The organism is Streptomyces sp. NPDC046925 (assembly GCF_040644915.1).
GTDB lineage: Bacteria > Actinomycetota > Actinomycetes > Streptomycetales > Streptomycetaceae > Streptomyces.
Genome location: NZ_JBEYWZ010000007.1, coordinates 172,318 through 391,649, shown reverse-complemented (window position 1 = coordinate 391,649; position 219,332 = coordinate 172,318). Strand labels below are relative to the sequence as shown.

The following is a 219,332-nucleotide window of genomic DNA, read 5'->3' as shown; positions in this document are numbered from 1 at the left end:
GTTCGCCTTCACCAGGACGTACTGCAGTTTTTCAGCCTTCAGAGCATCGCGGAACTCTTTCGCAAGCTTGGCATCGCGCCCGCCGCGCTTCGTCAACCCGGCACCGGGTTCCCGCCCCTCCTGCGTCTGTCTGGTGTCTGTCTGCGGCTGTCTGAGCCAGTCGGCGTCAGCGCTGGTTGCCCGCGCCCGCCGTGGTGCCCGCGTCCTGCGTACCGGCGTCGCCCGCGCCGGACGTGTTCTGGCCCTCGGCGGTGGCGTTGCCCGACGGCTTGTTCGAGGGGCTACCGGCGCCACCCTCGGTCGCGCCCTCGGTCGCACCCTGCGTGGTGCCCTCGGAGGGCTCACCGCTCGTCGAGCCGGACGGCTTCGTCGACGGCTTCCCGTCCGGAGCCTCGGGAACCTCGCTCGGGCCCCACTTCTTGAAGTAGCTCTCGGCCGGCACGACGAAGGTCTTCATCTTCACGTCACCGGTCTTGCTGAAGACGAAGTTGACCGCCTGCGCGTTGCCGTCCTTGACGGCCTCGCGGCTGCTGGGCAGGACGGCGGACGCGTTGTCCTTGCCGCCGATGACGACGGAACCGCCCGCGGGGATGGTCAGCGGACCACCCTTCTTGGAGGTCTTGTCGTCCTTGCCCGGCGTGATCTTCGCCTTCTTGCCCGTGCCGTCGACCGAGATCTCGTCCAGGGTCTGGTCGGTGCGGCCGGTGTTGAACACCGTGGCGGCGATCACCGCGGGGCCCGTCGACTTCAGGTCGGGCTGGGTGATCACCATGGCGTTCTGGATCTTGATGTCGCCGACGGACGTCGCTGCGTTGTCCGGCTTGATCTCGTGCGTCTGGGCGTTGTTACCGGCGCCGCACGCGGCGAGCGACGCGAGCGAGAACGCGATGGCGGTGGCGGCGATTGCGCCACGTCGAAGGCTGCGGCTCACGGCGGCGGCAACTCCTTGAACGAGGGCGGTACGGGAGGGGCGGACGGCCGTAAAGCCGTCCTAAGTGTGTGTCAGCGGCCTTAGGTTACCGAGCCGCCCCCGCGCCACCGCACCCGACCCGCCCCTACGGCACGCGAGCCACTCCCGGACCACCTGAGCCCCGCCTGTGTCTTGGCTGAGTCCCGCCACACCCGTCACTGCCGTCACGTGCATGTCATTGGCCTCTCGTTCACCATTCACATAAGCGCCGTCAAGCGTCATCGGGGCCCGCCTTGCGGATTTCCGGTAAGGAATGCATGGCGGTCCGGGGAAGTCCGGGAAATTGATCACCGGGGGCTCTTGATCAATTCCGGATTCACGCCGAAGACGGAGTCGTACGTCTCTCCGGTCGCCGAACGGAGTAGCGGAAGTTCACCGTCTTGAACCCGGCAAACCGGGACGTTCAGCCTCTTGGAGCGCTCTCGGAGGGCGTGTGACGGGCGTGTTTCTGCTCCCCCGGAGAGCCGCTCCCACCTGCGAATACCTCGCTCCGGAAGCCTTCCGCAGCACGTTCCTGTTGTAGTTGTCAAGCCCCGAGATATGCCCTGACCTGCGAAAACGCCATTCAGAAGAGGCGATTCTCGTGTTAGGATGGATAGCCACGGAAGGGGTACCTGTCACATGACGTTCAAGGTTGGCGACACCGTGGTCTATCCCCATCACGGGGCCGCGCTGATCGAGGCCATTGAGACTCGCCAGATCAAAGGCGTGGACAAGACCTACTTGGTGCTGAAGGTCGCTCAGGGCGACTTGACGGTACGTGTGCCTGCGGACAATGCGGAGTTCGTCGGCGTACGTGATGTGGTCGGTCAGGACGGGCTCGACCGGGTCTTCGAGGTACTGCGCGCGCCGTACGCCGAAGAGCCCACGAACTGGTCCCGTCGCTACAAGGCAAATCTCGAGAAGCTCGCTTCGGGCGATGTCATCAAGGTCGCGGAAGTCGTGCGTGACCTGTGGCGTCGTGAGCGTGAGCGCGGACTGTCCGCGGGCGAGAAGCGCATGCTCGCCAAGGCTCGCCAGATCCTGGTGAGCGAGCTCGCCCTCGCGGAGAACACGAACGAGGACAAGGCCGAGGCTCTGCTCGACGAGGTCCTCGCGTCCTGATCGCGTCCTGACATACGCGTACGCATACGTCTTGGCGCCATGAATGCCGCGGTGCCCGCTGACCCTCAATGGTGTCGCCGGGCGCTGCGGCATGTTCGTACCCGGACACGGTTGAACCCCGGACGCAGTTCTCGCCGGATGCAGTTCTTCTCGAAGACCCAGCCTTCTCGAAGACCCAGTTCTTGAATTCTTACGTAGTGCTCTCGCGTCGTGCTCGAGTCCTGCTCGATGGTGCTCAGCATGCGTGCCGGGCGCGTTCAATCGACTCGACCAGATGTCACGGAAGGGTCCGGTCAAGGCTCGCGCCCGGCGGCTCGCTGTGGCCATACCCACCTCGCCCGAGCACACAAACCTGAACGGAAGCGATGTCTGAGGAATCCCGCACCGCAGTCGTGATCCCCGCCGCAGGACGCGGCGTACGGCTCGGCCCGGGCGCCCCCAAGGCGCTCCGCGCGCTGAACGGCACGCCCATGCTCATTCACGCCGTACGGGCCATGGCCGCATCCCGCGCCGTCTCGCTCGTCGTCGTCGTGGCCCCGCCGGAGGGCGCCGCCGAGGTCAAGACGCTCCTGGCCGACCACGCGCTGCCCGAGCGCACCGACTTCCTGGTGGTTCCCGGCGGCGAAACCCGCCAGGAGTCCGTGAAGCTCGGCCTCGACGCCCTGCCGGAGGGCATCGGCGTCGTCCTCGTGCACGACGCGGCCCGCCCGCTCGTGCCCGTCGACACCGTCGACGGAGTCATCGAGGCCGTCCGCGAGGGCGCACCCGCCGTCGTCCCCGCGCTGCCCCTGACCGACACCGTCAAGCAGGTCGAGCCGGGTGACCCCAAGGAGCCGGGCCGTCCCGAGCCCGTGGTGGCCACCCCCGAGCGGGCCCGCCTGCGCGCCGTGCAGACCCCGCAGGGCTTCGACCGCGACACCCTCGTGCGCGCCCACGCGACGGTCACCGACAACGTCACGGACGACGCCAGCATGGTCGAGCAGCTCGGGCTCCAGGTCGTCGTCGTGCCCGGCCACGAAGAGGCCTTCAAGGTGACGCGGCCCCTCGACCTCGTCCTCGCCGAGGCCGTACTCGCCCGCAGGAGGGCCAACGATGGCTTCTGAGCAGCAGCAGCCGCAGCAGCAGCCGCGCGTCACGCTCCCGCAGGTCGGCATCGGCACCGACGTGCACGCCTTCGAGGAAGGGCGGGAGCTGTGGTGCGCCGGGCTCCTCTGGGAGGGCGAGAGCGCGGGCCTGGCCGGCCACTCCGACGGGGACGTCGCCGCGCACGCCGCCTGCGACGCCCTGTTCTCCGCCGCCGGGGTCGGCGACCTCGGCGCGCACTTCGGCACCAGCAGGCCCGAGTGGTCCGGCGCCTCCGGAGTGACGCTGCTCGCCGAGGCGGCCAGGATCGTGCGCGCCGAGGGCTTCGAGATCGGCAACATCGCCGTCCAGGTCATCGGCGTACGGCCCAAGATCGGCAAGCGGCGGGACGAGGCGCAGAAGACGCTGAGCGCCGCCGCGGGCGCCCCGGTCGCCGTCTCCGGCACGACGACGGACGGCCTCGGCCTCACCGGCCGCGCCGAGGGCCTCGCCGCGATCGCCACGGCCCTGGTCGTAAGGACCGGCTGACCGGCTTCCCCGGTACGGGTGAAATGCCGCTGCGGCGGGGTGCGTTGGAGCAGTATCGGTAACGCACCCCGACAGCAGTATCGGTAACCAACCCCGACAGCAGTCCCACGTCACCCGTAGGTGTACGGAGTCGACGTACGAGAGAGAGGCACCCTTCATGTCCGCCGCACTGTCCGACGAGCTCAAGGCCCTGCTCGACACCCCCGTGTTCATCTCCGTCGCCACGATCCAGCCCGACGGCAGCCCCCAGGTCTCACCGGTCTGGGTGAAGCGCGACGGCGACGACCTGCTCTTCTCCACCACGATCGGTCGCCAGAAGGAGAAGAACCTGCGCCGCGACCCGCGCGTGACGGTGCTGGTCCAGCCGTTCGACGCCCCGTACACGTACGCCGAGATCCGCGGCGAGGCGTCGATCACGACCGAGGGCGGCCAGGAGCTCATCGACGAGCTGGCACTGAAGTACACCGGCAAGAAGTACGCGGAGTTCAACCCGGCCTCCGCGAACGACGACACCCGCGTCGTCGTCCGCGTCACCCCGCGCAAGGTCGTCGGCCGCCTCTGAGGCCCTCCCGCACCCGCGCATGTCACAGTTCCGTGCCCTGTTGACCCCGGAGGTCGCAGGGCACTGTCCTGCGACCACTACCCTGGTGTGGTGACGATTCGCCTGTACGACACCAGCGCCCGGCAGATCCGAGACTTCAGCCCCCTCGTCGAAGGCTGTGTCTCGATCTACCTGTGCGGCGCGACGGTGCAGGCGGCCCCGCACATCGGGCACATCCGGTCGGGCCTCAACTTCGACATCATGCGCCGCTGGTTCGACTACCGCGGCTACGACGTCACCTTCATCCGCAACGTCACGGACATCGACGACAAGATCATCCGGAAGTCGGCCGAACAGGGCCGCCCGTGGTGGTCGATCGGGTACGAGAACGAGCGGGCCTTCAACGACGGCTATGACGCCCTCGGCTGCCTGCCGCCCACGTACGAGCCGCGTGCCACCGGCCACATCACCGAGATGATCGAGATGATGCGCGGCCTGATCGAGCGCGGCCACGCGTACGAGGCGGACGGCAACGTCTACTTCGACGTGAAGTCCTTCCCCGGCTATCTGGAGCTGTCCAACCAGGAACTGGACAACCTCCTCCAGCCCGAGGGCGAGGGCGAGACCGGCAAGCGCGACCCGCGTGACTTCGCCATGTGGAAGACGGCGAAGGAGGGCGAGCCCAGCTGGGAGACCCCCTGGGGCCGCGGCCGGCCCGGCTGGCACCTGGAGTGCTCGGCGATGGCCCACAAGTACCTCGGCCGTGAGTTCGACGTCCACGGCGGCGGCATCGACCTGATCTTCCCGCACCACGAGAACGAGATCGCGCAGGCCAAGGCCTTCGGCGACGCGTTCGCGCGGTACTGGGTGCACAACGGCTGGGTCACCATGAGCGGCGAGAAGATGTCGAAGTCGCTCGGCAACTCCGTCCTCGTCTCCGAGATGGTCAAGAAGTGGCGCCCGATCGTCCTGCGCTACTACCTGGGCACCCCGCACTACCGCTCGATGATCGAGTACAGCGAGGAGGCCCTGCGCGAGGCCGAGTCCGCGTTCGCGCGGATCGAGGGCTTCGTGCAGCGCGTGGTGGAGAAGGCCGGGGGCGTCGTGGAGCCCGCCGCCGACGTTCCGCCCGCCTTTGCCGACGCGATGGACGACGACCTGGGCGTCCCGCAGGCGCTCGCCATCGTCCACACGACGGTCCGGCAGGGCAATTCCGCCCTCGCCGCCGACGACAAGGAAGCCGCGGTCGAGCGGCTCGCCGAGGTGCGGGCCATGCTGGGCGTCCTCGGCCTCGACCCCCTCGACCCGCACTGGGCCGGCGAGGGCGACCGCGGCGAGGACCTGCACGGCGTCGTCGACACCCTCGTACGTCTCGTGCTCCAGCAGCGGGAGGCGGCGCGCGGCCGCAAGGACTGGGCCACCGCCGACGCCATCCGCGACCAGCTCAACCAGTCCGGCCTCGTCATCGAGGACGGCCCGAACGGACCGCGGTGGACTCTCGGCCCGCGCTGAGCGTCTGACCTCGCAATGTGCCGCCCGGCGACCCGGGCGGCACACTTCATATACGTACGCAGTTCACGCAGTGCGCCCTCACGCCGTACGAAGGCAGGCGCACGCATCACAGAGACAGGTAGGTCATGGCCGCTAACAACCGCCGCATGTCCGGCAAGAAGGGCGCGCAGGTCGGCAGCGGCGGGAACCGGCGCCGCGGCCTTGAGGGCAAGGGCCCGACGCCGCCCGCCGAGATGCGCAAGGGACACAAGAAGAACCGCATCGCCAACGCCGCGGCCAAGAAGGCGGCCGGCGGCCCCGGCGGCGGCCGCCGCCCCAGCGCCGTGAAGGGCCGCGGCAAGGGCACGTCCGAGATGGTCGTCGGGCGCAACTCCGTCGTCGAGGCGCTGCGCGAGGGCGTGCCCGCGTCGACGCTCTACGTCCAGCAGTTCATCGACAACGACGAGCGCGTGCGCGAGGCGCTCCAGATCGCCGGTGAGCGCGGCGGCATCCACCTCATGGAGGCCCCGCGCCCCGAGCTGGACCGCATGACCAACGGGCTCAACCACCAGGGCCTCGTGCTCCAGGTCCCGCCCTACGAGTACGCCCACCCCGACGAGCTCGCCGCCGCCGCGTACGACCAGGGGCAGGACCCGCTGATCGTCGCCCTCGACGGCGTGACCGACCCGCGGAACCTGGGTGCCGTGGTGCGCTCGGTCTCCGCCTTCGGCGGGCACGGCGTCGTCGTCCCCGAGCGGCGCGCCGCCGGAATGACCGCGGGTGCCTGGAAGACGGCCGCCGGTGCCGCGGCCCGTACGCCGGTGGCGCGGGCCACGAACCTCACCCGCGTCCTCGAGTCGTACAAGAAGGACGGGCTCGCCATCGTCGGTCTCGCGGCGGACGGCGAGCACGAGGTCGGCGACCTCGAGGCGCTGTCCGGTCCCGTGGTCATCGTCGTCGGCAGCGAGGGCAAGGGCCTCTCGCGTCTGGTCGGCGAGACCTGCGACTACCGCGTGCGGATCCCCATGCCGGGCGGCACGGAGTCCCTGAACGCCGGTGTGGCGGCGGGCGTCGTGCTCTACGAGGCGTCCCGGCACCGGAGCTAGCCGTCATCCCGGACGTCGGCCGGCCCGGACAGCACGGGCCGGCGGGCGTGCGGCGAAGATCTTGACGCGGTCCGGACATTTCCACGCGGTCAAGGCAGTGTCCTAAACACACATCACTCGGTTAGATGAGTGTGGACACCAGAACACCCCGCAATCCCACGGGGGGAAGCTCGTCAGGGTTCGACGAAGCTCCCGCGCTGAGCATGGTGAAGGTGCCGAGCGACCCGGCGCAGGTCATCGTGAACCACGCGAGCTTCCGCGTGCAGCTCCCCACCGCGCAGCGGACCCAATCCCCGCGTATCGCACGGCACTTGAGCAATGCCGGCGACACCATGCACATCCCCGCGTCCGGCTCCGCCGTCCGACGCCGCTCGCCCGTCGTCTGGAGCGGCAAGTCCGAGCCGGGCGACCCCGGAGCCACCGGCCTGCTCCAGGCCGTGCGCGGCACCGGCGTGCGCCATTCGGCCGAAGTCGGCGGCACCTCGTACGACGACGGAGGCGCCACCCAGGTCATCCCCCGCATCGACGACGACGATCTCGAAAGCACGCAGGCCACGCCTGCCGTCATCGGTCCCCGGAACCCCGAATCCGGCACCCGGCTCATTCCGCGCATGCCGGCGTCCGAGAGCGACCTCGACGAACGACTTCCCTATGACGAAGACGAGTTCGACGACGGCGACGACGACGCGCGGCAGGTAGTCAAACGCCACGGGGCCGACCCCGTCCGGCACGCCTACTACCCCGGTCGCCGCATGAACCTCGGCGTCGTGCTGCTTCCGCTGCGCGTCTTCCTCGGGTTCATCTCCATCTACGCAGGCATGGGCAAGCTCTGCGACCCCGTGTACTTCGACGGCGGCGACCGCGGCTCCATGGTCAAGTGGCTCAACTCGCTGCACCCCTGGACCCTCGCCGAGCCGCTGCGCGAGTTCGCCCTCTCCCACCCCGTGGGCGCGGGCCTCTGCATCGCCTTCCTCCAGATCATCGTCGGCGTGCTCACGGTGCTCGGGCTCTGGCAGCGGGTCGCGGCCAGCGTCGGCGTGCTCCTGTCCGCCGCGCTCCTGGTCACCGTCAGCTGGAAGACCGTCCCCGCCTACGACGCGCCGGACATCATCTATCTGGCCGCATGGTCGCCGCTGATCATCGCGGGCGCGCCCGTCTACTCCGTCGACGGACGCCTCGCCGGCGAGGCCTGGCGCAGGCTCGGTCCGCGCGTGGACATCTGGGAGCTGCGGCGCCGGGTACTGCGGCGCGGCGGGCTCGTCGGGGCGTTCGTCATCGGCTGCACGCTGCTGATCGGTTCGATGCTCGGCGGCGCCGTGCGCGACGCCGACCGCGTGACCGTGCCGGGACCCGGCGAGGCCCCGCGCAACGAACTGCCCGGATCACCGCTTCCCCAAGAGCCCGGCAAGCAGCGGCAGCAGCGCCAGGGTCAGTCGCAGAGCCCCACGACCGCCGGGTCCGGGGCGCCGACGCAGGGCAGCTCCGCAAGCCCCACGCGGGGCGCCGCCGGAGAGGCGACCACGCCGGGCGCGGCCCCCGAGACGACCAACGCGGGCACCGGCCAGGGACAGCCGAGCCAGACGCAGGGCGCCGCGGGACAGGCCCCGCCACAGCAGTCGTCGCCCCAGCAGCCTCCGGCGTCGGCCACCGCGGGACCCACGTCCAGCGGCGGCGGCAGCGGTGGCGGTGCGCCCGAGAGCGGCGCGAACGGCAGCGGCGGCCAGGGCCGCGGCAACGAACGGCTCGTGGGCGGACTGCTCGGCGGCGGCTGAGCAGGCTTCCCGGCCCGTACGGGAGAGGGGCCCCGCACAGTGTCTGTGCGGGGCCCCTCTCCCGTACGTACGCGTATGTGATGCTCAGCCGGACGTCTGGGCGGCGATCAGCCGGACGTCTGGGCCGCGAGCTCCTTCGCCGCCTCCGTGAGGTCCTTGGCGGTGTCGATCGCCCGCCAGTAGGCGCCCTGCGGCAGCGGGAAGCCCGCCAGGCTCTTCTCGCGGGCCAGGCGCGGGAACGTGGTGCGCTCGTGGTCGCCGCGGTCGGGCAGGAGCGCGGTGAAGGCCGAGGAGAAGACGTACACGCCCGCGTTGATGAGGTACGGGGACGGCGGGGACTCGATGAAGTCCGTGATGTGACCGAACGCGTCCGTCTCGACGGCACCCCACGGGATGCGGGGGCGGGCCAGGGCGAGGGTCGCGGTGGCGTCGCGCTCGGCGTGGAATTCCGCCATGTCGCGCAGCGAGAAGCGGGTCCAGATGTCGCCGTTCGTCGCGTACCAGGGGCGGTCCGCGTGCGGGAGGTGGCGGGCGGCGTACTTCAGGCCGCCGCCACGGCCCAGGGGTTCGTTCTCGACGACCGTGGTGACGTTCAGGGGGAGGTCGGCCGAGTCCAGCCACTCCTGGAGCACCTCGGCGAGATGGCCGCAGGAGACGACCGCGTCCGTCACGCCCTCGGCCGCCAGCCAGGAAAGCTGATGGCCGATGATCGGGGTCCCCGTGCCAGGGATCTCGACCATCGGCTTGGGCCGGTCATCGGTGTACGGACGGAGGCGCGAGCCCTGGCCTCCGGCGAGGACAACGGCCTGTGTGGGCTTGTGGGCGTCGGGGTCACCGGTCATGCCGGAAACCCTACGTGCCGCCCCCGTCAGCCGTTCTGGTGGGCGGCGACGCCCGTCGCGAAGGACGTGTCGCAGACCGGGCGTGAGTAGGACTGGGCACGGCTCGGGCCGTACTTCTGGGCGGCCGCGCGGCCGAGGGCACGGGCGATGGACACGCAGTGCTTGGCGAGCGACGGGTGGCGGTTCACCTCCTGCTGGAGGTGGGTCAGAGCGACGCCGGGGTTCCTCTCCTGGAGTTCCAGGAGGAGGCGGTCGCGCAGGACGTCGTGCGCGGCACGGGACTTGGCCGGTGCGGAGAGATCGTCGGCGGATGCGGTGAGCATCGAATCCGAGGAGTTCCCCGACCAGTTGACGCTGGTGACCGCTAGGGTTCCGGAAAGCACCAGCATCACGGGCAGGACGAGGGCGAGCGTGCGGCCGATGCGTCGGGCGGGGCCTCGGTGGGCTCGGCGCTGCTTCTGGGTGTAGTTGGCGGAGTGCGTCACGCTGGTGAGCGTAGCGGTCGGTGATGATTTGGCGACATTACGTCACTCGGTCGAGCTACGGAGATTGATGTTTTTCCGGAGCGGTGTTGACGGGCCTCACCCGAAATGACCGGTCTGCCGGGGTATTTGTCGACAACGCGGCGCACGCGGAAGGGCCCCGCACTCCGGTGCGGGGCCCTTCTGTGTGCAGTCTGTCGCTGCGTACCGCCTGCTCAGTCGGTGAGGCGCTCGCCCGTCGACGTCGAGAACACGTGGATCTCACCCGGACGCGGTACGACGTGCAGCTGCGTGCCCTTCTCCGGGACGCGGCGGCCGTTCACGCGGACCACGAGGTCCTTGTGCTCGCCGCCGACCTCGGCGGAGCCGTAGACGTAACCGTCGGCGCCGAGCTCCTCGACGACGTTCACGGAGACGGCGAGGCCCGCCGGGGCGTCCTCGGTCTCCTTGGAGAGGGACTTCGCCGTCGCGCCGTCCTGCTCGACGATGTCGAAGTGCTCCGGACGGACACCGACGGTGACCGTGCGGTCGCCCTTGTCGGCGGCGGCGGAGAGGGCCTCGCGGTTGACCGGCACGACGGAGTTGCCGAACTTCACGCCGCCGTCGGTGATCGGGACCTCGACGAGGTTCATGGCGGGGGAGCCGATGAAGCCGGCGACGAAGAGGTTGGCCGGGCGGTCGTACATGTTGCGCGGCGAGTCGACCTGCTGGAGCAGACCGTCCTTCAGCACGGCCACGCGGTCACCCATGGTCATGGCCTCGACCTGGTCGTGGGTGACGTACACGGTGGTGATGCCGAGGCGGCGCTGGAGGGACGCGATCTGCGTACGCGTGGAGACACGCAGCTTGGCGTCGAGGTTCGACAGCGGCTCGTCCATGAGGAAGACCTGGGGCTCACGCACGATGGCGCGACCCATGGCGACACGCTGGCGCTGACCGCCGGAGAGGGCCTTCGGCTTGCGGCTGAGGTACTCCGTGAGGTCGAGGATCTTCGCGGCGTCCTCGACCTTCTGGCGGATCTCGGCCTTGTTGACGCCGGCGATCTTCAGGGCGAAGCCCATGTTGTCGGCGACGGTCATGTGCGGGTAGAGCGCGTAGTTCTGGAACACCATGGCGATGTCCCGGTCCTTGGGCGGCAGGTGCGTGACGTCGCGGTCACCGATGTGGATGGCGCCGGCGTTCACGTCCTCCAGGCCCGCGAGCATGCGCAGGGAGGTGGACTTTCCGCAGCCGGAGGGACCGACGAGGACGAGGAATTCGCCGTCCGCGACGTCGAGCTCGAGCTGGTCGACGGCGGGCTTGTCGCCACCCGGGTAGATGCGGGTCGCCTTGTCGAACGAAACAGTGGCCATGGTGAGGGCCCCCTTCACCGGCAGGAACGTGCCGGACGATCCGTTGTAAAGAGAGGAGTGGTGTAGTCCACCTGGGTGAACTGCTCGTGACCGTACCCCGAGGGCCACACGTCTGTCAGTAGCCGGAGAGCCGCGAGCTTCGAGGAAATTTTCGACTTGGCGGAGCGGCTGATCTTCGGTCTGTGTCCTGAGCTAGCCAGAGCACCGCACTTTTGGCCCACAGCTTCCTGCTTCGCCGCCCACAGCCGACGGACCACGGGCTGCCCCGCCATCGCGCACGGTCTTACACGAGCTCCACAGGCATTGCGGCCGACGGCCCGTCGGTCCGTACCGCGCCAGTCGCGTCTATGCGGCCGGCAGACACTTCTCCATCTCGGATGCCCTGATCACCGCTGGCGCCTTACGGCCCGGTGGCAGCGCGGCAGCCATCAGCCGGTACAGCCGCATTCCTTCGTCGCGGAGGTTGGCCGCCGCGTTCACGTCCCGGTCGTGAACCGCACCGCACTCGGCGCACGTCCATCTCCGGGCCGAGAGATCCAGCTTCGGCCCCTTCACCTGACAGTTCGAACAGCGGCGGGTGGACGGGAAGAAGCGGTCGACCACGACGAGCGTCCGGCCGTACCACGCGCACTTGTAACGCAGCTGCCGCAACAGCTCGCCCCACCCGGCATCGACGATCGCGCGGTTCAGCTTGGCCTTGCGCCGCTTTCCCTTGCCGCGCGCGGGACGCAGAAGGGTCACGATGGACAGGTCCTCCACCACGAGCACTTGGTTCTCGCGCACGAGGCGGGTGGTGAACTGATCCAGCATGTCTCTGCGTACGTCGCCTATGCGTGCGTACAGCCGGGCGATCTGCCGCCTGGCCTTCTCCCTGTTCTTCGAACCTCTCACCTTGCGGTGCAGTTCACGCTGCAACCGGGCCAGCTTCTCGGCGTACCGCTTCAACAGCCGTGGGTGATCCAACTTCGTTCCGTCGTCGAGTGTCACCAGCGACGCGAGCCCGAGATCCAGGCCGACGGCCTTCGGCTCCCGTGAGCCGGGAAGGAATGCGGCGGTCAGGGGTGCGATCTCCTCCTCCACGAGTACGGAGAGGAAGTACCGCCCCGCCCGGTCCCGCGTCATCGACAGCCGGACCGGGAGCGTTCGGGCAGGCAGGGGGCGGGACCACCGCACATCCACAGGCGACGACTGCTTGGCCAGCGTGACCGAACCGGTGCCCGGCCGCGCGGGATCCTCCGACCAGCGAAACCCCGTCCGGACGTACGTGGCCGAATCCAGCGACCAGCGCTTTCTCTTCCGCTTCGGGTACTTCGACACGCCCCTGAAGAACCGCGTGTACGCCTGATCCAGATGCCGCAACGACTGCTGCAGGACCGTCGACGACACCTCCTGGAGCCAGGACGTCTCCTCGGCCCGCCGCCAGCCCGTCAGCGCCCGGCACGTCTCCGCGAAGCCGACGTTCACCCTGTGCCGCTCCCAGGCCCCTGAACGCAGGGCCAGCCCTTCGTTGTAGACCCAGCGGCAGGCACCGAACGTCTTCTCCAGCTGTGCGGCCTGGTCCTCGGAGGGATAGCAGCGATATCGGTAGACGCGCTGCTGGGTGCCGGGTTTCTTTGCCGCGCTCCTCATGTGCCCCTCCTCGCAACCAGCGGTCCGATAGTCGGAACAGCGCGTCAGTCCGTTCAACGAACGGGTGCGCGGGTGGTTACGTAGGCGCGGAGGAGCGAGGCGGAGGCCAACTCTGTGGCTTCGGGAAATACGCGCTGTGTAGAGTGAGACCGCCTCGGGCGCGGTCTTGCGCTGTGCGCGATGCCCCCTTAGCTCAGTTGGCCAGAGCGGTTCACTTGTAATGATCAGGTCGTCGGTTCGATTCCGACAGGGGGCTCAAGAAAGCCCAGGTCAGAGCACATCTGGCCTGGGCTTCTCCATGTCCTGAAGTCCTTGACCCTTGTGTCTGCGTTCAGGTGTCTCGTAGGCGCGCTCTGTGCGGTCGATCGGCCGGTACTGGAAGATCAGTCCGCCAGTGACTTGTTCATCTCCGTCGTGAGCGCATCCAACGCGAGACCTACCTGACTTTCCGCCAGCGTGATGTCCAGCACCCACGGCTCCTCCAGGAGAGCTGCTGCCCGGTGCTTGGTCAGTGCGCGAAGCCACGCTTGCCGTGACTGATTAACCGCCTAGTTGCACCTTCCGCTCTGTTTCCCTGTCCAGCTCGGCCTGCCGTGCAGCGTGAGCCCTGTCCAACTTGGCCTCAGCGGCAGTGTGCTCGAGCGCTGAACTTTGAGTGCGCACAGCTCACCTGGCCACTGGAAGGCTGCTGACAGTCAACTCACTGCTTGTCCTTGGCTTTTGTGGGCGAAGGCCCGGGACGCCGTAGCGGTGTCCCGGGCCTTCGTTGTTTTTGTGGGTGCGGTGTTTTCGGGGGTTAGGAGGTGATGGCTCCCGTTGCCTTGCTTGTTGCCGTGCCGTTGTTGTGGCCCGTGCGGTGGGCTGTCACCTTGATCGTGATCTTTTTGCCTCGCTGGGTCGTCTTCAAGGTCAGCGAGGACTTGGTCGCGGCGGTGATCTTTGTTCCGTTTGCGTACCACTGGTAGGTGTACGAGACGGGGGCCGGTGACCAGGTGCCTGTCGTGGCTTTGAGGGTTTTGCCTACCTTGGCGGTGCCGGTGATCTTCGGCTTCGCCGAGGCCTTGGGTGCGGCGCCCTTGGTGACCGTGACTGCCGAAGATGTCGCCTTGGTGTCCTCGTGGCCCGTCTTGTGGGCGGTGACCGTGACGGACAGCTTCTTGCTCAGCTGCGCTGCCGGGATCTTGTACGTCGCGGCCGTGGCATCGGTGATCGCCTCGCCGTTCGCCTTCCACTGGTAGGTGTACGAGGACGGGGTGCCCGTCCAGTTTCCGGGGTCGGCCGTGACCTTGGAGCCGACAGCGGGTGTTCCCGTCACCTTGGGAGCCGTGGTGTTGCGCGGCGAAGGCTCGGTGACGGTGAAGGTGCCCTGTCCGAACGACCAACCGCCCGCGAGCACGGAGATGTCCCAGGCGCCCGCGGGGACGTCCGTCAGGTCGAGCGTCGCCTTCAGCGTGCGGTTGTCCGCGGTGATCGACTCGGTCTTCGCGGTGAGGGTCTTGCCCGACTGCGTGAGGCGGACCGTCGCCTCGGGGTCGATGGCGGTGCCCGTCACGGTGAGTGTGGGCTTGGTGCCGCCGGGGGCCGTGGTCGGGGTGATGCCGGTGACGGTCACCTTCTCGTCGCCACAGCGGACGAAAGAGCATTTGAGCGTGGCGCGGTAGGACGTGGTGCCGGCCTTCTCCGGGAGGCCGAGTACCAGGACGGAAGGCCTCGTCGGGTTCGACTGCGATTCGTTCACCCCGCAGACGTAGCCGTCCGGGATGCTCAGGGCGCAGCCGTTGGTCCACGCGTTGTTGTAGAGCGCGGGGACCGCCGTGGTCCCGGCTCCGGTCGTGTCGGTGATCTCGGCGTCGAAGTGGTCGCCGTCAACAGTGGGCAGGACCGCGCACACCGCGGTACGGGACTCGTCGAGGGTGCCGGTGATCGGGCCGTACCCGTAGGCGATCGAGGGGACCTTGGTGCATTCGGCGGCCGGGCCTTCGGCCGTGGCGATGCGCAGGGCGTCGAGGCGGTACTGAGGTGCTGCGGCCAGGTTGGTCGGTACCTGGACGAGGACCTGGTGGGTGGTGCTTCCGGTGGCCGCGCAGGCGCGGTTGCGCTGGTTGCACTCGGTCTTGCCGTCGTCACCGAGGACGGTGATGTTGGCGGTGCCCAGAGCGTCCCGTACGTCGACGTGCAGGACGTCCGTGGCGGCCGCGGTGGTGACCTGGTGGCAGCGCAGGGAGCCGGGAGCGCCGTATGTGCCCTTCACGGAGGGGCCGCCGACCTTCGCGGCCGTCGTCTTCGTGCAGCCCGCCGAAGCTGCCGTCGACGTCACGTCGCGCCGCGTCAGGGTGTAGTCGGCTGCCTGGTCGCGGCCGGTGACCAGGACCGTGTGGGCCTTGCCCGGCGTGAGGGTGCAGAGCGTCCAGCCGTTGGTGGTGGCGTAGCGGTCGCAGACGCGCTTGCCGGTGGAGTCCAGCACGGAGAACTTGGCCGGTACGTCACCGGAGGTGGCGGTGAGTTGCAGGGCCTCGGCCGAGGTGTGGGCGTCCGCCGGGATGGTCAGGCAGCGCGAGAAGACGCCGTTGCCGGTGGAGAAGGCGGCCTTGGCGCCGTCGGCGGCGAAGCTGCCCGCGGGCAGGACGGGGCAGTCGTTCGCCGCGTCCGTGCGGTGGACGGCGACCGTGTACGGGCCCGTGCGGGGGCTGCCGTCGGCGTGCACGAGGGCGCGGTACGGCGCGGTGCCCGTGAGTGCGCAGTCACCAGCGGCGAGATTCTCCGCGTCGCACTGCTCGGTGCCCTCGCTGTCGAGGACCTCCACGTCGGCGTCGACCCCGGAGGAGCTGAGCGGGGTGAGCGCCGCGATCCGGGAGTCCTTGGGCGCGGGGAGGTTCAGGCAGTCGTACTGTCCTGCCGTGCTCAACTCGCCCTTGTGGGAGCCCGTCTCGCTCTGCACGCAGCCGCTGCCGGATGCCCGGTCCAGGACGATCAGGCCGCGCGCGGTGTCGTGGAAGGGGGACGAGCCGTCGAGGTAGGCGGTGTAGGCGCCCGCGGCGGGCAGCCGGCAGGCGGATTCGGTGTTGCGGCAGAGGGTCTTTCCGGAGCTGTCGTGCACCCGGACCGAACCGGTCTCGCCGTCCTTGTCGACGGAGTCGAAGCGGTACTTGCCCGCCTTCTCCGCGGTGACCGTGAAGCAAGGCGTCTTGGTCAAGTCCTGTGCGGCCAGCGGGCCGTAGGGGCGGACCGGGGCGGACGGGCAGCCCTGCGGGTCGTTCAGGCGGCGGGCGGTGACCGCGTATCCGGCGGGGAAGCCGTCCTCCGAGCTCTTGACGCGGGACAGGGCGCGGTAGGGGCCCTTGCCGGGCAGGACGCAGCTGTCCTCGTTGTCCTCGGGGAAGTGCGGGCAGATCCGGGCGCCGCCGGCGTCGGTGATCCAGGCGATGGACTCGCCGTAGACCTTGGTGCCGCGGGTGAGCCGGATGCGGTCGCCGGGTTCGGCGTCGAAGGGCTGGCAGTCGATCTCGGCGGGGCTGACCGACGTACGGGTGGGCGTCGGCTGGTCCCAGTTGGTGCCGGTCTCCGGGGCGCAGCCGCGGTTGCTCCCGAGCGGTACGACGGTGACCGCGGTGTCGGCGTCCTCCCAGCCGTCGTTGGTGACCTTCAGCGTGTAGGTGCTCTTCGCGGCGAGGTCGCACCAGCCGTCGTCGCGGTACTCGGAGTCGTAGCAGTCGACTTGGGTGTCGCCGCTGTAGACCTCGGTGTTCGCTTCGTTGCCGGAGTCGTCGAACGAGACCAGGTGGAGGCCGGCCTCGGCGGTGGTGAAGGTGTAGCAGGTCGTCGCGTCGGGGGCGACGGTGGCCTTGCCGAGCGCGGCTCCGGGATCGCCGAACGGTGCGAGGGCGAGCGGTGCGCACTCCGGTTCGGCGGCGTGGGCGGCCGTCGCGGGCAGTGCGGAAGGCACGAGCAGGGCAAGGAGTGCGGCCAGGGCGAGGAAGAGCGCGGCGTGCGCCGCGGGTCTCGCAGAAGGACGTGGTTCAGGCATTGAGCCCCCCCAGGCTTTGTGGATGATCGGGTGATCGTGGCACAAGGGTGTGACAGTGGGTGCTGGAGGGGCTACTGATTTCAGGTGATGCCGGTCGAGGGGCGGGGGTGCGGGCGGTGCCGTCGCCCGGTGCTGGCTGGTGGTGGTGGTCAGTGGCGGCCCGCGATTTTGTCTGACCATTGGGCTAGGCGGGATGATCTTGTGGTGTTGGTGGTTAGTTCTCGGTGGTCGGCTGTGTTGTAGGTGGCGTACATGCCGTGGACGCCTAGCCAGCGGAAGGGTTCTGGTTCCCATTTGCGGACCTTGTGGTTGACCCAGGGGAGGGTCGTGAGGTCTGTGGGGCCTGCTTGGCCTGAGTCCTGTTGGACCAGGTCGCGCAGGGTGCGGGCCGCGAGGTTGGCGGTGGCCACGCCCGAGCCGACGTAGCCGCCCGCCCAGCCCAGGCCCGTCGCGCGGTCCAGGGTGACAGTGGCGCACCAGTCGCGCGGGACGCCCAGGACGCCGGACCAGGCGTGGGCGATCTCGACTCCGGCCAGTTGCGGGAAGAAGCGGGTGAGGATGGAGCGCAGGGCTTCGATCGTGGCGGGTTGGGTGCGGCCGTCGTTGTCCGTCTTGGAGGCGTAGCGGTACGGGACGCCCCGGCCGCCGATGGCGATGCGGTCGTCCGCGGTGCGTTGGGCGTACATGTACGCGTGCGCCATGTCGCCGAGTGTTTCGCGGCCTTCCCAGCCTATTGATTCCCATTGGGCGGCAGAGAGGGGTTCTGTTGCGATCATGGATGAGTTCATGGGGAGCCACGTGCGGCGTTGGCCCTTGAGGGATGCCGTGAAGCCCTCCGTGCAGCGCAGGATGTAGGGGGCGCGCACCGTTCCGTACGGGGTGATCGCGTGCTTCGGCTTGATCTCGGTGACGGGCGTCGACTCGTGGATCGTGACGCCCAGGGCCTCGACCGCCGTCGCCAGGCCCTTCACCAGTTTCACCGGGTGCAGGCGTGCGCCGTGCGGGGTCCAGGTGGAGCCGACGGCGCCCGCGACGCGGATGCGGTCGGCCGTCTCGCGTGCGCCGTGCAGGGTGCGGTCCTTCTCGCCGTACGCGAGTTCCGTGGCGTGGAATTCCTTCAGGCGCGCCAACTGGGCGGGTGTGTAGGCGACTTCCAGTACGCCGCCGTGGTGGATGTCGGCGTCGATCCCTTCCGCCTTCGCCGTCTCGATCACCTCGGTGACCGTGTCGTTCATCGCCTCCTGGAGGCGGGTCGCCGCTTCCTTGCCGTGCAGGCGGGCGTAGCGGTCGCGGCCCGCGATGCCGTTGTAGAGCCAGCCGCCGTTGCGGCCGGAGGCTCCGTACCCGCAGAACTTCTGTTCCAGGACGGTGATGCGGAGGAAGGGGGCGGCCTTCTTCAGGTAGTACGCGGTCCACAGGCCCGTGTAGCCGCCGCCGACTATGCAGACGTCGGCACTCTCGTCGCCCGGCAGGGGTTCACGGGGGGCCGGGGTGCCGTTGTCCGCATACCAGTACGAGATGCCGCCGTTGATCGTGCTGCTCATGCGCCGGACGTTACTGCGCTGGTGGGGGCTTTGGGGAGGGTCGTGGCGTGCGGGTTCGCGGTGGGGGGTCCGATACGTTGATCCGGTGCGTGGCGAAGTGCCATGTGCCTCGATCATGGAGGACTGTTCAGATGGCCGTACGCAAGGCCGGGCGCATCGTCACCGCGGTGGCCGCCACCGCACTTCTCGCCGGGGGCGCAGCCGCCTGCGGGCCCGAGGACCTCACGGGCGGGAGCAGCGGCGACGACAAGGCGTCGGCCTCGACGGGCGGGTCCGGGGCCGCGGCCGACAGCGGGCCCGAGGCGAAGGCGCCGCCCGCCGGTACCGACGCGCTCGCGAAGACGCCCGCCACGGTCAAGGGCGGTGTGATCACGGTCGGCGACCCGAAGGCCGGGCACACGGTCAAGCTGTACGAGGACGCGCGCTGCCCGATCTGCAAGAAGTTCGAGGACACCGGCGCGCAGGCGCTGGTGAAGCCGGTGGCCGAGGGCAAGGTGAAGGTCCAGTACACGCTCGCCTCGTTCCTCGACAAGAACCTCGGCGGCAGCGGTTCGGTGAACGCGGCGAACGCGCTGCGGGCCTCGGTGGAGGCGGGCAAGTTCCCGCAGTACCACGCGGCGGTCTTCGCCAATCAGGCCGAGGTCGAGACCGACGACGCCTACACGCCCGCCTTCCTGCTGAAGATCGCCGACAAGGTGGACGGGCTGCGGGGCGCCGAGTTCGACAAGGCGGTGCAGAAGGGCACGTACAAGAAATGGGTCGGCGAGGCCATGCAGGCCTTCACCGACGACGGCATGCAGGGCACGCCGACCGTCGTGATCGACGGCAAGAAGGCGGACAGCCGGTCGCTGTTCGACCAGGGCACGTTCGCCGAGGAGCTCAAGGCTTCCGGGATCTCCTGACCGTCCATCTGCGTGGTGCCGGGCGTACGGCGCTCCGGGTCAGCGGATAGCAGGCCAGGCCGATCAGGACCGACGTGAAGTGGCCCAGGTCGGTGAAGGTCCTGCCGGTGATCAGCGGGGTGCCGTACACGGCGAGGACGAGCAGGAGGTACGCGTATCTCCAGGGGCTCGGCACCCAGTAGGCGAGGACCGCGACGACCCCCGCGAGCGCGTAACTCACGCCCACGTCCAGGGTCTTGGCCGAGGACGTGGGCGCGGCGCCGTGGTGGATGGCGAGCGCGAGGACGCCTTCGCTGATGAGGGTGGCCGCGACGTGCGCGCCCGCGGCCACCGCGAGCCAGCGTGCGGTGCCGAGCCAGCGCTCGGCGGTGGCGTGGAAGACCGTGTAGAGGACGGCGTACGACAGCCAGGTGCCGCCGTCGGTCCAGAACGCGCTGGAGACCAGGACGCGGACGGGGTTCTGCGACAGCTCATGGATGTTCGTGGAGCGCTGGCGCAGGAAGTCGTTCTCGAACTCCGGTGACATGTGGTGCACGGCGACCGTCGTGACGAAGAGGATCGCGAGCCAGATGTACGTGCCGGGGGCGCTGCGGACGTAGGCGCGGACGGCCCGCCTCGCAGTCCTAACGTTCCTGGCGGTCCTAGTGGTCCTAGTGGTCCCAGCAGTCCTCGCGGGCCCTTTGGCCCGGATAATCCCCATGCGGCGATTCACCCACGCCGGTAGCGTCACGGACGTGATCGACATTCGCATTCCGGACGGGCTGATCGAGTCGCAGTACGAGTACGCGGGGGAGCCGGGTCGCGCGTTCATCGCGGCGCTGCCCGCGCGGGTCGCCGAGTTCGTCGAGCGGTGGGACCTGACGGTCGACGGCCCCTCGATGCACGGCATGGCCGCGCTCGTACTGCCCGTGGTGCGGCGGGACGGCACACCCGCCGCGGTCAAGTTCCAGCTCCTCGACGAGGAGACCGAGGGGGAGCCCGTCGGTCTTCGGGTGTGGGACGGCGACGGGGCCGTGCGGCTCCTCGACCACGACGAGGGCACGGGCACGATGCTGCTCGAACGCCTGGACTCCGGCCGGATGTTGTCGACCATGCGGGACACGCACAAGGGGGTGCTCGTCATCGCCGAGTTGCTCGCGCGGCTCACCGCGGTGCCGGCGCCCGCGGGGATGCGGCGGCTCGGGGACATCGCGGCGGAGATGGTCGACGATCTGCCGCAGGCGCTGAAGTCGATCCCCGATCCGGGGCAGCGGGCACTCGTGGAGCGGTGCGGGGGCGCGGTGCGCGAGGTCATGGGGGAGCCCGGCGACCGGCTTCTGCACTGGGACCTGCACTTCGAGAACGTCCTTGCCGGTGAGCGCGAGCCGTGGCTGGCCATCGACCCGAAGCCGCTGGCCGGTGACCCGGGCTTCGACCTCTGGCCCGCGATCAACAACCGTTTCGACGCGGGCGACGTGCTGTGGCGGTTGGACGCGATGAGCGAGGTCCTCGGGCTCGACCGGGAGCGGGCGAAGGCCTGGACGCTGGGGCGGGTGCTGCAGAACGCCCTGTGGGAGATCGAGGACGGGCGGCCGCTGGACGAGGAGGATCTGGAGGTCGCGCGGTTGTTGTCGGGGCGGTGACGGCCTGCCCTGATGCGCGGCGCCGGTTCGACGTACTCTGCCGCCATGATTCGTACCGCCACGCCCGCCGACGTCCCCCTCATCCACGCCATGGTCCGCGACCTCGCGGAGTACGAGAAGGCTCTCGACGAGGCCAGGGCCTCCGAGGAGCAGCTGCGTGAAGCGCTCTTCGGGGAGCGGCCCGCCGCGTTCGGGCACATCGCGCAGGACGACGACTCGGGTGAGGTCGTCGGGTTCGCGCTGTGGTTCCTGAACTTCTCCACGTGGCGCGGGGTGCACGGGATCTACCTGGAGGATCTGTACGTGCGTCCCGAGGCGCGCGGCGGCGGGCACGGCAAGGCGCTGCTGCGTGAGCTCGCGCGGATCTGCGTGGAGCGGGGGTACGAGCGCCTCGAATGGTCCGTGCTCGACTGGAACGAGCCGTCGATCAACTTCTACAAGTCGCTCGGCGCGCTGCCGCAGGACGAGTGGACCGTGTACCGGCTGACGGACGGGGCGTTGGCGGGGCTTGGGGCCGTCGCCGAGTAGGAGGCCGCTGTTTCGGGGAGCCCGCTGTTTCGGGGAGCCCGCTGGTCAGGGGATCAGGACCACCTTGCCTGTGGTGCGGCGGTTCTCCAGGTCGGCGTGGGCCGTTGCCGCCTTCGACAGGGGGTAGCGCTGGACGGCCGGGGTGAAGTGGCCCTTCGCCGCCTCGGCGAGTGCGGCGAGTTCCAGGGTGCGGATCGGGTTGTCGCCGCCCGCCTTCTGCATCATCGCCGGGCCGAGTACGCCGGTCTGGGTGATGCCGCGGGCCGCGAGCTGCTCGTCGGTGAAGGTCAGGGGTTCGCCGTCGTGGGGGCCCTTGCCCGACCAGCCGAAGACGAGGTGTTGGCCGCCGGGGGCGAGGAGGTCCACGGCGGCGAGGCCGGGTGCTCCGCCCACTCCGTCGAAGACGACGGTGGCGCCGGGAGCGCCGATCTTCGTCAGGTACGCGCGTACGTCGTCCGGCCAGTCCGGGTTCCTGTGGTCGCGGTAGTCGACGGCGAGGTCCGCGCCGTTCGCGCTGACCCGGTCCGCCTTCTCCGGGCCGCCCGCCAGGCCGATCACCGTGGCGCCCGCGTGCTTGGCGTACTGGACCAGGAGCGTGCCGATGCCGCCGGCCGCCGCCGGGATGACGGCCACGGATTCAGGGGTCAGCTCGGCGAACTGGAGGATTCCCATCGTCGTACGGCCCGTGCCGATCAGGGCCACGGCCTGTGCGTCGTCCAGGGCCTCGGGGATCTCGTGCAGGCGGGCGGCTTCCGTGACGACCAGCTCGGCGTAGCCGCCGGGGGCGAAGCCGATGTGGGCGACCACGCGCTTGCCGAGCCAGTGGGCGTCGACTCCCTCGCCGAGTGATTCGACCGTGCCTGCCACCTCGCGGCCGGGGATGGTGGGCAGCTCGGGGAGTTCGGGGAGCGGGCCCTTGATTCCGGCGCGGATCGCGGTGTCCAGGAGGTGCACGCCCGCCGCGGTCACCGCGATGCGGACCTGGCCGGGGGCCGGTGCGGGGTCCGGGGTCTCCTCGTACGTGAGGTGGTCGGCGGGGCCGAAGGTGTGCAGGCGGATGGCGTGCATGGGTACTCCCTGGACTTTTGGGTGCTCGGTGCGGGGTGGTGGGCGCTTGGTGCTCGGTGCTCGGTGCTCGGTGCTGGGGATTGCGTGCTCGGTGTTCGGCGCCCCGTGTTCTTTCGTGGTCTGACCGCCACCCTCGTACCTCAAGCGGACTTGAGGTCAAGCCTCCTTGTGGTCATGGCGAGCGTCACCGCCTCAAGGGCGCTGTTGAAGGAGACCTCGGAGAGCAGACCGGGCGCCGCGACCTGGTCACCGGCGAGGTACACGCCGTTGCCGCGGTCGATCGCCGGGCGGTCGCGCCACGTGGTGCCGGGCAGGTCCACCGCGCCGGTACGGCCGTTGGACACGGAGTCGCGGCGCCAGACCAAGCGGTCGCGCCAGCCGGGGAAGCCGAGGTCGAGCAGGTGGTCGGCGCGGGCCACGCCGTCCGCCTTGGACTCGTCGGGGGAGAGCGGGATCTGCCCCTGGACGAGTTCCTGGCCGGCGGGGGCGAGGGTGCGGTCCTGGGTGGTGAACCGCTCGATCCAGCCGGTCCTGTCCAGGTCGGAGATCGCGAAGGGGTCGCCCCTGCGGGATTCGAGGACGAGGTCGACCAGGGTGGTGCGGGCGCTGTCCCAGTGCAGGGTGTCGTCCTGGAGGAGCCGGCGGGCCGCGGGGAGCGCGGTGGCCACGACGACCGGGCCCTTGGCGGTGAGCGGGGCGAGGGTGTCGATGCGGGACAGCGTTTCCACGCGTACGCCCAGGTTCCAGGCGAGCGCCGCCATGCGGTCGATGACCGAGCCCCAGCCGCCGCTCGGGTAGTGCGCTTCCGGGGGCAGCTTCGTGGCGCGGCGCAGGCGCTCGTGGACGAACCTGGCGGAGAGCGAGCCGGGGTCGTGGTGGAACGTCGCCACGGCGATGTAGTGCGCGGCGGCGCGTGCGCCTTCCTCGCCGACCTCGCCGGTGGCCCAGGTCATGAAGTCCACGTCCACCGGGGCCTGTTCGGGCTTGCGGCGCAGGAGCTTCACCATCGCCACGGGCGGGGTACGGCGGAGCCTGCCCCGGTGGTGGAGGCGCAGGCGGGTGCCTTCGATGGGCGGGAGGGGGGCGAGGGGGCCGATGAGGTCGCGCTGCTTGAGCCAGGTCCAGTGGGGGCCGCCGTTGTAGAGGGCGTGCGGGCCTTCGTTCGTGCGGTACGCGCCTTCGGCGGTGCGGGCTCGGCCGCCGAGGGTGTGGTGGGCCTCGTGGAGGGTTACTCGGGCGCCGGATTCCGCGGCGGTGATGGCGGCGGTCAGGCCGGCGAGGCCGCCGCCGATGATTGTGAGGGGGAGGGGGGTAGGGGGGTGGGCTTTGTGGTTGGTGCGGTTGGTGGGCATGGGGGCGGCTCCTGTCGTGGGCGGGTGGAGCCCTGTCGTGGGGCTCACTCCGTACGACGGATGGGGGCGCCCTGGATGTGACATCGGGGTGTGGCTGCGTTGGCGGTGTTGTCAGTGGGTGGGTGCACGATGGGCGGATGGGACAGAGTGCGGCAGCGGTGAAGAAGGCGCGGCGGCCCGAGGTGCGGTTGCCCGTGCTGCGGGAGTTCGACGGGGGCGAGTTGGCGCCCGACGGGGATTACGACGGGGTCGAGTTCCGGGATCTGGATCTCGGGGGGCAGGACGGCGGGGGAGCGCTGTTCCTGGACTGCGCGGTGACGGGTTGCGGGGTGAGCGAGACGCGGCTGAGCCGGGCGCGGTTCGTGGACTCGGTGCTTACGGAGCCGCGGGGGGTCGGTACGGAGCTTGTGGAGGCTTCGCTGCGGGACGTGGAGGTGGTGGACGCGCGCCTCGGGGGTGTTCAGCTGCACGGGAGTGTGTTGGAGCGCGTCGTCGTGCGGGGCGGGAAGCTGGACTATCTGAACCTGCGTAAGGCGCGGCTGAAGGACGTCGTCTTCGAGGGCTGCGTGCTGGTGGAGCCGGACTTCGGGCAGGCGTCGCTCGAGCGGGTCGAGTTCGTGGGCTGCGTGCTGAAGGGAGCCGACTTCAGCGGGGTCCGCATGAAGGATGTCGACCTGCGGGATGCGGCGGAGGTGGACATTCTGCGGGGGATCGACTGCCTGGCGGGGGCGGTGATCAGTGCGGCGCAGCTGATGGATCTGGCGCCGGCGTTTGCTGCGCAGGTGGGCGTACGGGTGGACTAGCGTCCGGCTTGGGCGGGGGTGCGGTGCGGGGCTGTTCGGCGTTGCGGTTCGGGGGCGCTCCGTCTGTGGGTGCGGGTGCGCGCCGGTATGTCCGTCCTCGCCATCCGCCTGTGGGCGTCTGATTGCTTCGGGTCCGGAGTGTTGCTTGCCGTGCTCCGGGCGGAAATACCGGCACACCCCCTCGCGTCTCGATGCCGGGTGCGGGCCGTCGTGCGTGCGGCGGCGGTGCGTGTGTGGGTGCGGGTGCGCGCCGGTATGTCCGTCCTCGCCATCCGCTTGTGGGCGCCTGTTTTCTTCGGCTGGGGAGTGTTGCGAGCCGTGCTCCGGGCGGAAATACCGGCACACCCCCTCGCGTCTCGTTGCCGACTGCGGGTGCGTGGGGGGTCGGTCCTCGTGCGTTCTTTCGGTCGGTTATGCGGGGCAATCGGGCGGGTGGGTGGGAAGGCTTGTTCGGTGCGGGGGTGGATGCGGGGTGATCGGGGAGTGGGTGGAGGCGACTACGCCCGGGGAAAGCGGGACTGCAGCGTCCAGATCGTGGGGTTGTCCGCCAGGGATTCGTGGAGGTCGATCAGGTCTGCCACGACGTCCTGGAGGAAGTCCCGTGCCTCGCGGCGGAGTTCCGTATGGGAGAAGGTCAGTGGGGGGTCCTCCGCCCGCATCCAGTCCGCCTCGATGTCCACCCACCCGAAGCGGCGCGTGAACAGCATGCGGTCCGTCGACTCCGTGAAGTCGAGCTCCGCGTGCTGGGGGCGGGAGGCGCGGCTGCCCAGCGGGTCCTGGTCCAGCTGCTCGACGATGTCGCACAGCGCCCAGGCGAAGTCCAGTACGGGAACCCATCCCCAGGCTGTGGACAGCTCCCGGTCCGCCTTGGTGTCCGCGAGATACACGTCCCCGCAGAACAGGTCGTGCCGCAGCGCGTGGACGTCCGCGCTGCGGTAGTCGAACTGCGGGGGGTCGGGGAAGCGGCGGGAGAGGGCGTAGCCGATGTCGAGCACCTGGAGATGGTGTCACGGGCGGGGCGCCTTCACGGCAGCAGGCGTTGCTCCTTCGCCACGGCCACCGCGCCCGCCCTCGTGTCCACGCCCAGCTTGTCGTAGATGCGGCCGAGGTGGGTTTTGACCGTGGCCTCGCTGATGAAGAGGGCCCGGGCGATGTCGCGGTTGCCCAGGCCCTGGGAGAGCTGGGCGAGGATGTCGAGCTCGCGGTCGGTGAGGGTGGGCAGCGGCTTGCGCATACGGGCCATCACGCGGGACGCGACCGGCGGGGAGAGCGTGGTGCGGCCCTGCGCTGCGGCGTGGATCGCGGCGAAGAGTTCTTCCGGGCGTTCGGCCTTCAGGAGGTATCCCGTGGCGCCCGCCTCGATGGCCCGGGTGATGTCCGCGTCCGTGTCGTAGGTGGTGAGGACCAGGACGTGGGGTGAGGGGGAGGGGGTGCTGGGCGTCGTGATGTGGCGGGTTGCCTCTACTCCGTCCATTCCCTCGCCCAGTTGCAGGTCCATCAGGACCACGTCCGGGGCCAGCTTCGCGGCGAGCGCGATCGCCTCCTCGCCGGTGCCCGCCTCGCCGACCACCTCGATGTCCGGCGCGCTGCCGAGCAGGGCCAGCAGTCCGGCCCGTACGACGATGTGGTCGTCGCAGACCAGGAGGCGGACCGGGGGCGTGGGGGGCACGGAGGTCGTCATGGGGTCTCCTGCGGGGTCGGCGGGGGCAGCGGGGTCAGCGGGATCGACACGGAGAGCACCGTGCCCTCGCCCGGTGCCGACTCGATCGTCAGCGTGCCGCCGAGCTGCCGTGCCCTCGCGCGGATCGCGGGCAGCCCGTGGCCCCGCCGGTCGGGGGCGGGCGACGTCTCGGCGGGGGTGAAGCCGCGGCCGTTGTCCGCGACGTCGAGCACCACCTGGTCGTCCAGATGCGTGAGCGTCAGTGCCGCCGCGCTCGCTTCGGCGTGTTCCGTCACGTTGGCCAGGGCGCCCTGCGCGATGCGTACGAGCGCGGACTGTGTCCGGTCGGGGAGCGGGGCGGGCGTGCCCTCGGAGTGGAAGCGGACGGTCAGGCCCGCGTCCTGCGCGGTCCGCGCGGCCAGCGTCCGCAGCGCTTCGTCCAGGCCGCCGCCGTCGGCGAGGTCGGCCGGTGCGAGGTCGTGCACGAAGCGGCGGGCCTCGGCGAGGCCGTGCTCGGTGATCGACTCGGCGGTACGGACATGGGTGCGGGCCCTGGCCGGGTCCGTGTCCCAGACGCGGTCGGCGGCCTGGAGCAGCATCTGCTGGCTGGACAGGCCCTGCGCGAGGGTGTCGTGGATCTCCATGGACAGGCGCTGGCGCTCGGCGAGGGTGCCTTCGCGGCGCTCGGTGGCGGCCAGTTCGCGGCGGGTGCGGATGAGGTCGTCGATCAGTTCGCGCTGGCGCGCGGCCTGGCGCTGCAAGTAGGCGAAGACGGCCGTCGCGATCGCCGACACGGCGGGCGGTCCGAGGATCAGGTCGGGGTCGTAGCGGCCCGCGAGCCGCAGCTGCGACGCCACGACGCAGCCGGTCAGTACGGCCACCAGGACGAGGGCCGGGATCGGCGGCAGCGTCCGCAGCCCGGTGAAGAAGAGCGGCACCGCGCACCATCCGAAGCTCGGCGCGAGGATGACGAGGACCAGCCAGACCCCGACGACCAGGGCGAGCCAGGTGAGGCGGCCGGGGGTGGGGCGGATGCCGGGTGCGGGGCCTGACGCGTACGAAGGGGAACGCTCGCCCCGCAGGGCCGACGCGAGGGGCGGGAGGGCGTAGAGGACGGCGAGGATCACGGAGAGCGTGATGATCCACGGGACGCGCGCGCCGCCGGGGTGGCGCAGCAGGAAGCGGGCCAGCGAGGTCGCCAGGAGCAGATAGAACGCCGCGTGCATGACGGCCGCGAGCCAGCGTGCGTCGGGGTCCGCGGCAGCCCTCCGCGTGGAGGCGGACGCCCTGCCCACAGACGCGGACACCCTGCCCACAGAGGCGGAAGCCCTGCACGGGGAGGCGGGAGCCCTGCCCGCGGAGTCGGGAGCCCTGCCCGCGGAGTCGGGAGCCCTGCCCGCGGAGGCGGACCGCTTCGGGGTGGCGTGCGTGCGGGCGGTCGAGACCTGCCGCGAACCAGCGGCGGGTCCGGGCCTCCCGGGGGCGCCCTCGTCCTGTCCCACGGCACTGCTCCTTCCGCCCCGCCCGCTCCTGAACTGCGCAAACAACCTCATTGTGACCCGGCGGGACCACCAGAGGGTCAACCGATCGGTTGACCCTCGTGTCCACCGAGCCGCAGGCAGGCAGCAGCCGGTACGCCGAGGGCCCGGGCCGGATACGCCCGGAGGATTGATGGCAGAGGAAAAAACTTCCCCCGCCTTCACCCCGAGGAGCCCCCGATGCAGAAGATCTCCCGCCGCGCCCGTGTCCTGACCATCGCCGCCACCGCCGCCGTCCTCGGCGCCGGTACCTTCGGTGCCGTCTCCGCGAGCGCCGAGGCCCCGGCCGCCGCCCCCAAGGCCGCCGTCACCGCCGACGCGAGCAACAAGAACCTCACGCAGTCGACGCACCTGAGCGTCGCCGCCGCGACCAAGGCCGCGCAGGCCACCCTCGACGCCGCGAAGAAGGAGAACCAGCGCGTCTCCGTCGCCGTCGTCGACCGCAACGGCAACACCATCGTCGAACTGCGCGGCGACGGCGCCGGCCCGCAGTCCCCCGAGTCGGCCGTGAAGAAGGCGTACACCGCCGTCTCCTGGAACGCCCCCACCTCCGAGCTGACCAAGCGCCTTGAGCAGGCCCCGAACCTGAAGGACATCCCCGGCACGCTGTTCCTCGCGGGCGGCGCCCCGGTGACCGCCAAGGACGCGCCCATCGCGGGCATCGGTGTCGCGGGCGCCCCGAGCGGCGACCTGGACGAGAAGTTCGCGAAGGCGGGCGTCGCGGCGCTCGGCCGATAAGGCACTGAGGCCGCCGACACCGCCGCGCCGCCAAAGCGCCCGGATCTCATCATGCTGAGGCTGTTCCCGGTCCGTACGACGACGAGAGGAACGTTCATGACAACGAGGAGAACGTTCATGACAAGGACCGCCGACGACCAGCGGCTGCTCGACGCCGCACGGGCCGGGAACGCCGCCGGGGTGAGAGCCGCCATCGAGGCGGGCGGCCGGGTCGAGGCCCGCGACTCCGAGCTGCGCACGCCGCTGCTGCTCGCCGCACTCGGCGATCACGTCGAGGCGGCCGGGGTCCTGGTGGCCGCGGGCGCGGACGTCGACGCGCAGGATCACCGCGCCGACAGCCCCTGGCTGGCCACCGGTGTGACGGGCAGCGTCGCCATGCTGCACGTCCTGCTCCCCGCGGGGCCCGATCTGAAGCTGCGCAACCGCTTCGGCGGAATCTCCGTGATCCCCGCGGCGGAGCGCGGGCACGTCGCGTACGTACGGGAAGTCCTGCGCGTCACCGACATCGACGTCGACCATGTCAACGACCTCGGCTGGACAGCCCTGTTGGAGGCCGTGATCCTCGGCGAGGGCGGCCGTGCGCACCAGGAGATCGTGGCGCTGCTGCTCGCCGCGGGCGCGACGCCCGGTCTCGCCGACCGGGACGGCGTCACGCCTCTCGCGCACGCCGAACGCCTCGGCTTCGCGGAGATCGCCGCACTGCTGCGAGGCGCCTCGTGAAGCCCGTACGGGTGGCACGCTCGCCCCGCGTGTCCCGCACGGCGCTCTCGGCCGGCGCCGTTCTCCTGGCCGCCGCGGCTCTCGCGGGCTGCGGCGGGAGCGGCTCCGCCTCCGCGGAAAGCCCCGCCGCCGAAAGCCCCGAGCCGTCCCGCGCCACCGCCACGGCCACCCTCCCCGCCGAGCAGCGCACCCCCGAAGGCACCCTCCTGGTCGCCGACTTCGGCTCCGACACCGTCACCTTCGTCGACCCCGAACGCGGCCCCGTCGAGTCCGTGAAGGTCGGCACGGCCCCCTACGGCCTGACGGTGGGCGATGACGGCCGCGCCTGGGTCGCCACCGCCGAAGCCGTCGCCGTCGTCGACACCCGCACCCGGGAACGCGTCGACACCATCCCGTACGAGACCGACAGCGGGCCCGCGACGACCGGCGAGTACCGCGGCGGCGGCATGGGCATCGCCCTCTCCCCGGACGGCGAGCACGCCTACGTGGGCGTGAACGTACCGGACGGCAAGGGCACGCTTGAGGTCATCGACACCAAGAAGCGCGAGGTCACCGACACCGTGCCGGTGGGCAGGCGCCCCTTCGACGTCGACGTGTCGAAGGACGGCAGTGAGGTGTACGCGACCAACCACGACTCCTTCGACGTGACGGTCGTACGCGCCGACTCGCTGAAGCCGCGTCGCATCGAAGTCGCCCCCTACGGCACCGAAGGCGGCCTCGGCTCCTGGCTCAAGCCGCACTACGCCGCCGTACGGCCCTCGGACGGCAAGCTCCTGCTCCCCTTCGAGGGCGAGAAGCTCGTCGTGCTCGATCCGCGCACCGGGAAGTCCGACATCGAGCCGATGACGGCCAACACCCATCAGCACGGCGCGCGGATCACCGACGACGGGACGCTGTTCGCGGTCGGTACGGGACCCATCGACCCCTCGGAGGACGAGGGTCCCTCGCTGACCATGCGCACGAAGGACGGCAAGGAGAAGGTCTTCCCGCTGGAGGGCCCGCACGAGGACGTGGCCGTCTCCGACGACGGCGGCACCGCCTATGTCACCGGCGGCTTCACCCGCGACGGTTTCTGGAACGGGATCACCGTCGTCGACCTGGAGAGCGGGGACACGCGGCGCCTTCCGGCGGGCGAGCGGCCGTTGGGCGTCGCGGTCCTCTAGGGGGCACGGCGGGCGGGAGCGAGGCGCGCTCCGAACATATGCCGCATAATCACAGCCGTGCACCTACGATCCACGGCGCTGCGCGGCACCTCCGCCGCCGCCCTCACCGCCCTCGTCATCACCGCCTGCAGCGGCTCCGGAGTGCACGGCACGCCCGGAGCCGACGGTGTGCGCGACCCGTACTTCCCGAAGCTGGGCAACGGCGGTTATGACGTCGCGCACTACGACCTGACCCTGGGCTACGACCCCGACGCCCGCCGGCTCACCGCCACCGCCGAGGTCACGGCGCGCGCCACCCAGGACCTCAGCGCCTTCAACCTCGACCTCAAGGGCCTGGACGTGAAGGCCGTGACCGTCGAGGGCAAGGACGCCAAGTTCCACCGCGACGGGCAGGAGCTGACGATCCGGCCCCCGGACGACCTCGACAAGGGAGAAACGTTCCGCACGGTCGTGCGCTACTCCGGCAGCCCGGAGACCATCACCGACGCGGACGACTCCGAGGAGGGCTGGCTGCGCACGGAGGAGGGCGCCCTCGCGCTCGGCGAGCCGACGGGCTCGATGGCGTGGTTCCCGGCCAACAACCACCCCTCCGACAAGGCCTCGTACGACATACGGATCACCGTCCCCAAGGGTCTGAAGGCCATCTCCAACGGGGAGTTGACCCGCGAGTCGACCAAGAACGGCCGCACCACCTTCGCCTGGCACAGCGCGGAGCCGATGGCGAGCTATCTGGCGACGGTCGCGATCGGGCCGTACGAGGTGAAGAGGTCGACGACGAAGTCCGGCATCCCGGTGCTCACGGCGGTGGAGCCCTCCGAGGCCAAGGCGAGCGCGAAGGCCCTCAAGCGCATCCCCGAGATCATCGACTGGCAGGAGCTGAACTTCGGCCCCTACCCCTTCTCGTCGACCGGCGCGATCGTCGCCCGCGAAGGGGACGCGGGCTACGCCCTGGAGACCCAGACCCGCCCCACCTACCCCGGCGCCCCCGACACCGGTCTCGTCGTCCACGAGCTCGCCCACCAGTGGTTCGGCAACTCCGTGACGCCCAAGTCCTGGCGGGACATGTGGCTCAACGAGGGCTTCGCGACGTACGCGGAGTGGCTCTGGGAGGAGGACAACGACGGCGACAGCGTGCAGGAGACCTTCGACGAGATCTACGCGGACGACTATTACGAGGACAAAGAGGACAACGACGCCATCTGGGCCTTCCCGCCCGCGAAGCCGCCGTCCGCCGCGAAGATCTCGGACAGCCCCGTCTACGAGCGGGGCGGCATGGTCGTCCACAAGATCCGCCAGGCGGTCGGCGACGACACGTTCTACGACATCGTGCGGGGCTGGACGAAGACGTATCGCCACCGCAACGCGGACACCGAGGACTTCACGCGGTACGTGGAGAAGCACGCGGGCAGTGAGGCCGCGCGCAAGAAGGTGCACGCGATCTGGGGCCCGTGGCTGTACGGGGACGGGAAGCCGGAGCGTCCGTAAGGCCGCCCGATCCCGGCCCGGTCCCGGGTGTCTTACAGCAGCGGCTTGCGCAGTACGGCGCACGGGCGGTTCGCCGCGAGATCGCGCCGGTGGTCGATGACCTCGTACCCGAGCGACGTCCAGAAGGCGAGCCCGGCGTCGTTCCCCGCGAGGACGGCCAGCCGTACCCCGGTGCGTCCGTCCTCCCGGAAGCGCTCCTCGATCAGCCCCGCCAACTGCCGCCCGAAGCCCCGGCGCTGCTCCCCGGCGTTCACCATGAGCAGCCCGATCCACGGGTCCGGGTCGGCGGGGTCGGGATGCCGGTCCAGCGTGATGCCGATCCCCACGGCCCGCCCCTCGGACCGCGCGACGAGCACGTCGGCGCCCGGCACGGCGAGCTCGTCCGCGAGGGTGGCGGCGACCTGTTCGGGGCGGACGTCGTACGGGTCGGGGAAGTCCCCCGAGAGGGCGTGGAAGACGTGGTTCGACGCGTACAGGGCGGTGAGCTCGGTGAGCAGCTCGCCCGGCAGCGCGCCGTCCTCCGCGGGGGTGAGCGGTTCGAGGATCATGCGGCGCAGATTAGTTGACCCGGCGATCACGGTCGCAGGGATTTGAAGGCGCGGGTCTGGTCCACGATGGCCCGCTCCGTGGGGAGGCGTTCGATCGACGACGCCCCGAAGAAGCCGACGATGCCCGTGGTGCGGTCCAGGACGTGGGCCGCGTCCTCCGGTTCGGCGATGGGGCCGCCGTGGCACAGGACCAGGATGTCGGGGTTCACTCGCTTGGCCGCGTCGTGCATCTCCTGGACCGCCGTGGCCGCCTGGTCGAGGGTCATGGCCGTGCCCGCGCCGATCGCGCCCTTCGTCGTCAGGCCGACGTGGGGGACCAGGACGTCCGCTCCGGCCCGCGCCATGTCGGCGGCCTGGTCGGGGTCGAAGACGTAGGGGGTCGTCAGGAGGTCGCGGGCGCGGGCCTCGCGGACCATGTCCACCTCAAGGCCGTACCCCATGCCGGTCTCTTCGAGGTTGGTGCGGAACGTGCCGTCGTACAGGCCGACCGTCGGGAAGTTCTGCACGCCGGTGAAGCCCATGCGCTTGAGCTCGTCCAGGAAGCGGCCCATGTCCCGGAAGGGGTCCGTGCCGCACACCCCGGCGAGGACCGGGGTGTCCCTGACCACCGGGAGCACCTCCCTGGCCATGTCCACCACGATCGCGTTCGCGTCCCCGTACGGGAGCAGTCCTGCCAGGGAGCCGCGGCCCGCCATGCGGTAGCGGCCGGAGTTGTAGATGATCAGGAGGTCCACGCCGCCCTCCTCCGCGCACTTGGCGGACAGGCCCGTGCCCGCTCCCGCCCCGATGACGGGATTGCCCTTCGCCACCTGGGCGTTGAGGCGGGCCAGTGCTTCCTTGCGGGTGATCTGCGTCGTCATGGGTGCTCCTTGAGCGAGTCCGGGGTGGGTTCGGCGCCAGAGTCCGAGGGCGTCAGGGCTTCGGCGCGCGTGCGCCGATCAGCTCGTGCAGGCGGTCCGCCATCGCCACCGCGAACTCCGCGTCGTTGATGTGCGCGTCCACCTCGTGCAGCCGTACGCCGCTGCCCCGCACCGTCGTCCGCAGGGCGCTCAGCCCGGCCTCGTCCGCCGCCCGGTCCTGGAACGGGCCGCCCTCGGCGTCCACCGCCGAGACCCCGCGCAGCGGCCAGAAGAACTCGGCGGGGCCGCGCGCGGCGGCGAGGCGGTGGCCGAGGGTGGCGCCGAGGGCGGCCATCTCGTCGGCGGTCGTGCGCATCAGCGTGACCGTGGGGTTGTGGACGAGGAGGGTGCGGTCCCTGAAACGGGGCGGGACGGTCGCTTCCGGGCCGAAGTTGACCATGTCGAGGGCGCCGGGCGCGACCACCTGCGGGATGCCCGCGCGGCCTGCGGCGGTGAGGCGTTCGGGGCCCGCCGACAGGACGCCGCCGACCAGTTCGTCGGCGAGTTCGGTGGTCGTCAGGTCCAGTACGCCGTCCAGGAGGCCGTCGGACGCCAGCTTCTCCACGGCACGGCCGCCCGAGCCCGTCGCGTGGAAGACGAGGACTTCGTAGCCCAGTGCGTCGAGGCGGGCGCGGGCCGCGTCGATCGCGGGCGTCGTCACGCCGAACATTGTCGCGGCGACCACCTTGCGGCCCCGGCCCGCCAGTTCGTCGTGGTTGCGCTCATGGCGCCTGGCCATGCCCGCGGCTGCCGCCGCCGCGTTGCCGAGGACCTGCCGGGAGACCGCGTTGATGCCGGAGATGTCCACCACGCTGTACATCAGGGTGATGTCGCTGCTCCCGACGTACGGCGATACGTCGCCGCCCGCCATCGTGCTGACCAGGATCTTCGGCACTCCGATCGGCAGCGCGCGCATCGCCTGCGCGGCGATCGACGAGCCGCCGCTGCCCCCGGCGGCGAGCACCGCGTGCAGCTTGCCCTGCCGGTGCAGGTCGAGCACCACCTCGGTCACGCCGTCCGCCATCGCCGCCACGGCCGCGCCCCGCTCGCCCGCCGCGCGCAGCTTCGCCAGGTCGTGCCCGGCCGCGCGGGCCACGGCCTCGGCGGACACGTCGGCGGCGGGGGCCCCGGCGGGCGGCGGCAGTATGCCGGTGTCGATGAGCAGGGTGTCGCTGCCGTACTCCCTGAGCCGCTCGCGCAGCCAGGCGTACTCCGCGCCCTTGGTGTCGAGCGTCCCGACCAGCACAACGGTCGCCATGGCCCTCACACTCCCTCAAGTGGTGGGTGGTGCTGCCGATCCTGATGCCGTCGCCGCGCGGAAGCAACGACCCGGAATGCCGCTCGGTGCGTCACGACGGCGGGCGACGCACGAGGGCCCCCGGCGGAAACTCCGCCGGGGGCCCTCGTGAACCGGCCTACGAACTGGCCGGTGAACCTCAGACGTTGACGCCGAAGTCCTGCGCGATGCCGACGAGGCCCGAGGCGTACCCCTGGCCGACCGCGCGGAACTTCCACTCCGCGCCGCTGCGGTACAGCTCGCCGAAGACCATGGCGGTCTCGGTGGCGGCGTCCTCGCTCAGGTCATAGCGGGCGATCTCCGCGCCGCCGGCCTGGTTCACGATGCGGATGAACGCGTTGCGGACCTGGCCGAAGTTCTGCGAGCGGTTCTCGGCGTCGTAGATCGAGACCGGGAAGACGATCTTGTCGACGTCGGCCGGGAGACCGGCCAGGTTGACGTTGATCTGCTCGTCGTCGCCCTCGCCCTGGCCCGTGACGTTGTCACCGGTGTGCACGATGGTCTGGTCCGGCGTCGCCTTGTTGTTGAAGAAGACGAAGTGGCCGTCCGAGTAGACCTTGCCCTGCGGGTTCACCGCGATGGCCGAGGCGTCCAGGTCGAAGTCGGTGCCGGTGGTGGTGCGGACGTCCCAGCCGAGGCCCACGGTGACGGCGGTCAGGCCCGGAGCCTCCTTGGTGAGCGAGACGTTGCCACCCTTGGACAGGCTTACTGCCATTGTTGGGAGTCCCTTCCCTCGTTGCGTACGAACGGGCTTCGTACTGTGGACGAAGCTACCGTCACCCCTAAGAACGTCGACCGGGGTCCCAGAGGTTCCAGGTCCTTTTACTTTCTTTACTCATCTCTAGCGCCCCTCGCGCCACAAGGGTCGCGAGTCCGCGGAGCAAGCGGGGCGCGCCCGTATCGCAAGCGGGGCGCGCCGTAAATCAGGGTGACGTGGACCGGACAGACGCGGGACGATAGGACCCATGTCCGGTCCCTATGTCATCCGCGGCTCCGTCTGTCTGCCCGAGGCCGAGCTCATGTGGCGCTTCTCCAGGTCGTCCGGGCCGGGCGGTCAGCACGTCAACACCAGCGACTCGCAGGTGGAGCTGAGGTTCGACCTGGCCAACACGGAAGCGCTGCCCCCGGTGTGGAAGGAGCGCGCCCTGGAGCGGCTCGCGAACCGCCTCGTGGGCGGCGTCGTCAGCGTGCGCGCCTCCGAGCACCGTTCCCAGTGGCGCAACCGCGAAATGGCGGCGACCCGCCTCGCCTCGCTGCTCGCCGAGGCCACCGCGCCGCCGCCGCGCCCGCGCCGCGCCACGAAGATCCCGCGGGGGATCAACGAGAGGCGCCTGCGCGAGAAGAAGCAGCGCAGCCAGACCAAGCGCGGCCGGTCGGGGGAGGGCTGGGGCTGAGCCCTCGGTCACCCGGGGCTGATTGAGCCTCCGGTCACGCGGGGCGGGCGGGCCCCCGGTCACGCGGGGCGATCGGCCCGGCGGCCGTCCGCGGCGGCTCCCGCCGCAAACGGTGCGTCAGCAAAGTCCGCCGGTCGGGAAAGTTGACGGGAAACTCGGCGCAAAAAAGGTCCACTCACCGGTAATTTCACGGGCAGGCGTCAGCCCAGCTGCCGGTACTTCCCCTTGAAGTACGTCAACGGGCCTCCGTCGGCGCTCGGCAGATCAGCCGAAAGTACTCGCCCGATGACGAGGGTGTGATCACCCGCCGTAACCGTCTGTTCGGTCCGGCACTCCAGTGTCGCGAGCGCGCCGCCGATCAGGGGCGCCCCGGACTCGTCGCCCCGTACGTACGAAATGTCCTCGAAAAGCAGCCGGTCGCTGATCCGGCCCTTCATCGCGAACCGGCCGGCGATGTGGCGCTGGCTCTCGGCCAGCACGGAGACGCCCCACAGCGGCTGCTCGGCGAGCAGATCGTCCATCCGGGAGCCCTCACGCAGGCTGACCAGCACCAGCGGCGGATCGAGCGACACGGAGAGGAAGGCCGTCGCGGTCATGCCCACGTCCTCGCCGACCGGCGCGTGCGGATCGTCCGCGTCCAGCGAGGGCTCGCAGGCCGTCACCAGGACCACACCCGCGGCGAGCCGGGACATGGCGGCGCGGAACTGTTCGTTGCTCACCCCCACAGGATGCCCGTCGGGGGGCGCGGAACGCGGGGCGGGTGAGGCGGGGAGAGTCGCGGGAGCGCCCTCCTGGGATGTCTTCAGTACGGGAACCACACACCCGACGCTAGCCGGGCCCGCCCCGGCGCCACATCGGGCCGAGGGCCGAGGCCGGGCCTAGGTCCGAGGGCCGAGAAGACGCCGGCCGCCCTCGCGGGGGCGCTCGGCGGCAAGTGGACTGGACCAACGAAGGCTTTACGCCTGTGACTTGAGTCACAGGACCCATATTTTGTTGACCCTGTGTACCGGGCAAGCTGCTCGCTGTGATTCAGTGACGGTGGCAATCAGACACTGAGAGAACTCAGGTACTGAGAGAACACTAAGGGCGCTGCGAATCCTGGAGTTGCTGTCGAGGTCTCGGGGAGAGCGAGCAATGGAGACCGAGTCGGAGCCGTACGTCCGTCTTGCGACCCTGCGGCAGCTGCATCAGGTGGTGGCGGATCTCAACACGGCCCGGAGCCTGGCGGACACGCTGCAGACCGTCGCCGACGGCGTGGTCAACGGCCTTGGCTATGAACTGGCGTGCGTGAACCTCGTGCGCCCCGACGGCGATCTCGTCGTCGCCGCCTTCGCGGGCAACACCGCCGCCGAGGCCCTCATCACCGGCCGCGTCGGCTCGCGTGAGGCCTGGGAGAAGCGGCTCGCCATGGGCGAGGCCTGGGGCGCCCTGAGATTCATCTCGTACACCGAGGGCTGGGTCCTGGACGAGGACGACGTCCCGCAGTGGTACACCGACGGCCCCGAGCCCCGCTTCGAGGACGAGTGGCACCCCGCCGACCGCCTCTTCGCCCCCATGTACGCGACGGGCGCCTCCGGCGGCGAACTGCTCGGCGTGATCTCCGTGGACCGGCCCCGCAACGGCCGCAGGCCCGGCGCCTGGGGCCGCGAGGCCCTCCAGATGTACGCCTTCCAGGCCGCCATCGCGATCAGCAACGCCCGCCTGCGCGCCAACATGCAGCGCGCCCTGGTCCGCCTGGAGCGCGAGCAGCAGGCGCTGCGGGCCAGCGAGGAATCCTTCCGCCAGGCCTTCGAGTACGCCCCCTCCGGCATGGCCATCGCCGAGATGGGCGGCGACCAGCACGGCCGCATCCTGCGCACGAACGACGCGCTGTGCCGCCTGCTGGGCCGCCCCGCGTCCGCGATGCGCCGCTATTCGTTCTCCGACCTGGTCCACCCCGAGGACATCGGCACGCTCCTGCGGACCTCCGCCGAGGGCGGCCGGGCCGAGCTGCGCCTCGCGCGCCGCGACGGCACGTACGTCTGGGTGTCCCTGCGCAACTCCGTCGTCGCGGACGCCGCCGACGGGCCGCGCTTCCTGCTCACCCACGTCGAGGACGTCGAGGAGCGCAAGCGCCGCGAGCTCCAGCTCGCGCACCGCGCCTCGCACGACGCCCTCACCGGACTGCCGAACTCCGCCGAGCTGCGCTCCCGCCTCAGCGCCCGTCTCTGCCGCAGGCCGCACGCGGGCCAGCCCAGCGCGGTCGACTCGCTCGACGCGGCCTACGACGGCGTGTACGACGCCGCGGGGCAGCACAGCTTCGACTACGGCTCCAACACCGCGCACAGCCTCCAGCAGAGCGGGGACGGCTTCGACCACCACGTGCACACGGTCGCGCCGCCGGAAGGGCCCGGGGACGCCGACGACGGCACCAAGGGCCTCGCGGTGCTCTTCTGCGACCTCGACGGCTTCAAGTCGATCAACGACCGCTTCGGGCACCACACGGGTGACGCGGTTCTCATCGAGGTCGCCAGGCGGCTGACCAGCGGCGTTCGCGACGGAGACACGGTGGCGCGGCTCGGCGGCGACGAGTTCGTCGTCCTCGCCGACGGCCTGGGCCGCGCCGACGCCCAGGACCTCGCGGTGCGGCTGCGCAACGCGATCATCCCGCCGATCAGGGTGGACGGCCGCGCGGTCCGGGTCGGCGCCAGTTTCGGCATCGGCTGGGCCCACTGCGGGATGTCGGCAGACGAGGTGTTGCACTCCGCTGACCAGCGGATGTACGTGGAGAAACGGTCCCGTGCCAAGCAGCACAGGAGGGCCGGATGAGGTCAACGACACCCCGTGGGCTCACTCGGAACGGGTAGGCTCCCCCGGTCAGCAATGTGAGGGAGTGACCTGGGAATGACGCCCGGCAATAACGGCGAACACACGCCGAACCCGCCAGAGGGCGACGACGATCCGTTCGGCTATCTGTACGAAGACGGACAGGCGGCCGGCGCCACCCCGCCCAGCGGCGGGGGCGGATACGGGTACCCGGGTCCCCGGTCCTCGTACAACCAGGTGCGTGCGGTCGGCGACCGCAGGCCGGGTGCCTACGGAACGCAGGCCGCGCCCGCGTACGGCCAGCAGGTGCCGCCGCAGCAGCAGGCCTACGGCCAGCCGAACGCGCACTACGCCGCTCCGGAGACGCAGCCCGGCGGCGCCCCCGCGTCGCCGCAGTACACCCCGGCGTCCCGCGGCTCCGGCGGCCGTGGCGGCGGCCCCAACACCAAGGGCCTCCTCATCGCCGCGATAGCGGTCGTCGCGGTGGTGGCCATCGGGATCGGCGCCGCGATGATCTTCGGCGGCGACGACGACAAGGGCGACGACGCGGCGGCCGGCGGCGGCGCGACGCAGGGCGAGACGGTCAAGCCCAGCGAGAAGCCGACGAAGAAGCCCGAGGACCCGGCGGCCGACCTCCCGAAGACGGACGCGAAGGCCCTGAAGCTGGAGGGCGGCACGACCACGGCCTCCGACATAGAGGGCGCGGAGTCCGAGGGCGGTGTCTATGTCGCGGGGTTCGACAAGGTCGGCGCCCAGGTGACGTGGACCGTCAACGGCATCCCCAAGGCCGGTGCGTACAGCCTCCGCGTGAACTACGGCGTCCCCGGCAAGGACTCGAACGCCACCATCCTCGTGAACGGCAAGAAGCAGACCCGCCCGCTGAACATGAAGAACTTCGCCGGTGCGGACGAGGGCAACTGGGAGAAGGGCTGGACCAATACCTGGGCGGTCGTCCAGCTCACCAAGGGCACCAACTCCGTCACGCTCACCTGCGCGCAGAGCGACCTGTGCGGGACGACCGGGGCGAACATCGACCAGATGTGGCTCGTGGAGGGCAGCAACGGCTGACCCTCCACGCCCCGACAGGGGTTCCTGCGGGGTTACTTCAGCAACCCCAGGAACCCCGCCACCGTCCCGGTCATCGCCTCGCGAGCCGGGGCGAGGTATTTCCGGGGGTCGACGCCCGTCTCGTGGGCGCCCAGGTACTCGCGGACCGCCCCCGTGAACGCCGTGTTCAGGGCCGTGCCGACGTTGATCTTCACCATGCCGGCCGCCACCGCAGCGCGGATCTCCGCGTCGGGCACACCGCTCGAACCGTGCAGCACCAGCGGCACGGGGACGGCCTTCGCCAGGGCGGTGATCAGCTCGTGGTCGAGGGACGCCGTGCGGGAGGTCATCGCGTGGGATGAGCCGACCGCCACCGCGAGCGCGTCGACGCCCGTGCCGGCCACGTACGCCGCGGCCTCCGCCGGGTCGGTCCGCACCCCCGGCGCGTGCGCGTCCAGCGGGGCCTCGCCCTCCTTGCCGCCGACCTTCCCGAGCTCCGCCTCGATCCAGATGCCGCGCTCATGACCCCAGCGCACCGCCTCCGCGGTCGCCTTGACGTTCTCCTCGTACGACATCTTCGACGCGTCGAACATCACCGAGCTGAAGCCCTCGGGGTGCGCGGCGCGCAGCAACTCCACGTCCATGACGTGGTCCAGGTGCAGGGAGAGCGGGGCCGACGACGCCTTCGCCACCGCCGCCGTCGCCGCGGCGATCGCGGACAGCCTTCCGCCGTGGAACTTCACGGCGTTCTCCGAGATCTGGAGGATCGCCGGGGTGCCCGCCTGCTCGGCGCCCGCCGCGATCGCCTCCGCGTGCTCCAGCGTGATCACGTTGAACGCGGCGACCCCGCGCCCCGCCGCGCGTGCGTCGGATACCAGGTCACCGGTGGATACGAGTGGCACGAATGTCCCCAATTCCCGGGCCGGAGCGGCCCGTTGTGCGTCGCTCGCGCGGGGCGGCGCGTCATTGCGCCGCGGCACGTCATTACGCCGCGGTGGCCTCGCCGGTCACCGCGACCCGCGCGAGCAGGTCTTCGTAGGTCGAGGGCACGAACTCGCCCGCCACGGGGGCCTCGACGGTCGCCGCGGAGAGGGCCACGGCCCGGGCGAGGCGGTCCGGCCACGGAAGCTCTTCCACCAGGGCGGAGAGCAGGCCCGCGACCGCCGAGTCACCGGCGCCCGTGGGGTTGCCGTGCACGCGGGCGGGCGGCGTCGCCTGCCAGGTGCCTTCCGGCGTGACGGCGCGCAGGCCCTTGGCGCCGAGCGAGGCCACCACCGCGTGCGCGCCCCTGCGGCGGGCGTCGCGGGTCGCCTGGGCGGGCTCGTGGGAGCCGGTCAGCTCGGCCAGTTCGTCGGCGTTCGGCTTGATGATGTCGGGGCGGGCGCCCAGGCCGCGGCGCAGCGCCTCTCCGCTGGTGTCCAGGAGGACGGGGACCTTGGCGGCCCGCGCGGCCCGTACGAGGACCGCGTACGCGCCGACCGGCACGCCCGGCGGCAGGCTCCCGCAGAGCGCGACCGCGGCGGCACCCCGGCGCAGCAGCTCCTCGTACGACTCCTGGAACGCGGACCACTCCGCGGGGGAGATCGCCGGGCCCGGTTCGTTCAGCTGCGTCGTGTCGCCGGTCGCCGCGTCGACGACGGCGAGCGTGCGGCGCGTCGCGCCCTCGACGGGCACGAGGGCGTCCGTGACGCGGGGTTCGCGCGAGAGGCGGTCGTGCAGGGAGCGGCCCGTGTCGCCGCCGGCGAAGCCGGTCACCGTCACGTCGTGGTCTAGTGCCGCGAGGACGCGGGCGACGTTCAGGCCCTTGCCGCCGGGGCGTTCGATGACCTCGGTGACGCGGTGCGAGGCGTGCGGGGTGAGGGCGGGGACGCGGTAGGTGATGTCCAGGGCGGCGTTCAGCGTGACCGTCAGAATCACTTGCCGCCCACCCCCGGGATCACTGGAGAACGCGCTTCCTGCTGTCCTCTTTCGCGGCTGATCATGCCAAAAAGAAGGCGGTTGGCCCAGGGGTGCGGGCCAACCGCCTTCTCTTCGACGCCTTTTCAGCGAGTAGTGAAATCACCCTAGTTGGACCTAATTGGGCGTAACTACCCACTCGCCCTTGCGCATGACGCCCTTGAGGGCGAACTCCGCGTCGAGGACCACCAGGTCGGCGTCCTTGCCGGGTTCGAGGGAGCCGACCTTGTCGTACATTCCGAGGAGCCTGGCGGGGTTGGCCGAGATGGCCCGCACGACGTCGTCGACCGAGAGCCCGTCGACGGTCACCGAGCGCTTGAAGGCGCGGTCCAGGGTGAGCGTGGAGCCCGCGATCGAGCCGCCCTCGACGAGGCGCGCGACGCTGTCCTTCACCTCGACCTCCAGCGGGCCGAGCATGTACCGGCCGTCGCCGAAGCCCGCCGCGTCCATCGCGTCCGTGATGAGCGCGGTGCGGGCCGCGCCCGCGTGGTGGAAGGCGAGTTCGAACGAGGCGGGGTGCAGATGCGTGCCGTCGTTGATCAGCTCGACCGTGATCCGCTCGTCCTCCAGGAGCGCGGCGATCGGGCCCGGCTCGCGGTGCCCGAGGCCCGGCATCGCGTTGTAGAGGTGCGTGGCGACGGTGGCGCCCGCGTCGATGGCCTCCACCGTCTGCTCGTACGACGCGTCTGTGTGGCCGATGGCCGCGATCACGCCGTGCTCGGCCAGGAGGCGTACGGAGTCGATGCCGCCCGGCAGTTCGGTGGCGAGCGTGAACATCTTCGCCTGGCCGCGGGCCGCGTCCATCAGCTTGCGTACGTCGGCGGGGTCCGGGTCGCGCAGCAGCGCCTCGCTGTGCGCGCCCTTGCGGCACGGCGAGATGAACGGGCCCTCGAAGTGGATGCCCGCGAGGTCGCCCTGCTCGGCCAGTTCGCTCAGGACGCCCGCGCGCTGGGCGAGGAAGTCCATCTCGCCGGTGACGGTCGAGGCGACGACGGTCGTGGTGCCGTGCAGGCGGTGCGTGTGAATGCCCTTGAGCACGTCGTCGACGGTGCCGCAGGTGAAGGAGGCTCCGCCGCCGCCGTGGTTGTGGATGTCGACGAAGCCGGGGACCACCCAGTGGTCGGCGGGGAGATCGACGACTTCGGTCTCGGCCGGCCCGGGAGCGCTCCCCGCGACGCGCGTGCCGTCGACGATCACCCGGCCGCCGGGGACGGTCCCGGTGGGCAGGACCACCTGAGCACCGGCGAGGATTTTGCTAGTGGCCATCAGGCGGTTACCTCCGTGGATGGGGTGGGGTCGGGGTCGGTTCCTCCGAGGAGGTCCCAGGCGAGCAGGCCCGCGCCCAGGCACCCTGCGGTGTCCCCGAGGGCGGCCGGGACGATCAGGGGCTGGGTCTGGAACGTGACGATGCGTGCCGTCATGGCTGCCCGCAGGGGCGTGAACAACGTTTCCCCGGCCTCGGCGAGTCCGCCACCGATGATCAGGGTGTGCGGGTCCAGGAGAGTGAGGGCGGTGATGAGGCCGTCCGCGAGCGCGTCGACGGCGTTCTGCCAGACCTCCTGCGCGCGGGGGTCGCCGGACTCCACGGCCTTCGCGCAGTCCGCGGCGTCCGCGTCCGGGTCGCCGCTTGCCGCGGCCCAGGCCTCGCTCACCGCGGATGCCGAGGCGAGACGCTCCAGGCAGCCGCGCTGGCCGCAGCCGCAGGGCGGGCCGCCGGGGCGCACGATGATGTGGCCGATCTCGCCCGCCGAGCCGTGGGCGCCGGGTTCGATGCCGCCGCCGATGCCGATGGCCCCGGCGATGCCTGTTCCCAGGGGTACGAAGAGGAACCGGTCGGCGCCCTTGCCGGCGCCGATGCGGCCCTCGGCGAGGCCGCCGGTGCGCACGTCGTGGCCCAGGGCCACGGGGATGCCTTCCAGCCTGCGGCTGAGCAGTTCGCGCATGGGGACGTCGCGCCAGCCGAGGTTCGCGGCGTAGACCGCCGTGCCGTGCTCGGTGTCGACGATTCCGGGGACCGCGACACCGGCCGCGGCGGCGGGCTCCCCGAATTCCTTGATCCCGTGGGCGCGGAGGTCGGCGGCGAAGTCGAGGATGGACTCGACCACGGCGTCGGGTCCGCGCTCCCGGCCGGTGGCCCGCCGCGCCTCGTACAGGAGCGCGCCGTCCGCCCCGACCAGGGCGGCCTTCATTCCGGTGCCGCCCACATCGAGGGCGATGACATGTCTCACGGGGGACAGTCTCGCGCGTCACTTGCGAGAGGTCTAGTCCACTTTGGGGTTTGCCCCGCCCAAAAGTTCCTTTCGGGGGTCGGTCATCCGGCGGTGGGGGCCCTGGCAGGAGCACGCCGTTGCGCAAGCGATACTGAGGTGGTGTAGACCTCGTGTGCGTACACGGGAGAAAATCGCAGTTCACGTAGATCATCGAGGGTGGGAACAGCTGTGCAGCGGCGCGCGACAGGACTGACCGCGGCGATAGCCGCACTGGGCATGGCGGCGACGCTCGCCGGCTGCGGCGGTCCCGCCGACTCCGGCGACGTCACCCTCAAGCTGGTGGCCGCCGACTACGGCGACTCCAAGGACAACAGCTCCCAGAAGTACTGGGACGAGCTCGCCGAGAAGTTTGAGGCCAAGAACCCCGGCATCAAGGTCGACGTCGACGTCTATTCGTGGACCGACGTGGACCGCAAGGTCAAGGAAATGGTCAAGGCGGGCGACGCCCCCGACATGGCCCAGATCGGCGCGTACGCCGACTACGCCGCGCAGGACAAGCTGTACCGCACCGAAGACCTGGTCTCCATCGCCACCCAGGCCGACTTCATGGCCCCCCTCGCCGAGGCGGGCGAGGTCAAGCGCGTCCAGTACGGCATGCCGTTCGCCTCCTCCACGCGCCTGCTCTTCTACAACCAGAAGATCTTCAAGGACGCGAACCTCACCCCGCCGCAGAGCTGGACCGACCTGGCCGCCGACGCCAAGGTCCTCAAGGAACGCGGCGTGAAGATCCCCTACGCCCTGCCGCTCGGCTCGGAAGAGGCGCAGGCCGAGACGATGCAGTGGCTGCTCAGCGGTGGCGGCGGCTACACCGACAACGTCGGCACGTACGACATCGACTCCGCGCAGAACGTGAAGACCTTCACCTGGCTGAAGGACGACCTGGTCGGCAAGGGCCTCACGGGCGCCACGCCCCCCGCCGAGCTCGACCGCGCCGAGGCCTTCGCCGCCTTCACCCGCGGCGACGTGGGCATGCTCAACGGCCACCCCACGCTGATGCAGATGGCCGCGAAGAAGGGCGTGAAGTACGGCATGGTGCCGATGCCCGGCGTGAACGGCCACGCGCAGGCCACGATGGGCGTCGCCGACTGGATGATGGCCTTCAAGCAGCGCGGCAACCGCGAGGAGATCGGCAAGTTCCTCGACTTCGCCTACAGCACGAAGAACGTCCTGGACTTCTCCCGCGAGTACGACCTGCTGCCCGTGACGACCTCCGCCGCACAGGAGATGACGGGCAACAAGAACGACAAGGCGCTCGCCGAGTTCCTCGACGAACTGCCCACCTCGCAGCTGTACCCCGTGGGCAAGACGTCCTGGGCGCGGGTCTCCGTCGAGGTCAAGAAGTACATCGGCAAGGCCGTCGGCCCGGACGGCAATCCGCAGTCGATCCTCAGCCAGATCCAGACCAAGGCGGCGACCGAGGAGAACTCGGAATAGCGTGTCGGGCATGAGCCATGGCACGGACGACGCTTTCCCGGACACCGGCCTCTCCGAGCGTGATCGCGCGATCCTCGCCCTGGAGCGGCGGGACTGGGCGGCCGGTCCCGGAGCCAAGGAGCGCGCCGTCCGTGAGCAGCTCGGTCTGGTGCCGGTCCGCTACTACCAGCTCCTGAACGCCCTGCTCGACGATCCCCGCGCCCTCGCGCACGATCCGGTGACCGTCAACCGGCTCCGGCGGGTCAGGGAGTCCCGGCGCGGGGAGCGTTGAGCGTAGGGTCGGGCCCATGGGTGACCCTGAGTACTCTCCCGAGCTGCCCGAGCCCGTGACCTCCGCCGGGCGCGAGGGTCTTGCCGCGCTTCTCGCGCGGCCCGGGCAGGCCGTGATCGCGCTCGACTTCGACGGCACGCTCGCGCCGATCGTGCCCGATCCCGAGCAGGCCCGCGCCCATCCCGGCGCCGTTCCCGCCCTCGCCGCGCTCGCGCCGAAGGTGCGCTCCGTCGCGGTGGTCACCGGGCGGCCCGCGGGTGTCGCGGTGCGGTACGGCGGCCTTGCGGGGGTTCCCGGCCTCGAACACCTCGTCGTGCTCGGGCATTACGGTGCCGAGCGCTGGGACGCGGTTTCCTCTGCGGTTCATGCGGCTGATCCGCACCCCGGGGTGGCTGCCGTGCGGGCCGAGTTGCCCGGGTTTCTGGACGGGATCGGGGCGTGGCGCGGTACGTGGATAGAGGAGAAGGGGCGGGCGGTCGCCGTCCATACCCGCCGGGCGCGGGATCCGCAGGCCGCGTTCGAGGCGCTTCGTGAGCCTCTCGGTGAGTTGGCTTCCCGGCACGGGCTGATCGTCGAACCGGGGCGGCTTGTCCTTGAGTTGCGGCCGCCCGGTATGGACAAGGGGGTTGCCCTCGCGGAGTACGTCCGTGAAGTGGGGGCGGAGACCGTCGTGTACGCCGGGGACGACCTGGGCGACCTCCCCGCTTTCGCGGCGGTGGAGAAGCTGCGTTCTGATCAGGTGCGGGGGCTGTTGGTGTGCAGTGGCAGCTCTGAGGTCGCAGAGCTCGCCGAGAGGGCGGACCTGGTGGTGGACGGCCCCGAGGGGGTCGTGACCCTACTCACCTCGCTTGCAGCCCGGCTTCCCTGACCAGAAAGGCTTAGTCCCCAACCCCGCCCCTTCCCAAAAACTCGCTCGGCGCGAGGGCCTTGTGCGTACCGTCATCACCGGCTTCGCCGAGTTCGTCCTCAAACGCCGGACGGGCTGAATGGGCCGGGGGTCTGGGGGCGGAGCCCCCTGCGCGGCGCAGCCGCCAATGGATACAGCCGGGAAGGGGCGGGGTTGGGGATGAAAAAAGTCAGTTCCCCAGCGCCCTCAGCTGGTCCAGGAACCACTGGGACGGGGGGAGGGAAGTTGCCGCCGCAGCGAGCCGCTTCGTGCGTTCCGCGCGTTCCGCGAGAGGCATAGTCAGCGCCGAATGCAACGCCTCCGCAGTGGCCGTCACGTCGTACGGATTCACCACCACCGCATCCTCGCCCAGCTCCTCGTACGCCCCCGCCTCCCGGGACAGGACCAGCGCGCACCCCTCGTCGGAGACGACAGGAACCTCCTTGGCGACCAGGTTCATCCCGTCCCGGATGGGGTTCACCAGGGCCACGTCGGCGAGACGGTACGCCGCGAGCGAGCGGGCGAAGTCGTCCTTGACGTGCAGGACGACCGGCGTCCAACCCTCCACCCCGTACTCGGAGTTGATCTCGTCCGCGAGCCTCTGCACGGAGGCCGTGTAGTCGCGGTACACCGCGAGATCCTGCCGCGACGGATACGCGAACGCGACATGCACGACCCGCTCCCGCCACTCGGGCCGCGTGGCGAGCAGCTCGCGGTACGCCTGCAACCCCCGCACGATGTTCTTGGAGAGCTCGGTCCTGTCGACGCGGACCACTACCTTCCGGTCGCCCCCGATCTGCTCCCGCAGCGCGACGAGCCGCTCCTCCACGTCATCCCGCCGCGACCGCTCCCGCAGGAAATCCGCGTCGGCCCCGAGCCCGTGCACCCCGATCCGCGTCCCCGACGTACCGCCCAGGATCGCGACGCAGCAGTCGCTGAACGCGTCCGCCCACCGCCCCGTCAGGAACGCGGCCCGGTCGGCGCCCAGGATGCCGCGCAGCAGCTGTTCGGAGACGTCGTCCGGCAGCATCCGGAAGTAGTCGACCGGCGCCCACGGGGTGTGCGAGAAGTGGCCGATGCGCAGGTCGGGGCGGAGTTCGCGCAGCATCCCCGGCACCAGGGCCAGGTGGTAGTCCTGGACGAGGACCGCAGCGCCCCCGGCCGCGCTCTCGGCGAGCGCCTCCGCGAAGGCCCGGTTGTAGGTCTCGTACGACGCCCACTGCGCACGGAACTCCGGGCCGAAGGCCGGTTCGAGCGGCGTCTGGTACAGCATGTGGTGGACGAACCAGAGGACCGAGTTCGCGATTCCGTTGTACGCGTCGGCGTGCACCCGCTCATCGATGTCGAGCATCCGTACGCCGGGCTCGCCGACCCCGCGCCGCACGGCCTCGCGGTCGCCGTCGCCCAGGGCCGCGCACACCCACAGGGCGGCCTCGGAGTCGCCGATCGCGCTGAGCCCGGAGACGAGTCCGCCGCCGCCCCGCTTGGCCGTCAGCTCCCCGTTCTCCTCCAGGGCGTACGAGACGGGGCCGCGGTTGGACGCGACGAGGACCTGCGCTGCGGCGTGCTCGGAGACCATGTGCGCAACCTAGCCCTTCCGGGAAGGGCTCAAACGTACGGCTAGTTCCGTCTGCTCCGTGCCGCCGCCACCGCGAGCGCGCCCAGGACGCACAGGGAGATCGCGAGGCCCGCGTACAGCATCGTGTCCGAGTCGCTGCCGGCCTTGGCCAGCTCTCCCCGCACGGTCTGCTGCTCGTCCGCTCGCAGTGTCGCGCCGTGACGCACCTCCGCGGATGCCGCGGTCCCGGCTGTCGTGGTCGCCGCTGTCGCGAGCGCGGGCACGGCCGCTCCGCCGAGCAGTAGTCCCGCCATGAGGCCGACCGTGGCCACGGTCATGCCACCGATACGTCGCGCGCTTCCCCTTGCATGTCTTTGCCGCATAAGTGGGGAATGTAGACAAAATGCCCGGCGAAGAGCGGTTACGCCACGCGGCGGGCCGTGTACTCCGCGACCCCGGACATCGGCGGACGCTCCTCCGTGTCGACCGAATGGGTCCGCGGTTCGAACCCCTGCTCGCCCCGTTCGAACTGTATGAGCTCGGGGCGTACGAGATGGCCGCGCGCCAGGCGCAGCTGTGCCGTCCGGTAGATCGCCGCGGCCATCCGGCCGAGCGCCTGCCCGTCCTGGTGGCGGTGCTTGCGCACCCCGACGTCGACCTGCGCGAGCGCGTCCAGGCCCACGGTGTGCAGCGCGTCGACGAGCAGCCCGAGCTCCACGCCGTATCCGACGGGGAACGGCAGCCGCTCCAGGAGGGATCTGCGCGCCGCGTACTCCCCGCCCAGCGGCTGCACGAATCCGGCGAGTTGGGGCCAGTGCATGTTGAGCAGCGGGCGCGCCATCAGCTCGGTGACCCGGCCGCCCTGGTCGTCGGTCCCGGCCAGCGGGCGGTCGTACATCGCCTTCACGAAGTCCACGTCGGGCTCGGTCAGGAGCGGGCCCACGATCCCCGTCACGAAGTCCGCCGAGAACTCCCGCAGGTCCGCGTCGACGAACGCGACGATGTCGCCGCCGGTCACCAGGAGCGAGCGCCACAGGACCTCGCCCTTGCCGGGCACGGCCGGGATGCGCGGCAGGATCTCGTCCCGGTGCACGACCCGCGCGCCCGCCGCCCCGGCGACCTCGGCCGTACGGTCGCGGGAGCCGGAATCCACGACCACGAGTTCGTCGACGAGGGGGGTCTTCTCGATCAGCTCGCGGCGGATCTCGGCGACGATCTCGCCGACCGTCTCCTCCTCGTCGAGCGCGGGCAGGACGACACTCACCGAGGCTCCCGACGCCCGTTTGGCGGCGACGAGCGCGCTGAGCGGGCGGTCTGCGACGGACCAGGAACGCCTGGTCAGCCAGCGCTCGGCCTCTTCCAGCACGGGTGGCTCCTCCTGTGTGTGACCTACATGTGATCCATCTCGCGGTTCGGACGACTATCTCAAGGGTCCAGGCCGTCGGTTACAGTCTTGAACAACGCCGATGACCATCGCATGCCGGGGTCATCGCGCGACAAATGCCCCGGGCCCCTGAAGCCCGGCGCCATACCGCTCATCCAGAGGGGCAGAGGGATACGGCCCGTTGAAGCCCCGGCAACCATCCCGCCGACCGCGCACGCGAGGTCTCGGTGGGGAAGGTGCCAATTCCGTCTCGCGGCGAGATGCGTCGCGAGGAAGATGAGGAGAAAGGGCCTCGCCTCCATGGCTGCGCAGACTGTCGCAACGAACGACACCACCACCTCCACCACGACGTCCACGGGTTCTGTGGACCTCGGCCCCGCGTCCGGCCTCTCCTGCCGCGAGTGCGGTGAGCTCTACGCCCTCGGCCCGATCTTCGCCTGCCAGGCCTGTTTCGGCCCGCTCGAAGTCGCGTACGACCTGCCGACCGGTGACCCCGAGGCGCTCCGCAAGCAGATCGAGTCCGGCCCGGACAACATCTGGCGCTACGCCCCTCTCCTGCCCGTCCCGGCGGACGTCGCCGAGAAGCCCAACCTCAACCCTGGTTGGACCAAGCTCGTCAAGGCCGACAACCTCGCCCGCGAGCTCGGCGTCGAGCAGGGCAAGCTGTTCGTCAAGGACGACTCGGGCAACCCGACGCACTCCTTCAAGGACCGCGTCGTGGCGCAGGCCATCGAGGCGGCCCGCGCCTTCGGCTTCACCACGCTCTCCTGCTCCTCCACCGGCAACCTCGCGGGCGCCGTCGGCGCCGCCGCGGCCCGCGCCGGCTTCCGCTCCTGCGTGTTCATCCCGCACGACCTGGAGCAGGGCAAGGTCGTCATGGCCGCGGTGTACGGCGGCGAGCTCGTCGGCATCGAGGGCAACTACGACGACGTGAACCGCTTCTGCTCCGAGCTCATCGGCGACCCGCTGGGCGAGGGCTGGGGCTTCGTGAACGTGAACCTGCGGCCGTACTACGGAGAGGGCTCCAAGACCCTCGCGTACGAGATCTGCGAGCAGCTGGGGTGGGTCCTTCCCGACCAGCTGGTCATCCCGATCGCGTCGGGCTCTCAGCTCACGAAGATCGACAAGGGTCTCAAGGAGCTCATCAAGCTGGGGCTCGTCGAGGACAAGCCCTACAAGATCTTCGGCGCCCAGGCCGAGGGCTGCTCGCCGGTGTCCACCGCCTTCAAGGCCGGGCACGACGTCGTGCGCCCGCAGAAGCCGGACACCATCGCCAAGTCCCTCGCCATCGGCAACCCCGCCGACGGGCCGTACGTCCTGGACATCGCGCGCCGTACGGGCGGTGCGGTGGAGGACGTGAACGACGAGCAGGTCGTCGACGCGATCGAGCTGCTCGCTCGGAGTGAGGGGATCTTCGCGGAGACCGCCGGGGGTGTGACGGTGGGCGTCACCAAGAAGCTGATCGACGCCGGTCTCATCGACCCCACGCTCACCACGGTGGTCCTGAACACCGGTGACGGGCTCAAGACGCTTGACGCTGTCGCCGAGACCTCTCAGGCGACCGCGACGATCAAGCCCAACCTTGACGCGTTTCGCGCCGCGGGTCTTGCCGGTTAACCGCCGTAGGGCCTGAGCCTTGTTTCCGGCTGCGGACCGTCGTGGCTGGTCGCGCAGTTCCCCGCGCCCCTGACGGGGCGCCCCACGCCCCCGAACTACCGAGGTGATCCCCATGAGCGTGAACGTTCGTATCCCCACCATTCTCCGCACCTACACCGGCGGTCAGTCCGAGGTCGCCGCCGAGGGGGCGAACCTCTCCGAGGTCATCGCCGACCTGGAGAAGAACCACGCCGGTATCGCCGCTCGCGTCCTGGACGACCAGGGCAAGCTGCGGCGCTTCGTGAACGTCTACGTGAACGACGACGACGTCCGCTTCGAGCAGGGTCTGGAGACCGCCACGCCGGACGGCGCGGGTATCTCGATCATTCCCGCCGTCGCCGGTGGTTGATTCTTTAAAGAAATACCCTGCGTAATCGGCTTTGCCCCCTCCGCGAGAGAAGTGGAGGGGGCAATTCCATGTGGTTGAGCGCGGTACAGTTGGGAAGCAAGCTTCCCCGTTTGTGCCGAGCGCATATACGAAGTCGCCCCGAGGCCGACCAGAAGTAGCCAATGTGCACTGCCCATTTGCCCCTCTCGCGGCATTTGTCCGGCCCGACTTGCCCTGAACTCCGGTAAATCCTCCGCATATTTCCGATCAGGCGTGCCCAGAATTCTCGTCTGATTGACCTGTTGCAGAGGGCAGTTGGACAGATACATTCAGCCGCGGTCGACGCGTTCCGGCGCACGCCTCCACAACCCATTGGGGGGGTGAGGTCTGACCCGGGTCCGCGAAGTGCGGGTCCGTGCAAGGGCCAGTAATAGGGGAGTTAGGCATGGCTCAGGGCACCGTCAAGTGGTTCAACGCGGAGAAGGGGTACGGCTTCATCGCGGTCGACGGTGGTGCGGATGTATTCGTCCACTACAGCGCGATCCAGATGGACGGCTACCGCACCCTTGAAGAAGGTCAGCGAGTTGAGTTCGAGATCTCGCAGGGCCAGAAGGGTCCGCAGGCGGACATGGTCAAGCTCGCCGTCTGATCTCGGCGCGATCGGCCAGCGACTTAGCGAGTGACGAGGGGCCCGTATCCCGACAGGGGTACGGGCCCCTCGTGCGTCCGGCCGTGCGCCCCGCACCGCGCCCTGGACGCGCCCCCCTCGTACGTCCGGGATCCACCAGAGGCGCTTGCACTCGTAGGGGTCGAGTGCTAATCATTGGGCTTAGCACTCTCCGAGTGAGAGTGACAGAACTTGGATCGGGTCGGTGAGGCCCGCACGCCGGGTGGGGCAAGGAACCACAAGGCTTGCAGGCCGTCCGTCGCGGGCACCGATGCGATCCGGAGCATGCCACCCCTGTCCGGGAGGACCACTTCACATGGCCAAGATCATCGCGTTCGACGAGGAGGCACGGCGCGGCCTCGAGCGCGGCATGAACCAGCTCGCCGACGCCGTCAAGGTGACCCTGGGCCCCAAGGGTCGCAACGTCGTCCTCGAGAAGAAGTGGGGTGCCCCCACGATCACCAACGATGGTGTTTCCATCGCCAAGGAGATCGAGCTCGAGGACCCGTACGAGAAGATCGGCGCCGAGCTGGTCAAGGAGGTCGCGAAGAAGACGGACGACGTCGCCGGTGACGGCACGACGACCGCGACCGTCCTGGCGCAGGCGCTGGTCCGCGAGGGCCTGCGCAACGTAGCCGCCGGTGCCAACCCGATGGCCCTCAAGCGTGGCATCGAGAAGGCCGTCGAGGCCGTCTCGGGCGCCCTGCTCGAGCAGGCCAAGGACGTGGAGACCAAGGAGCAGATCGCTTCGACCGCCTCCATCTCCGCCGCCGACACCCAGATCGGCGAGCTCATCGCCGAGGCCATGGACAAGGTCGGCAAGGAAGGCGTCATCACCGTCGAGGAGTCGCAGACCTTCGGTCTTGAGCTTGAGCTCACCGAGGGCATGCGCTTCGACAAGGGCTACATCTCGGCGTACTTCGCCACCGACATGGAGCGTATGGAGGCGTCGCTCGACGACCCGTACATCCTGATCGTCAACTCGAAGATCTCGAACGTGAAGGACCTCCTTCCGCTCCTCGAGAAGGTCATGCAGTCCGGCAAGCCGCTGCTGATCATCGCCGAGGACGTCGAGGGCGAGGCCCTGTCGACCCTGGTCGTCAACAAGATCCGTGGCACCTTCAAGTCCGTCGCCGTCAAGGCGCCCGGCTTCGGTGACCGCCGCAAGGCCATGCTCGGCGACATCGCCATCCTCACCGGTGGCACCGTCATCTCCGAGGAGGTCGGCCTCAAGCTGGAGAACGCCGGTCTCGACCTGCTCGGCCGCGCCCGCAAGGTCGTCATCACCAAGGACGAGACCACGATCGTCGACGGCTCCGGTGAGAGCGACCAGGTCCAGGGTCGCGTCAACCAGATCCGCGCCGAGATCGAGAACTCGGACAGCGACTACGACCGCGAGAAGCTGCAGGAGCGCCTGGCGAAGCTTGCCGGCGGTGTTGCGGTCATCAAGGCCGGTGCCGCGACCGAGGTCGAGCTCAAGGAGCGCAAGCACCGCATCGAGGACGCCGTTCGCAACGCGAAGGCGGCCGTCGAAGAGGGCATCGTCGCCGGTGGTGGCGTGGCGCTGCTGCAGGCCGCCGCCGTCTTCGAGAAGCTGGAGCTCGAGGGTGACGAGGCGACCGGCGCCAACGCCGTGAAGCTCGCCCTGGAGGCCCCGCTCAAGCAGATCGCCGTCAACGGCGGCCTTGAGGGCGGCGTCGTCGTCGAGAAGGTCCGCAACCTCACCGTCGGCCACGGCCTGAACGCCGCGACCGGTGAGTACGTCGACATGATCGCCGAGGGCATCCTCGACCCCGCGAAGGTCACGCGCTCTGCCCTGCAGAACGCCGCGTCCATCGCCGCGCTGTTCCTCACCACCGAGGCCGTCATCGCCGACAAGCCGGAGAAGGCGGGCGCTGCCCCGGCCGGCGGCGGCATGCCGGGCGGTGACATGGACTTCTGATCCTCCCGGATCAGCGGTTCATCGCTTCACGCGAACCGAGGGCGGCACTCCTTCTCACGAAGGGGTGCCGCCCTCGGGCGTTGCCAGGGCATAGGCGATGCCCTCGTTGATGTCGGCCTCCAGACCCTTGCGGAAGGCGGCGTCGTACGCCAGGTCGCCGATGGCGTCGCGGACCCGGCGCTCGCAGGCCCGGCGGGCGGCCACGAGGTCCAGATTTCCCAGCTGCGCGCCACCGACCGAGCGCCACAGGACATCGGCGATTCCGAGCAGCCGCGCGGTCTGCTCGGGATCGTCCATGGCCGAGGTCAGAATGTCGATGCTCAGGGCGGCACCGAGGATGTCGTGGAGCCGCCATTTGATCGCCAGGCCGTCGCGGGCGTGCCGCACCGCCGACGCCGGGTCGCCGTTGCCGAGAGCGGCTCCGGCCAGCAGGTAGAAGGCGAAACTGCGCATCCACTGCTCGCCGTGCCGCTCGCACTCCTCGCGCAGGGTGCCGGCGGCCGCGGCGGCTCGGTCGAAGTCGCCCAGACGGAGATGGGCGAAGGTCACGGTGGCGAGCAGGAGGAGTTTGACGGCGGGTGAACCGCCGCCGCAGCCGGGGGAACCGGCCGCTCGTGCGACAAGGCCGAGTGCTTGCGCCGACCGGCCGCTCAGCGTCAGCCAGGTCCCTTCGAGGTAGCGGGCGGCGTCGACCGCCGCCGGATCGCCGAGCCGGTCCGCCAGCGGGTTGCAGAGGTTCACCTGCCGACCGGTGGTTTCGAGGTCGCCCTGCGTGAAGGCCACCACGCCCAGGGTCCACAGAGCCCAGAAGCGTTCCGGCTCGGGGCCGGGACCGGGGGACTTGGCGAGGGCACGGTTCACGTAGTGGCGGCCTTCGCGCTGGAAGCCGCAGCAGAACCAGAAGAACCAGAGGCTGCCCGCCATCTCAAGGCTGTCGCGCGGGTCCGGGTCGGCCAGGCAGCACTCAAGGGCGGCGCGCAGGTTGGCGTGCTCGGCCGTGCAGCGTTCGTACCAGGCCACCTGGTCGGGACCGGCCCACTCCCGGCCGCCGGTGCGGGCCAGCCAGCGGTAGTAGTCCCGGTGCCGCTCCAGAAGGCGTTGTTCCTCGCCGAGGTTGCGCAGCCACTCCTCGCCGTACTCGCGGACCGTGTCCAGCATCGAGTAGCGCGGGCCGCGCCGGGTTCGCGTCGACCGCAGGAGCGACTTGTCCACCAGCGCGGAAAGGAGCCCCCCGATCTGCCCGCTGCCGAGCGGGCCGCCGGCGCAGACCAGTTCGGCCGCCTCCTGCTCGAAGCCGTCGGCGAAGACGGAGAGCCGGGCCCAGAGCAGGCGCTCCTGCGCGGTGCACAGTTCGTGGCTCCAGCCGATGGCCGTGCGCAGGGTCTGGTGCCGGGGGTCGCTCTCGCCGGTCCACCGGCCGGGAGAAGGGGAGTCGAGGGCTTCGTAACGGTCGTGCAGGCGCTGTCGGAGTGTGTCGAGGTCCATCTCGGGCAGGCGGGCGGCGGCCAGTTCGATGGCGAGGGGGATGCCTTCCAGATGGGCGCAGATCTCCGCGACCGCCGAGCCGTACTCGCCGGGGACGCCCGCGCGTTCCGTGAACAGCAGCGCCGCGTCGGACGGCCCCGGGCCGAGGGCGGCGACCGGCAGCGGCGGCACGACGATCGCCTGCTCGCCCGCGGCGGCCAGCGGGCGGCGGCTGGTGGCGAGGACGTGTACGCCGGGGGCCGCGGCGAGGAGGGTGCGCACGAAGTCCGCGCAGTCGGCGGCCAGGTGCTCGCAGCAGTCCAGGATCAGCAGCAGCTTCTTGTCGGCAAGCCAGTCGGCCACCACCTCGATCGCGGGCCGGGTGCTCTGGTCGGCCAGTCGCAGGGCTTCGTACAGGGCGAGTGGCATCAGGGCCGGTTCGTGCAGCTGGGCGAGTTCGACCAGCCACACCCCGTCGGGGAAGCGGTCCCGCAGTCCGGCTCCCGCGCGCCGGGCCAGGCGGGTCTTGCCCACGCCGCCCACGCCGGTCAGCGTCACCAGGCGGGCGTCGCTCACGGCTGCCGCCACGGCCCGCAGCTCGGCCTCGCGTCCGACGAAACTGGTCGTCTCGGTCGGCAGATTGCCCGTCTGCGGACCCTGCCCGGATTCACTCATGGTGGCCTCCCCGTCCGGCCGCCCGGGCTCCTTCGTCCCGACGGCCGCCGATACCCGATCGTGAGTCTGCTCTCCGTCACGGTCATGAGCCCGCGGATGTCGCGAGATGCCCATTTCCACGGCCAAGACGCTCGCTTCACCGCATTTCGGCGTCAGGCCCGGTCATCTGCCGCCCACTCCGATCAAGCGCCCCTGGGAGGGTGCGCGCGTAAGTCATAGTGACCGTTTAGTCGTCACGGAGCGTGAATACCGGGGCGGGGGCCGGGCCATGCCCGTCGGCATCTGGGGCCGGGAGGCAGACATGAGGAGATGGCGCAGCCGCAACAGCCTGTTGGCGCTCGCCCTGGGGGGCAGTCTCCTCCTCGCCGCCCTCGCCACGTCCGTCAGCGGCCGGCCGGCTGGGGTCGCCGTGCTGCTGATCGGTCCGGTCCTGACCAGCATCTGGTCGAGCGTGCGGCGTACGGCGGTGGTGACCGGCTGGACGCTGCTGCTCGCGACGTGCGACGGTCTCGTGCGGCGCTTTGTCGTCTCGCCCGCCTTCGGCCTGGAGTTCGCGGTCCTCGTGGCGGGCGGGTGGCTTGCCGTCCGCAACGCCGCCCGGCACGCCGAGCGCGAGGAGGCCCTAACCCGGGTCACGGAGGTGGCGTGCGCCTCGCAGGGCGCGCTGCTCCGGCCGCTCGCGGTCGAGGTCGGCGGCATCGAGGTGTGCACCCGGCATCACAGTCCGGTGCGGGAGGCCTCGGTGTGCGGGGACCTGTACGACGTCGTCCGCACCCCGTACGGGACGCGGCTGCTCGTCGGTGACGTGCGGGGCCACGGCCTGGAGGCGCTGCGGATCACCGCGGCGGCGCTGCGGGCCTTCCGCGACCTCGCCTATGTCACCCCCGGCCTCGCCGACCTGGCCACGGCCGTGGATGCCCGGCTCGCCCCCGACCTGGGGTCCGAGGACTTCGTCACCGCCGTGTTCGCCGAGTTCACGCCGGGCGAGGTCCGCCTGGTCAACTGCGGCCATCCGCCGCCGCTCCGGGTCGGCAAGTGCGTCAGGCTCCTCGAACCCCCGCAGCCCGCGCCGCCGTTGGGACTGCGTACGGCACCGCAGGCGCACCGCGTCTACCTCCAGCCGGGCGAGCGCCTGCTCTTCTACACGGACGGCCTGAGCGAGGCCAGGAACGGCGAGGGCGTCGAGTTCCCCCTGCTCCCGCGTGCGGCCGAGGCGCTTGCCGAGCCGTCGAACTCCGACGCGCTCGACGCCCTGTACGCCCTCGCGATCGCGCACACCGGCCGCCCGCTCACGGACGACATCGTCCTCGTCCTGTGCCGGGCGACCGGTGTCACGGGGGCTCCGCTGCCCGCCTGCCCCAGGGAGGGGATCAGCCCGGCAGCCGGTCCATGATCCAGGTGCAGAGTTCCTCGGTGACCAGGGTGTGGCCCTCGTTCTGACCGGCGCAGCGGTACTCGTCGAGTTCGCTGTCCCCGGACTTCTCGGGGAAGGGTTGGTACAGCTTCTCGTGGGTGTCGATGTCGCGCAGGGCGACCGCGCTGACGGCGGGCACGAAGCAGTGCTCGCGGATCTCGGCCTCCGCGCCGAGGCCGATGATGGCGGGGATCTTGTCCAGCTCGTCGGCGAGGATGCCGAAGCCCTCCAGGGTGCCGCCCGGTGCGCCGTCGATCACCGGCAGGTACGAGGTGCGGATCTGCGGCCTGCGCAGGGTCACCACCCTTAGCTGCGCGACGAGTTGGTCCTCGCCCGCGGGCTGCGTGTAGAGGTGGGTGCCGGTGATGGCCAGGCCCCTGCCGCGGAACGCCTGCTCGCCGGGGGCGATGCCGTTACCCGCGCCCGTACGCACGCCGTTGGCGACGCCGATCTTCTTCGGCCTGCGCGGCCAGCCGCCGACCCGCTCCAGCTCGGCGAGGAACTCGACGCGCTCCTTGTCGGTCTCCGGGGTGTCGCCCCACTCGGAGATGTGCTGCCACAGGAGCTGGCGGGCCGCCGGGCTGTTCATCTGGTTCGAGAAGGCCGCGTTGAGGCGCCGGATGTAGTGCGCGAACGACTGGAGCGCGATCGGGATCCAGGCGCCGCGGTGCGGGCTGTCGAAGGAGAAGTACAGCTCGGTCTCGTGCTCGACGTCGTCGTGCTCCATCCTGGCCAGCGCGTACCGGGTGACCAGACCGCCCATGCTGAAGCCGCCGACGGTCAGCGGGTGGTTGCCGGTGCGCCGCGCGATGGCCTCCTGGATCGCCGACTTGGCGGCCTTGGCGTTGTCCAGGATCGAGGCGCTGCGCTCGTCGAAGCCGAGCAGCACGACGTCGTACCCGCGCCTGCGCAGTTCGCCGATGAACGGGTACGGACCGCGCTCCAGGATCTCCCACGAGAAGTCGAGGTCACTGGGCCCGGTGTTGAAGCCGTCCGCGATGATCACCGGCTTGGCGAGTCCCCGCCCGGCGTCCGCGAGGTACACCCACGCCTTGCCGTCGGGTAACGCCCACTCCTGGTCGGGGGCGGGAGCGGCCTCGGTGACCTCCCGGGGTCCGGGCGCCAGAGTGACGCGGGCGGCGATCCCGAAGGCCTCGGCGATCTGCTCCTCGTCGGGCTGGTCGGTGTCGTTGAACTCGGGCATGAAGGATCCCCTCCGGTGGTGCGGCTTCGATGACGGCGGGTGGGCAGGTGCCATCCTCGGTACGCGCGGTGGCCGTCGAAAGACGGTCACCGTGATTCACCGCAGGAGCGTGGGCCTTTCGGACAGGGGGACGTTGGCCGCTTTCGCCTGTGCGGTACGGGGGCGGGAACCGCCGGGCCTGGGGAAGGGGGCAGGCGCCGGTTACGGGTGTGCCGGGGCGGTGTTCGACTCGGTCAGCTTCCGCTCGCCGGAGCCGCGGAAGGATGTCGCGAAGGCGACGTGATCACGCGGGCGGTGCGGACGGTGGAGGAGTGAGGAGGGCGCGGGCGGCATGGAGGATGCCGACCGCGCGGGGGAAGTCCTTGAGCTGGACGAGCAGCGAGTCCAGCGCGGGGAGCAGGCACAGCGGCGGGACGCCGCGGGCCGCCAGGATGTCCGCGGTCCACGTGATGAACCTGGTGAACAGGCCCTCGTCGTCGACGTAGACGGCCGTGGCGAGGTAGCCGACGATGAAGTCGATGTCCTCGACGGTGCGTTCCATTTGGTACTCGCTGTAGCCGCGCATCTCGGGGAAGCCCTCTTCGACGTCGGCGAGCGTCTGCTTGACCAGCTGCTTCTTGGAGCGGCGGATCATCGTGTACTCCTGGTCGCCCAGGTGCGGCAGGTCCAGATCGGGCAGCCGGGCCGCGTGCTCGCCGGGCTGCGGCAGGCTCATGTCGAGCAGGGTGGCCGCGCCGCGCGCGTCCTTGGCCCACTCGGCCCGCATCGACCGCGCATAGCGGCCCTCCGGACCGAACGCGGCCCCTCCGGCGAGTACGGGAACGCCGACGCTCTGGCATGAGGTGATCGCGTTGTGGGCGCCGGGCAGCAGCGTCGGGATGGACGAGGAGAGCAGTACCGCCTGCGCACGGGTGCGCTGCGCGTGCGCGACCAGATACTCGGTGGGGACCTGCGCCCCGAGATAGTCGACACGCCAGCCGCGCAGCCGCAGCACCGCGCTGAGCAGGAGTGCGGGCAGCGCATGCCACTCGCCGTCGACGCACGAGACCAGGACCCTTCCGGTGAACGGTCCGAAGAGGGCGGGAGCGGTGGCGTCGGCGACGGCCGCCACGCACCGCTCGCTGATCGCCGTGGCCGCGTGTTCCTGCGCCACCGTGATCTCGTTGGCCGCCCAGGCCGAACCCACCCGCTCCTGTGCCGGTGCGATCAGTTCGAGCAGGACGCGCTCGCCCGCGGCGCGGACCTCCTCGGCGGCTGAAATGTCCATGTCGTGCGGCTGCTTGAGCTCTGCCACGCCGAGCGCACGGCGCACGACGGCGATGGCGCGGATCTCGTCGCACTCGTCGAGCGCTTGCCACAGTTGTGCACGCGACTCGGTGAGGGAGTCGCTCTGTCGGTCACCGTTCACGGGGTTTCACCTTTTCCGGAGTTGCACTTTCTCGATCGTCGAACGTTTGCCGCGGGGCGCGCCGATCGCCAGTACGGCCATGTCGTCGTGCCTGCCTTCGCCGACCCACTGGGCCACGACCATCTGCACGCGCTCGGTGATCACCTCGGCGGGCCTCCCGGCGCACCCGGCGAGGACGGCGCGCAGCCTGTCCTCGCCGAACATCACGTCACCCAGCGGCCCGCCGTACGCTTCGGTGATCCCGTCGGAATACAGCAGGCAGACCTCGCCCGGCCGCAGAGTGACCTCCGCGGTCCTGAACTCCAGGTCGGCGAAGGCGCCGATCAGCGTGCCCATGGTCGGGACCTCTTCGACGCGGCCGTCGGCGCGCACGACGAGCGGGGCGGGGTGGCCCGCGCTGGACACGCGCAGCCGCACCCGCGAGCCCTGGCGCACCGCGGTAACCAGGACCAATGTCACGAAGGGTGTCTGCTGCGAGGAGAGCAGAGCCTTGTTGAGGAGGGTGAGCAGGCGGGCGTGGTCGGCGGCGAACGGCACCAGCGCCCTGAGCATGTGCCGGACCCCGCCCGCCGTGACGGCCGCCTCAAGTCCCTTGCCGCACACGTCACCGAGGACCGCGACGGTCTCTTCCTCCGGCGCCTCGCCGGGATACAGGTCGTAGAAGTCGCCGCCGATGCGTTCACCCCCCACCGAGGCCCGGTAGCGCCCGGCGAAGCTGATGCCGTGCACCCGGTCGATGGCGGGCGGCAGCAAGTCCCGCATCATCACCTCGGTGACCTCCGCCTGACGGGCGTAACCGCGCGCTATCGACAGGGCGGCGCCGGCGCGTGCGGCGAAGAGCTGTGCGAAGGACTCCTCGTCGGCGGTGAACGCCGCCTCCTGACGGCGGCGCAGCAGAATGAGGCATCCTGCGGGCACACCGTGCCCCGGCAGCGGCACCACGACCACCGAACCGATGTCGGAAGCGTCGGCCACGAAGCCGCCGGGCATCGCCCAGGACGGCATCTGGTGGGGATCGATCCAGCAGGAAGCCACCGCGGGCAGCCCCAGCAACGCCTCCGCCAGGCCCGGCAATTGCTCGGGATCCAGGGCGATGCGCTCCTGCACCACCGGCCCGCGGGCGGCACAGCGCGTCACGGGGTATCCGTGCCCGTCGCCCGTCCCCACGACGACCGCCGCGTCCGCCAGATGCCGCGCCGCCCGCTGCGCCGTCACCGCCATGCAGCGCTCCAGGTTCAGCGAGGCGAGCAGCTCGGACGACAGCTCCTGGAGCAGGCCCGATCTCGCCCGCTCCCGCACCAACTCCTGCGCGGCGCCCGCCGGAACGCTGTCGCCGACCAGCCACCAGGACACCGCGCCGTCCGCGCCCGGCCCGGCGAGCGCCTTCACGGGGCGCCCGCCGATCCGGCCGCTTGCCCACGCCGGGGGCTCATCACCCCCACCGCCGACCGGCCGCAGATGGGCCTCGGTCAGCCATGCGGGCGCGATGTCGCCCAACGCGACACCGACGTCGATCCGCGGCAGCAGAAGACCGGCCTGTTCGTTGTGTGACAGCACGATGCCGTCCGCGTCCACCGTGACCACCGGGTAGGGGTCACGGCGCTGCGCGGCAGCTCTTACACCACGAGACCTCTTCTGCTCCGGCACGGAGACCATCACCGTGGAACCCACTGGCGCGGGCCCCCACCACCCCCCACCCACTCGAAGCCAGGGGGCTTTACGTTACCGACGGCATATGACTAGTGACTGTAGTTCCGCGTACTTTGCTGTATTTCGGAAATCCCCCTCCCGACTACTGAATAATCCGCCCAGCACGCAGCCCGGCGACGAACGCGGACCAGGCGGTGGCCTGAAACACCAGGTTGGGGCCGTCGGGGTCCTTGGAATCGCGCACGGGAACGATCTCCGACTGCCCGTACGCAAGGGCTACTTCGAGGCAGTTGCCACCCTCGCCGCCGCTGTATGTGGACTTGCGCCAGGCGGTCGTACTCAGGTCGCGTTCAAGGGTGTTGTTCTCCATGTTCGTAATCCTGCGCCACTGCTTCGAGGAGGGCCAGCGATCGCGCGGGCGAAAGGGCCGTGGCCTGGAGGAGGTTGAACGACAGTGTGTGGCGGGCGACGGTGGCGGGGTCGTCCAGCAGCTTGCCCATGTTCGGTCCCTCGACGAAGGACAGCGGGGGTGCGTCCTCGAACTCCATGAGCTTCAGGGGTCCGGTCATGGACGCGTGTAATCCGGCCTCGAACGGCAGAACCTGCATGATGATCCGGTTCTTGTCCGCGAGCTCCGCCACGTGACGCAGGGCCTCCGCCATGGTCGCCCTGCTTCCCGCCTGCCGCCTGAGGACGGCTTCGTCCAGTACCACCCACAACAGCGGGGTTGTTGGGTCGTCCAGGAGGCGCGCGCGTTCGAGCCGGGCCGCAACGAGATCGTGGATCTTCTTGTCCGGCGCCGTCGGGTGGTAGGCCCGGAAAACCCTCTCCGCGTACGCCTGCGTCTGCAACAGTCCCGGAATCGGGAGCGTCGCGTACTCCCTGATCGCGGTAGCGATCGCTTCGGCCTCTGCTGCCTCCGCGAACTGTTCGGGGAACTTGGACTTCGCGACGGCCGCACAGTTGCGCTCGAAGAAGCCGTCCGTGCCCAGGAGTTCGTCTATCTGCCGGGCGTACTCCAAGTGCATCCGCCGCGTACCCGATTCGAGCTGGCCGATGAACGAGCCGCTGACGAACAGGGGCGCGCCCAGCTCCTCCTGGCTCATTCCCGCCCGTTCGCGGGCGTGGCGCAGCTCCGCGCCGAGGAGGGCGCGGGGTGACGATGAGGGGTCGAGGTCTTTCGGTCCTGGCATGGCAACTCCCGGTCGTACGCGAGGGGTTGTTGGGTCGCCGTCACTGTTCAGGCTAGCCGGGAGTGGACACGCTGGGTGAGGAAACAGCAACACTGTGTGTGAAAGGCGGAGGTCATGGCGCTGACGGCGGAGGAGCGGGTGCGAGCGGTGGAGGATGCCGTACGGCAGTTGAAGGCGGCCCTGGAGCGGGCCGGGATCACGCTGCCGTCGCTGCGGATGGACCCGCTGACGGCGTCGGCGGACGGCGCGCTGCCGCTGGTGGAGCTGGGGCGCTGCAACCTCGACACGGCGCTGCGGCTCGCCACGGTGCTTGAGGGAGCGCGGTGAACGGCGACCCGACGGTCCCGGAAGCGGGGACGTACGCGGTGGACTTCCGGGACGGCAGCGTGGGGCAGGTCATGGGGTGCGAGGGCGGGCTCGTACAGCTCAGGCCCCTGCGCGGGGGCCGGGAGTGGGACTGCCCGCCCGAGTCGGTCGGGCAGGCGGCGCCGGACGAGGTGCTGCGGGAGAAGGTGCGGCAGCTGAACCGGGAGCGGCGGCTGCCGTGAGGGTCAGCGCACCGGGAAGCCGTAGGTGTAGCCCTGCTCCTTGAGGCGGGGCAGGAGCGTGCGGAGGGCTTCGACGGTCTGGGTGCGGTCGCCGCCCGCGTCATGGAAGAGGAGGGTCGGCCCGTTGGGCAGTTCCCGCTCGACGGTGGCGATGATGGCGTCCGTGCCCGGCAGCTCGAAGTCCTTGGTGTCGACGTTCCAGCCGAGGGGCCGCATGCCGCGGTCGGCGGCGAGCTTGCGGCTGTACGGGGTGAAGGCGCCGCCGGGCGCGCGGTAGTACATGGGGCGCACGCCGCCGGACGCCTTGGTGATCATGCGCTCGGCGTCGAGGATCTGCTTGGCCTGGTAGGCGTTGGATTCCTTGTCCATGCCGGTGTTGTGCGAGATGGAGTGGTCGCAGAGGCGGTGCCCGTCGGCGACGACCTTCTTCACGACGTCGGGGTGGGCCTGCGCCTGTGTGCCGACCATGCAGAACGTGGCCTTCACGTCGTACTGCTTGAGCAGGTCGAGCATTTGGGGGGTCCACTTGGGGTCGGGGCCGTCGTCGATGGTGATGTTGATGCCGCGCTTCCCCTTCTCGGAGGCGTGCGCGATGGTCTTCGAGACCGGCTTGACGGCGCTGGGCTTCTTCGCCGCCGGGGAGTCGTCCTGGGTGCCGGCCTGTGCGCTCCACACCCCGGCGCCGGTGGCGAGCAGCGTCACCCCGAGTGCGGCCCCGATCAGCTTGCCGTACCAGCCCCGCCCGCCACTGTGCCGTGCCATCGTCCGCCCCTTTGCGTCCAGTCCCTGACCGCTCCCCGATCACGCGCGGCCAACTGGCATGACGAGGATCGGCGGCCGGGGGATGCACCGGGGTTGAGTCCGTTACGGATCAAGGACAATTCCGGGGGCGTTCACGGACAACCACCGGTTCACGGCTTCGGTAGCTCGTTCGTGGGACGCTGGTCAAAGCGGTCACCGACCGCAGGCTCGTCGATCTACGCTCACGCGCCGTAGGCCAAGAGAAGGGACCCGCGATGACCGCAGCACTGGTCGAGCACGACACGGCTCCTGACCGCCGTTCGTGGGACCTCCTGCTTCAGGCATGGCGTGAGCTGGATGTGCCGGAAGGCTGGCACGCCGAGATCGATGAAGGGCAGATTGTCTTGGTACCGCCGCCGCACAGGCACCACAACGGAATCGCAGCCATGCTGCACAGGCTGCTCTACGGGGTGATCTCCGAGAAGCTGGAGGTCTACCAGACCCTCGGCATCCACATCGCCCCCTTGGACAAGCTGTACGTGCCCGACCTGGTGCTGGCCCCCAGAGAGGTCGTCGACGCCGCCGACCCCGACACCAACGACCCTCTGGACGCGTCGGAGACCCTGCTCGTCGTCGAGATCACCTCGCAGAGCAACGCCAAGGACGACCGCACCAAGAAGCTGTGGGCCTACGCGCACGCCCCGGTCCCGGTCTACCTGCTCGTGGACCGCTTCGACGAGCACGGCCCGACAGCCACGTTGTTCACAGGCCCGCAGAACGGGGCGTACAAGCACGCCGAGCGGGTGCCGTTCGGGGAGAGCCTCAAGCTGCCGGAGCCGTTCGCGGCGACCGTCGATACGGCCGGCTTCCCCGGCTAGACCGCCGCCGGTGACTTGGCCGGGTCCGCGGACGTCGCCGCGGCGGGGGAACCCGCGACCACCTGGTCGTGGGGGGTCTTCTCCGTGTTCAGTTCCACCAGCATCTGCTTGCTGAAGCCGAAGAAGTACGTCGCGAAGAAGCCCACCACGTAGCCGACGAGCAGGCCGCCGCCGTAGATCGCGATCGTGAGGCCCAGGCCCTTGTTGCCGTCCAGGAGGGGGAACAGGGCCCAGCCCGAGGGGCCGATCGCCGTGGAGCCGACCTTCTCGCCGATCATCGAGAAGAACCCGATGAACGCGCCGCCCGCGGCGCCGCCCACGCACGCCGTGATGAAGGGGCGGCCCAGGGGGAGCGAGACGCCGTAGATGAGGGGTTCGCCCACGCCCAGGAAGCCCGCGGGGAGCGCGGACTTGATCGTCGTACGGATCGAGGTGTTGTGCTTGAGGCGCTTGTAGACCGCGATCGCGCAGCCCACCTGGCCCGCACCCGCCATCGCCAGGATGGGCAGCAGGACCGTGAAGCCCTGCTGCTCGATCAGCGTGGTGTGGATGGGGATCAGGGCCTGGTGCAGGCCCAGCATGACGAGGGGCAGGAACAGACCGCCCAGGACCAGGCCCGCGAAGGCGCCCGTGTTGTCCAGGAGCCAGTTCGCCGCCGTGCCGATGCCCGTCGAGACCTCGCCCGCCAGGAACATCAGGCCGAAGATCGTGACCAGGCCGGAGAGCAGGACCGTGATGGTGGGGGTGACCAGGACGTCAAGCGCCTCCGGGACCCACCTCCTGCACCACTTCTCGATGTACGTGGCGAGGACCGCCGCGCCGAGCGCGCCCAGGACACCGCCCTGGCCCGGCGACAGCTTCTGGCCGAACGCCTCGATGTTCGCGACACCCGCGTACACGATGATCGCGGCGACCGCGCCGCCCAGAATCGGCGTACCGCCGAACTCCTTCGCCGTGTTGAAGCCCACGAACACCGCGATGAGCGCCATGAATCCGGAGGCGATCGCCGCGAGCGCCGGGGTGATGCCCGGCAGCCACTCCAGGTTGATCAACAGGCCGTTGATGCCCGCGATGATGCCGCAGCCGATCAGGGCCGGGATCAGCGGCACGAAGATGTTCGCGATGCGGCGCAGGAAGAGCTTGAACGGCGTCGCGTTCTTCTCCTTGCGGGCCGCCCTGAGCGCCGCACCCTGCGCCGCCAACTCGTCGGCGGTGCGGGTGGGTTCCGGCGCGGGCGCCGCCCCGGCTTCCGCCACCAGGGCCTCGAACTCCGGGGTGACACGGGCGACCGTGCCCGGGCCGAGCACGATCTGGTACGTGTCGTCCTCGACCACGCCCATCACGGCGGGCAGTGCCTTCAGTGCCTCGTCGTCGACCAGCGAACGGTCGGCGAGGCCCAGGCGCAGGCGCGTCATGCAGTGGGCGATGGAGGTGACGTTCCGGGCGCCGCCGACGAGGGGGAGGATCGCGGCGGCTGTGGCGCGGTTCTTGTCAGTTGCCATGGTGCGGGTGCCTTGCTGTGTGCAGGGTGGCGCTGTTCTTCGCAGCGGCTGGGGAAGGTGAGTCAGGTCGTGCGGGGGGTCGTGCGGGCGGTGTCCAGGGCGGCCCTGAGGTGGCCGTCCGAGGACGAGAGGAGGTCGGCCGCGGTGGGGCCGTCCACCCCGCCGAGGATGGTGAGGATGGCGTTCTTCACCTCCCCGTCGGTGGCGGCGAGCGCGGCCTCGATCTCCTCGTCGGAGGCGCCGGTGGCCAGGGAGACGATGCGGCGCGAGCGGGCGCGCAGCTTCTCGTTCGACGCGCGTACGTCCACCATCAGGTTTCCGTAGGTCTTGCCGAGCCGGATCATCGTGATCGTCGACAGCATGTTCAGGACGAGCTTCTGGGCCGTGCCCGCCTTCAGCCGGGTGGAGCCGGTGAGCAGCTCGGGGCCCACGACGACCTCGATGCCGTGGTCGGCGGCTGCCGCGAGACCGCTGTCCGCGTTGCAGGAGAGGCCGATGGTGAGCGCGCCGTACCGCTCCTTCGCGTGCTCGACCGCGCCGATCGCGTACGGGGTGCGCCCCGAGGCGGAGATGCCGACGACGACGTCGTCCGCGGTGAGGCCGAGCGCGTCCAGGTCCCCGGCCGCGAGGTCCTTGCGGTCCTCCGCGCCCTCGACCGCCGTGACCATGGCGCTCGGGCCGCCCGCGATGAGGCCGACGACCTCCGCCGGGTCGGTGTTGAAGGTGGGCGGGCACTCCGAGGCGTCGAGCACTCCGAGGCGCCCCGCCGTACCCGCGCCCGCGTAGATGAGCCGGCCGCCGCGGGCCATGCGCTCGGCGGTGCCGTCGATGGCGGCGGCGATCGCCGGGAGCTGCTCGGCGACGGCCGCGGGCACGGTGGCGTCCTCGCCGTTCATGATCTTCGCGATCTCCGGCGTGGGCAGCCGGTCGATCTCGGAGAGCTCGGGCCGGAACGCCTCCGTGGTGAGGGTGTCCAGCTGGGCACGGAGTTCGCCGTACGTCTCTCCGCTGCCGGGATTGGGGGAGGGGGAGGGGATGGCGCCGTCGGTCGTGGAGGTCATGAGGTGCGGCTCTTTCGTGTGCGGCGGGGGTGGCGGGTGATCGCGGGGCGCCCTCGGGAGGTGGGCGGTTCCGGCGGTCGGGAGGTGGGCGGTTCCGGCGGTCGGAAGGTCGGCGGGGGCAGCGGCTGCCGTCGCGCGGGCCGGGTCGGCGGGCGGGCGTTGTGAGCGGAGCGCCGGCCGCGGGGCGGGGGCCGGAGTCCCTCTACGTCCGCGTGGCGGAGGTCAGCGGGTGCCGCCGCGTGGGCTGTGGCGGTGCGCGAGTGCTTCGTACGAGGCGGCCAGTGCGGGGGCCGCGCTGTCGTACGTCCGCTGGGCGACGCCCACGAACAGGCAGTCCACGACGAGCAGCTGGCTGGTCCGCGAGGACATCGCGGCGGGCCTGAGCTCGCTCTCGCGGGCGGTGGAGGTGGTCAGGATGTGATCCGCGTACTGCGAGACGGGGCTGCCGGGGCGGCCGGTGATCGCGATGGTCGTCGCCCCGCGCTCGAAGGCCACCCGCAGCGGCTCTATGACGTCACCGGTCGACCCGGAGTGCGTGATCGCGATCGCCACGTCCTTGGAGCGCAGCGTCACGGCGTTCGTGACGGCCAGGTGCGGGTCGGAGTGCGCATGGGCGATGTGACCGATGCGCAGCAGCTTCTGCGCGAGGTCCTGGGCGACCAGGCCCGAGGCCGCGACGCCGTAGATCTCGGTGCGGGGCGCGGCGGCGAGGGCGGCGACGGCCGCCCCGAGCTGCACGGTGTCCAGTCCGGCGGCGGTGTCGGCGAGGGTCTGCTGCTCGTCGTAGGCCAGCTTCGCCACGACGTCCGCTATCGGGTCGTCCACGGCGATGTCGGCGGTGACGGCGGGCGCGCGGCCCGACTGCTGCTGGGCGGCGAGTCCGGCGAGGGCGAGGCGCAGGTCGCGGTAGCCGGGATAGCCGAGGAGGCGGGCGGTGCGGACCACCGTGGCCTCGCTGGTGCCGGTGAGCTCGGCGAGGCCGGTGACCGTGAGGGCCGCGCAGCCTGCCGGGTCGCCCGCGACGGCTTCGGCGACCAGCTGCATGGAGCGGGTCATGGACGGCGCGAGGGTGCGCACCTTGGCCGCGAGGGCGGCCGGGGCGGGGGGCGCGGCACCCGCGAAAATTTCCTTCACGTCATTGGTCACGTCTGAAAGATATTTTCGGACCGGTGGTCGGTCAAGACCCCCTTGGTCCCGATCTCGGTCACATCCGTCGAGTGGATCTTCGGCGGGTTGCGCGTGGGGTGGACAATGGCTGCATGGACGCGATCGACCCCCTGGAGCAGGCGCTGCACGCCGCTCGCGCACTTGTCCTCGCCGACCTCGCGGCGCGTGAGGTCGCCGAGGCGGAGGTCGTCTCGCTGGTCGAGGAGTCGGTGGCGCACCGCCGCTGGTGGGTCGAGCAGTGGCCCGAGGGCGTCGAGTACGTCGCGGGCCTGGTCGCCCAGGACGTCCAGGACGGAATCCTCGAACGCTACGGCCGCTGGCCGATCTGCCCGGTCTGCGGCTCGGGCGACCCGCACGCCCTTGAGGTGGAGCCGGAGTTGGGCCCCGACCCGCACTGGGTGTGCGCCAAGGCGGGCGTGGTGGTCGCCCCGGTGGGCGGCCTGACGGGCGATCCGGCGTGACCGTCTACATCGACCCGCCGACCTGGCCGGGGCACGGCCGCATGTGGTCGCACCTGGTCAGCGACTCCTCGTACGAGGAACTGCACGCGTTCGCGGCGGGCATCGGCGCCCCGCGCCGCGCCTTCGAGCGCGACCACTACGACCTGCCCTCGCACCGCTACGAGGACGCGGTGCGCGCGGGCGCGGTCGAGATCGGCTCCAAGGAGCTGGTGCGCAGGCTTACGGACGCGGGGTTGAGGCGGCCGAAGGGGCGTCCGGCGCCGGCGTAGCGGAGTCCAACAGGGGCTCTGTTTGACCGGAGGCGTTCCTTGGGGCGGGCGTTTCTGTGTGTCCGGAGGTGTTCCTTGGGGCGGGCGTCTCTGTGTGACCGGAGGCGTTCCTTGGGCCGGGTGTCTCTGTGTGTCCGGAGGTCGTCACCACGCGGCTCGGGGTGCGCCGGTGCAGGCGCAGGGAGACGGTCACCGCGGCGATCGCCACCGCCGTCATCGCGGCGCCCGCCCACGCGGTCGCCTCGTAGCCCAGCTTGAGGTCGATGACCGTGCCGCCGAGCCACGGGCCGCCCGTGTTGCCCATGTTGAACGCGGCCGTCGTGGTCGCGCCCGCGAGGGTGGGGGCGGCGCCCGCGACGTTGAACATACGGGCGTTGAGCGCCGGGGCGGTGTAGAAGGCGGAGACGCCGAGGAGGAAGGACAGGGCGATCGCCACGGGTGCCGTACCGGCGAAGAGGGCGAGGGCCACGAGGAACAGCGTCGAGGCCGCGGCGCCGCTCAGCATGACGCCGAAGAGGTGCGCGTCGGCGAAGCGGCCGCCGATCGCCGTGCCGACGAGGGCGCCCGCGCCGAAGAGGCCGAGGACGGTGGGGACCCAGCCCTTGTCGAGGCCCGCGACGTCCGTCAGGAGCGGCGAGAGGTACGAGAACGCGCAGAAGACGCCGCCTGCCGCGAGCGCGGTGATCGTGATGGAGAGCCAGACCTGCCGGTCGCGGTAGATGGCGAGCTCTTGCTTCAGACGCGGCTTCTCCGCGGGGAGCGGGATGCGGGGGATGAGGGTGAGCACGCCGACGAGGGCGATCGCGGAGGCGACTCCCACCGCCCAGAAGGCGGAACGCCAGCCGAAGTTGTCGCCGAGGAAGGCGCCCGCGGGTACGCCGAGGACGTTCGCGATGGACAGGCCGCCGATCATCACCGCCATGGCGCGGGCCCGCTGGTTGACCGGCACCATCGCGATGGCGACGGCCGCGCCCACCGCCCAGAACCCCGCGCAGGCGAACGCGCTGATGACGCGGGACGCGAAGAGGACCTCGTACGTGGGCGCGAGCGCGCCGGCGACCTGACCCAGGCCGAAGACCGTGATGAGCGTGATCAGGGTCGTACGGCGGGGGAGACGCAGGGTCGCCACCGCGAGGAGGGGGGCGCCGATGACCATGCCGATGGCGAAGGCGGAGATGAGGAGGCCCGCGCGGGGGATGCTGACGTTCATGTCGTCCGCGATGGGGGGCAGGAGCCCCGAGAGCATGAACTCGCTCGTGCCGAGGGCGAAGACGGCGAGGCCGAGGATGTATACGGCTACGGGCATTCGGCTGGCGCCGGGCTTGGGGGCGGGGTTGGTGACGGGCTTGGTGCTGGGGTTGGCGCCGGGGTTGGTGGCGGGGTTTTGAGCAGGGGACGGCATGACGTGTTGAACGCGGGGGGTGTGCGGGGCATTCCTTGGCGGGGGCCTGTGCGTCGGTGGGGGCTCCGGGTGCAGGCTCTCCCACCCACCCGCCCGTTTGCCCGGCGTCGAGTGCCGGACCCCCCTGCCTGTGCCGGGCTGGCGGCGGTCTGCGGCTGTGCGCCGGTGGGGGCGCGGGTCCAGGCTCTCCCACCCGCCCGCCCGTTTGCCCGGTGTTGTGTGACGCGGGGTGAACGGGTGGGTGGGTGGGGAAATTCGCCGCGAAGCGGCGGCTAGGTGTGGCGGGCGAGGCCCGTAAGTTCTCAGCGGCCTCTAGGCGTAGTGGGCGTGGGTTCGGGGGTGTTCAGGGGCGGCTGGGTGTGGTGGGTGTGGGCCCAGGGGGGCGGCGGCTGGGGGTGGCGGACGCAGGGCCGTCGGTATCAGCGGCGGCTAGGCCTCGCGGGCGTAGGGGCGTGGGGGTTAGGGCTTGCGGAGGTAGGCGTGGAGGTTTTCGCGGTCCGGGGTGCGGGTGTAGCCCGCTCGGGTGGCTACCGCCTGGGACGGGGTGTTCTCCGGCTCGATCAAGGCCAGGAGCGCCGAGACCCCGGGCCGGGGCAGGGCCCAGGCGGAGAGTGAGGCGAGCGCCTCCGAGGCGTAACCCCGGCCGCGCGCGGCAGGCGCCAGATCGTAGCCGACCTCGGCCACCCCCTCCTCGTCCGGCGGCCCGTGAAACCCCATCCCGCCCAAGGCGACCTCGTCCTCCGCCCGGACCAGGGCGAACATGCCCCACTCGGGACGGTGCACCCCGGAGGCGTACGCCTTCGTCACCATCTCCGCGGCCCTCCGCGTCCCCTCGTAGGGCCCGCCCTCGATCCACGTAAGACCGCCCGTACCGCCCGCGGCGAGATCCGCCGCCGCCGCAGGGGACACCTCCCGCAGCACGATCCGCCCGGCCGGCACCCAGAGGGCGTTGTGCCAGCGCCAGGACTCCACCTTCGGGCGCCCCGCCAGCGAAACCCGGCCCGTGGCCCAGAGCAGCGTCGCCCACTGGTCCTCGGGCGCCCGCGCGGGCGTGACCTGCGGGAAGATCCGGGCCAGCACCGCCTCGCACAGATCCGCGGGCGGCTGAGCGTCCACGCCGAGCGCCTGCGCGATGTCGTACGTGTGCAGCAAAAGTTCCGCGACGCCCATCGCCGCGAAGCCCACCGCGTCCGCGCTGCCGGAGGGGTAGGGGTGGAACCCGCGTACCCCCGGCGGAGTCGTCCGCACCACCGCCGAGAGCAGCCCGGCCGTGGATTCGATGACGCTGATCGCGTCCCCGGGGCCCGAGCCCTCGTCGAAGGCGATCTCGAAGGGGACCCACGTGTCGGTCGCCCGCCCCGTGAGCTGCCCGGCGTACGCGACGAGGCATCCCGCGACGTGCTCGGCCGTCTTGAGGCAGCTTCCGTCGAGCCCGGCCGCCTTGACGCTCCAGTCCCGCCCCACCGCCGTACGCAGCACCTTCGCCGCGTGCGCCGCGGCCTCCTCTACCTGGTCCCCACCCATGGAAAGCATGCGGCGAGCGTACGGGAGCGTCACACGGTCAGCAGATCAATTTCCGTCGCCAGATTCGCCCGCGCGGGACCCTCCCACCGCGCCGTCCCGTACGGCGTACGGAACAGGCGGGGCAGCGCGAGAAGCTGGCGCAGCACCGCCGCCCGGCCCGTGCGGAAGTCCTCGTCCGGCACAAAGGCGTACTCCTCGCGGACGGCGGAGGCATACGCGGCGTACGCGTCGGGGGCGGCGGCCAGGATCGCCAGGTCCGCGTCGCACAGCACCTCGCCGTTGTGGTCGCCCTCGGCGGGGTCGTGGGTGACGGTGAGACGGACCAGGCGGGCCACCTCGTCGACCTGCTCCTCGCTCAACCCGGCCTCGGCCAGGGCGCGTTCCGCCAGGCGTGCGCTGCGCTCCTCGTTCTCGGAGCGGTCCGGCGCGTACACCGCGTCGTGGAACCATGCCGCGAGCCGTACGAGGTCGGCGTCCTCCGCGTGCTCTTCCAGTACGTCGATGTGGTCGAGGACGGCCGTCAGGTGGGCGGTGGTGTGGTACCGCCGCTGTGGCTCGGCCCAGCGTGCGAGCAGGTTGTCGGCGTAGGGGGTGGGGTCGGGGGTTTTCTGGGATTTCTCGGCTTTCTCGCTCGCGCCGAGCAGGGTGGCGTGCCAGCGGGCGCGGAGGTCCTTGTGGCTGTTGTCGTCGGCGTGGTTCTCGTCGGCCATGGTGTGACCCTAAACCGGGGCAAGCCCACCCGTTGCCAGGTGCGGCGGCGGCAGGGTTGGCTGCCGCCATGACGACGACGAGGACTGACGACGAGACGTACGACCCCGAGCGGCCCGGCCGCCTTCTGTGTACCGAACGCGACGCCCTGATACCGCTGTTGAGGGACGCCGACGACGCCGCGTACGACATCCGGACCTGTTGTCCGGGGTGGACCGTGCGGCATGTGCTCGCGCACTGCGGCTCCGCCCTGATGCGGGTGGTCGAGAGCCGCTTCGAGGAGGGCGTGTTCTCGCCGGAGAGCAACGAGCGGGACATCGCCGAGCGCGCCGATTGGTCCAACTCCCGTGTGGTGGACGAGCTGGAGCGGGGGATGACGGAGGCGGGGGCGCTGATCGCCAAGGCGGCGGGGCGGCTCGACGGGGTCGCCCTTGGGGAGTGGGTGCATGCGGGGGATGTTCGTGAGGCGTGGGGGTTGCCGGGGGCTTATGGGGGGTCCGGGTTGGCCGATGCGTTGGTGTTGCTCGCGGGGAGGAGCAGGGTGGTGAACGCTCCGTTGCTGCATGCGGATCTTGATGGGCGGGATGAGCCGTTGCTGCTCGGCGCGGGGGATGGCGCGGGGCCACCGGCCCGCTTTATCGGGGATGCGGCGACTCTTATTCGGGTGTGCGCGGGGCGGCCGCTCGCGGGGACGCGGTATGAGCTTGTCGGGGCGAAGGAAGGGGACTTCGCGATCTTCAGCTGAGGGGTCCCTGCGAGGGGCGTGGGGGTGCTTTGCGCAGTTCCCCGCGCCCCTTAAACGGCCTGTCCTGCGGGTGCGTGGGGGCTGATCGCGCCGTTCCTCGCGCCCCTGGCGGGGCTTTGTCTGCGGGTGTGTGGGGGCTGATCGCGCCGTTCCCCGCGCCCCTATCGGGGCTTTGTCTGCGGGTGTGTGGGGGCTGATCGCGCCGTTCCCCGCGCCCCTATCGGGGCTTTGTCTGCGGGTGCGTCGTGGCTGATCGCGCCGTTCCTCGCGCCCCTATCGGGGCTTTGTCTGCGGGTGCGTCGTGGCTGGTCGCGCCGTTCCTCGCGCCCCTGGCGGGGCTTTGTCTGCGGGTGCGTCGTGGCTGGTCGCGCAGTTCCTCGCGCCCCTTACGGGGCCCTGTCGCGCCGTTCCCCGCGCCCCTTACAGGGCCCTGTCGCGCCGTTCCTCGCGCCCCTTGCGGGGTGCCCTGGTGAGGGGCGGTGGGTGGTGGTTTTTAGGGGCGCGGGGAACTGCGCGATCAGCCCCCACCCACCCGCAGACTCAGACGGCCCGGAAAAGCTAGTGCCGGAGAAGCTAGTGATCGTGGCCGTCCGGATCCGCATCCGGGGTCACGTCACCTCCGCTCCCCGGCTGGACAGCCCCCGCCCCCGCTCCAGACTGGACCGTGAACGCCGCCGTGCGGACCTTTCCCTCGTGCTTGAAGTCGAGGAACAGGCGGTACGAGCCGGGGCTCGGTGCCGTTGCCATGAAGGAGACCTTGGGGCCCGGTTCGGTCTTGCCGTCGCCCGGTTCGCCGGTGGGGTGGACGTGGAGGTAGGCGAGGTCGCCGGAGCGCAGGGCGACCAGGTGGCCGTACGAGCCGAGGTAGGGCTGGAGGTCGGTGACCGGTCGCCCGTTCTTCTCGACGTTCAGGGTCACGCCGCTGGACTTGCCCGGCTTCAGTGAGCCCTTGAGGGTTACCTCGTAGCCGTCGACCGATGTTTTGGTGTTGGGCGCGGGCAGCTGCTTCGGGGTGTAGTCGCCCGCCACCGCGAGATCCGCGCCCAGCGTCAGACCCTCCTTCTCGCCCACGGGCTTGAAGTCGGCGAAGACGCGGTAGCCGCCCGCCTCGGGGAGCTCGACCGGCGTCGACCAGGTGCCGTCCGCCGCGCGGGTGGGGTGCAGGTGGCGGTAGGTCGTCAGGTCGTGTGACGCGACGATGAGGTGCAGCTCCTTGCCGTGCTCCCTCTCGTACGCCGTGACGTTCTTGCCCGCGCCCTTCTTGCCCGCCCCCTCCTTCACCACCGTGAAGCGCAGCTCCTCGCGCTCGGCGGATTCGATGCGGGACGTCTTCAGGTCGAGCGAGTAGCCGCGCTCGGAGATCTGGAGGCCGCCCGGCACGGTGTCCGCGCCGGCCCCCGCCCCCGCACCGGTTTCCTCCTCGCCGGGGTCCGCGTGTGCGTCGTGCTCGCTCGCGGGCTTCTTCTTCGCGGTCACGGGGTCGACGCCCTGCCCCACCCCGTACGCGGTGCCGAAGGTGGCGGCGACGGCCGCGGCGAACGCGGTGATCTTCAGTCCGGTCTTCATGGTCGGCTCCCAGTGGGTGGTCCGTAGCGGGCTTCCAGGCTTTTGAAGGTACCCCCCCTGGGTATAAAGTCAAGCAGCGGATCGCCTTGCGTTCGATACCCCCTAGGGGTAAACATGGATCTCGAACAGCGGTACCCACCCCGGGTACCCCCGACCGAGGAGCCCGCGGACATGCCCACCACACCCGGCACCACCGGCGGCACCACCGAGGTGGCAGAAGTAGAACTCGCCATCGGTGGGATGACCTGCGCCTCGTGCGCCGCCCGGATCGAGAAGAAGCTCAACCGCATGGACGGCGTAGAGGCGACCGTCAACTACGCCACCGAGAAGGCGAAGGTCAGCTACCGCGGCCAGGACGTCGCCGTCCAGGACCTGATCGCCACCGTCGAAGCCACCGGCTACACCGCACAGGAGCCCGCCCCGGTCCGTACGGAGACGGAGACGGAGGCGGAGGGTCCGGACGGCGACGACGAGCTGCGGCCCCTGCGCGAGCGGCTGATCACCGCCGTCGTGCTCTCCGTACCCGTCGTCGCGATGGCGATGATCCCCGCCCTCCAGTTCGAGTACTGGCAGTGGCTGTCCCTGACCCTGGCGGCGCCCGTGGTGACGTACGCGGCCTGGCCCTTCCACAAGGCCGCCTTTACGAACGCGCGGCACGGCGCCGCGACGATGGACACGCTGATCTCGGTCGGCACGTCCGCCGCCTTCGTCTGGTCGCTGTGGGCGCTGTTCTTCGGTACGGCCGGTACGCCCGGCATGACGCACCCCTTCGAGCTGACCATCTCCCGCTCGGACGGCGCCGGGAACATCTACCTGGAGGCCGCGGCGGGCGTCACCGCCTTCATCCTGGCCGGGCGGTACTTCGAGGCCCGCTCCAAGCGCAAGGCGGGCGCGGCCCTGAAGGCGCTGCTCCAGCTGGGGGCCAAGGAGGTCACCGTCCTGCGTGGCGGCGGGCGCGAAGAGACCATCGCCGTCGACGACTTGAAGGTCGGCGACCGCTTCCTCGTACGGCCCGGCGAGAAGATCGCCACCGACGGCAAGGTCGTCGAGGGCGCATCCGCCGTGGACGCCTCCATGCTCACCGGCGAGTCCGTGCCGGTCGAGGTCGCGAAGGGCGGCTCGGTCACCGGCGCCACGCTGAACGTGGGCGGACGCCTGGTCGTCGAGGCCACCCGGGTCGGCGCGGACACCCAGCTCGCCCGCATGGCCAAGCTCGTCGAGGACGCGCAGAACGGCAAGGCCGCGGCCCAGCGCCTCGCCGACCGGATCTCGGCGGTCTTCGTGCCGGTCGTCATCGCCCTGGCCGTCGCCACCCTCGGATTCTGGCTCGGCAACGGCTCCGGTCTTACGGCGGCCTTCACCGCCGCCGTCGCCGTACTGATCATCGCCTGCCCCTGCGCCCTGGGGCTCGCGACGCCGACCGCCCTCATGGTCGGCACCGGACGCGGCGCCCAGCTCGGCATCCTGATCAAGGGCCCGGAGGTCCTGGAGACGACCCGCAAGGTCGACACGATCGTCCTGGACAAGACCGGCACCGTCACCACCGGCCAGATGACGCTGCTCGCCACCCATGCCGCCGACGGCACGAGCGAGGACGAAGTCCTGCGGATCGCGGGGGCGTTGGAGCACTCCTCGGAGCACCCCATCGCACGGGCCGTCGCCGCCGGTGCCGCCGAGCGCGTCGGTGAGCTGCCCGTCCCCGAGGACTTCGCGAACGTCGCGGGCCTGGGCGTCCAGGGCATCGTCGAAGGCCACGCGGTCCTCGTCGGCCGCGAGGCACTGCTCGCCGAATGGGAGATCCGGCTGCCCGCGGGCCTCGATCGCGCCAAGGAGGAAGCCGAGGCCGCCGGGCGTACGGTCATCGCGGTCGCCTGGGACGGCGAGGCGCGCGCGGTCCTGGAGGTCGCGGACGCGGTGAAGGAGACGAGCCCGGAGGCGATCGAGCGCCTGCGCGCCCTGGGCCTGACGCCCATCCTCCTGACCGGCGACAACAAGGCGGTCGCGGCGGCGGTGGCCGCCGAGGTGGGCATCGCCCCGGACGACGTGATCGCCGAGGTCATGCCGCAGGACAAGGTGGATGTCGTCAAGCGGCTCCAGGCGGAGGGCCGGAGCGTGGCGATGGTCGGCGACGGCGTGAACGACGCGGCCGCGCTCGCGCAGGCCGACCTGGGCCTGGCGATGGGCACGGGCACGGACGCCGCGATCGAGGCGGGCGACCTCACGCTCGTACGAGGGGACCTGCGCGCGGCGGCGGACGCCATCCGCCTCTCGCGCCGCACCCTCGGCACGATCAAGTCGAACCTCTTCTGGGCCTTCGCCTACAACGTGGGCGCGCTGCCGCTGGCCGCCGCGGGCCTCCTGAACCCGATGATCGCGGGCGCCGCGATGGCGTTCTCCTCGGTCTTCGTGGTCGGCAACAGTCTGCGCCTGCGAGGGTTCAAGCCGCTTGCCTGAGCGATCACCCCGGTGCGCATGAGGCGCACCGGGGCGATCTGCGCGTAGGCTGGGTAATTGGACTAGACCTATGTGCGGCGATTTCAGAGACTCTGAGAGCACCCGTCCCGCGGCCCCGGACCCGAAGGAAGACATCCATGAGCAAGCGTGCAGTCCTGGAGGTGATCGCCCTCGACGCCGAGGACGCGGTCGCCGCTCAGGCCGGAGGCGCGGACCGCCTAGAGCTGGTCACCGACATGGCCGCGGACGGCCTGACCCCGTCCCGCGAGACCTTCGCCGGGATCCGCGCCGCCGTGGACATCTCCCTGCGCGTGATGCTGCGCCTCGCGGACGGTTTCGCCGCGGGCGACGTCGACGCTCTCGTGCGCCGCGCGCACGAGCTCAGGAGCGAGGGCGCCGACGAGTTCGTCCTCGGCTTCCTCGACGAGACGGGCGGCCCCGACCTCGCCGCTGTCGAAGCCCTCGCCGGCGCGATCGACGGCTGCCGCTGGACGTTCCACCGGGCCATCGACCGGGCCCCCGACCGCGACGCCCTGCGCAAGCAGCTCGGTGACTTCCCCGGCCTCGACACCTACCTCACCGCCGGCTCGGCGACGGGCGTGGACGAGGGCCTGCCCACACTGCTCGCCGAGGCCGCACGCTCCGGCGAACCCGGCTACCAGCAGCAGATCCTGGTGGGCGGCGGCCTGCGCCTCGACCACCTCCCGCAGCTCAGGGCGGCGGGCGTCGACGCGTTCCACATCGGCGGCGCCTCCCGGCCCGACGGCTGGTCGGCGCCGGTCTGCGCCGAGGCCGTCGCCCGGTGGCGGGCGGCGATCGACGCCTGACCCCTCCGAGCCAGGGGGGCCCGATCGCGTTCCCCGGGGGACGCGATACAACTGGGCCAACAGGGGAGGGGACTTCATGCCGACACCAGCGAACACCAAGCGTCCCGCGGACCGCATACTCAGGGCCGGGGCGCTGCCCGTCGCCGCGACGGTGCTCACCGCCACGGTGGCGCTCTACATCGCGCTCGTCGCGTTCGGGAACATCACCGATTTCGACAGCAACCAGCAGTACGTGCGCCATGTCCTGGCGATGGACACCACCTTCAAGGACGACGACCTGATGTGGCGCGCGGTGGAGTCCACCGCGCTCCAGGACGCCGCGTACGTCGGCATCATCGTCTGGGAGACCCTGGCCGCCCTCGTCCTGCTCACGGCGACCGTCCTGTGGGCCCGCGCCCTGCGCCGCCCCGCGGAGGTGCGCCGGGCACGACGGGCGGGCACGGTCGGCCTGCTGATGATCCTCGTCCTGTTCGGGGCGGGATTCATCGGGATCGGCGGCGAATGGTTCGCCATGTGGCAGTCGGAGGACTGGAACGGCCTGGACGCGGCAACCCGCGTCGTGACGCTCGCGGGCCTCGTGCTCGTCGTCACGCACCTGCCGTCCGCCGAGAATCCGGCGGACGGCCCCCGGGAAAGCCGGTCATGACGGTCCGTTAGCGGCCCTGGCCGCCGAGCTGCTCCGGCAGTGCCGCCGCGTGGACGACGGTGAGGCCCGACACCGCGCGGGTCAGGGCCACGTACAGCCTGCGCAGGCCCGTTCGTTCGTCGGGCTCGCCGTCCACCACGGCGGCGGGCTCGTCGAGGACCACGTAGTCGTACTCAAGTCCCTTGGCCAGAGAGGCGGGGACGAGCGTGAGGCGGGTGTCCGGGGTGGTCTCCTCGCCGGGCGAGAGGTACGTCATCCCGGCCGCCTCAAGGGACTTGGCCAGTGCGGGAATCCGGGCGTCGGCGGCGATGAGGCCGATCGAGCCCTCGTGCCGCAGCGACTCCACGCAGGCTTCGAGAGAAGCGGCGTCCAGGTCCTGCGCCCGCCGCACCACCAGCGAACCCGCCGACTCACGCACGGACTTGACCTCGGCGAGGCCCGGCGCGATGGAGGGCAGCAGCAGGGACGCGTACGCGATGACCTCACGCGGCACACGGAAACCCGCCGTGAGCTCCTCCACCACGGCGTCCCCCTTGCCCAGGTGACCGAGGGCCTGCTCCCAGCTCCGGGTGGCCCACGGTGTGGTGCCCTGCGCGAGATCGCCGAGGACGGTGGCGGAACCGGTCGTGCAGCGGCGCCCCACCGCGCGGTACTGCATGGGCGAGAGGTCCTGCGCCTCGTCGAGCACGACATGGCCGAGCGAGTGGGTCCGCGCGACCAGGTCGCTCGCCTCGTCGATCAACACGGCGTCGGCGGCCGACCACTTGGCCGCCTTGACGCCGCGCACCGGCTTGCTCCAGAGGATCAGCTTCTGCTCGTCCTCGTCGAGAATCCCCTCCGCGTGCACGGCGAGGAAATCGGCGTCCGACAGCAGCCGCAGCACGAGCTTCGCCGGATCGACGGGCGGCCACACCGCCTTGACGGCCGCTTTCACCGCGGAGTTACGGGCCACCGCGTCCTGCACACGGTCGTCCGGGGCCTCGCCCGCCCGCTCCATCTGGACGAGCACGGCGTGCGCGATGCGCTGCGGCAGCGCGTCACGGGCCGCCCCGTAACGGATGTCGCGCGCCAGCAACTCGCCGACGATCTCCTCCAGTTCATACGCGGGCACGCGCCAGCGCCGCGAGCCCCGCACCACCACGACCGGCTCGCTCGGCATGGTCACGTGCGAGCGCAGGGCCTTGCGCAGGACGGCGGCCATGCGGGCGTCGCCCTTGACGACGGCGGCGGCCGCCTCGTCCGTACCCCGCACCTCCACATGCGCCACGAGGTCGTCGACCGTCGCCTGCTTGACCTCAAGCTCGCCGAGCGCGGGCAGGACCTGCTCGATGTAGTGCAGGAAGGACTTGTTGGGCCCGATGACCAGGGTGCCGGTCCGGGCCAGGCGCTCGCGGTGGGCGTACAGGAGATAGGCGACACGGTGCAGGCCGACGGCGGTCTTTCCGGTGCCGGGGCCGCCCTGCACGCAGACCGAGCCGCCCAGGTCGCTGCGTACGATCTCGTCCTGCTCGGGCTGGATCGTGGCAACGATGTCGCGCATGGGGCCGACGCGGGGCCGCTCGATCTCCTGCTGGAGCAGCTTGCTCGTCCGCTCGGCCTCGTCGGCGTCGCTCAGGTGCTCGTCCTCGTACGCCGTGAGGTCGCCGCCGGTGTAACCGAAGCGCCGCCGCAGGGCGATGTCCATCGGGGCCTTCTTGGAGGCCCGGTAGAAGGGCTGCGAGACGGGGGCGCGCCAGTCGATGACCATCGGGTCGCCGTCGGCGTCGTGGACGTGCCGCCGCCCGATGTAGAACTGCTCGCCCTCCGCGCCTTCCGCCCGTTCGGCGCCGGGGGCGTGGAGGTAGTCGAGGCGGCCGAAGAAGAGGGGCGTGTGGGAGAGGTCGGCGAGGGACTTGATCCGCTCGTCGATCTGGCTCTGCAGGACGGCGGCGTTGACCCAGTTCGCGGTGACGTCGCGAATGTCGAGCGCCTCGGCGTCCTCGCGCATGGCTCGGAGGGCCGAGCGGGATGCGGCGAGGTGGGATCGCTCTCGGGAGAGGGGGTCTGGGGCTGGGTCTGGACGGCCGTGCACGGGTTGCCTCCGGCGGGGTGCGGGATGTGGGCGGGCGCGTTGCACGCGGGCAGACCGGGCATTTTATGCCCCGCTTCTGGGGGCGGCCACCGAATATCCCCTCCGGGCGGGTGGGGGCGCCCCGCGTCATGGGTCGTGCCGAACAGGCCTTCCCGCCCACCCGCCCGTTTGCCCTGCGTCATGGGTCGGACCGAACAGGCTTTCCCGCTTGCCTGCCCTATATGGTCGCCGACGTGGAGCGACTTAGGGTGAGCATTCAGTCACGGCGTGTATTCCCCCTCGCTCTGCTCCTCGTCTCGCTGGGCGCGTTCGGCGCGCTCTGTCTCGTCCAGCGCATCCCCATGGCCGACACCCTCGTCTACCGGGCCGAAGGTGCCGCCGTGGTCGACGGGCGGGATCTCTACGGGTTCACGGTGACGGCGTGGAACCTTCCGGCCACCTATCCGCCCTTCGCCGCCATCCTCTTCGTACCGACCACCTGGCTGCCCCTGCCCGTCCTCAAGCTCGCCTTCATCGCGGGGAATCTGGTCCTCCTCGCGGTTCTCGTCCACCTCTCCTGCCGGCTCGCCCGGATCCCCACCCGCCTCGCGCCCCTCCTCGCCGCCACCGCCCTCGCCCTCTGGCTGGAGCCCGTCTTCCAGACGGTCGTCTTCGGGCAGATCAACCTCGCCCTCGCCTGCCTCATCCTCTGGGATCTGACCAGGCCGCCCGGTGCCGTCGGCAAGGGCTTCGCGATCGGGGTCGCCGCCGGGATCAAGCTCACTCCGGCGATCTTCATCGCGTATCTGTTCCTCACCGGGCGCGTACGCGAAGGGGTGACCGCCACGGTCTCCCTCGCCGGGACCGTCGCGCTCGGCGTGCTCGCGCTGCCTGCCGCGAGCGTCGACTTCTGGACCCGCCGGATCTTCGAGACGGGCCGCGTGGGCAAAGCCTGGATCGTCGACAACCAGTCGATTCAGGGCCTGGTCGCGAGGGTGACGCACGATCCGCATCCGGGGCTCGTGTGGGTCGCACCCGCAGCACTCGTCGCCGCCGCCGGTCTGTGGCTCGCGAGCCGTACGGCGGCCGCGAGCGAGCCGCGTGGCGTTCTGCTCACGGCGGCCACCGCTCTCCTGGTGTCGCCCATCAGCTGGTCCCACCACTGGATCTGGTGCGTACCGCTCCTGACCCTGCTCGTCGCGGAGGGCCGCCACCGCCTCACCGTGGCGGTGGCGGCCCTCTTCACGGCCCGCACTCTGTGGCTGGTCCCGCACCAGGGCGACCTGGACCTGCGGCTGCCCCTCTGGCAGCAGCCACTGGCCTCGCCCTACCCGCTGCTTGCCCTGGCCCTTGTACTGGCCCTGCTGCTCAGCTGTCGGCGAGCAGTTCGTCCGCGTCCACGATCCGGTACGCGTATCCCTGCTCAGCAAGGAACCGCTGCCGATGCGCCGCGAAGTCCTGATCGATGGTGTCCCGGGCCACGACCGAGTAGAAGCGGGCCTCATGACCGTCTGCCTTCGGACGCAGCACACGACCGAGCCGCTGTGCCTCCTCCTGCCGGGAACCGAACGTCCCGGACACCTGGATGGCGACCGTAGCCTCGGGCAGGTCGATCGAGAAGTTCGCGACCTTCGAGACGACGAGTACGGAGATCTCGCCCTCGCGGAACGCGTCGAACAGCTTCTCGCGCTGCGCGTTCGTCGTCTCGCCCTTGATGACTGGCGCGTCCAGATGCTCGCCCAGCTCGTCGAGCTGGTCGATGTACTGGCCGATGACCAGGGTCTGCTCGCCTGCGTGCTTCTTGACCAGCGCCTCCGTCACCTTGCGCTTCGTGGCGGTGGTGGCGCAGAAGCGGTACTTCTCCTCCGCCTCGGCCGTCGCGTACGCGAGCCGCTCCGAGTCCGTCAGATTGACCCGCACCTCGACGCAGTCCGCGGGCGCGATGTAGCCCTGCGCCTCGATCTCCTTCCACGGAGCGTCGAACCGCTTGGGGCCGATGAGGGAGAAGACGTCGGACTCCCGGCCGTCCTCCCGCACCAGCGTGGCCGTAAGACCCAGGCGGCGGCGGGCCTGGAGGTCGGCGGTGAACTTGAAGACGGGGGCGGGCAGCAGGTGCACCTCGTCGTAGATGACCAGACCCCAGTCGCGGGAGTCGAAGAGCTCCAGGTGCGGGTAGACGCCCTTACGCTTCGTCGTCAGGACCTGGTACGTGGCGATGGTGACCGGGCGGATCTCCTTGCGGGTCCCGCTGTACTCGCCGATCTCGTCCTCGGTCAGCGAGGTCCGCTTGATCAGCTCGTGCTTCCACTGCCTTGCCGAGACCGTGTTCGTCACCAGGATCAGCGTCGTCGCCTTGGCCTCGGCCATGGCACCGGCTCCGACCAGCGTCTTTCCGGCGCCGCAGGGCAGCACGACCACGCCGCTGCCGCCGTGCCAGAACCCCTCGACCGCCTGCTTCTGGTACGGCCGCAGGCTCCAGCCGTCCTCCGCGAGGTCGATGCGGTGCGCCTCGCCGTCGACGTACCCGGCGAGGTCCTCGGCGGGCCAGCCCAGCTTCAGGAGCGTCTGCTTGACCTGGCCGCGCTCGGACGGGTGGACGACGACGGTGTCCGCGTCCACGCGCTCGCCGACGAGCGGCTGCACCTTCTTGGACCGCAGGATCTCTTCGAGGACCGGCCGGTCGTTGGTGGTCAGGACGAGACCGTGCGTGGGGTGCTTGGAGAGCGTGAGCCGGCCGTAGCGCGCCATCGTCTCGGCGATGTCCACGAGCAGGGCGTGCGGCACGGGGTAGCGGGAGTACTCCACAAGCGCGTCCACGACCTGCTCGGCGTCGTGCCCCGCCGCACGGGCGTTCCACAGGCCCAGCGGTGTCACGCGGTAGGTGTGGATGTGCTCGGGGGCACGCTCCAGTTCCGCGAAGGGTGCGATGACACGGCGGCAGGCCTCCGCCTGCTCGTGGTCGACCTCGAGCAGGAGAGTCTTGTCCGACTGGACGATCAGGGGACCATTCACGCGCGCACCCTTTCGGTAAGCCAAACGTCCAGTGTGCCGTATGGCGCGTGTATACGGCCCTGGCTGCGTCCTGGCTCACGTTCTGGAGGGCGCTGGGCTGGTCCGGCGGCGGTCTCAGTCGTCCGCGGGCGGGTCCGGTGGCGGTCGCTCAGTCGTCCGCGAGTTCCGCGACTCCCGTGACGCGGTGCAGGGGGTACGTCCTGACCTCGTCCGCCGTGTGGTCGTACGCCGTCACGAAGCCGCCCTCCACCCGGATCGGGGCGATCACGCGCTGACTCGCCGAGCCTTCCGCGTTCACGTAGCCGATCCACACCGCCTCGTTGGTCAGGACCGCGGCCTGCATCGTGGCGAGGGTCTCCGCCGCCGTCGTGCGGGGCAGCGTGCCGCCCGCCTCCGGGGCCGCCCTGCGCGGGGCGGTCGATGCCAGGTCGCCGGCGCGGATGGCGCGCACCGCGGCGCCGGTCAGCGTGGCGTCCGCGAGGGGCGGGCCGTCGTGGACCGGCTCGGGCGCGGTGCGGGGCGGGGTGCGGTGGGCGTGCGCCCGCGTGATCAGTACGTCGCCTTCGGCGCTCTCCGCGGCGGGCGCGAAGCCCATCTGGCGCAGGCCTTCGAGGAGCGCCCCGGGGTCGGCCTGGGCGGCGAGCACGGTGGGCGCGAGGCGGCGCAGGCGCAGGCCCTGCGAGCGCTTGTCGGCGAGGATCTCGTTCAGGAGCGCCTCGTCGTCGCAGCGCACGTACGCGGACGCGGCGCCGATCCGCAGGTGGCCGTGTTTACGGGCGACGTCGTCGATGAGGTACGCCAGGGGCTGCGGCACCGGCGTACGGGAGTGCGCGGCGAGGAAGGCGTGCAGGTCGGACGCGGACTTGCCCGCGTCGAGCGCGCGCCGCACGGAGCCGGGCGTGAAGCGGTACACCGTCGCCCCGCCCTTGGACTCCACGTCGGCGAGCACCGACAGCGTCTCGGCGAGCGGCCGCTCCAGCGGGCCGGGGGCCACGGCGGTGAGGTCGGCCTGGAGCAGTACGTGGTCGAGGGGGTCGGGCAGGAGCGGGGCGAGGAGTCTGGCCGCGCGGGCGGCTTGGGCGGTGAGTTCGGCGGGGATTGCGGGTGCGGGGCTGGCCCCGGGGCCCGTGCTGTCTTCCTCGCTCTCGGAACCGAGCAGCGCCCGGCCGTGTGCGGAGAGCGCGCCGCGGCCCGTGATGCCGAGCAACTCCGCTTCGTTCAGGGTCCACTGGGCGATGCGGGCCCGCAGCTCCATGGGGGCGGTGGTGCCGGTGGGTGTGCCGGGGAGTGTGCCTGCCGGGGTGCCGGGGGGTGTGCTGCCGCCTGCCGCGCCGCGCGGCGGGCGCTCCCACCGCAGGCGGGCGATCAGCGACTCCGGGGTCGGGCTCGCGCCGTCCGGCAGCGTGGTGAGGAGCGTGAGTACGCGGTGCCGGATCTCCGGCGCCGATGAGCGGTCCAGGTGCGGGCCGAGCGCCGACAGGGTGCGGTCCTTGCCGTCACGGCCGCCGATCAGGCCCGCCGTGCGGGTCGCCGTCAGCCAGGCCCTGGCGAGGGCCGACCAGCGCTCGGCGGCGGGCAGCTCCTGCCAGTCGTCGTACGCGGGTGTCGCCGCGTACCGCTCGTCCGCCTCGCCGTCCGACGCCACCAGGCCCGCCGCGTAGGCCAGTTCCACCCAGAACGCGGCCACCGGTTCCGGTACGTCCAGGGCCACCGCCGTGCGCTTCAGGTCGCGCACGCTGAGGCCGCCCGCGCGGAGTACGGCGGGGCCGCCCTCGTCCCAGTCCTTCATGAGCTCTTCGACGGTGTCGAGCGCCATGTACGCCTGGCTCGCCGCCGCCGCGTCCACAGCCTGTGGACGGTGTTCGCGTAGCGCCTCCACCGCGGGGGGTGCGGGTTCGAGGTGCCGGTGGGCGCGGCCCGCGCGCAGGTGCAGGGCCGCCTCCCTCGGGAGTACGACCGTGCCGGGGGCGGTCGGGAGCAGGAGGCCCCGGTCCAGGAGCCAGCGCAGGTGGCGTGCCGGGTCGGCGGTCACCTGGCCGTAGGGCGGGCCCCAGACGAGCCGCGAGAGCACTTCGACGGACTCGGCGGGGGCTTCGTCGAGGAGCGCGGACATCCGGGTGCGGTCCGTGAAGAGTCCGGTGAGCGAGCGGACCGCGGAGACCGCGTCGTGGGTGGAGGGGAGCCCGGCGGCCGTCACGATGTCCTGCATACGGTTCGGCGACATGCCCGCGGTGGCCTCGGCGACGGTGGGGCCGAGGCCGGTGGGGGAGGGGTACTGGGGGGCGGGGGCGAGGAGTTCGCGGGCGGTGCGGACCAGGCGGAGGCGGTCGTCTGGGCCCCAGACGATGGCTTGCTCGCGGAGGGTGGCGAGGGCGCGGGCCAGCGCCGTGGTGACGGCACCGCTTCCTTCTGCGTCTGGCTTGTCTCGCTGGTCTCGCTGGTCTCGCTCGTCTTGCTCGTCCCCGGCCACGAGCGAGTGCAGCTCTTCGTACGTGGCCGGTTCGGGGGCTACGGCCAGTGCCTCGGCGACCTGCTGGGCGAACCGGTCCAGCCGCTCCAGGGCGCGGACCACGGAGGCGCGGGTGGCTGCGCGGGTGGCCAGCTGGGTGAGGTCGTTCGGAACCGGCGTGAGCAGATCCGGGCGGGCGCGGAGCAGCGCACCGAGGGACGCGTCATCACGGGACCGCAGTGCCTCGGCGAGGGAGCGGGGGGTGTCCGCTGGGCGCTGGGGCTGCTCGTCGGTGCTCATCAGGCTCACGGTAGCGGGTTGGGGTACGCCAACGCGGCTCCCTGCCCGCACCCCTCCAACCACCTGCGACCACACCCTCCCGCGCGCGTCGCCGGGGGCGGGGGTGTCCGGGGCGGTGCGGGGCGTTCCGGCTGCGGGTGCGTCCGGGGGCGGTGCGGGTCGTGTGTGGGTGCGGGGGCGCGCCGGTATGTCCGTCCTCGCCATCCGCCGGTGGGCGCCCTTTTGCTTCGCCTAGGGAGCGCAGCGAACCGTGCTCCGGGCGGAAATACCGACACACCCCCTCGCGTCTCGTTGCCGACTGCGGGCCGTCACCAACTGGCCTGCTCCTACGCCCGGCCGTGACCCGGCGAGTCGGGCGGGTGGGCGGGAAAGCCCCTACGGGGTGCCCGAGGCGGGGCGCGCCGGTATGTCCGTCCTCGCCATCCGCCGGTGGCCGTCCCTTTGCTGCGGCTGGGGAGCGTTGCGAACCGCGCTCCGGGCGGAAATACCGGCACACCCCCTCGCGCGCGTCGCCGACTGGCGGGTGGGTGGGAGAGGTTTGTTCGGGTGTGGCGGGGTGCGGGGGCTGGCCCCGGGGAGTAGGGGACGCGGTACGGTCGTCTGACCGGGTACACAGGGCGGGGCTTCAACCGGGCCGCTCCGGAGGGGACTTCGTGGGGATCGAGAGCGATCAGCTCGTCTTCGACTATCTGAGCCGCGTCGGAGACCTGGCCCAGCAGCAACAGCTGCCGTCAGGCACCCGCATGCGCCTGGTCTCCCGCCTGCGGAACGAGATCGACCGGACCAGAGCGAAGACCGCGGCCGACAACCCCGCCGCCATACGCCGCATCCTCGACCGCCTCGGCACCCCCGAGGATCTCGTCGAAGCCGCCGGCACAGGCAGCGGCACCGGCGGCAGCAGCAGCGGCACTAGTAGTCCTGCTGTGGCCGAGACCGTCAGCGAGCCCCGCGAACGGCCCAAGCGGCTGCGCCGTGTCGTGCCGCGGCCCCGGCCCGCCGCCGAAGAACCGGAGCTCCCGAAAGAGGACCCCGGCCCTTCCCCGCCGCACCTCGCCGGCACGGACGAACTCGGCGACAGCGGCTCCCAGCCCGACTGGTGGCGGACGGACAGCAGCCCCTTCGGCCTCGGCGACAGCGTGCCCGGCTTCACCGGCGGCGTGGAAATCCCGGAACTCCTCAAGCCCCCGCCCAAGAAACGCCCCGTGGAGGACGTAGAGGAAGAGGAAGAAGAGGACGAGGTCGAGGGTGAAGGGGAGGAACAAGTTGAGCCTCCGCGGCGACGTCGCTTCCGCCTAGCCCGCCCCGCAGCCCTCGCCCCCTCCACCCCCCGCTTCACCAACCCCCTGCTCCTGCTCGCCGCAGCGCTCCTCACCGTCGGCGCCATCCTCGGCAACTGGCTTGCTCTCGGCGGCGGCTGGCTTCTCGCGTACGCCTCGCGAAGGCTGAGCCGTGCCGAGGCGAAGTGGGCCGTCATCGGGCTGCCCGGCCTCTCCGTGGCGGCCGGGATCACCTGGCTCTGGGGCAGGAACGAACGCCGCTGGGGCGACCCCATCGTCGACGGACACATGAGCGACGCGATGGCCGAGACCTGGCCGTGGGTCGTACGCGGCGCGGCCATCGCCTCCGCCCTCTACCTCCTGTGGAGGTCCCAGCGGCGGCCGTAACGGCTACTTCGTGAGCGCCGTCTGCATTTCGTCCAGGATCTTGTTCGCCGCCGTGTAACCGATTCCCTGGATCCACAGCTCGTCGTCGACCGTGTGGACGTCGCCCGACTTCACCGCGCCCATGTTCTTCCACAGGCCGCTGCCGATGGTCTGCGTCTGCTTGGACTTCTTCGGATCTCCGTACGTGGCACGGAAGATGACATCCGCGTCGGCCATGTCGATCTTCTCGGGCGACACGTCGTACGAGAAGCCGTCCTTCGCCTTGGCCGCGACGGCGGGGCGGCCGAGGCCCACGTCCTTGAGGAGCGTGGCGATGTACGTCTTCTCGCCGTAGATGCGGATGTCCGCGCCCTCCACGAAGCGGACGACGTTGACCTCCGTCGACTTGGCCTTTTCCGCGCCGCCGACCGCCGCGGTGACCTTCTCGGTGTGGGCGTCGTAGGCGGAGGTGATCTTCTTCGCCTCGGCCTGCTTGCCCAGCGCTGCCGCGTGGACCCGGAAGTTCGCCTTCCACGGGTAGCCCGTGTTCTCCGTCATCACCGTCGGCGCGATCTCGCTGAGCTGTTCGTACTTCGCCGCATGCCGGATCTTGCTGGTGAGGATGACGTCCGGCTTGAGGGCCGCGATGGACTCCATGTTCGGGTTCAGCATCTCGCCGACGTCCTCGATGCCGCTGACCTTGTCCTTCGGCAGGTAGGCGGGGAAGCCCGACGACGCCTCGACGTGCGTGGCGCCGACCGGCTTCACGCCGAGCGTGATCGCGGAGTCCAGCTCGGCCGTGTCCAGGACGACGACCCGCTCGGGGGCGACGGGGACCTTCACCTCGCCCATGGCGGTCTTCACGACGTGCGTCCTGCCCGAACCCGCCGCGTTCGTACCGGAGTCGGAGTCCGACGAGCCGCAGGCGCCGAGCGCGAGCGCGCCGCCGAGGGCGAGGGCCCCGGCGGCGAGGGTGGTGCGGCGGCGGTGGGGGGAGTCGGCCCTTGCGGGCGAGGAGTTCACGGTGGTCATGGCTTGGGGGCCACCTTTCGGTCGGACGGGGGGTGCGGGCGCGCCTCCGCGGCCCACGGAGCCCCCGGGACGACCAGGGGCGACCCCGTCACCGGGTCCGGTACCACCACACACTCCAGACCGAACACCTCGCGGACGAGTTCCTCGGTGACGACATCGGCCGGCGCGCCCTCGGCGACGATCCTGCCCTGCTTCATGGCGACCAGATGGTCGGCGTAACGGGCCGCCTGATTGAGGTCGTGCAGCACGACGACCACCGTCCTGCCGCGCTCGCCGTCGCGCGTCCCGGCGGCCAGCTGCCGCACCAGATCGAGGACTTCGACCTGGTGCGAGATGTCGAGATACGTCGTCGGCTCGTCCAGGAGCAGGATGTCCGTCTCCTGGGCGATGGCCATCGCGATCCACACCCGCTGGCGCTGACCGCCCGAGAGCTCGTCCACGGACCGTTCGGCGAGCGCGCTGACGTCGGTACGTTCCATCGCCTCCGTCACCGCCCGCTCGTCCTCCTCGGACCACTGCTGCCACCAGTGCTGATGCGGCTGGCGTCCGCGCGCGACGAGGTCGGCGACGGTGATCGCCTCCGGCGCGACCGGCGTCTGCGGGAGCAGCCCGATCTGCTGGGCGATCTTCTTCGTGGGGAGTTTGGTGAGCGCGTCGCCGTCGAGCAGGACCGCGCCGCCCTTCGGCTTGAGCAGGCGGCCGAGCGCGCGCAGAGTCGTCGACTTCCCGCAGGCGTTGGGGCCGACGATGACCGTGACCTTGCCGTCGGGCACCGAGAGGTCGAGCCCGTGCACGACCTCGCGGTCCTCGTAGGCGAGGGTCAGCTCGCGGGCGCTGAGGCGGGCGGCGGTCACGAGGTGCCTCCATTGCTGACGGAACGACTGCGGCGGGTGCCGTGGCTTCTGATGATCAGCCAGATCAGGTACGGGGCTCCGACGGCCGCCGTGAGAACGCCGACCGGCAATTCGGTCGGCGAGAAGAGACGCCGGGCGAGCAGATCGGCGACGACCATGATCAGCGCGCCGAGCAGCGCCGAGCAGAGCAGTGGGATCTGCGCGGTCCGGGTCATCCTGCGGGCGATCTGCGGGGCGAGCAGCGCCACGAAGTCGACGGGCCCCGCGGCGCCGGTCGCCACGGAGGCGAGGACGACGCCGAGCAGCACGAGCCCAAGGCGTACGTGCCCAAGACGCACCCCGAGCGCGGTCGCCGTGTCGTCGTCCATGGTCACCGAGCGCTGGGCGCGGGCGGCCCAGAAGACGAACGGGAGCAGGACGAGCAGGGTCAGGGCGAGCGGTCGGGCCTCCGTCCAGCCGCGGCCGTTGAGCGAGCCCGTCATCCAGATCTGCGCCTGCTGGGCGACGAGATAGTCGCCCTTGGTCATGAAGAGCGTGGTCACGGACCGCAGGGCGATCGCGAAGCCGATCCCGATGAGCACGAAGCGGGTGGCGTGCAGGCCGCCGCGCCAGGCGAAGACGTACACGAGAGCGGCCGCGGCGATACCGCCGAGCACGGAGAGGTAGGGCAGGACGGTCGCGGACGTGACTCCGAGGGTCATCGCGCCCACCGTCAGGGCACTCGCGCCCTGGCTGATGCCGATGATGTCGGGGCTGGCCAGGGCGTTGCGGGCGACGGTCTGGATGAGCCCGCCCGCGACTCCGAAGGCGGCGCCCACGAGGAGGCCCACCACCATCCGGGGTTCGCGCAGGGTCCCCACGACCAGCTCGTCCGGCGACGGCTGCCCGAGGAGGACCTTGATGGCTTCTGCGGGGTGCACGTAGGACTCGCCCAGGCAGAGGTACGTGAGGCTGGACGCCGCCAGGAGCAGGGTCAACAGGACGGCGATTGCAGCTGCCCTGCGGTGCATCAGGAACGTGGCTTTTCGTAGCCGTAGGACGGCATACCCGGCCGGACGCTGCTTTGTCGGCCGGCCCGCATCGGCGGTTGTGGACGTCATGCTGCCACCGCCTTCCGGCGCACCAGCGTCACCAGGAACGGCACCCCGATGAGCGCGGTCATCACCCCGGCCGGCACCTCACTCGGCGGGAAGACGACGCGCCCCACCGTGTCGGAGACGAGCAGCATGACCGGCCCGAGGACCGCGGCCATGGGAAGCACCCAGCGATGCCCGCTGCCCACGATCGCGCGGGCGATGTGGGGGACCGCGAGGCCGATGAACGCGATCGGCCCGGCCGCCGCCACGCCCGCGCCGGTGAGCACGGTCGCCCCGAGCCCGCCGACGATCCGTACGGTCGCGACCTTCTGCCCGAGCCCCCTGGCCACGTCCTCGCCGAGGGCCAGCGCGTCGAGGCCGCGTGCCACGGAGAGGACCAGGACGAGGCCCACGAGCAGGAACGGCCAGATCTGCCCGACGATCTCCGCGTCGCGCCCGGAGAGCGAGCCCACCTGCCAGAAGCGGAACTCGTCCAGGGCGGAGGCCCTGGTGGTCAGGATCGCGGTGGTCACGGACACCAGGAGCGCGTTGATCGCGGCGCCGCCCAGGGCGAGCTTCACGGGGGTCGCCCCGCCCCGTCCGCTCGCGGCGATCGCGTACACCGCGACGGACGCGATGCCCGCGCCGGCGAAGGCGTACCAGACGTACCCGGTCAGGGTGTGCACCCCCGCGAACGCGATCGCCGCGACCACGCCCACCGAAGCGCCCTGGCTCACGCCGAGGATGCCGGGGTCGGCGATGGGGTTGCGGGTGATGCCCTGGAGGACCGTGCCGGCCAGGGCGAGCGCGGCGCCCACCATCAGGCCGATGGCCGTGCGCGGCACCCGCATCTCGCGGACGACCTCGGCGGCGTCGCTGTGCCCGCCGTGCAGCAGGGCGTCGACGACGGCGGACGGCGCGATCGCGCGGGCGCCGACGGAGAGGCTGAGGAGGACCGCGAGCAGCAGGGCCACGACGGCCGCCGTCATCGCGACGGCGCGTCTGGCGGGCACACGCATCGGCTGAGCTCGTTTCGGAGAAATCCGCAAGGCGTACCGCGGAAGGGGGGCGCGGAGGTAAGGCTTGGCTAAGCGGCTCAGTCTACGGGCGCGGCCCGGCCCTCGGCCCCGGGCGTCGGGGCTCGGCACAATGGCCTCATGACCTCACGCGCTCTGACGGTCGGCTTCGACCTCGACATGACCCTGATCGACTCCCGGCCCGGCATCAGGGAGGCTTACCGGGCCCTGTCCGCCGAGACCGGAACGTACATAGACGCCGATCTCGCCGTCACCCGGCTCGGCCCGCCCCTGGAGGAGGAGCTGCGCAACTGGTTCCCGGCGGACCAGATCGAGGCGATGGGCGACCGCTACCGTGAGATCTATCCCACATACGCCATCGCCCCCGCGCTCGCCATGCCCGGCGCCCGCGAGGCGGTCGCGGCGGTGCGCGCGCACGGCGGCCGGGCGATCGTGGTGACCGCCAAGCACGAGCCGAACGCGAAGCTCCACCTGGCGCACCTGGGCATCGAGGCGGACGCCGTCATCGGCTGGCTGTGGGCCGAGGCGAAGGCGGAGGCGCTGCGCGAGCACGACGCGTCGGTGTACGTCGGCGACCACACCGGTGATGTACGCGGCGCGCGTACGGCGGGCGCGCTCTCCGTCGCGGTGGCGACCGGGCCGTGCGACGCAGCGGAACTGCGATCGGCGGGCGCGGACACCGTGCTCGCCGACCTGACCGAGTTCCCGGCCTGGCTCGACGCGTACGCCGCCGCCGACCGCGGCTAAGTGGCCGCGGACTTGGCCTGACGGCGCTGGACGGCGATACCGCGCAGCACTCCCGCCACGGCGACGACGAATCCGACGCCCATCAGCATGCACACCGCGTACGCGATGGGCGGGAAGGGGTCGGTGCCGAGGAACAGCGGGGCCACCGTGACCAGAGTGGCCACGGCTCCGACGAAGAAAACGATTGCTCCGGTCCGGACCAGACCGTCGCCCGGTCCGGCGGAATTCGCTTGGGTTTTGTCACGCACCCCACCAGGGTAGTTCCCGGGGCGAAGGAAGAATCCGGGGACGTCTTGTCACCGGCCCCCGGACCAATAGTCTTGGTGCTGGCGGGTCGGGCGACCCGCTGTAGTGCTATCCAGAGCCGTTTTCCGCGGCATAGACGCGTACGACGACAAGTACGAGGACGAGGACTTCAGGTGCCTACCGGCAAGGTCAAGTGGTTCAACAGCGAGAAAGGCTTCGGCTTTCTCTCCCGCGATGACGGCGGCGACGTCTTCGTGCACTCCTCCGTACTGCCCGCAGGTGTCGACACACTCAAGCCCGGCCAGCGCGTCGAGTTCGGCGTCGTAGCAGGCCAGCGCGGTGACCAGGCCCTGTCGGTGGCGATCCTCGACCCGACGCCCTCGGTCGCGGCGGCCCAGCGGCGCAAGCCCGACGAACTGGCGTCCATCGTCCAGGACTTGACGACCCTCCTCGAGAACATCACACCGATGCTGGAGAAGGGCCGCTACCCCGACAAGGCGTCGGGCGCGAAGATCGCGGGCCTGCTGCGCGCGGTCGCGGACCAGCTGGACGTGTAGATACCAGCCGAATTACCGGCCGACTTTATCGGCCGAAGCCGAGCGCGTCGGGCGCGAGGGGCGGTACGAGCCCCTCCGCCGCCGCTCGCGTCAGCAGCCCGCGGATCGCCGCGTAGCCGTTCTCGCCCAGGTCGGCCGTGAACTCGTTCACGTACAGGCCGATGTGCTGGTCGGCGACCGCCGGGTCCATTTCCTGCGCGTGCTCCTGCACGTAGGGACGTGACGCCTCGGGGTCGTCCCAGGCCATCCGCACCGACGTACGGACTGCGTCCGCGAGCCGGCCCAGCCGCTCCTCGCCCAGGGACCGCTTGGCGATGATCGCGCCGAGCGGGATGGGCAGGCCCGTCGTCCGCTCCCAGTGCTCGCCCATGTCGGCCAGGCAGTGGAGCCCGTAATTCTGATAGGTGAAGCGGGCCTCGTGGATGACGAGGCCCGCGTCGACCTTGCCGTCCCGCACCGCGGGCATGATCTGGTCGAAGGGCAGCACGACGATCTCGCCCACGCCGCCACCGGTCAGCGTGTCCGCGGCCCAGAGCCGGAACAGCAGGTACGCCGTCGACTTCTCGCTCGGCACCGCGACCGTCTTGCCGGTGAGGTCGACGCCTTCCTCGCGGGTCAGGACCAGCGGCCCGCAGCCCCGGCCGAGCGCCCCGCCGCAGGGCAGCAGCGCGTACTCGTCGAGGACGTAGGGAAGGACGGCGTACGACACCTTCAGGACGTCGGATTCGCCGCGCTCGGCCATGCCGTTGGTGATGTCGATGTCGGCGAACGTGACGTCGAGACCGGGCGCGCCCGGCACCCGGCCATGGGCCAGGGCATCGAAGACGAACGTGTCGTTCGGGCAGGGCGAGTAGGCGATCTGCAGGGGGCCCTGGTGCGGGGTCGCGTCCTGTGCGGGCGTTTCAGTCATGCCGTTTCCAACTCTCCAGTACGGGCGCGAATTTCCCGAACGCGCTTCCCAGCGCGCCCAGCGCCTCGCCGATCCGCCAGGCCGCGCGGTCCCGCGGTCCCACGGCGTTGGAGACCGCGCGTATCTCCAGGACGGGCAGTGCGTACGCGGCGGCGGCCTCGGCGACCCCGAAACCCTCCATCGCCTCGGCGAGCGCGCGCGGATGGCGGCGCCGCAGTTCGGCGGCGCGTTCGGCCGAGCCGGTCACGGTGGAGACGGTCAGGACGGTGCCGGTCAGGCCGCCGCAGGCCGCGGCCATGTCCCGTACGAGGGAAAGGGGCGGCCGGTGGGTGACGGCACCGAACCCCAGTTCGGTGACGGGCAGGAAGCCGTCGGGTGTCTCGGCGCCCAGATCGGCCACCGTGATCTCGTCGGCGAACACGACGGAGCCGAGCGGTGCGTCGGGCCGGAAGCCGCCGCCGATCCCGGCGGAGATCACCAGGTCGTACGGGGCGCGCGCGAGGGCCGCCGCCGTGTGCGCCGCGGCGGCCGCGGGGCCCACACCGACGGCCACGGCGTCGGCGTGAGCGGGCAGCGAACCGGCCACCGCGTCCCGTTCGGCGGGGACTGCGGTGGCCACCAGGACCCGCGGGCCGCGGGACGGCAACGGCTGGGACATCAGGGGCGCGGAGATGTCAGGCGTCGGCGTTCTTGAGCTTGAAGTTCCAGACGCCCTTGAACTTCTGGCCGTCCTTGTCCTGCTCCACGACGCTGATGTAGAGCTTGTCCGGCGCGGGCTGGCCCTGCTGCGGCGCGAAGAGGTCGATGCCCTCGAAGGCGTAGTACGTCTTCTTGGAGGGGTTGGTGACCTGCTGGCCATTGACCCACAGGGCCCAGCCGGTCTTCGCCACCTCGGGGTCGACGCCGATGCGCAGCGTCTCGCCCTGGCCCACGGAGATCGACTTCGAGGCCTTCTTCAGGGCGCACTTGGCGGCCTTCGCGCGGCCGATGTCGTCGCCGTCGTCGTAGCAGGTGGCATCGGAGTTCACCGAGTCCTTGCCGACCGTCACGGTGGCGAGCGGCGTCGGCTTGTCGCAGGCCGACAGGACGAGGAGTCCGGCGGACACAGCGCCAATGACGGCCACGGAACGGCGGCCGCGCGCCGAGCTGAGAACGTGTGCGGCTCCGCCGCGGAGCAGGGAGGTCATGGGCGAAGGCTATCGGGCACCCCGTGCCGTCCCGCCACGTGGGGGTCGCGGCGTGCCGCAGCCATACGTCCGACGAGCCGCGTCCGGCGATTTGTCCGGCTCACGCCACCCGGGGACGGCCTCACGCCACCCCGGGGCGGCCTCACGCCACCCGGGGACGGCGCTTTCCGCCGTGCCGGGCGGCCGCGAGCAGGCTGCGCACGGTCGACAGCCAGCCGGCGGCGACGATCGCGGCGGCCACCGAGAACCCCAGTGACCCGTTCAGCGGCAGGGCCATGCCGATTCCGCCGCCCACCACCCACGCCACCTGAAGGATGGTCTCCGAGCGGGCGAAGGCGGACGTGCGCACCTCTTCCGGGACGTCCCGCTGGATCAGCGCGTCGAGGGACAGCTTCGACATGGCCTGCGCGAAGCCCGCCACCGCGCCCAGACAGGCGACGCCCACCGCCCCGAAGAACACCGTCGCGGTGATCGCCACGCCGAGCACGATGCCGACGACGGTCACGATGATGATCTCCGGCGCCCGGGACTTCAGGCCGGCGCCGACCGCGGTGCCCAGCGCGTTGCCCGTACCGGCCGCGACTCCCACTATCCCCAGGGACACCGCGGCGCTCTGGCCGCCGAGCGGTTCCTCGCGCAGCAGGAAGGCGAGGAAGAAGATGAGGAAACCGGACAGACAGCGCAGTGCCGCGTTCGCGGCGAGGGCGTGCGTGACGGCGGGCCCGACCGTACGCAGACCCAGGCGCCGCTTCTTGGACGTGTCCGCCGCGGCTTCGGCGCGGGCGTGCAGGTGCAGATGCTCCTCGTCGGCCGAGAGCAGCGCCTTGTGCTCGCCCTTCGCCGAGTCGACCTTGGGCGGCAGCGAGAGGGAGAGGAACATCCCGACGACGAAGATGACGAAGGCGCCGTAGAGCGGCCATCTCGGCCCGAGGGCCTGCAACCCCGCACCCACGGGCGCCGCGATGCCGGTGGCGAGCAGCCCGCCGAGCGTGACTCTCGAATTGGCCTTGACCAGGGAGAAGCCTCTGGGCAGCAGCCGTGGCACCACCGCGCTGCGTACGACTCCGTACGCCTTGGACGCGACCAGGACGCCGAGCGCGGCGGGATAGAGCTCCAGACTGCCGGTGATCACCGCTTCGGAGAGCAGCAGGGCGAGCAGGGCGCGGGCCAGCATCGCGGCGGCCATCGCATAGCGGCGGCCGTGCGGGAGGCGGTCGAGGAGGGGGCCGATCACGGGGGCCAGGAGCGTGAAGGGCGCCATGGTGATGGCGAGATAGAGGGCGACCCGGCCGCGGGCCTCGTCGGTGGGGACGGAGAAGAAGACCGTCGAGGCGAGAGCGATGGTGATCATGACGTCGCCCGCGCCGTTCACGGCGTGCAGTTCGATCAGCTTGCCGAGCCCCGACTCGCCCGCGCCGTGCGCGTGCGTGGCCTTGCGGATGCCGCGGGCCGTACCCGTGAAGGGCAGGTGCAGGGCGCGGCCGACCCGGCGGACGGCCCGGCTCAGCACCGGGCCGCGTCCGCCTCGATAGGACGACGACCTTGCGGCAGTCACTCCGTCATAGTGCCCCCTATTGGGCCTCACAAGTGCGGATCGGCCGCGGGGTAAACGGGTGGGCGGGTCGTAAACCGCCCCGAAGCGGCGGCATCGCGGGTGGTCGGCGCAGGGGCCGGGCACGCCGGTGTAGGCCCAGGGGCCAGGAGAAGGTAGCGTGCGTAGCGCGCCTGCGGCGGTTGTTCTTGGCCGCGCGCCTCTCGGTCATCCCGCAGAATGGATGACGTAGGTGCGCCCGAGGACGTTCGGGCGCGGACGTCGACGCGGCCCTCCGGTCCGCTCCGTCCGCACCCCCGCGTAAGGGTGGCGCACTCGTGAGACGGCGTAATGGAGAAGCGATACCTGTGAGCGCAGCGACAACGCGAAGCCGTACCCCGCGTACCCCGCGTACTCCCGACCGTCTGTGCGCCGAGGCGGTGGGCCTTGCCAGGGAAGCGGCAGAGGAGGCCGCGGCGCCCGGTGTGGTCGGTGAGCACGTGGAGGTCGTGGTCGAGGGCGACCGCGTCGTCACGCACCTGTTCGAGTGCAAGGAATTCGGCTACCGCGGCTGGCGCTGGGCCGTGACGGTGGCCCGTGCCTCGCGCGGCAAGGTCGTCACGCTCGACGAGACGGTGCTGCTTCCCGGTCCCGACGCGCTGCTCGCCCCCGAGTGGGTGCCGTGGAGCGAGCGGCTGCGCCCCGGAGACATGGGCCCGGGCGATCTGCTCCCCACGGACGCGGAGGACCTGCGCCTGGAGCCCGGCTACTCGGGTGAGGAGGAGCCGCCGCCGAACTCCGTGTTCTCCGAGGAGATGGCGGAGCTCGCCGAGGCGGAGGACGCCGAGATCACCGCGGGGCCGCCCGCCGATCTGCCGTCCGCGCCGGCGCGCGGCTCGATCGCGGCGCTCGCCGACGAGCTCGGCATGCGCCGGGCGCGTGTCCTGTCCCGGTACGGCCTGCATGCGGCGGCCGACCGCTGGGAGGAGTCGCACGGGGCGAAGACGGCGATGGCGCAGGCCGCGCCCGCGTCCTGCGTCAGCTGTGGCTTCCTTGCGCCGATCGGTGGGTCGCTCGGGCAGGCGTTCGGGGTATGCGCCAATGAGTTCGGGCCTGCGGACGGGCATGTCGTGTCCCTCGCGTACGGCTGCGGGGGCCATTCGGAGGCGGCCGTGATGCCGGCTCCGCCGCGGCCTGCCGCGCCGGTCCTCGACGAAACCCGCGTGGACGCGCTCCCTCTCCGCCCGTCCCCCGACTCGGGCTCGGTCCCGCTGGAAGCCCCGTCAGAAGAACTCGGCCACTCCTAGCTCCCGCTGGGGGTGCGGATTGCACGCGGGGCCCCTTGACGGGGCTGGGCCTTTCGCTGCCGGGCGCGGGCCGACTGCCCCGCCCTTCCGCGCTCCGCGCGGGTTTTTCCCGCCCGCCCACCCGTTGCGCCGGGTAATCGGGTGGGTGGGTGGGAGATGTCCGCGCGGAGCGCGGGAAAACCGTCCACCGGCCCGCAGGCGGGAGGTTTTCGGCCGCCCCGGGCGGAGCGCGGAGCCGCGCCGCAGAGGGAGGGCCCGCGTGAGGCCCCAGGCCAGTCAGGCGGGGCGGGACGCGATACCGTTCGGCGCGCGAACCGAGCGAGGGAGACGACACCGTGAGCAAGACCGTGCGGCCGGCGGCCGAGGGCACTGACCCGTTCGGCACGGCACGGCTCCGCCGGGGAGTCCTCGACGCCTGGGCGGCGATCCCGGCCCGCTTCCGTGAGGACGCCAACGCCGAGGAAGACCTCGCCCTCGGCGGCTACCGCGACCGCCTGATCGTCGAGCTCGCCCAGAACGCCGCCGACGCGGCAGCGAGGTCCGGCGCCCCCGGGCGACTCTCCCTCACCCTCCGGGACGGAGTCCTCGCCGCCGCCAACAACGGCACCCCCCTGGACGCCACCGGCGTCGAATCCCTCTCCACCCTCCGCGCCTCCGCCAAGCGGGAGGAGCAGAACAACGGAGCCGTCGGACGGTTCGGCGTCGGCTTCGCCGCCGTACTCGCCGTCTCCGACGAGCCCGCCCTCGTGGGCCGCACCGGCGGCGTCCGCTGGTCCCTGAGCGAGGCACGCGAACTCGCCGCCGACACCGCCCGCTTCAGCCCCGGCCTCGGGGACGAGATCCGCAGGCGCGACGGGCACGTGCCCCTCCTGCGCCTCCCCTTCGCCGCCGAAGGAACCGCCCCGGAGGGATACGACACCGTCGTCATCCTGCCCCTGCGCGACGCCGCCGCCGAAGACCTCGTCGTACGGCTGCTCGAAGGGATCGATGACGCCCTTCTGCTCGCCCTCCCCGGCCTCGAAGAAGTCGTCGTCCAGGTCGGCGAGCACCCCGCCCGCACCCTCCGCCGTACCGCCGTACCCGACCACGGCATCGTCGACATCACCGACAGCCGTGACGGCGACACTCGCTGGCGCACCGTCAGCCACCAGGGACCCCTGGAGCCCGACCTCCTCGCCGACCGCCCCGTGGAAGAGCGGCTGCGGCCCCACTGGTCCGTGACCTGGGCCGTCCCCACCGACCGCGAAGGCGCCCCCACACCGCCCCGCAGCGCCCCCGTCCTGCACGCGCCGACCCCGAGCGACGAGCCCCTCGGCGTGCCCGCGCTGCTCATCGCCTCGTTCCCGCTCGACACCACCCGGCGGCACGCGGCGCCGGGGCCCCTCACCGACTTCCTCGTGCAGCGCGCGGCCGACGCGTACGCCGAACTGCTCGCCGGCTGGCGGCCCGTCGGCGAAGGCATCATCGGCCTCGTCCCCGGCCCGCTGGGCAAGAGCGAACTCGACGGCGCCCTGCGCCAGGCCGTCCTCGACCGGCTGCCCCGCACGGCTTTCCTGCCTCCCGCGGTGGAGGCCGTCCCGCAAGAGGACCCCGACGTACCCGAGTGGGAGGTCCCCGTCGCGCTGCGGCCGCGTGACGCGGAGGTCGTGGAGGGCGCGGGCGCCGACACCGTACGCGTACTCGCCGATGTCCTGCCCAGCCTGCTGCCCGCGGGCCTCGAACGCCGTGCCGAGCTGCGCACCCTCGGTGTCGCCCGCGTCCCGCTGACCGAGGCGATCGACCGCCTCGCCGGTCTTGAGCGTGACGCGGACTGGTGGCACCGGCTCTACGACACCCTCGCCGGTGTGGACCCGGACCGGCTCACCGGGCTCCCCGTCCCTCTTGCCGACGGGCGCACCACCATCGGGCCCCGCCAGGTCCTCCTGCCCGTCATCGGCGACGAGAGCGACCCGGCCGCCCTCGTACGCCTGGGCCTGAAGGTCGCGCACCCCGACGCCGTGCATCCCCTCCTGGAGAAGCTCGGCGCCCTGCCCGCCACGCCCCGCGCCGTCCTGACGACCCCGCAGGTCCGTGCCGCCGTCGCCGCGTCCCTCGACGACGACACGTGGGACGAGGACGCCCTGGACGCCGAGGAACTAGCGGACATCGTGCTCTCGCTCGTCCGTGACGCGAACCTCGCGCCCGGCGACGAGCCCTGGCTCGGCGCGCTCGCCCTCCCCGACGACGAGGACGGCGAACTCGCCCCCGCCGGTGAACTCGTCCTCCCCGGCAGCCCCTTCGCGCAGGTCATGCGCGAGGACGAACTGGCCGCGGTGGACGCCGACCTCGCCGAACGCTGGGGCGAGCAGCCCCTCGCCGCGTGCGGTGTGCTCGCCACGTTCGCCCTGGTCCGCGCCACGGACGTCGTACTCGACCCCGATGAGCTCGACCCGCGCGACGGCGACTTCGCCGAGCCCGACGACGCCGGGCTGCTCGACGCGGTCGACGTGTGGTGCGAGGACGTGCTCGACCGGCTCCCGGAGACGCCCGTACCGCCGGTCGCCACGGAGATCATCGCCGTACGGGATCTGGATCTGGTCGACGAGGACCGCTGGCCGCAGGCCCTGGCCATGCTCTCGCGCCCGCCGCTGCGGGACGCGCTCACGCAGCCGCTGCGGATTCTGCTGCCGGACGGCACGACGGAGAGCGTCCGTTCGTACACGGCGTGGTGGTTGCGCGGGAACCCGGTGCTCGGCGGCCGCCGTCCCGCCGGTCTGCGGGCGTCGGGCGGCGACCCGCTGCTCGAAGGGCTCTACGACGCCGCCGACGCCGCCGGTTTCGACGACGAGCAGGTGCTGCGCGCGCTCGGCGTCCGTACGTCGGTCGCCGCGCTCCTGGAGGAGCCGGGCGGTGCGGCCGAACTGCTCGACCGGCTCGCGGACCCGGAGCGGACCGTTTCGGCGGCCCAGCTGCACGCGCTGTACGGCGCCCTGGCGGATCTGGACCCGGAGCAGGTGACGCTGCCGGACGAGGTGCGGGCCGTGGTGGACGGTGAGGTGGTCGTGGTCGACGTGGCGGACGCGGTGGTCGCCGACGCGCCTGACCTGCTGCCGGTCGCCGGTGGCGTGGCGCTCCTTCCGGTGGCGCCCCGCAAGGCGGGTGATCTGGCCGAGCTGTTCCAGGTGCGCAGGCTGAGCGAGACGGCGGCGGGGGAGCCCTCGGGGGAGGGGGTCGAGCATCCGGTGCCGGATTCGGTGCGGGTGCTGCTGGGTTCCGCTACCCCGGAGACGTACGTCGAGTACGAGGAGCTGTTCGTCGGGGACGTCGAGCTGGACTGGCGCAGGACGCCTGACGGCACCGTGCACGCGGCCACGCTGGAGGGCGTGGGCGCGGGGCTCGCCTGGGCGGCGGGGCAGTGGCCTCGGCGGTTCGAGGTGGCGGCGCTCCTCGAAGACCCCTCGCGCACCGAGGAACTTGAGCGGGACCGCTGGTTCGACTGACGGGTGGAACCCCGTAGTCCAGATCTCGGTCACAAAATCTTCACTTCTTGTGCAACCAGGCGCCCTGGTCGTGTGTCTGATCTTGCGAGTCAACAGACTCCTAGATCACTGGGCTCCGCGTGACATCCCCCACCAGACCGCGGAGCTCCCTTCCCAACTGGGGAACACATGCGCATCCGTGCCACCGTGGCCGCACTGTCCGGCACCCTGGCTCTGTCCGCCCTCGTCGTGCCTGCCGCCCAGGCGGCCGACGGGCCGAACGTCCCGAAGTTCGCGCCCTTCGCAGCCAACGCCCCCGCCGACGAGGTCGACGGCGACACGAAGATCACGAAGGTCACCGTCAACGGCGGCAAGAACATCGTGCTCGGCACCACCGAGAAGAAGAAGATCAGCGTCGCCATCACGGCCACCGACCCCGAGGGCATCTACGACGCCGATGCCGCGCTGTGGCACGGCTCGGACGTCGAGACCGACATCGACGGCCTGATCTTCTCCGATGAAGGCGGGGTCACCTGCAAGGTCGTCAACGCGACCACCTCCACCTGCACGGCCAAGTTCACGGTCGACCCGAAGCTCGACCTGTACAGCAACATCCTGGCCGGCAAGTGGAAGGTGTCGGCGTACGCGATCGGCAACGACGGCGACTACATCGACAAGGACGTGGTGGCCTCCACCAACATCCAGCGCAACTCCCGCCTCACCACCAACGCCTCCCCCGAGCCCATAAAGAAGGGCAAGACCCTCACGGTCACCGGCGCCCTGACCCGCGCCAACTGGGACACCTCGAAGTACGCGGGCTACACCAAGCAGTCGGTGAAGCTCCAGTACAAGAAGAAGGGTGCGTCCTCCTACTCCACCCTGAAGACCATCACGTCCGACTCCAAGGGCAACCTGAAGACGACCGTGAAGGCCTCCGCGGACGGCTACTACCGCTACGTCTTCGCCGGTACGTCCACCACCCCGGCCGTCACGTCCACCAGCGACTTCGTGGACGTGCAGTAGTACCGGGCTAGGCCGGGAAGCGGCGGTCCACCCAGCGGAAGACGACCTCGATCACCAGCGAGGCCGCCGCCGCGATCGCGACCGCCGCCCACGGCATCGTCGTGCCGACCAGCTTCAGCTGGAAGAAGTCCTGGAGCCACGGCACGGTGAGCACCAGCAGGAAGCCGAGACCCATCGCGCCGATCAGGCCGAGCCGCCACCACGTGTAGGGGCGGGCGATGATCGCGAGGACCCACATGGCGATCAGGAACAGCGCCAGCGTGGCCGCGCTGGTCTCGGCTTCCCGTGCTCCCGCGCCCGAGTAGTGGCTCCGGGCGAGCAGATACGTGCAGAACGTCGCCGCGCCCGCGACCACCCCGCCCGGGATCGCGTACCGCATGACCCTTCGTACGAAGTGGGGCTTGGCCCGCTCCTTGTTGGGCGCGAGGGCGAGGAAGAAGGCCGGGACGCCGATCGTCAGGGTCGAGAGCAGCGTCAGGTGGCGGGGCAGGAACAAGTACTCCACCTGAGTGCAGACCACGAGCAGCGCGATGATGACCGAGTAGACGGTCTTCACCAGGAACAGCGTCGCGACCCGCGTGATGTTGCCGATGACCCGGCGGCCCTCCGCGACGACCGAGGGCAGCGTCGCGAAGCTGTTGTTCAGGAGCACGATCTGGGCCACCGCCCGCGTCGCCTCCGAGCCCGAGCCCATCGAGACGCCGATGTCGGCGTCCTTCAGGGCCAGTACGTCGTTCACGCCGTCGCCCGTCATCGCGACCGTGTGCCCGCGTGACTGGAGGGCGCCCACCATGTCCCGCTTCTGCTGCGGGGTGACACGGCCGAAGACGGAGTTGGCGTCCAGGGCTTCCGCCATCTCGTCCTGCTCCGTGGGCAGACGGCGGGCGTCCACGGTGTTCTCCGCACCGGGCAGGCCCAGCTTCCCGGCGACCGCGCCCACCGAGACCGCGTTGTCGCCGGAGATGACCTTGGCGCTGACGTCCTGCTCCTCGAAGTACCGCAGGGTGTCGCCGGCGTCCGGGCGAAGCCGCTGCTCCAGGACGACCAGGGCGGTGGCCTCGGCCCCGTCGGCCACGTCAGGGTCGTCGAGTTCACCGGCGGCGCGGGCGAGGAGCAGTACGCGCAGGCCCTGCTGGTTGAGCTCCTCGATCTCGGCGAGGGACGGGTCCTTGTCGGGCAGCAGGACGTCGGGGGCGCCGAGCAGCCACGTCGAGTTGTCGCCGTCGCCCTCGCTGAAGGAGGCGCCGCTGTACTTGCGGGCCGAGGAGAAGGGCAGCGACTCCGTGCAGCGCCACTCCTCGCTGTCGGGGTACGCGTCGATGATCGCCTGGAGCGACGCGTTGGGCCGCGGGTCGGACTCGCCCAGGGCGCCGAGGACTTTCCGTACGTACGCCTCGTCCGAACCGTTCAGCGGACGCAGTTCGGTCACGTCCATGCCGCCCTCGGTGAGGGTGCCGGTCTTGTCGAGGCAGACCGTGTCGACGCGGGCCAGGCCCTCGATCGCGGGCAGCTCCTGCACCAGGCACTGCTGGCGGCCGAGCCGGATGACTCCTATCGCGAAGGCGACCGAGGTGAGCAGCACGAGCCCCTCGGGGATCATGGGCACGATCCCGCCGACGGTGTAGGCGATGGACTCCTTGAAGTTGTCGTCCTTGACGACGAGCTGGCTGATGATGAGGCCGATCGAGGTCGGGACCATCAGCCACGTCACGTACTTGAGGATCGTGGAGATGCCGTTGCGCAGCTCGGAGTGGACGAGCGTGAAGCGGCTCGCCTCCTCGGCGAGCTGGGCCGCGTACGCCTCGCGGCCCACCCGGGTCGCGGTGAACGCGCCGCCGCCCGCGACCACGAACGAGCCCGACATCATCTTGTCGCCGGGCTTCTTGATGACCGGGTCGGCCTCACCGGTCAGGAGCGATTCGTCGACCTCCAGGCTGTCGGTCTCGACCGCCTCGCCGTCCACGACGATCTTGTCGCCGGGTCCCAGCTCGACCAGGTCGCCCAGGACGATCTCGGAGGTGGAGATCTCGGCGGCTCTGCCGTCGCGCCGCACCGTCGGCTTGGACTCGCCGATGACCGCGAGTCCGTCCAGGGTCTTCTTGGCCCGCAGCTCCTGGATGATGCCGATGCCCGTATTGGCGATGATCACGAAGCCGAAGAGGCTGTCCTGGATCGGCGCGACGAAGAGCATGATCACCCAGAGCACGCCGATGATCGCGTTGAAGCGGGTGAAGACGTTCGCCCGGATGATCTCGGTGGTGGACCGGGAACTGCGGACGGGTACGTCGTTGACCTCGCCGCGTTCGACCCGTTCGGCGACCTCGGCGGCCGTCAGGCCCGTCGCGCGTCCGGTGGGCAGCTCCACCGGGTGGACCGGGTCGAGCTCGGCGCCCGCGTCGATATGCGTCATGGAATCGACGGTACGGGCGGGATGGGGGCTTCACCCCTTGAGCGCCCCAAAGATCCGACCACGGTAGGACAGGGACACTCCCGTGGTTGTACGGGCGACCACCCCCAGGGAGGGGTTACTCCCCGGCTGCCGCCGCCTTGCGCTCCGCGTCCCGCTTGATCGCGGCGTCGCGGCCCCGCACGTACCAGATGCCGATCAGGCCGAGGCCCGCGCCCGCCAGGCAGGTCCATACCCACCAGGTCGCGTCGCGGTCGTCGAACCAGCCGTAGAACGGCAGCTGCACCAGGAAGAGGACGAACCAGAGGATCGTGCCGCCGACGATGGTGGCGACGACGGGGCCCTCCAGGGGCTCGGGCGCCTCGTGCTTGGGGGTCCACTTCTCCATGCGCATAGCTTACGAGCAGCCGGGGCGGGCCCTTGATGGGGCTGGCGGGGCCCGGTGCCACAGGGGTCTACGCGCGGAGATAGCGATTTCCCCTTCATGTATTCATACTGAAACGGCTCGTTAATGGCTGGTTGTTTTCGTAAGAAGAAACAAATCGATCGGCGGCCACCGCTTAACGATCTTCCCTTTCTCTGCGTTTCTCTGAGTCCACGAGGTCCCGCATGTCTTCCTCGGCCACCACCCCGGTCGACGCCAAACCGCCGACGCCCCCGCAGGGAGGCATCGACGGTTTCTTCAAGATCACCGAGCGGGGTTCCACCCTCGTCCGTGAGGTCCGGGGAGGCTTCGCCACCTTCTTCGCGATGGCCTACATCATCGTGCTGAACCCGATCATCCTGGGCGGCGCGAAGGACATGTACGGGCATCAGCTCGACAACGCCCAGCTGGTCACCGCGACCGCCCTGGTCGCCGCCTTCACCACGCTCCTGATGGGCGTCATCGGCAACGTCCCGATCGCGCTCGCCGCGGGCCTCGGCGTGAACACCGTGGTCGCCCTCCAGCTCGCGCCGCGCATGTCCTGGCCCGACGCGATGGGCATGGTCGTCCTCGCGGGACTCGTCGTGATGCTGCTCGTCGCCACCGGCCTGCGGGAACGCGTGATGAGCGCGGTGCCGCTCGGCCTGCGCAAGGGCATCGCGATCGGCATCGGCCTCTTCATCATGCTGATCGGCCTCGTCGACTCCGGCTTCGTCTCGCGCATGCCGGACGCCGCACAGACCACGGTCCCGCTCCAGCTGGGCGGCGACGGCCACCTCAACGGCTGGCCCGTACTGATCTTCGTGCTCGGCACGCTGCTCACGCTCTGCCTGATCGTGCGCAAGGTGCCCGGCGCGATCCTCATCAGCATCGTCGTCATGACGATCGTGGCGATGATCGTCAACGCGGTCGCGGAGATCCCCTCCTGGGGCCTGACGACTCCCGAGTGGCCCGGCAACCCGGTCAGCACGCCGGACTTCGGGCTCGTCGGTCAGATCAGCCTGTTCGGCGGCTTCGAGAAGGTCGGCCTGCTCACCGGCATCCTCTTCGTCTTCACCGTGCTGCTGTCCTGCTTCTTCGACGCCATGGGCACGATCATGGGCATCGGCGACGAGGCCAAGCTCACGGACGCCAACGGCAACATGCCGGGCATGAACAAGGTCCTGTTCGTCGACGGCATCGCGGTCGCCGCGGGCGGCGCGGCCTCCGCATCGGCCACCACCTGCTTCGTGGAGTCCACGGCGGGCGTCGGCGAAGGCGCACGTACGGGCTTCGCCAACATCGTCACCGGCGGCCTCTTCGCCGTGGCGCTGTTCCTCACGCCCATCGCGACGATGGTCCCGTCCCAGGCGGCCACGCCCGCGCTGCTCGCGGTCGGCTTCCTGATCCTGTCCGGTTCGATCGGGCAGATCGACTGGGCCGACTTCACCATCGCGATCCCGGCGTTCCTGACGATGCTGATGATGCCGTTCACGTACTCGATCACGAACGGCATCGGCATCGGCTTCATCACCTTCACCGTGCTGCGCCTCGCGTCGGGCCGCGGCCGCGAGGTGCCCGCGGCGATGTACGTCGTGTCGGCCGTCTTCGCCTTTTACTACCTGATGCCGGCGCTCGGCCTGACCTAGGCCGCCGGTGGTGCGAGTGTGTCTGCGGGGCGGCCATCAGGCCGCCCCGTAGAACTTTTCCGTCTCCTCGACGGCGCTCTGGAAGCGCTCGTCGAAGTCACCGCGGACAAGCGTCCCGACGACGTAGTCCTGGACGCTCATGCCCCTTCTGGCGGCGTGCTGCTTGAGCCGGTCGAGCAGCTCACCGTCTATTCGCAGGCTGAGCACTGTCGATCCCATGCAGAACAGGGTCGCTGCCGCCGCGCGCGCCGTGTCTCACTTTCCGCAGCCGCCTCACTCATATGGGTGACGTAAGGGTTCCGGGTGACGCGCCGCGGGAATCGAGGTGGTCTTTAGCTAGAGTAATGAGTTACTCTAACGAACATGCCGGACCTCTCCCATGGTGACGACGCCGCCGCCGTGAACTCACTGCGCTCCGCCGTGATGCGCCTGTCCCGTCGACTCAAGCACCAGCGGGTCGACGAGTCGCTGAGCCCCACCGAAATGTCGGTGCTCGGCACCCTCGCCCGCTGCGGCCACGCCACCCCGGGTGAGCTGGCCCGCAAGGAGCACGTGCAGCCGCCGTCGATGACCCGCATCGTCGCGCTGCTCGAAGCCAAGGGTCTCGTCCGGCTCGAGCCGCACCCCGAGGACCGCCGCCAGAAGGTGGTGACCCAGACGGAGACGGCCGAGGCCATGCTCGAGGAGAGCCGCCGCAAGCGGAACGCCTGGCTGGCCGGCCTCGCCGAGCATCTCGACGACGACGAATGGGCACGCCTGCGCGCCGCCGCTCCCGTCCTGGAGAAGCTCGCGCACCTGTAAGCACCGCACACGGCGGGCCACCCGCCGTGTGCCGTAAGACCGCACCACGCCAAGGAGGCGAACCGCCTTTGAGTACGGGATCCGGAGCAGACTCCGCCCCCGCACCAACCGCCCTCGACAAAACCCCGGTCGGCAAGTCGTCGATGTTCAGCTCGCTGAAGATCCGCAACTACCGGCTCTTCGCCTCCGGCGCCGTTGTCTCCAACACCGGCACGTGGATGGCCCGCATCACCCAGGACTGGCTGGTCCTGAGCCTCACCGGCTCCTCGGCCGCGGTCGGCATCACCACCGCGATGCAGTTCCTGCCGATGCTCCTGTTCGGCCTGTACGGCGGCGTCATCGCGGACCGCTTCGCCAAGCGCAAGCTGCTCTTCTGCACCCAGGGCGCGATGAGCATCAGCGGTCTGTTCCTGGCCGCGCTCACCCTGAGCGGCAACGTCCAGGTCTGGCACGTCTACCTCGCGGCCTTCTTCACCGGCCTCGTCACGGTCGTCGACAACCCGACCCGGCAGTCCTTCGTGTCCGAGATGGTGGGACCCGACCAGGTCCGCAACGCCGTCTCGCTGAACTCCGCGAACTTCCAGTCCGCCCGGCTCATCGGCCCCGCCGTGGCCAGTGGCCTCACCGCCGCGGTCGGCCCCGGCTGGGCGTTCCTCGCCAACGGCCTGTCCTTCCTCGCGCCGCTCACCGGCCTGATGCTGATGCGGACCCGCGAGCTGCACCCGACCCCGCGCAAGCCGCGCGGCAAGGGACAGCTGAGGGAAGGCCTGAACTACGTCTCCAAGCACCCCGAGCTGATCTGGCCGATCGTCCTCGTCGGCTTCGTCGGCACCTTCGGGTTCAACTTCCCGATCTGGTTGAGCGCCTTCGCGGACGACATCTTCCACGGCGGCGTGGGGATGTACGGGCTGTTCAACACCCTGATGGCGATCGGCTCCCTCGCGGGCGCGCTGCTCGCGGCCCGGCGCGGCACCTCGCGCCTGAGGCTGCTCGCCGGGGCCGCGATGGCCTTCGGCGTACTGCAGATCGTGGCCGCGTTCGCACCCGAGCTGTGGATGTTCGTCGCGCTGATCGTGCCGATCGGCATCCTGGGCCTGACGGTGAACGTCACCGCCAACTCGTCGGTCCAGATGGCCACGGACCCGGAGATGCGCGGCCGCGTCATGTCCCTCTTCATGATGGTCTTCACCGGCGGCACGCCGCTTGGCGGCCCGCTCTTCGGCTGGCTCGCCGACGCGTACGGAGTGCGCGTCAGCATGGCCGCCGGCGGACTCATATGCGCCGTCGCCGCGGTCGGTGTCGGCCTGATGCTGGCCCGCGCCGCGAATCTGCGGCTGAAGGTGGATCTGCGGCGGGGACAGCAGCACGTGCAGTTCGTGCCGCGCGAGCAGCTGGCTACGGCGGCGTGAGTTCTCGGTCGGTCACACCTGCCGAGTGAGCACTTGGCCGGTCACACCCGCCGGGCCAGGATCTGGCCCGGCCAGGTGCCGTTCTGCTCGACGAAGGCCTCGGTCCGCGTGAAGCCGTTGCGCTCGTAGAACGCGACGAGCTTGCCGTCGTCGCCCGCGTAGCAGTCGACCCGGAGCAGGGAGATCCCCTGGCTCCGGGTTTCTTCTGCCGCGTGCGCGAGGAGGGCGGCGCCCGCGCCCGTCCCGTGTCGGGATGCCAGCAGGTGGATGTACCGCTCCGGCTCCTCCACCGGCTCGATGTACGACCCCGGTCCGTCGGTCAGGGTGAGCGTGCCGACCGGCAGCCCGCCGATCTCCGCGATCCAGGCGGAGCCGGTGGTCAGGTACTTCTCGACCAGGGCGATGGTTTTCGGGTTGGTCGACCAGGGTTTGTCGCCCCACTGCCCGGTGCGCCCCTGCGAAACGAGCCAGGCGACGGCTTCGTCGAAGAGGGCGAGCACGGTGGGGATGTCGTCGGGGCCGCCGGGGCGGATGTGTATGTGGCTGTCCATGCGATCTTCTCTCCCCGGGTCCGGGCCCGGATATCCGGGCCGTCCGTTGTTCGACGACGAACCCGGCGGAGCCGGTAATGGGTTGGGGAGAGAACCGGCCGGAGGCCACACTCACCCCATGAGACTCTTCGCGGCGGTGCTGCCGCCCTCCGCAGCGGCGGACGAACTGGCCGGGGCGGCGGACAAGTTGAAGGCCCTGCCGGGCGCCGGAGACCTCCGCTGGACGCTCCGCGAGAGCTGGCACTTCACTCTCGCCTTCATGTCCGAGGTCGAGGACGCCACCGTCCCCGAGCTGTCAGAGCGCCTCTCCCGCGCCGCACACCGCACCGCCCCCTTCCCCCTCTCCCTCCACGCCGGAGGCCACTTCGGAGACCGCGCGCTGTGGGCCGGCGCTCGCGGCGACATCGAGACCCTGCGCCTCCTCGCCCGGAGGGCGGACGCCGCAGCCCGCAAGTGCGGCATCCCCATGGAGGAGCACCGCCACTACCGCCCCCACCTGACACTGGCCCGCGGCCGGGGGGAAACTTCCCTGCGCGCCTACGTCGACGCCCTCGCGGACTTCGAGGGCGCTCAGTGGCCCGTGACCGAGCTGACCCTCGTACGAAGCAATCTTCCCGTGAGCGGAGTGCCGGGGGAGCGGCCCCGCTATGAGGTGGTCGGTCGATGGCCACTGGGCGGAGCCGGTTAACCTCGACTACGTGGACCCGAAAACCAGGAACCGGATCATGGCCGGTGTACTCGTGCTGATGTTCGTCGTCGTGGCGGTCGCGGCCGCGGTCGGCCAGTGAGGCGATGACCGCGGCCACGACCGCGTAGTTCGGCCGGTCCCTACCAGGCGAAGGACTCCGGAGACGGACCCGGCCCGGGGAAGATCTCGTCCAGGGCGTCGAGCAGCTCGTCGGAGAGTTCGAGCTCGACCGCGCGCAGCGCGCTGGTGAGCTGCTCCGAGGTGCGCGGACCGACGATCGGCCCCGTCACGCCGGGCCGCGTGAGCAGCCAGGCGAGCGCGACTTCGCCCGGCGCGAGGCCGTGCTTGTCGAGCAGGTCCTCGTACGCCTGCACCCGCGCCCGCACCTCGGGCTTCGCGAGCTCGTCGGCGGCCCGCCCGCGCGTACGCCGCTTGCCCTCGCCTTCCTTCTTCAGTACGCCGCCGAGCAGCCCGCTGTGCAGCGGCGACCACGGGATGACGCCCAGGCCGTAGTCCTGCGAGGCCGGGATGACCTCCATCTCGGCGCTGCGCTCGGCGAGGTTGTAGAGGCACTGCTCGCTGACGAGGCCGTAGCTGCCGCGCCGCTTGGCGGTCTCGTTGGCCTGGGCGATCTTGTATCCGGGGAAGTTCGACGACCCGGCGTACAGGATCTTGCCCTGCGTGATGAGGGTGTCGATCGCCTGCCAAATCTCGTCGAACGGCGTGCGGCGGTCGATGTGGTGGAACTGGTAGATGTCGATGTAGTCGGTCTGCAGGCGCTTGAGCGATGCCTCCACGGAACGGCGGATGTTGACCGCCGAGAGCAGGTCGTGGTTGGGCCACGCCGGCTTTCCGTCGGTCGCCATGTTCCCGTAGACCTTGGTGGCGAGCACGACCTTGTCGCGCCGCTCGCCGCCTTGCGTGAACCAGGTGCCGAGGATCTCCTCGGTGCGGCCCTTGTTCTCGTCCCATCCGTAGACATTGGCGGTATCGAAGTAGTTGATGCCCGCGTCGAGCGCGGCGTCCATGATCGCGTGACTGTCCGGCTCGTTCGTGAGCGGCCCGAAGTTCATGGTCCCGAGCGTGAGCCGGCTGACCTTGAGCCCTGTGCGTCCCAGCTGCGTGTACTTCATGGTTGACCAGCCAACGACTTGGAGTGCGCTCTATGCAAGGGGGCGGGGCGCGGGGGCGATCAGTCGCGGGGCCGGGGAGCGATCGGCCGCGGGGGAAGTCGTCACGAGCCGCCGAGCCAGCCCGCCGCGTCCAGGCGGAACGCGTCCGGCGGTACGACCGTGCGCAGGTCGTTCTCCAGCGTGCGCAGCCGGTCCGTGCCCAGCTGTTTCGACCACTCCGCGTGCAGCTCGTCGAAGATCGCGGCCGAGCGGCGCAGCGCGTCGATGCCGTGCGGGGTGAGGCGGATCAGCTTGCGGCGGGCGTCGGCCGGGTCGTCGGTGCGTTCCGCGTAGCCGAGGGTGATCAGGCGGTCGATGGTCTTGCCCGCGGCCTGCTTGGAGACGCCGAGCCTGCGGCCCACCTCGCTGGCGCTCGCGCCCCGTACGCCGATGGCCTGCATGGCGAAGCCGTGGGCCGGGCGGACGTCCGGGTGACCTTGGTGGGCCAGCTCGGCGTGCAGCCGGTCGATCAGGGTGCGGAAACCGGCGAAGAGGAGCAGGGGCAGCTCGAAGCCGGGGACGTCCTCCTCGGGCGGCTCGGCTTCCTTGCGGGGCGCCTCGCCGGGCGCCTTGCCGGGCTCCTTGCGGGGCGCCTTGCGGGGATCGACAACCTGGTTTACCTTTTTTTCGTCAACCACGTTGTCCATCGTAGGGGGTACCTCTTGTTTGCCGAGCACACCGTCGAGACCGCGCCCGCGGAGTCCCGCGCGGCGATGGAGCGTACGGCCGCCGCCTTCGGCAGGACGCCGAGCGCCGTGGCCCGGCTCGCGGAGTCGCCCGAACTGCTCAACGGATTCCTTGAGTTGAGCGCGTCCTTCGAGCGGACGACGCTGGAGCCGGTGGCGCGGGAAGTCGTCGTCATGACCGTCGCCGTGCGCAACGACTGCCACATCTGCGTGGCCATGCACACCGGCAAGCTGCGGAAGCTGGGCGCGGACGCCGGACTGATCGAGGCGTTGCGCGAGGGTCGGGCCCTGGTGGGAGACGAACGGCTCGAAGCTATACGGCAGTTCACCCTTGAGGTGCTCACCACCGCCGGAGGAGTCGGGGACGAGGAGCTGAAGGGGTTCCTCGCGGCGGGCTACACGGAGCGGAACGCCCTTGAGGTGGTGATGGGCATCGGCACGTACACGATGTCGACGCTCGCGAACCGGCTGACGCGCGCCGCGTGAGGCGGGCCGCGTGACGCGGGCCCGCGGGTGAGACCGGCGTCCGGAGCACCCCCGTTCGGCCCCGGACGCCGGCCGGCTCTCAGTGCCGGTACATGACCCGCCGCAGCGCCACCTCCACCGGCCCCCGGCGGCCCGCCCGTTCCAGCGCGTACGCTCCCGCGACCGTCACCAGCCATACCCCCACCGCGAACAGCGCCATGGTCGCGCTCGTGAGGTGTCCGCCGAGGCCGAGGCCCCAGTCGGCGAGGATCGGGGCGAAGAGCAGGGAGTGGGCGAGGTAGCAGGAGAGGGAGCGCTTGCCCACGGCGGAGACGGCGGCGATGGCGGTGGCGGCTGTGCCGGTGCTCCTCGCGTTCCGGCGTCCCGTCCACCAGTGGACGAACAGCGCCACAGCCGCCACGTACCCGAGCCCGGCCGCGTTCCCCGTGGCGTCCCGCAGCAGGGTCAGTACGCCGCTCTCGCTCTGCGCGTCGTCCGGGACGGTGATCGCCCCGACGTGGGCGAGAGCCGCGGGCAGCGCGCCCAGCCACCCCACCGCGACGCCGATCACGGCGGTCCACCGGAGCAGGGGCAGATGGCGCCCCGGCTCTTCGAGGACGCCCTTGCGCGCGGCCCAGAAGCCGAGCAGGAAGATGAAGTACGCCCCGCCCACCAGCGAAAGCGGCGCCGCCGCGAAGGTGACGAACAGGCCGCTCATGAAGCGGGTGCCCGCCGCCGCGAACCAGTTCCCCTCGTCCGCTGCGTAAGCGTCCGCCCCTGGCTCCGCGCCCGCGTCGCCCAGCGAGCCCAACTCGCCCGAGAGGAGGGCCGATACGACGGGCTCGGCGGCAAGCAGCAGGAACTGGGCGGTGGCGATCCAGATCCACCACTTCAGCGCGCGGTCACCGCGCCGCAGGAAGAGCCAGCCGAGGGCGAGGCTGAGGAGCCCGTAGAAGCCGACGATGTCCCCGGCCATCAGGAGCGTGGAGTGCAGAAGCCCGATGACGACCAGGCACAGACTCCGCCGCCGCAGAACCCGTACGGCCTCGCGTTCCGAGGTCCCCGCTGCCCGCTGCCGCAGGAACAGCTGCATCATCCCGTACCCGAAGAGGAACGCGAAGAGCGGATAGATACGCATGTCGAGGACGGTGATCATGCCGAACTGCACGACGTGATCGGCCCATCCGCCGTCCACCGGCTGCCACCCGGAGGGCCCGTGCCGAGCCGCCGTCAGATGGAACGCGGTGTTGGAAAGCACGATGAACAGCAGCATGATCCCGCGGGCGAGATCGGGCGCGAGGGCCCGCTCACGGGGCAGTACGCCCGCCCGGCGGGGCGCGTTCGGCGAACCCGCAGGTGAACCCGCCGGTGCGACTTCAGGCGTGACCTCAGGCGTGACTTCACGTGTGACCTCAGGCGTGACCTCATCGGCATCAGTGCTCTCGACCGTCATGCCTGAACGCTAAGAACGCGACCCCACGGCGGACATCCGACTTCCGGCTAGCGGCGCAGGCCGAAGGGATACGCCGGGGGCGGTTGGGGAGTTGTTGGTGGGGTGGGTGAGGATGCTGGGATGACCGCAAAGAAGAAAATCGTTCGCTCTGTGGGCGTGCTCGCCGCTGCCGTCGGGCTCGTCGCACTCAGCAATCCGGCTTATGCCGCGGGGGACGTCTACAAGGGCACCGGGTGGGGGATTCTGAAGCGGCAGGGCATCGAGTCGCTCAGCCCCGACCCGTACGTGATCCACATGGTCAAGCCCAAGGCGTCGGAGACCAAGCTCACCGCCACGCAGACCAAGAAGGCCGAGAAGGACCTGCGGGCGCAGCTGAAGAAGACCGCCGCGCAGCTGACCTCGGTCACGGGGACCAAGTTCACGCTGGCCAGCGGCTATCACAAGGAGCAGAACGCCTGTAACACGGCCGAGCGCCACGTCATCACCGTGGGGCTCGACTACCGCCCCTTCATGCCGGGCAACAAGCCGGGCTTCTCGCAGGCGCACCCCTGCTACGCCACCGCCAACCACAGCGCGTGGGGCGGCTGGATATGGGTCGACAGCGAGTACTGGAAGCCGGGGGACTACAAGCTCTCCCCGACCCTCATCTCGAACATGATGACCCACGAGATAGGGCACTCGATCGGACTCGACCACCCCAACGTGGACGGCCCGGACTCCAACCACACCGCCGACAACTTCGAGTGCGTCTCCAACAGCACCAAGGACCTGCCGGTCATGTGCTCCCCCAACGGCGGTTACGCCAGGGCCAAGGGCGGCACCGACGCCCGCGCCGAGAAGTACGCCGGGCAGTACACGAAGTGGGACATCGCCGGGCTCAAGGCCCTGAAGGCCAACTACACCCGCTAGTCCTTCGGCCGGTGGTTCTTGGCCGGTAGTCCTTCAGCCGGCCGGTGACAGTTCGGTCAGGGCCGGGGGCGCCGTCTCGTACGGCGTCCCCACGCCCCACGCCTGGTGCATCGCGTCCGCGAAAGCCGCCGCCAGCTTGTGCTCGCCGCTCTCGTTGGGATGCGTCCCGTCGTACGTGTCGACGTCTATGTCGTACGACGGCGGCGTCGAGGCGACGAGCAGCGGCGAGACGCCCGAGTCCAGGTCCGCCACCGCCTTCGCGAGCAGCACGTTGAAGCGCGCCACCTCCGCCGCGAACGGGGCGTCCGTGCGGGCCCGGATGTTCGGGATCACCGGGAGCAGGACGAGGCGGATGCGCGGATTCGCCGACCTCGCCTCCGCGATGAAACGGCGTGCGTTGTGCGCCGTCTGTTCCGCGTTCGTGTAGAACCCCAGGTCGATCAGGCCGAGCGAGATGAGCAGGACGTCCGGGCTGTCCTGCCGTACCGCGTCCGCCACCTGCGGCGCCATGTGCAGCCAGCCCTCGCCCCAGCCCGCGAAGTGCTCGCGCGGGAAGTCCGGGTCCTCGCATGCGTAGGCGTACGAGACGGGCTCGCCGGAGACCTTGTCGTGCAGCGCCCTGCGCGGGCCGACCACGGCGAACGCCGCGTCGCCTACCGAGGCCCGCAGGTGCTGCCACATGCGGTGGCGCCAGGTGTGTTCCCCCGCGCTGCCGATCGTCATCGAGTCGCCGACGAACATGAACCTGAGCATCCGCTCATCATCGCGGATCAAGGGCCCGGCCTGCGATGTGAGGCTCAACACCTGCCGAACGTCCGCCCTCCGCCGCCGGGGTGGCAGGCTTGGCCCATGCGTTCACTGCGTTCTTCGATGGGTGCCGCAGGTGCCGGGTGTCTGGTCCTGCTGAGTGCCGCCGCCGGTCCGGCCGCCGCCGACGACAGCCACGACGGTTTCACCGTCAAGGACCCCCGCATCATCGAGTCCAGCGGCCTGGCCGCGTCCCGCGCCCACCCCGGCGTCTACTGGACGCACAACGACCAGGACAAGAACGGCGCGCTGCTCTACGCGGTGGACGGCAAGACCGGCAAGACCGTCGCCACCATCACCATGACCGGTGTCGGAAAGCCCCGCGACGTCGAGGCGGTCTCCGTCGGCGGCGACGGCAACATCTACGTCGGCGACATCGGCGACAACCTCGGCGGCACCTGGTCCCACGTATGGATCTACAAGCTGCCCGAGCCGAAGAAGCTGGGCGACCAGACCGTCCGCGCCACGCAGTACACGGTGAAGTACGAGGGCGGGGCGCGCGACGCCGAGGCGCTGATGGTGCACCCCAAGACCGGCCGCATCTACATCGCGGACAAGAAGGAGGAGGGCGGCGGTCTGTACGAAGGGCCCGCGCAGATGTCCGCCTCCGGCACCAATATCTTCAAGCGGCTCGGCGACACCGGCCTCTGGACCACGGACGGCGCCTTCTCGCCCGACGGGAAGCAACTCGCCCTGCGCGGCTACCTCGGCGGCGTCTCGTACACCTGGCAGGGCGAGGGCAAGATGCCCAAGCGCGAGGGGCGGCTGAGCGTGCCGCTCCAGCGGCAGGGCGAGTCCGTGACGTACACCCTGGACGGGACGACCCTCCTGTACGGCAGCGAGGGCGAGCAGAGCCAGGTCGAGCCCGTCGAGGTCGAGGGGGCGGGCGGCGACAACTCCGGTTCCGGCGCGGGGAGTTCCGGTGATGCGGGGGACGACGGGGGCCCCGGGGTCAACGGTGACCTCAAGGTCGGCGCGCTGACCCTCGCCGTCGTCCTCGTCGCCTTCTTCGGGTTGAAGCGGCTGTTCCGGCGGAAGTAGCGGCTGTTCCGCCGGAAGTAGCGGCTGTCATGCCCTCTCGGCGCGGTCTTCCGCTGCCCCGTGCCGGTCGCGTACCAGGACGTCGAGACCGTCCAGCACGCGCTGGAGGCCGAACTCGAAGTGGTCGAAGTCCGAGCCGAACGCGTCGTCGGAGAGTCCTGCCAGGTGGGGGTAGCGGCCGCTGTTCATGATCCGCTCCAGGGTCGGGTACTGCGCCTCCCAGAACGCTCGGTCCGTCAGGCCGCTCTTCTTCACCGCCTCCATCTCCTGCACCTGGGTGCGGGCGACTCCGGTGACGTATCCCTCGACCATGACGATCACGCCGATCAGCTCGGGGTCGGTCAGGCCCATCGACTTGATGCCGGACAGGGTCCGCTCCAGGCCGCCGACCGAGCCGGGGCCGAGCACCGGGCGGGCCTGGTTGACCTGGAGCAGCCAGGGGTGTTCGCGGTAGAGGACGAGGGTCTCGCGGGCGTACGCCTCGACGGCCGCGCGCCAGTCGCCTGCCGGGGGTTCGGCCGCGCCCGCCGGGGTGAACACGCGGTCCAGCATCAGGTCGAGCAGTTCGCTCTTGCCGGGGACGTAGCGGTACAGGGACATCGTGCCGGTGCCGAGCTCCGTGGACAGGCGGCGCATGGAGACCGCCGTGAGCCCTTCGGCGTCCGCGAGGCGCACCGCCTCGGTGACGATCCGCTCCAGCGTGAGTCCGGGCTTGGGGCCGCGCGTGGGGCGTTCGCCCTCGCCCCAGAGCAGTTCCAGGCTCCGGGTGATGTCGGTGCCGGTGCGCTTGGTGCCGCTGTCGTCGCCGCCGTTCGTGCTCGTCATGGCGCTCAGCCTAATCGCCGTACCAGTAATTGAGTACGGTGTACCCGCAAAACTGGGTACGGTGTACTCTCAATTGGGTACGGCGTACCCAGAGGGCGAGTGCTGGAGGGGCAGTGAGCGAGAACGAATACGCGGTGCGGGCCGAGGGGCTCGACAAGCGCTACGGCGAGAAGAAGGCCCTGGACGCGTTCGATCTGCGCGTGGAGCGCGGCACGGTGCACGGACTGCTCGGCCCGAACGGCGCGGGCAAGACCACCGCCGTACGCATCCTCTCGACGCTGGTGCGGCTCGACGGGGGCCGGGCCGAGGTCGCGGGCGCCGACGTGGTCCGGCAGCCCGACGTCGTCCGCAGCCGCATCGGCCTGACCGGCCAGTACGCGGCGGTCGACGAAGTCCTCACCGGGCGGCAGAACCTGGAGATGTTCGGCCGCCTCTTCCACCTGGGCCGCAGGCGTGCCGCCCTGCGCGCGCAGGAACTCCTGGAACAGTTCGACCTGGTGGACGCCGCCGGCAAGGGCGCCGGCCAGTACAGCGGCGGCATGCGGCGCAGGCTCGACCTCGCCGCATCGATGATCCTCGCGCCCGCCGTCCTCTTCCTGGACGAGCCGACCACCGGGCTCGACCCGCGCAGCCGCCTCGAAGTCTGGGACACCGTACGGAAGCTGGTCGCGGACGGCACGACCGTGCTGCTCACCACGCAGTATCTGGAGGAGGCCGACAAGCTGGCGTCCCGGATCACCGTCATCGACCAGGGCCGCGCCATCGCCGACGACACCCCCGACGGCCTGAAGAACACGGTGGGCGGCAGCTATCTGGAGGTCGTGGTCCGTGAGGCCGCCGACATCCCGGCGGCCGTGCGGGCCGTCGCCCGGGTCGCCGAGGGCGTACCCGAGGCCGTCGACCTGGAGCGGCGCGTCCAGGCCGCCGTGACCGACCGGGTCGGCGCGCTGACGGACGTGGCGCGGACCCTCCAGGACCAGGGCGTCTCGGTGGAGGACATCGGCCTTCGCAGGCCGAGCCTCGACGACGTGTTCCTGCGGCTCACGGGACACCGGACGGCATCCGACGAGGCCACGGAGGCCGGGGGGCCCGGGAGGCCCGGGGACACCGCCAAAACCGCGGCCGCCGGAATCGACGAGAAGACGGAGGTCGCGGCATGAGCGCCGTACTCACCACGGATGCCACGCACGCACTGCCCTCGCGGGGCCGCCTCTACTGGGCGCTCGCCGACACCTGGAACGTCACCCGGCGCTACCTCACCCACTTCCAGCGCCAGCCCGTCAACATCGCCTGGCAGCTGGGCTTCCCGATCATCTCCGTACTGCTGTACGGGTTCGTCTTCGGCGAGGCGATGAAGGTGCCCGGCGGGGGCGACGACGGCGACTACAAGCAGTTCCTGATGCCCGGCATGTTCGTGATGACCATGGCCTTCGGCTTCATGAACACCGCGATGGCCGTCGTCACGGACTCCACCAAGGGCGTCATCGACCGCTTCCGCTCGATGCCGATGGCGCCTTCCGCGGTGGCCGCCGGACGCGGACTGGCCGATCTGATCGTGGCCTGCGCCGAGCTGACGATCCTCGCGCTCACCGCGCTGGCCATCGGCTGGCGCTCCAGCGCGGGGCTTCCGGAGACCCTGGCGGCCTTCGGGCTGCTGCTGCTCCTGCGGTTCAGCCTGATCTGGGTCGGCGTGTTCCTGGGCCTGGTGGTACCGACCCCGGAGGCGGCGGGCGGGCTCTACGCGGTCGCCTTCCCGCTCACCATGATCTCCAGCGTCTTCGTCGCGCCGTCCCTGATGCCCGACTGGCTGGCCCCGGTCGCCGCCTGGAACCCGGTGTCCTCCACGGGCACGGCGGCCCGCGAACTGTTCGGCAACCCCGGCGCGGGCGGGTCGAGCTGGGTCGAGCAGAACGCGGTCCTGATGGCGGTGGTGTGGCCGCTGGCGATCTCGCTCCTCTTCCTCCCACTGGCGGTACGGAAGTTCAAGCAGCTGAGCAGGTAGGCCCCGTAAGGCGCCGCGCGGGGGACTGCTTTGTCGACGTGACAGAGGCGCCCGGCAGTGATCTGCCGGGCGCCTCTGTCCGCGTAAGAACTGCTAGAGCTTCTCGATCACGTAGTCGATGCACTTCGTGAGCGCCTCGACATCCGAAGGATCAATCGCCGGGAACATCGCCACGCGCAGCTGATTGCGGCCCAGCTTGCGGTACGGCTCCGTGTCCACGATGCCGTTCGCGCGCAGCACCTTCGCCACCGCGGCCGCGTCGATCTCGTCCGCGAAGTCGATCGTGCCGATGACCTGCGAGCGCTTGGCCGGGTCCGTGACGAACGGCGTCGCGTACTTCGACTCGTCGGCCCACCCGTACAGCGCCTGGGACGACGCGGCCGTGCGGCCGGTCGTGAACTCCAGGCCGCCCTGGCCGTTCATCCAGTCCAGCTGCTCACCGAGCAGGAAGAGCGTGGCGAGCGCCGGGGTGTTGTACGTCTGGTTCTTGCGGGAGTTGTCGATCGCCGTGGGCAGGCTGAAGAACTCCGGGACGTGCCGGCCGCTCGCGTGGATGCGCTCGGCACGCTCGATGGCCGCCGGGGAGAACGCGGCGATCCAGAGACCGCCGTCCGAGGCGAAGGACTTCTGCGGGGCGAAGTAGTAGACGTCCGTCTCGGCGATGTCGACCGGCAGGCCGCCCGCGCCGGAGGTGGCGTCCACCAGGACGAGGGAACCCTCGTCCGCGCCGGCCACCCGCTTGATCGGCGCCGCGACGCCGGTCGAGGTCTCGTTGTGCGTGAACGCGTACACGTCCACGCCCGCCTCGGCCCGCGGGTCCGGGTGCGTGCCCGGCTCGCTCGTGATCACGGTGGGCTCGGCGAGCCACGGGGCGAGCTTCGAGGCCTTGGCGAACTTGGAGGAGAACTCGCCGAAGTTGAGGTGCTGCGACTTGTTCTCGATCAGGCCGTGCGTCGCGACGTCCCAGAAGGCGGTGGAGCCGCCGTTGCCCAGGATCACCTCGTAGCCCTCGGGGAGGGAGAAGAGGTCGCGCACACCCTCGCGCACCTTGCCGACCAGGTTCTTGACCGGGGCCTGGCGGTGGGAGGTGCCGAGCAGAGAGGTACCGGTGGCGGCGAGCGCGTCCAGCGCCTCCGTGCGCACCTTGGAGGGGCCCGCGCCGAAACGTCCGTCGGCGGGCTTGATGTCAGCGGGAATCTGGATCTCAGCCACGGGGTGAGCCTAACGGCTACCGGCGCGGGGGCCCTGGGGGTGTCCGGCGGCTGAGACCGTGCCGCCCCGCAGTGTGGACGGATGGATGGACCGAACGATTCACCGCCGTGTTGACGATCGGCGAGATCGTCGCCGCCCGGCCCGACGGGGCGTTTGGCTGCGGTCGGTGAGGGCCTTCGCGGATGCATCCTGAGGGCATGGATATGGGCATGAGTGATCTCGGAGGCGTACAGAAGCTCGAAGAGGAACTGCGGGCGGCGGTGCGGGGGGAGGTGGACTTCTCCGTCACCGCGCGGGCCCTGAACACCATGGACGCGTCCAACTACCGCCGGGTGCCGCACGGAGTCCTCGCCCCGCGTGACGCGGACGACGTGGCGGCGGCGCTCGCCGTGTGCCGGGAGCGCGGGGTGCCCGTCGTCGCCCGCGGCGCCGGTACGTCCATCGCCGGGCAGGCGACCGGCACGGGGCTCGTCCTCGACTTCACCCGGCACATGAACCGGATCGTGTCCCTGGACCCCGAATCGCGGACCGCGGTCGTGCAGCCCGGGGTGATCTGCGACGACCTGCGGGGCGCCGCGGCACCGCACGGCCTGACCTTCGGCCCCGACCCGTCCACGCACAACCGCTGCACCCTCGGCGGCATGATCGGCAACAACTCCTGCGGCTCCCACTCGGTCGCCTGGGGGACCACCGCCGACAACGTCTCGTCCCTGTCCGTGGTCAGCGGGGCGGGCGCGGGGCTCGCACTCGGCCAGGGGTGGGCGGGGGCGCCGGAGGGCCTGCGCGCGCTGGTGGAGGGCGACCTGGAGCTCCTGCGCACCGGCTTCCCCGAGCTTCCGCGCCGTATCTCCGGTTACGCCCTCGACGCGCTGCTCCCCGAGCGGGGCGTGGACCTGGCCCGCGCCTTCTGCGGCTCCGAAGGCACCCTCGGCGTGGTCACGGAGGCCGTCGTACGGCTCGTCGACGCGCCACGCGCGCGTGCGCTCGCCGTCCTCGGATACGCCGACGAGAGCGCGGCGGCCGAGGCCGCTGCCGGACTGCTTCCGTACGGGCCGCTGACCGTGGAGGGGATGGCCGCCGACCTCGTACGGGGAGCGCGCGGGCTGCCACGGGGCGGTGCCTGGCTGTTCGTGGAGACGGGCGGCGAGAGCGCGGGCGAGGCGCGTGCGCGTGCCGATGCGATCGTGAAGGGGGCCGCCTCCGGGGGCGTCGTGGACTCGGTGGTGGTGACCGACCCGGCCGGCCAGCGCGCCCTGTGGCGGGTACGCGAGGACGCCAGCGGTACGGCGACCCGGATGCCGGACGGCAGCGAGGCGTGGCCGGGCTGGGAGGACTGCGCGGTGCCGCCGACGCGGCTCGGGGCGTATCTGCGGGACTTCAGGGGGCTGCTCGCCGAGCACGGCCTGCGCGGGACTCCGTACGGGCACTTCGGGGACGGCTGCATTCACGTACGCATCGACTTCGATCTGATGCGCGAGGGGGGCGTGCGGCGCTTCCGGCGCTTCTCGGAGGACCTGGCGGAGGTCGTGGTCGCGCACGGGGGCTCCCTGTCGGGCGAGCACGGGGACGGGCAGGCGCGGGCCGAGCTCCTTCCGAAGATGTACGGGGCCGGTCTCGTGGGGCTCTTCGAGCGGGTGAAGGGGGTGTGGGACCCGGCGGATCTGCTGAATCCGGGGATGCTGGTGCGACCCGCGCCGCTGGACGCGAACCTGCGGTTCGCCCCGCTGCCGCGCAAGCCCGTGGACGTCGCCTTCGGCTACCCCCATGACGGCGGGGACTTCTCGGCGGCGGTGCGGCGGTGTGTGGGGGTCGCCAAGTGCCGTACGGCGTCGCCCGGTTCGGGCGGCGGGGTGATGTGCCCCTCCTTCCGGGCGACGGGCGAGGAGCAGCACTCCACGCGGGGGCGGGCGCGGCTCCTGCACGAGATGCTCGCGGGGGAGGTGGTGACGGAGGGGTGGCGCTCGGAGGAGGTACGGGACGCGCTCGACCTGTGCCTGTCCTGCAAGGGCTGCCGGTCGGACTGTCCGGTGGGCGTGGACATGGCCACGTACAAGGCGGAGTTCCTGCACCACCACTACGAGGGGCGCAGGCGGCCCGCGGCGCACTACGCCATGGGCTGGCTGCCGGTGTGGTTGCGGCTCGCGGACCGGACGCGGATGGCGGGGGTGGCCAATGCGCTGATGCGGGTGGGGGTTCTGGCGTCGCTGGCCAAGCGGGTGGGCGGGATCGCTCCGGAGAGGGAGGTTCCGCGGTTGGCGGGGGAGTCCTTCCGGCGGTGGTTCCGGGGGCGGCGGGGGGGTGGGGTGCTGTCGTCGGGTGGCGGGGCTGTGGGTGGTGGTTCGGTGGGTGGTGGTCCTGGGGGCGGTGGTCTGTCGGGTGGTGGTCCGTCGGGTGGTGGTCCTGGGGGCGGTGGTTCGTCGGGTGGTGGTCCGGCCGTTGTGCTGTGGCCCGACACGTTCACGGATCATCTGTCGCCGTCGGTGGGGCGGGCCGCGGTGCGGGTCCTTGAGGACGCGGGGCTGCGTCCCGTCGTGCCGCCGGGGGAGGTGTGCTGCGGTCTCACGTACGTCTCCACGGGCCAGCTCGACCGCGCCCGCGCGGTGATGCGGCGCACCCTTGAGCGGATGGGGCCGCTCCTCGATTCGGGGGCGCTGCTCGTCGTCCTCGAACCGAGCTGCGCGGCGGCGCTGAAGACCGACCTGGTGGAGCTGGTCGGTTATGACGCGCGGGCGGCTGAACTGGCGGGGCGCGTACGGACGTTCGCCGAGGCTCTGGAGGAACTCGCCCCGGAGTGGGCGCCGCCGCGGATCGAGCGGCCCGTGGTGGGCCAGACGCACTGCCATCAGCACGCGGTCCTCGGCGACGGGGCCGAACGCCGGCTGCGGGAGAAGGCGGGCCTGGAGGGGGAGTTGAGCGGGGGCTGCTGTGGCCTCGCGGGGAACTTCGGCTTCGAGGCGGGGCATTACGAGGTCTCCGTGGCGTGCGCGGAGGAGCAGTTGCTGCCTGCGGTGCGGGGGGCGGTGCCGGAGGGGGAGGGCGGTCCTGTGGTCCTCGCGGACGGCTTCTCCTGCCGGACGCAGCTTTCTCAGGTGGGGGAGGGGGTTCGGGGGAGGCATTTGGCTGAGGTGCTGGCTGAGGGGATCGCGGGGCGGGCAGTTCCCCACGACGACGAGGGGTCACGGCCCTGACGGGCCCCCTCTCTACGGGGTCTGTCCCCGCCGGCCCCGCGGGGGTGCTGTCCGCAGCAGCGGTGCCCCGGCGTCGTGCGGTGCCGCCTCGCGCCCACCCGCCCGCTGGTCGGGTACCGCCCCTGCGGGGGTGCTGTCCGCAGCGGCGGTGTCCCGGCGTCGTGCGGTCCCGCCTCTTCCCCACCCACCCGCCCCCGCCTGGTCTGGTGTTAGGGCTTCGGGCCGGTGGGGGTGATCTCTAAAGCGCGGAGCTGTGGTCTACCGGCGTTGGTGTTGTTGCCGGGGCCGTCCGGTTCTCGCGAGATTGGCGGTTCCGGGCCGGGTGTAAAGGGCGCTCCGCTGCGCTACGCGTCGGCTGCGCCGATGGCCCTCCGGGCCACCCTTGACACCCGGCCCTCCACCGCGCGAGGGAAGACGACCGGACGGCCCGGGGGCGGGACTCTCGACCAGGGGCGGCCCCTCGTCCGGCTTTCCGGTCGGGTGCGGACTCGTTCGTTGGGGGTGGCCCAGGGTGTGAGGGGTGGAGGGGGGAGGGGTGTGCGGTTGCTGTGTGTGGGGGTGGGTGGGACCTACTTTGCAAAGTTGTGTTTGGGGAGTTGGGGGGCGCGTGAGGTGTGGAACGCGCCCTTGTTGCGAGTAGGTGCCGGGTCCCGGCGGGGGGCGGAGGGGGTGGGAATTGACCTCTGGTTTTGGCGCTGGATTGCACTCTGTTGAGGGTCTTTTGGGTTCATAGAGTGAGGGAAACGGCGGCGCGAGAAGTCGCCGGTGAGTCGAAGGAGACACCCGCATGAGCAGCAAGAACTCTGACTTCGCCGCCCTCCTCACCCGCGCGTCGGACGCCGAAACTAGCGCTGATCCGAGCAGCGTGATGACCCTGCTTGCCGACACGGACGGGCCCGGCGGCGGGTTCACCACTTACCGTTCCACCTTTGCCGAAGGCGCCATCGGGGCACCGGCTCACTTCCACACCAAGGCCACGGAGCTGTTCTTCGTGATCAGTGGCTCGCTGCGGGTTCTCGTGGGGGAGGAAGCCGTCGTCCTGAACGGGGGTGACTTCCTCGCCGTGCCCCCGCACACCCCGCACGCCTTCGCCGCCGCCCCGGGTTGCACCGCGGACGTTCTGTTCGTCTTCACGCCCGGCATGGGGCGCTTCGACTACCTGCGGCTCCTCGGTAGCGTGATGCGCGGCGAGACCGACCCGAAGAAGATCGCCGAGTCCTCGGAGCGGTACGACAACCACTACGTCGACAGCCCTGTGTGGCGGGATGCCCTCGCCGCCTCCTGAATGGCCCCCTCGCCCGTCGCGGCTTTGAACGTGAGCCACACCGTTTTGCCGGCGGAGTGCTCTGTCACGCCGAAGTCGTCGGCGAGTTCGCGGACCAGGTGAAGGCCTCGCCCGCCGCAGCCGTCGGGGGTGAGGGGTGATGCAGTGGGGCTGCCTCCGCCGCTGTCCCGGACCGTGATGTGGAGTTCGGTGCCGTTCGTCGTCAGGGCGAGTTCGAAGTCGCGCCCCGGTGGGACTCCGTGCAGCAGGGCGTTCGTGGCCAGTTCGGAGACGCAGAGGCGGATGTCGTCGAGCCGATCGACGATGCCCCAGCCGCTCAGGGCGTCGAGGGCGAATATGCGTGCCGCGCCGACAGACCTCGGGGAACGGGGGAATCGCTGCCGCTGTGTCAGGTCCACGGTGAACCGCCGCCTTGTACGCAGGAGTTGTACGATCGGAGAGGACCGTACTGCTATTCACGAATAGCAGCAAGGTTGGGCCAAGGGGCCGACTCAGGGTGAGTTGGCTACGGTACGAGCGCGGTGCAGCGCAGCGAGAAACCCTTCGGCGGACGGGAGTTCACCATGAGCAGCAGTGGCGACTGGGTCAGTACGTCGATGCCGTATCTGACGCCGAGAGAGCGAGGGCGCTCCGACGCCTGGGGCGCTGAAGCGGCCGCACAGGGACGCAGAGGTACCCAGCGCATCGTTCAGGCCGGTGAGGTTCCGGCGCCGAGGGAGGTCGCGGAGCTGCTCGGGGTGGCCGAAGGGGAGGTGGTGGTCGTGCGGCGGCGGGTCATTGAACTCGACGGGGAGCCGAATGAGATGACGGACACGTACTACCCCGTCGAGATCGCTCGCGGGACGCCGCTTGCCGCCACGGGCAAGATCCGGGGTGGTGCGGTGACCTTGCTCGCCGAGCTCGGGCATACCGGCGTCGTCGTGCGTGAGGACGTCGCCGCCCGGATGCCGAGCGAGGAGGAGCAGGCGGTTTTGCGCACCGGCGTGGCCGAGCCCGTCTTGCGGCTGGCTCGCGTGACCCTGGACGGAGAGGGGCGGCCCATCCAGGCCGACCTGATGACCATGCCCGCCGCTCGCCAGCGCCTGCGCTACGAGATCAGGATCGGATGACCGTGCCCCGTACCGACAGCACCGCGGCCGACCGCCGTGCCCTGCATGAGCGGATCGCCGCCGACGTGCGGGACGAGATCATGAGCGGGGAGCTGGCGCCCGGCGCCAGGATTCCCTCGACGGCGCAGCTCAAGTCGAGGTTCGACGCCTCCAGTGCCACCGTGCAGAAGGCGTTGCAGCTGCTCAAGGACGAAGGTCTTGCCGTGGGTCGCGCGGGCTCGGCCGTGACCGTCCGCGAGCACCGGCAGCGGACGCTGCGCCCCGCCGCGTACATGGCTCCCGCCGAACCCGGTGGTTCTTACCGCTGGCTCACCGAAGTGGCAGAGGGTGGCACGAGCCCTCACAGCACGCTGCTGGAGGTCGCGGAGGTGGTTCCGCCGGCTGAGGTGTCGGGGGTGCTGGGGCTTGCCGAGGGTGGTACGGCCGTCTTGCGCCGACAGCTTCTCTCGATCGGCGACGAGCCCGTGGAGCTGGTTGCCTCCTACTACCCGGTGAGTATCGCCGAGGGCACCGCGATCACCGAGCGCCGCAAGATTCGTGGCGGCACCCCGGCGCTGCTGGCCGATCTCGGATTTCCGCCACGGCTCAGTGTCGACCGTGTCTCGGCGCGGGTGCCCACGCAGGAGCAGTACACGGCTCTCCGGCTCCCCGGCAGTCTTCCGGTTCTCCGCACCTTGCGCGTCGTCTACAGCGATGACGAAACGCCCGTCGAGGCGACGGTGATGGTCAAGTCCGGGCACCTCTACGAGCTGCAGTACGAGTTCACGCCGATGTGAGACGGCGGGCCGCATCCGCCTCGCTCTCCCCCGGGGCGGGATGCGTTGCCTCGGTATGTGGGACTGGTTTGCGTACAGCAGTGAAAGGGCTCCACAATCCTTACGTGGTCTACTACCTTGGACGGGGCAGTTCAGGTGAGTGGACTGGGTCACGTTGGTGGAGTGGAAGGGTTGGTTGTGGACGCGTCGAGTAGGGGGCAGGAGGCTGCCGTCGGTGGGCGGTGGGGTGCCCTCGGGCCTGTCGGGCTTGTGCTCGCCGGTGGGGTCTCCGTCCAGTTCGGCGGGGCCATCGCCGTCAGCGTGATGCCCAAGGCCGGGGCGCTCGGCATTGTCACTCTGCGGCTTGCCTTTGCCGCGCTCGTGCTCATGGTCGTGTGCCGGCCTCGGCTGCGGGGGTACAGCAAGGCCGACTGGGGGACGGTGCTTGCCTTTGGTGTGGCCATGGCCGGGATGAACGGGCTCTTCTATCAGTCCGTTGCCCGGATTCCCATGGGGCCCGCCGTAACCCTTGAGGTGCTTGGGCCGCTTGCTCTGTCTGTGCTGGCTTCGCGGCGGGCCTTGAATTTGGTTTGGGCCGGGCTTGCTCTGTGTGGGGTCTTCCTGTTGGGGGGTGGGGGTGGGTTTGCCGGGCTTGATGTTGTTGGGGTTGCGTTTGCTCTTGGTGCCGGGGTCATGTGGGCCACCTACATCGTCTTCAGTGCCCGTACGGGGCGGCGTTTTCCGCAGGCCGACGGGCTTGCCCTCGCGATGGTCGTCGCCGCCGTGCTGTTTCTGCCGCTCGGGCTCGTCGAGTCCGGGGAGAAGCTTGTCCGGCCCGAGGTGCTGGCGCTCGGTGCCGCCGTTGCCGTGATGTCTTCCGTGCTGCCGTACACGCTTGAACTGCTCGCTCTGCGGCGGCTGCCCGCCTCCACCTTCGCGATCATGATGAGTCTGGAACCGGCCATCGCCGCCGTCGCCGGGTTCCTCGTTCTTGAGCAGGCTCTGTCCGTGAATGAGGCTTTGGCCATCTCCTTGGTCATTGCCGCCAGCATGGGGGCCGTGCGGACGCAGGTCGGGCGTGGTCAGGGGCGTAAGGCCGGGGGCGTCGTGTCGGGGTCCGCCCCGGAAGCCGTGCTCGTCGAGGCCGAGAAGAGCGTTCCGGAGCCGTCCGGAAAGTAATGCAAGCACGCTTGCTTGTTTCTCCGGACGCTGCCATGCTCCGGGGCACACCGTCGTGCCCCGAGGGGAGCGCTCCGTGCCCGAAGCTGTGCCCGTACTCGATGATCTGCGCCGTGAGAGCGAGGAACTCGACCAGTTGGTCGAGGGGTTGGGGGGAGAGGAGTGGGCCTTGCCCACTCCCGCCGAAGGGTGGACCGTCGCCCATCAGATCGCCCATCTCGCCTGGACCGACCGGGCCGCGCTGATCGCCGTCACCGATGGGGACGGGTTCGGCCGCCTTGTTGAGGCCGCTCTCGCGGCTCCTGAGTCCTTTGTCGACGACGGGGCCGAAGAAGGGGCCGGGCTGCCGGGCGGTGAACTGCTCTCCCGGTGGCGTGACGGGCGTGACGAGTTGTTCAAAGCCCTCGCCGCCGCCCCGCGCGGGACCCGTTTTCCCTGGTACGGGCCGCCCATGTCGGCCACCTCCATGGCCACCGCCCGGCTGATGGAGACCTGGGCCCACGGCCAGGACGTCGCCGACGCGGTGGGTGTGGTGCGGGTGCCGACGGACCGGTTGCGGCACGTCGCCCATATCGGGGTCCGCGCCAGGGACTTTTCGTACGGGGTGCGGGGGCTGAGCGCGCCCGCCGATCCCTTTCGGGTCGAGCTGCGGCTGCCCAGTGGCGAGTCGTGGGTCAGCGGGCCCGAGGATGCCGGGCAGCGCGTGACCGGGCCCGCTCTCGATTTCTGTCTTCTCGTCACGCAGCGCGCGCACCGCGACGATCTCGCCGTGCGCGCGGAAGGCGCCGACGCCGAGCAGTGGCTCGCCATCGCCCAGGCCTTCGCGGGGCCACCGGGCGCCGGGCGGGCCCCGCGTACCGAACAGGGCGGTGGGCTGTGACCGCGCCGCTGCGGATCGGGAACGCCTCCGGGTTCTACGGCGACCGCTTCGACGCCCTGCGCGACATGCTCACCGGCGGCCCCCTCGACGTCCTCACAGGCGACTATCTCGCCGAGCTGACCATGCTGATCCTGGGGCGCGACCGGCTCAAGGACCCCGCGCGCGGCTACGCGAAGACCTTCCTGCGGCAGCTGGAGGAGTGCCTGGGGCTCGCGCGGGAGCGGGGCGTGAAGATCGTCGCCAATGCCGGGGGCCTGAATCCCGCCGGACTTGCCGACGCCGTGCGTGAGTTGGCCGGGCGGCTGGGGATCGGAGTGCGGGTCGCGCATGTGGAAGGCGATGACCTGGGGAGTCGTTTTCCCGACGCGCTCACCGCCAACGCCTACCTCGGCGGCGCCGGAATCGCCGCCTGCCTGAAGGGCGGGGCCGACGTCGTCGTCACGGGGCGCGTGACCGACGCCGCGCTCGCCACCGGGCCCGCCGCCGCGCACTTCGGGTGGGGGGACGGCGACCACGACCGGCTCGCCGGTGCCGTCGTCGCCGGGCACATCCTCGAATGTGGGACGCAGGCCACCGGCGGCAACTACGCCTTCTTCGGCGAGCGCCCCGCAACCGACCTCCTGCGGCCCGGCTTTCCGCTCGCCGAGATTCATGAGGACGGGTCCGCCGTCATCACCAAGCACGACGGCACCGGCGGGTTCGTCGACGTCGGTACGGTCACCGCGCAGCTCCTGTACGAGACCTCCGGCGCCCGATACGCCGGGCCCGACGTCACCGCCCGGCTCGACACGGTCACCCTCACGCAGGAAGCACCCGACCGGGTACGCGTCTCCGGCGTGCGGGGTGAAGCTCCGCCGCCGGATCTGAAGGTGGGGCTGAATCGGCTCGGCGGCTTCCGCAACGAAGTCGTCTTCGTGCTGACGGGGCTTGACGTCGAAGCCAAGGCCGCGCTGGTGCGTGCCCAGGTCGAGGATTCCTTCGGGCGTACGAAATCCCGGCCGGAAGAGGTGCGGTGGGAGCTTGTGCGTGCCGATCGGGCCGATGCTCCGACCGAAGAGGGTGCCTCCGCCTTTCTGCGGCTCGTCGTGCGCGACCCGCAGCAGGAGCCCGTCGGCCGCGCCCTGAGCGGCGCCGCGATCGAGCTCGCCCTCGGCAGCTATCCCGGCTTCCACGTGACGGCACCTCCGGGCAAGGGCGCCCCCTACGGAGTCTTCGAAGCCGCGTACGTCGAGCGCGGCACCGTCGACCACGTCGCCGTCCTGCCCGGCGGCGAGCGGCGGCCCGTACAAGCCACCGGCGGCAGCCTCGTACTCGAAGACCTGGACCAGCCGCCCCTGCCCGCCCCCCTGCCGGACGGCCCCACCCGCCGCGCGCCCCTCGGCCTCGTCGCCGGGGCCCGCAGCGGTGACAAGGGCGGCGACGCGAACGTCGGCGTATGGGTGCGCACGGACGACGCCTGGCGGTGGCTCGCCCATGAGCTGACCGTCGAGCGGTTCCGCGAACTCGTCCCCGAGGCGCAGGGGTTGGGCGTCGTGCGGCATGTACTGCCCAATCTGCGGGCGCTGAACTTCGTCGTCGAGGGGATCCTCGGCGCGGGCGTCGCCTCGCAGGCCCGCTTCGATCCGCAGGCCAAGGGCCTCGGCGAGTGGCTGCGCGCCCGTCATCTCGACATCCCGGCCGTGCTTCTCGAAGCGGTTGAACCGAACGAAACGACGGAGGTACTCCCGTGACCGTCCTCGCGTCCGCGCTCGACCCCGCGAGCGCCGAGTACGCCGAACACCGCGAGGCCATGCTCGGCAAGCTCGCCGAGCTCGGCACCGAGCAGGCCAAGGCCCTCGAAGGCGGCGGCGAGAAATACGTCGCCCGGCACCGCAAGCGCGGCAAGCTGCTCGTCCGGGAGCGGATCGAACTGCTCCTCGACCCGGACACGCCGTTCCTCGAGCTGTCGCCGCTCGCCGCCTGGGGGAGCGACTACCCCGTCGGCGGCTCGATGGTCACCGGCATCGGTGTCGTCGAGGGCGTCGAGTGCCTGATCACCGCCAACGACCCCACCGTCAGGGGAGGGGCCAGTAATCCCTGGACGCTGAAGAAAGCCTTCCGGGCGCACGAGATCGGGCACGCCAACCGGCTGCCGTCCATCCACCTCGTGGAGTCAGGAGGCGCCGACCTCCCGTCACAGAAGGAGATCTTCATTCCGGGCGGTGCGCTCTTCAAGCACCTCACCCAGTCGTCGGCCGCCGGAATCCCGACCGTCGCCGTCGTCTTCGGCAACTCCACGGCGGGCGGCGCCTACGTCCCCGGCATGAGCGACCACGTGATCATGGTCAAGGAGCGTGCCAAGGTCTTCCTCGGCGGGCCGCCGCTGGTGAAGATGGCCACCGGCGAGGAGAGCGACGACGAATCGCTCGGCGGCGCCGAGATGCACGCCCGCACCTCCGGCCTCGCGGACTACCTCGCCGACGACGAGCGTGACGCCCTCAGGCAGACGCGGCGGGTGGTCAAGCGGCTCAACTGGCGCAAGGCGTACGCCGATCCGGTCGGCGTCGTCGAGCCTCCCAAGTACGACGAGGACGAACTGCTCGGCATCGTGCCCGGCGACCTCAAGGTGCCCTTCGACCCCCGCGAGGTCATCGCCCGCATCGTCGACGGCTCCGACTTCGACGAGTTCAAGCCGCTGTACGGGGCGAGCCTCACCACCGGGTGGGCGTCGCTGCACGGCTATCCCGTCGGCATCCTCGCCAACGCGCAGGGCGTGCTCTTCAGCGAGGAGTCGCAGAAGGCCGCCCAGTTCATCCAGCTGGCCAACCAGCGGGACATTCCGCTGCTCTTCCTGCACAACACCACCGGATACATGGTCGGCAAGGAGTACGAGCAGGGCGGCATCATCAAACACGGCGCGATGATGATCAACGCCGTGTCGAACTCGCGGGTGCCGCACCTCAGCGTCCTGATGGGCGCCTCGTACGGAGCCGGGCACTACGGCATGTGCGGGCGCGCCTACGACCCGCGCTTCCTCTTCGCCTGGCCCAGCGCCAAGTCCGCCGTCATGGGCCCGCAGCAGCTCGCGGGCGTCCTGTCGATCGTGGCGCGGGCCTCCGCCGCCGCCAAGGGGCAGCCTTACGACGACGACGCCGACGCGGGCCTGCGCGCCATGGTGGAGCAGCAGATCGAGGCGGAGTCCCTGCCGATGTTCCTTTCCGGCCGGCTCTACGACGACGGGGTCATCGACCCCCGCGACACCCGCACGGTCCTCGGCCTGTGCCTGTCCGCGATCCACACCGCCCCCTACGAGGGCGCGCGCGGTGGCTTCGGCGTCTTCCGGATGTGAGAAACGGTTGTGAGGAACTCACCATGATCAACGCCATCCTTGTGGCCAACCGCGGCGAGATCGCCTGCCGCATCTTCCGCACCTGCCGCGACCTGGGCATCACCACCGTCGCGGTGTACTCCGACGCCGACGCGGACGCCCTGCACGTCCGCGAGGCCGACTCCGCCGTACGGCTGCCGGGGGCTGCGCCCGCCGACACGTATCTGCGCGGCGACCTCGTCGTGAAGGCCGCGCAGGCCGCCGGCGCGGACGCCGTCCACCCCGGCTACGGCTTCCTCTCCGAGAACGCCGACTTCGCGCGCGCCGTCATCGACGCCGGGCTGACCTGGATCGGGCCGCCGCCCGACGCGATCGAATCCATGGCCTCCAAGACGCGCGCCAAGGAACTCATGGGCATCGCGCCCCTCGGCCTCGACGACGTCACCGAGGACGATCTGCCGGTCCTGGTGAAGGCGGCGGCCGGCGGCGGCGGGCGCGGCATGCGCGTCGTACGGGAACTGAGCGCCCTGAAGGGAGAGTTGGAGGCCGCCAGCGCGGAGGCGGCCAGTGCCTTCGGGGACGGCGAGGTCTTCGTCGAGCCCTATCTGGAGGGCGGGCGGCACGTCGAGGTGCAGGTCATGGCCGACGCGTACGACACCGTGTGGGCGCTCGGCACGCGGGACTGCACGCTCCAGCGCAGGCACCAGAAGGTCATCGAGGAGTCCCCGGCGCCGGGTCTGGCCGCCGGTCTCGTCGATGAGCTGCACGCGCAGGCCCTGCGTGCGGCGCGCGTGACCGGGTATCGCGGGGCGGGCACCGTGGAGTTCCTGGTCGACGGCGACCGGGCGCACTTCCTGGAGATGAACACGCGGCTCCAGGTCGAACACCCGGTGACCGAGGCCGTGTTCGGGGTCGACCTCGTGGCGCTGCAGATCCAGGTCGCGGAGGGCGGACGGCTCGCGCAGGAGGCGCCGGTCGCGCGCGGACACGCCGTCGAGGCCCGGCTCTACGCCGAGGACCCGGCAGCCCGGTGGGCCCCGCAGACCGGCACCCTGCACCGGCTCTCCGTGCCCGGCGTACGGCTCGACACGGGGTACACGGACGGCGACACGATCGGCGTGCACTACGACCCGATGCTGGCCAAGGCCGTCTCGTACGCCCCCACGCGTGCCGGGGCCCTGCGCGCACTCGCGGGCGCCCTGGAGCGCGCGGTGGTCCACGGACCCGTCACCAACCGGGAGTTGCTCGTACGGTCCCTGCGGCACCCGGAGTTCACCGGGGCCCGCATGGACACGGGCTTCTACGACCGGCACCTCGGTGAACTCACCGCCCCCGTGCCCGACCCGCACGCGCCGCTCGCCGCCGCGCTCGCCGACGCCCACGGGCGCTCGCGGTTCGGCGGCTGGCGCAACCTCGCCTCGCAGCCGCAGGTCAAGCTCTTCCGGAGCGAACCGGACGGGGCCGAGCACGAGGTGCGCTACCGGCACACGCGGGAGGGATTCAGCGCGGAGGGGGTGCGGGTGCTCTCCGTGTCCGGCGAGCTCGTCGTGCTCGAAGTGGACGGCGTACGGCGGCAGTTCGAGGTCCGCCGCTACGGCGACGACCGGGTGTACGTCGGCAACACCGCCCTCACCTCGCTGCCGCTGCTCCCCGAACCCACCACCCGGCAGGAGCCGGGATCCCTGCTCGCGCCGATGCCGGGCACCGTCGTGCGCCTGGCCGAGGGGCTCGCGCAGGGAGCGCGGGTGACCGCCGGGCAGCCCCTCATCTGGCTGGAGGCCATGAAGATGGAGCACCGCATCACCGCTCCCGCCTCCGGCACGCTCACCGCCCTGCACGCCGAACCCGGCCGCCAGGTCGAGGTCGGCGCGCTGCTCGCAGTCGTAGACGTAGATGCCGCAGACGCCGTACAGGAGGAGCAATCCGTATGAGCACCGTCCTCGAAACCCAGGAGCACCAGGCCCTGCGCGCGGCCGTCGCCGCACTCGGCAAGCGCTACGGCCGCGACTACATGACCGGCGTCGTGGCGGGCGAAGGCCACCCCGACGAACTGTGGGCCGATGCCGCCAAGCTCGGCTACCTGGGCGTGAACCTGCCCGAGGAGTACGGCGGCGGGGGCGGCGGCATAGCCGAACTCTCCATCGTGCTCGAAGAACTGGGGGCGGCGGGCTGCCCCCTCCTGATGATGGTCGTGTCGCCCGCGATCTGCGGGACCGTCATCGCCCGCTTCGGCACCGACGAGCAGAAGCAGGCCTGGCTGCCCGGTCTCGCCGACGGCAGCCGCACCATGGCGTTCGGCATCACCGAGCCCGACGCGGGCTCCAACTCCCACCGGATCACGACGACCGCGCGCAAGGACGAGGCGAGCGGCGACTGGCTCCTGACCGGCCGCAAGGTGTTCATCTCCGGCGTCGACATCGCCGACGCGACGCTGATCGTGGGCCGTACGGAAGACGCCCGCACCGGCAACCTCAAGCCCTGCCTCTTCATCGTGCCCCGCGAGACGCCGGGCTTCCAGCGGCGGCAGATCGAGATGGAACTCCAGGCCCCTGAGAAGCAGTTCGAACTCACTCTGGACGATGTGCGGTTGCCCGCCGACGCGCTGGTGGGCGACGAGGACGCCGGGCTGCTCCAGCTCTTCGCCGGGCTCAACCCCGAGCGGATCATGACGGCGGCGTTCTCGCTCGGCATGGCTCGGTACGCCCTTAACCGTGCCGTCGGCTACGCCAAAGAACGCAGCGTGTGGAAGAGCCCGATCGGCGCCCACCAGGCGATCGCGCACCCCCTCGCGCAATCCCACATCGACATCGAACTGGCCCGCCTGATGATGCAGAAGGCCGCCCGGCTCTACGACGAGGGCGACGACATGGGCGCGGGCGAGGCCGCCAACATGGCCAAGCTCGCCGCCGCCGATGCCTGCGTGAAGACCGTCGACCAGTCGGTGCACACGCTCGGCGGCAACGGCCTGACCAAGGAATTCGGTCTCGCCTCGCTGATCGTGGCGTCACGGGTGGCGCGGATCGCCCCCGTGAGCAGGGAGATGATCCTCAACTACGTGTCGCACCAGACGCTTGGCCTGCCCAAGTCGTACTGAACCTGCCGTTCCGTCCGAGGGAGTTCACATGGCACTCGTCTGCTCGTCCGAGAAGCGCGGCATCGTCACGATCACCCTGGACACACCCGCCAACCGCAACGCCCTCTCGGCGGGGCTGCTGCGCGGGTTCACGGAAGCGCTCGACGACTTGGGCAAGGACCCCGGCGTGCGCGCGATCGTGCTCACGCACACCGGCTCGACGTTCTGCTCCGGCGCCGACCTGCGGGAGCCGCCGGACCCGGCCGTCTTCGTGGGGCTGCTGCGGCAGATCGTGGAGCTGCCGAAGCCGGTGGTGGCGCGGGTGGACGGGCATGTGCGGGCGGGCGGGCTCGGTCTGCTCGGCGTGTGCGACATGGCCGTGGCGGGGCCGGGGGCGTCGTTCGCGCTGACGGAGGTACGGATCGGGGTGGCGCCCGCGGTGATCTCCATGCCGCTGCTCGCCCGTCTCGACGCGAGCGCGGCGTCGCGGTACTTCCTGACCGGGGAGCGGTTCGGCGGGGCGGAGGCGGCGCGGGTGGGGCTCGTGACGGCGGCGGGGGACGACGTGGACGCGGAGCTCGCGCCCCTCCTCGAAGGGCTGCGAAAAGCGGCCCCGGGAGCCCTGGCCGAGACGAAGAAGCTGCTCACGGCTAGGGTGCTCGACGCATTCGACCACCACACGGACTCCCTCATCGCTCTGTCCGCGCGGCTCTTCGCATCGCAGGAGGCGCGGGAGGGGATGGGGGCGTTCCTCGAACGACGGGAGTGCCCATGGGTGCTGTGACAGAGGCTGATCGCGCCGCCCGTGCCGATCGCTCGCCCAAGCAGGACCGCAGCCGGGCCACGCGGCAACGGCTCCTGGAGGCCGCGGTGGCGTGCCTGGCCGAGAGCGGCTGGGCGGGGTCCACGGTGTCCGTGGTGGCCGAGCGGGCGGGGGTCTCGCGGGGCGCGACCCAGCACCACTTCCCGACGCGGGAGGACCTCTTCACGGCGGCCGTGGAGTACGTGGCAGAGCAGCGCTCCACGGCCCTGAAGGAGCTTCCGGCCCAGGACCGGGCGTCGGTGGTGGCCGCCCTCGTCGATCTCTATACGGGGCCGCTGTTCCGGGCGGCGCTGCATCTGTGGGTGGCGGCGTCGAACGAGCCCCAGCTGGGCGCCAGGGTCACGGAGCTGGAGGCGCGGGTGGGCCGTGAGACCCACCGCATAGCGGTACAGCTCCTGGGGGCCGACGAGTCCGCCCCCGGCGTCCGGGAGACGATCCAGGGCCTCCTGGACATGGCCCGGGGCCTCGGCCTCGCGAACCTCCTGACGGACGACGGGGCGCGGCGGGACCGGGTGGTGGCGCAGTGGACGGTGCTCGTGGAGGGGACGCTGGGCTGAGCATTCCGCAAAACGCCGGACGGGCCGGGAAGCCGGCCCGTCCGGCGTTTGACGACGGTTACCGCGCGATGTCCTCGTACCCGACGACCTCCCGCGGATCCCGCGTACCGGGCCCCACGTACCGCGCCGAAGGACGGACGAGCCGCCCCGTCCGCTTCTGTTCGAGGATGTGCGCGGACCACCCCGCGGTCCGCGCGCACGTGAACATCGACGTGAACATGTGCGCCGGCACCTCGGCGAAGTCGAGGACGATCGCCGCCCAGAACTCGACGTTCGTCGCGAGGACCCGGTCAGGACGGCGGGCGTGCAACTCGTCGAGCGCGGCCTTCTCCAACGCCTCGGCCACCTCGAAGCGAGGCGCGCCCAGCTCACGCGCCGTACGGCGCAGGACACGCGCACGCGGGTCCTCGGCCCGGTACACCCGGTGACCGAAGCCCATCAGCCGCTCGCCCTTGTCGAGGGCCTTCTTCACGTACGCGACCGCGTCCCCCGTCCGCTCGATCTCCTCGATCATGCCGAGGACACGGGACGGCGCCCCGCCGTGCAGGGGACCGGACATCGCGCCCACGGCACCGGAGAGCGCCGCCGCCACGTCGGAGCCCGTGGAGGCGATGACGCGCGCCGTGAACGTGGACGCGTTCATGCCGTGCTCGGCGGCCGACGTCCAGTACGCGTCGACGGCCTGCACGTGCTTGGGGTCGGGCTCGCCGCGCCAGCGCTTCATGAACCGCTCGACGACCGTGTCCGCCTTGTCGATCTCGCGCTGCGGCACCATCGGCAGGCCCTGGCCGCGCGCGGACTGGGCGACGTACGAGAGCGCCATGACGGCGGCCCGTGCGAGGTCGTCGCGGGCCTCCTGCTCGCTGATGTCCAGGAGCGGCTTCAGGCCCCACACGGGGGCGAGCATCGCGAGCGCGGACTGGACGTCGACACGGATGTCACCGGAGTGCACCGGGATCGGGAACGGCTCGGCGGGCGGCAGGCCCGGATTGAACGCACCGTCGACCAGCAGGCCCCAGACGTTGCCGAAGGAGACATGGCCGACCAGATCCTCGATGTCGACGCCGCGATAGCGAAGCGCGCCGCCTTCCTTATCCGGTTCGGCGATCTCCGTCTCGAACGCGATGACTCCTTCAAGTCCGGGTACGAAGTCGGACATCAGGCGGCTCCTCGTGATGTGTGCGACAGATGGTGGTGACAGACAGCTCGTGACCATGTGTCAGAAGTGGGCATTTCCGGTCCGGTTCCGCGGTCTGCCGGCGCGTTCGCGCTACCGGTCTTCGACTCGCGTTCCGGATCAGTCACCCGGGTGATGCCCCGTGCGGCTGGTGGTCACCCAACCGATTCGGTAGCGGGACGATATCCCTTGGTGCCACCCTTGGCGATGGTATGCGGCACTCAGTGCCACACGTCACCTCCCGGTGGCGCACGGCAGACCGTCGACAGGCGCCTCGTATACGGCAGTATGACCGCGTGACCGATCGAGCCGTTCCCGTACCTGCCCTGGCCGACATCGCCGCCATTCGTGCCCACTACGGCATCGACGGACTCGTCGAGGCCGACCTGCCCGCCACGCCCTTCGAGCTGTTCGCGCTCTGGTTCACGCAGGCGCTCGCCGCGGCCGGCGACGGTCTGCTCCACGAGCCGAACGCCATGGTCGTCTCGACGGCGGACACCGAGGGCCGCCCCAGCTCGCGCACGGTCCTGCTGAAGGGCTACGACGAGGGCGGCTTCGTCTTCTTCACCAACTACGAGTCCCGCAAGGCCCGCGAACTGGCCGCCAACCCCAACATCGCGCTGCTCTTCCCCTGGCACCCGATGGCCCGCCAGGTCATCGTCACCGGCACGGCGGAGCGCGTGACCCGTGAGGAGACGGTGGCGTACTTCCGCACCCGGCCGCACGGCTCCCAGCTCGGCGCCTGGGCCAGCGCCCAGTCCTCGGTCATCGCCACGCGCGACGAACTCGACCGCGCGTACGACGACTTGGCGGCGCGCTACCCGGAGGGCGAGCAGGTGCCCGCGCCCGCGCACTGGGGCGGCTTCCGCGTCGAGCCGCGGTCCGTGGAGTTCTGGCAGGGCAGGGCCAACCGCCTGCACGACCGCCTGCGCTACGAGCGCACGGAGCCGACGGAGCCGACGGAAGGGGCCGAGTGGACGGTGGAGCGCCTCAGCCCGTGAGGGTGCCGGTCGGCCTACCCCGTCAGGACCCCGTCCAGAAACGGCTGGATCGCCTCGCGCCACGCCTCCGGCTGGTCGTAGTGCACGAGGTGGCCCGCGTCGGCCACCTCCGCGTACGCCCCCCGGGGCAGCACGCGGACCATCTCCTGGGACTCGGCGCGGCCCAGCTCGCCGTCCAGGCCCCGGACGACCAGGGCGGGGCACTGGACCTGGGTCAGGCCCTCCCAGTGCGCGTCGTACACCCAGGTCTCGCGGGACTTCAGCATCTGGTCGTGGTCGAAGACGGGCCGCCAGCCGTCCGGGCCCTCGGCCATCACCTCGGCGAAGAACTCGCCGCGTGAGGGGTTCTTCCGCTCCACCCAGGGATCGTCCTCGCCGAACCACTTCCGTACGTCGGCGAGGGTGGCGAAGGGGACGGGCCAGGCCTTGAACCAGTCCTCCCACTCGCGCTGCGAGGCGGCGCCGAGCGCGGAGGCCCGCATGTCGCAGATGATCAGGGCGCGGACGAGGTCGGGGCGCTTCGCGGCGAGCTGCCAGGCGGTGAGCGCGCCCATGGAGTGGCCGATGAGGACGGCGGGGGCGAGGCCGAGCTGGACGAGCGCGGCCTCGGCGTCGTCCACGTAGGCCTCGCGGGTGAAGGGGCCTTCGGCGGGCTTGTCGCTCTGCCCGTGGCCGCGCTGGTCGAGTGCGACCGCGCGATGCCGTTCGGAGAGCCAGCGGGCGGTGCCCGCCCAGTGGGAGGCGCGGCCCATCAGGCCGTGCAATAACAGCACGCCTCCCGGCGACCCGTCCCGCTCCGTGGACTTGGGAGGATCGGCGAACTCCCAGGCTGCGAGGCGTACGCCGTCCGCGCCCGTCACGTCGATGCGCCGCACCATGGTTCCTGGCACCCCCCTTGAATCCTCTCGGGCTGAACGCCTGGTTCTGTCACGCACCCCCGCACGCTATCGAACCCTTTTTCGAAAGCGGCCGGTTCGCCGGTAACACCCCTCGTTCGAGTGACCACGCTCAAGGATTGGCCGCCGCTGCCGAGGGGAGATCTTCATCGGGAAACGGACCGCTCGGGGAAAACGGTCCGTGGGGGTCGACCCCGGGAGCTCGGGGCTCCGGGTCGAAACAGGGGAGGACAGGCCCCGGCGCTCAAGGGCGCCGGGGCCCTCTGTATGCGCAGGACGTGCTGCCCGCGCAGGGCGTGCTGGTCGTACCCGACGTGCTGGACGTGCCGGACGTGCTGGTCCGCGCCGTTTGCGTACGTGTTCCCGCTCCTCAGATGGGCACATCCTCCTGCCCCCTCCCACGGCCGCGGCGGCCGGACCCGGCGCCGCGACAAGAGCCCTCAAGTCATATGCCTCTCGCGACAGCCTGGCACGCAAAACGGCCCGCCGCTGCGATTCCGCACACTGAATCTTGGACCCCGGACAATCCCGGGTCTTTCACAACTGCACGACGCGCAACGCCAGTTGACTCCTACTCCCGGTAACGGGAGCGGGCGGTCTCAGCGCTTGGCGACGAAGACGTGCGAGGCGACCTCGGAGTCCAGCTCCGCGGCCTCACCGCTGCTGCCCACGAGCACCCCGCCCGCGGACTCCGTCACGCTCACCACGGAGCCGGGCTGCACGCCCGCGCGCCGCAGCGTATACATCAGCTGCGCGTCCGTCTGGATGGGCTCGCCGATGCGGCGCACGACCACGGTCGCGCCGTCCGCGCCGGGGTCGAGGTCCACCAGGGAGACCATGCCCTCGTCCAGGAACGGGTCGGCCCCGTCCTTCTCGCCCAGCTCCTCCAGGCCCGGGATCGGGTTGCCGTACGGAGACTCGGTGGGGTGGCGCAGGAGCTCCAGGACGCGGCGCTCCACCGCCTCGCTCATCACGTGCTCCCAGCGACACGCCTCGGCGTGGACCTGCTCCCACTCCAGGCCGATCACGTCGACGAGCAGGCACTCCGCCAGGCGGTGCTTGCGCATCACGCGGGTGGCGAGCCTGCGGCCCTCCTCCGTCAGCTCCAGATGGCGATCGCTCGCGACGGACACCAGGCCGTCACGCTCCATGCGCGCGACCGTCTGGCTGACCGTCGGTCCGCTCTGGTCCAGACGCTCGGCGATCCGGGCGCGCATGGGGACGACACCTTCCTCCTCCAGCTCGAGGATGGTGCGCAAATACATCTCAGTGGTGTCAATAAGCCCCGACATGGGTGCCCCTCAGATCTCGCTCGTGCGGCCGGCCCTGGCATCAAGTCTGACGCATACCGCTGACAACCGGGTCCCGCCGGGGGAAAACCCGGTCCTGACGGCCTCGACGGCGTGCTCGGGCCGTATTGACAGGGCACTGGTCCAGACCGCAACGTGATCCGCGGCACACGGGAAAAGCGTGCAGGAAATACGTGCAGGACATACGTACAGAACACATACGTACCCGGAAAGGTTCCTCGGCGCATGGGCTCGAAGAGCGAGAGCAAGCTGGCCGGTCAGTACATCGACGCCGCGATCGGACTGCTCGGGCGGGTCCGTGACGAGGAGGGCGGGAACGTCGACGCGGCGGGCACGCTGCTCGCCGACGCGGTCGAGACGGGCAACAGGCTCTTCGCCTTCGGTGCCGGGCACTCCTCGCTCGCCGCCCAGGACGTCGTCTACCGCGCGGGCGGCCTCGCCCTGATGAACCTCCTCGCCGTCCCCGGCGTCGTCGGCATCGACGTCATGCCCGCCACGCTGGGCTCCGCCCTGGAGCGCGTCGACGGGCTCGCGGGCGCCGTCCTGGACTCCTCGCCGGCCCGCCCCGGCGACGTACTGGTGATCATCTCGCTCTCCGGGCGCAACTCCCTGCCCGTGGAGATGGCGATGAACGCCCGTGCCCTCGGCCTGAAGGTCATCGGCGTGACGTCGGTGGCGTACGCGACGGAGACGAAGTCGCGGCACGTGTCCGGCACCTTCCTCAAGGACCACTGCGACGTGGTGATCGACTCCAAGATCGCGCTCGGTGACGCGGAGCTCAGCCTGGACGCGGTCGACGCGCCGTTCGGGCCCGCCTCCAGCGTGGTCACCAACGCGATCATGCAGGCGATGATGGCGACCGCCGTCGAGCAGCTCGCCTCGCGGGGCGTCGAGCCGCCGCTGCTGCGGTCGGGGAACGTGGACGGCGGGCACGAGTGGAACGGCAAGGTGTTCGAGGAGTACGGGGACCGGATCTTCTACCGGCGCTGAGGCCCCCGCTGAGGCCCCTGCCGGGCGCTGCGGACGAGGCCTCTACGGGGCCGTGGGGAAGCGCACGCGCACGCTGAGCCCCCCGCCCTCCCCGTTCGCCTCCGCGGTCGCCTGTGCCCCGTGTGCGCGGGCGATCGCGGCGACGATGGACAGACCGAGGCCCGCGCCCTCCCCGCGCGCGTGGGTGCGTTCCCGCAGCCGCCGGAACGGCTCGAAGAGGTGCGGGACGGTCTCCGGCGGGACGACTGGCCCGGTGTTGGTGACCTCGATGCCGCCGGGCCCCGTACGGACCTCGACCCGGCCGCCCTTCACGTTGTAGTCCACGGCGTTCGCCACCAGGTTGTGCACGAGACGGTCGAGCAGGACCCCGTCGCCGTCCACGGTCAGCGGCTCCGCGCGCAGGGACAGGGTGACGTCCCGCTCGGCGGCCCGGCCCGCGAGCCCCTCCGCCACCGCGTCGGCGATGACGTCGAGCGCGACGGGCTCACGCCGCTCCAGCCCCCGCTCCGAGGTGGCGAGCAGCAGCAGCCCCTCGATCAGATGCTCGCTGTCGTCGGCGACGGAGATCAGTTTCGTACGGATGCGGGCCACCTGCCCGGGGTCGGGCTCACCCGCGAGGCCGATCTCGGCGGCGGCCCGCTGGACGGCGAGCGGGGTGCGCAGCTCGTGCGCGGCATTGGCGGCGAACCGCTGCTGGGCGCTGACCAGCTGCTCTATCCGCCCGAGCATCTCGTCGAAGGTGTCGGCCAGCTGTTTCAGCTCACCGGGCGGGGCGTCGAGCGCGATCCGCTCGTGCAGGTTCTCGCCGGAGAGCCTGCGCGCGGTGCCGGTGATCACCGCCACGGGGTGCAGGACGCGGCCCGCCATCCACCAGGCGAGCAGGATGGAGAGCGCCGCGTACACGAAAAGCACGATGACGGACACGGTGAGCAGCCGGCTCAGGGCGGCCTGCTCGGCGATGTCGCTGATCTTCGTGACCGCGAGCCCGCGCGTGATGTCGGGGTCCGTGACGCCGTCGGACGGCATCCGCTCGGCGACCGACGCGGTCGCGGCCGGGGTGGGCATGCGCCAGGGCGGATGCATGCGGCGGGCGGGGACCGCGGTGGTGACGGCGGTGCTGATGGAGGAATACAGCCCCTGCCGCACCAGGAAGTACACAAGCCCCGTGAGCAACGCGCCCGCGAGCACGAGCATGCCGCCGTAGAGGGCGGTGAGCCGGGCGCGCTCGCTGCTCAGGCGCCTCACGACGACCACCCCGCGATCCGGTAGCCCGCGCCCGGGACCGTCTCCACCACCGGGGGGTCGCCCAGTTTGGTGCGGAGTTTGGACAGGGTGACGCGGACCGCGTTCGTGCGGTAGCTGGTGTCCTCCTCCCAGACCTGTTCGATCAGGTCGTCGCCGCTGACCACCGCGCCCTCCGCCCGCAGCAGCGCCTCAAGGACCGCGAACTCCTTGCGGGAGAGCGCGAGATGGCGGCCGTCGCGGCTGGCCTGGCGGCGGGCCGTGTCCAGGACCAGGCCCGCCCGTTCGATCACCGGGGGCAGCGCGGGGCGCGTACGGCGGCCGAGGGCGAGGACGCGGGCCAGGAGTTCGTCGTACGCGAAGGGCTTGGTCAGATAGTCGTCGGCGCCCAGGCCAAGGCCCGCGACACGCTCCCGGACCGTGACCGAGGCCGTCAGCATCAGGACACGGGTCAGCAGCCGCTGCGACACCACCCTGCGGCACACCTCGTCGCCGTGCAGGCCCGGCAGATCCCGGTCGAGGATCACGACGTCGTACTCGCCGAACTGGAGCTTGCGCAGCGCCGTCAGGCCGTCCGCCGCGACGTCCACCGCGAGCGCGTCGCGGCGCAGCCCGTCGGCGATCATCTCGGCCAGGAATTCCTCGTCCTCCACCAGCAGTACGCGCATGCGGCCCTGTGTACCTGAAGTGCACCTTTCGTCGGTGTAAGCGTCTCCGTTGAGAGAAACGAAACCCCTCTTCCCGCGAGCCTGAGCGCGTCGGCGCGCTGCCGTGCCGACGCCACCAGCGAAGGGGAAGCCATGAGCACTCGGACTCGTACGCGTACGCGCTCCACCGTCATCGCCACGGGATTCGCCGCACTCGCCCTGTTCGCCGGAGCCTGCTCCTCCGGCGGCGGCGAAAGCAGCAGCCAGGACAAGGCCGACGGCGGCAAGGGCAAGCAGGCCGACGCCGCCTTCAAGGAGCGCGAGTGCCTGCGCAAGCACGGCCTCAAGGTGTCCGAGCCCAAGGCCGGCGAGGACACGCGCGGCATCACCATCGGCGGCGACCTCAGCAAGGAGAAGATGGAGGCCGCCATGAAGGACTGCGCCGGCAAGAACGGCAGGTCCGGCGGCGGCGCGCCCTCGCAGGCCGACAAGGACAAGATGCTCAAGTACGCCCGCTGCATGCGCGAGAACGGCTTCAACATGCCGGACCCGAAGTTCGACGGCGGCGCGATGGAAGCCCAGAAGATCCCCAAGGGCGCCGAGGCGAAGAAGATGGAGAAGGCCGCCAAGGCGTGCAAGGACATCGTCGCGTGAGGCGCCGCACCGCCGTCGTCGCCACCGTCGTGGCCCTGCTCGCGATCACCGGCGGCGGCGTCGCCGTCACCGCACTCGCCGACAACGGCAAGGACGGCTCGGTGAGCCGGGACGACTCCGGGCTCCCGCCCGCCACCGCCCCCGTCGAACGCGGCGACCTCAGCAGCAGCACCCAGGCCGACGGCACCCTCGGCTACGCCAAGGAACGCAAGATCAACGCGGGCACCACCGGCACCCTCACCTGGTCCGCGCCCACCGGCTCGACGATCGCGCGCGACGGACGCCTGTACGAGGTCAACGGCGTCCCCGTACGCCTCATGTACGGCACCGAGCCCATGTACCGCACGCTGAAGACCGGCGACGAGGGCAACGACGTACGACAACTGGAGGAGAACCTCCAGGCACTCGGGTACGGGGCCGGACTCGCCGTCGACGACGAGTACACGGCGGGTACGGCCGCCGCCGTCAAGCAGTGGCAGAAGGCGCACGACGAGAAGCAGACGGGCCGCGTCGGCCCCGACCGGATCGCCTTCTCGCCCGGCGGCGTCCGCGTGAAGTCCGGTGAGTCGGCGGTCGGCGACCAGGTCGCGCCGGGCAAGCCGGTACTGAGCACGACGGGCTCCGAACGGGTCGTACGGTTCCAGCTCGACGTCGCCGAGGGGAAGCTCGCCAAGACGGGCACCAAGGTCACCGTGGACCTGCCCGACGGCACGAGCGCCAAGGGCGAGATCGCCTCCGTCGGCAAGACCGCCAAGCCGGGCGACGACCCGTCCGACAAGACCCCCAAGATCCCGGTGACGGTCTCCTTCGACGACCCCGGCAAGGTCGACGGCTTCGACCAGTCCCCGGTCACGGTGAACCTCACCGGAGAGACCCGGAAGGACGTCCTGTCCGTACCCGTCAACGCCCTCCTCGCGCTGCCCGGCGGCGGCTACGGCGTCCAGGTCCTCGAGCACGGCCGCGCCCGCCAGGTGAAGGTCGAACTCGGCATGTTCGGCCAGGGGCGGGTCGAGGTGACGGGCGGCGGCCTGAAGGACGGCATGAAGGTCGGGGTGCCGAAGATATGAGCGCCGAAGTGGAGCTGGGGATATGAGCGCCGTCGTGGAGTTGGGCGGGGTCACCAAGGAGTACCCCGGTGGCGTCGCCGCACTGCGTGGGGTGGACCTGCGGGTGGAGGAGGGCGAACTCCTCGCCATCGTCGGCCCGTCCGGGTCCGGAAAGTCGACGCTGCTGCACATCATCGGCACCCTCGACCGCCCCTCGGAGGGCTCGGTGGCGATCGCGGGGCACGATGTCGCGACGCTGGCCGACCGCAGCCTCTCCGCGCTGCGCGCACGGCACATCGGCTTCGTCTTCCAGGCGTTCCATCTGGTGCCGGGGATCAGCGCGCGCGACAACGTGGCGGAGGGGCTGCTGTACTCCGGCCTCTCGCGCGGGGAGCGCAGGGCGCGGGCCGCGGAAGCCCTCGACCGGGTCGGCCTCGCGGACCGCATGAAACACCGGCCGCACGAACTCTCCGGCGGCCAGAAGCAGCGCGTCGCCATCGCCCGCGCGGTGGTCGGAGCGCCGGACCTGCTCCTGGCCGACGAGCCGACCGGGGCGCTCGACTCCGCGTCCGGAGAGGCGGTGATGGAGCTCCTCCACGATCTCAACGCGGAGGGCGCGACGATCGCCGTCATCACGCACGACACGGAGATCGCGGAGCGGCTGCCGCGGCAGGTGCGGATCAGGGACGGGCAGGTGGTGGCGGACGTGCGGGCCGCTTCCCGGGAGGGGGTGCGGGCCGGATGATCCGCGCACGGAAAATCAGGAGTACGCGGCTGAAGGCGGCGCGGCTCGGGCCGCGGGACGTCCTCCACGTCGGCTCGGCGGGCCTGCGCAGCCGCCCGGTCCGCGTCGTCCTGTCGGCGCTCGGCATCGCGATCGGGATCGCCACGATGATCGCGGTGGTCGGCATCTCCTCCTCCAGCAAGGCGCAACTCATGCGCGAGCTGGACGAATTGGGCACGAACATGCTGGTGGCCTCGCCCGGGGAGCCCATGTTCTCCGGGGAGAAGGTGGTGCTTCCGCGTGACGCGGCGGGCCGGGTCTCGCGCGTGAAGGGCGTACGGGACGTGGGTGCGACCGGCGACCTCGAACGCAGCGTGCGGCGCAGCGAGAAGATCCCCGAGGACGAGACCGGCGGCATCTCCGTCAAGGCGGCGACCGAGGGGCTGCTGAAGGTGCTGCGGGGCGGGATGGGGAGCGGCACGTGGTTCAACGCGGCCAACAGCCGCTATCCGTCCATCGTCCTCGGCCATGTCGCCGCCGACCGCCTCGGCATCACCGAGCCCGGCCAGCAGGTCTGGGTGGACGACCGCTACTTCACGGTCGTCGGCATCCTCGACCCGCTGCCGCTCTCGCCCGACGTGGAGCGCTCGGCGCTCGTGGGGTGGGCGGCGGCCAAGAGCGAGCTCGGCTTCGACGGCCGCCCGACGTCGGTGTACGAGCGGTCCACCGACGCCTCGGTGCACGAGGTCCGTGATCTGCTCGCCGCGTCGATCGACCCGGAGAACCCGCGCAACGTCCAGGTGACGGACCCCTCTTCGGCACTCCAGGCGAAGGCGGCGACGGAGGGAGCGTTCTCGACACTGCTCCTTGGCCTCGGCGGGATCGCGCTCCTTGTGGGAGGCGTCGGGGTGGCCAACACCATGATCATCTCAGTTCTGGAGCGCCGTTACGAGATCGGCCTGCGCCGCTCGATGGGCGCGACGAAGGGGCAGATCCGCATTCAGTTCGTGACGGAGTCCCTGATGCTGTCGGGCCTCGGAGGCCTTGCGGGGATCGCCCTGGGCGCGGCGGCGACGGGCGCGTACGCGGTATCGGGCGACCTTCCCTGGGTGATACCCCTCTGGGCGGTGACGGGCGGCTTCGGCGCGACGCTGCTCATCGGCACGGTGGCAGGCCTCTACCCAGCGATCCGAGCGGCCCGCCTCTCCCCAACCCTGGCCCTGCACGCGGCGTAGGCCTCCGACGGCAGAGCAGCCCCATCCCGCCCGGCGGTTACCTGGCGGCGCAATCGCACGGCTCCCACCCACCCATCTCCACACGGGGTAATCGGGTGGGTGGGCGGGAAAGATCCGCCGCGCAGCGGCGGCCTAAAAGGCACCCAGCCCCGCGCAGCGCCCGCGCTCAGCCGGCGTCCAGTACGGACGCCAGGTCAAGCGAGGCCGCAACCCTCGCCGCGACGCTCTCCGCGTACGCCGCGTCCGCCCGCTCGAACTGTGTCCGGCTGGCGCTGCGCAGGAACGTCACGACGCCCAACGTCCGCCCCCGGCTCCGCAGCACCGCGCACAACGCGTGGACCGAGTCCTCCGGCCACTGCCTCGCCGCAGCCCACGCACGGGCCCGCTCGGGCGCCGCGGTACCGGCGCTGGCCCGTACGGAACCCACCCGGTCCACGCACTGCGGGGCCGGGTGGCCCTCCAGATACCGGACGGGCAGACCCGCCTTGGCCACCGGCAGACACGGACCGGGCGCACCCGCGGGCGTCGCGGCGACCCGAATGAGACGCACCGGCTCCCCATCACCCGTCACACCACCCGCGCCCCCCACGCCACCCGCGCCCCCCACACCCGCCACCAAATCGACCAGCGCATGGTCGGCGAACCCCGCGAGAGCGAAGTCCAGTTGGACCGTGGCCGCCTCGGTCGGGTCCTCGCACTCGCCCGCGGCCCGCGCGGCCCGGTGCAACTGCTGCGAACGGAAGCGCAGTTGCGCCGCCTCCTGCTCGGTCTGCTTCGCCTCCGTCACGTCCAGGAAAAGCCAGGCGACCCCCAACGGAACCGGCTCCTCCGCCAGCGGCGACGCCAGCCGCAGAAAGCCGCTGCGCCAGCAACGCCGCTCGGGCTCACCGCTCTCCGAAGCCTGCACGGAGACCCACATCTCGGCCGGCGCGGGCGGCGCACCCTCGGCGAGCACATGACTCAGCGCGCTCTCCAACTCCTCCACACCGTGCCCGAGCAACTCCCCGAGCGGCCGCCCGAGCAGAGCCGTACGCCCCATCCCCAGCGCCCTGGCGGCATGCTCATTGGCCACGGCAGGACGGAGATCGGCGTCAACCAACACCACACCCCACGAGGCGTTCTCGAACAGCGCCTCGCTCAACGCTATGGACCGCTCCAGGTCGATCTGCGCGTGCACTTCGCTGAACGCGCAGTACAACCCGGCGGGCTTCCCGTCCCCGCCCCGCACGGCAGCGGACTGGGTCCGCACGAGCACCCGCCCGCCGTCCTTCGTGAGCAGCGCGAACTCGTGCACCTGACGCCCGTGCGCCTCCATGGCCGCCAGAAGCCGCGCTTCGACCTCCTCGGCATCGGCCGTCCGCACCGCCCACCCCGCGAACCCCTGCCGCCCCACGGCCTCCGCCGCCGACCACCCGAGAATCCGCTCGGCCTCGCGATTCCAGTGCGTCACCACTCCGTCGGCATCGAACGCACACAACGCGGCGTCCATCCCGTCCAGCAATGCCGCAAGCAATTCGGCCCCACCGGGCTCGGGCTCCTCGGGCCCCAGCTCGTCGGTGGTTCCGCTACGCCGGGAAGCACTCACCTGGCACCCCCTGCAGGCCGTGTCCTCATGAGCTGCATGTTCTGCGAGTTCCGCATGTACCGCACGTCAGATCATTGAACTCGAACGTGACGCAGCCCACAGGTACTTCCCAGAAGTTCGACGAAATCGTTGCCCCGCGTGAACGTCCCGGGACGGCCCGGTGTTCCTCGCGAGCCCTGCCCCGCAGAAACGAACGCACGTCCAATCTTTCGCACGTACGGCTGGCCTTGAGCGCATCGGCTCGTCCCGAGGAGAGCGGTCGCTAGCGTCGTCCATGCCACACACGAAGGGAGATCACTCGCTCCCCGGCCCACGGCCGGAGCCCGTCCCCTCGCGCGGACAGGCCGAGTGACCAGCCCGAGTCATCGAGACCACCAGGTCACAAGACCACCAGGTCAAAGGAAGGCGCCCTTCGATGACTACGTTTCCCGCAGGCTCACGGACTCCCCGCCACCGCGCGGGGCACCGACGGGGAACATGGGCGAGGGGAGACCGGCGGGCATGGCGTCAGATCCCGTCGGCGTCACGCCGAATCCACCGCCCCGGCGGTGGTGACGGCAGAGACCGGGAGCGGTGACGCTCCCTCCGGGTACAGCGGAGGTGTCGGCGCGGGGAGAGTCTTCGTACTGGCCAGAGACCGGCAGCCGTTGATGCCGTGCCACCCCGCACGGGCCCGCGAACTGCTCGGCAAGGGGCGCGCTGTCGTTCACCGGCAAGTCCCCTTCACCATCAGGCTCAAGGACCGCACACGTGTCGAATCGGAAGTCGACGGCGTGCAACTGCGCATCGACCCCGGATCCAAGACGACCGGCATCGCCCTCACGGACGAGAAAAGGGAATCCGGCCACCGAGGAGAGCCCGTCCTCGTCCGCCGGGGCCTGATGACGGCCGAACTCCGCCACCGGGGCGGTCAGATCAGCCACTGCATGAAGCAGCGCGCCGGGTACCGGCACAGACGACGCTCCGCGAACCTCCGCCACCGTGCACCGAGAAGCGACAACCGCGCCCGCCCGAAGGGATGGCTCGCCCCCTCGGTGCGTCACCGCGTCGACACCACCGTCTCCCTGGTGAACCGCTTCCGTCGGTACGCGCCGGTCACAGAGGTCCACCTGGAGAGCGTCGCGTTCGGCTCCCACTCCATGAGCGTCGGCAGGCAGCTCAGAGGCGCCGAGTACCGGGACGGCGCACTGGCCGGCACCGACGTTCGTGCCCACTTGCTCTCCGTGCGGGGGAAGGTCTGCGGGTACTGCGGAGTGACCGGCGTCCCTCTGAACATCGACCACATCCACTCCGTCAGCCGGGGCGGTTCCAGCAGACTCTCCAACCTCGTACTCGCCTGCGCCCCGTGCAATCAGGCCAAGGGCAGCACACCCGTCACCCGGTTCCTCGCCGACCGGCCGGGGCGGCTTGCGGAGATCCTTGCGCGGACCAGGACGCCGCTGCGCGACGCAGCCGCCATGAACTCGCCCCGCGTACAACTCATCGAGGCCCTGGGTGCTCTCGGCCCGCCGGTGCATGCCTGGCCGGGCGGCCGCACCCACCGGAACCGCATGGCGACGGCGCTCGAGAAGACCCACACCATCGACGCCCTCGCCGTCGGCGACCTGGACCGCGAGAACGGCGGCAAGATCGTCCGGGTGCCCGTTCGCGTTCTGGTCGTGAAAGCCACCGGGCGAGGCTGCTACGCCCGTACCACCCCCGACCGTTTCGGCTTCCCCCGTCTTCGCAGGGCGCGGATCAAGCAGCACTTCGGATACGTCACGGGGGATCTCGTACGCGCGACGGTGCCCGCCGGTAAATGGGCGGGGACCTGGCGCGGGCGCGTCTCGGTGCGGGCCAGGGGCCAGCACAGCATCGCCACGCCGACGGGGCGGATCAATGTCTCCCACCGGAACCTGCGGCTGCTCCAGCGCGGCGACGGATACGCCTACGACACACGCAGGGAGCCCGTCTCACCGGCTGCCGGAAAAAGCGGTTGAGCCGAGCAGTCCCGGTTCCTATGGTGTGAGTCATCACGGAGAGGAGGTGGTTCGGCAGATGTATGGAAACCGGACGCGTGAGGTGACTGCGGGCTAGTGGCCCGTCGTCGCAACTCGGTTTCGGCGCCGGACCAGCACGTGTGATGTGCGTGCAGCCGGCCCAATCCCAAGCAGTCACCCGACCCGCGAGCCGCCGGTACGTCCGGCCGGCTTCCCGCCGTCTCGTACGGCGGGGACCACGGCTCGCGGGTCGTCTGCGTGTGCAGGGGGGCGGGGGCGCGAAGAGGGCTCAGCCCTTGCTGACCGCCGACAGGATTTCCGGCAGCCGCCGCGCCACCCTCGGTGCCGCGAGCCGCAGGCCGAAGTAGGTGATCACCGCTCCGTAGACCCCGCCGAGCGGCAGGAGCAGCCAGGACCAGGAAGCCGCGCCCGAGACGTGCAGCCAGATGGTGAAGGCAAGGACCGGGGCGCAGAGCAGCGCCGCCGCGACCATCCCGCCGAAGATCGAGATCCAGGCCAGGCCCGCCTGCCCGGGAGCCACGTTCTTGTAGCCCTCCTGCGGGATCGAGTAGGGGAAGCGGGCCGATGACCAGGCGCCCGTCGCCAGCATCGCGCCGAGGAGGGCGAAGGAGAGGCCGAGTGCCTCGGGGAGGCCGGTCCAGTCGCCGAGCACCGCCGCCGTGATGACCGTGACGAGGGTCGCGTACGGGAGGGTGATCACCAGGAGGGCCAGTGCGCGGGCGCGGAGCTCGATGTACGCGTCGTACGTCGAGGAGATCGTCATCGCGACCATCCAGAACGCCGAGGTGTCCTGGCCGAACTGGTTGTACATCAGGACGCCGAGCATCCCGGCCGCGAAGCAGGCGAAGTAGATCGATCCCGTGCCCTGCAAGGCGTTGAAGAGGGGCACGATGAGCCCGATGGCCAGGGACGTGACCCAGGCCGCCTTGGTCTTCGGGTCGCGCCATACGTAGCGCAGGCTGCGCTCCATGACCGTGCCGGTGCGCCCGCCGGGGAGCAGGCGCCCCAGGCCGCGCGCCGAGCGGGCCTTGGCGGGTCCGGATGCCGCCAGCGTCGAGCCGTCGGGGGTGGTCATGAGGTGGGTGAGGCTGCGTTGCCAGAGGGCGAGGAGCGCGGCGAGCGCGGCCGCGCTGACGGCCAGTTGTGCGATCCCGGTCGCGTACGAGCCGTCGCTGACCGAGTCGACGGCGCCGATCGCCGACGCGGGCGGGATCCAGCGCACGACGTCCGCCGCCGGTTCGAGCCGCGAGAGCCCCGATGAACCGAGCCGCTGCGCGCCGAAGTTGACGACCTGTGCGCCGACCGCGATGACCAGGCCGCTGAGAACGGCCAGATCACGCCCCTTGCGGCTGGTCAGGAGCCGGATGTTGGCGGCGGCGACGGTACGGGCGAGGGCCACGCAGATGAGGAGGGTGAGGGCGATGGCGAGGACGGCGGTGACGGCTGCCGCCGCGCCGTGCGCGAGGGAGATGACCGCGCCGAGCGCGAGGCAGAGCGTGAAGAGGGGCCCGATGCCCACCAGGGACGCCACGAGCAGCGCGCGTACCAGCGGCCGGGGTCGCAGCGGCAGCATCACCAGGCGGGTGGGGTCGAGGGTCTCGTCGCCGCTGGGGAAGAACAGCGGCATGACCGCCCAGCCGAGCGCGAGGACGGCGGTGAGCAGGACGGAGACGGTGGCGGCGTGTTCGTTGCCGCGCAGGGCGATCAGGCCGAGGAGCTGGAGTGCCGCGAAAAGGAGCGCGGCGGCGACGGAGGCGATGTAGGCGGCGCGGCGGCCCGACGACTGGTGCAGGCCGTTGCGCAGGAGCGAGAGCTTCAGCCGTACGAAGACGGGAGTGATGGAGGGCGCGGACGTGGCCGTCGGCGCGCTCATCGGGTGCCGCCGCCCAGCCAGTCGAGGTGCGAGCCGTTGTCGCGGGCGCCGGCGCCGACGAGTTCCAGGAACGCTTCCTGGAGGGAGGGGGCGGTGCCCCGTACCTCGGCGAGGGTCCCCCGGGCGCGGATGCGTCCCGCGGCCATCACGGCGACCCAGTCGCAGAGCGATTCGACGAGTTCCATGACGTGCGAGGAGAAGACGACGGTCGCCCCGGACGTGGTGTAGCGCTCCAGGACGCCGCGGATGATCTGCGCGGACACCGGGTCGACGCCTTCGAAGGGCTCGTCAAGGAAGAGGACCTCGGGGTTGTGGAGCAGGGCCGCGGCGAGGCCGATCTTCTTGCGCATGCCGGTGGAGTAGTCGACGACGAGTTTGTGCTGGGCGCCCGCGAGGTCGAGTACGTCCAGGAGCTGGGTCGCCCGTTTGTCGACCTCGTCGCCGGGGAGTCCGCGGAGTCTTCCGGTGTACGCGAGGAGTTCGCGTCCCGAGAGGCGTTCGAAGAGGCGCAGGCCTTCGGGCAGGACGCCGATGCGGGCCTTGACCTGGACGGGGTCGGTCCATACGTCGTGGCCGACGACCTTCACCGTGCCCCGGTCCGGCCTGAGGAGGCCGGTCACCATGGAGAGGGTGGTGGTCTTGCCCGCGCCGTTCGGTCCGACGAGGCCGATGAACTTGCCCGCGGGGAGGGTCAGATCGATCCCTGCTACGGCGATCTGCTGTCCGAAGGCCTTCCACAGCCCCTGCACTTCTACCGCTGCGGGTGGTGCTGCCTCGGTCACGGTGTCCGCCTTTCGTCGCCGTTTCCGCACGATACGTCGGGGAGAAGCACGAACGCCGGACGGGAGCTGGAAAACCAGCCCGTCCGGCGTCCGCGCCCCGGAGATTCCCTAGCGCCGCGCCTCACGCCCGCACGCGTACGCCAGCGGCGAGATGATCTCCTCCGCGTCGGGCAGCCACCGGTTCGCCGCGGTGGGGCGGCACGCCCACTGGACGGCGCCGGACGCGCCGAAGCGGGTGGGCGGCGCCGCGACGTAGGCGCCCTCGCCGAGGGAGATCAGGTCGATCGCGGCCGGCGGCCATCCCAGCTTGCGTACGAGGTCGGGCACCTTGGCGGTGGCTCCGGGCAGGACGAAGAACTGCATGCGGCGGTCGGGTGTGCAGGTCACGGGGCCGAGCGTCAGTTCCATGCGCTCCATGCGGGCGAGTGCGAGGAACCCGGCGGTCTCCGGCACGTCGATCGCGTCGAACGTACGGCCTGTCGGCAGCAGGATCGACGACTTGGGCTGCTTGGTCCACAGGCGCCGTGCGCCGGTCGCGCTGCCCGTGGCCTGCGTGGCCCAGTCCTCGCGCGCCGGGTGCGAACCGGGTGCCGTGCACGCGGTGTCACCGCACGAGCAGATTTCGGCCCCTTCGACGGACTCGAGCCACGTCCCCGGGAACACGTCCCAGTGGCGCTCTTCCGCGTATCGCACGGCCGTGTCCAGCAAGGATTCTCCGCGCTGCTTCGGGATGTGCGCGGCTGACGTGACTCCCATGGTCTCTTCCACGGAGTTCTCAACTCCGCCCGACACCTACGGTTACGGCTGTCGCGTGCGCGGGGGCGGAGCATCGATCCTGCATGTGGGGCGCATGGGTGCACGGGCGGGGGCGCGCATGGGGAATGGGTTCCATGTGCGGGTAGCCAAGACTGGGGCGCTCCGAAGAAGCCCAGTTGCTGACTTATCGTCCGTTTGTGGTGCATCTTCCGTTTGTCCCAAGGGCATTGATCATCTGGGGTGGCTGATTCCGGCCCCTCCCGTCCAGTCCGTCCAGATGAACCACGGTGCACATCAGGGGGTACGCCATGGCCGCAAGGCCGCTCGTCGCGCGGCAGCCCAACGAAAGGCTGCAGGCACTCATCCAGGAAGCGGGTTGCTCGAACGCGGGCCTGGCCCGCCGCGTCAACATGTGCGGCGCGGAGCACGGTCTCGATCTGCGCTACGACAAGACGTCGGTCGCCCGGTGGCTGCGCGGTCAGCAGCCGCGCGGCAGGGCGCCCGGAATCATCGCCGAGGCGCTGGGCCGCAAGCTCGGCAGGACCGTCACGATCGACGAGATCGGCATGGCGAACGGCAAGAATCTCGCCTCCGGCGTCGGTCTGCAGTTCTCGCCCACCGTGCTCGGCGCCATCGAGCAGGTCTGCGAGCTGTGGCGCAGTGACGTGGGGCGGCGGGACTTCCTGTCCGGGTCGTCCGTCGCCGCCTCCGCGCTGGTCGAGCCGAGCCGCGACTGGCTGATTTCGTCCCCGGACGCGCAGGTCGGCCGGATGGCCGGGCCGCGGGTCGGGCTCTCCGACGTGGCGGCGGTGCGGGCCATGACGGAGGCGCTGACGAAGCTGGACCACCAGTACGGCAGCGGGCATGTGCGGCCGGTCGTCGTGCACTACCTCAACAGCGTGGTGTCGGGGCTGCTCGCCGGTTCGTACCGCGAGGCGGTGGGGCGCGAACTGTTCTCGGCCGTGGCGCGGTTGACGGAGCTCGCCGGGTACATGGCGGTGGACACCGGCCAGCCGGGTCTGGCCCAGCGCTACTACATCCAGGCGCTGCGGCTCGCGCAGGCGGCGGGCGACCGGGGTTACGGCGGTTATGTGCTCGCCGCGTCCATGAGCCATCTCGCGGCGCAGCTGGGCAATCCGCGGGAGATCGCGCAGTTGGCGCGGGCCGCGCAGGAGGGCACGCGCGGGCGGGTCACACCGCGCGCGGAGGCCATGTTCTACGCCGCGGAGGCGCGGGGGCACGCGCTGCTGGGGGACGGGCGTTCGACGCAGGTCGTCGCGGGGCATGCGGTCGAGGCGATGGACCGGGCGGCCGGGGAAGCGGACTCGGGCGACGATCCGGTGTGGATCCGGCACTTCGACCATGCGTATCTGGCCGATGAACTGGCTCATTGTCACCGTGACTTGGGGCAGGCGGACGCGGCGGCGCGCAGCGCGGAGGAGTCCCTGGCGGGGCATCCCGAGTCGCGGGCGCGGCGGCGGGCGATCGGTCTCGTCCTGCTGGCCACGGCGCAGGTGCAGCGGCGGGACATCGAGCAGGCGTGTCATACGGGCACGAAGGCCGTCGAACTCCTCGGCACGCTGCGGTCGAACCGCGGCGCCGAGTATCTGGAGGACTTCCAGGAGCGGCTCCAGCCCTACCGCGAGGAGCCGGTGGTAAGGGAGTTCGGGGCGCGGATGGACATCCAGGCGGCGTGAAGGGGGCGCGGGACCGGGCGTGATCGCGCGGGAACGGGGCAGGGGCGCGGCAGTGGGCGCGTGAATAATTTGTGATGTGTGTCGCGCACCTGTGAACCCCGCCCGTCGCCGCCCTTTCCGCACGGTGAACGGCCAACTCCCGTACGCGTCCGATGTTCCCCCGTGGCATTAACAGCGTTTCGCGCAGAGCTTTTGTTACTTCTGCGATTGAAGCGGCCTCGGAGGTTTGAGCTGCGTGGCAGACGGCTGTGGGGACCCGGTAGCGTGAGCCGACGGTTCCGTAGGTCCCCCATTCGTAGGAGTCCCGGTGACGCAGCAGAGCGGGCAGGGCGCCGCTTCCTCCGATCCGCATCCCGCGGAACGGCACGCGCACGAAGGCATCGTGCTGCCTGCCGACGGAAGCGAGCCCTTGATGCCCGGCACCACCGGCGACCATGTGGCGCCGTCCGGCGGCAGCCCCTGGGGCCAGCCGTGGGGCCCGGCCCCGGCGGACCCGCCGCCCGGCTCCGGCCAGGCGTGGGACTCCGCGCCCGGCCAGCAGCAGTCATACGGCGCGGGCACCCCGCTGCCCGCCGAGGGCGCGCAGCAGCAGGGCTATGCGCAGGGCGGCTCGTACGGGCACGCGGACGCTTCGTACGGCGGCCAGGGCTACGGAACGCAGGCTCCCACCGGCTCGTACGGCGGCCAGACACAGGGCACCCCCTACGGAACACAGGGCGCGGGCGCACCGTACGCGGGCCAGCAGCAGGACGGTCAGTACGGGGGGCACGCGCAGGGCGGCCAGCACGGCGGCCACGCTCAGCACGGCCAGCACGCGGGCCAGCCCGGCGACGGGTCCTACGCGGGGCCCGGGGCGGGGGGCGCGTACGCGGGTCAGCAGGCGGGCGGCGCGCACGCCGGGCAGCCCTCGGGCGGCGCTCATGCGGGCCAGCAGGCGGGCGGCGCGCACGCCGGGCAGCCCTCGGGCGGCGCTCATGCGGGCCAGCAGGCGGGTGGCGCTCACGCCGGGCAGCCCTCGGGCGGTGCGCACGCGGGCCAGCATGCGGGTGGCACTCACGTCGGGCAGCCTGCGGGCGGCACCCACGCGGGCCAGCAGGCAGGCGGCACCTACGCCGGTCAGCAGGCGGGCGGCGCGCACGCGGGCCAGCCAGGCGGAACTTACGCGGGCCAGCAGGCAGGCGCCATCCACGCGGGCCAAACGGCGGGCGGCACCCACGCGGGCCAGCAGGCAGGCGGCACCCACGCCGGGCAGCAAGCAGGCGGCGCGCACGCGAGACAGGCGGCGGGGGGCGCGCACGCAGGGCAGGCCGCCGACGCCGCCTACCCCGGGCAGCCGGGACACGCGCTTCCCCCGGCCGGTGAGGCAGGTCAGCTTCCCCCGGCCGGTCAGGCCGGTCAGCTTCCGCCCGGCGCGCAGGCGGGCCAGCTGCCCCCCGCGGCGTCCGGCGCGGGCGCCCCGTTGCCGCCCGTCGCAGGCGGACTCGCGCCGCTGCCGCCCGCCGGTGCGGGTGACGCGGACGCGACGCAGTACATACCCGCGACGCCCGGCACCGGAGCCGGGTTCGACGAAGGCGCCACGCAGTACATACCCCCCGTGGCCCCCGGCGCCCTGCCCCCCGAGGCACCCGCGGGAGACGCCACGCAGTTCCTCGGCCGCTCGCCGATGCCCGGTGCGTCCGCACCCGGCGCGCCCATGCCCCCGGCGGCAGGCCCCGACAGCGAGCCCACGCAGTTCATCGCCCCCGTGCCCGCCGAGCCCGGCAAGGCGCCCTTCGGGATACGTCCCGGCGCCCCCGGCGACCGCCAGCCGCCCGCCGAGTTCGACAGCCTCTTCCGTACGGAACAGGCGGAGCCCGAAGGCCCCGCGTCGACCCAGCAGATGCCCCGCTTCGATCCCCAGCAGCCCGCCGCCCACGGCGGTGACGGCGGGGGCCGTGCGGCACGCCGGGCCGCCGCCGCAGCTCCCGCCCCGCGCGGCGAGGGCGGCCGCACCGGATCGAAGGTGCCGCTCTTCGCGGCCATCGGCGTCGCCATCGCGGTGATCGGCGTCGGCGCGGGCGCGCTCCTGAGCGGCGGAGGCGGCGACGAGGAGAAGGCCGCTCCCAAGACCGTCTCCGACTCCGCGCCGTCCGACGAGAAACCCTCGCCGTCCGTCGACCCGGCAGAGGAGCAGGCGATCGCCCTGGACAAGCTCCTCGCCGACAGCAACAACAGCCGCGACTCGGTGATCGCCGCCGTACGCAACGTCGGCAAGTGCGACAACCTCAGCCAGTCGGCCACCGATCTGCGCAACGCGGCCAAGCAGCGCAACGGCCTGGTCACGCGCCTCTCGCAGCTCTCCGTGGACAAGCTCCCGGCCAACGCCCAGCTGACCGCGTCCCTCACCAAGGCCTGGAAGGCGTCGGCAGCGGCCGACAACCACTACGCCGCGTGGGCGGGGCAGGTCGCGGGCAAGAAGGGCTGCAAGAAGGGCCACGCCCGCGGCACGCCGCAGGCGGTCGCCGGCAACAAGTCGAGCGGCGAGGCGACCACGGCCAAGCAGGAAGCGGCCGGGCTGTGGAACGCCATCGCTCAGAAGTACGGCCTCACCAAGCGCGACAAGTCGCAGCTGTAGGAGTCGGCAGGTCGGCAGGGGCGGCGGTCCCGGAGCGGGTCACCGCACCCCCTCCAGGGTCTTCGAGACGTTCACGAAGCCCTTGCGCGCCGGGACCAGACGGCCGTCCCGCACCTGCTGGAACGTGACGTCGGCGTTGACCAGGCGCGGGAAGTCGCGCGCCGCGAGCATGTCCTTGAAGCGCCACCGCAGGGTGGGCGTGAGGCCGCCCGTCTCGACCCGGAGCCCCTGGTCCAGGGCCCGCCGCAGCGTCCGCGCCGAGACCTCGCCGCCGTCGAGCGACTCGACGGCGTGCTTCAGGACGGTGTACGCGATCCACGTCGTCTGCACGCCCGCGTCCGTCGGGTCGACCCGGTTGTCGCCGAAGGCCTGCTCGCGGATGACGTCGCGCATCTCGTCCCAGCGGGCGTCGCTCGCCGCCGGGTACCAGCCGGTGACGTAGGCGCCCTCGTACGGGCCGTTGCCGCCGCCGGTGCGGTCGATCAGGGACTGGTCGACGCTGCCGAGCACGGAGGAGATCTTCGCGGCGGGCAGGGCGCTCTCGGTGCGCCGGTAGGAGTCGTAGAACGTGTCGGTGCGGGCGCCGAGCGCCGCCGTCACGCAGCCGTCGGTGCCGGCGCGCTTGAGTGCCTGCTCGGCCTGGACCGTGAAGTCGGTGCCGTCCTCGGGTGCCCGTATGTCGGTCGCGGACCCCCGGCGTCCCTCGGCGAGGCCCGCGTCGAGGAGCCCCGGGAGATCGTCGCCGGCGATCGTGTCGGGCCGTACGAGGGCGACGCGCTCGCAGTGGGCGGCGAGCTGTAGGCCGTTGCCCGCCATCAGGGCGGGTTCGCCGCCGTTGACGGGGTACGACAGGGGGCTGCTGAACTCCTCGTCGGTGACGCCGTATCCGCCGATGTAGGGGATTCCGGCGACTTGGAGGGGGGAGAGGAAGGACTGGCCGTGCTGGCTGTAGGAGCCGACGACGGCCGCGACCTCCTTGTCGACGGCCTCGCGGGCGCAGTCGGCGGCGCCCACCGGGTCGTTGTGGTCGTTGCAGGTGAGGACCTTGAGCTTGCGGCCGTCGAGCCCGCCGTTCGCGTTGACCCAGCGTGCGTAGGCCTGTGCCATCGCCGGTATGCCGGGTTTGTTGGTCGCCTTGGTCTTCTCGGGGGCCCAGGTCATGACGGTCACGGGGTCTTCCCTGGATCCCCCCGTGGAACCAGGGACGACCCCGCAGGCCGTGGTCAGGGACGCACACACCACCAGCAGGGCGGCCGCGGTGAGCGCCGTGGTCCTGGCGGGGCGGGTGGTGGTGGGGGGATTTGAGGGGCGGAGGAGCAAGGTGCGTCGCGAGACGGGCATGGTCATGCACGATTCCGGCGCAGCGCCAACCATGGTGTGACGTGCTCTCAACGCATGGTGACAAGAAGGTGAATGGCAGGGGCCGATTCGGCCGCGCGGAGGGGGAACGTACGATCGATGACCGTGCAAGGTTCGGAGAACTCTTCCCGTCGCGGCCGTCGCTCAAGCACCATGGGCGGCATGCCAACGAACGACATGCCGTGGTGGCGCTGGCGCAGCAACGTGCGCTCGGCTCTGCACATGCTCTCCGACCCGGAGTTCCAGCGTGAGTGCTGGCTCGCCGGGCGCGAGGAGTACGGGGACGTGACCGACGCCGTGTACCGCCTGGTCGAGGACACGTGGCTCGACAACTGGTCCGCCGACAAGTACGTGGGGACGATCTTCCGTGACGCGGAGGAGGCGGCTCTCGTCGACGCGGCGGTGCTGCGGGTGCTGCGGATCATGCACGAGGTCGGGCCGGACGCGCTGGTGTCCGCCTATCTCGACCACCCGGGGTGGCCGGAGGCGGTCCTCGCGGCGCGGGAGGCGCATGTAGCTCTCGCTGTGAGTGACGGGGAGAGCCCTGATGAGGCGCCCCGGACTCTTGAGGTGCTGCGGATCCTGACTCGGGCGGGTTAGCCGGGTCTTCCCCGAAGGAGCGCTGTCGGTCCGCGGCACGTGCTGGTTGTGGGAACCTTGGGCGCATGAATGAGCCGTCCGTCGCCGCGTCCGCCGACCCCGCTGAGCAGTACGTCCTGACCCTCTCCTGCCCGGACAAGCAGGGCATCGTGCACGCCGTGTCGAGTTACCTCTTCATGACCGGGTGCAACATCGAGGACAGCCAGCAGTTCGGCGATCACGACACCGGTCTCTTCTTCATGCGCGTCCACTTCTCGGCGGAGGCGCCCGTGACGCTGGAGAAGCTGCGGGCCAGCTTCGCGGCGGTCGGCGACTCCTTCCACATGGACTGGCAGCTGGGCCGCGCCGACGAGAAGATGCGCGTCGTCCTGCTGGTGTCGAAGTTCGGGCACTGCCTGAACGACCTGCTGTTCCGCTCGCGGATCGGCGCGCTGCCGGTCGAGATCGCCGCGGTCGTCTCGAACCACACGGACTTCGCCGAGCTCGTCGCGTCGTACGACATCCCCTTCCACCACATCCCGGTGACCAAGGAGAACAAGGCGCAGGCCGAGGCGCGGATCCTGGAGCTCGTGCGCGCCGAGAACGTGGAGCTCGTCGTCCTCGCCCGCTACATGCAGGTCCTCTCGGACGACTTCTGCAAGCAGCTCAGCGGCCGGATCATCAACATCCACCACTCCTTCCTGCCGAGCTTCAAGGGCGCGAAGCCCTACCACCAGGCGCACGCGCGCGGTGTGAAGCTGATCGGCGCGACCGCGCACTATGTGACGGCCGACCTCGACGAGGGCCCGATCATCGAGCAGGAGGTCGAGCGGGTCGGCCACGACGTCACGCCGAACCAGCTGGTCGCGATCGGCCGTGACGTCGAGTGCCAGGCCCTCGCGCGGGCCGTGAAGTGGCATGCGGAGCGCAGGATTCTGCTCAACGGCCACCGCACGGTCGTCTTCGCCTAGTCAGCGGGCCCGCCAGTCCGCCGGTCCGGCGGCTGCCTTTGCGTACGGCTCTACATACGGCTCAGTGACGCCGCCGCGAACAGGACGTCCTTGATCGCGCGGCGGTCGCCGTCCTGTCCCGCCGCCGCTTCCTCCGGGGAGACGTGGCCCGCGGCCAGGCGGCAGAATTCGACGCCGTCCAGCGCGACATGGGCCACCTCGCGGTCCGCGGACGCGTCGGCGCCGGGGGAGTCCAGGGGGATGAACCATTCGCCGCCGCCCAGGCCCTCGATCTCCAGGCGCAGGCTGCGGCCAGGGGTGCCCGCCATCACCAGGTCCTGCGCCGGGGCGGCGCGTCCCGAGCGGCGGCGCGCGGCGAGCGTCGAGGGCAGCAGCCGGGCGGCGAGGTCGATCATGCGGTGCAGATGGCGCGGGGACGGCGGCTCGTACGGATAGTCGACCGCGTCGGCGATGTCGCCCGCGTGGATCCAGCACTCGAAGGCGCGGTCCAGCATCGAGTCCCGCAGCGGCAGCTCGACGCGGCGGCCCTCGTCGTCCGGGGCGCTGTACGGAACGGTGAGGCGGCCCGATCCCGCGCCGTACACACCGCCTGCCGTGAAGGAGACCGTGCGGATCAGTTCGTGGGTCTGGTCGCGCCAGGGGCCGCGCACGCCGCGCGAGGGCGGGAAGTACGAAGCGCGCCAGTACGCCTCGGTGCGGTGGCCGGGGTCGGCGGGCTGCGGCGTGTCCCTGCCCAGCGGGTCGTCGAGGCCGAGGGCCAGTGCGACGAGGCCGTCCACGGCGAGGAGGTGCGCGATCACTCCCGCGACCGTCGTCTTGCGGCTGACCGGGCCGTCGTCGTCGAACCAGCGCAGGCGCACCGGAGCATGCCACTCCGATTCGCCGATGTCGCGAAGGAGGGCGTCGAGGCGGGCGGTCTCGGCGTCGTACGGCATGGCCCACTCGGGCACCGGGATGCGCGGCGGGCGCCGCCCGAGGCAGCTCGCGATGACGCGGTTGCGAAGGCCGGGGTCGAGGTCGAGGCTCTCCTCCTGATGCAGCAGGCCCACCGCGTCACGCAGCCGCAGGGCCTCTTCCGCGCAGGGACCGCAGTGACCCAGGTGCTCCTCGACGGCGATGGCCTCCTCGACCGAGCAGGCGGCGAGCGCCCAGGCGCCCAGGAGGGACTTCAGGACCTGGTGGTCGAGGTCGAGGGCGAGCGGCGGGTCGGGCAGGGGGCGGCCGGTGTCCTCCACGGAAGTGCGCGGCAGCGGTATCCGGGGCGGCCTGCGGGCGTCCTTGTGCTCGCCCCGGCCCTCCGCACCGCCGCCGCTGCCGGGGCCATCCGGTTCCTCGAACGGTTCCTGCCGGTCGGGGCCGCTCACAGCGCGCTCCCGTAGCCGGGAGGCGGGCCCGGCGCGGCATGGGGCTCCGCGGGTCCCGCCGCGTCGTTCGCGGTGGAGAGCAGTTGCAGGCCGAGGCGCAGGCGGCGCCGCGCCTCGTCCTCCGTCACGCCGAGGTCGGCGGCCGTCTGGCGGTAGTCGCGCCGCTGGAAGTAGGCGAGCTCCAGGGCGGCGCGCAGCGGGGCGGGCATGGCCGTGACGATGTAGTCCGCGCGGGCGGCGGCCGATGCGCGGCGCACCTTGCGCTCCAGGTCCTCCGCGGTTCCCTCCCCGCCGCGGGCCAGGGCCGCGGACTCGGTCTGGCGCAGCCGCCGGACGGCCCGCTCGTGGGTGAGCGTGGCGACCCAGGAGCGCAGGGGGCCCTGCTTGGGGTCGTACGCGTCGGGGTTCTCCCAGATGTGGGCGAAGACCTCGCGGGTGAGCCGGTCGGCGGCGTCCTCGTCCCCGAGGACGCGGTGGGCCAGGCCGTGCACGAGCGAGGCGAAGCGGTCGTACAGCTCGCCGAGTGCGGCGGCCTCCCCGTGCGCCAGGCGCTGCTGCATGCGGCGATCCCAGCGACGCGGCGCGTCCTTCGCCATGCGGCCCCCTCGTGCCGTTCCGTGCTCGTGCTGTTCCGTGCGCGTGCCGAACTGTCAATCGCCCGTGGCGACTATCCATCGAATGTAGTCGCCACCACCGACAACGCACTCCCTTTGTGGCAAAGTGCACCGCCGCCCGGCCTCGGATGATAGAGACCGGTGTTCCTGGTGTTTCATGGAGAAGAGGTGGGGCAGCCGCGACGTACACAGGAAGCGTAGGGAAGGCTTCCGCATCGACGAGGCGAGCTACGGACGAGCGGTATCAGCGAGCGAGAGGCGAGCGAGTGACGCTGCAGGTGGCCGTGGACGAGCAGGACGGCTGGGCCGTTCTGCGGGTGTCCGGCGAGATGGACCTGGTGACCTCGCCCGTCGTGCGCCAGCGCGTGCACGACGCGGTGGCCGACGGCCGGCACAGCCTTGTCCTCGACCTCTCCGACGTCCTGTTCTGCGATTCGAGCGGCGTCGGCGTGCTCATCGCGACCCGCCGTCTCTTCCGCTCCTGTCAGGGCCGCCTGCGCCTGATACTCCCCGCGCAGGGCGCCGAGGACGGCTCCCACGTCAACCGCGTCCTCGCGGCACTGGGCGTGCGCCGCCTCTTCGAGGTCTTCCCGGACGTGGACGCGGCCGTGGACGACGAAGCGGCGCCACTGTCCGCGTGACGCCGCCCCGTTCCCGTACCGCCTGACTTCAGTCCCGCCTGATCAGCTCCGGGTCGATGCGCCGCCCCACCAGCGGCAGCGTCCCCGCCACCGCCAGGACGAGCACCCCGGCCATCGCCGCGACAAGCAGCGGAACCCCGGCCCCGTCCCAGAAGATCTCGCCGCCGCCGGTGACCAGATAGGCGGACTCCGCCAGCTTCCCCGCCACCAGCGCGAGCAGCAGCCCCACGGCCAGCGGAAGCACCACCTGCGTGCACTGCACGAGCCTCAGCGTGCGGGCCCGCGCGCCGATCAGGGAGAGCGCCGTGACCTGGGGGCGCCGTTCCACGGCACGGTCGGTGACGGACACCAGGAACGCCGCGACGCCGATGACCAGGCCCATCACCATGCCGAGCGCGAGCAGCGTCTCGATGACGGTGATCTGCTGGAGGCCGTCGATGTTGATGCCCGCCGGGTCGACGTCCGCCGTGGGCGCGATGGCGCCGATACGGTCGAGGACGTCCCGTACGGTGCCGGGGTCCGAGCCGCTCATCAGGACGAGCGTGGCCGCGGCGGGCACGGCGTGCGCCGGTAGCTCGGAGGGCGGCACCAGAAGGCCGGGGCTCGGCAGATTGGTGACGTCGTACCCGTCGAACAACACGGTGGCCTCGGGGACCCGCACCTTCATCGACGTGCGCTTGCCGTCCTGCTCCATCGTGTACGTGGAGGTCTTGACGGGGGACTCGGCCACGTTCGGGTCCTGGAGCCGCAGCACCTTGCCCTCCTCGCAGCCCGCCGCGTGCTCGGTCAGCCTGGCGAGCTGGGCGCAGGTGGCGACCAGGGCCGGGGCCTGCCAGTCGCCGCCCTCCTTGGAGGGGTCGCTGCGCGGGTCCATCACGATCGCGTCCGCCCGCACCGCGGGGATGTCCCGCAGCTTGCCCTGCTGCTCCGCGCTGAGCTGCGAGAGACGCAGGCCGTACTCCTGCACGGGCGAGTCGGAGCGGGTGATCTGCTGCTCCTCCACCAGCACGCCCTGTGCGAGGGACGCCGAGAACACCAGCAGGACGAGGCCGGTGACCACGCGCATCGCGCTGCCCGGCTCGACCTCGTTGCGCCGCATGGCAAGGCTCAGGGCGAGGTTGCCGGAGCGGGCAAGGCGCGTGGCGATGCCGTACGAGAGCAGCGGCATGACCATCACCAGGCCGAGCCCGGTGAGCAGCACACCGCCGGGCACCAGAAGCGAGTTGATGCCTGAGCTCTGCGCGGGGTTGTCGGTGAGGCCGGTCGCGCAGTAGCCGATGACGATGCCGAGCCCGGTGACGAGCAGCAGGCCGCCCCAGACGCGGGGCGCGCGCGGGGCCGCGGTGCGCCGGGTGCTCAGCGGGTTGGTGGCCGCGGCGCGGGCGCTGGCCCGGCCCACGAACCAGGAGAGCGCGGTGCAGCCGATGAGGCAGATGGCGATGGTGGACGCGGAGAGCGCGCCGTCGGCGGGGTACCACTTCAGGCCCGGAAGGCCGGTCCTCGCCATGATCTGGTTCAGGAGCCAGAACTCGGCGAGGCCGAGCAGCGCCCCCAGGAAGGCGGCGACGACGGTCTCCGCGGCGTTCACGCGCTGCGTGCCCTTGGCACTCAGGCCGAGCAGGCGCAGGGCCGCCAGGCGCCGGTTGCGGCTCGCGGCGGAGAGCTTGGCGCAGACCGAGAGGAAGACGCCGAGCGGGAGGAGCACGAGCGCGGCGAGGGTGAAGCGCAGGATGTCGAGGGTGGACTTCTCGACGGCCGTGGTGGGCGGGTGCGCGGAGCCGAAGCTCTTCAACGCGCGTGCGTCGTCGCCGAGCTGGTCCTTGGTGGTGCCGACATACGCGTACAGCTCGTTCGGGTCGGTCAGGCCGGAGGGGCCGATCAGGCCCTTCTCCTTGCCGGGGAGCAGGCCCTTGAGGCCGGGCTCGTCGCGGAGCTGGTCGCGCAGGGCGGGCGACACGAAGACCTCGCCGGGGGCGGGCAGTTCGTCGATGCCCGGCGGCGGCTGTACGGCGGCGCCGTCCTTGCCGCGGGCGACGAAGACGCGGCTGAAGGGCTTCGAGCCGTGCGGGTCGGAGCGCTCCAGGACGAGCGTGTGCTGCCCGGACTTCTGTCCGGCGTAGACCTGCGGGTCGCGGTCGGCGGCCCGCCCGTCGTGGGCGCCCAGGATCGGGGGGATCGTCAGGACGAGCGCGAGAGCGCACACCCCCAGCGAGCCGCCGAGGGTCATGAGCCAGAAACGTACGCGGGTGCCGCGCCCGGAGCCGAACAGGAGCCGCAGGCCGAGCAGGAACTCGCTCATGCGGACGCGCCCTTCGCGGCGAGGACTCCGTCGGCCATCGTGTAGTTGCGGTCGGCCTGAGCGGCGACGTTCGCGTCGTGCGTGACCAGGAGCACGGCGGTGTCCTGGGAGCGGGCGAGGCTCAGGAACTCCTTGAGCACGGTGGCGGCGTTGGCGCTGTCGAGCGAGCCCGTCGGCTCGTCGGCGAAGACCACGGCGGGCTGGTGCACAAGCGCTCGCGCCACGGCGACGCGCTGGCTCTGCCCGCCGGACACCTGGGAAGGACGCCTCTCGCGCAGATCGGCGATCCCCAGGCGGTCGAGCACCTCGGCGGCGGCCTTGAGCGCGGGCCGCTTGCGCGTTCCGGCAAGGCGCAGCGGCAGGGCGGTGTTCTCCTCGATGGTCAGTTCGGGGAGCAGCTCGCCGTACTGGAAGACGAAGCCGAAGCGTTCGCGGCGCAGGGCGCTGATGTCCTCGTCGTCGAGCTCGCCGTACGCCCGGCCCTCGAAGCGCACCTCGCCGCGCGCGGGCGGCAGTACGCCCGCGAGGCAGTACAGGAGGGACGATTTGCCGGAGCCGCTGGCCCCGGTGATCGCCGCGATCTCGCCGCGCGCCAGGGTCAGATGGGCGTCACGGACGGCGGGTGTCGAGCCGTAGGAGAGGTCGACTCCCGTGGCACTGAGGACTTCTGACGCACTGGGCGTACCTGGCGTACCTGTCGGCGTACTGATCGCTTCCCCCAAGAAGGCGAAGGGCCCGGGGCGGGGGCCCGGGCCCGGTGTGCATGCGCGGCAGCCGGTCAGTGCCGCCGCTTCGTGCCTGTGGTGATTACCGCTTGTAGTGCTTGGTCACCGAGCAGTTGTCCGGGTGGAAGGAGCCCCGGTCACGGCAGGCGCGTATCCAGGCGTTCTTGGTGTAGCGAGCGGCGCCGTCGTACACGAGCTGGTCCTTGTGGACCGTCTTCTTCTGCTTGCCGTTGAACCGGTTCCAGTCGTAACCCTCGACCTTCACCTGGACGTAGACATTGTGGCCGTCGCCGGCCGAGGTGTCCTGCAGGTCGCCCTTCCAGTGGAAGGCACCGTGCTTGGCGCCCGGAGCCTCGAACTTGTAGTAGCCGTTCTTGAACTTGACGCCGCCGCTGGAGAGCGTCGGAATCTTGTGCCACGAGGCGGTCGCCTCGACGTCCCCGCTACCCCCGTTTGCGGTAGCGAAAGCGGTCCCCGCGCCCGTCAGAAAGAGCCCTGCTGCCAGGGCACCGACGGCCAGCTTTCGATTCATTTGTGTTCTCCCGTTTTTGTTGGTCGGCCCTGGTGTGATCCAGGGCGGCCAGGAACGTAACACCCGACTACGACAGCAGCAGTTGGGATTTCGGGACACGAAACGCCGGGCACGGATCGCTGTGCGTTCGCTTTGCGCGTACGTAAATGATCTTTTAACTGATCATGGAAATGGGGAGGTTTGAATCACGGAGAGTGGGCGAGGCGAAGCGTAGATGTCGACGATGGGTGAGGGAGGGTCAAGAGAGACCCAAAAGATCATCAAGGGTCGGCTCCTGGTACAACCTCTCTTGTCCCGGTCTTGGCACAAGCATCGGCTTCCCGCCTCCGGGCGGTCGCCGACGACGTAGGCTCGCTGCCAGTAACACCCGGGGAACCCCCGTGCACACGCACCCAACCGCAGAAGTGAGGCGGCCCGAACACCATGGACAGTGCCGAGTACGAGCGTAAGATCGCGGCCCGTTTCACCACCTTCGACCAGGATGGCAACGGCTACATCTCCCGTGAGGACTTCAGCACGGCGGCTGTCGCCCTGCTCAGCGAGTTCGGCGCCACCGCGCGCTCCGAGAAGGGCCAGGCCCTCTACATCGGGGCCGAGGCCTTCTGGCAGGGCATGGCGGGGATCGCCGACCGGGACGGCGATCAGCGGATCACCAAGCCGGAGTTCGTGGGCGGCGCCGTGAAGCGCCTGCGCGACAACCCGGCGCGGTTCGCCGAGATCGCGCGGCCGTTCCTGGACGCCGTGATCGCCGTGGCGGACGGTGACGGCGACGGCGCGGTCAGCCCTCAGGAAGTCGAGCGGGTCCTCAAGGCCCTCGGCGTCGAGGCGGACATCGCCTCCGCGGCGGGCGGCGCGCTCGACACCGACGGGGACGGGCGTGTGACGGAGGAAGAGATCGTCGCCGCGTTCTCGGAGTACTTCACCGTTCCCGAGTGAGTGCCTCTGATCTCACCCGGGTCAGCCCTGCGCGAACCGCTCCCGCAGCTTGTACTTGAGCACCTTGCGCAGCGTCTCGTTGCGGGGAAGGGCCTCCACCAGCTCCAGTTGCTCCGGCAGCTTGTACGTGGACAGCCCTTCCCCGCGCAGATAGGCGGTCACGGACTCCAGGGTCAGGGCCCCGGCGTCCTCGCCTGCCGGGTCCTCTTCCGCAGGGCGCCGCTCGATCACCGCGCAGACCCGCTCGCCCCGCTCGGGGTCCGGGAGGCCGATGACGGCCGCGTCGCCCACGGCCGGATGCCGGTGGAGCAGATCCTCGATCTCCTTCGCGGAGATGTTCTCGCCCTTGCGGATGATGATGTCCTTGGCCCGCCCGGTCAGGACCAGATGGCCCGTCGGCCGTACGTGTCCCAGGTCGCCCGTGATCAGGAAGCCGTCCGCGTCGAAGACCCCCGCGCTCTGTTCGGGGTCCAAGTAGCCCTGGCAGACCGCCTCCCCGCGCAGCCGTACGTCACCGTCGACCCCGGCGGGCACCTCCTTGCCGTCGGCGTCCGTGATCCGGATCTCCATCCCTTCCGGCGGCAGCCCTTCCGTCGTCGCCAGGTTCTCGGCGGTGTCGTCCGGAGCGCCCATGGTGATCATCGGGACCTCGGTCATGCCGTAGCCGTGGGTGAGCTGGCAGCCCATCTCCCGTACGACCGCGTGATAGATCTCCGGCGGCTTCGGCGCCCCGCCACCCGCGAGGAGGCGCAGGGTGGGGATCAGCTTTGCGTCCGGCGCTCCCGGCGCTCCCGGCTTTCCCGGCGTCAGCTTGCGCTGCTCGGCGAGGAACATCGAGTAGAACGCGGTCGACCCGCCCGCCACCGTCACGCCGTGCCGCCGGTAGCCGTCGAGCGCGTCCGGCAGCGCGAAGAGCTCGAACATCACCGCGGGGAAGCCGTACAGGAGCAGCATCACCGTGTAGTCGGGGCCCGCGATGTGCGCGAAGGGGAACGCCATCGAGCCGACGTCGTCCGCCGACAGATGCAGCGCGTGGGCCAGGCAGGAGCCGCCCGCTATCAGTGAACGGTCGGTGTGCAGCACGCCCTTGGGGTCGGACGTCGTGCCCGATGTCCAGTAGATCCAGCGCACCGACGTGCCCTCGGAGGGCGGCGCGGGCAGTACGGACGGATCGGCGTCCGGCAGGTCGTCGTCCGCGTACGCCTGGAAGACGCCCCGCGCGCCGAGTCGGTGTGCCATCTCCGTGTGGTCGAAGCCGCGCCACACGCCCGGCACCGCGAAGAACTCGGCCTTCGACTCCCTTAGGGCGAAGCCGACTTCGCGGTCGCGGTAGAAGGGGATGACCGGCGACTGGACAGCGCCGATGCGGGCGAGCGCGAAGGAGAGCAGGGCGGTCTCGATGCGGGTGGGCAGCTGCCAGGCCACGACGGTGCCGGGGCGCACGCCCATCTCGTAGAGCCCCGCGGCCACGCGTTCGCAGCGGTCGCGCAGTTCGCCGAAGGTCAGCGTCCGGTCGTCGGCCGGGTCGGCGGCGGACTGGATCAGGACGGGGGCGCCGGGCGTGAGAGCGGCGCGGCGTTCGATGAGCTCCCAGAGGGTGCGGGAGGCGCCGAGTGCGTGCGCGGTCTCGTTCCCCGCGCTCTCATGGGTCCTCATGTGATCCCCCTCGCGACCGGAGTCCGGCTTGCGGACCGACGTAACTGACGGATAGTCAGATCGTGCCGAGAGCGTAAGGCCCGCCGCCTTGTCGGTCCAGAGGCGCGGAGCTAGCCTGCGTTCTGACGGTCCATCAGATGGACTGCGGGTGCCGGAGAGACCACCGGAGGAGACACCATGAACGACAAGCGGACCTGACGTGGACCTCACCTACACCGAGGAGGAGGAATCCTTCCGGGCCGGACTGCGCCAGTGGCTGACCCGGACGCTCCCCCTGCTGCCGCCGCGCCCCGACCCGACGGACTGGCCGGGGCGGCGCGCGTACGACATGGGATGGCAGCGCAGGCTGTACGACGCCGGATACGCGGGGCTGCACTGGCCCGTCGACGCGGGCGGCCGCGGGGCCACGCCGACCCAGCACCTCATCTTCCTGGAGGAGACCGAGAAGGCGGGCGCGCCCTACGTGGGCGCGAACTTCGTCGGCCTGCTGCACGCGGGCCCGACCATCGCCTCCGAAGGGACCCCGGAGCAGCGCGCCCGGTGGCTGCCGCCCGTCCTGCGCGGCGACGAGGTGTGGTGCCAGGGATTCAGCGAACCGGACGCGGGCTCGGACCTCGCCTCGCTGCGCACGCGCGCGTGGCGCGACGGCGACGACTACGTGGTGAGCGGCTCCAAGATCTGGACCTCGCACGCCGAGGTCGCCGACTGGTGCGAACTCCTCGTGCGCACGACACCGGTGAGCGAGGACGTGCCCAAACACCGCGGCATCTCCTGGCTCGCGATGCCGATGGACGCCCCCGGCATCACGGTCCGGCCGCTGCGCACCCTCGCGGGCTCGACCGAGTTCGCCGAGATGTTCCTCGACGAGGTACGGGTGCCGGCCGCCAACCGGGTCGGCGCGGAGAACGACGGCTGGCGCGTGACCATGGTGACGCTCTCCTACGAGCGCGGGACGGCCTTCGTGGGAGAGGTCGTCGCCTGCCGCCGCGTCCTGGGCGAGCTCGCGCGCGAGGCCCGCAAGAACGGGCGCTGGGACGACACGGTGCTCCGGCGCAGGCTCGGCAGGCTGAGCGCGGAGTTCGCGGCGCTGTGGCGGCTCACGCAGTGGAACGTGAGCGAGTCGCAGCGGGCCGGGACCGGCGTGCCGGGGGTGGGCGGCTCCGTCTTCAAGCTGCGGTACTCGCATGCCCGCCAGGAGCTGTACGAGGCCGCCGGCGAGGTGCTCGGGGCGGGCGCGCTCGACCTCGGGCACGAGTGGACCCTGGACCGGCTCTCCTCCCTCTCGTACACGATCGCCGCGGGCACCTCGCAGATCCAGCAGAACATCGTGGCCGAGCGGATACTCGGCCTGCCGAAGGGGCGGTGAGGGGCCGGGTGGACTTCCAACTGACGGAGGACCAGGAGGCGTTGCGGGGCGGCGTCCGGGATCTCCTCGACGGGCGGTTCGACCGGGCCGCCCTGCGGGCCGCCGTGGACGCCGGGACTCCCTCGCTGGACCGGGGCCTGTGGCGTGAGCTCGGGGATGCCGGGTTCTTCTCGCTGCGGGTGCCGGAGGAGGAGGGCGGGGTCGGACTCGGGCTTCCGGAGGCCGTGTTGGCCTTCGAGGAGGCGGGGCGGGCGCTGCTTACGGGGCCGCTGGTCGCGACGTTCCTCGCGGCGCGGGACGTGGAGGGGGCGGCGCGGGGGACGGTCGTGGTGACCGCCGTCATGAAGGGCGACTCCGTAGGGCTCGTGCCCTGGCTGGACGAGGCGGACGTCGTCCTCGGGGACGTCACCGGCGCCGTCCCGCTGCGGTCGGTCGACCCGCTGACGCCGCTGCACCGGGTGCCCGGCGGCGAAGGAGCGGCCCTCGCGGACGCCGTCCCGCGGGCGGACGCGGACCTGCTGATCGCCGCCGAGCAGCTGGGAAGCGCCGGGAAGACCTGCGAGATGGCCGTGCGATATGCGAAGGAACGCACCCAATTCGGGCAGGCCATCGGGGCCTTCCAGGCCGTCAAGCACCTCTGTGCACAGATGCTCGTGCGCACCGAGGTCGCCCGCGCCGCCGTCTACGCCGCGGCCGTCACCGGAGACACCCTGGAGATCGCGGGCGCCAAGCTGCTCGCCGACGAGGCCGCGGTGCGGGGCGCGCGGGACTGCCTCCAAGTGCACGGCGGGATGGGGTTCACCTGGGAGGCCGACGTACATCTGCATCTGAAGCGGGCCTGGGTGCGGGCCGGACTGGGGCGGTCGGCGGCCGGAGCGGAGGAGGAGCTCGCGGCGGCTCTGTGAGGCGCCTGGCGCCGGGGGGGCATGCCCTGTACTGCTGTGCGGAGAGTGATCGACTTGTGGGATTCCCGAAGTGGGGGGAGGCTACTGAGCGTCGATATCGGGTTGTGTCCTATGCGTGACTCGTCACGGCATGGAGTCGGGCTTCCGCTCCGGTACCTTGTCTGAGATGCGAGTGGTTCTGAGGTCGAGCCATGCCGGTGCTGCCACTGAGGCGGCGCCGGGCCCGGCGATGCGTACCGTTCGCAGTGCAGGAAGGGGCTATATGCCCGCCTGTTCGACCCCCCGCGGTGCGCGTCGCACAGTATGCCGCACGCGTACTCCTTCGCGCTGGAATATGCCTGAAGCGCTTGTTGGGGTGACTGAACGTCAACCATGCTGTCTCTCAAGGGGATCACGTTCCGTGACCCCTTGGAGTCGCGAGGCGATGTGTCCGCCGGTTCGGATGGTGTGAGCGGTGCAGGTGCTTCATGTTCAGCTGGAAGTCAGGCCCGACCCCGCAGAGGTGGGACGGGCCCGGAGGTGGGCGCGCTCGCGCCTCGCGGGTTCCGGGATAGAGGTCGACGAGCCACTGGCCGAGACGCTGATCCTGCTGATCTCGGAGCTTGTCACCAACGCGGTGGTGCATACGGGCTGTCCGGCCGTACTGCGCATGCGGCTCCCGGACGCCCCCGACGTGGCGGCGGATGCCGCGGGGGCCGCCGGAAGCGCACCGGCGGGATCCGGGACGGTCCGGGTCGAGGTCGCCGACACCAGCGCGCGGCCGCCGAAACCGCGGCACGCGGACGGTGACGCGACCAACGGCCGCGGCCTCGAACTCGTCGACGGCCTCGCCGACCGCTGGGGCTGGCAGACCGAAGGCGCGGGCAAGAGCATCTGGTGCGAGGTGGACCGCTGCGAGTCGGACTCCAGGGTCGGGGCGGTCACGTTCGACGGGACGACGTACGAGGACGTGGCGTACGAGGCCGTCTGAGCCCCGCGTGTCCCGCATGCCGGTGACGGGCGCCCGCATGCGCCGTCCCGTGCCCCGATGCGCGGCCGTGCGCGGTCGGTACAAAAGCGGCATAATTCATTAATCACCGGACGGGTGTTGACGTACCGTGTCCGATTGATCACGCTTATGTGCAGCGATTCGCCGCGAGGGGACGTCGAGGGACGGTGGTCTGTGGCCCGGCCCTTGACGAGATGTGGGTCGCCGTCGGCGCCGGTCCCTTCGTGGCCTCAGAGGGCAGGACTCGAGCGCCGGGAGCCGGATGGCGGCGCGCGGCAACGCGCTCGGGGCGGGCGCGGGACGCCGGGGCGCCGCCATCCCAAGGCTCAAGACCCTGCCGCATCCCGGGGGACTCACAGCAGCGCGACCGGAGCCACGGGTGTTCCCGTGCCGCCGATGAACGGCTCGGGCATCGCGGAGAGCAGGAAGCTGTAGCGCGAAACTTCTGCACAGGCTGTGGACAACTTTTCCAGATTCCAGTTCTGGCCCTGCAACATCCCCATCTCGACCAGGTGCAGCGCGTGCACGGGCAGCCACAGGTTCTCGATCTCGGGCGGGAAGATCTCGAAGGTCAGGGTGTCGTTGGCGACCGCCGCCACATCGCGTGCGTGGAACCACTCCGGGGTGTGGACCGAGAGACCCGGGGACGGATAGCCGTACGCGTGCTTGTCGCCCGCGAGATAGGTCTGGATCTGCCCGGTCCGCACGAGGACGATGTCGCCGGCGCGGACCGTGAGCCCCGCGAACTCCTCGGCCTCGGCGAGGTCTTCGGGGGTGACGGCGTGGTCACCGGGCAGCCGGTCGACGCCCTTGGCGCGGGCGACGTCGAGCAGGACGCCGCGCGAGACGAGGTGCGCCACCTTGTCGATGCCGCTGAACCGGGCGCCGGTGTGGGCGGTGATGGTCTCCGCCGGGCGGCCGTTGTAGATCTTCCCCGAGTGCGAGGCGTGGGTGAGGGCGTCCCAGTGGGTGGCCGTTTGGAGGCCCATCGTGACCGCGTCATCGCTGGTGGCGACCGTGCCGGGACCGAAGAGCTCCTGGTTGATCTGCACCATCGTGTGCAGCGGGTTGATCCGGCCGGGTATCAGGCCCGTCTGGACGCCGTCCTCTTTGAGGGGCAGCGCGAGCGGGATGCGGCGGCCGGTGCGAATGCCGACGGCGGCCTCGCGCACGACCTCGTCGGTGATGAGGTTGAGGGTGCCGATCTCGTCGTCCGCGCCCCAACGGCCCCAGTTGTTGACGCGTTTGGCGATGTCGTGGAACTCGGGCGGAAGGGCCGATCCCGCCGTCGTGGTGGATGCCGAGTCTGACATGGGTCCTCCGCGGGGCTTGTCTTCCGGTATCTGACGGGTCATAGAATCTAACGGTCCGTCAGAAACCGCGGGAAGGGGCCGGACGTGGGGAACTTCTTGGCAGGCAAGGTGGTGGCCGTGACCGGTGCCGGACGCGGCATCGGCAGGGCGGTCGCGCTCGCCGCCGCAGCCGAGGGCGCGAAGGTCGTCGTGAACGACTACGGCGTCTCCATGGAGGGCGCGGAACCGACCAGTGAGATAGCCGACGGCGTGGTCAAGGAGATCCAGGCGGCGGGCGGCGAGGCCGTCGCCGTCGCCGACGACATCTCCACCATGACGGGCGGCCAGCGGATCGTGGACATCGCGCTCGCCGAGTTCGGGCGCATCGACGGCGTGGTGTGCGTCGCCGGGATCCTGCGCGAGCGGATGCTCTTCAACATGTCCGAGCAGGAGTGGGACCCGGTGGTCGCCACCCACCTGAAGGGCACGTTCACCGTCTTCAGGGCCGCGTCGGCGGTCATGCGCAAACAGGGCACGGGCACGCTGATCGGCTTCACCAGCGGCAACCACCAGGGTTCGGTCGCGCAGGCCAACTACAGCGCGGCCAAGGGCGGGATCATCTCCCTGGTGCGCAGCGCGGCGCTCGGCCTGCACAAGTACGGGGTGACCGCCAACGCGGTCGCGCCGGTCGCGCGGACCCGGATGTCCGCCAACGTGCCCATGGAGCTGAAGGAGATCGGGGAGCCGGAGGACGTGGCCGCCCTGGTCGTCTATCTGCTGAGCGAGCGGGCCAGGGCGGAGAAGATCACCGGGCAGGTCTATACGGTCGCGGGCCCGAAGATCGCGGTGTGGGCGCAGCCCCGTGAGCTGCGGGCCGGTTACGTCGAGGGCGGCTGGACCCCGGAGAAGATCGCCGACTTCCTGCCGGGGACGGTGGGGGTCGACCCGATGCCGATGCTGGCGCAGCTGGAGGCGATGGCGAAGGCCGCCGCGGCCAAAGACCGGCCCAACGCGTAGGCCGGGGCCGGGCGGTGGAGTTCGGATTCGGCGCCGGGGACGAGGAGTTCCGTGCGGAGGCGCGGGCGTGGCTCGCCGAACATCTGACGGGGGCGTTCGCGGGTGCGGTGGGGCGGGGCGGGCCTGGCAGCGAGCACGAGGGGGTGACGGAACGCCGTTCCTGGGAGCGGGAGTTGGGGCGGGGTGGGTGGATCGGGATCGGGTGGGATTCGGGGTTGGGGTCGGGGCCGGGGTCCGGGGTGGGCTCGGGGTCCGGGGTGGGGGCGTACGGGAATCGGCGGGCGACGCTGACCCAGCAGGTCGTCTGGGCCGAGGAGTACGCGCGGGCCCGGGCGCCCGGACGTCATGGGCACATCGGCGAGAATCTGCTCGCCCCGACGCTCCTGGCGTACGGCACGCAGGAGCAGCGGGACGAGTTCCTGCCGCCGATCGCGCGCGGCGAGGCGCTGTGGTGCCAGGGGTACAGCGAGCCCGGCGCCGGGTCTGACCTGGCGGGGCTGCGGACGGCGGCGGTGCGGGACGGTGACGCGTACCGCATCACCGGGCAGAAGATCTGGACCTCGCTCGCACACGACGCGGACTGGTGTTTCGTGCTCGCGCGGACGGAGGCGGGGTCCCGTGGCCACCGGGGGATTTCCTTCCTGCTCGTGCCGATGGACCAGCCCGGGCGCATCGAGGTGCGGCCCATACGGCAGATGACGGGGACGAGCGAGTTCAACGAGGTCTTCTTCGACGGGGCGATCGCCCGTGCCTCGCACGTGGTGGGCGGTGCCGGCAACGGGTGGCGGGTCGCCATGGGGCTCCTCGGGTTCGAGCGGGGGGTCTCCACGCTCGTCCAGCAGATCGGGTTCGCGGAGGAGTTGGGGGGCGTGGTCCGGGAGGCCGTCGCGAGCGGGGCCGTGGGTGATCCGGTGCTGCGGGAGCGGCTTGTGCGGCAGTGGGCGGAGCTGCGGGTCATGCGGTGGAACGCGCTGCGTACGTTGGGGAGTTCGGGTGGGCGTGCGGGTGCGGGTGGGGGTGCAGGTTCGGGTTCGGGTGGGGGTGCGGACTCGGGGGCGCCGAGTGTGGCCAAGTTGCTGTGGGGCGGGTGGCATCAGCGGCTCGGGGAGCTGGCCATGGAGGTGCGGGGGGCCGCGGCCGCGGTGGGGCCCGCCGACTGGAGCGAGGACGCCCCGTACGAACTGGACGCGCTCCAGCGGCTTTTCCTCTTCACGCGGGCCGACACCATCTACGGCGGCTCGGACGAGATTCAGCGGAACATCATCGCCGAGCGCGTGCTCGGCCTGCCGAGGGAGGCGCGATGAGGGGTGTCGTTTTCGACAGGAGCAGGGCCGAGGGGAGCAGGGTCGAGGTCGTCGACGACCTGGAGGTGCGGGATCCGGGGCCGGGGGAGGTGCTGGTCGCCGTCGCCGCCGCCGGGTTGTGCCACAGCGACCTGTCCGTGATCGACGGGACCATTCCCTTTCCCTCGCCGGTGGTGCTCGGGCATGAAGGGGCGGGGGTGGTGGAGGCGGTCGGTGCGGGGGTGACGCATGTGGAGGCGGGGGATCATGTGGCCCTTTCGACCATCGCCAGCTGCGGGACGTGCGGGGAGTGCAACCGGGGGCGGCCGACGATGTGCCGGCGGGCGATCGGGATGCCGGACCAGCCGTTCTCGCGGGGCGGTGCGCCGGTCTATCAGTTCGCGGCGAACTCCGCGTTCGCCGAGCGCACGGTGGTCAAGGCCGTGCAGGCGGTGCGGATTCCCCGGGACATTCCGCTGACGTCGGCCGCGTTGATCGGATGCGGGGTGGTGACGGGGGTCGGCGCCGCCCTGAACCGGGCGAAGGTCGACCGCGGGGACAGCGTGGTGGTGATCGGGACCGGGGGCATCGGTCTGAACGTGCTGCAGGGGGCGCGGATCGCCGGGGCGACGCGGATCGTGGCGGTCGACGCGAATCCCGGGAAGGAGGGGGTTGCGCGGCAGTTCGGTGCGACGCACTTCTTCTCGTCCGTGGGGGAGGAGGGTGTGCGGGAGCTGTTGCCGACGGGGGCGGACCATGTCTTCGAGTGCGTGGGGCGGATCGAGCTGATCCGGCAGGCGATCGATCTCCTCGACCGGCACGGCCAGGCGATCCTCCTCGGGGTGCCGCCGGCCACGGCCGAGGCGTCGTTCCTGGTCTCGTCGCTGTTCCTGGACAAGTCGATCCTGGGCTGCCGGTACGGGTCGGCGCGGCCGCAGAGGGACTTCGCGTTGTATGCGGAGCTGTATCGGGAGGGGCGGTTGCTCCTGGACGAGTTGGTGACGGAGGTCTATCCGGTGGAGGACTTCACCAAGGCGGTGGGGGATGCGGAGGCGGGGCGGGTGGCTCGGGGGGTGCTGACGTTCTGAGGGGTCTCGCCGGGGGCGTTTTGCGGGGGCGGGCGGGGTGGTGGACTGTGGGGGCGGTTCCGTGCCGGGTGCCGGGTGCCGGGTGCGGGTGCGGGGTGGGTTCGGGTTCGTCCGATGCCGGGTGCGGGTGCGTGCCGGGCGTGGTCACGGCGTGTGTTGGCGCCGCAGGCAATGGCTGGTGCGGGGGGACATGGGGTGGTCCCGGGGGTTACCGCAGGAAGGTTCGGCGGTAGGTCGTGGGGGTTACGCCCAGGGCCGCTTGCAAGTGCTGCCGCATGGACTGGGGTGTGCCGAAGCCCGCGTCGCGGGAGACCTGGTCGACGGAGAGGTCGCTGGACTCCAGGAGGTGCCGCGCCCGCTCCACCCGCTGCTGCGCGAGCCACTGGCCGGGGCTGATCCCCACCTCCTCGCGGAAACGGCGCGTGAAGGTGCGTACGGACATGGATTCCTGCTCCGCCATGTCGCGGAGCTGGATCGGCTCGTGGAGGTGGGCAAGGGCCCACGCCCGCGCCGAGGTGGTCGTGGCGAACTGGGGCTCCGGGACAGGGCGTTGGATGTACTGGGCCTGGCCCCCGTCGCGATGCGGCGGCACCACCGTACGGCGGGCCACGTCGTTCGCGACCGCAGAGCCGTGGTCGCCGCGTACGACATGGAGGCAGAGGTCGAGCCCCGCCGCGACCCCCGCCGACGTGAGCACGTCCCCGTCGTCGATGAACAGCACCTCCGCGTCCACCGTGACCTGAGGGAAGAGGCGCTGGAAGTGCTCGGCCGACGCCCAGTGCGTCGTCGCCGTACGACCGTCGAGGTAGCCCGCGGCGGCGAGGACGTAGCCGCCCGTGCAGATGGAGATGAGGCGCGTGCCAGGTGTGATGTGCGCGAGGGCCGCCGTCAGTTCGTCCGTCAGGCGGCCTTCCTCGTAGACCGGGCCCAGCTCGTACGAAGCCGGGATCACGACCGTGTCGGCGCTCGCCAGGCACTCCGGGCCGTTCTCCACGAGGATCGCGAAGTCGGCGTCCGAGCGCACCGGGCCCGGCGGGCGGACGGAGGCGGTCACGATCTCGTACAGCGGCTCCCCGTCGGCGGTCCGCGCGCGCCCGAAGATCCGCTGCGGGATGCCCAGCTCGAACGGGATCACACCGTCCATGGCCAGGACCACCACGCGGTGACAGGTGTTCTCTGTCGATGAGGCCATGGCCCGATTCTAGCTAATGCTGTCTTTCGGGCCACTCGTTCGGGCATGCGGGAATCCGGATGCTGTTGTCGTGACCCAGACAGACGTGAATCAGCCGGCGCCCGCGCAGGGCGTGGACGCGGCGAGGCGGCGGCGTCGTATCCACCGCGCGTGGTTCGTCGCCGCCGTGACCTTCGTGACGATCATCGGCGCCGCGGCCTTCCGGTCCCTGCCGGGCCTCCTCATCGATCCGCTGCACGAGGAATTCCACTGGTCGCGCGGCACGATCGGCCTCGCGGTCTCCATCAACCTCGCGCTGTACGGGCTCACCGCACCGTTCGCCGCCGCGCTCATGGACCGCTTCGGCATCCGGAAGGTCGTGGCCGTCGCCCTGGTCGTGATCGCGGTCGGCGCCGGCGCCACCGTATGGATGCAGTCGGCCTGGCAGCTGCTCCTGTGCTGGGGGCTCCTCGTCGGGCTCGGCTCGGGGTCCATGGCGCTGGCCTTCGCCGCCACCGTCACCAACCGGTGGTTCACCACGCGGCGCGGCCTGGTCACCGGCATCCTGACGGCCGCGTCCGCCTCGGGTCAGTTGATCTTCCTGCCGCTGCTCTCCTGGATCGTGGAGACGCACGACTGGCGGCCCGCCGCGGTGACCGTCGCCCTCGCCGCGCTCGCCGTCGTCCCCTTCGTATGGCTGCTGCTGCGCGACCATCCGGCGGACGTGGGCCTGAAGCCGTACGGGGCAGACGAGTTCGTGGAGAAGCCGCCGCCCGCCACGGGGGCCGCGCGGCGTGCGGTGACCGTGCTGTTCAAGGCGGCCCGCACCGGCCCCTTCTGGCTGCTCGCCGGGACATTCGCCATCTGCGGCGCCTCGACGAACGGGCTGATCCAGACGCACTTCGTGCCCGCCGCGCACGACCACGGCATGCCGATCACGGCCGCCGCCTCGCTCCTCGCCGTCATCGGCGTCTTCGACGTCGTGGGCACGGTCGCGTCCGGCTGGTTCACGGACCGCTTCGACGCGCGGCGGCTGCTCGCCGTGTACTACGCGCTCCGGGGTGTCTCGCTGCTCTTCCTGCCGCTCCTTCTCGACTCGGCCGTGCACCCGCCGATGGTCTTCTTCATCGTCTTCTACGGCCTCGACTGGGTGGCGACCGTGCCGCCGACCCTGGCCCTGTGCCGCGAGCAGTACGGCGACGACAGCGCCATCGTCTTCGGCTGGGTGCTCGCCTCGCACCAGGTGGGTGCCGCGCTCGTGGCCGTCATCGGCGGTGTCGTACGGGACGCCTTCGGGTCGTACGACGTGATGTGGATCGCCTCGGGGGCGCTGTGCGCGGCGGCGGCGCTGATGGCGCTGGTGATCCGCAGGGTGCGTGACGAGGCGGCGGTGCCGCCGCCGTCCGCGCTCACGTAGCGAGGGTGTCGAATCCCTCGAACCTGCCGAACCGGCCGCGGTGGAACAGGAGCGGTTCGCCGTCGTCGGTGGCGCCGAGCGCGTCCACGCGGCCGACCACGATCAGGTGGTCGCCCCCGGTGTGCACCGCCTGGATCGTGCAGTCGATCCAGGCCGGTGCGCCGGCCAGGCGGGGCGAGCCGGTGACGGGCGCGGGGTCGTACGCGACGCCGGCGAACTTGTCGGCGCCGCTCACCGCGAAGCCGCGGCACAGGGCGCCCTGGTCGGCGCCGAGGACGTTGACGCAGAAGACGCCCGCGCGGGCGATGCGCGGCCATGTCGTCGACGTACGCGCGACCATGAACGAGACGAGGGGCGGGTCGAGGGAGAGCGAGGAGAAGGACTGACAGGCGAATCCGGCCGGGCCCGGATCGCCTTCGGATGCCGGTGCCGTGACAACGGTCACGCCGGTCGCGAAGTTCCCCAGTACGCGCCGGAATTCACGCGCGTCGAGCGGCGCCCGCTCGTCGTCGCCCACCGCCCGCAACTGCGGGCGCGGGAGGGCTTCGACCGGGCCGGTGGCGGTCGGCGCTCCGACCGACCTGAGATATCGGACGACGGTGGCCGCCATCCCTGCATGTCCCATCACATCAATCATTGAAGCTGACGGGTCGTCAGATTGGAAGGGGTGCGGAGGCGCCGCATCGTGGGCCCAAGAGGGGCGTCAGCGGCCCTCGTACGACGGTGAACGTCTCTCCACGAAGCTCGCCACGCCCTCGTTCGCGTCCGCCGTCGTCATGTTGATCTCCTGGGCCGCGGCCTCCGCCGCGAAGGCCGTCGCCCGGTCCGATTCGAGGGAGGCGTTGACCAGTTGCTTGGTCATGGCGATGGCGCGGGTCGGGCCGCTCGCCAGGCGCTGCGCCCAGGCGCGGGCGGTCTTCTCCAGCTCACCGGCGGGTACGACGCGGTTGACGAGGCCGAGGCGTTCGGCGTCGGCGGCCGGCAGCGAGTCGCCGAAGAACATCAGTTCCTTCGCCCGCTGGGGTCCGACGAGACGCGGCAGCAGATAGGCCCCGCCCCCGTCCGGTACGAGCCCCCGCCGCACGAACACCTCGATGAACTTGGCCTGTTCGGCGGCGATGACGAGATCGCAGGCAAGCGCGAGATGCGCGCCGATCCCGGCCGCGGTCCCGTTCACCGCGGCGATCACCGGCTTCTCGCAGTCCAGCACGGCGGAGATGAGGCGCTGGGCGCCCAGCCTGATCGTGCGGGCCACGTCGCCGGGCACGCGCTCGCCGGTGGCGGGGGCTCCGCGCAGGTCGGCGCCCGCGCAGAAGCCCTTGCCGGTCGCGGTGATCACGACGGCGCGGACAGCGGGGTCCGCGGAGGCCTCTGCGAGCAGTGCGATGACGCGTTCGCGCTGGTCCCAGGTGACGGCGTTCATGGCTTCGGGCCGGTTGAGGGTGATCCACGAGACGGCGTTGTCAGTGGCGTGGAGTACCAATGAGTCGAGGGGATCGGTCGGTCCGGTTCCGGCTTCGGCTTCGGCTTCGGCTTCGGGGGAGGGTGTCATGGGGCGGGGTACTCCATTTCGCTGCGGGGTGATCGGTTGGGTGGGCGGGAGGAAATCGCCGGGAAGCGGCGGCCTGAAGACCCACTCACCGACAGATGGCCAGCGCGTCGAGAGCCACGGCCCCCTGCCCCCGTGGCAACACCATCAGGGGGTTGATGTCCAGCTCCGCCAGCTCGTCACCCAGCTCAAGAGCCATCCGCTGCACCCGCAGCACGACCTCGACGAGCGCGTCGACATCGGCCGGGGGCGCGCCCCGGACCCCGTCGAGCAACGCCCGCCCGCGCAGCTCGGAGAGCATCGCGAGCGCCTGCGACTCCCCGAAGGGCGGCACCCGCACGGCCACGTCCCGCAACACCTCGACCAGGACCCCGCCGAGCCCGACCGTCACCGTCGGCCCGAACAGCTCGTCGTGCGTCACGCCGACCACCATCTCGACGCCCCGCTCCACCATCTGGCAGACGAGTACGCCGTCCAGGGCGATCCCTTCGTAGCGGGCGATGTCGGTCAGTTCCCGATAGGCGTCGCGCACCTGGCTGGCAGAGGTGAGGCCGACCTTCACCAGGCCGAGTTCGGTCTTGTGGGCGAGATGCGCCCCGGACGCCTTCATCACCACGGGGTAGCCGACGAGCCCCGCCGCCCGCACGGCAGCCGCCGCGCTGGTCACCAACTGCTCGCGCGGTACGCGAATTCCGTACGCGCGCAGCAACTGCTTCGCCGCGTGCTCGCTCAGCTGCTGGCCGGGCCGCATCAGGGCCTGCGCCTTGCGGAAGGACGGCGAGGGCGTGCGCGGCGCCTCGGCGAAGGGGGAGCGGTAGCGGGCGGTGAACCGGTGGTGGTCCAGATAGGCGCGCACCGCCGTGATGCAGTTGGCGAAGGTGCGGAAGGTGGCGACCCGCGAGGAGCCGAGCAGCGTCGTGCGGTAGGCCTCCTCGGTGCCGACGGGCGAGCCCCACACCACGCACACCAGTTTGTCCGTCTGCTCCGCCGCGTCCACCAGGTCCTGCGCCAGCTTGTCGCTCATCGGCGGGAAGGGCCCGGTGATGGGGCAGATCAGCACCCCCACCTCCGGATCGTCCAGGATCGCGTCGATGATCTTCCGGCCGCGCCAGTCGCCGACCGGGTGCCCGCCGTTGTCGACGGGGTTGGCGACGTTCAGGTAGTCCGGTATCCACTGGTGGAGCTCCGCCTGCTTGGCCTCGGAGAGGGCGGGAAGCCGCAGCCCCGCCTCGGTCGCCAGGTCCGAGAAGTGCGCGCCCGTGCCGCCCGAGATCGAATACACGACGACGCCCTCGGCCTGCGGAGCCCGCGCCCGCGCGAACAGGGCGGAGGTGTCCTGGAGCTCGTCGAGCCCGTCCACACGGATCACGCCGTACTGCCGCATCGCCGCGTCGACGACCGCGTCGGCGCCGGTGAGCTTGCCGGTATGTGAGGCGGCCATGCGGGCGCCGGTCTCGGTGCGGCCGACCTTGACCGCGACGACGGGCACGCCGCGCTGGGCGGCGCGGTCGGCGGCGAGCAGGAAGGAGCGGCCGTCCTTGAGGCCCTCGACGTAGCAGGCGATGGCGCCGACCTCGGGGCGCTCGGCGAAGTAAGAGATGAAGTCGGCGGTCTCCAGGTCGGCTTCGTTGCCGGTGGGCGCCCAGTGCGAGAGGCGTACGCCGATCTCCTGCATCGTGAAGACGGGGCGGCCCTGGTGGCCGGACTGGGTGATCAGGGCGATCGCCGGTCCTTCGAGGTCGTCGCGGAACTTCTCGAAGGCGTTGAGGTTGGTGTTGGGCCCGAGCAGCCGCAGCCCGGAGCGCTCCACGGCGGCGGCCAGGCGGGCCTGTGCGGCCGCGCCCTCGGCGCCGGTCTCGGCGAAGCCGGAGGCGAAGGCGACGGCGAACTTCACCTTGGACTCGGCGAGTTCCTCGATCACGGGCAGGGGGTCACTGACGAGGAGTACGGCCAGATCGACCTGTTCCGGCAGGTCCGCGACGGAGGAGAAGCAGGGGGTGCCGAAGACTGACCGGCGGGTGGGGTGCACGGGGTGCAGCCGGGCGCCGCCCCGCTCGGCCCAGTCCATGAGCTGGCGGGTGATGCCGGTGTTCGGCCGGCCTTCGGCGTCCGACGCGCCGATGACGGCGACGGACTCGGGGCGGAAGAACCGGTCCAGGTCCGGTATGTCTGCGTACAGGGGACGGCCGCTGACGTCCAGGTCGTCCGCCGTGCCGGCCTGTCCGTGGACGGCGGGTGCCGGGGCTTCGCCGCAGGCCACAACATGCGCGCGGCGGGGGTCGGTGGTGAAGGTGCCGTAAGTCGATCCAAGCATCGGTCCGCCCGCTCCTGTGGGAAAGGAATGCAACTGACGCATAGTCAGATTACTGAACTGACGCTGTGTCAGGAACACCGCTGCACGCAGAGAGTTGGGGCTGCCCTTTAGCGTTACCCGTGGTTCGGGGGGTGCTACTCCCTTCCGGCGGGCGGAGCCGCCGGGAGGGAGCAGTACCGGCCACGGGCGTCTTCCCGGGCGGTGGGGTCGGTTGTCTGCGGCGCCGTCGTGGCTGGTCGCGCAGTTTCCCGCGCCCCTTGCGGGGCCCGGAGGCTTAGCGGCCCCTGCGGGTTGCCACTGCCTTGGCGATCTTCTCGGCGTCGCGGGCCATTTCCCGGAGCATTCCGCTGATGGGGTTGGTGAAGCCGGTGAAGTAGAGGCCGGGGGCCGACTTCGGGGTGCGGGCGCCGCGGACCAGCGGGGTGCCCTTCGCGTCGAGTACGCCGAGGTCGCCGAGGAGCGGCTCCAGGGCGCGGCGGTAGCCCGTGGCGGCGATGACCGCGTCCGGGCAGATCCGGGTGCCGTCGGCCAGGACGACCTTGCCGTCCTCGAAGGACTCGACGGCGGCGACGGGCTCGATCTTGCCCTTGCGCACGGCGTCGATCAGGCCGACGTCCTGCACCGGGATCGCGCCCTCGTTGACGCGGGAGTACAGGCCGGTTTCGGGGCGCGGCAGCCCCTGCGCGGACAGATCGGGGACGCTCACCTTCGCGAGCGGGCCCGCGAGGCGGTCGACGACGGAGACGGGCAGCCTGCGGCAGAGGATGCCGGTGCGCTGCGCGGGCCAGCCCGCCGTGGAGCGGCGGACGATGTGCGGCGCGGTGCGCACCGCGAGGCGTACGCGCGCGGCGCCGCCCTCGACGAGGTCGACGGCGATCTCGGCGCCGGTGTTGCCGATGCCCACGACCAGGACGTCCTTGCCCTCGTAGGGGCGGGGCTCGCGGTAGGTGCCGGCGTGCAGGAGTTCGCCCGTGTACGTGTCGCGGCCCGGCCAGTCCGGCAGGTGGGGCGTGTGGTTGTAGCCGGTGGCGATCACCACCGCGCTGCCGGTCAGTTCGCGTCCGCCGGTGGCGTGCAGCAGCCAGCCGTTGCCGTCGGCGGCGCGCTCGAGGCGGGAGACCTCGACGCCGGTGACGATCTCCAACTGGTGGAATTCGGCGTACTTCTCCAGGTAGCGGGCGACGTTGTCACGTGACACCCACCGTCCGAAGGCGCGCGGTATCGCGAGGCCCGGCAGTGCGGAGAGGCGTCGTGTCGTGTGCAGGTGCAGGCGGTCGTAGTGCTTTCGCCAGGAGGCGCCGACCCGGTCGGACTTCTCGAGCACGACCGCGCGTACGCCTCGCGCACGCAGGGCGGCCGCCACGGAAAGGCCGCCGGGTCCGCCCCCGACGACGTATACGGGGCGGTCTTGGTGTGGCGTTTGTGGGGGAGTGGTGTCGGCCATGAACCTGAGAGTAATCACGTGATCACTTGATGGGGGACGGTCAAGCCCCAAACCGGTTGCGAATTGATCACGGGTGTAGGCGGCGCGCCCCGTGTCCATGGGCTGCGCGGCACGCAGGCGGACCCGCCTCGTGTACGGCCTCTTGCGTACGACCCTTGCGCACGGGTCGGCCATGCGTTGAACTGACGTACCGTCAGAAACCTTTCCTGTAACCGGAAGAGGACGCAGCATGGGGAGCACAGGGAACACCGTGAGCGCCGGGGGTCCGCGGTTCGACCTCCCCGAGCCCGACGCGTTCACCCGCCCCTACTGGGAAGCGGCCGCGCGGGGAGAGCTCCTGATCCGCCGCTGCGGCGGATGCGGCAGGGCGCATCACTACCCGCGCGAATTCTGCCCGTACTGCTGGAGCGAGGAGGGCGCCTGGGAGCGGGCGAGCGGCCACGCCACGCTCTACACCTGGTCCGTGGTGCACAGGAACGACCTGCCGCCGTTCGGCTCCCGCGTCCCGTACGTCGCCGCGGTCGTCGACCTCGCCGAAGGCCCGCGCATGATGACGGAGATCGTGGACTGCGAGGAGGCCGGGCTGCGGATCGGGATGGCCCTTGAGGTGACGTTCCGCGAGGCGGGCGAAGGGGTGACGGTGCCGGTCTTCCGGCGGGCGGGGTGATCGGGTCGGCGGCGTAATGCGCTTCTGCTGACGCCGTGGTGCGGGGGAGTATGAGTCATGGCCTCCTCAGACCCGTACGCCACCTGGCAGTTGACGCCCGACCTGGAGCAGTTCCTCGCCGGGGCCGCCGACTTCCTGCACTCCGACCCCGTCACACACACCGTGCTGCTCACCGCCTGCGAGAACCTGCGCACGCAGGGACTAGCCGTGTACGGGGACGGCGTACCCCACTTCGGCATACGCGCCGCAGGCGACGGCGTCGTGGAGGGTGCCTTCGTGTGGACCCCGCCGCACCGGCTCGCCCTGAGCCCGCTCGCCGACAAGACCGCCGCCGACGACCTCGCCGCGCTGCTCGTCGACGCGGGCGAGAAGCTGACCGGCGTCGGTACCGAGCGGGAGACCTCCGAGGCGTTCGCGCGGGCCTGGCAGCGCCACACAGGGGCGAGCGCCGAAGTCGCCTTCCACGACAGGCTCTACCGCCTGGGCACCCTCACCCCGCCCGACCCCGCCCCGCAGGGTGCGGCCCGCGTCGTCACCGAGGCGGACCGGGAGCTGCTGATCCGCTGGCACCGGGAGTTCGGGGAGGCCATGGGCGAGCCGCGGGCGATGGTCTCCGGCACCTGGGCCGACACCCGCATCGCCTACGGAGGCATCACCCTCTGGGAAACCCCCGACGGCACCCCCGTGGCCATGGCGGGCCGCACCCGCAGGGTCGCGGACCAGGTCCGGGTGGCCCCCGTCTACACCCCCGCGGCACACCGCGGCCGTGGCTACGCGGGAGCCGCGACGGCCGAGGTCAGCCGCGCCGCACTGGCCGAAGGAGTATCGGAGGTGCTCCTCTTCGCCGACTCCGCCAACGCCACGAGCACCGCCCTCTACGAACGCCTCGGGTTCCGGCCGGTACGGGATTTCGCGCAGTACGACTTCACGCACTGATGCCCGCGGGCCGCCGCCTGTGCACCGTCGTCTGCGCGCCGGCCCTCACGGCCACAGCAGCTCCCTGACCCAGCCGCCGTCCTCTTCCCTGCGGTAGCGCAGCCGCACGTGGCGGCGCCGGGCGTCTCCCTGGAAGAACTCGACCTCCATCGGTTCGAGTACGTACAGCGTCCAGCTCGGGGCGGGGGCGTCCGGCTCGGCCTGGGCGTGTTCCCAGGCGGCCTGGCTAGCGGCCACCAGGTCTCCGTACGACGGCAGTACCTCGCTCTGCCTGCCGACCAGGGCCGACGCCAGCGCGCCCGGCGATCGGCGGGCGAGATCGGCGCGGCTCTCGGCGGGGCTCGCGGTCGTGACCCGGCCGCGTACGCGGACCTGGCGGGCCTGCGCGGGCCAGTAGAACCCGAGCGCGGCCTCGGGGCGTGCGGCGAGCTGGCGGCCCTTCGCGCTGCCCGCGTGCGAGCCGAAGTGCCAGCCGGACTCGTCGGCGTCGTGCAGCATCAGCGTCCGTACGTCGGGGCGGCCCGACTCGTCCGCCGTCGCGAGGGTCATGGTGTGCGGCTCGACCTGGCCCGCCTCGGCCACGTCCACGAACCACTGCCAGAAGAGGGGCAGCGGGGCGGCGGGGGCGGTCTCCGGGTCGAACGGGGGCAGCTCGGTGTCCCATACGCGGAGGGAGCGGAGGAGCGCGCGGCCGTGGGTGGTGTCATCGGGCCGGGTGTCGTCGGGGCGCGTGTCGTCGGGCCTGGCGTCGGAGGCGTTCATTCATCGAATCTACGGGAGCGGCCGTGTCACAGGGGTGACCCCGCAGGCCCCGCCCGCCGTGCAAGCCCCGCCCGCCCCGTAAACCCCGCGAGCCCCCTCACCTGCGAGCCCCCTCACCCCCCGTGCCCCCTCACCCCCGCCCCAGCACCACCGTCCCCGAAGAGCAGAACCAGCCGCCCGTCCCCGATGCCACCGCCACCTCCGGGAGTCTTCCCCCCGCCTTGCGCACCTGGCGGCCTTCGCCCGCCTCGCCCCGCAGTTGCCGTACGGCCTCCACGAGCAGGAACAGGCCCCGCATCCCCGGATGCTGGGCCGAGAGGCCGCCGCCGTCCGTGTTCGTGGGGAGTTCGCCGTCCCGCAGCAGGCGGCCCTTCTCCACGAAGGCGCCGCCCTCTCCCTTCGCGCAGAAACCCAGGTCCTCAAGCGTCACCAGGGTCATATAGGTGAAGGCGTCGTAGATCTCCGCCACGTCGACGTTCTCGGGGCGCAGCCCCGCCCGCTCGAACGCGAGGCGGCCGCTGACCGCCGCCGGGGAGACCGTGAAGTCGTCCCACTCCGACATCGTCGTGTGCGAGACGTGCTCGCCGGTGCCGAGCACCCAGACCGGCGTCGAGGCGCAGTCGGCCACGTACTCCTCGGCCGCGAGGAGCACCGCGCATCCGCCGTCGGAACGTATGCAGCAGTGCAGCTTGGTGAAGGGGTCCGCGATCATCGGGCCGCTCAGGACCTCGTCGACCGTGATCGGCGTGCGGTACATCGCGTCGGGATTGGTCGCCGCGTTCGCCCGTGCCTGTACCGCCACGGAGGCGAGTTGTTCGAGCGTCGTGCCGTACTCGTGCATGTGGCGGCGCGCGGCCATCGCGTACTTGGAGATCAGCGAGTGGCCGTACGGGACCTCGAACTGGAGGGGTCCTCGTGCGCCGAAGGAGAGGTTCGAGGTGCGCCGCTTCGCCTTGATGTCCGCCCGCGCCGTCGATCCGTAGACGAGGAGCACGGCGTTCGCGCGGCCCGCGGCGATCGCGTCCGCCGCGTGCGCCGCCATGACCTCCCAGGTGGCACCGCCCACGGAGGTGGAGTCGACCCAGCGCGGCTTCAGGCCCAGATACTCGGCGACCTCGACCGGGGCGAGCGTCCCGAGGCCCGCGGACGCGATGCCGTCGATGACCTCGCGGCCCAGGCCCGAGTCGGCCAGGGCGCGGCGGGCCGCCTGGGCGTGCAGGGCGTAGGGGGTGGCCTCGTCGACGCGGCCGCAGTCGGAGAGGGATATGCCGACGACGGCCACCTTGCGCGGGCGGGCGACGGCCACCTTGCGCGGGCCGGTCGCCGGGCCCGTGCCCGACTGAGCCCCGGAAGGGCTTGGAGGAAGGGGAGTTGGCATAAATCTGACGGTACATCAGATACGGGTTCCGGAGGGAGGTGTTACGTGGCGTCGTGGCCCTGTGCATCTGCCCGGCGCGGTCTTAGCATGACGGCCCGTCAGATCAGGGTCGGCGGACATGGCCGCCACCCCGGGGAGGAGCCCGCCGATGGACGCCGCCTTCACCGCGGAGCAGGAAGAAATCCGCCGCACCCTTCGTGAGCTCGTCACCAAACGCTGCGGCCCGGACGAGGTGAAGTCCGCGGTCCGCACCCCCGCCGGATACGACCCCGCCCTCTGGTCCGCTCTCGCCGAACAGCTCGGCCTGCCGGGCATCGCCCTTGCCGAGTCGTACGGGGGAGTGGGTTGCGGCCCGGCGGAGCTCGCCCTCGGCAGCGAGGAGCTTGGCCGCGCCCTCACCCCCTCGCCCCTCTTCGCCACCGCCGCGCTCGCCGCCCCGCTGGTCGAGCGCCTGGGCACGGACGAGCAGCGGTCACAGCTCCTGCCGCGCATCGCGACCGGTGGCCTGACCGCCGCGCTCGCCGTGCCCGGCACCGGGCTCGCCACCGCGCTCGGCCTCGTCGGCGACAACCTCGGCGACTGGTCGGGCGGCGGCCGTGCGGGCGGCGTGCAGGCCAAGCTCGCGGACGACGGGGTCTGGCGGCTGTACGGCCAGGCCGAGCAGGTGCTCGACGGGCACAGCGCGGGGCTGCTCGTCGTGGCCGCGCACACGGGTGGCTTCGCCCGTTCCCGGACGCTGCTCTATCTGGTGCCCGAGGGAGCGGCGGGGCTCGTGCGCACCCGGCAGACCTCCCTCGACGAGACCCGGCCGCAGGCCCGCGTCGAACTGCGTGACGTGGCCGCCGAGCTGCTCGGAACCGCCGACGACGCCGATGTGCCGGGCGCGCTGGCCGCGGTCGGCGACCGTGCGGCCACCGTGCTCGCCGCCGAGGCCGTGGGCGCCGCGGACCGGGCCCTCGAACGGACCGTCGAGTACGTGAAGCAGCGCGAGCAGTTCGGCCGTGCGATCGGGTCCTTCCAGGCCGTGAAGCACCGGCTCGCGGACGTATACGTACAGGTGCAGGCCGCGCGGTCGGCCGCCTACTACGCGGCGTGGGCCGCCGGGGCGGGCCCGGAAGCTGAGGGAGCGGGGCCGGGGCAGGAAGGAGCGGGGCCGGGGCAGGTGGGCGGGCTCGCCCTCGCGCAGGCGCTCGACGCGCTGCGGACCGCCGCTTCGGAGGCCGTGCAGCTGCACGGCGGCATCGGCTTCACCTGGGAGCACGAGGCGCATCTGTACTTCAAGCGGGCGTCGAGCGACGAGCTGCTCTTCGGCCCCGTGCACCGGCTGCGGGCGCGCGCGGCGGAACAGGCCGAGCTGTTCGGTGCCGCTGAGGCGCCGGCCCCGGGCCCCGCGCGGCCGGCGGCGGCCGTCTGATGGCGCCCGGCATCCGGCTCGTGCAGAAGGTGTCGTCCACCAGGGTCTTCGCGAAGATCGCCCCGCACGTCGTGCCCGCGATGGACCGTACGGTGCACCGCCTCACGCGCGGCAAGGTGCTGCTCAGCGCGCAGATGCTGCCGGGGGTGATCCTGACGGCGCGCGGCGCCAAGAGCGGCCTGCCGAGGCGCACACCGCTGGCGTGCATGCCCGAGGAGTCGGGGAGTTGGATACTCGTCGGCTCCAACTTCGGGCGCCCGGGCCACCCCGCCTGGACGGGCAACCTCATCGCCCACCCGGACGCCGAGGTCAGCTGGCGCGGGCAGGACATCGCGGTCAGGGCACGGCTGCTGGAGGGAGAGGAGCGGGCGGCCGCATGGGATGCGGCGCTGAAGTTCTGGCCGCCCTACGCGGCCTACCAGTCCCGCGTGGAGCGGGAGATCCGCCTGTTCCGCCTGGAGAGGCGACACAGCGGCGGATCACAGAAAACACCGTGATCCGCCGCTGCGGTGACAGGACTTGAGGAAGCGTCAGAAGAGTGTCGCTAGATGCCCTACTTCGTCGGCTTCTTTCCTGTTACGCCCAGATGTACCAACAGTGCGAGGTTGGGCTTCAGTTCGGCCTGCTTGACACCCCACGTCTGGAAGCCGCGCTGGTGCGACGCGACCGCGGCGAGCATCGCCACCAGGGAGCCCGCCATCGCCGCGGGGTTCACGTCCTTGTCGACCTTGCCCTTGGCCTGGAGCTCCTTGACGGTGTCCGTAAGGGAGTTGTTGACCGAGTTCAGGATCTTCATGCGGAGCTTGTAGAAGCGCTTGTCGCCCTCCGCCGCGCCCAGATCGACGACCCGGAGGATCGCGTCGTTCTTGCGCCAGAAGTCGAGGAAGCCCTCGACCAGCTCCTGCGAGGTCTGCCATCCCGCCTTGCCGACCCAGGAGCGGCCGTCGAGCAGCTGAGTCAACTCGGCACCCTCCACCGCCATTTGCTCGGCGATTTCGAGGACGGCGCCTTCCACGTCGGGGAAGTACTGATAGAAGGTCGCGGGTGAAGTCCCCGCCTTCCGGGCGACGTCGATGACTTTGACGTCCCGGTAGGGCGAGGAGCTGAGCATCTCGCTGAGGCAGTCGAGCAGCTTCTGACGCGTCGCCTGACCGCGCCGACCGGCCACGCGGCCGTCGACGGTACGTACCTGTCCTGTCATGCCGTCAGCTTACCGAGGGGTGATCGGAGCGCGATTCGGCCGAGTGCAAATGGGGTTGGGGGCGGAGTTGAGCGCGGTATTCCGCTTCCCTCCGCGCGCCGCTCCGGGCGCCCCTCCGGAGCTTCTCCGGCGCTCCTCCGGCACTCCGCAAAAAATAGCTCACGCGTTCGAATCAGGTTTCGCTCACATATCTCCTCCTTCTCGACGCCTTCTTTGTCCCACAACACCCCGATCCCGCCCCGGGTTCGCAACCGCCGCCCCGGACAGGAAGAATCAGGGTGCGTGCCGCCGGAGCGGCTCGGTGGTGAGACGCTGCACGGGGCCGCTCATACGGCGCCCGGGTACGGGGAGGTGGCAGGGCAAGTGGTGGATCAGCTGACGCAGCACGATCCGAGGCGGATCGGCCCGTTCGAGGTGCTCGGCCGGCTCGGAGCCGGTGGCATGGGCCTTGTCTACCTCGCGCGCTCCGCGTCAGGGCGGCGCGTGGCGATCAAGACGGTCAGGACCGAGCTCGCCGAGGACCAGCTGTTCCGCGTCCGCTTCACGCGCGAGGTCGAGGCGGCACGGGCCGTGTCCGGTTTCTATACGGCCGCTGTGGTGGACGCCGATCCGCGCGCGGCGGTGCCGTGGCTGGCCACCGCGTACGTACCCGCGCCCTCGCTCGAAGAAATAGTGAATGAACACGGGCCGCTGCCCACCCAGGCGGTGCGCTGGCTGGCGGCCGGCGTCGCCGAGGCCCTGGAGTCCATCCACGGCGCGGGCCTCGTCCACCGTGACCTCAAGCCCTCGAACGTCCTCGTGGTGGAGGACGGGCCGCGCGTGATCGACTTCGGCATCGCGTCCGGCGTCTCGAACACCCGGCTGACCATGACGAACGTCGCCGTGGGCACGCCCGCGTACATGTCGCCCGAGCAGGCGAAGGACTCACGCAGCGTGACCGGCGCGAGTGACGTCTTCTCGCTCGGCTCGATGCTCGTCTTCGCCGCCACCGGGCACGCCCCCTTCCACGGTGCCAACCCCGTGGAGACCGTCTTCATGCTGCTCCGCGAGGGCCCTGACCTGGCCGGACTCCCGGACGAGCTGCGACCGCTCATCGAGACCTGCATGCAGATGGAGGCGCCGCTGAGGCCGAGCCCCGCCGACCTCCAGGCCCAGCTCGCCCCGCATCTCTTCGCCTCGGAGAGTGAGGACGGCGACAGCGGGACCGCTTCCGCGTGGCTGCCCGAGCGGGCCGTCGCGCTGATCGAGTCCCGCCGGGGCGGCCGTCCGCCCGCGCGGGCCGCGCTCGCGTCCTCCGGCCGCAGCGGCGGGCGCGGTGGCGGTGCGGGTGGTGGCGCAGGTGGCGGCGCTCCCGCCGTCGCGGCCCCGCCGCCTCCGCAGCACGCGCCGCCGGTGCCGCCCACACAGCCGCCGCCCTTCGGGGGCGTGCCGGACGCCGGTCCGGTGCATCTCGCCGGGGCGAAGGTGCCGATCGGTCCGGGCCCGCGGGTGGCCGACGCGCGCGCCGCCGCCGGGGGTGCGCCTTCCGCCGATGCCGGGCTCGCCGCCTCGTGGTCGCGGTCCAAGGCCGCCGCCAACGGCGTCGACCCCGTGGTGCCCGCGCCCGCCGTGGCGCCGGACGCCGCGTCCTCCTGGCGGCCGTGGCGCTTCCGGATGTCCAACGACGTATGGGGGACGCCCGCCGTCGCGGGGAACCTCGTGTACGTCACGTCCTTCGAGGTCCACGCCCTGGACGTCGGCACGGGCCGGCGCAGCTTCAAGACGCGGGACGTCGCCTGGTCCATGGCGGTCGCCGACGGCCGTATCCACGCCTCGGACGGCCCCACGCTCTACGCCCTCGACGGCGCCGACGGCACCGACATGTGGCGCCTGAACACCGACGCCTGGGTGTACTCCCTCCAGGCCGACCGCGGCACCGTCGTCACCGGCACGCGCGGTGGCGGCGTACAGGCCTGGGAGGCCGCGAACGGCCAGAAGCTCTGGGAGATCACCGGGGCCCAGACCGACTTCGAGACCCCCGAGGCGGGGCCCGTCATCCACGACGGCACGGTCTACGTCTGGAAGGACGCGCGCCTGCGCGCCCTGGAGGCCCGTACGGGCGACGAGCGCTGGTCGTACCCCATCGGCGACGCGGCGTCCTGCGGCGGCGTACCGGTGCGGCTCGCGCCCGCGCAGGACGGGTACGTGTACGTGTCCGCCGGGACCCGGGTCCTCGCGATCGACGTGGCCGGGGGCCACGTCCGGTGGCACTTCGAGGCGCCCGCCGCCTTCCTGTGTCCGCCCGCGTTCGCGCCGGGACCCGCGGTGACGGGCGGCGGTGTGTACCTCGCGGACTACCTCGGGACCGTGTACGCCCTCGATGCCGCGGACGGCCGCGACAGATGGCGCATCGCCACGGAGTCCCGAGCGTCGATCGAGCCCGTGCTCGTCGCCGACGGCCATGTGCACGTGGGCAGCGGCAAGGGGCTCTACACGCTCGACGCGGTGACGGGGACGCCGAAGTGGCGGTTCCAGGCGGGCGGCGAGGTCGTCGGCGCGCCCGTCGTCGCCGACCGGCGGATCCACTTCGGGTCGACGGACCACCTGCTGTACACCCTGAAGGCGGACGACGGCCGCCTGCGCTGGAAGCTGGCCACCGGCGGGGAGATCACCGGGGCGCCCGTGGTGCGGGACGGCGTCGTGTACGCGTGCAGCAAGGATCGGTGCGTGTACGCGCTGGACGCGGAGCGGGGGACCGGGACCGCCCGGTCCTAGGGCCCGCCCGGTCCTAGGGCCTCCTAGGGCCTCCTAGGGCCTGTCGCGCTATGTGCGCCGCCCGCCCGATACCCCGCGTCGCGGCCCCTCGCGTGCCGGTGACGGCCGTCGTGCCTGAGGTGGAAGGGGGGTCGGACGGCGGCCGTCCACTTGTGACGTTACGCCGAGTGCGTGAACCGCGCGAGGCGGCCGGGCGGCTTTCTCAGCGGATACGGAAGCCGGTGCCGCGGCCCGTGAAGAGGCCCGCCTGGCGGTCCGGGGGCAGGTTGCCGAGGGCGATGAGGTGCGGCGCCTGGGCCAGGGCCTGCGTGCGGGCCGCCTCCTTCGCCGCCCAGAGCGCCCGTACCGTCCCCTGGACCGGCTCGGTCGGGCAGGCGGCGATCACCTCGGCCGCGCGCGTGGCCGCCGAAAGGAGATCGGTCGGAGCCGTCACTTCGGAGACCAGGCCCGTCTCGTGGGCCCGCCGCGCCGAGACCCGCTCGGCGGTGCCCATCAGCGACATCCTGGCTACCTCGCCGAGCGGCATCCGCTGCGCCATGAGGATCGCCTCGTACGCACTGACCATGCCGTACGTGGTGTGCGGGTCGAAGAACGTGGCGTGCTCGGCGGCGATGACGAACTCCGACTCGCCCAGAAGGTAGAAGGCACCGCCGCACGCCATGCCGTTCACCGCGGCGATGACCGGCTTCCACAGGTCATTGGCCTTGGGGCCCACGGACAGGAGCGGATCGTCCATCGAGTAGGGGGAGCCCGGCTGCGGTATGTCCGTGTCGCGGTCGATGCCCGTGCAGAACGCCCTCTCCCCGGCGCCGGTGAGGACGACCGCCCGCACGGTGTCGTCATAGCGGAACTCCCGCCAGGTGGTGGCGAGTTCATCCGCCGTCGCGAGGTCGATGGCGTTGTGGCGGGCGGGGCGGTCCAGCGTCACGACCGCCACGCCCGTCTCCTTGTCGAACGCCGTACGCAGGCTCATGGCCGCTCCAGAAGCCAGCGGGGCATCGCGATCCCGTCCACGTCGGTGAACGCGACCTGCACCTTCGCGCCGATGCGGAGGCGTTCCGGGTCGACGGAGTCCAACGGGGCGTCCGGGGCGGCGACGAGATTGCCGACCAGGCGGATGCGGGGGGCCTCGGCCAGCTCGACGATGATCGCGTTGTACGGCGCGTGGGCCGCGTACGCGGGGAGCAGGGGTGGGTGTGGTCGTACGTAGGACCAGATGCGGCCCCGGCCTGACATGCGCCGCCACTCGGAGTCGAAGGACTGGCAGTGGGGGCAGCAGGGCCTGGGCGGGAACCTCAGCTCGCCGCAGGCGGTGCAGGCTTGGATGCGGAGTTCGCCCCGGGCGGCGTACTCCCAGAAAGGGGCGCCGTCCGTATCGATGGTGGGGGAGAGCAGGGGTTCGGTCGTCGCGTCTGCCATGTGGTCGTCCTTGTCCGTCTGCGGATGCGTCGTGGTTGCTCGCGCAGTTCCCCGCGCCCCTTACGGGGCCCGGAGCAGCTCCTCGCGCCGCCTACGGGGCCCGTAGCAGTACCGCCGATGTCGGTACGCCCTCGCCTGCCGTCACCAAGCACGTTGACGCGTCCGGTACTTGGGCCGTGCTCGTGCCCCGTAGTTGCTTGACGCCCTCGTTGATGAGGTTGAAGCCGTGGACGTAGGCCTCGCTCAGGCCGCCGCCCCCGGTGTTGATCGGCAGGCGCCCGCCGCTCTCCAGTGCGCCGCCCTCCGTGAACGCGCCGCCCTCGCCCCGGCCGCAGAAGCCGTACCCCTCCAGGGACAGCGGGATCAGCGGCGTGAACGCGTCGTAGATCTGGGCGACGTCCACGTCCTCGGGGGCGAAGTCCGCCTGTTTCCAGAGGTGTCGGGCCGCCGTCCAGGCCGGGCCCGTCAGCGGGTCGTCGTTCCAGTAGTTGACCATCCCGTGGTGCTGCGCGGGCAGCCCTTGGGCGACGGAGTGGATATATACGGGCTTCTGGCGGCAGTCCCGCGCCCGTTCGGCCGAGACGATCACGCAGGCCAGCGCGCCGTCCGTCTCCAGGCAGTTGTCGAAGAGGCAGAGCGGCTCGCTGATCCAGCGCGAGGACATGTACATCTCGCGGGTCAGGGGGCGTTCGTACATCATCGCGGCCGGGTTCTGGTTGGCCCGGTTCCGGCACGCGAGGGCGACATTGAAGAGGTGGTCGCGGGTCGCGCCGTACTCGTGCATGTAGCGGCGGGCCAGCATCCCGATCTCGTCCGCGGGACGCAGCAGCCCGAAGGGGCGCGTCCACTGGGCGGGGGTGGGGAGTTGGACCGCCGTGTTCTTCCAGGGGCGCGGCCCGCTGCCCCGCTTTCTGGACCGCCAGGCGATGCCCACGCTCGCCTGCCCCGTGGCGACGGCTGCCGCCAGGTGCGCGATGGTCGCGCAGGAACCACCGCCCCCGTAGCCGACCTTGCTGAAGAAGGTCACGTCGCCCGCGCCGATCGCCTTGGCGACCTCGACCTCGTCCGTCTCCTCCATGGTGTACGAGGCGAACGCGTCGACCTCGGACGGGGAGATCCCCGCGTCGTCGAGCGCGGCGACGATCGCCCGGCAGGCCAACGTCTTCTCGTCCTCGGGCAGTTGTTTGGCGAACGCGGTCTGCCCGATCCCGACTATCGCTGTAGCGTCTTTGAGTGAAGCCATGGGCAACGGCACCTCCGCGAGTGGCGAGGCTCCGGGGCTTCGCCATACGTCGTCCCGACTGCTGACAGCGCGTCAGGTTACAGCTAATCTGACGGATAGTCAGCTACTGCGGCGGAGGGGCTTGTGATGCGCGGCGACCTGGAGTGGGGCAGCATCCCGGGACTGGTCCGGGCGGCCGCCGAGCGGTACGGAGACCGGGAAGCGGTCGTCGAGGGCCGCACCCGCGTCTCGTACGCCGAGCTCGGCCGGCGCGTGGAGAGAGCCGCCGCCGCGTGTATCGCGAGCGGGGTGAAATCCGGTGACAGAGTGGCCGTCTGGGCCCCCAACACCCTGGACTGGATCGTCTCGGCGCTCGGCGCGGTGACGGCGGGCGCGGTCCTGGTCCCGCTCAACACCCGCTTCAAGGGCGCCGAGGCCGCCTATGTCCTCGAACGCAGCCGCGCGAAGCTGCTGTTCGTGACGGGCACCTTCCTCGGCACGTCGTACGTCGCCTCGCTGCGCCGCGCGGCGGCGGACGGGAAGGGGCACGGCCCGCTGCCCGGCCTCCCGCACCTGGAGCAGGTCGTCGTCCTCTCCGACGACGCCCCCGAGGACTTCCGCACCTGGAAGGACTTCCTGGCCGGCGGCGACGGGGTGAGCGGCCATGACGTACGGGCGCGTGCGGACGGCATCGACGGGGCGACACCCTCGGACATCATCTACACCTCGGGCACCACGGGCCGCCCCAAGGGCGCGGTCATCACCCACGCCCAGACCCTGCGCTGCTACGGCATCTGGAGCGAGCTGGCAGGCCTGCGCGAAGGCGACCGCTATCTGATCGTGAACCCGTTCTTCCACACCTTCGGCTACAAGGCGGGGATCATCGCCTGCCTGATGCGCGGCGCGACGATGATCCCGCAGCCGGTCTTCAACGTGGACACGGTCCTCGCGAACGTGGCGGCGGAACGCATATCGGTCCTCCCCGGCCCGCCCACCCTCCACCAGTCGCTCCTGGACCACCCGGCCCGCGACCAGCACGACCTCTCGGCCCTGCGCCTTGTCGTGACGGGCGCGGCGGTGGTGCCCCTGCAACTGGTCGAGCGCCTGCGCGCCGAACTGCACATCGCCACGGTCCTCACGGCGTACGGCCTTTCGGAGGCGAGCGGCATCGTCACGATGTGCCACCAGGGGGACGCGGCGCAGACCATCGCGTCCACCTCGGGCCGGGCCATCCCGGACACGGAGGTGCGGGTGGTGAGCCCCGGCGGCGAGGCCCTCTCACCGGGCCGTCCGGGGGAGGTGATGGTCCGCGGACACAACGTCATGCAGGGCTACTTCGAGGACCCGGCGGAGACGAAGAAGGCGCTCTCGCCGGGCGGCTGGCTGCGTACGGGTGATGTCGGCGTCCTCGACGACGCGGGCAACCTGCGTATCACGGACCGGATCAAGGACATGTTCATCGTCGGCGGATTCAACGCCTATCCGGCCGAGATAGAGCAACTCATCGGCGTACACCCGCAGGTGGCGGACGTGGCGGTGATCGGCGTACCCGACCCGCGGCTCGGCGAGGTGGGCAAGGCGTACGTGGTGCGGCGGCCGGGGGCGGTCCTCACCTCCGACGACCTGATCGCGTGGTCACGCCGTGAGATGGCCAACTACAAGGTCCCCAGGGAGATCGAGTTCGTGACGGAGCTGCCGAGGAACGCGAGCGGAAAGGTCGTCAAACACGAACTGCGCGGCAGGCGTTCCTAGTTGCCGCCCCTGCTGCTGACGGGCCCGGGGTCCTAGTTGCCGCTGCTGATGATGGCCTCGCGCTCGGCGGCACTGCATTCGACGCAGAACTCGTTGCCCTCCGGGTCGGTGAGCGTGACCCAGCCGCGCCCGTTGGGCTTGCGGTGGTCCCCCACGATCGTGGCGCCGAGCCCGACGACCCGCTCGACTTCTTCGTCGCGGGTGCGGTCGGTGGGCTGGAGGTCGACGTGCACGCGGTTCTTGACGGTCTTCGCGTCGGGCACGGTCACGAAGAGCATGGTGAGGCCGTCGGCGCTGACCAGGGCTTCCGGATCACCGGGAAAGTCGTCGTCGGCGAGCTTCCCGTCGAGTATCCCGGCCCAGAAGACGCCCTGCTGATAGGCGTCGGAACAGTCGAACGTGAGGTGTCGCACGAGAGAGGCCATGCGCGGCACTATCGGCGAGGGGAGCGAGGCCTGTCCATCGAGTTTCCGTGCCGGGCCGGGTCGGCGGAGGCGCGGGGATGGGTGATTTGCCGGGGCGGCAAATTTCCTCGCGGGTGGGGGAGGGCCGCGCCCAGGATCATGAGGACGTACGAGCACGTACGTGGACGTACGACGTTTCGACTGATCCGGGAGAGAACATGCCGCACTCCGCGCAGACGCATCGACTGGTGGACGTTCCGGGCGGCCGGGTCCATCTGGTGGAAGAGGGCGAGGGCCCCCTGGTCCTCCTCGTCCACGGCTTCCCGGAGTCCTGGTACTCGTGGCGCCACCAGCTCCCCGTCCTCGCCGAGGCGGGCTACCGCGCGGTGGCGATCGACGTGCGCGGATACGGCCGCTCGTCGAAGCCGCGGGAGGTGGACGCGTACCGGATGACGGAGCTCGTCGCCGACAACGCGGCGGTCGTACGAGCCCTGGGCGCGCAGACCGCGACGATCGTGGGCCACGACTGGGGCTCGGGCATCGCGGCGAACTCGGCCCTGCTCGAACCGGACGTCTTCACGGCGGTGGGCTTGCTGAGCGTGCCCTACGCGCCACGGGGAGGCCCCCGCCCCACCGAGGTCTTCGGCATGATCGGCGGCCCCGACGAGGAGTTCTACGTCAGCTACTTCCAGGAGCCGGGCAGGGCGGAGGCGGAGATCGAACCCGATGTACGGGGCTGGCTCGCGGGCTTCTACGCGGCGCTGTCGGCGGACACGATGCCGTCACCGTCCGACGGCCCGAGCCTCCACTTCGTTCACCGTGGCGGCCGGATGTCCGACCGCTTCACCGCGGACGCGGGCCTCCCCTCCTGGCTGACGGAGGCGGACCTCGACTTCTACGCGGCCGAGTTCGAGCGCACGGGCCTGACCGGCGCCCTCAACCGCTACCGCAACGCCGACCGCGACTGGGAGGACCTGACGGCACTGGACGGAGCCCCGATCCTCCAGCCGTCCCTGTTCATCGGCGGCGCCCAGGACGCGTCGACGACATGGCTGGCCGACGCGATCAAGGCGTACCCGCAAACCCTCCCCGGCCTGTCCGCGTCCCACATCCTCGAGGGCTGCGGCCACTGGATCCAGCAGGAGAGGGCGTACGAGGTGAACCGCCTGCTGGTGGAGTGGCTGAGGGAGGTGCAGGCGGCCTGAGGGCGGTGGCCCGGCCTCCCCCTCAGTGGCCGACGGGGGGCTCCATGCAGCCGGTCTCCATGAACGGGCCGTTGGCCCTCGCCTCGTAGTTCGTCGGCTGGACGAAGGCCGTCACGCAGGCGTCCTTGCGGACTCGGAGGCCGATCATTGTGCCTTCGGGGGTGATGTACTCGTCGTTCTCGTAGCGGGAGCGCATCTCCTGCACGGTGAGACTCCCGCTGAGGACCTTGCCCTTGCTGCCGGTCCTCACGATCTCGTAGCCGAGTTCGCCGGTGAGCGCGGCCCGGACGCTCTCCGGGTCCCACTTCTTCTTGGCGTGGAGCCGCTTGAGCACGGGCCGCATACGGGCGGCCTCGGCCTCGGCGGCTTCCTCGCTCCCGGGGGTCATGTCGCCGGGGCGGCGGTAGGCGTTGTTGTCGCCGTTGTGCGGTGCGCCGTCGACGACGCCGGGCTCGACGTACGGGGAGGGGGCGGGGCTTGAGCTCTGGCTCGGTGCGGGGGCGGCGGCGGTGCCGTGCGGCTTCTCGCCGCAGGCGGTTATCAGCGCGGCGCCTACGAGCAGCGCGGACACCGCGCCGACGCGCCGTCGCTGAGTTGAGGTGACCATGCGGACCATGGCGGTGACTTTGCCATGGTCGCGTGATGCGCGCCGCTCGATCGGGATACGGCTAGGACACGGTCTGCGCCCGGAACTTCTCCACGATGGCGGCCGGGGCCTTCTCCGGCGAGCCTGCGTCGTACGGGGGCTGGGGGTCGTACTCGATGAGCAGCTGTACGGTCTGCGCGTGCTCGTCGCCCGCGATCTTCCCGGCCAGGGTGAGGCCCATGTCGATCCCGGCGGAGACGCCCGCGCCGGTGACGTACTTCCCGTCGAAGACGACGCGCTCTCCGGTCGACTCGACCCCGAACTGCTTGATCTGCTCCAGCGCCAGCCAATGGGAGGTGGCGCGCCGTCCCTTGAGAAGCCCGGCGGCGGCGAGGATGAGCGACCCGGTGCAGACGGAGGTGGTCCAGGTGGTGGTGGCGTCGACGCGGCGGAGCCAGTCCAGTAGAGCCTCGTTGCCGAGGGCGGGCTCCGGACTGCCGGGTACGACGACGATGTCCGGGCTGCTGACCTCATCGAGGGACTTCGTGGCGACGAGGGAGAGGGTGCGGGTGTCGTCGAGGACGGGGCCCGCCTGTTCGGCGACGAAGACGACTTCGGCACCGGGAAGTCCGGAGAGGGTCTGGAAGGGGCCTATCGCGTCGAGGACGGTGAAGTTGTCGTAGAGGAGGACGGCGATCTGCATGAGAGGTCCTTTCCGGAGGCGATGAGGCTTTAGGGCGGGGGAGTTGAGATGTCGCGCGGTAGCTCAAGTCTTCTGTCGGGGCCTGGCGGCCGCAATGACGAAGACCCCACCTTTACTGCCACGCTTCCTGACACACTTCCTGCCACGCTTCCTGCCGAGCGCCGGTCATGGGCGGCCCGGTTATCCACAGGGTTGCCGGAGGCGGGGTCGGTTGGGGGAGCCTTGGGGGATGGGGAGGGCGCGTCGGCCGGTGCCGGCTTTGCGGGGGATGACGGTTGAGGGCGTGCTGCTCGCGCGTACGGCCCTGGACGCGGGGTGGCCGCCGAGCAGGCTGTACCGGACGTTGGCCGGCGAGGGGTGGACGCGGGTCCCGACGGGGACATGGGTGGAGCCGGAGCGCGAGCTGGATCTGCCGATGAGGCTCAGGGCGGGGCAACTCGCGATGCCCGGCCTGGTGGCGAGTCACCGGGCGGCGGCGGTGCTCTGGCGCATCGAAGTACTCCGGGAGGAATTGGAGTTCACGGACCCGTGCGGTAAGCGCCGCCGGGCGGGGGCGCGTACGCACTGGCTGCGGTTGCCTCCGGAGGACGTCACGACGACGAGGGGGCTGAGGGTGACGACGGTAGCGCGCACCCTTGCTGACCTGCTGCGGGGTGGACCGAGGGAGGAGGCGCTGGTGGCGGTGGACTCGGCGCTGACGTGGCGCAGGGTGGGGCGGGTACGGAGGGGTCCGTTGATCGAAGTGGGCGCAGTGGCGGCGGCTTTGGAAGCGGACGGAATGCCGGGGGCGACGCGGGGGCGCCGGTGGCTGGGGCTGGCCGATCCGCTCGCCGGTTCGCCGGCGGAGACGGTGGCGCGGCTGCGGATGCGGGACGCGGGGTTGCGGCCGTGTGCGCAGGTGGAGTTGCTGACTCCGAGCGGCCGCGGGTGCCGGCCGGATTTCTTCTTCAGGGAGGAGGGCGTGGTCGTCGAGATCGAGGGTTACGCCTACCACGGCTCCCGCGAGGCCCACCGCCGAGACCTGGCCCGCTACAACGACCTCGCGTCCTGCCCCGGGGTACGGGTGGTGCTGCGCTTCGGAGCGGAGGACATCTTCAACGCGCCGGAGGCGTTCGTGGCGAGGGTAAGGGCGGCGGTGGCGACGGCGAGAGCCGACGGAAACTGACCGCACTGAAGAACGGGCGGGGTTGTGGTGGCCCGGGGGTGGTGGCCGGGGCCGCCCGGTGCTCCGGAGTGTGGCGCTTCCGGCGGGCCAGTAAAGGGCGCTCCTACGTCGCGTCGGCTCCGCCGATTCCGCTGCGCTCCACCCTTGACTGCCCCACCTCCACCGCAGAAGCCCTGTGTACCGGGCGGCCGGGAAGGGGGCGTAGGGGAAGGGGAGCGGTCTCGACGGTTTCCTGCCGGGTGCGGACTGGTTCGTCGAAGCTCGGTCAGGTGGAGTGGCCGGGCCCGGACGGCCGGGACGGCTCCGGTGGCGGGGTCCGGTCGAACGGCTCGGCTCCGGTGGCGGGGAGGGGTTTCGAGGCCGGGTGCGGACTGGTTCGTCTCAGCTCGGCCAGGTGGGTGCGGCGAGGCCCGGGCAACCGGCACAGCGCGGAGCAGGAAGCGGGCGTGGAGGGGGGAAGGGGGCCGCGAAATGCAAGAGAGTCCCACGAGGGCCCTGGCCTCGCCGCTCGGGGATGGGACTTTCGTGCATTTGCCCCTCGACTGAGGACCCATGTGCCAGAGATGACCGAAATGTGCGAGCCCAGGGCGGTCACCCTGCCGGTGCAGGGCTGGTCGGGCTGACGGGCACCGCCCGGTGGCCGCGCTGGGAGGGGCGCCGTGGCCGAGAGTGCCGAAGCTTCGCCGGGGCTGCGCGGCTGGTGCGACGATCACCCTCGTGTCTTCGCTGCTGCCCGCCGTGGAATGCGTGGAATGAGAGGACGAGAAGACGTGGATGTGTATGAAGCCGTGGACAGTCGCAGGGCCGTGCGGGCGTTCAGCGATGAGCCGGTGGCCAGAGGAGTGCTCGAACGAGTGCTGGCCTCGGCGACGCGGGCTCCGTCGAGCGGAAACCTGCAGCCGTGGCACGTATACGTCGTGACCGGTGAGCCCTTGGCTGAGCTGAAGGAGCGCGCGACGGCCCGGGCGCTGGCGGGAGACGCGGGTGATGAGCGGGAGTACCCGATGTACCCGGCCGAGCTGACATCGCCGTATGCGGACCGTTTCTCAGCCGCGGCCGTTCAACGCCACAAGGCGCTGGGAATCGAGCGCGATGACCCCGACAGGCCAAAGAAGATCGCCGCGTTGAACTCGGAGGCATTCGGTGCGCCGGTCGTGCTGTTCTGCTACCTCGACCGGACGATGGGGCCAGGACAGTGGGGGGACGCGGGCATGTACTTGCAGACGGTCATGCTGTTGCTGAGGCCGGAAGGGTTGCACAGCTGCCCGCAGGTGATGTGGACCATGTACCGCAGGACTGTCAGTCAGGTGGTCGGAGCCGATGACGGGCGGGTGCTGTTCTGCGGCGTCTCGGTGGGATACGAGAAGGACGGCGTGCCGCGACTGCGTACGGGGCGGGCGGACATGACGGAGACGGTTAGCTTCATCGGAGCGTGACTCGCCCCCTGACCGGCAATCCTCACGAGGTGTCCGCACCAGACGGGACACGGCGACCCGCACCCGGCATCAAACCCCCTCCCCGCCCCGGAGCTGTGTCGGTTGTCGGGGCCCCGCCACACCCACCTGGCCGAGCCGAGACGAACCAGTCCGCACCCGGCGTCAAACCCCTCGCCGCCGCCGGATCTGAGCCGTTTGTCCCGGCCCCGCCACTTCACCTGGCCGAGCTGAGACGAACCAGTCCGCACCCGGCGTCGAAACCGTCGCGCCCACCCCCTGCCCCTACGCCCCCTTCCTGGCCGCCCGGTATATGTGGCTTCTGCGGTGGAGGTGGGGCAGTCAAGGGTGGAGCGCAGCGGAATCGGCGGAGCCGACGCGACGCAGGAGCGCCCTTTACTGGCCCGCCGGAAGCGCCACACTCCGGAGCACCGGGCGGCCCCGGCCACCACCCCACCCAGGCCCACCACAACCCCGCCCGTTCTAGGGCTCCCATGCCCGCGGGGCGCGGTTACTCGCAGGGGTGGATTCGGCTCTGGGTCTTTACGTGGCGTATGAGGTGGGCGAGGCGCTCGGGGGTGGTCGAGAGTTCGGTGGACGGTGCGTCGCTCTCGCGGAGCTTCACTGTGCCGGGGTGCTGGGCGCGCAGTTCGACGCAGTCGGATGAGTCACCGCCGCCGGAGTACGAGGACTTCTGCCATGCGGTCTGCTGTGTCATGTCGGGGTCCTTCACATGCTTCGCATGATGCGGTGGATGAGGTCCTTCGACTCTATGACCCCCAATGCCGCCCCCTCCACCTTGCTCAGGACCTCTCGGTAGCGGCTGAGCTGCGCTTCCGCGTCAAGGAAAGCGCCACCGTGCGGGGTATCCATCAGCACGGTGTCCAGCTGCGGTACCGGACCCCGGGCGTACAGCAGCGTGTCCGCTATTCCGGCGAAGCCGTCCACTTCGAACGGGACGATGCGGACGGTCACTTGTGGGTGGTCCGTTCGATCCAGGATGTGCTGCAACTGGTCGCGTGCGGTCTTGGTGCCAGCGGCCCGGATTCGCAGGGCCGCTTCGTGGATCACCGCCTCGTAGCGGAAGGCTCGGCGCTCGTCGAGAATCTCCTGGCGTCGCAGGCGGAACCGTACGCGTACTTCGAGTTCCTCCCGGGGGAGTTTCGGGACCGTGGACGTGAAGATCGCCCGTACCTGGTCCTCCGTCTGCAGGAGAGCGGGGATGTGAACGCTCTGAAAGGTCCACAAGTCTGAAGCGTGGTGCTCCAGTTCGGCCAGATCCAGGTACCCGGACGGCACCGACTCCCGGTATGCCTCCCACCAGCCCCGCGTCCGTTCGGCTGCCATGCGGGACAGGGCGTCGATCAAGGCGGAGTCGTCGCAGGCGTACTGACTGGCCAGATGACGCACTCGCTCCTCGCTGACGCCGACCCGGGCTGCTTCTGTCGCGGAGACCTTGGTTTCGGCGATACCGGCGGCACGAGCCGCGTCCCGGCCCGTCAGGCCTGCTCGTTCGCGCAACTTGCGCAGCTCGGCGCCGAGCCGTTCCTGGCGTGCGGTGATGACGCTTCTCGCCGGCATGTGCATGGCTCCTTGGGGGAGTTGGAGAAGCCGAGTATCCCAGTTGAGGTTGACGGGGTTCAACTGAACCCCTACTTTCAGTGATGCAACCCTCACGCTGCGAAACCGGAAAGCTCCCGGAAGCGCACCGCCCCGTCACGCCTTGACGGCCGCGGCATGGCCACCGGCGGTTTGTCGCAGTGCTGCTCGACTCCCCTTAGCAGCTGGAGTACCGCCATGCCTGAAGCGACCCGTGCCGCGAACCGCGAAGCGACCCGCACCGAGCCCGACGAACCCTGGGAGTACACCCTCTACGTCCCTCACGACCTCCGCGCGGTCACGATCGGCCGCAGAGCCCTCCGCCTCGTCCTCGCCGCGCACGGCCTGCCGCACCTCGCCGAGGTGGCCGAGCTGGTGGCGACCGAGCTGCTGAGCAATGCCCTCCGACATACGAAGGGACCTGCCGCCCTGCGGCTGCGGTGGGCGGGGCGGGTGCTGCGGATCGGGGTGTGGGACGGCGACCCGACGCCCCCGGAACTGCCGCCGGACGTCGTATCGGCGTACGCGGAGGACGGGCGGGGCCTCGCGCTTGTCCGGAGCTGCTCCGACGAGTGGGGGTGGTACGCCCTCGCCGGGGTGGGTGAGGGTTCCGGGGGAGGCGGAGGGGCTGGGCGCGGCGGCGGGAAGTACGTGTGGTGCGAGTTGGCTGCCGCGTAGGCGGGCGCGGTCAGTGCGATGGGGCCGAGCGTGATCGCTGCGGCCCCATCGTGGTGGTGACGGTTCCCCCGGACATGCGTCGGCCGCGGTGGCTCCCCCTCCGCGCCACCGCGGCCGATCGGTTCCCCCGTCGGGATGTAAGGCTTGGGTCAGTCCTTGGGCGGGGCGGGCGTGTGGCCCTCGCCCTGCGTGGTGGCCGTGCCGTCCTTGGCCGGCGGGGCGGGCGTGTGGCCCTCGCCCTGCGTGGTGGCCGTGCCGTCCTTCGCAGGCGGAGCGGGCGTGTGGCCCTCGCCCATGGTGGTAATGCCGGTGTTCTTGTCGATTTCGCTCATACGAGACAACTCCTTCGCTCTGGGCGGGGCTTCAGGATCAGATACGCCCGTTCGGCAACTCCCCCGAGGATCGCCGAACGGGCGTATTGGGCCGCTCACCATATCCGTAGGGCCCGTGCGACCCGTCTGCCCCCCGACGCGACGGATCGACCCCATGAGAGTGGCAGCCGCCCATAAACGTTCGATGAACGCCGCGTCGGGTGGCTCAGGCAGCGGTGACGGGAGCGAGGAGCTTCCTCACCTGAGCGGCCTCCGGTGCGCCCGCTTCCTCGTGAATGGCCAGCGCCTCGCGCCAGCAGGCCTGGGCGCGGTCGACCTGCCCGAGGGCGACAAGAGACCTTCCCAGCAGCGTCAGGACGTTGGCCCGCATCCACTCGCCGCCCACGCAACCGATGGCGAGCGCCTGCTCGGAGTGCTGGGCCGCCTGCGCCGCATGACGGTCCGCGAGGTACACCTGGGCGATGCGGTAATGCGTCGTACCCTGCCACAGACGCTGGCGGTTCTCGGCGAAGATCTGCAGGGCGTCGTTCAGCTGGTCGAGGGCTTCCGGGCGGCGATTGGCGTCGCTCAGGGCGAGCCCCAGCGCGTACTTCGCGTTGGCGAGGCGGAACGTGACCCCGAGGTCGCTGTATATGGCGATCCCCTGCTGTGCGAGATCGATCGACTTGGTGGTGCGTCCCATCGCGAGGAGGGCCCGCGACAGGTTGCACAAGGCGCTCGCCTCACTGTGGCGGTTGCCGTCGGCGCGGAAGACCTCGATGGCCTCGCGCAGGTGAACCTCGCTCACAGCGGGCTGGTTGATGCAGTTGTTGACGATTCCCTGCTCGTTGAGAGCGTTTCCGGTGGTCCAGGGATCCCTGGAGTCCGAGGCGAGCGAGGCGGCACGCTCCAGCTCGACGGCGGCGTCATCGAAGCGTCCGACCTTGTTGAGGACCTGGGCCAGGCTCACCCTCGCGCGCCCCTCGGCGTGCGCGTCCCCCACTGCGGCGGCGGCATCGCACGCGGCGCGCGTCGCCATCTCGTAGCGGTAGGAGATCGCCCCGGACTCCGCGAGGTCCTTCGCCGCGAGCAGCAGGTCCACCGCGCGCCGCAGGTTGTCGTGGCCCAGCGAATGCTGGACGCACGCGAGGATGCAAGCGGCCTCCGCGTGCAGCCAGTCGAAGGCCTTGGTGCTGTCGGTGAAGTCCAGTCCGGCCCGGTCGGTGACCTCCAGGTGGTCCGCCGTCCGATCCCCCGGCCGCTCAATCGCGTACACCCGTGCCGCCGACGCCAGATAGAAGTCCAGCAACCGCGACGTCGCCGCGCCCCGCTCCCCCTCCGACAGCTCCCTCTCCGCGCACGCACGCGCGTAGAGCCGGACCAGGTCGTGGTAGCGGTAGCGGCCGGGGGCCGCTGATTCGACCAGGGATGTGTCGACCAGCATTTCCAGGAGGTCCTCCGTCTCCTCCTGGGGCAGGTCGAGGACCGCCGCCGCTGCCGCGAGGGAGAGGTCCGGGCCGTCTGCCAGGCCGAGGAGCCTGAACGCCCTCGCCTGCGCCGGCTCCAGCTGGCCGTAGCCCAGTTCGAAGGTCGCCTTGACCGCGAGGTCGCCCGCCTGGAGTTCGTCCAGGCGCCGCCGCTCGTCCGCCAGCTTGGCGGCGAGGGTCGAGACCGTCCATGTGCGGCGCGCCGCCAGGCGCGAGGCCGCGATGCGGATCGCCAGGGGCAGGAAGCCGCACGCCGCGACGACGTCAAGCGCCGCCTTGCGTTCCGACTGCACCCTTTCCTCGCCGACGATCCGCGTGAAGAGGAGGAGGGCTTCCTCCGGGGACATCACGTCCAGGTCCACCAGGTGGGCGCCCGCCAGGTCCACCATGCGGATCCGGCTGGTGACCAGGGCCGCGCAGCCCTCCATGCCGGGGAGCAGCGGACGTACCTGTGCCGCGTCGCGCGCGTTGTCCAGGACCACCAGGACCCGACGCCCGTCGAGCACCGATCGGTACAGCGCCGCCCGCTCCTCCAGGGAGTCCGGGATCGCCGAGTCCGGTGTGCCCAGGGCGCGGAGGAAGGCGCCGAGTACCGTTTCCGGCTCCGCCGCCCTCGCGCCGGCGCCTTGCAGGTCCACGTACAGCTGGCCGTCGGGGAAGTAGGTGCGTGCCACATGCGCCACGTGGACCGCGAGGGTCGTCTTGCCCACGCCGCCGATGCCCGCGAGCGCCGAGACGGCCATCACGCGGCCCTCCGCCGCCGACAGGATCTCGCTCAACTCGGACACGAAGGACGCGCGGCCCGTGAAGTCCGGGACCGTCGCCGGGAGCTGGGCCGGGCGTACCACTGCGGCGGCCGGTTCCGGGGTCGCCGCCGAGGGCTCGGCGAGGGCCGGGTCCGCCTGGAGGATCCGCTGCTGGAGTTCCTTGAGGCCGGTGCGCGGGTCCACGCCCAGTTCGTCGGCGAGCAGGCGGCGCGTGTCCGCGTAGACCGCGAGGGCCTCCGCCTGGCGCCCGCTGCGGTACAGGGCCAGCATCAGGAGTTCGCGCAACCGCTCTCGCAGGGGGTGCGCTGCCGTGAGGGCCGTCAGCTCCGATACGGCCTCCGCGTGGCAGCCGACCTCCAGGTCCATGTCCAGGCGGGACTCCAGGAGCTGGAGGCGCCACTCCTCAAGGCGTGTGCGCTCCGTTTCCGCGTACGGACCGGGGACGTTGGCGAGGGGTTCGCCGTGCCAGAGGCCGAGCGCCTTGTTGACCAGGGCGCGCGCCTGGCAGAGGTCGCCGACGCCGCGCGCCTTCTCCGCCTCCGCCCACAGGTCCTCCGCGAGCGACAGGTCCAGGGCGCCGTCGGCCGCCGCGATGGCGTAGCCGCCCGACTCGCTGACCAGGACACCGGCGGGCAGCACCTTGCGCAGGCGCGAGGCGTACGTACGGACCGCGGCGAGCGCCTGCGAGGGCGGTTCGTCGCCCCAGAGGGCGTCGATCAGCTCGTGTGCCGTCGCCGTGCGCCCGTCCCGCAACAGGAGCGCCGCCAGGAGCGCGCGCTGCTGCGGAGAGCCCATGGAGAGCTGCTCGGCGCCGTGCCATGCGCGTACGGGGCCGAGCACGCTGAAGTGCGGTCTCAGTTCCTCGGGGGCGTTCCCCGGGGCCGGACGCCGCTGGTCCGGTACTCGCGGTACCACGTCCATCGCTCCCCCTGCTGCCGTGCCCGGCCGTCGCCGTGCCTGGTCGTGCGCCGCGGGTCTGCCCTGCCCGCGATTCTCGCTCTGTGCCTCGCTCGGTATCCACCTGTCTCTTGCTCCCCGCCAGTTTGCCTTGTTCATGGCGGATGCGTCAGCAGTGGGAGACGGCTCTCACAGGGTCCACGCACTCCTCGGCCGGTAATCGTGCGTGTACGGAGAGCCGATGTGCGGCCGATCGAAGGCCGGCCGGGGGCCGAGCGAACGCTGAGTGACGGCCGGTCGGAGGACGGCCGAGTGCCGAACGATGGCTGACGGGGAGCTGACGGGTCGTCAGATCAGCGCTACCGTGGAGGACATGGAGACCACTGAGACCCTGCCGACGTTCCCGAGGATCATCTCGGTGGACGACCACACCGTTGAGCCCGCCCACGTCTGGCGGGACAGGCTGCCGGCGAAGTACCAGGACAGCGGGCCGCGCATCGTCCGGGCGCCCCTGAAATCAATGAGCTTCATGGGCGGAAAGTTCGCCCCGGTGATGGGCGCGAAGGGGGATGACGGGCCCATCGGCGACTGGTGGATCTATGAAGATCTTCACCGTCCCCTCACCCGCCTCGACACCGCCGTCGGCTACGACAGGGACGAGATCAAGCTCGAGGTCATCACGTACGAGCAGATGCGCCCGGGCTCCTTCAGCGTGCCCGACCGCCTCGCCGACATGGACGTCAATCACGTCCAGTCCGCCCTCTGTTTCCCCACGTTTCCCCGTTTCTGCGGGCAGACGTTCACCGAGGCCAAGGACCGCGAACTCGGCCTGCTCGCGGTCCAGGCGTACAACGACTGGATGGTGGAGGAGTGGTGCGGGCCCGAGGCGCAGGGCCGTCTCATCCCGCTCACCCTCATTCCGCTCTGGGACGCCGAGCTGGCCGCCGCCGAGGTCCGCCGCAACGCCGCCCGCGGCGTGCGCGCCGTCGCCTTCTCCGAGATACCGCCCCACCTGGGCCTGCCCTCCATCCACACGGACGAGTGGGACCCCTTCCTGCGGGCCTGCGACGAGACCGGCACCGTCGTCGCCATGCACATCGGGTCGAGCAGCAAGATGCCGTCGACCTCCGCCGACGCGCCGCCCGCCGTCGGGTCCACCATCACCTTCGCCAACTGCTGCTTCTCGATGGTCGACTGGCTGATGAGCGGCAAGTTCGAACGCTTCCCGAACCTGAAGATCATGTACGCCGAGGGACAGATCGGCTGGATCCCGTACATCCTGGAGCGCGCCGACGTGGTCTGGGAGGAGAACCGCGGGTGGGGCGGGGTCGCCGACAAGGTGCACCGGCCGCCGTCCGAGCTCTTCACCGAGCACGTCTACGGCTGCTTCTTCGACGATGCCTTCGGGCTGAAGAACCTCGACGCGATCGGCGTCGGCAACGTCCTGTACGAGACCGACTATCCGCACTCGGACTCGACCTGGCCCAAGTCGCGACAGGTCGGCGAGGACCAGATGGGGCATCTGGCGCCGGACGTCGTCGACCGGATCGTGCGGGGCAACGCCATCGACCTGCTCGGCCTGACCGCCGACGGGCTGTGGCCCGGGGCCTGATGCCACCGGGAGCCCGGGCACCTGGCGGGGCGCCCGGGCTCCTCTGCGTTTCTCTTCCCTGCCTCTCTTCCGCCCCCTCTTCCGTGCTCCTGCCCTCCTACCCCTTGCCTGACGGACCGTCAGATACGACGATGAGTCCCGTCGCCATATATGACGTACCGTCAGATCAAGGTGAGGGGTCGGGTTCCCATGGCTGCCAACGCGCCGGCGCACATATTCCCGCAAGGGCGACTGGTCTACGGGATGCAGCTCCCGATCCAGTCGCAGAGCGTCATGTACGCGGAGGCGTGGGAGGCGGACGCCACCACCGAGGATCTCGCGGAGATCGCCCGCACCGCCGACCGGAGTGGCTTCGCGTACATCGCGAGCTGCGACCACGTGGCCATTCCGCGGCGGCTCGCCGACACCATGAGCACCGTCTGGTACGACCCGGTGGCCACGCTCTCCTTCCTCGCGGGGATCACCGAGAACGTACGGCTGATGAGCCATGTCGCCGTGGTCGGGCTACGGCATCCCCTCGTCGGCGCCAAGCAGTACGCCACCCTGGACCGGCTCAGCGGCGGGCGGCTGATCCTCGGGGTCGGGGCCGGGCACGTGCAGGAGGAGTTCGACGCCGTGGGCGCCGACTTCGAGCGGCGCGGGCCCGTGCTCGACGAGAGCATCGACGCGCTCAAGGCCGCGCTGGGGCCCGAGGAGTATCCCGAACACCACGGCGAGCACTTCGACTTCGGCGGGCTCGGGCAGAAACCGCGGCCCGCGCAGGAACGCGTGCCTGTCTGGGTGGGCGGTTCGTCGCCCGCCGCCGTCCGCAGGGCCGCCGTGCGCGGTGACGGCTGGCTGCCGCAGGGCGACCCGCGCGACAAGCTGCCCGCGCAGATCGCGAAGCTCAAGCGGCTGCGCGAGGAGGCGGGGGTGCAAGAGCCGATCGTCGTGGGGGCGATCGCCGAGCCCCTGTACGTGGGGGAGCCCGGCTGGTCCGTGGGCCGGCGCACCCTCAGCGGGAAGCCCGACGCCCTCGCGGAGTCGCTGCGCGCGTACGGGGCGATGGGGGTCCAGCAGATCCAGGTGCGCTTCCGCAGCCGCGGCCGCACCGAACTCACCGACCAGATGGCGGCGTTCGCCGCCGAAGTCGCCCCGCACCTGAACTGACCGACCTCTCTGCGCGCCACCACTCAAGGAGATTCGTATGGGCAAGCTGGACGGGCGCGTCGTCATCGTCACCGGTGGGGCGCGCGGGCAGGGCGAGCAGGAGGCGCGGCTCTTCGCCGCCGAGGGGGCGCGGGTCGTCATCGGCGACGTGCTCGACGAGCAGGGCGAGACCCTGGCCAAGGAGCTCGCCAGGGAGCACGGCGGGGACGTGGCCAGGTTCGTGCACCTCGACGTCGGCCGGGAGGCCGACTGGGGCGCGGCGGTCGACGCCGCCAAGGACGCCTTCGGGAAGGTCGACGGCCTGGTCAACAACGCGGGGATCCTGCGCTTCAACGAGCTCGTCAGCACCCCGCTCGAAGAGTTCCAGCAGATCATCCAGGTCAACCAGGTCGGCTGCTTCCTCGGCATCCGCACCGTCGCGCCCGAGATCGCCGCCGCCGGGGGCGGGACCATCGTGAACACCGCCTCGTACACGGCGATGACGGGCATGGCCTACGTCGGCGCGTACGCCGCGACCAAGCACGCCATCCTCGGGCTCACGCGCGTCGCCGCCCTTGAGCTGGCCGACAAGAACATCCGCGTCAACGCCGTCTGCCCGGGGGCCGTGGACACCCCGATGACCAACCCCGCGCAGCTCGATCCCTCCGCGGATCCGGTGGAGGCGGGGGAGGCCGTCGCCGGGCTCTACAAGAAGCTCGTGCCGCTCGGCCGGATCGGGAAGCCCGAGGAGGTGGCCGCCCTCGCGCTGTTCCTGACCGGGGACGACTCCGCCTACATCACCGGCCAGCCGTTCGTCATCGACGGGGGCTGGCTCGCGGGCGTGAGCATCGTCTGACGGTGCATCAGGTATTGACGCTCCACCCGCCCGGTGGAACAGTCGACGTCATCAAGATCTGACGGTTCGTCAGAAACTCACGAGGATGGTGAACCTCCTTGGAATTCGGTCTCTTTGTACAGGGATACGTGCCCGCCAAACGGGCCAAGGTCGACCCCGAAGCCGAGCACAAGGCGCTCATCGAGGAGACCGAGTACGTCATCCAGGCGGACAAGTCCGGCTTCAAGTACGCCTGGGCCTCCGAGCACCACTTCCTGGAGGAGTACTCGCACCTCTCCGCCAACGACGTCTTCCTCGGCTATCTCGCCCACGCCACCGACCGCATCCACCTCGGCTCCGGGATCTTCAACCCGCTCGCCCCGGTGAACCACCCGGTCAAGGTCGCCGAGAAGGTCGCCATGCTCGACCATCTCTCCGAAGGACGCTTCGAGTTCGGGTCGGGACGCGGCGCAGGGTCGCACGAGATTCTGGGCTTCATGCCGGGCATCACCGACATGAACCACACCAAGGAACTCTGGGAAGAGACCATCGCCGAGTTCCCCAAGATGTGGCTCCAGGACGAGTACGTCGGCTTCCAGGGCAAACACTGGTCGCTGCCGCCCCGCAAGGTCCTGCCCAAGCCGTACGGGAAGTCGCACCCGGCGATGTGGTACGCCGCCGGGTCCCCGCCCTCGTACGCGATGGCCGGCAAGAAGGGGCTCGGGGTCCTCGGCTTCAGCGTGCAGAAGGTCTCCGACATGGAGTGGGTCCTGGAGTCGTACAAGACGGCCATCAAGGATGCCGAGCCCGTCGGTGACTTCGTCAACGACAACGTCATGGTGACCTCGACCGCGATCTGCGCGGAGACCCACGCGAAGGCCGTGGAGATAGCCGTCAGCGGCGGCCTGAACTATCTGCAGTCCCTGCTCTTCCGCTACCACGACACCTTCCCGCGCCCCGAGGGCATCCCCGAGTGGCCCGAGCTCCTCCCCGAGTACACCGAGGAGATCATCGAGCTGCTCATCGCGGAGGAGCTGATGATCTGCGGTGACCCGGACGAGGTGCTCACGCAGTGCAAGCGGTGGGAGCAGGCCGGTGCGGATCAGCTCAGCTTCGGGCTGCCGATCGGGATCTCGCCCGAGGACACGAAGAACACGATCAAGCTGATCGGTGAGCATGTGATTCCGAAGATCGATACCGATCCCGTGCATCGGACCTCGCGGATGCGGGGTACCTCCGGCGGTTGAGCCGCCTTTGACTGCCCCGGCCTTCCCTTCCCGGACGGAGGTCGGGGCACCCTCTTCGCCCTTCGGGCGTGTCCTCAAGCGCCGGACGGGCTGTTCCCGCCCACCCACCCGTTCTGGACGGGTTGAATCCGCACCGAAAAGACACCGATCAAGGGGGCTGTTCACCGTCATGCTCGACCACCTCATCAAGGGCGCGACCGTAGTCGACGGGACCGGTGCCCCCGCGCACGTTGCCGACGTAGGCATACGGGACGGGCGCATCGCCGTCATAGCCGAGCCGGGAGCCGTGGCCGAAGAGGCCCGGACCAGCGAAGACGCCGAGGGCCTGATCCTCGCCCCCGGATTCGTCGACCCGCACACGCACTACGACGCCCAGCTCTTCTGGGACCCCTATGCGACCCCGTCCCTCAACCACGGCGTCACCACCGTCGCGGGCGGCAACTGCGGTTTCACGCTCGCCCCGTTGAACCCCGCGAGGCCCGAGGACGCCGATTACACGCGCCGGATGATGTCCAAGGTCGAGGGCATGTCCCTGGTGGCGCTCGAAGAGGGCGCGCCCTGGTCGTGGAACTCGTTCGGTGAGTATCTGGACGCCCTGGACGGGCGCGTCGCCGTCAACGCGGGCTTCATGGTGGGGCACTGCGCGCTGCGGCGGTACGTCATGGGCGCGGACGCGGTCGGCGGGCAGCCGACCCCCGAGCAGCTCGACGAGATGCTGCGGCTCTTCCACGACGCCATGGACGCCGGAGCCTGGGGGCTCTCCACCACGCAGTCCTCCACGCACTCGGACGGCGACGGGGAGCCGGTGGCATCCCGGCACGCGAAGCCCGCCGAGCTGATCGCGCTCAGCCGGGCCGTCGCCGAGCACGAGGGCACGCAGATCGAGGCCATCGTCGCCGGATGTCTCGATCAGTTCAGCGACGACGAGATCGACCTGTTCGTGGAGATGAGCGCCGCCGCCGGGCGGCCCCTGAACTGGAACGTCCTCACCATCGACTCCGCCGTCCCCGAGCGCGTCCCGCGCCAGCTGGTCGCCAGCGAGCGCGCCCGCAAGTCCGGCGGCCGGATCGTGGCCCTCAC

Annotated in this window: 194 protein-coding genes, 1 tRNA gene, 2 pseudogenes and 1 riboswitch (1 of these 198 running past the window's edge); of the genes and pseudogenes, 100 read left to right on the top strand and 97 right to left on the bottom strand. The window is 71.0% G+C overall.

Features of this window, described 5'->3' with window-relative positions; all coding sequences use genetic code 11:
* Window positions 1–166: 166 nt before the first annotated feature.
* Entirely contained in the window at window positions 167–931 is a 765-nt protein-coding gene (locus ABZ906_RS28685; RefSeq protein WP_361387424.1) for a DUF461 domain-containing protein, read from the bottom strand.
* Between the two features lie 660 nt (window positions 932–1,591).
* On the opposite strand from ABZ906_RS28685, the gene ABZ906_RS28680 reads away from it, so the two are divergent.
* The 7 genes from ABZ906_RS28680 (at window position 1,592) to ABZ906_RS28650 (ending at window position 8,595) form a co-directional block, all read left to right on the top strand.
* The gene (locus ABZ906_RS28680; protein ID WP_003953493.1) at window positions 1,592–2,074 is read left to right on the top strand and encodes a CarD family transcriptional regulator; all 483 of its coding nucleotides are present in this window, start codon (window positions 1,592–1,594) and stop codon (window positions 2,072–2,074) included.
* Window positions 2,075–2,439: 365 nt separating this feature from the next.
* Entirely contained in the window at window positions 2,440–3,177 is a 738-nt protein-coding gene (ispD, locus tag ABZ906_RS28675) for a 2-C-methyl-D-erythritol 4-phosphate cytidylyltransferase (protein ID WP_361201320.1), read from the top strand.
* Window positions 3,167–3,685, top strand: a complete 519-nt coding sequence (ispF, locus tag ABZ906_RS28670) for a 2-C-methyl-D-erythritol 2,4-cyclodiphosphate synthase (RefSeq protein ID WP_361201322.1) — start codon at window positions 3,167–3,169, stop codon at window positions 3,683–3,685. The genes ispD and ispF overlap by 11 nt, the downstream gene beginning before the upstream one ends.
* 157 nt (window positions 3,686–3,842) lie before the next feature.
* Window positions 3,843–4,247: a PPOX class F420-dependent oxidoreductase gene (locus tag ABZ906_RS28665; RefSeq protein WP_361201324.1), complete on the top strand. Its 405-nt coding sequence runs from the start codon at window positions 3,843–3,845 to the stop codon at window positions 4,245–4,247.
* Between the two features lie 90 nt (window positions 4,248–4,337).
* Entirely contained in the window at window positions 4,338–5,738 is a 1,401-nt protein-coding gene (gene cysS / locus ABZ906_RS28660) for a cysteine--tRNA ligase (protein WP_361201325.1), read from the top strand.
* Between the two features lie 125 nt (window positions 5,739–5,863).
* Window positions 5,864–6,823, top strand: coding sequence for a 23S rRNA (guanosine(2251)-2'-O)-methyltransferase RlmB (gene rlmB, locus ABZ906_RS28655; RefSeq protein WP_361201327.1), 960 nt, complete (start codon window positions 5,864–5,866; stop codon window positions 6,821–6,823).
* Window positions 6,824–6,948: 125 nt separating this feature from the next.
* A complete protein-coding gene (locus ABZ906_RS28650; RefSeq protein WP_361387421.1) occupies window positions 6,949–8,595 on the top strand; it encodes a DoxX family protein in 1,647 nt (548 codons plus the stop codon).
* A gap of 107 nt (window positions 8,596–8,702) precedes the next feature.
* Here ABZ906_RS28650 and ABZ906_RS28645 read toward each other — a convergent pair whose 3' ends face one another.
* The 4 genes from ABZ906_RS28645 to ABZ906_RS28630 all read right to left on the bottom strand — a co-directional run bounded on the left by ABZ906_RS28645 (window position 8,703) and on the right by ABZ906_RS28630 (window position 12,900).
* The gene (locus ABZ906_RS28645; protein ID WP_361194356.1) at window positions 8,703–9,437 is read right to left on the bottom strand and encodes a nucleotidyltransferase family protein; all 735 of its coding nucleotides are present in this window, start codon (window positions 9,435–9,437) and stop codon (window positions 8,703–8,705) included.
* Between the two features lie 26 nt (window positions 9,438–9,463).
* The gene (locus tag ABZ906_RS28640) at window positions 9,464–9,922 is read right to left on the bottom strand and encodes a hypothetical protein (protein WP_361194359.1); all 459 of its coding nucleotides are present in this window, start codon (window positions 9,920–9,922) and stop codon (window positions 9,464–9,466) included.
* Window positions 9,923–10,134: 212 nt separating this feature from the next.
* On the bottom strand, window positions 10,135–11,271 hold the full coding sequence (gene ugpC / locus ABZ906_RS28635; RefSeq protein WP_361194362.1) for a sn-glycerol-3-phosphate ABC transporter ATP-binding protein UgpC: 1,137 nt from the start codon (window positions 11,269–11,271) through the stop codon (window positions 10,135–10,137).
* A gap of 345 nt (window positions 11,272–11,616) precedes the next feature.
* Window positions 11,617–12,900 (bottom strand): RNA-guided endonuclease TnpB family protein, encoded by a 1,284-nt coding sequence (locus tag ABZ906_RS28630; RefSeq protein WP_361387418.1) that lies wholly within the window; start codon window positions 12,898–12,900, stop codon window positions 11,617–11,619.
* Between the two features lie 182 nt (window positions 12,901–13,082).
* Here ABZ906_RS28630 and ABZ906_RS28625 point away from each other — a divergent pair.
* Window positions 13,083–13,156, top strand: a tRNA-Thr gene (locus ABZ906_RS28625).
* 540 nt (window positions 13,157–13,696) lie between these two features.
* Here ABZ906_RS28625 and ABZ906_RS28620 read toward each other — a convergent pair.
* Together ABZ906_RS28620 and ABZ906_RS28615 are read right to left on the bottom strand one after the other, a co-directional pair.
* Window positions 13,697–16,924: a Tat pathway signal protein gene (locus tag ABZ906_RS28620; protein WP_361387415.1), complete on the bottom strand. Its 3,228-nt coding sequence runs from the start codon at window positions 16,922–16,924 to the stop codon at window positions 13,697–13,699.
* A 149-nt stretch (window positions 16,925–17,073) separates the two neighbouring features.
* Window positions 17,074–18,468, bottom strand: a complete 1,395-nt coding sequence (locus ABZ906_RS28615) for an FAD-dependent oxidoreductase (protein WP_361387412.1) — start codon at window positions 18,466–18,468, stop codon at window positions 17,074–17,076.
* 131 nt (window positions 18,469–18,599) lie between these two features.
* Here ABZ906_RS28615 and ABZ906_RS28610 point away from each other — a divergent pair, with 131 nt between their 5' ends.
* Window positions 18,600–19,370, top strand: coding sequence for a thioredoxin domain-containing protein (locus ABZ906_RS28610; RefSeq protein WP_361387409.1), 771 nt, complete (start codon window positions 18,600–18,602; stop codon window positions 19,368–19,370).
* On the opposite strand, the gene ABZ906_RS28605 is transcribed toward ABZ906_RS28610, so the two are convergent.
* On the bottom strand, window positions 19,348–20,115 hold the full coding sequence (locus ABZ906_RS28605; protein ID WP_361387406.1) for a rhomboid-like protein: 768 nt from the start codon (window positions 20,113–20,115) through the stop codon (window positions 19,348–19,350). The two genes, ABZ906_RS28610 and ABZ906_RS28605, sit on opposite strands and share 23 nt — an antisense overlap.
* Between ABZ906_RS28605 and ABZ906_RS28600 the strand changes: the two genes are divergently transcribed.
* Window positions 20,069–20,992: an aminoglycoside phosphotransferase family protein gene (locus ABZ906_RS28600; protein WP_361387403.1), complete on the top strand. Its 924-nt coding sequence runs from the start codon at window positions 20,069–20,071 to the stop codon at window positions 20,990–20,992. The two genes, ABZ906_RS28605 and ABZ906_RS28600, sit on opposite strands and share 47 nt — an antisense overlap.
* Before the next feature lie 45 nt (window positions 20,993–21,037).
* A complete protein-coding gene (locus tag ABZ906_RS28595) occupies window positions 21,038–21,520 on the top strand; it encodes a GNAT family N-acetyltransferase (protein WP_361194382.1) in 483 nt (160 codons plus the stop codon).
* Between the two features lie 45 nt (window positions 21,521–21,565).
* On the opposite strand, the gene ABZ906_RS28590 is transcribed toward ABZ906_RS28595, so the two are convergent.
* A complete protein-coding gene (locus ABZ906_RS28590) occupies window positions 21,566–22,588 on the bottom strand; it encodes a zinc-binding dehydrogenase (protein WP_361194385.1) in 1,023 nt (340 codons plus the stop codon).
* A gap of 140 nt (window positions 22,589–22,728) precedes the next feature.
* On the bottom strand, window positions 22,729–23,940 hold the full coding sequence (locus ABZ906_RS28585) for an NAD(P)-binding protein (protein ID WP_361387400.1): 1,212 nt from the start codon (window positions 23,938–23,940) through the stop codon (window positions 22,729–22,731).
* Between the two features lie 137 nt (window positions 23,941–24,077).
* On the opposite strand from ABZ906_RS28585, the gene ABZ906_RS28580 reads away from it, so the two are divergent.
* Window positions 24,078–24,743, top strand: coding sequence for a pentapeptide repeat-containing protein (locus ABZ906_RS28580; protein ID WP_361194392.1), 666 nt, complete (start codon window positions 24,078–24,080; stop codon window positions 24,741–24,743).
* Window positions 24,744–25,240: 497 nt separating this feature from the next.
* Here the strand turns inward: ABZ906_RS28580 and ABZ906_RS28575 are convergent, their stop codons facing one another.
* The 3 genes from ABZ906_RS28575 to ABZ906_RS28565 are packed head-to-tail and all read right to left on the bottom strand — an operon-like array spanning window position 25,241 to window position 27,698.
* On the bottom strand, window positions 25,241–25,738 hold the full coding sequence (locus tag ABZ906_RS28575) for a hypothetical protein (RefSeq protein ID WP_361194394.1): 498 nt from the start codon (window positions 25,736–25,738) through the stop codon (window positions 25,241–25,243).
* Between the two features lie 29 nt (window positions 25,739–25,767).
* A complete protein-coding gene (locus ABZ906_RS28570; protein WP_361194397.1) occupies window positions 25,768–26,424 on the bottom strand; it encodes a response regulator transcription factor in 657 nt (218 codons plus the stop codon).
* Window positions 26,421–27,698, bottom strand: a complete 1,278-nt coding sequence (locus ABZ906_RS28565) for a sensor histidine kinase (RefSeq protein WP_361387397.1) — start codon at window positions 27,696–27,698, stop codon at window positions 26,421–26,423. Before ABZ906_RS28565 ends, ABZ906_RS28570 begins: the two co-directional genes overlap by 4 nt.
* Window positions 27,699–28,121: 423 nt before the next feature.
* Here ABZ906_RS28565 and ABZ906_RS28560 point away from each other — a divergent pair, with 423 nt between their 5' ends.
* The 4 genes from ABZ906_RS28560 to ABZ906_RS28545 all read left to right on the top strand — a co-directional run bounded on the left by ABZ906_RS28560 (window position 28,122) and on the right by ABZ906_RS28545 (window position 32,047).
* The gene (locus ABZ906_RS28560) at window positions 28,122–28,679 is read left to right on the top strand and encodes a heme-binding protein (protein WP_361387394.1); all 558 of its coding nucleotides are present in this window, start codon (window positions 28,122–28,124) and stop codon (window positions 28,677–28,679) included.
* Between the two features lie 117 nt (window positions 28,680–28,796).
* Window positions 28,797–29,399 (top strand): ankyrin repeat domain-containing protein, encoded by a 603-nt coding sequence (locus ABZ906_RS28555; RefSeq protein ID WP_361194403.1) that lies wholly within the window; start codon window positions 28,797–28,799, stop codon window positions 29,397–29,399.
* A gap of 29 nt (window positions 29,400–29,428) precedes the next feature.
* Window positions 29,429–30,562 carry a YncE family protein gene (locus tag ABZ906_RS28550; RefSeq protein ID WP_361387391.1) on the top strand — a complete coding sequence of 378 codons (1,134 nt, stop codon included), beginning with the start codon at window positions 29,429–29,431 and terminating at the stop codon, window positions 30,560–30,562.
* A gap of 57 nt (window positions 30,563–30,619) precedes the next feature.
* On the top strand, window positions 30,620–32,047 hold the full coding sequence (locus tag ABZ906_RS28545; protein ID WP_361387388.1) for a M1 family metallopeptidase: 1,428 nt from the start codon (window positions 30,620–30,622) through the stop codon (window positions 32,045–32,047).
* Window positions 32,048–32,079: 32 nt separating this feature from the next.
* On the opposite strand, the gene ABZ906_RS28540 is transcribed toward ABZ906_RS28545, so the two are convergent.
* From ABZ906_RS28540 to ABZ906_RS28525, 4 genes are all read right to left on the bottom strand, one after another.
* Window positions 32,080–32,595 (bottom strand): GNAT family N-acetyltransferase, encoded by a 516-nt coding sequence (locus ABZ906_RS28540; protein WP_361387385.1) that lies wholly within the window; start codon window positions 32,593–32,595, stop codon window positions 32,080–32,082.
* Window positions 32,596–32,621: 26 nt separating this feature from the next.
* Window positions 32,622–33,455, bottom strand: coding sequence for a phosphoenolpyruvate hydrolase family protein (locus ABZ906_RS28535; protein WP_361387383.1), 834 nt, complete (start codon window positions 33,453–33,455; stop codon window positions 32,622–32,624).
* A gap of 52 nt (window positions 33,456–33,507) precedes the next feature.
* A complete protein-coding gene (locus ABZ906_RS28530; protein WP_361387380.1) occupies window positions 33,508–34,752 on the bottom strand; it encodes a Tm-1-like ATP-binding domain-containing protein in 1,245 nt (414 codons plus the stop codon).
* A gap of 178 nt (window positions 34,753–34,930) precedes the next feature.
* A complete protein-coding gene (locus ABZ906_RS28525) occupies window positions 34,931–35,506 on the bottom strand; it encodes a TerD family protein (RefSeq protein WP_361387377.1) in 576 nt (191 codons plus the stop codon).
* Window positions 35,507–35,747: 241 nt separating this feature from the next.
* Here ABZ906_RS28525 and arfB point away from each other — a divergent pair, with 241 nt between their 5' ends.
* A complete protein-coding gene (gene arfB, locus ABZ906_RS28520) occupies window positions 35,748–36,185 on the top strand; it encodes an alternative ribosome rescue aminoacyl-tRNA hydrolase ArfB (RefSeq protein WP_361194687.1) in 438 nt (145 codons plus the stop codon).
* Between the two features lie 200 nt (window positions 36,186–36,385).
* On the opposite strand, the gene ABZ906_RS28515 is transcribed toward arfB, so the two are convergent.
* Complete coding sequence (locus ABZ906_RS28515) at window positions 36,386–36,910, bottom strand: flavin reductase family protein (RefSeq protein ID WP_361194689.1); 525 nt, start codon at window positions 36,908–36,910, stop codon at window positions 36,386–36,388.
* 409 nt (window positions 36,911–37,319) lie between these two features.
* Here ABZ906_RS28515 and cdgB point away from each other — a divergent pair, with 409 nt between their 5' ends.
* On the top strand, window positions 37,320–38,993 hold the full coding sequence (cdgB, locus tag ABZ906_RS28510) for a diguanylate cyclase CdgB (protein ID WP_361194416.1): 1,674 nt from the start codon (window positions 37,320–37,322) through the stop codon (window positions 38,991–38,993).
* Window positions 38,994–39,068: 75 nt separating this feature from the next.
* Window positions 39,069–40,058 carry a carbohydrate-binding protein gene (locus ABZ906_RS28505; protein ID WP_361387374.1) on the top strand — a complete coding sequence of 330 codons (990 nt, stop codon included), beginning with the start codon at window positions 39,069–39,071 and terminating at the stop codon, window positions 40,056–40,058.
* A 32-nt stretch (window positions 40,059–40,090) separates the two neighbouring features.
* Here the strand turns inward: ABZ906_RS28505 and ABZ906_RS28500 are convergent, their stop codons facing one another.
* The 4 genes from ABZ906_RS28500 to ABZ906_RS28485 form a co-directional block, all read right to left on the bottom strand.
* Window positions 40,091–40,939, bottom strand: a complete 849-nt coding sequence (locus ABZ906_RS28500; RefSeq protein ID WP_361387371.1) for a class II fructose-bisphosphate aldolase — start codon at window positions 40,937–40,939, stop codon at window positions 40,091–40,093.
* A gap of 82 nt (window positions 40,940–41,021) precedes the next feature.
* Window positions 41,022–41,954, bottom strand: coding sequence for a 1-phosphofructokinase family hexose kinase (locus ABZ906_RS28495; RefSeq protein WP_361387368.1), 933 nt, complete (start codon window positions 41,952–41,954; stop codon window positions 41,022–41,024).
* A 156-nt stretch (window positions 41,955–42,110) separates the two neighbouring features.
* A complete protein-coding gene (gene nagA / locus ABZ906_RS28490; RefSeq protein WP_361387365.1) occupies window positions 42,111–43,259 on the bottom strand; it encodes an N-acetylglucosamine-6-phosphate deacetylase in 1,149 nt (382 codons plus the stop codon).
* Window positions 43,259–44,221, bottom strand: a complete 963-nt coding sequence (locus ABZ906_RS28485) for an ROK family protein (RefSeq protein ID WP_361387362.1) — start codon at window positions 44,219–44,221, stop codon at window positions 43,259–43,261. The genes nagA and ABZ906_RS28485 overlap by 1 nt, the downstream gene beginning before the upstream one ends.
* Window positions 44,222–44,431: 210 nt before the next feature.
* On the opposite strand from ABZ906_RS28485, the gene ABZ906_RS28480 reads away from it, so the two are divergent.
* From ABZ906_RS28480 to otsB, 3 genes are read left to right on the top strand one after another with little or no spacing between them, the layout of a single operon-like run.
* Window positions 44,432–45,697 (top strand): extracellular solute-binding protein, encoded by a 1,266-nt coding sequence (locus ABZ906_RS28480; RefSeq protein ID WP_361194691.1) that lies wholly within the window; start codon window positions 44,432–44,434, stop codon window positions 45,695–45,697.
* A 10-nt stretch (window positions 45,698–45,707) separates the two neighbouring features.
* A complete protein-coding gene (locus ABZ906_RS28475; protein WP_361194426.1) occupies window positions 45,708–45,968 on the top strand; it encodes a DUF3263 domain-containing protein in 261 nt (86 codons plus the stop codon).
* 16 nt (window positions 45,969–45,984) lie between these two features.
* Entirely contained in the window at window positions 45,985–46,836 is an 852-nt protein-coding gene (gene otsB / locus ABZ906_RS28470) for a trehalose-phosphatase (protein WP_361387359.1), read from the top strand.
* A gap of 208 nt (window positions 46,837–47,044) precedes the next feature.
* Here the strand turns inward: otsB and ABZ906_RS28465 are convergent, their stop codons facing one another.
* The 3 genes from ABZ906_RS28465 to ABZ906_RS28455 form a co-directional block, all read right to left on the bottom strand.
* A complete protein-coding gene (locus ABZ906_RS28465; protein WP_361387356.1) occupies window positions 47,045–48,433 on the bottom strand; it encodes a trehalose-6-phosphate synthase in 1,389 nt (462 codons plus the stop codon).
* A 41-nt stretch (window positions 48,434–48,474) separates the two neighbouring features.
* Complete coding sequence (locus tag ABZ906_RS28460) at window positions 48,475–48,750, bottom strand: hypothetical protein (protein ID WP_361387353.1); 276 nt, start codon at window positions 48,748–48,750, stop codon at window positions 48,475–48,477.
* A gap of 83 nt (window positions 48,751–48,833) precedes the next feature.
* Window positions 48,834–49,778: a glucosyl-3-phosphoglycerate synthase gene (locus ABZ906_RS28455; protein ID WP_361387350.1), complete on the bottom strand. Its 945-nt coding sequence runs from the start codon at window positions 49,776–49,778 to the stop codon at window positions 48,834–48,836.
* 166 nt (window positions 49,779–49,944) lie between these two features.
* A riboswitch (SAM riboswitch) is annotated at window positions 49,945–50,079 on the top strand.
* 17 nt (window positions 50,080–50,096) lie between these two features.
* Between ABZ906_RS28455 and thrC the strand changes: the two genes are divergently transcribed.
* From thrC to groL, 4 genes are all read left to right on the top strand, one after another.
* Window positions 50,097–51,413 (top strand): threonine synthase, encoded by a 1,317-nt coding sequence (thrC, locus tag ABZ906_RS28450; protein WP_361387347.1) that lies wholly within the window; start codon window positions 50,097–50,099, stop codon window positions 51,411–51,413.
* Between the two features lie 112 nt (window positions 51,414–51,525).
* Entirely contained in the window at window positions 51,526–51,801 is a 276-nt protein-coding gene (locus tag ABZ906_RS28445) for a MoaD/ThiS family protein (protein WP_361194437.1), read from the top strand.
* Between the two features lie 424 nt (window positions 51,802–52,225).
* Window positions 52,226–52,429 carry a cold-shock protein gene (locus ABZ906_RS28440; protein ID WP_005315736.1) on the top strand — a complete coding sequence of 68 codons (204 nt, stop codon included), beginning with the start codon at window positions 52,226–52,228 and terminating at the stop codon, window positions 52,427–52,429.
* A gap of 334 nt (window positions 52,430–52,763) precedes the next feature.
* Window positions 52,764–54,389, top strand: coding sequence for a chaperonin GroEL (gene groL, locus ABZ906_RS28435; RefSeq protein ID WP_361194440.1), 1,626 nt, complete (start codon window positions 52,764–52,766; stop codon window positions 54,387–54,389).
* A gap of 54 nt (window positions 54,390–54,443) precedes the next feature.
* Here groL and ABZ906_RS28430 read toward each other — a convergent pair whose 3' ends face one another.
* Window positions 54,444–56,528 carry a hypothetical protein gene (locus ABZ906_RS28430; RefSeq protein ID WP_361387344.1) on the bottom strand — a complete coding sequence of 695 codons (2,085 nt, stop codon included), beginning with the start codon at window positions 56,526–56,528 and terminating at the stop codon, window positions 54,444–54,446.
* A gap of 301 nt (window positions 56,529–56,829) precedes the next feature.
* Between ABZ906_RS28430 and ABZ906_RS28425 the strand changes: the two genes are divergently transcribed.
* Window positions 56,830–57,921: a PP2C family protein-serine/threonine phosphatase gene (locus ABZ906_RS28425; protein WP_361387341.1), complete on the top strand. Its 1,092-nt coding sequence runs from the start codon at window positions 56,830–56,832 to the stop codon at window positions 57,919–57,921.
* Here the strand turns inward: ABZ906_RS28425 and ABZ906_RS28420 are convergent.
* The 5 genes from ABZ906_RS28420 to ABZ906_RS28400 all read right to left on the bottom strand — a co-directional run bounded on the left by ABZ906_RS28420 (window position 57,899) and on the right by ABZ906_RS28400 (window position 63,397).
* Window positions 57,899–59,146, bottom strand: coding sequence for a hypothetical protein (locus ABZ906_RS28420; protein WP_361387338.1), 1,248 nt, complete (start codon window positions 59,144–59,146; stop codon window positions 57,899–57,901). The two genes, ABZ906_RS28425 and ABZ906_RS28420, sit on opposite strands and share 23 nt — an antisense overlap.
* Before the next feature lie 283 nt (window positions 59,147–59,429).
* Window positions 59,430–60,554 (bottom strand): cobalamin B12-binding domain-containing protein, encoded by a 1,125-nt coding sequence (locus ABZ906_RS28415; RefSeq protein ID WP_361387335.1) that lies wholly within the window; start codon window positions 60,552–60,554, stop codon window positions 59,430–59,432.
* Window positions 60,555–60,560: 6 nt separating this feature from the next.
* Window positions 60,561–62,210, bottom strand: a complete 1,650-nt coding sequence (locus ABZ906_RS28410) for a GAF domain-containing SpoIIE family protein phosphatase (protein WP_361387466.1) — start codon at window positions 62,208–62,210, stop codon at window positions 60,561–60,563.
* A gap of 136 nt (window positions 62,211–62,346) precedes the next feature.
* Window positions 62,347–62,574 carry a DUF397 domain-containing protein gene (locus tag ABZ906_RS28405; RefSeq protein ID WP_361194450.1) on the bottom strand — a complete coding sequence of 76 codons (228 nt, stop codon included), beginning with the start codon at window positions 62,572–62,574 and terminating at the stop codon, window positions 62,347–62,349.
* On the bottom strand, window positions 62,555–63,397 hold the full coding sequence (locus ABZ906_RS28400; protein WP_361387332.1) for a helix-turn-helix transcriptional regulator: 843 nt from the start codon (window positions 63,395–63,397) through the stop codon (window positions 62,555–62,557). The genes ABZ906_RS28405 and ABZ906_RS28400 overlap by 20 nt, the downstream gene beginning before the upstream one ends.
* Window positions 63,398–63,511: 114 nt before the next feature.
* On the opposite strand from ABZ906_RS28400, the gene ABZ906_RS28395 reads away from it, so the two are divergent.
* Both ABZ906_RS28395 and ABZ906_RS28390 read left to right on the top strand, forming a co-directional pair.
* Window positions 63,512–63,724, top strand: coding sequence for a hypothetical protein (locus tag ABZ906_RS28395; RefSeq protein ID WP_361194454.1), 213 nt, complete (start codon window positions 63,512–63,514; stop codon window positions 63,722–63,724).
* Complete coding sequence (locus ABZ906_RS28390; RefSeq protein ID WP_361194456.1) at window positions 63,721–63,945, top strand: hypothetical protein; 225 nt, start codon at window positions 63,721–63,723, stop codon at window positions 63,943–63,945. The genes ABZ906_RS28395 and ABZ906_RS28390 overlap by 4 nt, the downstream gene beginning before the upstream one ends.
* A gap of 3 nt (window positions 63,946–63,948) precedes the next feature.
* On the opposite strand, the gene ABZ906_RS28385 is transcribed toward ABZ906_RS28390, so the two are convergent.
* Window positions 63,949–64,707, bottom strand: coding sequence for a polysaccharide deacetylase family protein (locus ABZ906_RS28385; RefSeq protein WP_361194458.1), 759 nt, complete (start codon window positions 64,705–64,707; stop codon window positions 63,949–63,951).
* A gap of 254 nt (window positions 64,708–64,961) precedes the next feature.
* Between ABZ906_RS28385 and ABZ906_RS28380 the strand changes: the two genes are divergently transcribed.
* Window positions 64,962–65,564 (top strand): Uma2 family endonuclease, encoded by a 603-nt coding sequence (locus ABZ906_RS28380; protein ID WP_361387329.1) that lies wholly within the window; start codon window positions 64,962–64,964, stop codon window positions 65,562–65,564.
* On the opposite strand, the gene ABZ906_RS28375 is transcribed toward ABZ906_RS28380, so the two are convergent.
* From ABZ906_RS28375 to ABZ906_RS28365, 3 genes are all read right to left on the bottom strand, one after another.
* The gene (locus tag ABZ906_RS28375) at window positions 65,561–67,066 is read right to left on the bottom strand and encodes a PTS transporter subunit EIIC (protein ID WP_361387326.1); all 1,506 of its coding nucleotides are present in this window, start codon (window positions 67,064–67,066) and stop codon (window positions 65,561–65,563) included. The genes ABZ906_RS28380 and ABZ906_RS28375 overlap by 4 nt on opposite strands.
* Before the next feature lie 62 nt (window positions 67,067–67,128).
* Window positions 67,129–68,127 (bottom strand): N-acetylmuramic acid 6-phosphate etherase, encoded by a 999-nt coding sequence (murQ, locus tag ABZ906_RS28370; protein ID WP_361387323.1) that lies wholly within the window; start codon window positions 68,125–68,127, stop codon window positions 67,129–67,131.
* A 222-nt stretch (window positions 68,128–68,349) separates the two neighbouring features.
* A complete protein-coding gene (locus ABZ906_RS28365) occupies window positions 68,350–69,273 on the bottom strand; it encodes a MurR/RpiR family transcriptional regulator (protein ID WP_361194467.1) in 924 nt (307 codons plus the stop codon).
* Window positions 69,274–69,386: 113 nt separating this feature from the next.
* On the opposite strand from ABZ906_RS28365, the gene ABZ906_RS28360 reads away from it, so the two are divergent.
* Both ABZ906_RS28360 and ABZ906_RS28355 read left to right on the top strand, forming a co-directional pair.
* On the top strand, window positions 69,387–69,755 hold the full coding sequence (locus ABZ906_RS28360; RefSeq protein WP_361387320.1) for a hypothetical protein: 369 nt from the start codon (window positions 69,387–69,389) through the stop codon (window positions 69,753–69,755).
* On the top strand, window positions 69,752–70,024 hold the full coding sequence (locus ABZ906_RS28355; protein WP_361194471.1) for a DUF4031 domain-containing protein: 273 nt from the start codon (window positions 69,752–69,754) through the stop codon (window positions 70,022–70,024). Before ABZ906_RS28360 ends, ABZ906_RS28355 begins: the two co-directional genes overlap by 4 nt.
* Here ABZ906_RS28355 and ABZ906_RS28350 read toward each other — a convergent pair.
* The 3 genes from ABZ906_RS28350 to ABZ906_RS28340 all read right to left on the bottom strand — a co-directional run bounded on the left by ABZ906_RS28350 (window position 69,975) and on the right by ABZ906_RS28340 (window position 73,660).
* On the bottom strand, window positions 69,975–71,330 hold the full coding sequence (locus ABZ906_RS28350) for a Cmx/CmrA family chloramphenicol efflux MFS transporter (protein WP_361387464.1): 1,356 nt from the start codon (window positions 71,328–71,330) through the stop codon (window positions 69,975–69,977). The genes ABZ906_RS28355 and ABZ906_RS28350 overlap by 50 nt on opposite strands.
* A 555-nt stretch (window positions 71,331–71,885) precedes the next feature.
* Window positions 71,886–72,959: a GNAT family N-acetyltransferase gene (locus ABZ906_RS28345; RefSeq protein WP_361387317.1), complete on the bottom strand. Its 1,074-nt coding sequence runs from the start codon at window positions 72,957–72,959 to the stop codon at window positions 71,886–71,888.
* A 20-nt stretch (window positions 72,960–72,979) separates the two neighbouring features.
* A complete protein-coding gene (locus ABZ906_RS28340) occupies window positions 72,980–73,660 on the bottom strand; it encodes a hypothetical protein (RefSeq protein ID WP_361387314.1) in 681 nt (226 codons plus the stop codon).
* A 68-nt stretch (window positions 73,661–73,728) separates the two neighbouring features.
* Here ABZ906_RS28340 and ABZ906_RS28335 point away from each other — a divergent pair, with 68 nt between their 5' ends.
* Window positions 73,729–74,403, top strand: a complete 675-nt coding sequence (locus ABZ906_RS28335; protein WP_361387311.1) for a maleylpyruvate isomerase family mycothiol-dependent enzyme — start codon at window positions 73,729–73,731, stop codon at window positions 74,401–74,403.
* A gap of 573 nt (window positions 74,404–74,976) precedes the next feature.
* On the opposite strand, the gene ABZ906_RS28330 is transcribed toward ABZ906_RS28335, so the two are convergent.
* Window positions 74,977–75,969: a hypothetical protein gene (locus ABZ906_RS28330; protein ID WP_361387308.1), complete on the bottom strand. Its 993-nt coding sequence runs from the start codon at window positions 75,967–75,969 to the stop codon at window positions 74,977–74,979.
* Between the two features lie 171 nt (window positions 75,970–76,140).
* Between ABZ906_RS28330 and ABZ906_RS28325 the strand changes: the two genes are divergently transcribed.
* The 3 genes from ABZ906_RS28325 (at window position 76,141) to ABZ906_RS28315 (ending at window position 79,896) form a co-directional block, all read left to right on the top strand.
* On the top strand, window positions 76,141–78,423 hold the full coding sequence (locus ABZ906_RS28325) for a heavy metal translocating P-type ATPase (protein WP_361387305.1): 2,283 nt from the start codon (window positions 76,141–76,143) through the stop codon (window positions 78,421–78,423).
* A 137-nt stretch (window positions 78,424–78,560) separates the two neighbouring features.
* Window positions 78,561–79,250, top strand: a complete 690-nt coding sequence (locus ABZ906_RS28320) for a copper homeostasis protein CutC (protein ID WP_361194483.1) — start codon at window positions 78,561–78,563, stop codon at window positions 79,248–79,250.
* 76 nt (window positions 79,251–79,326) lie between these two features.
* Window positions 79,327–79,896 carry a DUF2165 domain-containing protein gene (locus ABZ906_RS28315; protein WP_361387302.1) on the top strand — a complete coding sequence of 190 codons (570 nt, stop codon included), beginning with the start codon at window positions 79,327–79,329 and terminating at the stop codon, window positions 79,894–79,896.
* Window positions 79,897–79,903: 7 nt separating this feature from the next.
* Here the strand turns inward: ABZ906_RS28315 and ABZ906_RS28310 are convergent, their stop codons facing one another.
* Window positions 79,904–81,883 (bottom strand): ATP-binding domain-containing protein, encoded by a 1,980-nt coding sequence (locus ABZ906_RS28310; RefSeq protein WP_361387300.1) that lies wholly within the window; start codon window positions 81,881–81,883, stop codon window positions 79,904–79,906.
* Between the two features lie 368 nt (window positions 81,884–82,251).
* Here ABZ906_RS28310 and ABZ906_RS28305 point away from each other — a divergent pair.
* Window positions 82,252–83,307 (top strand): annotated as a pseudogene (locus ABZ906_RS28305) (glycosyltransferase 87 family protein); the annotation flags it as partial.
* Window positions 83,308–83,314: 7 nt separating this feature from the next.
* Here the strand turns inward: ABZ906_RS28305 and ABZ906_RS28300 are convergent.
* Entirely contained in the window at window positions 83,315–84,958 is a 1,644-nt protein-coding gene (locus ABZ906_RS28300; RefSeq protein ID WP_361387297.1) for a DNA repair helicase XPB, read from the bottom strand.
* 148 nt (window positions 84,959–85,106) lie between these two features.
* Complete coding sequence (locus ABZ906_RS28295) at window positions 85,107–87,707, bottom strand: helicase C-terminal domain-containing protein (protein ID WP_361387294.1); 2,601 nt, start codon at window positions 87,705–87,707, stop codon at window positions 85,107–85,109.
* A gap of 653 nt (window positions 87,708–88,360) precedes the next feature.
* On the opposite strand from ABZ906_RS28295, the gene ABZ906_RS28290 reads away from it, so the two are divergent.
* Window positions 88,361–89,371 carry a hypothetical protein gene (locus ABZ906_RS28290; RefSeq protein WP_361387291.1) on the top strand — a complete coding sequence of 337 codons (1,011 nt, stop codon included), beginning with the start codon at window positions 88,361–88,363 and terminating at the stop codon, window positions 89,369–89,371.
* 3 nt (window positions 89,372–89,374) lie between these two features.
* Here the strand turns inward: ABZ906_RS28290 and ABZ906_RS28285 are convergent, their stop codons facing one another.
* From ABZ906_RS28285 to ABZ906_RS28270, 4 genes are read right to left on the bottom strand one after another with little or no spacing between them, the layout of a single operon-like run.
* Window positions 89,375–90,382 (bottom strand): iron-siderophore ABC transporter substrate-binding protein, encoded by a 1,008-nt coding sequence (locus ABZ906_RS28285; protein ID WP_361387288.1) that lies wholly within the window; start codon window positions 90,380–90,382, stop codon window positions 89,375–89,377.
* Window positions 90,379–91,236 (bottom strand): ABC transporter ATP-binding protein, encoded by an 858-nt coding sequence (locus ABZ906_RS28280; protein ID WP_361194498.1) that lies wholly within the window; start codon window positions 91,234–91,236, stop codon window positions 90,379–90,381. Before ABZ906_RS28280 ends, ABZ906_RS28285 begins: the two co-directional genes overlap by 4 nt.
* Window positions 91,233–92,336: an iron ABC transporter permease gene (locus ABZ906_RS28275; protein WP_361387285.1), complete on the bottom strand. Its 1,104-nt coding sequence runs from the start codon at window positions 92,334–92,336 to the stop codon at window positions 91,233–91,235. Before ABZ906_RS28275 ends, ABZ906_RS28280 begins: the two co-directional genes overlap by 4 nt.
* Window positions 92,333–93,331 carry an iron ABC transporter permease gene (locus tag ABZ906_RS28270; RefSeq protein WP_361387282.1) on the bottom strand — a complete coding sequence of 333 codons (999 nt, stop codon included), beginning with the start codon at window positions 93,329–93,331 and terminating at the stop codon, window positions 92,333–92,335. Before ABZ906_RS28270 ends, ABZ906_RS28275 begins: the two co-directional genes overlap by 4 nt.
* 138 nt (window positions 93,332–93,469) lie before the next feature.
* On the opposite strand from ABZ906_RS28270, the gene ABZ906_RS28265 reads away from it, so the two are divergent.
* Complete coding sequence (locus ABZ906_RS28265) at window positions 93,470–94,096, top strand: haloacid dehalogenase-like hydrolase (protein ID WP_361387279.1); 627 nt, start codon at window positions 93,470–93,472, stop codon at window positions 94,094–94,096.
* On the opposite strand, the gene ABZ906_RS28260 is transcribed toward ABZ906_RS28265, so the two are convergent.
* Complete coding sequence (locus tag ABZ906_RS28260) at window positions 94,093–94,344, bottom strand: hypothetical protein (protein WP_361194506.1); 252 nt, start codon at window positions 94,342–94,344, stop codon at window positions 94,093–94,095. The genes ABZ906_RS28265 and ABZ906_RS28260 overlap by 4 nt on opposite strands.
* A gap of 171 nt (window positions 94,345–94,515) precedes the next feature.
* Between ABZ906_RS28260 and ABZ906_RS28255 the strand changes: the two genes are divergently transcribed.
* Window positions 94,516–94,899 carry a cold-shock protein gene (locus tag ABZ906_RS28255; RefSeq protein ID WP_076685560.1) on the top strand — a complete coding sequence of 128 codons (384 nt, stop codon included), beginning with the start codon at window positions 94,516–94,518 and terminating at the stop codon, window positions 94,897–94,899.
* Window positions 94,900–94,924: 25 nt separating this feature from the next.
* Here the strand turns inward: ABZ906_RS28255 and ABZ906_RS28250 are convergent, their stop codons facing one another.
* From ABZ906_RS28250 to ABZ906_RS28235, 4 genes are all read right to left on the bottom strand, one after another.
* Window positions 94,925–95,809 carry a 1,4-dihydroxy-6-naphthoate synthase gene (locus ABZ906_RS28250; protein ID WP_361387276.1) on the bottom strand — a complete coding sequence of 295 codons (885 nt, stop codon included), beginning with the start codon at window positions 95,807–95,809 and terminating at the stop codon, window positions 94,925–94,927.
* On the bottom strand, window positions 95,802–96,467 hold the full coding sequence (locus tag ABZ906_RS28245) for a futalosine hydrolase (protein ID WP_361387273.1): 666 nt from the start codon (window positions 96,465–96,467) through the stop codon (window positions 95,802–95,804). The genes ABZ906_RS28250 and ABZ906_RS28245 overlap by 8 nt, the downstream gene beginning before the upstream one ends.
* 16 nt (window positions 96,468–96,483) lie before the next feature.
* Entirely contained in the window at window positions 96,484–96,996 is a 513-nt protein-coding gene (locus tag ABZ906_RS28240) for a hypothetical protein (RefSeq protein ID WP_361194511.1), read from the bottom strand.
* 142 nt (window positions 96,997–97,138) lie between these two features.
* Window positions 97,139–98,503, bottom strand: coding sequence for an MFS transporter (locus tag ABZ906_RS28235; RefSeq protein WP_361194697.1), 1,365 nt, complete (start codon window positions 98,501–98,503; stop codon window positions 97,139–97,141).
* A gap of 392 nt (window positions 98,504–98,895) precedes the next feature.
* Here ABZ906_RS28235 and ABZ906_RS28230 point away from each other — a divergent pair, with 392 nt between their 5' ends.
* The 3 genes from ABZ906_RS28230 (at window position 98,896) to ABZ906_RS28220 (ending at window position 104,315) form a co-directional block, all read left to right on the top strand.
* Complete coding sequence (locus ABZ906_RS28230) at window positions 98,896–99,834, top strand: DUF3027 domain-containing protein (RefSeq protein ID WP_361387270.1); 939 nt, start codon at window positions 98,896–98,898, stop codon at window positions 99,832–99,834.
* A gap of 335 nt (window positions 99,835–100,169) precedes the next feature.
* The gene (locus tag ABZ906_RS28225; protein ID WP_361387267.1) at window positions 100,170–103,313 is read left to right on the top strand and encodes a molecular chaperone Hsp90; all 3,144 of its coding nucleotides are present in this window, start codon (window positions 100,170–100,172) and stop codon (window positions 103,311–103,313) included.
* A 168-nt stretch (window positions 103,314–103,481) separates the two neighbouring features.
* On the top strand, window positions 103,482–104,315 hold the full coding sequence (locus ABZ906_RS28220) for a calcium-binding protein (RefSeq protein ID WP_361387264.1): 834 nt from the start codon (window positions 103,482–103,484) through the stop codon (window positions 104,313–104,315).
* Window positions 104,316–104,322: 7 nt separating this feature from the next.
* Here the strand turns inward: ABZ906_RS28220 and ABZ906_RS28215 are convergent, their stop codons facing one another.
* Together ABZ906_RS28215 and ABZ906_RS28210 are read right to left on the bottom strand one after the other, a co-directional pair.
* Entirely contained in the window at window positions 104,323–106,725 is a 2,403-nt protein-coding gene (locus ABZ906_RS28215) for a cation-translocating P-type ATPase (RefSeq protein ID WP_361194517.1), read from the bottom strand.
* A gap of 115 nt (window positions 106,726–106,840) precedes the next feature.
* Window positions 106,841–107,110 (bottom strand): DUF2530 domain-containing protein, encoded by a 270-nt coding sequence (locus ABZ906_RS28210; RefSeq protein WP_361194519.1) that lies wholly within the window; start codon window positions 107,108–107,110, stop codon window positions 106,841–106,843.
* Between the two features lie 221 nt (window positions 107,111–107,331).
* Between ABZ906_RS28210 and ABZ906_RS28205 the strand changes: the two genes are divergently transcribed.
* A complete protein-coding gene (locus ABZ906_RS28205; protein ID WP_361387261.1) occupies window positions 107,332–108,774 on the top strand; it encodes an NCS2 family permease in 1,443 nt (480 codons plus the stop codon).
* A 36-nt stretch (window positions 108,775–108,810) separates the two neighbouring features.
* Here ABZ906_RS28205 and ABZ906_RS28200 read toward each other — a convergent pair whose 3' ends face one another.
* The gene (locus ABZ906_RS28200) at window positions 108,811–108,993 is read right to left on the bottom strand and encodes a ribbon-helix-helix protein, CopG family (protein ID WP_361194523.1); all 183 of its coding nucleotides are present in this window, start codon (window positions 108,991–108,993) and stop codon (window positions 108,811–108,813) included.
* 144 nt (window positions 108,994–109,137) lie between these two features.
* Here ABZ906_RS28200 and ABZ906_RS28195 point away from each other — a divergent pair, with 144 nt between their 5' ends.
* Together ABZ906_RS28195 and ABZ906_RS28190 are read left to right on the top strand one after the other, a co-directional pair.
* Window positions 109,138–109,575 carry a MarR family transcriptional regulator gene (locus ABZ906_RS28195; RefSeq protein ID WP_361194525.1) on the top strand — a complete coding sequence of 146 codons (438 nt, stop codon included), beginning with the start codon at window positions 109,138–109,140 and terminating at the stop codon, window positions 109,573–109,575.
* 68 nt (window positions 109,576–109,643) lie between these two features.
* Window positions 109,644–110,984 (top strand): MFS transporter, encoded by a 1,341-nt coding sequence (locus ABZ906_RS28190; RefSeq protein ID WP_361194526.1) that lies wholly within the window; start codon window positions 109,644–109,646, stop codon window positions 110,982–110,984.
* 41 nt (window positions 110,985–111,025) lie between these two features.
* Here ABZ906_RS28190 and ABZ906_RS28185 read toward each other — a convergent pair whose 3' ends face one another.
* Complete coding sequence (locus ABZ906_RS28185; RefSeq protein WP_361194529.1) at window positions 111,026–111,535, bottom strand: GNAT family N-acetyltransferase; 510 nt, start codon at window positions 111,533–111,535, stop codon at window positions 111,026–111,028.
* 118 nt (window positions 111,536–111,653) lie between these two features.
* Between ABZ906_RS28185 and thpR the strand changes: the two genes are divergently transcribed.
* On the top strand, window positions 111,654–112,223 hold the full coding sequence (thpR, locus tag ABZ906_RS28180) for an RNA 2',3'-cyclic phosphodiesterase (RefSeq protein ID WP_361387258.1): 570 nt from the start codon (window positions 111,654–111,656) through the stop codon (window positions 112,221–112,223).
* Window positions 112,224–112,363: 140 nt separating this feature from the next.
* Here the strand turns inward: thpR and ABZ906_RS28175 are convergent, their stop codons facing one another.
* A complete protein-coding gene (locus tag ABZ906_RS28175) occupies window positions 112,364–113,356 on the bottom strand; it encodes an aldo/keto reductase (protein WP_361194533.1) in 993 nt (330 codons plus the stop codon).
* 101 nt (window positions 113,357–113,457) lie between these two features.
* The gene (locus ABZ906_RS28170; protein WP_361387255.1) at window positions 113,458–114,042 is read right to left on the bottom strand and encodes a MarR family winged helix-turn-helix transcriptional regulator; all 585 of its coding nucleotides are present in this window, start codon (window positions 114,040–114,042) and stop codon (window positions 113,458–113,460) included.
* Between the two features lie 15 nt (window positions 114,043–114,057).
* Between ABZ906_RS28170 and ABZ906_RS28165 the strand changes: the two genes are divergently transcribed.
* Window positions 114,058–114,567: a carboxymuconolactone decarboxylase family protein gene (locus tag ABZ906_RS28165; RefSeq protein ID WP_361387252.1), complete on the top strand. Its 510-nt coding sequence runs from the start codon at window positions 114,058–114,060 to the stop codon at window positions 114,565–114,567.
* Window positions 114,568–114,646: 79 nt separating this feature from the next.
* Here ABZ906_RS28165 and ABZ906_RS28160 read toward each other — a convergent pair whose 3' ends face one another.
* Entirely contained in the window at window positions 114,647–115,819 is a 1,173-nt protein-coding gene (locus ABZ906_RS28160; RefSeq protein ID WP_361387461.1) for a DUF418 domain-containing protein, read from the bottom strand.
* Between the two features lie 300 nt (window positions 115,820–116,119).
* On the opposite strand from ABZ906_RS28160, the gene ABZ906_RS28155 reads away from it, so the two are divergent.
* Window positions 116,120–116,908 (top strand): hypothetical protein, encoded by a 789-nt coding sequence (locus ABZ906_RS28155; RefSeq protein WP_361194539.1) that lies wholly within the window; start codon window positions 116,120–116,122, stop codon window positions 116,906–116,908.
* A gap of 33 nt (window positions 116,909–116,941) precedes the next feature.
* Here ABZ906_RS28155 and ABZ906_RS28150 read toward each other — a convergent pair whose 3' ends face one another.
* Window positions 116,942–117,661 carry an SGNH/GDSL hydrolase family protein gene (locus ABZ906_RS28150; RefSeq protein WP_361194541.1) on the bottom strand — a complete coding sequence of 240 codons (720 nt, stop codon included), beginning with the start codon at window positions 117,659–117,661 and terminating at the stop codon, window positions 116,942–116,944.
* A 96-nt stretch (window positions 117,662–117,757) separates the two neighbouring features.
* Between ABZ906_RS28150 and ABZ906_RS28145 the strand changes: the two genes are divergently transcribed.
* Window positions 117,758–118,756, top strand: coding sequence for a WD40 repeat domain-containing protein (locus tag ABZ906_RS28145; protein ID WP_361194543.1), 999 nt, complete (start codon window positions 117,758–117,760; stop codon window positions 118,754–118,756).
* A gap of 27 nt (window positions 118,757–118,783) precedes the next feature.
* Here ABZ906_RS28145 and ABZ906_RS28140 read toward each other — a convergent pair whose 3' ends face one another.
* Window positions 118,784–119,581 (bottom strand): TetR/AcrR family transcriptional regulator, encoded by a 798-nt coding sequence (locus tag ABZ906_RS28140; RefSeq protein ID WP_361387249.1) that lies wholly within the window; start codon window positions 119,579–119,581, stop codon window positions 118,784–118,786.
* Between the two features lie 113 nt (window positions 119,582–119,694).
* Here ABZ906_RS28140 and ABZ906_RS28135 point away from each other — a divergent pair, with 113 nt between their 5' ends.
* Both ABZ906_RS28135 and ABZ906_RS28130 read left to right on the top strand, forming a co-directional pair.
* Window positions 119,695–120,741: an ATP-binding cassette domain-containing protein gene (locus ABZ906_RS28135; RefSeq protein ID WP_361387246.1), complete on the top strand. Its 1,047-nt coding sequence runs from the start codon at window positions 119,695–119,697 to the stop codon at window positions 120,739–120,741.
* Window positions 120,738–121,583, top strand: coding sequence for an ABC transporter permease (locus ABZ906_RS28130; RefSeq protein ID WP_361387243.1), 846 nt, complete (start codon window positions 120,738–120,740; stop codon window positions 121,581–121,583). Before ABZ906_RS28135 ends, ABZ906_RS28130 begins: the two co-directional genes overlap by 4 nt.
* Before the next feature lie 93 nt (window positions 121,584–121,676).
* Here ABZ906_RS28130 and serC read toward each other — a convergent pair whose 3' ends face one another.
* The gene (gene serC / locus ABZ906_RS28125; protein WP_361387240.1) at window positions 121,677–122,795 is read right to left on the bottom strand and encodes a phosphoserine transaminase; all 1,119 of its coding nucleotides are present in this window, start codon (window positions 122,793–122,795) and stop codon (window positions 121,677–121,679) included.
* A gap of 209 nt (window positions 122,796–123,004) precedes the next feature.
* Between serC and ABZ906_RS28120 the strand changes: the two genes are divergently transcribed.
* Window positions 123,005–125,983 (top strand): FAD-binding and (Fe-S)-binding domain-containing protein, encoded by a 2,979-nt coding sequence (locus ABZ906_RS28120; protein WP_361387237.1) that lies wholly within the window; start codon window positions 123,005–123,007, stop codon window positions 125,981–125,983.
* A 787-nt stretch (window positions 125,984–126,770) separates the two neighbouring features.
* Window positions 126,771–127,268: a cupin domain-containing protein gene (locus ABZ906_RS28115; protein ID WP_361387234.1), complete on the top strand. Its 498-nt coding sequence runs from the start codon at window positions 126,771–126,773 to the stop codon at window positions 127,266–127,268.
* Here the strand turns inward: ABZ906_RS28115 and ABZ906_RS28110 are convergent.
* Window positions 127,223–127,666 (bottom strand): ATP-binding protein, encoded by a 444-nt coding sequence (locus tag ABZ906_RS28110; protein ID WP_361387231.1) that lies wholly within the window; start codon window positions 127,664–127,666, stop codon window positions 127,223–127,225. The genes ABZ906_RS28115 and ABZ906_RS28110 overlap by 46 nt on opposite strands.
* A 165-nt stretch (window positions 127,667–127,831) precedes the next feature.
* Between ABZ906_RS28110 and ABZ906_RS28105 the strand changes: the two genes are divergently transcribed.
* From ABZ906_RS28105 to ABZ906_RS28060, 10 genes are all read left to right on the top strand, one after another.
* Window positions 127,832–128,377: a UTRA domain-containing protein gene (locus ABZ906_RS28105; protein ID WP_361387458.1), complete on the top strand. Its 546-nt coding sequence runs from the start codon at window positions 127,832–127,834 to the stop codon at window positions 128,375–128,377.
* Window positions 128,374–129,153 carry a GntR family transcriptional regulator gene (locus tag ABZ906_RS28100; protein ID WP_361387228.1) on the top strand — a complete coding sequence of 260 codons (780 nt, stop codon included), beginning with the start codon at window positions 128,374–128,376 and terminating at the stop codon, window positions 129,151–129,153. Before ABZ906_RS28105 ends, ABZ906_RS28100 begins: the two co-directional genes overlap by 4 nt.
* Before the next feature lie 171 nt (window positions 129,154–129,324).
* On the top strand, window positions 129,325–130,311 hold the full coding sequence (locus tag ABZ906_RS28095) for an EamA family transporter (protein WP_361194702.1): 987 nt from the start codon (window positions 129,325–129,327) through the stop codon (window positions 130,309–130,311).
* Window positions 130,312–130,387: 76 nt separating this feature from the next.
* Entirely contained in the window at window positions 130,388–131,191 is an 804-nt protein-coding gene (locus tag ABZ906_RS28090; RefSeq protein WP_361387225.1) for a TIGR03084 family metal-binding protein, read from the top strand.
* Entirely contained in the window at window positions 131,188–132,921 is a 1,734-nt protein-coding gene (locus tag ABZ906_RS28085; RefSeq protein WP_361387222.1) for an acyclic terpene utilization AtuA family protein, read from the top strand. The genes ABZ906_RS28090 and ABZ906_RS28085 overlap by 4 nt, the downstream gene beginning before the upstream one ends.
* Window positions 132,918–134,519, top strand: coding sequence for a carboxyl transferase domain-containing protein (locus ABZ906_RS28080; RefSeq protein WP_361387219.1), 1,602 nt, complete (start codon window positions 132,918–132,920; stop codon window positions 134,517–134,519). The genes ABZ906_RS28085 and ABZ906_RS28080 overlap by 4 nt, the downstream gene beginning before the upstream one ends.
* 23 nt (window positions 134,520–134,542) lie before the next feature.
* Entirely contained in the window at window positions 134,543–136,429 is a 1,887-nt protein-coding gene (locus ABZ906_RS28075; RefSeq protein ID WP_361387216.1) for a biotin carboxylase N-terminal domain-containing protein, read from the top strand.
* The gene (locus tag ABZ906_RS28070; protein ID WP_361387213.1) at window positions 136,426–137,592 is read left to right on the top strand and encodes an acyl-CoA dehydrogenase family protein; all 1,167 of its coding nucleotides are present in this window, start codon (window positions 136,426–136,428) and stop codon (window positions 137,590–137,592) included. The genes ABZ906_RS28075 and ABZ906_RS28070 overlap by 4 nt, the downstream gene beginning before the upstream one ends.
* A 28-nt stretch (window positions 137,593–137,620) precedes the next feature.
* Window positions 137,621–138,355, top strand: coding sequence for an enoyl-CoA hydratase family protein (locus tag ABZ906_RS28065; protein ID WP_361387210.1), 735 nt, complete (start codon window positions 137,621–137,623; stop codon window positions 138,353–138,355).
* The gene (locus ABZ906_RS28060; protein ID WP_361194573.1) at window positions 138,343–138,951 is read left to right on the top strand and encodes a TetR/AcrR family transcriptional regulator; all 609 of its coding nucleotides are present in this window, start codon (window positions 138,343–138,345) and stop codon (window positions 138,949–138,951) included. The genes ABZ906_RS28065 and ABZ906_RS28060 overlap by 13 nt, the downstream gene beginning before the upstream one ends.
* Before the next feature lie 58 nt (window positions 138,952–139,009).
* On the opposite strand, the gene ABZ906_RS28055 is transcribed toward ABZ906_RS28060, so the two are convergent.
* Entirely contained in the window at window positions 139,010–140,110 is a 1,101-nt protein-coding gene (locus ABZ906_RS28055) for a citrate synthase 2 (protein ID WP_361194575.1), read from the bottom strand.
* Window positions 140,111–140,424: 314 nt separating this feature from the next.
* On the opposite strand from ABZ906_RS28055, the gene pdxH reads away from it, so the two are divergent.
* Window positions 140,425–141,129: a pyridoxamine 5'-phosphate oxidase gene (gene pdxH / locus ABZ906_RS28050; protein ID WP_361387207.1), complete on the top strand. Its 705-nt coding sequence runs from the start codon at window positions 140,425–140,427 to the stop codon at window positions 141,127–141,129.
* A 14-nt stretch (window positions 141,130–141,143) separates the two neighbouring features.
* Here the strand turns inward: pdxH and ABZ906_RS28045 are convergent, their stop codons facing one another.
* Entirely contained in the window at window positions 141,144–142,007 is an 864-nt protein-coding gene (locus ABZ906_RS28045; RefSeq protein ID WP_361387455.1) for an alpha/beta hydrolase, read from the bottom strand.
* Between the two features lie 617 nt (window positions 142,008–142,624).
* Window positions 142,625–143,317 (bottom strand): metal-dependent transcriptional regulator, encoded by a 693-nt coding sequence (locus ABZ906_RS28040; protein WP_361194579.1) that lies wholly within the window; start codon window positions 143,315–143,317, stop codon window positions 142,625–142,627.
* Between the two features lie 243 nt (window positions 143,318–143,560).
* Here ABZ906_RS28040 and ABZ906_RS28035 point away from each other — a divergent pair, with 243 nt between their 5' ends.
* Entirely contained in the window at window positions 143,561–144,325 is a 765-nt protein-coding gene (locus tag ABZ906_RS28035; protein ID WP_361194581.1) for an SIS domain-containing protein, read from the top strand.
* 42 nt (window positions 144,326–144,367) lie between these two features.
* Here ABZ906_RS28035 and ABZ906_RS28030 read toward each other — a convergent pair whose 3' ends face one another.
* Window positions 144,368–145,561 (bottom strand): ATP-binding protein, encoded by a 1,194-nt coding sequence (locus tag ABZ906_RS28030; RefSeq protein ID WP_361387452.1) that lies wholly within the window; start codon window positions 145,559–145,561, stop codon window positions 144,368–144,370.
* 5 nt (window positions 145,562–145,566) lie between these two features.
* Window positions 145,567–146,235: a response regulator transcription factor gene (locus tag ABZ906_RS28025; protein WP_361194582.1), complete on the bottom strand. Its 669-nt coding sequence runs from the start codon at window positions 146,233–146,235 to the stop codon at window positions 145,567–145,569.
* Between the two features lie 132 nt (window positions 146,236–146,367).
* Between ABZ906_RS28025 and ABZ906_RS28020 the strand changes: the two genes are divergently transcribed.
* From ABZ906_RS28020 to ABZ906_RS28005, 4 genes are read left to right on the top strand one after another with little or no spacing between them, the layout of a single operon-like run.
* Window positions 146,368–146,868, top strand: coding sequence for a hypothetical protein (locus ABZ906_RS28020; protein ID WP_361194583.1), 501 nt, complete (start codon window positions 146,368–146,370; stop codon window positions 146,866–146,868).
* Window positions 146,865–147,935 carry a peptidoglycan-binding protein gene (locus tag ABZ906_RS28015; protein WP_361387204.1) on the top strand — a complete coding sequence of 357 codons (1,071 nt, stop codon included), beginning with the start codon at window positions 146,865–146,867 and terminating at the stop codon, window positions 147,933–147,935. The genes ABZ906_RS28020 and ABZ906_RS28015 overlap by 4 nt, the downstream gene beginning before the upstream one ends.
* Window positions 147,936–147,957: 22 nt before the next feature.
* Window positions 147,958–148,659, top strand: a complete 702-nt coding sequence (locus tag ABZ906_RS28010) for an ABC transporter ATP-binding protein (protein WP_361387201.1) — start codon at window positions 147,958–147,960, stop codon at window positions 148,657–148,659.
* Window positions 148,656–149,873: an ABC transporter permease gene (locus ABZ906_RS28005; RefSeq protein ID WP_361194589.1), complete on the top strand. Its 1,218-nt coding sequence runs from the start codon at window positions 148,656–148,658 to the stop codon at window positions 149,871–149,873. Before ABZ906_RS28010 ends, ABZ906_RS28005 begins: the two co-directional genes overlap by 4 nt.
* 166 nt (window positions 149,874–150,039) lie before the next feature.
* Here the strand turns inward: ABZ906_RS28005 and ABZ906_RS28000 are convergent, their stop codons facing one another.
* The gene (locus ABZ906_RS28000) at window positions 150,040–151,458 is read right to left on the bottom strand and encodes a PAS domain-containing protein (RefSeq protein WP_361387198.1); all 1,419 of its coding nucleotides are present in this window, start codon (window positions 151,456–151,458) and stop codon (window positions 150,040–150,042) included.
* A 548-nt stretch (window positions 151,459–152,006) separates the two neighbouring features.
* Between ABZ906_RS28000 and iscB the strand changes: the two genes are divergently transcribed.
* Complete coding sequence (iscB, locus tag ABZ906_RS27995; protein ID WP_361387195.1) at window positions 152,007–153,437, top strand: RNA-guided endonuclease IscB; 1,431 nt, start codon at window positions 152,007–152,009, stop codon at window positions 153,435–153,437.
* 289 nt (window positions 153,438–153,726) lie between these two features.
* Here the strand turns inward: iscB and ABZ906_RS27990 are convergent, their stop codons facing one another.
* The 3 genes from ABZ906_RS27990 to ABZ906_RS27980 all read right to left on the bottom strand — a co-directional run bounded on the left by ABZ906_RS27990 (window position 153,727) and on the right by ABZ906_RS27980 (window position 156,869).
* Window positions 153,727–155,331 (bottom strand): transporter, encoded by a 1,605-nt coding sequence (locus tag ABZ906_RS27990; RefSeq protein WP_361387193.1) that lies wholly within the window; start codon window positions 155,329–155,331, stop codon window positions 153,727–153,729.
* Window positions 155,328–156,113 carry an ABC transporter ATP-binding protein gene (locus ABZ906_RS27985; protein ID WP_361194597.1) on the bottom strand — a complete coding sequence of 262 codons (786 nt, stop codon included), beginning with the start codon at window positions 156,111–156,113 and terminating at the stop codon, window positions 155,328–155,330. The genes ABZ906_RS27990 and ABZ906_RS27985 overlap by 4 nt, the downstream gene beginning before the upstream one ends.
* A gap of 108 nt (window positions 156,114–156,221) precedes the next feature.
* The gene (locus ABZ906_RS27980) at window positions 156,222–156,869 is read right to left on the bottom strand and encodes a bifunctional DNA primase/polymerase (RefSeq protein ID WP_361387190.1); all 648 of its coding nucleotides are present in this window, start codon (window positions 156,867–156,869) and stop codon (window positions 156,222–156,224) included.
* Between the two features lie 308 nt (window positions 156,870–157,177).
* Here ABZ906_RS27980 and ABZ906_RS27975 point away from each other — a divergent pair, with 308 nt between their 5' ends.
* Together ABZ906_RS27975 and ABZ906_RS27970 are read left to right on the top strand one after the other, a co-directional pair.
* Window positions 157,178–158,566, top strand: a complete 1,389-nt coding sequence (locus ABZ906_RS27975) for a transcriptional regulator (protein WP_361194600.1) — start codon at window positions 157,178–157,180, stop codon at window positions 158,564–158,566.
* A 412-nt stretch (window positions 158,567–158,978) separates the two neighbouring features.
* A complete protein-coding gene (locus ABZ906_RS27970) occupies window positions 158,979–161,180 on the top strand; it encodes a hypothetical protein (protein WP_361387449.1) in 2,202 nt (733 codons plus the stop codon).
* Between the two features lie 39 nt (window positions 161,181–161,219).
* On the opposite strand, the gene ABZ906_RS27965 is transcribed toward ABZ906_RS27970, so the two are convergent.
* Entirely contained in the window at window positions 161,220–162,422 is a 1,203-nt protein-coding gene (locus tag ABZ906_RS27965) for an ABC transporter substrate-binding protein (protein WP_361387446.1), read from the bottom strand.
* Here ABZ906_RS27965 and ABZ906_RS27960 point away from each other — a divergent pair.
* The 3 genes from ABZ906_RS27960 to purU all read left to right on the top strand — a co-directional run bounded on the left by ABZ906_RS27960 (window position 162,373) and on the right by purU (window position 164,089).
* Window positions 162,373–162,561: a hypothetical protein gene (locus ABZ906_RS27960; protein ID WP_361387469.1), complete on the top strand. Its 189-nt coding sequence runs from the start codon at window positions 162,373–162,375 to the stop codon at window positions 162,559–162,561. The two genes, ABZ906_RS27965 and ABZ906_RS27960, sit on opposite strands and share 50 nt — an antisense overlap.
* 77 nt (window positions 162,562–162,638) lie before the next feature.
* On the top strand, window positions 162,639–163,139 hold the full coding sequence (locus tag ABZ906_RS27955) for a hypothetical protein (RefSeq protein WP_361387187.1): 501 nt from the start codon (window positions 162,639–162,641) through the stop codon (window positions 163,137–163,139).
* 65 nt (window positions 163,140–163,204) lie between these two features.
* The gene (gene purU, locus ABZ906_RS27950) at window positions 163,205–164,089 is read left to right on the top strand and encodes a formyltetrahydrofolate deformylase (RefSeq protein WP_361194608.1); all 885 of its coding nucleotides are present in this window, start codon (window positions 163,205–163,207) and stop codon (window positions 164,087–164,089) included.
* Between the two features lie 50 nt (window positions 164,090–164,139).
* On the opposite strand, the gene ABZ906_RS27945 is transcribed toward purU, so the two are convergent.
* Together ABZ906_RS27945 and ABZ906_RS27940 are read right to left on the bottom strand one after the other, a co-directional pair.
* Entirely contained in the window at window positions 164,140–165,453 is a 1,314-nt protein-coding gene (locus tag ABZ906_RS27945) for a zf-HC2 domain-containing protein (RefSeq protein WP_361194610.1), read from the bottom strand.
* Window positions 165,450–166,049: a sigma-70 family RNA polymerase sigma factor gene (locus tag ABZ906_RS27940; protein ID WP_361194612.1), complete on the bottom strand. Its 600-nt coding sequence runs from the start codon at window positions 166,047–166,049 to the stop codon at window positions 165,450–165,452. The genes ABZ906_RS27945 and ABZ906_RS27940 overlap by 4 nt, the downstream gene beginning before the upstream one ends.
* A gap of 284 nt (window positions 166,050–166,333) precedes the next feature.
* Here ABZ906_RS27940 and ABZ906_RS27935 point away from each other — a divergent pair, with 284 nt between their 5' ends.
* Window positions 166,334–166,708, top strand: a complete 375-nt coding sequence (locus tag ABZ906_RS27935) for an STAS domain-containing protein (RefSeq protein WP_361194614.1) — start codon at window positions 166,334–166,336, stop codon at window positions 166,706–166,708.
* Between the two features lie 28 nt (window positions 166,709–166,736).
* On the opposite strand, the gene ABZ906_RS27930 is transcribed toward ABZ906_RS27935, so the two are convergent.
* From ABZ906_RS27930 to ABZ906_RS27920, 3 genes are all read right to left on the bottom strand, one after another.
* Window positions 166,737–169,007: an ABC transporter permease gene (locus tag ABZ906_RS27930; RefSeq protein ID WP_361387184.1), complete on the bottom strand. Its 2,271-nt coding sequence runs from the start codon at window positions 169,005–169,007 to the stop codon at window positions 166,737–166,739.
* On the bottom strand, window positions 169,004–169,729 hold the full coding sequence (locus ABZ906_RS27925) for an ABC transporter ATP-binding protein (RefSeq protein ID WP_361387181.1): 726 nt from the start codon (window positions 169,727–169,729) through the stop codon (window positions 169,004–169,006). Before ABZ906_RS27925 ends, ABZ906_RS27930 begins: the two co-directional genes overlap by 4 nt.
* A gap of 85 nt (window positions 169,730–169,814) precedes the next feature.
* Window positions 169,815–170,264, bottom strand: a complete 450-nt coding sequence (locus ABZ906_RS27920) for a hypothetical protein (protein ID WP_361194618.1) — start codon at window positions 170,262–170,264, stop codon at window positions 169,815–169,817.
* Window positions 170,265–170,687: 423 nt separating this feature from the next.
* Between ABZ906_RS27920 and ABZ906_RS27915 the strand changes: the two genes are divergently transcribed.
* A complete protein-coding gene (locus ABZ906_RS27915; RefSeq protein WP_361194619.1) occupies window positions 170,688–171,200 on the top strand; it encodes an EF-hand domain-containing protein in 513 nt (170 codons plus the stop codon).
* A gap of 21 nt (window positions 171,201–171,221) precedes the next feature.
* On the opposite strand, the gene ABZ906_RS27910 is transcribed toward ABZ906_RS27915, so the two are convergent.
* Window positions 171,222–172,856, bottom strand: a complete 1,635-nt coding sequence (locus tag ABZ906_RS27910; RefSeq protein WP_361387178.1) for an AMP-binding protein — start codon at window positions 172,854–172,856, stop codon at window positions 171,222–171,224.
* Window positions 172,857–173,055: 199 nt separating this feature from the next.
* Between ABZ906_RS27910 and ABZ906_RS27905 the strand changes: the two genes are divergently transcribed.
* The 3 genes from ABZ906_RS27905 to ABZ906_RS27895 all read left to right on the top strand — a co-directional run bounded on the left by ABZ906_RS27905 (window position 173,056) and on the right by ABZ906_RS27895 (window position 176,097).
* On the top strand, window positions 173,056–174,222 hold the full coding sequence (locus tag ABZ906_RS27905) for an acyl-CoA dehydrogenase family protein (protein WP_361387175.1): 1,167 nt from the start codon (window positions 173,056–173,058) through the stop codon (window positions 174,220–174,222).
* An 8-nt stretch (window positions 174,223–174,230) separates the two neighbouring features.
* On the top strand, window positions 174,231–175,127 hold the full coding sequence (locus ABZ906_RS27900; protein ID WP_361387172.1) for an acyl-CoA dehydrogenase family protein: 897 nt from the start codon (window positions 174,231–174,233) through the stop codon (window positions 175,125–175,127).
* 454 nt (window positions 175,128–175,581) lie between these two features.
* The gene (locus ABZ906_RS27895; RefSeq protein ID WP_361194626.1) at window positions 175,582–176,097 is read left to right on the top strand and encodes an ATP-binding protein; all 516 of its coding nucleotides are present in this window, start codon (window positions 175,582–175,584) and stop codon (window positions 176,095–176,097) included.
* Between the two features lie 371 nt (window positions 176,098–176,468).
* Here ABZ906_RS27895 and ABZ906_RS27890 read toward each other — a convergent pair whose 3' ends face one another.
* A complete protein-coding gene (locus ABZ906_RS27890; protein ID WP_361387169.1) occupies window positions 176,469–177,428 on the bottom strand; it encodes a cyclase family protein in 960 nt (319 codons plus the stop codon).
* Between the two features lie 84 nt (window positions 177,429–177,512).
* On the opposite strand from ABZ906_RS27890, the gene ABZ906_RS27885 reads away from it, so the two are divergent.
* The 3 genes from ABZ906_RS27885 to ABZ906_RS27875 are packed head-to-tail and all read left to right on the top strand — an operon-like array spanning window position 177,513 to window position 180,795.
* Window positions 177,513–178,424, top strand: a complete 912-nt coding sequence (locus ABZ906_RS27885; RefSeq protein ID WP_361387167.1) for an SDR family oxidoreductase — start codon at window positions 177,513–177,515, stop codon at window positions 178,422–178,424.
* Between the two features lie 14 nt (window positions 178,425–178,438).
* Window positions 178,439–179,728 (top strand): acyl-CoA dehydrogenase family protein, encoded by a 1,290-nt coding sequence (locus ABZ906_RS27880; protein WP_361387164.1) that lies wholly within the window; start codon window positions 178,439–178,441, stop codon window positions 179,726–179,728.
* The gene (locus ABZ906_RS27875) at window positions 179,725–180,795 is read left to right on the top strand and encodes a Zn-dependent alcohol dehydrogenase (RefSeq protein ID WP_361387161.1); all 1,071 of its coding nucleotides are present in this window, start codon (window positions 179,725–179,727) and stop codon (window positions 180,793–180,795) included. Before ABZ906_RS27880 ends, ABZ906_RS27875 begins: the two co-directional genes overlap by 4 nt.
* A 208-nt stretch (window positions 180,796–181,003) precedes the next feature.
* Here ABZ906_RS27875 and ABZ906_RS27870 read toward each other — a convergent pair whose 3' ends face one another.
* Window positions 181,004–181,987 (bottom strand): helix-turn-helix domain-containing protein, encoded by a 984-nt coding sequence (locus tag ABZ906_RS27870; protein WP_361387158.1) that lies wholly within the window; start codon window positions 181,985–181,987, stop codon window positions 181,004–181,006.
* Window positions 181,988–182,003: 16 nt separating this feature from the next.
* On the opposite strand from ABZ906_RS27870, the gene ABZ906_RS27865 reads away from it, so the two are divergent.
* Complete coding sequence (locus tag ABZ906_RS27865) at window positions 182,004–183,383, top strand: MFS transporter (protein ID WP_361387156.1); 1,380 nt, start codon at window positions 182,004–182,006, stop codon at window positions 183,381–183,383.
* Here ABZ906_RS27865 and ABZ906_RS27860 read toward each other — a convergent pair.
* The 4 genes from ABZ906_RS27860 to ABZ906_RS27845 form a co-directional block, all read right to left on the bottom strand.
* The gene (locus ABZ906_RS27860; RefSeq protein WP_361194635.1) at window positions 183,376–184,008 is read right to left on the bottom strand and encodes a flavin reductase family protein; all 633 of its coding nucleotides are present in this window, start codon (window positions 184,006–184,008) and stop codon (window positions 183,376–183,378) included. The two genes, ABZ906_RS27865 and ABZ906_RS27860, sit on opposite strands and share 8 nt — an antisense overlap.
* Before the next feature lie 78 nt (window positions 184,009–184,086).
* On the bottom strand, window positions 184,087–184,935 hold the full coding sequence (locus tag ABZ906_RS27855) for an enoyl-CoA hydratase-related protein (RefSeq protein WP_361387153.1): 849 nt from the start codon (window positions 184,933–184,935) through the stop codon (window positions 184,087–184,089).
* Between the two features lie 85 nt (window positions 184,936–185,020).
* Entirely contained in the window at window positions 185,021–187,246 is a 2,226-nt protein-coding gene (locus ABZ906_RS27850; protein ID WP_361194638.1) for an acetate--CoA ligase family protein, read from the bottom strand.
* A gap of 274 nt (window positions 187,247–187,520) precedes the next feature.
* Window positions 187,521–188,690: an NAD(P)/FAD-dependent oxidoreductase gene (locus ABZ906_RS27845; RefSeq protein WP_361387150.1), complete on the bottom strand. Its 1,170-nt coding sequence runs from the start codon at window positions 188,688–188,690 to the stop codon at window positions 187,521–187,523.
* A 229-nt stretch (window positions 188,691–188,919) separates the two neighbouring features.
* On the opposite strand from ABZ906_RS27845, the gene ABZ906_RS27840 reads away from it, so the two are divergent.
* Both ABZ906_RS27840 and ABZ906_RS27835 read left to right on the top strand, forming a co-directional pair.
* Window positions 188,920–189,357, top strand: a complete 438-nt coding sequence (locus tag ABZ906_RS27840; RefSeq protein ID WP_361387147.1) for a Zn-ribbon domain-containing OB-fold protein — start codon at window positions 188,920–188,922, stop codon at window positions 189,355–189,357.
* A gap of 57 nt (window positions 189,358–189,414) precedes the next feature.
* Window positions 189,415–190,293 carry a GNAT family N-acetyltransferase gene (locus ABZ906_RS27835; RefSeq protein WP_361387144.1) on the top strand — a complete coding sequence of 293 codons (879 nt, stop codon included), beginning with the start codon at window positions 189,415–189,417 and terminating at the stop codon, window positions 190,291–190,293.
* A gap of 45 nt (window positions 190,294–190,338) precedes the next feature.
* Here ABZ906_RS27835 and ABZ906_RS27830 read toward each other — a convergent pair whose 3' ends face one another.
* Together ABZ906_RS27830 and ABZ906_RS27825 are read right to left on the bottom strand one after the other, a co-directional pair.
* Window positions 190,339–191,055, bottom strand: a complete 717-nt coding sequence (locus ABZ906_RS27830) for a pyridoxal 5'-phosphate synthase (RefSeq protein WP_361387141.1) — start codon at window positions 191,053–191,055, stop codon at window positions 190,339–190,341.
* A gap of 130 nt (window positions 191,056–191,185) precedes the next feature.
* Window positions 191,186–192,433, bottom strand: a complete 1,248-nt coding sequence (locus tag ABZ906_RS27825; RefSeq protein WP_361387138.1) for an acetyl-CoA acetyltransferase — start codon at window positions 192,431–192,433, stop codon at window positions 191,186–191,188.
* 148 nt (window positions 192,434–192,581) lie between these two features.
* Here ABZ906_RS27825 and ABZ906_RS27820 point away from each other — a divergent pair, with 148 nt between their 5' ends.
* Together ABZ906_RS27820 and ABZ906_RS27815 are read left to right on the top strand one after the other, a co-directional pair.
* A complete protein-coding gene (locus ABZ906_RS27820) occupies window positions 192,582–193,847 on the top strand; it encodes an acyl-CoA dehydrogenase family protein (RefSeq protein WP_361387135.1) in 1,266 nt (421 codons plus the stop codon).
* Window positions 193,847–194,344 carry a nitroreductase family deazaflavin-dependent oxidoreductase gene (locus ABZ906_RS27815; protein WP_361387132.1) on the top strand — a complete coding sequence of 166 codons (498 nt, stop codon included), beginning with the start codon at window positions 193,847–193,849 and terminating at the stop codon, window positions 194,342–194,344. Before ABZ906_RS27820 ends, ABZ906_RS27815 begins: the two co-directional genes overlap by 1 nt.
* A 56-nt stretch (window positions 194,345–194,400) precedes the next feature.
* Here the strand turns inward: ABZ906_RS27815 and ABZ906_RS27810 are convergent, their stop codons facing one another.
* Complete coding sequence (locus tag ABZ906_RS27810) at window positions 194,401–195,048, bottom strand: TetR family transcriptional regulator (RefSeq protein WP_361194649.1); 648 nt, start codon at window positions 195,046–195,048, stop codon at window positions 194,401–194,403.
* 363 nt (window positions 195,049–195,411) lie between these two features.
* Between ABZ906_RS27810 and ABZ906_RS27805 the strand changes: the two genes are divergently transcribed.
* The gene (locus tag ABZ906_RS27805; protein WP_361194651.1) at window positions 195,412–197,802 is read left to right on the top strand and encodes a serine/threonine-protein kinase; all 2,391 of its coding nucleotides are present in this window, start codon (window positions 195,412–195,414) and stop codon (window positions 197,800–197,802) included.
* Window positions 197,803–198,004: 202 nt separating this feature from the next.
* Here ABZ906_RS27805 and ABZ906_RS27800 read toward each other — a convergent pair whose 3' ends face one another.
* The 3 genes from ABZ906_RS27800 to ABZ906_RS27790 form a co-directional block, all read right to left on the bottom strand.
* Window positions 198,005–198,775, bottom strand: a complete 771-nt coding sequence (locus tag ABZ906_RS27800) for an enoyl-CoA hydratase/isomerase family protein (RefSeq protein ID WP_361387129.1) — start codon at window positions 198,773–198,775, stop codon at window positions 198,005–198,007.
* Window positions 198,772–199,221, bottom strand: coding sequence for an OB-fold domain-containing protein (locus ABZ906_RS27795; RefSeq protein ID WP_361387126.1), 450 nt, complete (start codon window positions 199,219–199,221; stop codon window positions 198,772–198,774). The genes ABZ906_RS27800 and ABZ906_RS27795 overlap by 4 nt, the downstream gene beginning before the upstream one ends.
* A gap of 91 nt (window positions 199,222–199,312) precedes the next feature.
* Complete coding sequence (locus tag ABZ906_RS27790) at window positions 199,313–200,464, bottom strand: lipid-transfer protein (RefSeq protein ID WP_361194656.1); 1,152 nt, start codon at window positions 200,462–200,464, stop codon at window positions 199,313–199,315.
* Between the two features lie 126 nt (window positions 200,465–200,590).
* Here ABZ906_RS27790 and ABZ906_RS27785 point away from each other — a divergent pair, with 126 nt between their 5' ends.
* Entirely contained in the window at window positions 200,591–202,195 is a 1,605-nt protein-coding gene (locus ABZ906_RS27785; protein WP_361387123.1) for a FadD3 family acyl-CoA ligase, read from the top strand.
* 50 nt (window positions 202,196–202,245) lie between these two features.
* Here the strand turns inward: ABZ906_RS27785 and ABZ906_RS27780 are convergent.
* Window positions 202,246–202,620: pseudogene (locus tag ABZ906_RS27780) on the bottom strand (VOC family protein); the annotation flags it as partial.
* A gap of 197 nt (window positions 202,621–202,817) precedes the next feature.
* Between ABZ906_RS27780 and ABZ906_RS27775 the strand changes: the two are divergent.
* Window positions 202,818–203,804: an alpha/beta hydrolase gene (locus tag ABZ906_RS27775; protein WP_361387120.1), complete on the top strand. Its 987-nt coding sequence runs from the start codon at window positions 202,818–202,820 to the stop codon at window positions 203,802–203,804.
* Between the two features lie 22 nt (window positions 203,805–203,826).
* Here the strand turns inward: ABZ906_RS27775 and ABZ906_RS27770 are convergent, their stop codons facing one another.
* Entirely contained in the window at window positions 203,827–204,420 is a 594-nt protein-coding gene (locus tag ABZ906_RS27770) for a hypothetical protein (RefSeq protein ID WP_361387117.1), read from the bottom strand.
* 52 nt (window positions 204,421–204,472) lie between these two features.
* Complete coding sequence (locus tag ABZ906_RS27765; protein ID WP_361194666.1) at window positions 204,473–205,093, bottom strand: DJ-1/PfpI family protein; 621 nt, start codon at window positions 205,091–205,093, stop codon at window positions 204,473–204,475.
* A 283-nt stretch (window positions 205,094–205,376) separates the two neighbouring features.
* Here ABZ906_RS27765 and ABZ906_RS27760 point away from each other — a divergent pair, with 283 nt between their 5' ends.
* Both ABZ906_RS27760 and ABZ906_RS27755 read left to right on the top strand, forming a co-directional pair.
* Complete coding sequence (locus ABZ906_RS27760) at window positions 205,377–206,258, top strand: hypothetical protein (protein ID WP_361387114.1); 882 nt, start codon at window positions 205,377–205,379, stop codon at window positions 206,256–206,258.
* A gap of 770 nt (window positions 206,259–207,028) precedes the next feature.
* A complete protein-coding gene (locus tag ABZ906_RS27755; protein WP_361387111.1) occupies window positions 207,029–207,694 on the top strand; it encodes a nitroreductase in 666 nt (221 codons plus the stop codon).
* A gap of 508 nt (window positions 207,695–208,202) precedes the next feature.
* On the opposite strand, the gene ABZ906_RS27750 is transcribed toward ABZ906_RS27755, so the two are convergent.
* Window positions 208,203–208,409, bottom strand: coding sequence for a DUF397 domain-containing protein (locus ABZ906_RS27750; RefSeq protein WP_361387108.1), 207 nt, complete (start codon window positions 208,407–208,409; stop codon window positions 208,203–208,205).
* 11 nt (window positions 208,410–208,420) lie between these two features.
* Entirely contained in the window at window positions 208,421–209,272 is an 852-nt protein-coding gene (locus ABZ906_RS27745; RefSeq protein WP_361387105.1) for a helix-turn-helix transcriptional regulator, read from the bottom strand.
* A gap of 216 nt (window positions 209,273–209,488) precedes the next feature.
* Here ABZ906_RS27745 and ABZ906_RS27740 point away from each other — a divergent pair, with 216 nt between their 5' ends.
* Entirely contained in the window at window positions 209,489–209,968 is a 480-nt protein-coding gene (locus tag ABZ906_RS27740; protein WP_361387102.1) for an ATP-binding protein, read from the top strand.
* 149 nt (window positions 209,969–210,117) lie between these two features.
* Here ABZ906_RS27740 and ABZ906_RS27735 read toward each other — a convergent pair whose 3' ends face one another.
* Window positions 210,118–210,300, bottom strand: coding sequence for a sigma-like protein (locus ABZ906_RS27735; RefSeq protein WP_361194675.1), 183 nt, complete (start codon window positions 210,298–210,300; stop codon window positions 210,118–210,120).
* 205 nt (window positions 210,301–210,505) lie between these two features.
* Window positions 210,506–213,454, bottom strand: coding sequence for a BTAD domain-containing putative transcriptional regulator (locus ABZ906_RS27730; protein WP_361387099.1), 2,949 nt, complete (start codon window positions 213,452–213,454; stop codon window positions 210,506–210,508).
* Window positions 213,455–213,821: 367 nt separating this feature from the next.
* Between ABZ906_RS27730 and ABZ906_RS27725 the strand changes: the two genes are divergently transcribed.
* The 5 genes from ABZ906_RS27725 to ABZ906_RS27705 form a co-directional block, all read left to right on the top strand.
* Window positions 213,822–215,042: an amidohydrolase family protein gene (locus tag ABZ906_RS27725; protein WP_361194710.1), complete on the top strand. Its 1,221-nt coding sequence runs from the start codon at window positions 213,822–213,824 to the stop codon at window positions 215,040–215,042.
* A gap of 189 nt (window positions 215,043–215,231) precedes the next feature.
* Window positions 215,232–216,191 (top strand): LLM class F420-dependent oxidoreductase, encoded by a 960-nt coding sequence (locus tag ABZ906_RS27720; RefSeq protein ID WP_361387096.1) that lies wholly within the window; start codon window positions 215,232–215,234, stop codon window positions 216,189–216,191.
* Between the two features lie 37 nt (window positions 216,192–216,228).
* On the top strand, window positions 216,229–217,026 hold the full coding sequence (locus tag ABZ906_RS27715; RefSeq protein WP_361387093.1) for a glucose 1-dehydrogenase: 798 nt from the start codon (window positions 216,229–216,231) through the stop codon (window positions 217,024–217,026).
* A 98-nt stretch (window positions 217,027–217,124) separates the two neighbouring features.
* Window positions 217,125–218,252, top strand: coding sequence for an LLM class flavin-dependent oxidoreductase (locus ABZ906_RS27710; protein WP_361387090.1), 1,128 nt, complete (start codon window positions 217,125–217,127; stop codon window positions 218,250–218,252).
* Between the two features lie 169 nt (window positions 218,253–218,421).
* Window positions 218,422–219,332 carry the 5' portion of a D-aminoacylase gene (locus ABZ906_RS27705; protein ID WP_361387087.1) on the top strand. Its footprint extends 829 nt past the window's final position, so the window shows 911 of its 1,740 coding nt (coding positions 1–911); it begins with the start codon at window positions 218,422–218,424; its stop codon lies off the right edge, out of view.

What these genes read in the sequence shown, in the direction of transcription:
- ABZ906_RS28680 (WP_003953493.1), top strand. Translation starts at nt 1,592, where the DNA reads ATGACGTTCAAGGTTGGCGACACCGTGGTCTATCCCCATCACGGGGCC.
- ispD (WP_361201320.1), top strand. Translation starts at nt 2,440, where the DNA reads ATGTCTGAGGAATCCCGCACCGCAGTCGTGATCCCCGCCGCAGGACGC.
- ispF (WP_361201322.1), top strand. Translation starts at nt 3,167, where the DNA reads ATGGCTTCTGAGCAGCAGCAGCCGCAGCAGCAGCCGCGCGTCACGCTC.
- ABZ906_RS28665 (WP_361201324.1), top strand. Translation starts at nt 3,843, where the DNA reads ATGTCCGCCGCACTGTCCGACGAGCTCAAGGCCCTGCTCGACACCCCC.
- rlmB (WP_361201327.1), top strand. Translation starts at nt 5,864, where the DNA reads ATGGCCGCTAACAACCGCCGCATGTCCGGCAAGAAGGGCGCGCAGGTC.
- ABZ906_RS28650 (WP_361387421.1), top strand. Translation starts at nt 6,949, where the DNA reads ATGAGTGTGGACACCAGAACACCCCGCAATCCCACGGGGGGAAGCTCG.
- ABZ906_RS28645 (WP_361194356.1), bottom strand. Translation starts at nt 9,437, where the DNA reads ATGACCGGTGACCCCGACGCCCACAAGCCCACACAGGCCGTTGTCCTC.
- ugpC (WP_361194362.1), bottom strand. Translation starts at nt 11,271, where the DNA reads ATGGCCACTGTTTCGTTCGACAAGGCGACCCGCATCTACCCGGGTGGC.
- ABZ906_RS28630 (WP_361387418.1), bottom strand. Translation starts at nt 12,900, where the DNA reads ATGAGGAGCGCGGCAAAGAAACCCGGCACCCAGCAGCGCGTCTACCGA.
- ABZ906_RS28620 (WP_361387415.1), bottom strand. Translation starts at nt 16,924, where the DNA reads ATGCCTGAACCACGTCCTTCTGCGAGACCCGCGGCGCACGCCGCGCTC.
- ABZ906_RS28615 (WP_361387412.1), bottom strand. Translation starts at nt 18,468, where the DNA reads ATGAGCAGCACGATCAACGGCGGCATCTCGTACTGGTATGCGGACAAC.
- ABZ906_RS28610 (WP_361387409.1), top strand. Translation starts at nt 18,600, where the DNA reads ATGGCCGTACGCAAGGCCGGGCGCATCGTCACCGCGGTGGCCGCCACC.
- ABZ906_RS28600 (WP_361387403.1), top strand. Translation starts at nt 20,069, where the DNA reads ATGCGGCGATTCACCCACGCCGGTAGCGTCACGGACGTGATCGACATT.
- ABZ906_RS28605 (WP_361387406.1), bottom strand. Translation starts at nt 20,115, where the DNA reads ATGTCGATCACGTCCGTGACGCTACCGGCGTGGGTGAATCGCCGCATG.
- ABZ906_RS28595 (WP_361194382.1), top strand. Translation starts at nt 21,038, where the DNA reads ATGATTCGTACCGCCACGCCCGCCGACGTCCCCCTCATCCACGCCATG.
- ABZ906_RS28590 (WP_361194385.1), bottom strand. Translation starts at nt 22,588, where the DNA reads ATGCACGCCATCCGCCTGCACACCTTCGGCCCCGCCGACCACCTCACG.
- ABZ906_RS28585 (WP_361387400.1), bottom strand. Translation starts at nt 23,940, where the DNA reads ATGCCCACCAACCGCACCAACCACAAAGCCCACCCCCCTACCCCCCTC.
- ABZ906_RS28580 (WP_361194392.1), top strand. Translation starts at nt 24,078, where the DNA reads ATGGGACAGAGTGCGGCAGCGGTGAAGAAGGCGCGGCGGCCCGAGGTG.
- ABZ906_RS28570 (WP_361194397.1), bottom strand. Translation starts at nt 26,424, where the DNA reads ATGACGACCTCCGTGCCCCCCACGCCCCCGGTCCGCCTCCTGGTCTGC.
- ABZ906_RS28560 (WP_361387394.1), top strand. Translation starts at nt 28,122, where the DNA reads ATGCAGAAGATCTCCCGCCGCGCCCGTGTCCTGACCATCGCCGCCACC.
- ABZ906_RS28555 (WP_361194403.1), top strand. Translation starts at nt 28,797, where the DNA reads ATGACAAGGACCGCCGACGACCAGCGGCTGCTCGACGCCGCACGGGCC.
- ABZ906_RS28540 (WP_361387385.1), bottom strand. Translation starts at nt 32,595, where the DNA reads ATGATCCTCGAACCGCTCACCCCCGCGGAGGACGGCGCGCTGCCGGGC.
- ABZ906_RS28535 (WP_361387383.1), bottom strand. Translation starts at nt 33,455, where the DNA reads ATGACGACGCAGATCACCCGCAAGGAAGCACTGGCCCGCCTCAACGCC.
- ABZ906_RS28530 (WP_361387380.1), bottom strand. Translation starts at nt 34,752, where the DNA reads ATGGCGACCGTTGTGCTGGTCGGGACGCTCGACACCAAGGGCGCGGAG.
- ABZ906_RS28525 (WP_361387377.1), bottom strand. Translation starts at nt 35,506, where the DNA reads ATGGCAGTAAGCCTGTCCAAGGGTGGCAACGTCTCGCTCACCAAGGAG.
- cdgB (WP_361194416.1), top strand. Translation starts at nt 37,320, where the DNA reads ATGGAGACCGAGTCGGAGCCGTACGTCCGTCTTGCGACCCTGCGGCAG.
- ABZ906_RS28505 (WP_361387374.1), top strand. Translation starts at nt 39,069, where the DNA reads ATGACGCCCGGCAATAACGGCGAACACACGCCGAACCCGCCAGAGGGC.
- nagA (WP_361387365.1), bottom strand. Translation starts at nt 43,259, where the DNA reads ATGGCCACTAGCAAAATCCTCGCCGGTGCTCAGGTGGTCCTGCCCACC.
- ABZ906_RS28475 (WP_361194426.1), top strand. Translation starts at nt 45,708, where the DNA reads ATGAGCCATGGCACGGACGACGCTTTCCCGGACACCGGCCTCTCCGAG.
- otsB (WP_361387359.1), top strand. Translation starts at nt 45,985, where the DNA reads ATGGGTGACCCTGAGTACTCTCCCGAGCTGCCCGAGCCCGTGACCTCC.
- ABZ906_RS28465 (WP_361387356.1), bottom strand. Translation starts at nt 48,433, where the DNA reads ATGGTCTCCGAGCACGCCGCAGCGCAGGTCCTCGTCGCGTCCAACCGC.
- ABZ906_RS28460 (WP_361387353.1), bottom strand. Translation starts at nt 48,750, where the DNA reads ATGACCGTGGCCACGGTCGGCCTCATGGCGGGACTACTGCTCGGCGGA.
- thrC (WP_361387347.1), top strand. Translation starts at nt 50,097, where the DNA reads ATGGCTGCGCAGACTGTCGCAACGAACGACACCACCACCTCCACCACG.
- ABZ906_RS28445 (WP_361194437.1), top strand. Translation starts at nt 51,526, where the DNA reads ATGAGCGTGAACGTTCGTATCCCCACCATTCTCCGCACCTACACCGGC.
- ABZ906_RS28440 (WP_005315736.1), top strand. Translation starts at nt 52,226, where the DNA reads ATGGCTCAGGGCACCGTCAAGTGGTTCAACGCGGAGAAGGGGTACGGC.
- groL (WP_361194440.1), top strand. Translation starts at nt 52,764, where the DNA reads ATGGCCAAGATCATCGCGTTCGACGAGGAGGCACGGCGCGGCCTCGAG.
- ABZ906_RS28430 (WP_361387344.1), bottom strand. Translation starts at nt 56,528, where the DNA reads ATGAGTGAATCCGGGCAGGGTCCGCAGACGGGCAATCTGCCGACCGAG.
- ABZ906_RS28425 (WP_361387341.1), top strand. Translation starts at nt 56,830, where the DNA reads ATGAGGAGATGGCGCAGCCGCAACAGCCTGTTGGCGCTCGCCCTGGGG.
- ABZ906_RS28420 (WP_361387338.1), bottom strand. Translation starts at nt 59,146, where the DNA reads ATGCCCGAGTTCAACGACACCGACCAGCCCGACGAGGAGCAGATCGCC.
- ABZ906_RS28410 (WP_361387466.1), bottom strand. Translation starts at nt 62,210, where the DNA reads ATGGTCTCCGTGCCGGAGCAGAAGAGGTCTCGTGGTGTAAGAGCTGCC.
- ABZ906_RS28405 (WP_361194450.1), bottom strand. Translation starts at nt 62,574, where the DNA reads ATGGAGAACAACACCCTTGAACGCGACCTGAGTACGACCGCCTGGCGC.
- ABZ906_RS28400 (WP_361387332.1), bottom strand. Translation starts at nt 63,397, where the DNA reads ATGCCAGGACCGAAAGACCTCGACCCCTCATCGTCACCCCGCGCCCTC.
- ABZ906_RS28395 (WP_361194454.1), top strand. Translation starts at nt 63,512, where the DNA reads ATGGCGCTGACGGCGGAGGAGCGGGTGCGAGCGGTGGAGGATGCCGTA.
- ABZ906_RS28385 (WP_361194458.1), bottom strand. Translation starts at nt 64,707, where the DNA reads ATGGCACGGCACAGTGGCGGGCGGGGCTGGTACGGCAAGCTGATCGGG.
- ABZ906_RS28380 (WP_361387329.1), top strand. Translation starts at nt 64,962, where the DNA reads ATGACCGCAGCACTGGTCGAGCACGACACGGCTCCTGACCGCCGTTCG.
- ABZ906_RS28375 (WP_361387326.1), bottom strand. Translation starts at nt 67,066, where the DNA reads ATGGCAACTGACAAGAACCGCGCCACAGCCGCCGCGATCCTCCCCCTC.
- murQ (WP_361387323.1), bottom strand. Translation starts at nt 68,127, where the DNA reads ATGACCTCCACGACCGACGGCGCCATCCCCTCCCCCTCCCCCAATCCC.
- ABZ906_RS28360 (WP_361387320.1), top strand. Translation starts at nt 69,387, where the DNA reads ATGGACGCGATCGACCCCCTGGAGCAGGCGCTGCACGCCGCTCGCGCA.
- ABZ906_RS28350 (WP_361387464.1), bottom strand. Translation starts at nt 71,330, where the DNA reads ATGCCCGTAGCCGTATACATCCTCGGCCTCGCCGTCTTCGCCCTCGGC.
- ABZ906_RS28345 (WP_361387317.1), bottom strand. Translation starts at nt 72,959, where the DNA reads ATGCTTTCCATGGGTGGGGACCAGGTAGAGGAGGCCGCGGCGCACGCG.
- ABZ906_RS28340 (WP_361387314.1), bottom strand. Translation starts at nt 73,660, where the DNA reads ATGGCCGACGAGAACCACGCCGACGACAACAGCCACAAGGACCTCCGC.
- ABZ906_RS28335 (WP_361387311.1), top strand. Translation starts at nt 73,729, where the DNA reads ATGACGACGACGAGGACTGACGACGAGACGTACGACCCCGAGCGGCCC.
- ABZ906_RS28330 (WP_361387308.1), bottom strand. Translation starts at nt 75,969, where the DNA reads ATGAAGACCGGACTGAAGATCACCGCGTTCGCCGCGGCCGTCGCCGCC.
- ABZ906_RS28325 (WP_361387305.1), top strand. Translation starts at nt 76,141, where the DNA reads ATGCCCACCACACCCGGCACCACCGGCGGCACCACCGAGGTGGCAGAA.
- ABZ906_RS28320 (WP_361194483.1), top strand. Translation starts at nt 78,561, where the DNA reads ATGAGCAAGCGTGCAGTCCTGGAGGTGATCGCCCTCGACGCCGAGGAC.
- ABZ906_RS28315 (WP_361387302.1), top strand. Translation starts at nt 79,327, where the DNA reads ATGCCGACACCAGCGAACACCAAGCGTCCCGCGGACCGCATACTCAGG.
- ABZ906_RS28310 (WP_361387300.1), bottom strand. Translation starts at nt 81,883, where the DNA reads ATGCGCGAGGACGCCGAGGCGCTCGACATTCGCGACGTCACCGCGAAC.
- ABZ906_RS28295 (WP_361387294.1), bottom strand. Translation starts at nt 87,707, where the DNA reads ATGAGCACCGACGAGCAGCCCCAGCGCCCAGCGGACACCCCCCGCTCC.
- ABZ906_RS28285 (WP_361387288.1), bottom strand. Translation starts at nt 90,382, where the DNA reads ATGACCACCGTGAACTCCTCGCCCGCAAGGGCCGACTCCCCCCACCGC.
- ABZ906_RS28275 (WP_361387285.1), bottom strand. Translation starts at nt 92,336, where the DNA reads ATGACGTCCACAACCGCCGATGCGGGCCGGCCGACAAAGCAGCGTCCG.
- ABZ906_RS28270 (WP_361387282.1), bottom strand. Translation starts at nt 93,331, where the DNA reads ATGCGTGTGCCCGCCAGACGCGCCGTCGCGATGACGGCGGCCGTCGTG.
- ABZ906_RS28265 (WP_361387279.1), top strand. Translation starts at nt 93,470, where the DNA reads ATGACCTCACGCGCTCTGACGGTCGGCTTCGACCTCGACATGACCCTG.
- ABZ906_RS28250 (WP_361387276.1), bottom strand. Translation starts at nt 95,809, where the DNA reads ATGACTGAAACGCCCGCACAGGACGCGACCCCGCACCAGGGCCCCCTG.
- ABZ906_RS28245 (WP_361387273.1), bottom strand. Translation starts at nt 96,467, where the DNA reads ATGTCCCAGCCGTTGCCGTCCCGCGGCCCGCGGGTCCTGGTGGCCACC.
- ABZ906_RS28240 (WP_361194511.1), bottom strand. Translation starts at nt 96,996, where the DNA reads ATGACCTCCCTGCTCCGCGGCGGAGCCGCACACGTTCTCAGCTCGGCG.
- ABZ906_RS28220 (WP_361387264.1), top strand. Translation starts at nt 103,482, where the DNA reads ATGCGCATCCGTGCCACCGTGGCCGCACTGTCCGGCACCCTGGCTCTG.
- ABZ906_RS28215 (WP_361194517.1), bottom strand. Translation starts at nt 106,725, where the DNA reads ATGACGCATATCGACGCGGGCGCCGAGCTCGACCCGGTCCACCCGGTG.
- ABZ906_RS28210 (WP_361194519.1), bottom strand. Translation starts at nt 107,110, where the DNA reads ATGGAGAAGTGGACCCCCAAGCACGAGGCGCCCGAGCCCCTGGAGGGC.
- ABZ906_RS28205 (WP_361387261.1), top strand. Translation starts at nt 107,332, where the DNA reads ATGTCTTCCTCGGCCACCACCCCGGTCGACGCCAAACCGCCGACGCCC.
- ABZ906_RS28200 (WP_361194523.1), bottom strand. Translation starts at nt 108,993, where the DNA reads ATGGGATCGACAGTGCTCAGCCTGCGAATAGACGGTGAGCTGCTCGAC.
- ABZ906_RS28195 (WP_361194525.1), top strand. Translation starts at nt 109,138, where the DNA reads ATGCCGGACCTCTCCCATGGTGACGACGCCGCCGCCGTGAACTCACTG.
- ABZ906_RS28185 (WP_361194529.1), bottom strand. Translation starts at nt 111,535, where the DNA reads ATGGACAGCCACATACACATCCGCCCCGGCGGCCCCGACGACATCCCC.
- thpR (WP_361387258.1), top strand. Translation starts at nt 111,654, where the DNA reads ATGAGACTCTTCGCGGCGGTGCTGCCGCCCTCCGCAGCGGCGGACGAA.
- ABZ906_RS28175 (WP_361194533.1), bottom strand. Translation starts at nt 113,356, where the DNA reads ATGAAGTACACGCAGCTGGGACGCACAGGGCTCAAGGTCAGCCGGCTC.
- ABZ906_RS28170 (WP_361387255.1), bottom strand. Translation starts at nt 114,042, where the DNA reads ATGGACAACGTGGTTGACGAAAAAAAGGTAAACCAGGTTGTCGATCCC.
- ABZ906_RS28160 (WP_361387461.1), bottom strand. Translation starts at nt 115,819, where the DNA reads ATGCTGCTGTTCATCGTGCTTTCCAACACCGCGTTCCATCTGACGGCG.
- ABZ906_RS28155 (WP_361194539.1), top strand. Translation starts at nt 116,120, where the DNA reads ATGACCGCAAAGAAGAAAATCGTTCGCTCTGTGGGCGTGCTCGCCGCT.
- ABZ906_RS28150 (WP_361194541.1), bottom strand. Translation starts at nt 117,661, where the DNA reads ATGCTCAGGTTCATGTTCGTCGGCGACTCGATGACGATCGGCAGCGCG.
- ABZ906_RS28145 (WP_361194543.1), top strand. Translation starts at nt 117,758, where the DNA reads ATGCGTTCACTGCGTTCTTCGATGGGTGCCGCAGGTGCCGGGTGTCTG.
- ABZ906_RS28140 (WP_361387249.1), bottom strand. Translation starts at nt 119,581, where the DNA reads ATGACGAGCACGAACGGCGGCGACGACAGCGGCACCAAGCGCACCGGC.
- ABZ906_RS28130 (WP_361387243.1), top strand. Translation starts at nt 120,738, where the DNA reads ATGAGCGCCGTACTCACCACGGATGCCACGCACGCACTGCCCTCGCGG.
- ABZ906_RS28120 (WP_361387237.1), top strand. Translation starts at nt 123,005, where the DNA reads ATGAGTGATCTCGGAGGCGTACAGAAGCTCGAAGAGGAACTGCGGGCG.
- ABZ906_RS28115 (WP_361387234.1), top strand. Translation starts at nt 126,771, where the DNA reads ATGAGCAGCAAGAACTCTGACTTCGCCGCCCTCCTCACCCGCGCGTCG.
- ABZ906_RS28105 (WP_361387458.1), top strand. Translation starts at nt 127,832, where the DNA reads ATGAGCAGCAGTGGCGACTGGGTCAGTACGTCGATGCCGTATCTGACG.
- ABZ906_RS28100 (WP_361387228.1), top strand. Translation starts at nt 128,374, where the DNA reads ATGACCGTGCCCCGTACCGACAGCACCGCGGCCGACCGCCGTGCCCTG.
- ABZ906_RS28075 (WP_361387216.1), top strand. Translation starts at nt 134,543, where the DNA reads ATGATCAACGCCATCCTTGTGGCCAACCGCGGCGAGATCGCCTGCCGC.
- ABZ906_RS28070 (WP_361387213.1), top strand. Translation starts at nt 136,426, where the DNA reads ATGAGCACCGTCCTCGAAACCCAGGAGCACCAGGCCCTGCGCGCGGCC.
- ABZ906_RS28065 (WP_361387210.1), top strand. Translation starts at nt 137,621, where the DNA reads ATGGCACTCGTCTGCTCGTCCGAGAAGCGCGGCATCGTCACGATCACC.
- ABZ906_RS28060 (WP_361194573.1), top strand. Translation starts at nt 138,343, where the DNA reads ATGGGTGCTGTGACAGAGGCTGATCGCGCCGCCCGTGCCGATCGCTCG.
- ABZ906_RS28055 (WP_361194575.1), bottom strand. Translation starts at nt 140,110, where the DNA reads ATGTCCGACTTCGTACCCGGACTTGAAGGAGTCATCGCGTTCGAGACG.
- ABZ906_RS28045 (WP_361387455.1), bottom strand. Translation starts at nt 142,007, where the DNA reads ATGGTGCGGCGCATCGACGTGACGGGCGCGGACGGCGTACGCCTCGCA.
- ABZ906_RS28040 (WP_361194579.1), bottom strand. Translation starts at nt 143,317, where the DNA reads ATGTCGGGGCTTATTGACACCACTGAGATGTATTTGCGCACCATCCTC.
- ABZ906_RS28035 (WP_361194581.1), top strand. Translation starts at nt 143,561, where the DNA reads ATGGGCTCGAAGAGCGAGAGCAAGCTGGCCGGTCAGTACATCGACGCC.
- ABZ906_RS28025 (WP_361194582.1), bottom strand. Translation starts at nt 146,235, where the DNA reads ATGCGCGTACTGCTGGTGGAGGACGAGGAATTCCTGGCCGAGATGATC.
- ABZ906_RS28020 (WP_361194583.1), top strand. Translation starts at nt 146,368, where the DNA reads ATGAGCACTCGGACTCGTACGCGTACGCGCTCCACCGTCATCGCCACG.
- ABZ906_RS28010 (WP_361387201.1), top strand. Translation starts at nt 147,958, where the DNA reads ATGAGCGCCGTCGTGGAGTTGGGCGGGGTCACCAAGGAGTACCCCGGT.
- ABZ906_RS28005 (WP_361194589.1), top strand. Translation starts at nt 148,656, where the DNA reads ATGATCCGCGCACGGAAAATCAGGAGTACGCGGCTGAAGGCGGCGCGG.
- ABZ906_RS27990 (WP_361387193.1), bottom strand. Translation starts at nt 155,331, where the DNA reads ATGAGCGCGCCGACGGCCACGTCCGCGCCCTCCATCACTCCCGTCTTC.
- ABZ906_RS27980 (WP_361387190.1), bottom strand. Translation starts at nt 156,869, where the DNA reads ATGGGAGTCACGTCAGCCGCGCACATCCCGAAGCAGCGCGGAGAATCC.
- ABZ906_RS27975 (WP_361194600.1), top strand. Translation starts at nt 157,178, where the DNA reads ATGGCCGCAAGGCCGCTCGTCGCGCGGCAGCCCAACGAAAGGCTGCAG.
- ABZ906_RS27970 (WP_361387449.1), top strand. Translation starts at nt 158,979, where the DNA reads ATGCCCGGCACCACCGGCGACCATGTGGCGCCGTCCGGCGGCAGCCCC.
- ABZ906_RS27955 (WP_361387187.1), top strand. Translation starts at nt 162,639, where the DNA reads ATGACCGTGCAAGGTTCGGAGAACTCTTCCCGTCGCGGCCGTCGCTCA.
- purU (WP_361194608.1), top strand. Translation starts at nt 163,205, where the DNA reads ATGAATGAGCCGTCCGTCGCCGCGTCCGCCGACCCCGCTGAGCAGTAC.
- ABZ906_RS27940 (WP_361194612.1), bottom strand. Translation starts at nt 166,049, where the DNA reads ATGGCGAAGGACGCGCCGCGTCGCTGGGATCGCCGCATGCAGCAGCGC.
- ABZ906_RS27930 (WP_361387184.1), bottom strand. Translation starts at nt 169,007, where the DNA reads ATGAGCGAGTTCCTGCTCGGCCTGCGGCTCCTGTTCGGCTCCGGGCGC.
- ABZ906_RS27920 (WP_361194618.1), bottom strand. Translation starts at nt 170,264, where the DNA reads ATGAATCGAAAGCTGGCCGTCGGTGCCCTGGCAGCAGGGCTCTTTCTG.
- ABZ906_RS27915 (WP_361194619.1), top strand. Translation starts at nt 170,688, where the DNA reads ATGGACAGTGCCGAGTACGAGCGTAAGATCGCGGCCCGTTTCACCACC.
- ABZ906_RS27910 (WP_361387178.1), bottom strand. Translation starts at nt 172,856, where the DNA reads ATGAGGACCCATGAGAGCGCGGGGAACGAGACCGCGCACGCACTCGGC.
- ABZ906_RS27890 (WP_361387169.1), bottom strand. Translation starts at nt 177,428, where the DNA reads ATGTCAGACTCGGCATCCACCACGACGGCGGGATCGGCCCTTCCGCCC.
- ABZ906_RS27875 (WP_361387161.1), top strand. Translation starts at nt 179,725, where the DNA reads ATGAGGGGTGTCGTTTTCGACAGGAGCAGGGCCGAGGGGAGCAGGGTC.
- ABZ906_RS27870 (WP_361387158.1), bottom strand. Translation starts at nt 181,987, where the DNA reads ATGGCCTCATCGACAGAGAACACCTGTCACCGCGTGGTGGTCCTGGCC.
- ABZ906_RS27865 (WP_361387156.1), top strand. Translation starts at nt 182,004, where the DNA reads ATGCTGTCTTTCGGGCCACTCGTTCGGGCATGCGGGAATCCGGATGCT.
- ABZ906_RS27860 (WP_361194635.1), bottom strand. Translation starts at nt 184,008, where the DNA reads ATGGGACATGCAGGGATGGCGGCCACCGTCGTCCGATATCTCAGGTCG.
- ABZ906_RS27855 (WP_361387153.1), bottom strand. Translation starts at nt 184,935, where the DNA reads ATGACACCCTCCCCCGAAGCCGAAGCCGAAGCCGAAGCCGGAACCGGA.
- ABZ906_RS27850 (WP_361194638.1), bottom strand. Translation starts at nt 187,246, where the DNA reads ATGCTTGGATCGACTTACGGCACCTTCACCACCGACCCCCGCCGCGCG.
- ABZ906_RS27845 (WP_361387150.1), bottom strand. Translation starts at nt 188,690, where the DNA reads ATGGCCGACACCACTCCCCCACAAACGCCACACCAAGACCGCCCCGTA.
- ABZ906_RS27840 (WP_361387147.1), top strand. Translation starts at nt 188,920, where the DNA reads ATGGGGAGCACAGGGAACACCGTGAGCGCCGGGGGTCCGCGGTTCGAC.
- ABZ906_RS27835 (WP_361387144.1), top strand. Translation starts at nt 189,415, where the DNA reads ATGGCCTCCTCAGACCCGTACGCCACCTGGCAGTTGACGCCCGACCTG.
- ABZ906_RS27830 (WP_361387141.1), bottom strand. Translation starts at nt 191,055, where the DNA reads ATGAACGCCTCCGACGCCAGGCCCGACGACACGCGCCCCGACGACACC.
- ABZ906_RS27825 (WP_361387138.1), bottom strand. Translation starts at nt 192,433, where the DNA reads ATGCCAACTCCCCTTCCTCCAAGCCCTTCCGGGGCTCAGTCGGGCACG.
- ABZ906_RS27820 (WP_361387135.1), top strand. Translation starts at nt 192,582, where the DNA reads ATGGACGCCGCCTTCACCGCGGAGCAGGAAGAAATCCGCCGCACCCTT.
- ABZ906_RS27815 (WP_361387132.1), top strand. Translation starts at nt 193,847, where the DNA reads ATGGCGCCCGGCATCCGGCTCGTGCAGAAGGTGTCGTCCACCAGGGTC.
- ABZ906_RS27810 (WP_361194649.1), bottom strand. Translation starts at nt 195,048, where the DNA reads ATGACAGGACAGGTACGTACCGTCGACGGCCGCGTGGCCGGTCGGCGC.
- ABZ906_RS27800 (WP_361387129.1), bottom strand. Translation starts at nt 198,775, where the DNA reads ATGAGCCTGCGTACGGCGTTCGACAAGGAGACGGGCGTGGCGGTCGTG.
- ABZ906_RS27795 (WP_361387126.1), bottom strand. Translation starts at nt 199,221, where the DNA reads ATGGCAGACGCGACGACCGAACCCCTGCTCTCCCCCACCATCGATACG.
- ABZ906_RS27790 (WP_361194656.1), bottom strand. Translation starts at nt 200,464, where the DNA reads ATGGCTTCACTCAAAGACGCTACAGCGATAGTCGGGATCGGGCAGACC.
- ABZ906_RS27785 (WP_361387123.1), top strand. Translation starts at nt 200,591, where the DNA reads ATGCGCGGCGACCTGGAGTGGGGCAGCATCCCGGGACTGGTCCGGGCG.
- ABZ906_RS27775 (WP_361387120.1), top strand. Translation starts at nt 202,818, where the DNA reads ATGCCGCACTCCGCGCAGACGCATCGACTGGTGGACGTTCCGGGCGGC.
- ABZ906_RS27770 (WP_361387117.1), bottom strand. Translation starts at nt 204,420, where the DNA reads ATGGTCCGCATGGTCACCTCAACTCAGCGACGGCGCGTCGGCGCGGTG.
- ABZ906_RS27765 (WP_361194666.1), bottom strand. Translation starts at nt 205,093, where the DNA reads ATGCAGATCGCCGTCCTCCTCTACGACAACTTCACCGTCCTCGACGCG.
- ABZ906_RS27750 (WP_361387108.1), bottom strand. Translation starts at nt 208,409, where the DNA reads ATGACACAGCAGACCGCATGGCAGAAGTCCTCGTACTCCGGCGGCGGT.
- ABZ906_RS27745 (WP_361387105.1), bottom strand. Translation starts at nt 209,272, where the DNA reads ATGCCGGCGAGAAGCGTCATCACCGCACGCCAGGAACGGCTCGGCGCC.
- ABZ906_RS27740 (WP_361387102.1), top strand. Translation starts at nt 209,489, where the DNA reads ATGCCTGAAGCGACCCGTGCCGCGAACCGCGAAGCGACCCGCACCGAG.
- ABZ906_RS27735 (WP_361194675.1), bottom strand. Translation starts at nt 210,300, where the DNA reads ATGAGCGAAATCGACAAGAACACCGGCATTACCACCATGGGCGAGGGC.
- ABZ906_RS27730 (WP_361387099.1), bottom strand. Translation starts at nt 213,454, where the DNA reads ATGGACGTGGTACCGCGAGTACCGGACCAGCGGCGTCCGGCCCCGGGG.
- ABZ906_RS27720 (WP_361387096.1), top strand. Translation starts at nt 215,232, where the DNA reads ATGGCTGCCAACGCGCCGGCGCACATATTCCCGCAAGGGCGACTGGTC.
- ABZ906_RS27715 (WP_361387093.1), top strand. Translation starts at nt 216,229, where the DNA reads ATGGGCAAGCTGGACGGGCGCGTCGTCATCGTCACCGGTGGGGCGCGC.